This window comes from Streptomyces sp. AM25 (genome assembly GCF_058146165.1).
Genome location: NZ_JBKIWN010000009.1, coordinates 1 through 224,373 on the forward strand (window position 1 = coordinate 1; position 224,373 = coordinate 224,373).

The window sequence follows — 224,373 nt, forward strand, 5'->3', positions numbered from 1 at the left end:
ACGATCAACGAACTTTGCAATCGCCCTGACGGCAGCGGGGTTACCACTTCCATCTCCGTCGCCGACTGCAGCGCTTTGCGGGAACTGGCCCGCATCCCTTCCTGCAAGGACGGCGATGTCTTCCTCGCCGCCGGCTCGGACACCGAAGGACAAGGCAACGACGGGGCGATGGCACCGGGCACTGCCCTGCACATCGGCGATCAGCCGGAAGAGGGCGGGAAGCAGCCTGCGTCGTGGACCGTCCCCGCCTCGGCGCGTACCGTCCAGGCCCGTACGGATACCCTCGGCCTGCGCTACGGCGGCATCCTGGCCACCCCGTCGGCCGTCGACCCGGCACTGCTGCACGACGCCCGAAACGTGATTATGATGCGCGTCGACAGCACGGCCCCGGATGCGGCCGAGCATGTCCGCAACACTGCGGCCCGCATCGACCCGACGATTGCCGTGGACCACCAAAGCGAGGTGAAGGTCGACAAGGACTACGCCACAGTCCGGCGTGGCCTCTTCATCGCCTCGGTCATCACCCTCGCTGCCATCGGCGTCGGCATGATCGTCTCCATCCTGGAGCAACTGCGCGAGCGCAAACGGCTGTTGTCCATGTTCGTCGCCATCGGCACTCCCCGTTCCACCCTGGGCTGGTCGGTGCTGTGGCAGACGGCCGTCCCCGTGGCCCTGGGCCTGCCGATCGCCGTCGCAGGCGGCCTGGGCCTGGGATGGACGATGACCCGCATGGTCGGCGGCAGAGTTGAGGACTGGCTGGTCTTCCTGCCCACAGCGGGCGCCGCAGTCGGCATGGTCGCCCTGGTGACACTCGCCGGCCTGCCGGCGCTGTGGCGCATGATGCGCCCGGACGGCCTACGGGCCGAGTAGGCGGGCGCTCTGAACAGGTTCAGTACGCGGAGTTGACGTTGTCCATGGAACCGTACCGAGCGGCAGCGTAGTTGCAGGCGGCGGTGATGTTGGCGACGGGGTCGTAGATGTCCCACGAGGTGCCGTCGACGTGGTAGGCCTGGAAGGTGGGGTCGATGACCTGGAGCAGGCCCTTGGAAGGGATGCCGGCGGCGGCGTTGGAGTCCCAGAGATTGATGGCGCGGGGGTCGCCGCCGGACTCGCGCATGATGTTGCGGTGGATGCCCTCGTAGGAGCCGGGGATGCTCTTGGCCTGCATGACGTCCAGCGCCTCCCGGATCCAGCCGTCGAGGTTCGCGGGATAGGCCTTTTTCACCGGGGCGGACTCTCGTACGACGGGCAGGGCGGCCGATTCCCGGGCGATGCGGGCCTGTTCGGATTCCCGGGCGATGCGGGCCCGTTCGGTCTCCTCGGCCATGCGGGCCTGTTCGGCTTCCCGGACCACACGGTCCCGTTCGGTCTGCACTCGGGCCGTGGCCTGCACCCCGGCCTGCTGGGCCGCTGCACCGAGCAGTGCGGCCTCTTCGTCTTCGTGGGTATGCCCGAAGAACTGGGCGTTCCATGCGACCGGTCGGACGGTGGCAGCCCGCGTTTCGGCCTCGGCCGGAGCAGACATGAGAACGGGCACCGCCACAGTGGCACCGATGGCAACGGCACCGGCGACGGACAGGTTCCGGTGGATCCGGGGCAGGCGGGTGAAGGCGGAAATGAGATATCGCATAACAGGGCGGGCCCTTTCCTGAGGGAGCCGCCATTGTCAGCAGAAACGCAAAAGGACAGCAAAGGGCCTCGTGTACTACCTCCCATCGTTGCCGCACGGGGATCGTGCCGCGAGCCACGTTGTATCACTGCGGTGAATAGGGAGTGGATCTATCCGCACACGGTCGTAAGTGGTCCAGATCTCGTGGGCTGTTTCACATGGGGAAATTCTGTCGGTCACACGTCGTACCGAATTGTGTGACCGAAGCCCGGAGAGCGGTCAACTTTCGGCTTCTTTTTGAGCCGGGAGGTTCTGTTGTGTACAGGGCGGAAGCCTCAATCTGGAAGGCAGTGAATGACCGATTCTGGCTGCGACGTCGCTCTGCGCGTGTCCTGACCGTACAAGGAACCTCCATGGCATCACTCCCCACCAAGGACTCGGCCGAGCCGGACGGGCTGAAAGTCCCTGCGGAGGAGGGCAAGACCTTCTTCGGCCACCCGCGTGGTCTGGCCACGCTCTTCATGACGGAGCTGTGGGAGCGGTTCAGCTTCTACGGGATGAAGGCGCTCCTCGTCCTCTACCTGCTGGCCGGCGGCCCGGACGCCAAGTCCGGCAGCCAGGGCGGCGGTCTGGCGCTCCCCGAGGGCAGCGCCGTCGCGATCTACTCCGTGTACGTGGCGCTCGTCTACCTGCTCGCCATGCCCGGCGGCTGGTTCGGGGACCGCGTCTGGGGGCCGCGCAAGACCGTGGCCATCGGCGGCTGCGTCATCATGACGGGCCACCTGACCCTCGCCCTTCCCGGGCAAGCGTCGTTCTTCGTGGGACTGGCACTGGTCGCGATGGGCTCCGGGCTGCTCAAGTCCAACATCTCCACGATGGTCGGCCATCTCTACAAGGGCCCGAAGGACCCGCGCCGCGACGGCGGATTCACGATCTTCTACATGGGGATCAACATGGGCGGCTTCGCCGCCCCGCTGGTCATCGGCACCGTCGGCCAGACGGTCAACTGGCACCTGGGCTTCCTCCTCGCCGCGGCAGGCATGGCGATCGGCCTGGTCGTGTTCCTCGCCGGCACGCGCCACCTCAGCCCGCAGAGCAGCGTCGTCCCGACGCCGCTGCCGGCCGCGGAGCGCAACGCCTGGCTGAGCAAGGGCCTGATCTGGGCCGCGATCGCGGCGGTCTTCTACGGCGTGGTGGTCGCCACCGGTCACTTCACCATCAAGTGGGCACTGGTTCCCATCACGTTGCTGGGTCTGATCATCCCGGTTGCGGTGCTGGCGCGCATCAAGCGCGACAAGGATCTGAGCACGGCCGAGCAGTCCAAGATGTCCGGCTACATCTGGTTCTTCGTCGCGGCGGCCGTCTTCTGGATGATCTACGACCAGGGCGGCTCGACGATGTCGGCCTTCGCCGAGACGAAGACCGCGGACACGGTGCTGGGTATGGGCTTCCCGTCCACCTGGTTCCAGTCGCTCAACCCGCTGTTCGTCATGGCCCTGGCCCCGGTCTTCGCCTGGCTGTGGGTGTGGCTGGCCCGTAGGAACCAAGAGCCCAGCACCGTGGTCAAGTTCGCCATGGCCATGGTCCTCATCGGTGCCTCGTTCTTCGTCTTCGTCGTGCCGCTGTCCATGGCCGGCGGCGACACGAAGGCCAGCCCGATGTGGCTGGTGTCGATCTACATGATCCAGACGATCGGCGAACTCTGCCTCTCCCCGGTCGGCCTGTCGGTCACCACGAAGATGGCCCCGCAGAAGTACGCGGGCCAGATGATGGGCGTGTGGTTCCTCGCCGTCACCGCGGGAAACTGCATCACCAGCCTGCTGGCGCTCGGCGGAGTCGAGCCCAGCGGTACCGGGGTCATCGCGATGGAGGCGGTGCTGGCAACCATGGCGGGAATCGCAATCTTCATGTACCGCAAGAAGGTCAGCGCGCTCATGGGAGATGTCCACTAGCCCAGGCAACACGGCTCCCGCAGGGAGCCTGCGAGTGAATCCGCCGGCCGGCGTTCCCGGGGCTGTCATCAGCCCCGTGGAACGTCGGCCGGTTTCTTCTGTTCCGGGATTCCGGAATCTTTCTGAATCATCGTCGGATCCCCATGTGTCAACCTGAGTCGGGGAGTTGAGGGGGATGTCGGCTCATAGCCTTGTGCCACTCCCGAGACACGAAATCGCCGATTTGGCGTGCGTGTCGGCAACGCGAGAAGAGAGAGGCTGGCCCGAGTGGACACCAAGAAGATGAAGATGAAGATCCTTCTTGACAAGGTGACGTGCCGCGACACCGAGGACTCGAAGGGCACCGACGATCTCTACATCAGTGGAGGCGTCATCGCGGGTACCAAGGCGAACGAGTTCATGACGAGGCCCCGTTCGATCTGCGCCGGCCAGACCATGCTGTTCGCCGGCACCGACAGGGTGCTGTTCGACGGAGAACTCCCGAAGTTCGGGGACGTCGTCCTCGAACTGACGGCCTGGGACTCGGACTTGGGCGGTGACTGGGAGAAGAAGCAGAACGACGCGACGCGGCAGGCCCTCCGCGACGTGTTCAGCACGATCTCGAAGGTCTGTGCCCCGGCGATCGCGGTGGAATACTCCGGAACCGCAGTGGGGGATGCCATAGCGAAGTCGTCGCAGGTCACTCCCCCGAAGAAGGGCAAGGACGCCGATGCCGACGCCAAGCCCGGCAAGCCCGATCCGGCAGCCGTTGTTTCCGGTGTGAATGTTGCGGACGGTCTCGGAGCGGCCGCCGCCACCGCCGCCTCCATCGCTTTCGGCAAGGACGGGGTGGGCGCCCTTGTCGCACTTGCCAGTGCGGCTGTGACGGAGGTCGTCAAGCTCGACAAGGACGATCAGCTCGGCACCACCCTGCAGACCATCCCGGTGCAGGAATTCCGGGGAGACCAGGAGCTGATGAAGGACGGGGGTGTCAAGTCCTACCAGCAGACGTACAAGAGCTCGAAGTTCGCGTCCTCGTACGACTACACCATCCACTACTCGATCTACCTGGAGCCGTAACGGCCGAGGAACGGGCCGACCGGAACGTGCAGGCGGCTGTGGGCAATGCCTGCGGCCGCCTCAGGAGCAGTCACGAGTTGGCGAGCTTCTCACCCGTGCTTCTGCTCGTCTTCACGCAGGGTTCACGTGAGCGCGATCCGGTGGCTTCGGCACCCCAGGCGAAAGGCACTTCCATGACCAGGCCCCCGTCCGTCCTCCCGGACGTCGATTCCCTCATGGAAGCGCTGCACGCCTGCCGGGGAGCCTGGGACACCCCGGACCGCTCGGGCGACCCCGTGGATCTGCACGATCACGGCCTGCAGACAGCGCGTCTGCTGGAGCGGAACCATCCCGTGGACCTCGGGCTGCAGGTCGCCGGCCTGGTGCACGACCTCGGGCACCTGCTGCAGCCGGGGGACGACGCCGCACACGGGGACCACGCCGCAGCCGCGCTCCGGCCCCTGCTGGGCGAACGGGTCTCCCGGCTGGTGGCACTCCACATCCCCGCAAAGCGTTATCTGGCCGCTACCGCCCCGCACCGGGGACTGTCCGCGCAGAGTGCCCTGACGTTGCGGAGTCAGGGCGGGCCGATGACGGAGGCGGAAGCTGCGGCCTTCCGCCGCGATCCTCTGCACCGCGCGGCACTGGCACTGCGCGAGGCCGACGACGCGGGCAAGGTGGTCGGGCTGGACGTGGGGACGATGGACTCCTGGCGGCCGGTGATCGAGGCCGTTGCGCTCCGCGCAACCCGAGCCTCGACCTGAGCACGCCAACTGTGGGATATCCCACGATATTTGGATCGACCCCGTCAATACTGGTAACCCGTTAGTTATGTCCCCGAAAACGCATATACCCAGTCACCGAAAGCCCCGTCGCCCCGCGTTGCAGTCGTGGGCCGTCCGCACGGGCGTTGCCGGTGGTGTCCTCAGCACGCTGGCCGTCACCGGATCCGCTACTGCCACGGCAGCCGAGAAGCCTGCCGAAAAAACCATGGAGATGCCGTCGTTCGACATCGGTCTCTCCGCCTCCATCGCACAGAGCGCCGCCGCCACGCAGCAGGTCGCCGCCGACTACCAGGCCCGCGCGCAGGTGGAAGAAGCGACCAAGCAGGCCAAGGCCGACGCGAAGAAGGCCGCTGACAAGGCCAAGGAGGAGGCCGAGCGCAAGGCCGAGGCCGAACGCAAGACCGCCGAGGTCGAGAAGAAGCGCGAGCAGGCGAAGGAAGCCGAGCAGAACCGCGCCTCGTCGGACAACAGCTCGGACAAGAGCTCGGGCAGCAAGTCGGACCAGAAGAAGTCCGGGTCCACGCCGTCGTCCTCGTCCGACTCCTCGTCCTCTGCAACCGGCAGCGCCGCGTCCATGCTGTCGTTCCTCAAGAACCAGGTCGGCAAGTCCTACGTCATGGGCGGCACCGGCGCCTCCGGCTCGTTCGACTGCTCCGGCCTCGTCATGGCCGCGTACAAGCAGGTCGGCGTCGACCTTCCGCGCGTCTCCGGCGCCCAGTCGACGGCAGGCCGCCAGGTGAGCCTGAACAACCTCAAGCCCGGCGACATCCTGTACTGGGGTTCCGCAGGCAGCGCGTACCACGTCGCCGTCTACATCGGCGGCGGCAAGTTCATCGGCGCGCAGAACCCGAGCACGGGTGTCGTGGAGCGCGACATGAAGTGGGACATGCCGACCGGCGCGGTCCGCGTGCTGTAACCGCTGCGCACGTCCTGCGGTCGGCCGTGCCGGGAGCGAGCGGTACGCTCCCGGCTCATCCGTGCCGGACGCCGGGCAGTTCCACCGTCACCGTCAGCCCGCCGGCCGGGTTCGGCGTCGCACCGGCCCGGCCCTCGTGGGCGTGGGCGATGGCCTGGACGATGGACAGGCCCAGCCCCTCGCCCTGATCGCCGAGCCGGTCCCGGCCCCTGCCCCGGCGGAAGGGCTCGAAGAGGCTCTCCACCTCGGCCTGTTCGACGACAGGGCCGGTGTTGGAGACACTCAGCCCGGCCGGCGTCACACTCACGCGCACGTCGCCGCCCGGCACGTTGTAGAGCACGGCATTGCGCAGCAGGTTGGCGACCAGCCGGCCGGTCATGACGCGGTCGCCGCGCATCGTGCGCCGGCCGCCGTCGACGGCGGTGCGCACGTTGCGTTCGCGGGCGATCTCCTGCACGGCCGCGAGTTCCTCGTCGACGACCTCCCGCAGGTCGAAGGTCTCGTACGTCTCGATGCCCCGCTCCCCGCGGGCGAGCAACAGCAGCCCGTCGAGAAGCCGTTCACTGCGGCGGTTGGCCTGCAGCAGACGTTCACGCACGTCCGCCAGCTCCTCCGGGCTCGGATTCTCCAGGCCGATCTGCAGGGCGGCGCGCTGGCCCGCCAGGGGAGTGCGCAGCTCGTGCGAGGCGTTGGCGATGAACCGGCGTTGGCTGTCGAACGCGGCGTCGAGCCGCGACAGCAACGCGTCGAAGGTGTCGGCAAGTTCCTTGAGCTCGTCCTGCGGGCCTTCCAGGGCGATGCGCTCGTGCAGGTTCTGCTGGGAGACGCGGCGGGCCCTGGCGGTCATCGCGTGGACGGGGCGCAGGACGCGTCCTGCGGTCCACCAGCCGACGGCGACCGCCAGGACGGCGGTGACCAGCAGGGCGAGCGCCGACCAGATGAGGACCTGGCGGGAGGCGGCGTTGCTCACATCCTCGGTGAGGGCGATGACGCCCTGCGGGGTGCCCGGCTCCGGGGACGGGCCGAGGGAGGGGAAACCGCCTGGGCCCGACGGTGACGGCTTGAGCACGATGCTGCCTGCCAGGTGCCGTGCCGAGGCCCGGGTCCCGGCGCGGGAGAGGACGTACACGAGCCCGAGCAGCAGGGCGCCCAACGCCACGAACACCGCTCCGTACACCAGCGCGATGCGGCTGCGCACCGTACGGGCGCGCAGCCGCAGGAACCACGGGAAACGGCTCACAGGCGGTACCCGATGCCGTGGACCGTGGTGATGAGCGGCGGGTCGCCGAGTTTGGCGCGCAGTTTGCTCATGGTCACCTGGACCGCCGTGGTGAACGGGTCCGCATGCTCGTCCCACGCCTGTGCCAGGAGGTCCTCCGTACTGACCGGCGCGCCGTCGGCCGTTAGCAGGATGCGCAGAACCGCGAACTCCTTCGGCGTGAGCTTCAACGGCCGCCCGTCACGGGTCGCGGTGTGGCGGACGGTGTCCAGAGCGATGCCGCTGCGGTGCAGGACGGGGGGTGTCATCGGTGCGCTGCGGCGGCCGAGGGCCTTCACCCGGGCGATCAGCTCGGGGTATTCGAAGGGTTTGGTCAGGTAGTCGTCGGCGCCCAGGTTCAGCCCCTCCACCAGATCCTCCATGGCGGCTGCCGCGGTGAGCATCAGGATGCGGGTGCGCGCCCCGGACGCGGCCAGCCGGGCCGCCACCTCGTCACCGTGCGTGCCGGGCAGGTCCCGGTCCAGCAGCAGCACGTCGTAGTCGCCCACTTCCAGGCTGAACAAGGCCGCGTCACCGTCGTGGACGGTGTCCACGACGAAGCCGTGCCGGATCAGCCCCCGAGTGATCATGTCTGCCGTCATCGGGTCGTCCTCGGCCACGAGAACGCGCGTCATGGGCTCCTCTTTCGTCCGTCCGCGTCTTCCATGCTGTTCCGCGGGTCGCTCTACGTCGCGCCGAGCGCCGCCGTCGGCGCGAGGCGTGCCGCCCGGACCGCCGGATAGAGGCCGGCGACCCCGCCGATGACGAGGGTCGCGCCGATCCCGCCCGCCATCACCCACAGCGGCACCACCGCCGGCCAGCCCTGCACGAGCGCGTAGGCGGCCGTCACCCCGGAACCGATGACCACTCCTGCGGCCCCGCCCAGTGCGGACAGCAGCAGCGACTCTGTCAGGAACTGCGCGCACACCTGGCCCTGGGTGGCGCCCAGCGACCGGCGCAGGCCCACTTCGCCGCGCCGTTCGAGCACGGAGATGACCATCGTGTTGGCCACGCCGATGCCGCCGACGAGCAGAGCCACCGAGCCGAGGCCGACGAGCAGTCCGGTGAAGGCCTTGTCGCCGGCCTGCTGGGCGGCGAGGGCGTCCGAGGGGCGGGAGACCTCCACCCCGCTCGGGTCCTCCGGGTTCGCGGTGGCGGCGAGCAGCGAGCGTGCCGCGTCCACGCGGGTCTTGACCGCCCGGGTGTAGACGGTGGTCGGGTGCCCGTCGAAGCCCAGGTGCTCCTTCGCGCTCTCCCAGCCGACGAGGGCCGCGGTGTCCAGCTCCGGCGCGAGCGGCGCCGGTGCCAGGATGCCGGTGACGGTGAACCACTGGCCGCCCAGCCAGACCTGCTGCCCCGGGCCGGTCACGCCGAGCCGCTTCGCCGTCTCGGCGCCCAGGACCGTGGCGGGCAGCTTCGCGGTGGCGTCGTTGAACCACGCACCGCGGACGATGTCCGCGCCGACCGTCTCCGGCAGGTCCCGGCGCGCTGCGAAGGTGCTGATGCCGCCGGACTGCTCGGCGGGGACCTTGTCGTTGCGGTAGGTCTTCACCCCGTCGACCTTGCCGATGGCGGACGCGGTCTCCACGTCCTTGATCCGGCGGATCATGTCGGCGGAACCGTAGGGGAGTTGGACGTCCTTGCCGCTGCTGAGGTCCTTGCCCGGCGAGACGGTCAGCAGATTGGTGCCGAGTGCGTCGAGTGTGCGGTCCAGCTCGGCCCGGCTGGAGCTGGAGATGCCGACGGTGGCCACCATGGCGGCGATGCCGACGGCGATGCCCAGCGCCGACAGGAACACGCGTACCGGGCGGGTGCGCAGTCCGAAGCCGCCGACGCGCACGACGTCCCGGGGCGAGAGGCGCGAGGGGGTCAGCATGCGCTCTCCAACCGCCCGGCGGGAGCCGCCGAGTCGTGCTGTACGAGGCCGTCGAGCATGACGACCTGCCGCGGCAGGCTCTCGGCGATGTCCCGGTCGTGGGTGATCACGAGGACCGTCGTGCCCGCCGCATTCAGTTCGCGCAGCAGGTCCATGACCGCCTTCCCGGATGCGGAGTCCAGCGCGCCCGTCGGCTCGTCGGCGAGCAGCAGGGCCGGCTCGCCGACCAGGGCCCGCGCGATGGCCACGCGCTGCTTCTGCCCGCCGGACAGCTCCCCGGGCCGGTGGTGCAGCCGGTCGCCCAGCCCCACCCGGTCCAGGACGGCGGCTGCGCGCCGGCGTCGCTCGCCCAGGGCGACGCCGTTGTACAGCAGCCCGTCGGCGACGTTGTCGAGGGCACTGACGCCCTCCGCGAGGTGGAACTGCTGGAAGACGAAACCGATGCTCTGCGCCCGCAGCGCCGACAACTGCCGGTCCGACAGCCCCGCGACGTCGTGGCCGTCGATGGCCACGCGGCCGGAGGTGGGGCGGTCCAGCGTGCCGATGACGTTCAGCATGGTCGACTTGCCCGAGCCGGACGGGCCGACAATGGCCGTCGACTCGCCACGCTGTACCGTCAGATCGACCCCGCCCAGGGCGACGACTCCGGGATACTCGCGTGTCACGCCTGCGAGTTCGACGACGGGAACGGCCGTATTCACTGCGGCACCGCCACCTTCATCCCGGCGCGCAGGTCCGCGCCCTTCACCTCGACCCGTCCGTTGGTGAACATCCCGAGTTCGACAGGGACCGTGCGGGTTGTTCCGTCCTCGACGACTTCCAGCCCGTACCCGCCGCCGGAGCGCGCCACCAGTGCGGTGACCGGGACGTGGAAGACGTCCTTGCGGACATCGCTGGTGAAGTTCACATCGACGGTGGCGTTCTGCAGGTCGCCCAACGCCTTCTGGTCCTTGATGTCGACGGTCACCTTGACCTCGGTCTTCTTCTTGTCATTGCCGGACCCCGGCGCACTGCCGCCGCCCGAGTCGCCGGCTGTGTCGGAGGACACCGTCTCCGTCCCGGCGATACGGCCCTTGACGGCCTTTCCGCTCGGCAGCACGACGTCCACGCTGTCGCCCTTGCGGGCCAGCTTCTGGTCGGAGAGCGGCAGCATGGCCGTGACCGACCGTTCCCTGCCCGTGCAGGTCAGGATCGTCTCCGCCGCCGAGCCGCCCTTCTGGGCCTTGAGTTCGCCGATGCGGACCGCGTCGGACACGAAGACGACAAGTCCCTTCTCCACCGCACCGGTCACCTTGAGCCCGCGGCTCTTCTGCCAGGCCTTCACCGCGGCGGTCGTCCCGCTGGTGTACGTGTCACCGAACGGTGCCGCATAACCGAGTGCGCGCAGGTTGGCGTTGAGCTGCTCGACGTCCGGTCCCTCGTCGCCCTGTTTGAGGTCCCGGTACATCGGGGTGCTGCCGTACAGGGCAGTCACCGGACGGTTGTCCACCTTGTACAGCGTCTCGCCGCGGGCGATCGTGTCACCGGACTTCGGCAGCCAGGTCACCGTGCCCTGCAGCATGCCGCGCAGGGAGGTGGGGGCGGCGTGGGCCAGGGTGCCCGGCACGGTCTTGGTGGCAGCCAGATCGCCCTTGGCCACGGCGGCGGTCGAGGGCCGGGCCCCCTGTTCGCTTGCCGCCCTGCTGCCGTTGTTCCCGGAGACGACCACGGCTGTCCCGACCGCCCCGAGTACGACGACGGTCGCCACTGCTGCCACCGTACGGCCGCGGCGGCGGGGGCTCCGGCGTTCTCGTTCTTCGGTCGCGTCCGTCACTTCGGCACGTCCATACGCTCACTGTTGAGCTTGCTGTGGCACTTGGCGTCGGCATCCTTGAACCGCTGTGTGTCCTGTGTGCCGTCCTGCGGGAACTCGAGGGTGCCGTTCTCGTCCGGGTCGGGCATGTTCGCGACGCCGTTGTCACGCATGCACTTGGCGTAGTCGCGTCCCTGCGCTGCCCACTTCTTCTTGTTGGCGTCCGTGGCGCGGTTTCCGTCGGGGAAGAACTTCTGGCACTTCTTGAATGCGGCATCCGCCTTGGCCTGGTCCGTGCCCTGCGGTATCAGACCCAGCGGCTGATCGGGCTTGGGGTCCTCGACCTGAACGCCTGCATCACGCATGCACGAAGCCCACTGGAGACCCTTGCTCTTCCCGTCGCCGTCGTCGGCCTTGTCCTTCGTGTCACCGTCGCTGCATGCGGTGAGCAGAAGTACGGCCGCCACGATGCCCGTTGCCGCGGCGTGCACTCGCATTCCGGTCTTCCGGCCCATCTCGTCCCCTCGGAGTCGCGGGCGGCTCTCCGACCGCCCTGCTGCTCCTCCAGGTGTACGGAACCGGCCCTTTCGACAACCTTTCGCACGGACCGGTGCGAGACGGGTGGTGAGAGGCCGCGCAGTGGCCGGACCGCAATCGATGCCGTTCGTCCGGCCCGGGCCACTGCGCGGTGGCTGCCCGCGGCCGTGCCGGGAGACCCGGCCGCGGGCAGGCGGGGCGTGCGACGGGGCCACTCGTCGCCGCACGCGGGGCCGGACACCGATTGCCCCTGCTGCAGTGCCGGCCGCGCAGAAAAGTTAACGGCACTCCGGGACGCCCGAGCCCCTTCCAAAGTCTCTTCACGGCGGAAAGAAGTTGACAGTCGACAGCAGAGGATGATCCGACTTCGACGGCTGCGCGCGACCCGGCAGATGACAGCGATGGGGGGTACGGTCCGTCCGGACCGTCCCCCCCATCATGCGGCGCCGGCTGCGTGCCGGCTCAGCGTTGCGGGGCGAGTCTGCCCCACTTCAGCTGGAGTATCTCGTCCGAGGCCTTGGCGACGTCGCGCGAGTGGGTCACGACGATCACGCACTTGCCCTGCTCGTGCGCCAGCTTCCGGAACACCTCGACGATGCCGGACGCGGTCTCGTGGTCGAGGCTTCCCGTGGGCTCGTCGGCGCACAGGACGTCCACCTCGCAGGCGAGCGCGCGGGCGATGGCCACCCGCTGCTGCTGGCCTCCGGAGAGCTGGAGGGTCCTGCGGTCCTGGTCCTCGGCCTCGATGCCCAGCAGGTCCAGGAGCTCCCTGGCGCGCTGCTTCCTGCGGACGCCCTTCACACCGGTGATCTCCATCGCGGAGGTGATGTTCTGGACCGCGGTCATGTACGTGAGCAGGTTCAGCGACTGGAAGACCGTTGCCACATGCCTATTGCGGTACCGGCCGAGACCGAGCTCGGTGACGCTGCGGCCCCGGAAGCGGACCGAGCCCGAGGTGGGCGTGTCCAGGCCGCTGGCCAGGGACAGCAACGTCGTCTTGCCGCTGCCGGAGGAACCGACGACCGCGTACATGCGCCCCGCTTCGAAGGAGTGGCTCACCCCCTTCAGGACGGCACGCTTGCCGCTGCGGGTGGGGAACGAGCGGGTGAGGTCGGCGAGTTCGAGCACGGGGGGCTGTGCGGACACGGTCAGTCTCCCTTGACGAGGATGTCGCGCGGGTTGAGGCGCAGGACGCGGGTGCCGGGGATGAGGGTGGCCAGAGCGGCGATGCCGAGACCGGTGGCGCCGACCTTGCCGATGTCGGCCATGCCGAGCCTGACGTCGATCCTGTCGATGGGGTCCACGTCCGGGTCGGCCCCGGACTTCCCGCCCTGCGGCGCGCCGCCCGGCCCCGTGACGGTGCTGAGATCGTGGCCGCTGTCCGCGTTCGCGGCGTCGTCCTTGGCGGAGGAGACCTCGCCGGCCAGCAGCCAGTTGCCGACCCCCTGGGACAGGAACTGGCTGCCCGCTGCGGAGAGTCCGATCGCCAGCAGTGCGCAGGCGGTGACCTCGACGAGGTGCTGGCCCAGCAGCTTCGGCTTCTTCTCGCCGAGGGAGAGCAGGATGCCGAGCTCCTTGCGCCGCTCGCGCAGCGAGGAGGCGACGATCAGGGCGAGGATGGCGGTGCCGGCGACGGCGACGAGCCAGACGGTGACGGTGGCGAAGCCGGCGGTCTTGGTGATCGGGCCGACCAGGGTCTTGTACTGCTTGTCGTTGACGCTCAGCGGGAAGATCTTCAAGTCCGCCCCGGCCGCCTCGGCGTCCTTCTTCAGCCGGTCGATGTCTGCGGGGTCGCCCAGGGTGAACGTGGCCTGCTTGACGGTCGCTCCGTCGGCCGGGGACTTGCCGAGCAGCCGGGTGGCGCCTTCCGGCGTGAGGTAGAGCTGATTGGCAGGGTCCATCATCGCCGGTACGTATTTGCCGGTGTCGGCGGTGCTGTTCTTGTAGATCCCGGCGACGGTGAACTCGAATTCACTGGTGTTCGGCTTCTCTCCCGGCGGCGGCAGTTCGCCGACCTTGAGCTTGATCTTGTCGCCGACCTTCAGCTTGTTCTGCTTGGCCAGGCGCTCCTCGATCACGACTGCATCGCCGTTCGAGCGTGGGCCGATGCCGACTCCGTCGACGATCTTCGAGTCGCCGTTGCGGAACGCTCCGACGGAGTTCAGATCGCGGACGCCGTCCGCCTTGAACAGGTCGGTGCCCTGGGTGTCCTGCCCGGGCGGCGGGGGAACAGGCTGGTAGAGCTTGGCGCCATCCGTGGGAGCGGCTCCGGATTCCGTCGTGTAGTTGCACTGCTTCACGACCGGCGACTTGCAGATCTTGTCCACGAGACTGCGGTGCAGATCACCTTCCTTGCCGATGACGCCGGGGGTGGCGCCTCCGCCCTGCGACTCCATTTTCCCGGATGCCATAAGGGCGTTCACATCCAGCTGCATCGTGGCAACGGCCCCCACACGCTGCTTGGCGTCGGCTGCGGCACGTGCCGCAGCCGACTGGATGAGGAAGCCGGACAGGACCAGTGTGCAGATGACGAAGAACAGCCCGACCAGCATCAAGGATTTCCCCGGATGGCCGCTGAGCCGCCACCATGCCCGTTTGAAAAGATTCATCGCTACTCCCGGTGAGCGGACGCGTCCCGAACAGGAATGAACCCTAGGAAAGGCGGGTTTTGAACGGTGTTCGAGATGTCCGGCCCGGGTCGGCCGGCTCATACACGAATCAAACACGTCGTCGTGCCGGGCCTTTGTGGATACTGGCAATGCAGGTCCCGGACGTGCGGTGCAGGGATCGTTCAGGACCGGGCAACCGGGAAAACTCATGGAATTCTCAGGAAGAGGAAGAGGTAACGGCTCGTGCGTGTGCTGGTGGTCGAGGACGAGGAGTACATGGCACGGGTCCTGGAGATAGGACTCCGGCGGGAGGGAATCGCGGCGGACGTCGTGCACGACGGCGCGACCGCCCTCGAACGGCTGGCGGTGTACGACTACGACGCGGTGCTGCTCGACCGCGACGTGCCGGGCGTCCACGGCGACGAGGTCTGCCGGCACATCATCGACCGGGGACTGAGCTGCCGGATCCTGATGCTGACGGCCGCGGGCCGGCTCGGCGACAGGGTCGACGGACTCGGCCTGGGCGCCGACGACTACCTGGCCAAGCCGTTCGACTTCCCCGAACTGGTGGCCAGACTACGAGTGTTGTACCGGCGCACCCCCATGGCCCATCCGCCCGTGCTCGCCTTCGCCGACCTCACCTTCGACACGCACCGCCGTCACGTCCTGCGCGGAGGCACCGAGATCCGCCTCGCACCGAAGGAACTGACCGTCCTGGAACTGCTCATGCGCGCCGACGGCGGAGTGCTCAGCACCGAATACCTGCTGGACAAGGCCTGGGACGCCCGGACCGATCCCCGTACCAACGCGGTACGCCTGGTCGTCCACACACTGCGCAGGAAACTCGGTGAGCCACAGCTGGTGCACACAGCCGTCAGCGCCGGCTACTACCTGGGGTCCGCGTGAGGGCTTCCGAGCTGCGCGGGCGGGTGGGGGCCCGGTTCAAGAGCCTTCGGGACATGGGCAGAGCGCGTCGGAAACTGGGTATTCGCGGCAGGCTGTTCCTGTGGTTCGGCGTCGTCCTGGGCGCCTCGGGGGCGCTGATGGTCGCCGTCATCTATGTGGGCATCCGCTTCATCCCGACCTACGACCTGACCACGACTGTCAACAGGCCCGCCGACGGCTCGGGCCCGATGCACGCACCGCCGAGGACACCCGGCGAGCAGTCCCGGACACAGGGATCTCCGGTACTCACCGAGGCCGAGGAAAAGACCGACGGCAAGGTGCGTACGAAGGAGGACGTCTGGGCGACCGTGCTCACCGTGGCGGTCACCGGCATGCTGCTGGTGATGGTGACGGGACTGGTCGCGTGCTGGTTCCTCACCCGGCGGCTGCTGGCCCCCTTGCACACCATCGGCCAGGCGGCGGCGAAGGCCAAGGACGGCGACCTGAAGAGCCGCATCAATGCCGACGGCCCGGACGACGAACTCAGGCAGCTGGCCGACACCTTCGACGCCATGCTGGTCCGCATCGAGGAGTCCTTCGCCGCCCATCAGCGCTTCGCGGCGAACGCCTCGCACGAACTCCTCACTCCGCTGGCCACCACCCGCGCGATCCTCCAGGTGGCGACGAAGGACACTTCCGGTGAGGAATTCGCCGAACTCGCCCCGATGCTCGTCGAGACGAACGAACGCAACATCACCATCGTCAAGGCGCTCCTCGAACTGGCCTCGGCCGACCATGCGCCGTTCGATGCCGACCCCGTGGACCTGGCGGCCCTCGCGGTGCGCGCCGCTGACGAACGGGTTTCCCGAGCCGCCGCGGAGGGCCTCGGGCTCCATGTCGAGGCGGATGCGGGCGAGTGCATCGTCAGCGGCAACAGCACACTGCTGCGGCAGTTGGTGCTGAACCTGCTCGACAATGCTCTCACCCACAATGTCCCGGACGGCTCGGTGCACCTTTCGGTCCACCGCAGTGCGGCCGTGGTGCTGGAAGTCGTCAACACCGGGACGCCGGTCGACGAAGAACTCGTCGACCGGCTCTTCGAACCGTTCTACCGGCTACGGACGCGACTGGCCGACGGCCGTTCCGGCCACGGGCTCGGACTGGCCATCGTCCGCTCCATCACCGTGGCCCACCACGGCACTGTCACCGCCGGAGCCAATGCGGGGGGAGGGCTCACGGTAAGGGTCGAGTTGCCGCCGTATGGAGAGACGCCCGCAGGTCTGTAGCCGGCCGGGCTCAGTGGATCGGGACGATCCGGCCCACGGACTCCTTGGCGCACGTGGGGTTGGGGAAGTGCGGGTTGTTGACCACGATCAGACCGTTCCACCTGCCCATGACCTCGATGTCCACCGGGTCGGTGTCGGGCTCCTTGCAGGAAGGGTGGTCTCCGGGGCGCAGCGTCGACATGTCTCCATGGACCTTGCGCAGTTCGACACACGCCGTGCGCGCGTCCGGGTGGGTACCGCCGTTCGGGCCGCATGTCAGGTAGTAGCCGTAGACGTCGTCCCCGTGGTACACGGTCATGCCGAGATCGGCAGACGGAGCCTTTGGCGAAGCGGCCTGGGCCGGGGTGACCGCGGCCATGGTGAGGGCCGCGACGGCAATGCCGACGAGCGATATACAACGGCCGGTTCTGGTACGGCGAATGGACATGGAATCTCCTTGTGAGGGACGCGTGGAATGCGCCCCGCTCGACGTGATTCCCGGATCTGTGGATCGCGGGCGGTCCTGATCACATCACCCGCGCCATGGCCTGTCGATAGATGTCGGCAGGGAAATAAAGGAGACAACTTTCGTCTGGCGAAGGTCTTCAGTCGATCAAACTTCGGCTGACTGAACGTCAACTTGAAGCTTTTTATCAGGAGTCGAGTGCCACCGTTCCGATGGACTTGGTCTCCGCGTTACGGCGTGTCTTGGCCCACCCGGAGCGGCCGGTGACCAGTCGCCCGAACGCCTTCCACGCGATGACGTAGGTGAAGAAGACGTACGCCGTGAACGAAATTCCCCAGCCGAAGGCCTGCCGACGGGTCGCGCCCGCCTCGCATCTGCTGCGGTAGAGGAATCCCCAGATCGTGAACTCGCCTATGCCCACGACGGCATACAGGGCGATCGCCACGGCCCCGCCCGAGCGTAGATATTCCGCCGTCAACTCCGGGTAGCGGAAGGCGTTGTCGGCGAAGACGAGGATCGGCACTGGGTAGACGAGGGTGCCCAGGATCTGCATCCAGGGCTGGCACAGGAAGTAGGTGATCTCCAGGACGCTGAGGTTGCCCAGCTTGCGGGAGCGCCAGATCCGGGGCAGGTAGCGCATGCACTGCATCGTGCCCTGGGCCCAGCGGGCGCGCTGGGTGAGGAAGCGGGCTAGGTTCCAGGGGGCTTCCTGGTCGACCCAGGCCGCCGTGGTGTAGCCGTTGCGCCAGCCGGCCAGCAGCAGGTGCAGGCCGAGCTCGAAGTCCTCCAGCAGTGAGCCGCGCCACGGTGCCTTGTCCGCCCCGGCTATCTCGTCCAACGCCGAGAGTCGGGTGAGCTGGCCGTTGCCGCCGATGTTCACGGTACGGCTGTGGCGGCGGGCGGTCTGGATGGCGGAGATGGGCCCACGGAACTCCAGGTCCTGCATCCGTACGAAGGTACGGGCCACGAGGTTCTGGCACCGTTTCCACGGGCCGCGACGACGACGTCTGCTGCCGCCCGCTCTGTGGCGCGAGACCACTCTGCGGCGCCCGGAGTCCAGGGGAGTGCGATCGTGCCGGTTGATCATGCGGACCTCGACCTGGACTGCGGCTATGCGTGGATCGCCGTACAGGCCCGGGCCCGCGCATACCCGTAGCAGGTTCCCCGAGGGCCGCCCGTCAGCGTCCACGATGCAGACGATGACCTGGTCGCGGGAGAAGCGGGCGGGCATCCAGGTGTCCAGGTCGCGGTAGGCACGGTTGAGGGCGTCGCCCTTGCCGGTCCTGGCCTCGGGGCGGCGCCGCTGGATCAGGTGCACCCCCTCGTCGCGCCGGGCCCGTTCCAGGACCAGGGCCGCGGTGGCGTCTTCGGAGTCGTCGTCGACCACCCAGACATGGGCCTGAGGAAAAGTCCGCCGGAGATAGTCGACGGTGCCGCCGATCACCGCCTCCTCGTCCCGGCACGGAACCACGAAGTGCCAGAAGTAGGGGTCCGGGTCCCCTTCGGGCAGCGGCTTGTCCCGCACGAAGGGGACGATGATCGCCACGACGTAGGCGAGGAACGACACGCCCATGACGAGCGAGACGACCGTGCAGATGCCGAGAAGCGTCGTCAAGGTCGCTGAACCTTCCCGTCTCTGGGACGGTTCATCGAAGGTCAGCCACGGGAGTTCTTGACCCGGCTGTAGCGGCACAGCAGTAGGCCGCCCAGACAGAGGACCACCGCGGCGGCCAGGACGGCGAATGCGGGTCCGGCGCCGGTCCGCGCCAGCACCACACCGGTCGTGACCCCACCGCCGCCCGTGGCCAGGAGACCGCCCGTGAGCGAACCGGAACCATACATTTTCCAAGACCTCCAAGAGAGTTGCGCGGGCGGACGGATACCGCCCGGCGTTGCAGCGGTCAGGCTGCGGGGCGGCCGACGAGGAGCTTGCGCAGGACCGCGGCACAGGCGGCGGCGGCCGTATCGTCACCGAACGGACTCGTCGCCCGGGCCATGGCCGCGTACGCGTCCTCGTCCCGCAACAGCCGATCGGCCTCGGCGACGATCCTGCGCTGGTCCGTGCCCACCAGAGCGGCCACTCCGGCCTCGACGGCCTCCACACGTTCGGTGGTCTCCCGCGTCACGAGGACCGGGACGCCGAACACCGGTGCCTCCTCCTGGATGCCGCCCGAGTCCGTGATGGCCAGCGTGGCGAGCGAGAGCAGCCGCACGAAGACCTCGTACGGCATGGGGCCGAGGAGATGGATGTTGGGCCTCTCGCCCAACTCCGCGGCGACGGAACGCCGTACGGCCGGGTTCATGTGGGTGGCCACGACGAACTCCGTCCCGGGATGGTGTGCGGCCAAGGTGTCCACGGCCCCGGCCACGCGTCGGATCGGCTCGCCCCAGGACTCCCGCCGGTGCGCGGTCACCAGCACGATGGGCCGCCCGCCGTCGGCCACGCTCCCGAGCGGCCCGTCGGGGAACGGGGCACCGAGGCCCGCGATCCATCGCACGGCGTTCACCACGGTGTTGCCGGTGACGTGGACGGTGCCGGGCGCTATGCCCTCGGCGTGGAGGCGGCCCGCAGCGTGGTGCGTGGGCGCCAGGTGAACGGCGGCGATACCCGCGATCAGCCGGCGGTTCCCCTCCTCTGGAAAGGGGCTGTTCAGGTCGCCGGTGCGCAGACCGGCTTCCAGATGGGCGACCGGCACTCCGTGCAGAAACGCCGCATAGGCGCCTGCGGCGGCCGACACCGTGTCCCCTTGCACCACCACGAGATCGGCGGGGTGCCGCGTGAGCACGTCCCCGAGGCCGCCGATCACGGCAGCGGCCAGCCCCGGCAGCCCGCCCGTGCGCTCGATGCGCAGGAAATGGGACGGTTCCAGGCCGAATCGCTCCAGTGTGTGCAGCACCACCTCGTCGTGCTGTCCGGTGACCACGATGCGCGGGACGGCCCAGTCCGAGGAAGCGAGTTCACGGGCCAGCGGCGCGATCTTGATGGCTTCTGGCCGCGTGCCTGCCACCAGCACGATCTCATGCACAGTGGTCACCTTTCCTCGACTACCCGTCAGCCTTGTTTTGCCGGGCACCGGTTCAGCCTGGCACCGGGCCAACCGCCCGCTCTGCAGCGAAGGTTGACGGTGGCAAGTGGAAGTCGACGGCCGATCGGCTGATTCGGTCGTCTTCCGTCGTGCGCGCGAAGGGTCGATCACCCTTCGGAGGGAATTCCATCCGTTCGGTTATTGACGCCGACCCCGGGCGAATGCGAAGTGCATGGCGAATTCCCCCGTCGGGTCTTCTCTTTATGTCGCCGTGCTACTTTCCTGATTCGATCCGACATGTCCGGTGATGCGAAGCGAAGGCGAGTGACTGACGTATGGGCCGAGCCGACGAGCGACGCCGGCGGCGCGGTGTGCGCCGGGGCACTCCGAAAGCCGGGAAGAGAGCGGGCAAGAAGGGCATACGCAGGCTCTTCACCTGGAAGAAGCTCCTCGGCACCGCCTTCGGGCTGTGTCTGCTGGGCATGGGAGCCCTCTACGCCCTCTACACGATGGTGCCGATTCCCGAGGCGAATGCGATGGCCCAGCGCCAGAACAACGTCTACAAGTTCTCCGACGGCAAGGTCCTGGCCCGTACCGGGCAGATCAACCGGGACATCGTCGGCCTGGAACAGATCCCCAAGCCCGTCCAGGACGCCTTCGTCGCGGCCGAGAACATGTCCTTCTACGAGGACAACGGGGTGGACTTCAAGGGCATCGTCCGCGGGCTGTGGAACACCGTCTCCGGCAAGGGCAAGCAGGGCGGCTCGACCATCACCCAGCAGTACGTCAAGAACTTCTACCTGAACCAGGACCAGACGGTCACGCGAAAGCTCAAGGAACTGGTGATCTCCCTCAAGGTCGACCAGCGCCACGAGAAGAGCGAGATACTCGCCGGCTACATCAACACCAGCTATTACGGGCGTGGCGCCTACGGCATCCAGGCCGCGGCGAAGGCGTACTACGGTGTTGATTCGTCCAAGCTCACCGTCGAGCAGGGTGCCTATCTCGCCGCGCTGCTCCAGGCTCCGAGCCATTACGACTGGGCCGTCGCGTCGGACACCGGGAAGAAGCTGGTCACCGAACGCTGGAACTACGTGCTCGACAACGCGGTGAAAATGGGAGTGATCGACGCGGGCCGGCGTTCCGCCATGAAATTCCCGACGCCGGGCGGCCCCAGGCCGGACCCGGGCACGGAGGGCCGGACGGGCTACCTGGTGCAGGCAGCCAATGCCGAGATGCGCAAACAGGGCATCAGTGAGGAGCAGTTGTACCAGGGTGGGTGGACCATCACTCTCCACATCGACCGGAAGAAGCAGAAGCTCCTCGAGGACGCCGTCGAAGCGGAACTGACCGGCAAGCTCGACCCCAAGAAGAAGGCCGACCAGGACGTGCAGGTCGGCGCGGTCTCGGTGGACCCGAAGACCGGTGTGGTCCTCGCGCTCTACGGCGGACACGACTTCGCCAAGCACCAGCTCAGCAATGCGACCAACGCCACCTACCAGCCCGGTTCCACCTTCAAACCGATCGTTTTCGCCTCCGCCCTGGACAACGGTTCCAAGACCCACGACGGCAAACAGATCGACGCCCGCACGATCTACAACGGCAACAGCGAGGTCCCCGTCAAGGGCGCCGAAGGGGCCGGTTACGCCCCGCCCAACCTGGACGACGAGTCCCACGGCCCCGTCTCCGTCCAGCAGGCCATGAACCAATCGGTCAACAGTGTCTTCGCGCAGATGGGTGTGGACGTGGGCCTCAAGCAGGTCCAGGACGATGCCTTCGAACTCGGCATCGCCGGTATGAAACAGCAGAAGGCGCATCCCGCCATGTCGCTCGGCGCCTACGGCGCCAGCCCCATGGAGATGGCCGGTGCGTACGCCACACTCGGCAACCACGGCAAGAAGGTCACCCCGACGGTCGTCAAGAACGCCGAGCACTCGGCGCGTACGTACGAACCCCAGGAAGGAACGGGGGACCAGGTGATCAGCCGGGAGGCGGCGGACGCCGTCACCCGGGTGCTCACCGGCGTGGTGAACGACGGTACGGCCCGAAAGTCAGTGGCAGAGGCCAAGAACCGGCAAGGCAGGCAGGTGGCCGGCAAGACCGGCACGTCCGACGACAACAAGTCGGCCTGGTTCGTCGGATACACGCCGAACCTGGTCACCTCGGTCGGCCTGTGGGGTGAGGCGGCCGAGCCCCGCCAGGTCAAGGAGGACGGCAAGGAACGCCTCGTCCCCAAGGGCGGACAGGTCTCCATCGCGGGCGCGGCCGACAGCACGCGCAGAGTGGCCGGCGGCGGCATCCCGGCCAGGATCTGGTCGGCTTACACCTTCGAAGCGGTGCAGGGGGACAATGCCGAGTTCGACCTTGAGGTCGGCGACGGTTCCGATGCCGGCCCGGCCCCGTCGGCCAGGCCGAGTGCGCCGCCCTCGGTGCCGTCGGAGGAAGCGCCCGCGCCGTCCTCGGCGCCTCCGACGCACACCCCGGCTCCCCGGCCGACCGTTCCGACGGACCCTCCCGTACGGACGCCGCCACCCCGCCCGACACCCCCGCCGACCGCACCGACGCCCACGCCCGTCGATCCCCCGCCGACGGGGCCCGAGGGTCCCAATTGACCGGGATATTCCGGACCGTTGCGTGTCCGCCTGTCCGCCTGTCCGCCGAAGACCCGGCGGACAGGCGACGGGCGCAGCCTTCTACTTCTTGGGAGGCATGGGAGGCGGGCTGGAGTCGGCGCTGTTCGCCGAGGTTTCCAGGGACGAAGAGTCCCGGACCCAGTGGTGAGCGCTGCGGATTCCGGTGGATCCGTCTCCCTGCTTGACGAGTACGAACCTTTGGTTACTGCTGTTGCCGTTGTACGGTTTACCGGTCACTCGGCCTGAACTGTCCATATCGAGGGCCAGGTTGTTGTGGACGCCGCGAATGCTGTAGATCACGTAGGAACCGTCATCCGGGGCTGCTTCCACGCGCAGCCTGAAGTATTGGTCGTTCCACGGCTGGTCCGGCTGCGTGTTCACGATGCCGTCGGCGCCCATGCTCAGGACCAACCGTCTGTTGAGATCGTCCTTGTATCGCTTGACGATTTTGAGACTCAGGCCGGGGAAGGCTATGGGGGAGAAGCCAAAGCTTTGATACGCGCTTCCCGAGTAGACCGGTCCGGTCGCCGGATCGTTGATGCCATTGGACAGGGTCAGTGCACGGGCGCCGGTACATGTGCTGCTGAGCGGGTTGAACTTGACGATGGCCGCCGGGAGTTCGGTGCTGCCGCCGCTGGTGCTGTCAGTGGGGCGGTCGATGAAGTCCATCGGGATCACACCTACGGCTTTCCCGGTGGTGTACCGCCTCTTCAGTTCCGAGAGGGTGTAGGGGTTCAAGGACTTCGCGCCGTCCCAGATCGACAGGGGCGCCATGTCCATGCTGGTAAAATTGACGGCCAGTTTCTGTCTGGGTGCTGCGGCGTTTATTGTCCGAGTCAGGCAGTCCGCGACAGCTTCCTTCTTCGGGTTGAACCCGGGGTGGTTGTACCGGTCTTGAATGTCGCACTGAGAGCTGCTGAACCTCAGGCCGTATCCCAGGTAAGGCTCCTCCGACACGAGGACGATTTTTCCGCGGGCCTGGCGGAGGGAGGGGAAGGTCGGGGCTATGTGGAACCAGCGTCGCCAGTCGCGCTGGTCGAGGTAGTGGTTGAAGGTCGCGATGAAATCCTGTGCGGATGCCTTGGATTTCTCCTGCTTGATCCGCATCACGATGGTTTCGGAGGGGTGGGTGTACAGGAACCAACAGCAGGTGACGAGGACATCACCGAACATTTGCTTGAGGTAGTAATCGCCGTGATGCAGCGCGAACGATGTGTCGTTGCCGCTGCCTACGCGGCGGAGCCGGATGTCCAGGAACCGGACGCCGTGGTCCAGTTGCCATTTGATGTTCTGTTTCTGGGTCAGGACCCAAGGATCACCGCCTGCCATTGACTTCTGGTAGGCGGCGCTGTCGTGTGTGCCGGGGATCGACATGTCCCTGAGGTCGATGCTGTCCTGGAGTCCTGACATCCAGTAGCCGTAGTCCCCGCCGCAGACCCCCAGCGTTCCTTGTCCGGGTTCTCGGCGGCTGGTGGGGAGGGCGAATCCGGTGGTGGCGAGCGCACCGGCCGAGGCGAGGGTGAGGAAGTGGCGACGGTCCAGGGACATGGGGTGTCTCTCCTTGCGGGGGAAGTGGGATGGGGAGAGGTGCCGGGTTGTGGGTGTCCGTGCGGGCTTACTTGCCGACGGTGGTGTTGTAGTCGTCGATGGCCTTCTGGACGGAGTCGGCGGCCTTGCGCATGTTCTCTGCGCCGTCGCCGTTGCCCAGGACAGTCTTCTCCAGGCCTTCCTCGGCAGCCTGCCGGGCCTGGGGCATGACGCCGAGCAGGCAGCCGGCGGAGGCGGTGGAGGTCTTGGCCCGCTTCAGACTGTCGACGGCGGTGGTGAAGGCCGGGTTGTCCTTGAGGTACTGCTTGTTGGCGGGCTCTTCGAGCGCCTTGTCGTTGACGGGGAAGTAGCCGGTGGCCATGTGCCAGGCGGCCTGCGCCTTCGCGCTGCCGGCGTGGTGGGCGAACTCCCAGGCGGCGCGCTGCGTTTCGGGGGAGTGACCGGGTCCGGAGACCCACAGTGCGCCGCCGCCGATGATCAGGCCGCCCGCGTCGTCGGCGCTCATGTGGGGGAAGGGGGCGGTGGTGAAGTCGAACTTGGCGGCGTCCTGGTAGTTGCCGAGCACGCTGGTGGATTCCAGGTGCATGGCGACCTGGCCGCTGGTGAAGGCGGACTGGGCGGCGTCGAGGTTGCGGCCGGTGTTGGGGGCGTGCCCCTTCTTGACGATGTCGCGCCACCAGTCGGCGAGTTGCACGCCTTCCTTGCCGCCGTAGAGCACCTTGTCGGCGGGGCCGCTGCGGCCGTTGTCCTTGTTGCAGTAGTCGGCGCCCGCCTGGGCGAGGAACTGCTCGACGTACCAGCCGTTGACGGCGGCGCCGAAACCGTACCGTGTGGTCTTGCCCTTGCTGTCCTTCTTGGTGAGCTTCTCGGCCGTCTCGGCTATTTCGGCCAGGGTGCGAGGGGGCTTCTCCGGGTCGAGTCCCGCTTCTTCGAAAGCCTTCTTGTTGATGTAGAGGACGGGCATGGAGGCGTTGAACGGCATGGCGGTGAGCTTGTCGTTCACGGTGTAGTAATTGCGGATGTGCTCGTTGAGCTCTCCTGCGTCGGCACCGTCGGCGTCGAGGAAGCCCTGGGCCGGCAGGGTCTGCTTGGAGTCGATCATGAAGCGGGCGCCGATGTCGTAGATCTGCACCAGGGGCGGGGTGGCCTTCTGCTGGACCGCGGCCTTGTACTTGGCGACCACGTCGTCGTTCTCGCCCTGGTAGACCGGCTTGACCGTGATGCGGCCGGAGTTCTCGGCGTTGAAGTCCTTGACCAGTTTCTCCAGGGCGGTGCCGCGGGCGTTCTTCATCGAGTGCCAGAACTCCACTTCCACCGGCCCGTTGTGCGCGTCGAGCACGGCTGCGCCCGGGGCGGCGCCGGAGGCGTGGTCGGAGCCGCCCACGGAGCAGGCGGCGGTCACGGCGGTCAGCACGGCGGCGCCGGCTGCCGCAGCGATACGGCGGGGGAACATGCGGTGGGTCATGAGGCGATGTGCTCCTGTGCGTGAGGGCGGGCGGAAGGATTCCGGGAGAGGCGCGGAGGTTCAGCGGCCGGAGCCGGCGGTGAGTCCGCGCACGAGGAAGCGCTGGCCGAAGACGACCAGGACGAGCGTGGGCAGCAGGGTGAGCACGACACCGGCGAGCAGGACGCCGGGATCGGCGGCTTCGGCGTCGCGCAGGCTGGACAGGCCGATCTGCAAGGTCTGCATCTCCTTGCTGCGAGTGATGATCAATGGCCAGAAGTACTGGTTCCACGTAGTGAGGAAGGCGTAGACGCCCACCGCTGCGACAGTCGGCTTGTTCAGCGGCACCACGATCCGCCACAGGAACCGCCAGTGCCCCACGCCGTCGATCCTCGCGGCGTCCTTGAGGTCGCCCGGGAACTGCAGGAACGACTGACGCAGCATGAAGACGCCGAAGGCGGAGGCGAGGACGGGCAGCACCAGACCGGCGTAGGTGTCGGCCAGCCCCCAGCCGGATATGGCCAGGTAGTTCGGGATGATGAGGGCTTCCCACGGCACCATCAGCGTCGCCAGCAGTGCCGCGAAGACCACCCTCGCACCGCGCAGGGGCAGGAACACCAGGGCGTAGGCGGCCATGATCGAGGTGACCAGCTGGGAGAGGGTGACGATCCCGGCGACCAGCGCCGAGTTCAGGTACTGCCGGGCCAGCGGCACGGTGTCGGCGACCGCGCCCAGATTGGCCGCATCGAGGCCTGCGGGCACCAGTGGCGGTGGCCAGGAGGCCAGTTCGCCCGGTGCCATGACGGCTCCGGCGAAGGCGAAGTAGAGCGGGAAGAGCGTGGCTGCTGCCGCCGCCAGGAGCGCCAGGTACACCACTGCCCTGGCCAGTCGGGCCCTCATGCGTAGTGCACCTTCCGCTCGAGCACCCGGAACTGGGCGAATGCACACCCCGCCACGATCAGCAGCAGCACCACGGCACGGGCACTGGCCGCACCGAAGTCGGAAGAGCCGTGCGCGAAGCCCTTTTCATAGATGGAATACACCAGAGTCCGGGTGGCTCCGTCCGGGCCGCCACGGGTGAGGATGTGGATCTGCCCGAAGCTCTGCAGCGCGTTGATCGTGGAAATCACGGTCAGAAAGAGCAGCTGAGGTCCCAGCAGCGGCACGGTGATGCTGCGCGCCAGCCGCCAGCCTCCGGCACCGTCCAGGCGGGCGGCCTCGTTCACCTCCGGCGGGATCGATCCCACCCCGGCGGAGAGCACCAGCACCCCGTAGCCGAAGTTCATCCAGACCGTCATCGCCGCCACCGATATCAGCGCCCAGCCCGGATCGGTCAGCCAGCCCACCGGTCCCCAACCCAGGTGGCCTGCCAGGCCGTTCAGCACACCGATCACCGGGTGATAGACCACGGCGAACAGCACCGATGCACCGGCCACCGAGAAGGCGAAGGGCATCGCGAACGCGCTGCGGAAGATACGGACACCGCGGATCTTCTGCTCGAGCAACAGCACCACTGCCACCGCCCCGATGAGCCCGGGCACCACCGTCAGTACCGTGAAGAAAGCGGTCACCAGCAGAACACGATGGAAATCCGCAGAGGTGAGCATTTCTGTGTAATGCGCCAGTCCCACGAAGCGTGAGGGTGCTCCGAAGAGGTCACTGCCGTGCAGACTCAGCCAGAACGTGCGCCCCAACGGCCAGACGACGAACAGCCCCAGCGCAACGGCGGCCGGCGCCAGCATCAGCCACGCCAGAACATGCTCACGACACCGCCGAGGTGTCTCAGGAATTCCCCGTTCACCACGGCCCGTTCCCGGCGCGCGTCCGCTGTCTGCCACGGGTGGTCGCGGTATTCCCTGCCGAACAGCCATGAGCAGCCTGCCTCTTCACCAGAAGGATAATCCGGACGAGGAGAACTCTTCGCGGCAGAGCATACGCTCGGGCAAGCGCCAAGTGAATAGACCCTTAACGGTATATCCGGCTGAACTCCCATTCGCAGGCCGGAGTGAATCCTTCCCGGCCTGCAGTCTCATTGATTTATCGATCCTGCTTCGGTTCCGTAAGTTGCATTTCGTGATCTGGACGTGGTTTTCAGGAATGCAAGCCCGGAGGGGGGTATGCGTGCCGGTTGTCCTGCAGGAGGATCCGACAGTCCCTCCGCCGTGGCGAAGCCCGGGTGAGATGACAGGGTGTCAACGATCAGTTACTGCAGTGGAGCCGAAGGTGACGAAGCGTCATATCTCGTCGCCTTCGGTGCCCTTCTGTGAATGCTGAGATGGATCCCGGGTCCGGTCTCCCGGACCAGTGGAATTCACAGAGAGACTCACTCTGCCGCCAGGAGGAGAATGATGCAGAGCACCCGTTCAAGTGGCGTGATGCGCGCTGACAGGGTCGTGGACGAAAGCGGCCTGGGATGCGAATTCGCGGGAATCTACCGGCTGGGTACGCTCACCGTGAAGTGCCCCGACACCAGTTCGTTCGACGGCGTCCACTTCCGGGTCTACACCGCGCGGAAGGGCGGCGGCTACGCCGTCGAGTCGTACTTCTGCCCCGCCGACGGCGGAACGTACCCGATCCAGCCGCCTTCGGGCCTCGAGCCGGTGGACCGCGCCACCATCACGCTGGAGTCCGGCGACACCCCGAGTGACGAGGACGACGAGCCGGAGAACCTCGACCTCGGAGCCATTCGCGAGGGGGCCGAAACGGAAGACGGGCCGAGGGTCCCTGCCGTTCAGGTCATCCTGCCGGAGCGCCTGCCGTCCGAATTCGTCCGGGACGGCAGCACACCGACGGACCCCATTGCACAGGCCGGTCTCGCCCGTGCCGCCGATGCCTTCACGCAACTCGTGGCCGACGACGGCCTCAGCCGTATCGACTTCGTGCGATTCGGCCGGGCGCTCAAGGCCGGCACCCAGATCACCGGGACCATAGCCAACGTCCATGCCTTCTCCAAGGCGGTCACGGCGGACGACTGGCAGACCGTGATCCTGGGCGGCGGCACCACGGCTCTCAGCACCGGCTCGACGGCGGCCGACGGACTGTCCACCGCGGCCGAGACCCTGGAGACGGCTCTCCGCAAGGGCAAGAACTCCGGCTCGCAGAAGCTCGTCAAGTTCCTGGGAAAGCTGGGCGGGAAGCTGGGAGGCCCGCTGGGGCTCGCGGCCGATGTGGGCGGATTCGTCAACACGACGGTGACCTATGCCAAGGGTGAGGGAGGCGCCCACGGCATCAACATCGCCGTGGACGGTTCCGCCGTCGTGGGGAGCGCGGTCGCGCTCGTCCCCGGGCTGGGACCGGTCGGATTCGTGATCACGATTCCCGCGATCCTGTACACGGCAGCAGACGCCTTCATGTTCAAGCCCGACATGCCGGACGAGGAGATCCGTGCCTTCAAGTCCTCGGTGCTGGAGGCGGCGAAGCAGGTGGACGAGTTCACGGGCCGCGTGTACGAGGACGCGCTGGAATCCGTCGACGCCCGGTACGAGCTGTACCTGGAGGGGCTCCGGCAGCAGTGCCGGGAGGACCTCGACTCGCACGACTACCGGGAGGCGGTGGAGGGCTTCCAGACCGAGAAGGAGCGGGAACTGGACCAGCTCGCCGCCCTGCGTCCGGAGCTGGCGAAGGCGGCCCGCAAGGCGACCGTCAAGAAGGCCAGGACGATGGTCGACGAGCGGATCGCCCAGAACCGGGATGCCATCCTCCTCGACAGGATCGGTCCCACTCGCGGCCTCGACCTGTGGGACTTCATCAAGGACAAGGGCTGGGTCCTGGACCCGCTCGTCGAGGTCGACGCCTACTGGCGCGACTTCACACGCGGAGCGGTGCGGAACGCCGTGGGCGAGCTGAGCTCCTTCAGCATGGAGGAGCTCGAGGACTGGGCCGACCGCGCATTCGACCTGTGGCCCGAGCAGCCCGCGAAGAAGTACGCCTCCTGGCTGCCGTTCGGGTGACGGCCCGCCTTGCCCCGGGACTGCCCGGCGCCCTGGTGCACGCCGGGCCGCCCGGGGCAAGGCCACCTCCACGGCTGCCCAGGAACCGAAGAACCCGAACCGAAGAGCGTCACTCTCCGGAACTCCCGCCCGGACGCACTACCGTTCCCACCGGACCGCACGGACGACCCGCAAGCCGTGCCCAGGCAGGAGCCTCATCGCCGTGACCCTCGCCGCGAGCCCCGCATCAGCCTTCTCGTGGCTGCACTCGCACCACCTCGTCGGTGAGTTCGGCCTGATCGGGGTCCTGGTCGTGGTCTTCCTGGAGTCCGGCATCCCCTTCGGCTTCCTGCTGCCGGGCGACTCGCTGCTGTTCGTGGTCGGCCTGCTGGTCACCACGCGCGAGATCGAGGAACCTCTGTGGCTGGTGTGCACGCTGGTGGTGGTCGCCGCTGTCCTCGGAGACCAGGCCGGCTACCTTCTCGGCCGCAGGGCGGGGGCCTCGCTGACACAGCGCCCGGACTCGCGGTTCCACAGGAAGGGGCACCTCGAAAGGACCCGCCGGTTCTTCGCGAAGAACGGGCCCAAGTCCCTGGTCCTGGCCCGTTTCGTCCCCGTCGCCCGCACCTTCACCCCGATCGTCGCCGGTGCGAGCGGGATGAACTACCGGACGTTCGTCACCTACAACGTCGTCGGCGGCATCCTCTGGGGCGCCGGCGTGACCCTGCTCGGGGCCTGGCTCGGGAGCATCGGATACGTTCGCGAGCACATCGAGGCCATCCTCATCGCCATCGTGGTGATCGCGACCCTGCCCCTCGTCACGGAACTGCTGCGGGCCCGCACCCGGAACAAGTGACGGCCGCTGTCACCTGTGGACCGCATGACCGTACATGCACCGCACATGCGGCACGGCGAACCTCGCACCATACTGGTCCCTGTCGGCTGTGCAGGCCTTGAACGCAGCGGAGGAGCAGTAGTGACGACCTCCGGCAGGGGGGACAGTGGCGCAGCGGAGGAGCCCGTCGGACTTCTCGACGTTGCCGTCGCCCTGCTGGACGCCCGGGGAGTCGTGGCGGGCTGGAGCGCCGGGGCCGAGCACGTGCTCGGCCATACGGCGGACGCAGCCCTGGGACAGCACGCGGACAGCCTCCTCGCGGCACCCGCGCTGACGCCGGAGGCCATGGCGTCGGCGATCGAGCGGGAAGGAACACCTTCCTGGCGAGGCGTACTGGCCCTGCGGCGCGGGGACGGACGCGAGGTCCGCGTCACCACGGGCATCTCCCGGCTGGCGCTCCCTGCGGAACGCGTGTACTGGCTCGTCACGGGCACCCTGGTCCGGCCCTGGTCACGGCCGGGCATGCTGTCCTCGCTCTACGAGGACTTCCTCGTGCAGTCACCGGTGGCCATGGCCGTCCTGGACGACGACCTTCGCTACGTATGGCTGAACAGCGCACTGGAGCACGGCGGAGGCGTCAGCAGGGAAGAGGCCATCGGGCGCCGCTGGGGCGAACTCCAGCCGGGGCTGGTCTTCCGGGCGGCACGCGCCCACATGCAGCGCGTGCTGGAGACGGGAAGGCCCGTGGTCGACCACATCTACCACGGGCGGGTCAGGGGGGACCCCCTCCACGAACGCGCCTTCACGCTGTCCGCCTTCCGCCTCGAGGACGCGGTCACCGGCAGCGTCGGCGTGGGCTTCATGGCGCTGGACATCACCGACCGCTGGCGGGCCAGAAAACGGCTGACGCTGCTCAACGAGGCCGGAAGCCGGCTGGGGCGCACCCTCGACCCGCTGCGCACCGCACAGGAGCTCTGTGACCTGACCGTGCCGGATCTGGCCGACTGCTGCACCGTCGATCTGTGGGACTGGGTCGTCAAAGGCCAGGATCCGGTCAGAGAGCCCCTCGGCGAGGACGTGGTGCTGGTGCGGGCGGGCCGACGGTGTTCCGAACCGGCCTGCTGGCGCTCGGCCGTGCGCACGGGCGACACGGTCACGTACACGGCACCGTCCTCGGTCGTGGAGAGCCGGACCACGGGCCGTTCCGTCCTCGCCTCCGAATCCGAACTCGCCATGGCCACACGCCCGGTCCTGCAGGCCGCCGCCGACGTGGTGTCCGGCCGCCCGGGCTCGGCGATGGTCATTCCGCTGCGCGCCTCCGACCTCACGCTGGGCATGGCCGTCTTCGTCCGCCACAACCTGCAGGAACACTTCGACAACGACGACCTCTTCCTGGCGGAGGAAGTCGCCTCCCGCGCGGCCCTCTGCCTGGAGAACGCACGGCGGTACACCCGGGAGCACTCCGTCGCCGTGACCCTGCAACGCAGCCTCCTGCCGCACGGCCTCGCCGGGGAGACCACACTCGAGGTCGCCTCCCGGTACCTGCCGGCCCACGCCCACCACGGCGTCGGCGGCGACTGGTTCGACGTGATCCCGCTGTCCGGCGCCCGCACCGCGCTGATCGTCGGCGACGTGTCCGGACACGGCATCCAGGCGGCGGCCACCATGGGACGGCTGCGCACCGGCGTGCACACCCTCGCCGCGATGGACCTGCCCCCCGACGAACTCCTCGCCCGGCTCGACGACCTCGTGCTGCGCCTGGCCGAACACGCCCCGCCCGGAACGGAGAGCCTCGGCGCCACATGCCTGTGCCTGATCTACGACCCGGTCGGCCGGAGCTGCACCATGGCCGGTGCGGGGCACCCGCCACCCGTATTCGTCCGCCCGGACGGCACGGTCGACGTGCCCGAACTGCCGGCCGGTCCGGCGCTCGGCGTCGGCGGACTGCCCTTCGAGAGCACGGCCGTTGACCTGCAGGACGACACCCTCGTCGTCCTGTACACCGACGGGCTGCTCCAGGCGTACGCCCGGGAAGCACAGCAGGGTCTCGACCGGCTCGTCCGGCAACTCCTCCCCGCCGACGGGCCTCTCGACGGCATCTGCGACCGGGTCGTCGACGGCCTCCCCGCGGTACCCCCCGACGACGTGGCCCTTCTCATGGCACGGACGCGGGCGTTGGACGCCGACCGGACCGTGGAGTGGGAATTCGAGAGGGACCCGGCCGTCGTCTCCCGCGCCCGTGCCCTGGTGAACGAACAGCTCCACGCCTGGGGTCTGGACGAACTGCAGATGACCACGGAGCTCATCGTCAGCGAACTGGTCACCAACGCCGTCCGGTACGGCGCCGGGACGATCCGGCTGCGGCTCATCTGCTCCCTCGTCCTGGCCTGCGAGATCTACGACGAGAGCAGTTCGGCCCCCCACCTGCGGCACGCCAGGACGACCGACGAGGGCGGGCGGGGCCTCTTCATCATCGCCCAGATGGCCCGGCGTTGGGGGACCCGTCCCTCTGCGACGGGAAAGACCATCTGGGCCGAACAGGACCTGCCCGCGCCCCCGTAGACCCGGCGGCTACATGGCCCGCAGCGCGTCGACCGCGATACGTGCGGCGGTGCCGATGACGGCGTCCGCCGTGGGAAGCGTCGCGGCAGTGCCGGCGGCACGCGTGAAGACGGCCACGGCGTAGCGGCCGCCGTCGGGGTACTCGACGACTCCGACCTCGTTGCGGACGGTGGGCAGGCTGCCGGTCTTGCCCGCCACGTGGACGTCGTCGAAGGGGAAGCCGGATGCCAGGCGGTGCGGCCAGACCTGCAGGCCGAGCACACGGCGCATCGCCGCGCCGTGTGCGGCGGTGCAGGCCTCGTCGCGCCAGACCGCACCGAGGAGGCGGGTCATCTCGCGCGGGGTGCTGCGATTGGTGCGCGCGGGGTCGAGGGCCCTCAGCCGGGCGATGACGAGGGGATCGGCCAGCGCCTGGGCACCACCCGTTCCGGTGTCCTCCCTGATGGTGGCCAGCATGTGGCGGAAGGTGTGGACGGCGTGCGTCCGGGTGAGCCCCAGGCGGGCCGTGGTGGCGTTCACGGCGTCGAGGCCGACCCGCTCCAGGAGGAGGTCGGCGGCGGTGTTGTCGCTGACGGCCATCATCAGGTAGGCGGCGTCGCGCAGGGAGACGCGGACGGGGTCGAGCATGGCGGCGAGACCGGTGGGACCGGCCGTGCGGCCGGCCGACGGGCACTCGATCTGCTCGGTGAGGTCCAGGCGCCCCGCGGCGGCCTGTTCGTGCAGGGCGACGAGCAGGCAGAGCTTGTGCACGCTGGCGGTGACGACCGCGTGGTCGGCGCCCGCGTCGATCTCCGAGCCGGAGTCGATGTCGAGGGCGTGCAGCCGGCCGGTCACGCCGGCCTGGGCGAAGGCCGCTTCGATGCGGCGGCGGGTGGTGGTCGCAGTGGTCACAGCCAGTACTCCGCTGTCGGGCGCAGGTAGAGCGGGGTGGTCGGTGCGGTGGTGCCGGCATCGGCCGCGTCCAGCAGGGCGCGCGTGACCGCTGCGGCGAAGGCGCTGACGGCGGCATCACCCCGGCCACGGGGCCAGGCGGCCGAGTGGCGCCAGGTCAGGGGGGAACCGGCCAGGGGACGCCAGACGACGTCGGGGTCCCGCTCGGCGGCCTGGGTGCTATGAGCGTCCTTCGCGCTGAAGGCGACGGCGTTCGCCGACAGCATCAGGCCGCGGACGAAGCTGGACCCCTGGCCCTGCCGGACCGCGGGTGGGGTGTAGCCGTTGCGGGCGCACGTGGTCAGCATGTCGTCGTGGAGCGCCGGGGCGTCGGCGCGGGGGAAGAGGACCAGGTCGTGTCCGTCGAGGGCGGCGAGCGGGACCGTGTCGAGGTCGGCGGCGGGGATGCCGCGCGGGAGCAGCACGCCCACCTCGCGGCGCAGCACCGGGCCCAGTTCGAGACCGGAGATGTCACAGGGGTGGTGGATGAGCCCGACGTCCAGTTCGTGCGAGGCGAGCCGGACGAGCTGCTGGGCGGTGGACAGCTCGTGCAGTTCGAGTTCCACGCCGGCGTGACGCTGCCGGAAGTCCGCCAGGATCGCGGCGACGGTCCCGCCGGAGATGTCGGGCGGCAGTGCGGCACGCAGCAGCCCGCTCTCCCCGTCCCGGATGCGGCGGGCGGTGGCCATGAGCGCTTCGGAGCGGGTGAGCAGTTCGCGCGCCTCCTCCAGCAGCAGGGTCCCGGCCTTGGTGATCGTCACCTGCCGGCTCGTGCGCTCGAACAGGCGCACTCCCAGCTCGCTCTCCAGCCGCCGGATGCGTTGCGAGAGGGGCGGCTGGGCGATGCCCAGGCGCGCCGCGGCACGACCGAAATGTGACTCTTCTGCAACAGCCACAAAGCATTCGAGGTGCCGGATCAGGTCCATGAACAGCAACGATAGTGCAGTTTAATCAATCCCAGACTGATATGAATCTTGGACATAGGCCCTGCGGCACTGGTCTCCTCACCCCATGAGCGAAGCCGAACGCCCCACTGCCCGCAGACGCCGCAGAACCGGCACGAAGACCCGGACAGCCATTGCAGCGGCCGTGGCACTGACCGTCGTCGCGGGCGGGGCGTACGCCGCCGGACTGGGCCCGTTCGCCCCCGGCCCGCCGGTCCCCGACCCCTCCGCCACGGCCCAGGCGCGGGCCTTCCTGGTCGACTGGGCCGAAGGACGCATGCCGGACGCGGGCGGGCGCACCACCAGCCCCGACCAGGCCAAGGACGTGCTGCGCAACTTCACCTCCGGACTCGGGATCAGCAAACCGCAGCTGACCCCGGCGTCGGCCACGGTCGCGAAGGACGGCGCCGTCCTCGTCCCGTTCACCGCCAAGATGCCCGTCGCCGACCTCGGCACCTGGACCTACGACTCGCAAATCCCCCTGCGCAAGCAGGAAGACGGCTCCTGGAAGGTGGACTGGCAGCTCTCCCTCGTCCACCCGCACCTCAGCGACACGGACAAGTTCCGCCTGGACCGCGAGGGCGGCGACGCCCCCAGGATCACCGACCGCGGGGGAGCCGCACTGTCCAAGGACGCGCACCCCTCCCTGGGGCCCGTGCTCACCCAGATAGCCAAGGCCGCCGGCGCCGGTCCGCGCGGTGCGATCCAGCGCGTCGACCGCGCCACCGGGGACGTCAAGGGCACGGAGATCGCCTTCGGGAAGGAGAACCCCTCCCGCCCGGCGGACAAACCCATCGGTACCACCCTCGACTCCGCCTGGCAGACGGCCGCCGAGAAGGCCCTCGCCGCCAAGGCGGACGGAAAGAACGCCGCGCTGGTCGCCCTGCGGATCGACAACGGCGAGATCCTCGCCGTGGCGAACTCCCCGTCCGGATTCAACCGCGCGGTCTCCGGCACCTACGCACCCGGCTCCACCTGGAAGATCGTCACCACCAGCGCGCTGATGCTCAAGGACGCGGTCAAGCCGCAGGACACCGTGGACTGCCCCAAGTACCTGACCGTCGGCAAGGAGTTCCACAACGTCGAGACGTCCGAACACCGCAACGCCACGTTCCTCCAGGACTTCACCGAGTCGTGCAATACCGCCTTCATCAGCCTGCGCGACAAGCTCGGCGACCCGGAACTGGGCGACATCGCCAAGAAGTACTTCGGCGTCGGCCAGGAATGGCACACCGGCATCCCCTCGTTCGACGGGTCGGTCCCGCCGCCCCGCGACGACACCGAGAAGGCCGCCTCGATGATCGGACAGGGCAGGGTGCTGGCCAACCCGCTGATCATGGCATCCGTCACCGCGACCGCGGTCTCCGGAACGTTCCACCAGCCCACGGTCACGCGCGGGAACAAGGACGCGACCACGACGACTGCACTCCCGCAGCCCGTGGTTAAGCAGCTGCGGGAGATGATGCGCGCCACCGTCACCGACGGCACGGCCAAGGTCCTGGCCGACCTGCCCGGGAACGTCGGGGCGAAGACCGGCACCGCCGAGGTCACCGAGAACGACCCCAACAACGGCTGGATCGTGGCCCATCGCGGCAATGTGGCCATCGCCTGCGTCGTCGAACAGGGCAAGACCGGCGGCGGCTCCGCAGGGCCCGTCGTCCACAGCCTCCTGTCCGCTGTCACCTCCGACCCGTCATGACCCGCTGAACGACCCCGACAGGACAACCATGAACAAGCCGATCCGGCGCATAGCCGTCTTCTCCGGGGTCATGGTGCTGGCCCTGCTCCTGCAGGCCACCTGGGTCCAGTTCGTCAGGGGCGACAGCCTGGCCGGCGATCCGCACAACCGGCGCGCGCAGATGGCCGCCTACGCCCAGCCCCGCGGCAACATCATCGTCGGCGGGGAACCGATCACGGACTCCGTGGCCACGTCGAACTCGGACTTCGCGTACAAGCGCTCCTTCAAGGACGGCCCCATGTACGCGCCGATCACCGGCTATTCCTCCCAGGCCCAGGGCAGCGTCTTCCTGGAGGGCGTCTACAACGACCTGCTCACCGGAAAGGACGAGCGGCTCTTCACCGGGCCCCTCGACATGCTGACGGGCAAGAAGCCGCGCGGCGGCGACATCGTCACCACGATCGACCCGGCGGCGCAGAAAGCCGCCTACAAGGGGCTGACGGACCTGAACGCCAAGGGCGCGGTGGTCGCCCTGGACCCGCGCACCGGCAAGATCCTCGCCATGGCGAGCACGCCGTCCTACGACCCTTCCGGCTTCGCGGGCATGACCAACAAGGAGGGGGAGGAGTTCAAGAAGCTGGACCAGGACAAGGACAAGCCCTTGAGCAACCGGGCGATCCGCGAGACCTACCCGCCCGGATCGACGTTCAAGATCCTCACAGCGGCGGCGGCTCTCGAGAACGGCACCGTCACCGACATCAACGCCTCGTCGGGAGCACCGGCCCCGTACCGGCTTCCGCTCAGCACGACGGAAATCGGCAACGTCGTCCCCAACTCGCAGTGCGACCGCGTCTCGATGAAGACGGGCATGCAGTGGTCGTGCAACAACGTCTTCCTCGACGCAGCACTCAAGACCGGCAAGGACAAGATGCGCGAGACGGCCGAGAAGTTCGGCTTCAACAAAGAGCAGTTCACCCCCGTCCGCACGGCGGCGAGCGCCTATCCCGACAAGCTGGACAAGCCGCAGACCGCACTCACCGGAATGGGCCAGGGCAGCCTGGCCACCACACCGCTGCAGATGGCGATGGTCACCGCCGGGCTGGCGAACAACGGCAAGGTGATGAAGCCCTACATGGTGGACGAACTGCGCGGCGCCGACCTGTCCACGATCGAGAAGACCGAACCCGAGGTGCTGAACCAGGCCGTCTCCGAGAACACTGCGAAGAAGGTGCAGGAGATGATGGAGTACACGGTGACCGACGGCACGGGCGACAAGGTCCGCATCGAGGGCGTCACGGTGGGCGGCAAGCCCGGCACCGCCCAGCACGGCGCGGACGTCCGCGACGAGCGGCCGTACGCCTGGTTCGTCTCCTACGCCAAGCTCCCTGACGGTTCGTCCCCCGTGGCGGTCGCCGTCCTCGTCGACCCCAAGGACATGAACATCTCGCGCTCCGACATCGCCGGCGGCCGGCTGGGGGCGCCGATCGCCAAGGTCGTGATGAAAGCGGTGCTGGACCGGTAAAGCACGGTAAAAGCGGCCTGTACGCTCGGGAATCCCGAACGAGCACACAGGCCGCTTTCGTGCGCGCCGGAAGACAGTCCCGACGGTCCCGGCGTTCTTAAATTTCTCTCAAAACGCTTTGCCACCATTCGGTCATGCGCACATACCGGACCAGCGCCCCGACCTCCGGCGCCTCCCTTTCCGTCGTCATCGGTGCGGGCGGCACCGGGGGACACATATATCCTGGGCTCGCACTCGCCGATGCATTGCGAAAAGCCGTCCCCGATGCGGTGATTTCCTTCGTGGGGACCGAGCGCGGTCTGGAGACCACGCTGATCCCCGCAGCCGGATACCGGCTGCACACCGTCGACATGATCCCCTTCGACCGCTCACTGGGCGCCAAGCGGTACACGCTCCCCGCCGCGCTGCTGAAGTCCGGCGCCCAGTGCCGGACCATCCTGCGTGACCAGGGGGCCCACGTCGCGGTCGGGATGGGCGGATATCCCAGTGCCCCCGTGATCGTCGGGGCCCGCATGGCGGGACTGCCCAGTCTGGTGCACGAGTCCAACGCGGTGCCGGGCCGGGCCAACAAGTTCGCCGCCCGGCTCACCCCGCACATCGCCCTGGCCTTCGACCGCAGCCGCGGCCATCTGGCCGGCGGCGAGCGGGCCGAGACCGTCGGCATGCCCCTGTCCGGACCCCTGGCCGGCCTGGACCGCGCGGTACTGCGGGCGCAGGCCAGAAAGGAGTTGGGCATCCCCGACCGTGCCCGGATGCTGCTGGTCAACGGCGGCAGCCTGGGCGCGGCACGGTTGACGGAGGCTGCCCTCGGGCTGGCGGCCCGCCACCGCACCCGCACCGACCTGCGCATCCTGGTCAAGACGGGACCTGCGGCCCTGGACGAGGCGCGGGCCCGGCTCCTCGCGGAAGGCGGGGACGCCGTCGCCGAGGCGGTCCCGTACCTGGACCGCATGGACCTCGCCTACGCGGCCGCCGACCTGGTGCTGTGCCGGGCCGGTTCGGCCACCGTCGCGGAACTGGCCACCACCGGCATGCCGGCCGTCCTCGTCCCGTACCCCCACGCCCCGGGCGACCACCAGACCCACAACGCCCGCGTGCTCTCCGACGCCGGCGCAGCCCTTCTGCTGCCCGACGCACAGACCAGCGCCGAGAGCCTGGACGCGCTCGTCACCCCGCTGCTCGACAACCCCGCCCGGCTGCACGCCATGAGCCGCGCCGCCGACCCCGGCACTCACGCACAGGCCGCCGACCTGCTGGCCGCCAAGGTCATCGCCCTCGCCGGCACCCCCCGGCCCGCCGGCACCACCAACCCGTTCCAGGAGTCCGCATGAACACCCAGACCGCGAAGACGCACACCACTTGGAAGGGCCGCACGGTCCTGGTCACCGGCGCCGAAGGCTTCATCGGCTCCACCCTCGTCGACCTGCTCGTCGAACAGGGCGCAACCGTCCGCGCGTTCGTCCACTACAAGCCGTACGCCGAAAAGGGCCACCTCGCCCACCACCTGGACCCCGCCGGCCCCGTCGAGATGATGGCGGGCGACGTCCGCGACGCGGGCCGCGTGATGGACGCCGTGGCCGGCTGCGACACCGTCTTCCACCTCGCCGCCCTGATCGGCATCCCCTACAGCTACGACTCGCCCGGCGCCTACGTCCAGACCAACGTCGTCGGCACCGAGAACATCGCCGAAGCCTGCCGCCGCCACTCGGTGCGCAGCCTCGTGCACACCTCCACCAGCGAGGTCTACGGCACCGCCCTGACCGCCCCCATCAGCGAGGACCACCCCCTCCAGCCCCAGTCCCCCTACTCCGCCTCGAAGATCGGCGCGGACATGATGGCACTCTCCCACTGGCACGCCTTCGAACTGCCCGTCACCGTCGTACGGCCCTTCAACACCTACGGCCCCCGCCAGTCGGCCCGCGCTGTCATCCCGACCATCCTCGCCCAACTCCACTCCGGCGCACGCGAGATCAAGCTCGGCTCGCTGACGCCCACGCGGGACTTCACCTACGTCACCGACACGGCAGCGGGCTTCATGGCGATGGCCGACTGCGACCGCGCCCTCGGCGAAGTGGTCAACCTGGGCACCGGACGCGAGATCGCCATCGGTGACCTCGCCCAGGCCCTCATCACCGCCTCCGGACAGGAGGCCGAGGTCGTCGTGGACCCGGCACGGCTGCGGCCCGCAGGCAGCGAAGTACAGCGACTGCTCTCCGACAACTCCCGAGCCCGTGAGTGGGCGGGCTGGGAACCGCAGATGTCTCTGGAGGACGGCCTGAAGCACACCTCGGCCTGGGTCGCGGAGCACCTCCACCTGTTCACACCCCAGAACTACCAGGTCTGAGCGGGCAAGGAAAAGGGGGCCGCCGGCAAGCCGGCGGCCCCCTTCGGTATTCCGCTAACCGACGGGAGCCTCATTGAGTGCGCTCTTGGGGAACTTCTCGTCGATCTGCTCCTGGGTGCAGTCCGGCACCTTCTTCCCCATGGAGTCCGCGTAGTACGCGGTGATCCAGCCCGCGTACTTCGAGTCCAGCTTGTACCAGACGTCGGTGCCGTTGCCCTCGTGATCGTCGTCTATGAACTCCCCCTTGGCCTTGCAGAGGAGACCCACCTTGAGACCGGGGGAGAGGAAGGCTGTCCGCTCGTATTCCCCGCTGGGAGCGCTGCGAACCGTGAGCTGTGCGTTCTGGGTCGTCACCTTCGCGTACAGCGGAAGGCCCGGGGCTGCCAGCGCCGGAGATGCGCCGACAAATCCGATACCCAGCGCAAGAAACGAGGCACAGCCGACGATCTTCAAGTTCCGCTTCACTGTATTCTCCTTCTTCTTTGTGGATGCGCTTCGATGGGCAAAAGGCTTCACCTTCTGCACTTGATCAAGAGTAGTAATCCAGAAAAGTGCGAGCTATCGGCGAACAATGACAGTCCGATGGACTTCCGCTGATTTCTGCAGCACGGTCGTTGATCAACGCAGTCAACTCCGGAATGCATGCAGACGGATGCGCCCAAGTCCGGGCTCTACGCACGCCGTTGGACCCATGTGGCGAGGGAGGACAACGCCATGCAGAGCAGTACGTAGATGGAGCCGAAGACGATGACCATGGGGATGAAGGCGTAGACGCCGTTCACCGGAGGTGTCTGCTGTGCGAAGGACTTGCCGACGAACAGCAGCTCCTCGTAGAGGATGATGAAGCCGAGCGAGGTGTCCTTGAGGGTGACGACGAGCTGGCTGATGATCGAGGGCAGCATGGTGCGCACGGCCTGGGGGACGAGCACGGTGGTCATGGTCTGGGTCTTGCGCAGTCCGAGGGCGGCGGCGGCTTCGCTCTGGCCCCTGGGCACGGCGTTGATGCCGGAGCGGAAGATCTCGGCCTGTACCGAGCCGTTGTAGAGCGTGAGGCCGATGACCAGCGCCCACATCGACGTGGACGTGAAGACGGCTGCGTACAGCAGGAAGATCATGATGAGCAGCGGCATCGAGCGGAAGAATTCCACGACTGCTGTAGCCGCCCAGCGTACGGGTTTGTGGTCGGAGAGCCGGGCGGTGGCCAGTACCGCACCCAGGGCGAGGGAGAGGACGGCGGCGATGGCGAAGGTCTTGAGCGTGGTGAGCAGGCCGTCGACGATCCGCTGCTGGGTGTCGGCGTACTCGTAGGCGCTCCACAGCCCGGCCTGGAACTGTCCTGTGGCGTCGAGGCGGTGGACGATGAAGACGGCCAGACCGAGGAGGACCACGACGGCGACGGCGCCGAGGACCCGGTTGCGTGCCCGTGCCCTCGGCCCGGGGGTGTCGTAGAGGACGCTGGTGCTCATCGGGCCACCGCCAGACGGTTCTCCAGCAGCCGGAACAGGCCGCTGATGGTGAACGTGATGATGATGTAGCAGAGCGCGATCCACGCGAAGATCACGTAAATGTTGTAGCCCGCCGCGGCGTTGAGCGTCTTCTGTACGGAGCCGAGTTCGGCCACGTTGAAGCCTGACGCGATGGCGGTGTTCTTGGCGAGGGCGATCAGCAGGCTGCCGATGGGGGGTACTGCGGTGCGGGTGGCCTGGGGCAGCACGATCTGTGTCAGTGTCTGCCTGAACGTCATGCCGATCGAGCGGGCGGCCTCTGCCTGGCCGACCGGTACCGCATTGATACCGGAGCGTACGGCTTCGCAGATGAAGGCCGAGGTGTAGCACCCCAGGGCCAGCACGGCCAGCCAGAAGGAGTCCCAGCCCTTCAGGCCCAGTGCCGGCAGCCCCAGGGTGACCGCGAGGAAGAGCAGCACCAGCGGGGTGTTGCGCAGCAATGTCACCCACGCCGTGCCGAACGCCCGCAGCGCGGGCACCGGAGAGACACGGAACGCCGCGACGAGGGTGCCCAGCACCAGGGCCAGCAGCGCGCTGAGCGCCGTCAGTTCGACGGTGCCGAGAAACCCTTCGCGGAACATCGCGAAGTTGTCCGACAGAACATTCACATCAAAACTCCGGAAAACATCCGATGGGCGGCGGACCGTGCGGGATCAGTACCGGTCGATCGCAGGCGGCGTCGGGGCAGCGGCACCGGACAGGCCCAAGGTGGCGTCGTAGGCCTTCTTCCAGTCGCCGTTCTTCACGTGCGCCTCGAGAGCGTTGTTGACCGCTTCCCGCAGTGCCTTGTCGTCCTTTTTCAGACCGATTCCGTACGGCTCCTCGGAGAAGGGCTTGCCGACGACCTTCAGCGCGCCCTTGTTCTCGGCTGCGTAGCCCTTGAGGATCGAGTCGTCGGTGGTGACCGCGTCCACCGTGCCGTTGACGAGGTCCTGGACGCACAGCTGGTAGCCCTGCTGCGCCTTGGCCTCGGCCACGTCGTACTTGGAGTCCTTGATCCGCTCGAGCGCAGTGGATCCCGTGACCGAGCAGACCTTCTTGCCCTTGAGGTCCTCCGGCCCCTTGATGGAGCTGTCGGCCTTCACCAGCAGGTCCTGGCCGGCGACGTAGTACGGGCCACCGAAGCCGACCTGCTTCTTGCGCTCGTCGTTGATCGTGTACGTACCGACATAGAGATCGATGCCGCCGCTGGCGAGCTGTGTCTCCCGGGCCTCCGAGGGCACCGTCTTGAAGACGATGTGCTCCTCGTCGAAGCCGAGTTCGGCCGCGATCATCCGGGCGATCTCCACGTCGAAGCCCGAGCGCTTCTTGGTGCCCGGATTCTCGAAACCGAGGCCGGGCTGGTCGGCCTTGGTGCCGATCGTGATCTTCTTGCCTCTGATCTTGTCGAAGACCGGCGAATCCTTGATATCGGCTGCGGTGTTCACCGTGTACTTCGGCGCCTCGGGGGTGGGGGAGCCGCCGCCGGCGCTGTCGGACTGATCGCCGGGGTTGCCCGACTTGCCGCAGGCGGTCGCCGTCACGGCAAGTGTCAGCGTCACAGCAGTCGTTGCGACAACATTGCGAATCTTCATGAGATGCCCTTCATGGCTCAACGGTGATGCGGGGTGGCAGATGCGGCGGCGAGGAACCGAGGGAAGACGGCTCTTGACGTCAGTGGTGGAGGATCTTCGACAGGAAGTCCTTGGCCCGGTCGCTGCGGGGGTTGCTGAAGAACTGGTCCGGTCGTGCTTCCTCGACGATGCGGCCGTCGGCCATGAAGACCACCCGGTGTGCGGCGGAGCGGGCGAAGCCCATCTCGTGGGTGACGACGACCATGGTCATGCCGTCCCGGGCGAGCTGCTGCATGACCTCCAGGACCTCGTTGATCATCTCCGGGTCCAGGGCCGAGGTCGGCTCGTCGAAGAGCATCACCTTGGGGCCCATCGCGAGCGCCCGGGCGATGGCCACGCGCTGCTGCTGACCGCCGGACAGCTGTGCGGGGTACTTGTCCGCCTGGCCGCCCACACCCACCCGCTCCAGCAGGGTGCGGGCGGTGGCCTCGGCCTCCTTGCGGTCCTTCCTGCGGACCTTGGTCTGCCCCAGCACCACGTTCTCCAGAACGGTTTTGTGGGCGAAGAGGTTGAAGGACTGGAAGACCATCCCCACGTCCGCCCGCAGCCGCGCCAGCTCCCTGCCCTCCTGGGGCAGCGGACGGCCGTCGATCGTGATGGAGCCCGAGTCCGTGGTCTCCAGCCGGTTGACCGTCCGGCACAGCGTCGACTTGCCCGACCCCGACGGGCCGATGACGACCACGACCTCACCGCGCGCGATGGTCAGATCGATGTCCTGGAGCACGTGCAGCGCGCCGAAGTGTTTGTTGACCTTGTTCAGGACGACCAGTGCATCCGCGGCGGGCCGGCCGGAATCGGGTCGATACGTTGGGATTTCTGGCGGCTGCAGGTGCTCTGGCATATGGACTCCCGTCCCTGTCTTCTCAGGCGCTTGCACCTCGTGAACCGATAGGTGTTCACAAGGAATCTTTGGTCATGCGGGGATGCGACCCGGTAGCTTTGGGGAGGGGATTCACACGACACGCTTCAATGAGGCCGTCACGGAATTCTTCCGGCTTCCTGACCGACGTGGGAACGGCGTTGAGCACATCCGTATCGACCGATCCCTCACGTTGCCGACCAGCAGGAAGAACCTGTCCGGGCGTCAAGAGCGCGGGGGTGCTTCATGAGAACACCCGTCCTTATGGCGGGTCAATAGGCCGGCTCAAGAAAATCCTGTATATCGGCTGCAGTGTGTTCTGTTCCAGGGCTTCGGAAAAGCTTCGGAAAACGCGAACCCCGCTCCGGAAAACCGGGATCGCTCACGATGGCAGGGATGGCTTTTCCGGTGTCGAGAGCCAGGCTGTGAACAGGTTCCTCAGGCTCCGGCCGGAGGTCAGTTCGGCGAGGCGGATGAAGTCTTCGGTGCTCGCATTGCCGTAGCGGTGCTGCCTTGTCCACAGCGGCAGCAGCCGGAAGAAGGCTCGGTCGCCGATTCGTTCGCGGAGTACCTGCAGGGTCATCGCGCCGCGCTGGTAGATGGACCGGGAAAACATGGTGTCGCGCTGAGGATCGGCGATGTTGATCCTCCAGAGGGGATCTCCGGCCTCGTGGGCGTTGTAGGCGTCGCGGAAGAACTGATGGGCGGTGTACCGGCCTTTGTGCTCGTCCCAGAGCCACTCGGCGTAAGTGGCGAATCCTTCGTTGAGCCAGATGTCCTTCCACTGGCGAACCGAGACGGAGTTGCCGAACCACTGGTGGGCGACTTCGTGGACGATGGTCGACTCCGACCGTACAGCTGAGTAGCTGGGCTTGGTCTGGGTCTCCAGGGAGAAGTGTGCATCCGGCATGTCGTCGACGATGGCTCCGGTCTCTTCGAAGGGGTACGGGCCCAGGACACGGGAGCAGTAGTCGGTGGCTTCGGCAGTGACGTCGTAGACATCGACGCCGCCCGTGGCCAGCGCTGGGTTCATCGCGACGTAGAGGGGGACACCGCCGGGGGTCGTGCCGGTTCTCACGGCAAGTTTCCCCAGGGCGATCGTGGCGAGGTAGGGAGCCATCGGACGGCTCTCCCGCCAATGGGTGACGGTGGTGTTCGCATGTGTCTCGGTGCCGAGAAGCCGGCCGTTGGAGACGGCGGTAAGGCCCTTGGGAGCCGTGATCCGGATGTCGAAGGTGGCTTTGCCGGACGGGTGGTCGCTGGAGGGGAACCACGTGGAGGCGCCGTTGGGTTCGCCGCCGACGAAGACGCCGTCCTTGGTTCTCATCCAGCCGTACGCGGAGCCGAAGAAGATGGGGCCGCGCAGCGGTTGGGGTATGCCGCCGTACGTGACGGTGGTTGTGAAGCGGTGCCCCTTGGCCAGGGGATGCCGGGGGCGTATGCGTATCTCGTCGCCGTCGTGGGTGAAGGCGGCGCGTCGGCCGTCCACCTCGACTGAGGCAACCGTCAGTTGCTGGAGGTCGAGGTCGAAAGAGGAGAGGTCTTGTGTGGCCTGCGCGGTCACGGTCGTACGCCCGGAGAGGCGGCCGTTCTGCGGCGTGTAGGCGACATCCAGGTCGTAGTGCAGAGCGTCGAAGCCGCCGTTGCCGAGGCGGGGGAAATAGGGGTCGCCGACGCCCACGGCGCCGGGGGAGGGGGGAGGCGAGGCGGGTGCACTCGCGATCACCCAGACGTACACCGCCGTCGTGGAGGCGGCTGCCGCGGTGGCCAGGGCAACCAGCCTGGACCGGACCGGTCGGTGCCGGATCAATCGGGAGAGCGCCATGGCCGTCCCTTCGGACATGAGGGCCCAGGGTGGCGAGCCTCGCCGGCTCTGCATCATCTCGTCATGCGCACGCCATTGTCGTGTGGTTGTGGACCAGGAGTCAGCCTTCCACAGGTGACACTTGGGCGCACCTCGGCCGCCCGCCGGACATTGTTCTGGGAATCGTGAAGGAACGTGAATGCAAGCGAAGCCGGCAGGCCGGGTGTAACCGAACGCTCATAGTGCGCGCAATGTCCTGTCACTCGCCTTGCATATGGTGAAAGCCAATCGGAGCTCACCCCGGATTCCGTTTGGTCGGCAGGGTCGGATCGTGAGAGGTGGTCAATGGCGAAACACGCCGGACGGCGTGTCGGTGAGGCCGGACATGGCAAGAGGAAAAGGCGCCGCAGGCGCCGCCGTTTCCGTGCTCTCCCGGTTCTCAGGGTCGCGGCCGTGGGTGTTGTGGTCCTTGCGGCATGGAGGGGCCTCGGCTGGTACGGAGAACAGCAGTCGGAGGCCTGGCCTGGCGACCTTGGTGCGGGCTCGGCGAGTTCACCCGAAACTCCCGCGCCCTCGCCGCCCGCGTCTCCGTCCGCGACTCCGGAGATCCCCGTGCCCGCCGAGGGCAGCGGGACCTTCCGCACGGCCCGGGTCGGCGCGGAGCCCGTGGGAAAGGGCACGGTCCGCCGGTACAAGGTCGAGGTCGAGGAGGGCATTCAGTTGTCCGCCCCGGACGCGGCCAAGGAGATCGCCGGCGTCCTCGCCGATCCGCGCGGCTGGACCAGGGACGGGGTCAACGCCTTCCAGCTCGTCTCCTCGGGGGACGCCGACTTCGTCGTGAAGATCGCCACGCCGGGCACCGTGGACCGCATCTGCGGTGAGGCGGGCCTCAAGACCAAGGGTGAGGTGAACTGCAACGTCGGTTCGACCGTCGTCGTCAACCTCAAGCGCTGGGTGCACGGTTCGGACAAGTTCCCCGGACCGATCGGGGAGTACCGTGCGCTGATCGTCAATCATGAGGTGGGGCACCGGCTGGGTCACGGTCACGAGACCTGCCCGGGGCCGGGAAAGCCCGCTCCCGCGATGATGCAGCAGATAGACGGCCTCAAGGGCTGCGTCGCCAACGCCTGGCCGTACGACAAGGGCGGTTCGTACCTCGGCGGCCCGGCCGTTCCATGAACTGCCGTGAGAGTGCACGGACTTCGCCGGACGGGCGGACACGGTACATCCGGTGGATGGGAAGCGTTCACTTCGACGTCACAGAACATCCGCAAGGTCCCCATTACTGCAACTCGGTGCAGATTTTTCCGAATCAACCCGATGGGGCCTCATGTCCAGTAGTCCTTCCCGCCGTACCGTCCTCGCCGTCACCGCTGCCTCCGCCGCAGCCGCGGCAACTGCCGTACCCTTCGCAGGTGTCGCCCACGCCGATCCCGCTCCGGGCAGGGGCAATGGGCGGAACAAGGTGCTCGTCGTCGGCATGGACGGCCTGTGCCATGACCGGCTCGGCCGCGCCTCGACGCCGCACATCGACTCCCTCGCCGCCGACGGGACGTTCGGCACCAGCCTGCTGTACGCCCGGCCGATGGCCAGGACGGACTCGGGGCCCGGCTGGTCGACCATCTCCTGCGGCGTCTGGCCCGACAAGCACCGGGTGACCGACAACGATTTCGGGGGCGACTACGACACCTACCCGTCCTTCATGAAGCGCATCGCCGAAGTGCGTCCCAAGCTGTCGACGTACGCCGGGGTCTCGTGGACGCCGCTCGCCACCGAGGGAACCTTCGACGGCGCCGGCGAGATCTACGCTCCCTCCGGGGCGACCCTGGAGAAGGACCGGTTGGTCACCCGCCGCACCGTCCAGTTGTTGAAGGAGCAGGACCCCGACGTCATGTTCGTCCACCTCGACAACACCGACTCGGTGGCGCACAGCCACGGTGTCGACGGTCCGCACTACGCCGAAGCCATGGCCACCGCCGACGGCCTGCTCGGCGAGATGCTGCTGGCCATCGCCTCCCGCCACGACCGGAAGCGCTGGACCGTGATCGTCACCACCGACCACGGGCACGTGCCCGCAGGCGGTCACGGCGGCAGTTCCATCGCCGAACGTTCCACGTTCGTCCTGGCCAAGGGGCCGGGCATCCCCGCCGGCGCGCGTCCGCACGACACACGTCTTGTCGACGTCGCCGCCACCGTCCTCCACCAGCTCGGCGTCACCCCGCGTCCCGGATGGAAGCTGGACGGCAAGCCGCTCCAGCAGCGCGCCGCCGACGACTTCGAGGCGCTGTACGCCCGCCTGCAGCAGCGCGAGGACGAAGTAGGCATTCCCGAGGACGTGCGGGGCTGGACGCATACCGCACCCGCCGGGTGGTCGGTGATCAACACCTCGATGGGCGGGGGAGGAACCACCGAATGGCGCGGCTGGTCCTTCGCCACCGACGAGTTCTGGAGTGCCACCCGCCGGGACGAGCAGCGTGAGCTGAACGTCCGCGCCCGCGGCGTCTTCGCCGCCGCCGACGCCGCTCGCTGGGCCTCCCGCCCGCACTCCGGCCCCTTCGAGTCCACGCTGGTGACCCCGGCGCATCAGGTGCGTGGGAAGAACGAGGTGCGCCTCGAGCACACTTCGCTCTACCGGCACGTCGACGGTCAACGCGCCGAGATACTCGCCTCCTTCGACGGCCGGACGCCCATGGTGGTCGACACGCTCACCACCGATCTCCCCTCCACGGCAGCCTCGGTGACCGTTCCCGTGCCGGCGAAGGCCTCGACGGTCAGCTTCCGTTTCCGCTTCGGCGGAGACCGCGGCTGGTTCTGGACGATCGACGCGGTCAAGGTCACTGCGTCATGACATGTACCGATTTATTTATAACGAAAAGGTAACGGGTCTAGTCCCGCATTGCAGGTCTGTTCATCTCCCTGTCGCTTGACATCAGGCTCCCAGTCACTTTGCCACCTGAACGTCATGGCCATGAGAGTCATCGTCGTGGGAGCCGGAGTGCTGGGAACCATGCACGCCTGGCAAGCAGTGCAGCGGGGCCACGAAGTGGTCCACATCGAGCGCGAGACCGAGGCGCGGGGCGCCTCGGTCCGCAACTTCGGACTGATCTGGGTGAGCGGGCGCGCGGACGGTGAGGAACTGGCGACCGCCCTGCGCGCCCGCGAACTCTGGGAGGACATCGGGGTCCGCGTCCCCGGACTGGGCTTCCGGCCCAGCGGATCCCTCACCGTCGTCAAGAACGAGGCCGAATGGGCCGTCGCCGAGGCTGCCGCCGGCCGCCCCGGCGCCGACGACCGCGGCTGGGAACTGCTGGACGCGGCCGAGGCCCGTGAACTGAACCCCGCGCTGCGCGGCGACTTCCTCGGTGCGCTGTGGTGCGAGCAGGACGCCGCAGTCGAGCCGCGGACCGCTCAACGCGAGCTGAAAAAGGCGCTGTTGCAGTCCGGCCGCTACACCTGGCTCGGCGGACGCGAGGTCCGCGACGTGGTGGGCGAGAGCGCCGTACGCGACGACCATGGCGAGGTCCACCGCGGCGACGCCGTGGTGCTGTGCACCGGCGCCTGGCTCGGGGGACTGGTCCGCGAGCTGGTCCCGGACCTGCCGGTGCGGCGCGTCCGCCTGCAGATGATGCAGACCGAACCGCTCGGCGAGGTTCTGCCCACCGCCGTGGCCGACGCCGACAGCTTCCGCTACTACCCCGCCTACGCGGGTGACGCCCTGACCGCCCTGGCCGCGGCACAGCCGCAGACGCCGACGGCCGCCGAGCACAAGATGCAGCTGCTGATGGTGCAGCGCGCCGACGGCTCTCTGACCGTCGGCGACACCCACGCCTACGAGACGCCCTTCGACTTCGACGTCACCGAGGAGCCCTACCGGCACCTGCAGGACGTCGTCGCATCGATCCTCGGCCGACCGCTGCCCAGGATCCGCCGACGGTGGGCAGGAGTGTACGCACAGTGCACCGACACCTCCCGCGTCGTCCACCGCCAGCAGGCCCGCGAGGGCGTCTGGCTGGTCACCGGGCCCGGCGGGCGCGGCATGACCTGTTCCCCGGCGATAGCCGAGACCACTGCGAACGAACTGGGATGGTGAGCGAGTTGAACGAGCGGATCTCCTTGGTGGTGCTGGACATGGCGGGCACCACGGTCGCCGACGACGGCCTGGTGGAACAGGCATTCAGCGCAGCGGCCCAGCGTCTGGGCGTCGAACCGGGCACCGCCGGTCACGCGGAGAAGCTGGACTACGTCCGCGCCACCATGGGCGAGTCCAAGATCTCGGTCTTCCGCTACCTCTTCGACGACGAGGCACAGGCCCAGCGGGCCAACACCGCCTTCGAGGATGCCTACGGGGAACTGGTCGACGCCGGCCGCATCGCCCCCGTACCGGGAGCCCGCGAGACCATCGAGACCCTGCGCGACACCGGGCACACGGTCGTGCTGACCACCGGCTTCGCACGCGTCACCCAGGACGCGATCCTGGACGCGCTCGGCTGGCGCGACCTGGCCGACCTGACCCTCTGCCCGGCCGACGCCGGCGGCCGCGGACGCCCCTACCCCGACATGGTCCTCGCCGCGCTGCTGCGCACCGGGGCCGCGGACTCCGTCCGGCAGATCGCCACCGCCGGCGACACCTCCTACGACATGCTCTCCGGCACCCGCGCGGGCGCCGGCGTCGTGGCCGGGGTGCTCACCGGCGCACACACCGCACGGACGTTGAACAACTCCGGCGCCACGCACGTCCTCGACTCCGTCGCGGAGCTGCCCGCGCTGCTGGCAAGGGGAGTGACGTGACCGCCGCGCGGGGAGCGGGAGTCCGCTTCGAGGGCGTAACCGTTGCCTACGGAGACAACGTTGTCCTGGACGCCTTCGACCTGACCGTCGAACCGGGCGAGGTGATGGCCCTGCTCGGGCCGTCCGGCTCCGGCAAGACCACGGCACTGCGGGCGGTCGCCGGATTCGTCCAGCCCACCGCAGGACGCGTGCTGATCGGCGGCCGCAACGTCACCGGACTGCCGCCGTTCCGGCGCGGCATCGGCATGGTCGTCCAGCAGTACGCGCTCTTCCCGCACCTCAGGGTCGTCGACAACGTCGCCTTCGGGCTGCGGGCCCAGAAGGTGCCACGCGCGAAGATTGCCGGACGGGTGGCCGAGGCCCTGGACATGACCGGCATGGCCGACTACGCCCAGCGCTACCCGCGCGAGCTCTCCGGAGGCCAGCAGCAGCGCGTCGCCATCGCCCGCGCACTCGCCATCCGCCCGCAGGTGCTCCTCCTGGACGAGCCGCTGTCCGCCCTCGACGCCCAGCTGCGCTCGGGCATGCTCGCCGAACTCGCCCGGCTGCACCGCGAGTTGCCGGACGTGTCCATGATCTACGTCACCCACGACCAGGTCGAGGCCCTGACGCTGGCGGACCGCATCGCCGTCATGGACAAGGCGCGGCTCCAGGACTGCGGGACACCGCAGGAGCTCTACCGCCGTCCGCGCACCGAGTTCACCGCGTCCTTCGTGGGCAACGCCAACCTCCTTCCGGTGACGGTGGGTTCGGCGGACAGTGTGGACTTCTCCGGCACGCGGCTCTCGGCCACCGTGAACGGGGCTGCATCCGGGGCGCAGGCCACCTTGTGCATACGCCCTCACCTCATCGGTCTCGGGGACGGCCCCAACGCCCTGCGCGGCACGGTCGCCGAGGTCCAGTGGCGCGGCTCCACCCACCGCCTCCACGTGGACGTGGCCGGGCAGCAGATCAAGGCGGACGTGCGCGAACTGCGCGAGACGCCCGCGCCCGGCGACGAGGTGACGCTGACCTTCGCCCCCGAGGACGCCGTCCTGATCGGCGCAGGGGTGGCCCATGGCTAGGGCGTGCCCCAGGGCGGCACGCCTGCCCGCAGCCGTGTGGGCGCTGCCGCCCGTCGCGGCACTGGGACTGGTCTTCCTCTACCCCCTTGCGCTGGTCGTCCAGCAGTCCTTCACCACCGAGGCGGGAGAGACCTCCCTCCAGCCCTACGCCAAGGTCTTCGCCTCGGCCGCGTTCAGGGATGCGCTGGGGACGACGGTGTGGCTGGCCGTGGGATCCACCGTCGGCTGTCTGGTGCTCGGCTTCGTCCTCGCACTGATCGTCGCCTTCGTGCCGTTCCCCGGCAGCAAGGCGGTCGCGAAGTTCATCGACGTCTTCCTCTCCTTTCCCTCCTTCCTGATCACTCTCGCCCTGCTGTTCGTCTACGGCACCGTCGGCATGGCCAACGGACTGTGGACCGACGCCACGGGCGCCGCGACCGGACCCTTCCAGTTCCTCAACACGCCCTGGGGCGTTCTGCTCGCCGAGATCACGTACTTCACCCCGTTCGTGATGCGGCCCCTGCTCGCCGCCTTCTCCCAGATGGAGACGGCGCAGCTGGAAGCGGCGTCCTCGCTCGGTGCCCGCCCTGCGCGGATCATCCGCCAGGTGATCCTGCCCGAGGCGCTGCCGGCCCTGGCGGCAGGCGGAAGCCTGGTCCTCGTCCTGTGTCTCAACGAGTTCGGCATCGTGCTGTTCACCGGCGCCAAGGGCGTCACCACGCTGCCGGTGCTCGTCTACAGCAAGGCGATCCTCGAATCCGACTACACCGCCGCCTGTGTCGTGGCCGTGGTCAACATCGCGATCTCCGTGGGCCTCTACAGCCTGTACCGGGGGGTGAGCCGACGTGCTGGTGCATAGCCGAACGGGCCGCTGGGCCTCCTGGGCCGTCTTCTTCGGCCTCTTCCTGCCCGTCTTCGCGCTTCCGCTGGCGGTCGTCGCCGCGGCGTCCTTCGCCACGAACTGGTCCGGCGCCCTCCCCTCGGGGCCGACCCTGGACAACTACGCCGCCGCCACCCGCGGGGAGTCGCTGCAGGCGCTGATCACCAGCCTGGTCACGGCGGTCGGCGCGAGCCTGCTGGCGCTGACCGCGGGGACGTGGTCCGCCCTGGCCGCGGCGGCACTGGGGAAACGTGGCCGGAGCCTGCTGAACACGCTGTTCATGCTGCCGGTCGCCGTACCGTCGGTGGCCGTCGGGCTCGCGCTGCTGGTCGCGTTCAGCAAGCCGCCGATCCTGCTCAACGGCACGTCGTGGATCGTGATCATCGCCCACACGGTGCTGGTCACGGCCTTCGCCCACCAGTCGGTCTCGGCCGCCGTCCGTCGGCTGGACCCGGCCTACGAGCAGGCCGCCGCCAGCCTCGGCGCCCGCCCCGGCTACGTCCTGTGGCGCGTCAGGATCCCCCTGTTGCTGCCCTCGCTCAAGGCGGCTGCAGGCCTGTGCTTCGCCCTGTCCATGGGCGAGTTGAGCGCCACGATGATGCTCTACCCGCCGGGGTGGGTTCCCCTCCCGGTCCAGATCTTCACGGCCACCGACCGGGGATCCCTGTTCGCCGGGTCCGCCCTCGCGGTCGTGTTGCTGACGACGACGCTCCTGGTGCTGCTCGCCGTCTCCCGCATCCGCACCAGAGCCACCTACCGATGACCGGCCCCCGCACCTCCCCTTCGCACAGCAGGAGAACGAACGTCATGCAGCGTTACCTCAAGCCCGCCCTCGCCGTCACCGGCAGCCTCGCCCTCGTCAGCACTCTCGCCGCCTGCGGTGGCGGCTCCTCGTCCGGTTCCGGTGCGAAGACCGTCACGGTCTACAGCGCGGACGGCCTCAAGGGCGAGAAGGGTGACGGCTTCTACGACAAGGTCTTCAAGGACTTCGAGAAGAAGACCGGCATCAAGGTCGAGTACGTGGAAGGCGGTTCGGGAGAAATAGTCCAGCGCGCCGACCGCGAGAAGACCAATACGCAGGCCGACGTGATGGTCACCCTGCCGCCCTTCATCCAGCAGGCCGACGGCAAGGGCCTGCTGGACAAGTACACGCCCGAGAACGCCGACAAGGTGGACGCATCCGACAAGGCCTCCGACGGCAGCTGGACGTCGGTCGTCAACAACTACTTCGGCTTCATCTACAACAAGAAGGAACTGTCCGAGCCTCCCAAGACGTGGGAGGACCTGCTGGACAAGAAGTTCAAGGGCAAGCTGCAGTACTCCACGCCGGGCATCGCCGGCGACGGCACGGCCGTGCTCATCAAGGCGATGCACGACTTCGGCGGCAAGGAGAAGGCCATGGAGTACCTGAAGAAGCTCCAGGCGAACAACGTCGGCCCCTCCTCCTCGACCAGCAAGCTCGCGCCCAAGACCGACAAGGGCGAACTGCTGGTCGCCAACGGCGACGTCCAGATGAACTTCGCCCAGTCCAAGTCCATGCCCAACCTCGGCATCTGGTTCCCGGCCAAGGACGGCGGCAAGCCCACCTCGTTCGCCCTGCCGTACGCGGCCGGGCTGGTCAAGGGCGCCCCGCACAGCGAGAACGGCAAGAAGCTCCTGGACTTCCTGCTCAGCGAGGAGGTGCAGAAGCAGGCCAGCGAGATCGGAGGCGGCTTCCCGTCCCGTACGGACGTGAAGCCGACCGACGAGAACGCCACCAAGCTCGCCGAGATCATGAAGGGCGTGGAGATCTTCACTCCCGACTGGGCGGACATCGACAAGAACCTCAGCGGCTACATCGACGCGTGGAAGGCGGCGACCGGCGGCTGACACAGCGGGACAGCCCGGTGCCCCTAAGACGGGCACCGGGCTTCAGCCGCTCCCGGCCCCCGTGCGTCGAGGGCCGCGGAGGGGCAGAGAGGCCGACAGCTTCCGCCACGGCACCGTTGTGAGCCGACGGGGGAGTCGGACCACGGAGGAGTGTGACCGAGATGCGCGTCAAAGGGGCAACGAGATGATCTTGAGCGTTTAGGTCGTCTGCTCGTCGTGCTTCTTGGTGGCGCGGGTGGAGATCTTCTCCGAGAAGACCCGGGTGCCCCCGGCCTCGCCGAGCGAGTCGAGCTGTGCGTCCAGGGACCGTCGGGCGGTCGAGGCGCGGGCGTAGCCGAGGCGGACGTGTCCGACCGGTTCGGCGCCGGCGCGCACGGGCCGGGGTAGTTCGGTCCACGCCGAGCCCGGCTTGCGTACGGCGGGAGTCGGCACGCTCAGGGCCTTGGCGAGTTGGGGCACGAGGCGGAAGCGGGCGGTGTGGTACTGGATCGCCACCCTGCCCTTCCCGGTCCGACACGGGGAGCCTGCCGGGGCGGCGCAGGTGGACATCGGGCAGTCGTGTGATTCCACACGCTTGAAGTCGTCGGTCACGACCCCGGACTGGTCCATGAGGATGTTTCAGATGCCCAGTTGTTTGCAACAACTCATGAAACATGATCGCCGCAGGTGGACGACCGCCCGGCCGGGTGTTTCATGAGCGACCGCCCAATGCCACGAAGTTAAGGATCACTGGGCCGTGTCCATCGCTGGTTGGGGTGTGATCCGGTAGGTGCCGGGGACGACCTTGATGAGTCGGCCCCGGCTGGCCCAGGCAGACATCTGGACGTAGAAGCTATGCAGCTTCTTCTTGCCGGTGATGCCGAGCGCGGCTGCGAGGTCTTCGGCACGTCGTGCGTGTTCAGGGGCCTGCAGCAGGATGGCCTGCACGATCTGCCAGCGAGTGCCCGTGGATGCCGTGTGTGCGGCCTGAACTGGGGATTTCGATACGGCAGACCGCCGACCAGGGGTGAGGTCCTGCGGTTTTCTGTCCGGCCTGGACGGTGGCTCATGGACGGTCACCTCGACGGTGGTGATGTCGGTACTGGTCAGTGGCCTGTTGTCGTCCGGGCGGCGGTTCCATGCGTGGTAGCGGGAGGTGTCTGCCTTGACAACCCGGGCGCTGAAGCGTGCCCGCCGCGGCGGGAGGAGACCGGCCAGGACAGCTCTGCCAATCCGGCCGACCAGGTCGACCTGATCCGGCGAGGCCGGGGTGAGGACACCGGTGGCGGTGGTGACGGCGTCCCGGGCGGCTTCGAGCGCGATGGTGAATGAGGCCCGGTCGGGGTCGATGCCCGGGCAAGCCTCCGCAGCGGTGACCATGGTGTGCCGGATCGCCTGGTAGAGCTTCAGGAGCGTCCATACCTCCTGCTCGATGCCGAGAGGGTCCTTGGAGCGCAGTACCCGGCCGCGGAGCAGTGTGTGACGCAGGGCGAGGAAAGCGGACTCGACTTCCCAGCGCTCGTGGTAGAGGCGTACCAGTGCCGGTGCGGGGTCGGTGCGGTGGTCGGTCGGCGTGGTCAGCAACCGGTACCGGTCGGCGGTGGTGCTTCCGTCGGCGCCGGTCGCTTTCACCTCGGCCTGGATCACTCGGAGCCTGAGGCCGGCAACCTCGGTGAGGTAGGAGCCGTCGCTCAGTACCGCGAGGACGGGCGGGCGCCGGTAGGAGCGGCAACGCGTCAGGAACTGGCTGCCGGTGGCGGCCACCGCCTCCAGGAAGTAGTTGCTGTCGAAGCCGCGGTCCGCCAGCAGCAGCATGCCCCGGTCGAGCAGGTGCAGCAGCCGCGCGGCGTAAACGGTCTCGCTGGTCTGGGCCGGGCCGAAGGTCGCACCCAGCACACCCCGTGTCCCGGTCTCCACGAGCGCCATCAGCATCATCGTGGGGTAGCCCGCAGGGCCCAGCCGGGACCACAGCTTGCCGAGCCAGTCGCGGTTGCGTTCATGGCCGGGACCTTCAACGAGCCACACCCATCGAAAGCGACGGTCCGCCACCGACGGTACCGGGCACCGGGCGTCGACGGCTGCGCCAGCGGGACCGCCAGCGTCTCGAACAGCGCCTTCAACGGGGCCGCCGATCCGGCGCCGCAGGTCCCGCAAGGCCTTCTCCGACGGGCGCGGAACCGCCAGTCCAGCCAGGCCGCTGATCAGCCTCTGCCACACCAGACGGTTGCCGACATGCGAGAACAGCCCCAGCGCGAGGACGAAGTACACCCCGACCCGGGACGGCAGCACAGACGACGCTCGGTCCGGCCCGTCTCAGCCAGGACGGCGTCGACGAGTTCGAACGGGATCACCTGGGTCAACTCGCCCAGGTGCCCGGGGGCGAAGATGCCGGCAGCAGCCGTGACAGAACGAGTAACAGTGACAACGGACTGGCCACGCAACGGGACCTCGATATCTCACCAGCGATCTTGATGGACCGCCCTGGTCTACCAGGTCCCGCTGCTGCTCCGGCCCGCTCCCACCTGTCAACAACCCAGAGCACCAACGACCTTGACAGCTACCTGCTGATCCCTAACTTCGTGGCATTGAGCGACCACCTATGAAACATCGATGTCCGGCCCGTCGGCGGAACCGAGGATGCCGTCCGTCGTTGAACTGATCAGGGCGGCGACTCATCTGCGGGTTTGCGACGTTCTCGAGCTTCGCCAAGTGGGTCGGCACTCCCTGGTCACTCCCGAAGGGTGCGTGGAGGCCCCGATCTTGGGCAGAGAGCGCGTCGTCGGCGTCCTGCGGCGTTGAAGGAAGGGACGGGACCGGAACACGCCAGAAGTGTGCCGTAGTGACCGGTAAGCGCTGGTCAGCGGGTGGCCGAGCTTGGGCTGACCAGATCCTCCGTCACGGTCAGGCACTCGGCGAGCAGGTCGACGACGTCGCGCCAGGCTCGTTGCGCGTGCCGTGGGTGGTAGCCGACGCCGGGGCGCACGGGGTGGTCGACCGGCGGGTGGTGGAAGGCGTGCAGGGCGCCGCCGTAGACCACGAGGCGCCAGTCGACGCCTGCGGCCTGCATCTCGGCGGTGAATGCTTCCCGTTGCGCGGGCGGCATGATCGGGTCTTCCGACCCGACCCCTGCCCACACCGGGCAGCGGATGCGTGCCGCCTCGCCCGGTCGGCCCGTGGTCAGCGCGTTGACTGTCGCGATCGCGCGCAGGTTGGCGCCGTCGCGCCCGAGTTCCAGCCCGACGGCGCCCCCGGTGCCGTAGCCGACGGCGGTGATCCGGTCGGGGTCGGTCCGCGGCTCGGCGCGCAACACGTCGAGCGCCGCATGACCGATGCCCCGCATCCGGTCGGGGTCGGCGAGCAGCGGCATGCAACGGGCCAGCATCTCCTCGGGGTCGCCCAGATAGCGCCCGCCGTGAAGGTCGAAGGCCAGCGTTATGTATCCCAGCTCGGCGAGAGCATCGGCCCGGCGGCGCTCGACGTCGCTGAGCCCCATGCCCTCTGGCCCGAGCAGCACCGCGGGCCGGCGGTCGACACCGGCCGGGAGTGCGAGGTGCCCGATCATCGTCAGACCGTCGGCCGGGTACTCGACCGTGCGCGTGGTAACCGTCGTCATGAGACCGGACTTTAGTGATCGTCGAGCCCGGTCGGGCCGGGGTTCACCGCTGGCAGAACAGCGCGGATGTCTCTCGGAAATGCGGCGATGGCCCACAAGAACCGTCAAAACCCCCGTTCCCACGGCAGCGCTATCGGATCACCTGCCCAGGCCACGGCGTTGGAGGCTGACCCTGGCGGCAGGATTCCGGCGTATACCGGCCCGGCCCCCTGAAGGGGCGTCACCAGCTAGGAACCTCACGGTTCAGGCGGCCTGGTCGAGGCCGGCGGCGGTCAGGTCCTGCTCGCGAAGCGGGGGTCGGTAGCGTCGGCCGCCCACTCCAGCTCCTCGCGAGTCGGCGAGAAGAACAGATGCAGCTCGTGCGCGGTGATCAGACGCTTGAACCGCGGATACGCGGTCTGCTGGATCGATGTCACAACCCACCCCAGGACCCGGACGACGCTCATCACCACCAACGACACTGCTGAACGGGTGACGGGTCGGGCGCTCAGGGCTTCAAGATCATCCCGTTGCCCCTTTGGCGCGTATCTCGGAACCCCGGTGATCGTCTTCCCGTCGCAGCGGCCGCGCCTGCGACACCTGACCCGTGCGGCTGCGGACGAGGGGGAGCCCGGTTGCCCCCGGCTGCGGAGATGTCTGTATCTGTGGGATGTCTGGCACTACAGACATGGCGTCCGGGTCACCGGGTGGAGAAGACTCGGTCCTGCCGGAGAGCCGGCGGGACCGAGAACGGAAGACAGGTGAGTGGCCATGACGACTGACGCGACCCTCCGGGTCGGGGTGCGTGTGCCCGACACGAAGCTGGCACGTGAAGCGACCGAGCTGGTGCGCGAGAGCACCAGCGAGCTGATCTACCACCACTCGCGGCGGGTGTACTTCTGGGGCAGCCTCCAGGGCCGCAACCGAGACCTCGGCTTCGACCCGGAGCTGCTGTACATCGGCGCGATGTTCCACGACCTGGGGCTGAACGAGCAGTTCCACACCAGCGGACGCCGTTTCGAGGTCGACAGCGCCGATGAGGCGCGCCGCTTCCTGCAGGCACACGGAGTGCCGGAGGACAGCGTGCGCCGGGTGTGGACGGCCGTCGCCCTGCACACCACACCAGGCATCCCCGAGTTCATGGAGCCGGAGGTCGCTTTGGTGACCGCGGGTGTGGAGTATGACGTCCTGGGCATCGGCTACGCGGACATCCCCGCCGCGGACCGCGACGGCATCGTGGCCCTGCACCCTCGCCCCGACTTCAAGAAGCGCATCCTCGGCGCCTTCACCGACGGCATTCGTCACAAGCCGGAGACCACCTTCGGCAACGTCAAGGCCGATGTGCTCCAGCACTACGTGCCTGGATTCGAGCGAGGGGACTTCGTACGCACCCTCCTGGATTCCCCGTGGGCGGAGTAGGACCCGCCGCCGCGGGTACCGGCGGCGTCATCGTGATCGTGGCCTTCGACCAGGTGCAACTCCTGGACGTGACCGGGCCGATGGAGGTCTTCACCACGGCCAATCGGTACGGCGCCCACTACGACGTACGAGTTGTCTCCCCCACGGGGCTCGACGTTCTCACCTCCTCCGGGCTGCGGATCGGCGCGAACGCCTCCCCCGAGCGGCTGCCCCAGGAGGTGAACACGCTGCTCGTTCCCGGCCGCAGAGACTGGCAGCGCGCGACCGCCGACGCCGAGCTCATCGCCCTCGTCACCGGTCTTTCCGCACGGGCGCGGCGGGTGACCTCGGTCTGCGCGGGCGCGTTCGTGCTGGCGCAGAGCGGGATGCTGGACGGACGTCGCGCCACCACCCACTGGGAGCTGGCGCCCCAGCTCGCCTCCGTCTACCCGCAGGTGCGCGTGGAGCCGGACCCGGTGTTCGTGCGTGACCAACACGTCGTCACCTCCGCCGGAGTCACCGCGGGAATCGACCTGGCCCTCGCCCTGGTCGAGGAGGACCATGGAGCGGATCTCGCGAGGGAGGTGGCCCGCCAGCTGGTCGTCTTCATGGCACGCCCCGGCGGTCAGTCGCAGTTCAGCGTCCGGATGACCCCGCCGCAGGCCCATCATCCGCTGGTGCGCCGGGTGATGGACGGGATCACCGCGGATCCGTCGCTCCACATCGATGCGCTCGCAGCGGGGGTCGGCGTCAGTCCTCGTCACCTGGCCCGGCTCTTCCGCCAGGAGACGGACATGACGCCCGGGCAGTACATCGATGCCGTTCGCGTGGAAGCCGCTCAGGCCCTGCTGTCCTCCGGCACCACCTCGGTGGAGGAGGTCGCGCAGGAAGCCGGATTCGGGTCCGCGGAGACCATGCGGCGGGTGTTCCAGCACACCTTCGGGGTGTCCCCGACCGTATACCGGGCCCGCTTCCGCACCACGGCCACACCGGCCGCCGACCTCAGCTGAGTCCGAACCCGGCCGTTCCGGTGAACGGCCGGGCCGGAGGGTCCCCGCTCCGGGGTGAGGAAAGAATCTCCGCGATGACATGGACGTCGCGTTCATGTTCTGTCGGGCTTCCCACCCAGCGAGGACGCACCGCAGCAATCCGCCAGCTGTTCCCCAAGCCCCGGCGCCGGCGGTCGCCCGGATGCTCGGCTACGACGACACCATCGCCCGTCTCGCTGAAAAGGCCGGAAGAACCTGGCGTCACTATGCCCCCGGCGACCACTCACGGTGACCACGAGCACTCAACAGCCGAGGAATACGCCACTCACGACAGCGCGAGGTCGCCAGTTTCACACCCCACGAAGGACCCCGATCCCGTCCTCGCCCCGTTCACCGAACACCGATGTGCACTCGCGCGGTCGTTGTCAAAAGCTGTGAAATACCAGGCTGTTGACATGAAGTATCAACCTTCGCACACTCCCGTACGGTATCCCGCTCGGTAGAAACGTGCCGGACACTCCGGCCCCCGGAGTTCCGGTGAACTCTACGAACGCATCGTGATACAGAAGTGACGAGAATTGGGCACCCGCAATAAGGTACCCATGGTGGCGGTGGCAGCACTTGCACTGGCCATCTCTGCTGCTGGCCTGGCGCCGGTGGGAGCGGCTGTCGCCGCCCCGTCCTCCGCAGCCCAAGGTACGGGGAAGAACGAACAGGTCGCGCTGACCGACGCGGCAGGGAAACCGACGGACAAGGTCACGCCGCAGAAATTCGGCGACGGCAAGGCACGGACTTTCTCGACCGGGCAACTGACGGGCAAGAATTTCTCGACGGTCGGGCTGAGTTGGAAGAAGGACTCGCTCATGCCGCCGGGAACCAAGGCCAGCGCGCGCTTCCACAAGGACGGGTCCTGGGGAAGGTGGCGACAGATCCCGCTCGAACTCGAAGAGGCGGTGAACGAGTCCGCGAAGAGGGCGGGTTCCCCGAGCCACTTCTCGGGCAGCGCAGACGGTGTCGAGGTCAAGGTCACGACCCCGAGCGGCGGGCTGCCGAAGGACCTGCGGCTCGGCATGGTGGATCCGAAGACCCCCAAGGCGTCGCCGGGATCCTCCTCGCCCGGCCGGGCACAGCAGCCGCACGTCAACTCGCGTGCGGACTGGGGTGCTGACGAGTCGATCGCGGACGACGGCTACAAGCTCCAGGACCGGATCAAGGCGGCCGTGGTACACCACACCGTCACCGGGAACAACAGCTACTCGCGTGCGGACGTTCCCAGGATCATCAACGGCATCTACGAGGACCTGATCAAGAACCAGGGGTACGGAGACTTCCCCTACCACTTCGTCGTGGACCGGTTCGGTGCCATCTGGGAAGGCCGGAAGGGCTCGGTCGAGATGCGGCCCGGGAGTGCTATCCCAGGCATCCTGGGCGGCCATGCCCAGGGCTTCAACACCGACACCTTCGGGGTAGCCGCCCTCGGGAACTTCGAGCCCAACAACAGTGAGGGCGGTGAGAACACAGGCCCTGATCCGCAGCCGACCCCGGCCATGTGCAACAGCCTGGTCGATCTGCTGGGCTGGAAGCTCGACCAATATGGTCTCGACCCGCGCGGCAAGGTGGAACTGATCTCCTGGGGCGGTGGAGGCACCAATCCCCATCCGATCGATACACCGGTCACGGTGGACGTCATCACCAGTCATCGGGACGTCAACACCACGCTCTGCCCCGGTCAGCGCCTGTACGACTTCCTGCCCGCTCTGCGCACGCAGGTCGGTGGGCAGAAGCCGACCCCTGCGCTCGATCTGTCCGCCAAGCAGAACTGTGACAAGGGCGGCGTCGACATCACCGCGACCAACAAGGGCGACGCGGAGCAGACATTCTCCGTGAGCGGGAAGGACCACACCGTCGCGTCCGGCGGCACCAAGACGGTGACCGTTCCCGTCGCTCAGAACGGTCCTTACCGCATCGTGGTCACCCTGCCCGGTGACCAGACCCAGGAGTTCCGCGGGGCCCTGGACTGCCAGGCTTCCGGCAAGCCCAGCGCGGCCCCTTCCGATGGCTCCGGAGGCGGCGCCGGGCCATCCCCGAAGCCGAGCGTCGGTCCGGCCCCGAGCCCGACCTCGGGCAAGGACACGGACGGTAACCTGGCCTCCACAGGCGCCAACGGCCTCATGGCGCCTCTGTCGGCCATGGCCGGTCTCCTGGTCCTGGGCGGGGGAGCCGCGCTGTTCCTGAACCGTAAGCGCCACAAGTCCGCCGGCGACTGATCAGCTTTCCAGCCCGTCGCCGCCTGATTTCAGGCAGTAGAAGAATGCTCGCCGTCCCGGCCGTCTCCGTGTCTTCCACCTTCGCGGGTAGCCGGGGCGGTGGGCATCGTCATCCCTTGCCGCCAAGTTTCGACTTCCGGCTGTGCCTCTTATCCGGTGCCCGTGATTCGCTCGGCCGTGATGGGAAAGAGCACTGTACGAAATGCGAGGATGGCGGCGGCAGTCGTCGTCAAGGCGACCGTCATCGTGGCATCACTTCTGGTAGCCGCACCTGCGAGTGCCGTAGTGACCCGCACGACCCCTGTCGAGGTCACCTGCTCGTCGGACAACGAGGAACTGGCCAGGGGACTGGAGAAAGCCATGGCGGAAGCCCTGTCCGACCGCCAGAGCGTGGCGTCCGTCGTGCTGTACGACCGTGTTGCCGATGTCGCGTGCCTGCACAACGACGACAGGCGGCAGGATGCGGCAAGCACTGTTAAACCGATCATCCTGGGCGCGCTGCTGCTCGACAGCGGCGGCCGCCTGACGGCCGAGCAAGAGGCTCTTGCCGAGAAGATGATCGTCGATTCGGACAACGACGCGACCGATGTTCTGTGGGGACAGCTTTCGGATCCGAATGATCCCTCCCATCTGGCTCCACTCAAGATCCAGGAATTTCTCGACAAGGCCGGGATGAACGATACGGTCCTCGACCTGGAGGGATTCTGGGGGCTTACCCAGGCCACTGCCGGGGACCAGGCGAAACTCCTCCAACTGCTCACCGGCCGCGACGACACGGTGCTCGGTTCCGCATCACGTGCGTACGCACTCGACCTGATGAACAGGGTCCGGGACGAGCAGAGGTGGGGTACACCGGAGGGCGCTCCCGAGGCTGTTTCCGTCCACGTGAAGAACGGCTGGCTTCAGCGCAGCGAGAACGCCGACCGCCCCTACGACAGGCTTGACTGGAAGGTCAACAGCATGGCTGCGTTCACGGACCCGGACGGCACGTACGACTACGGAATCGTCATTCTCAGCGAGAACAACCGAGTACTCGCCGGTTGCCCGGCAGAGTCCGGATGGAACTATGGGATCGACACCGTCGCGGGAGTCGCCGGTGCGATCCACCGCACGCTCCACCCCGGCGAGGCACGTCCGGTCGCAACCAGACCGGGCTGCTGAGACACCCTGGACGATTTTCCGGCCGCGGCCCCTCTCGCGCCGACGCTGAAGCGGCAGCCCTAGGCTTTGTACACCTCTCCCAAGCTCTTCCGGACCCACAGCTTCTCCGGAATAAGGTTCTGGAGCTGGTAGTTTTTCCCCTTCGCCCCCGAGGTGTCCCCACGGTGACCCCAGCGCAGAGTTGAGCCATCGGTGGGTGCGAAGGCAATGTAGGTGAAGCCGGCTTCCGGTGCGTTTACCCAGAGCCACTTACCGGCCGTCCTGGTCCCGGCGGTTCCGGCTCCGATCTCTATCGCATCGGAATAGATCTGGACGTCGTTCCAGCTCTTGAACGATGCTTGATCGATTTCGGTGGCCTGCCAGGTCCTGTTCTTGGGGTCGTAGCGCCCCCACACCTCGACCCCGTCGAAGTCCAGAGAGACGCAGAAGGACCTGCGCGCGCCGGTGAGCACACTCCGGTTCGCGTTGGTGCGCAACGTCATCCGGCCGTTTACCGTGCCGGGGACATCGGATTCCCCGGTGATCGGTGCCGGGGATACCCACTTCACCTCCCGGATGAATGTGGTGCCGACCGGCGCTTGACTGAAGTGGATCTCGTCGAGGAGTTCGGCCAACTGGTCGCCCGTCAGGGTCTCGGCCGGGGAGATGCGGGCGTACTGGAGCACCATGGCGGTGACCCGAGGCGCGATCAATTCGATGATGCAGCCCAGTGCGTCCGCATGCTCCGCATTTTTCAGGCTCTCCGTGAGCTTGTGAGCGGTATAGACCTCCTCGATCCTGAACCCGATCGTCTTCTCGAGCTCGTCCATCTCTGTGCTCATCTTGTCGTGGGCGTCCTGGTACAGGCCGGTCACCTTGGTCCACAGAGAGTCTTCGCTTGTCTCTGCTGACGGGACCCGGGAATCGAGGATCGGCCCCCGGATTCTTTCGATTTCGGCGACCGCCAGTTCCATCCGCTTTTCGAGAATCGACTCCACGGCGTCCTTGACCGCATCCACAATGGGGTCGACAACCTCCATCACCGTGGACCCGACCGGTTCCGGAACACTGATCAGGGCGCCGGAAACCGTGGCATCGAGGGCGTTGAGGAAGATCTCCAGGGCCGCCCGCTGTTTCGCCTGCAGGTCGGCCGCGAGGATCGTCGGGTTCTCGTTGTAACGGGGGAACATTCGGGTCCGGACGTCAGTGCGGAGGAAAACGTCCTTGTCGATGGCTATGGAGGCCTGTGTCGCAGACGTGAAGGCCACGCTCGAGAGCAGACGGCCGAGCCGGACGAAGAACCCTGTGGCATTCGTCTTGTTCAGGACCGCCCCGGTCAGAGTGATCCCCGCGTCCACGGCACGCTTGGCGGCCTTGATTTTTTCGATCTTGACGCTCTCGCCTCGGATGTACGCCTCGAGCATCTTGTCGTTCACCGTGAAGTCGAGCGCGCCGACTGCCTCGTCGGTGGCCTTGGCCAGATGCTCAAAGGTGGGCAGGTACGTCTTGTGCAGAGCCGTGGCACTCTTGATACAGGCCTTCAGCTCGGCGTCCGACTGTGCGGACAGAGGCCTGCCGGAGCCGACGCAGAAACCCTTGAGGGCCGACTGGACCTGCTCCCGGTGATCGGCCATCTCGCGTGCGATCCGCTTCAACGGAGCGACGTCGGGCGTGCATGCGAGGGCCTTGCTGCTCATGAGTCCCTGAGTGAACTCGTACTCACGCACCCTGTCGACCTGTGCGACGATCTGTTCGATCAGGCGGACCTTCTCCGGTATCTCCCCGGCCACGAATTCGAGCAGGGTGAGCTCCGCCTCGGCACGGACGCGCAGCGGCTCCCCGGTCCACTTGCCCATCTCTTCCATCACGGCCTCTCGTACGTATTCACGAGCCTCGTGCCGTGCCTTCCCCTCCATGAGCTTCTGCTCGTCGCTCCTCGGACTCCTGTCATACCGTTCGACATGCCGAGCCTTGAGTATCCGGAGCGTGTCGGAGAAGATTTTTTCGGACAAGTTGCTGCTGAATGCGCCCCCTTGGCGCAGGGCGAGGGCCTGCTCGAAGGCGTCCGAAAAGTTTCCCGGGAACTGATCGCCGGCGGCCCAGTCCCGCAGTCTTGCGAGGAACGCCTTCTTGCTGGATTCCAACTCCCGTTGGAATCCGGTCAGTATGTCGACCATCGTTGACACCTTTCTGTTTCTGCTTCCGGCTGCCGACAGTCCCGCCGGAACTTGCAAAACACTTTGTTCTTGGCCCAGTTGAAGGACCGGGCGGCCGATAAGCTGAGCGAACCATTGGCGTGCAGCAGCGTCTACAGTTGAAAGTGGATCTTCCGCTGTCAAAGATTGATCATGGGATGAGGCGGCCCGATGTGCGGTCCTGGGCCGGCATCCGGACTGGGCGTGCACACCGGGATCAACCACAGGTCGAGGCGGAGTACCAACGGTTAATGCCTCGCACGGTTGCTGCTGCATACATTGGATCGCAACAGATAATTATCGAGCGGACATTGAGGATTTCTCGTGGATCATCGCCCGTCGTTGTCGGAGGCGCCCGGTGAGGCGCAGAGCCGCCCCGTGCAAGGGTTGTCGATGAAGATCAAGCACGCTCTGGCGACTGCTGTGGCGGTGGCCGCATTGGTCGCGGCCTGGGCCTTCTCGCCGGCAGTGGCAGCGGCCGTCGAGCCGGACCCGATCGCAGGCCGGGGATACAGCTCTGAGGATCAGAAAGCGGCCGTCGATCACTGGAGTCATGATGACGGAAAACGTATGAAGGAAGCAGGCTACAACGAAGACCGGGGTGCGACCGGCCCGTTGACCAAGACGTGGCCCAATGACAGCCCGGACACGCGGATGGATACGGTCGGCAAGGTGTACTTCGTGCGCCCGGACGGCATCGCAAGCTACTGCAGTGCCACATCGGTGGACTCCGGCAACTTTGACGTTGTGATCACCGCCGCGCACTGCCTGTACCCGCCCGGCAGGGAGAGGGATTTCGTGACCGACGTGGTGTTCGTGCCGGGCAGCCAGCACAACGCCTACCCGACTCCGCACGGGATGTTCCCCGCGCGCCAGGTCCTGGTGCCGCAGGCGTTCACCGAGGACGACTACGGCAGCGCCCCCGACTTCGCGGCCATCGTCACCTCTCCCAATGCTGCAGGTGATCACCTGGGGCAGGCCGTCGGCAGCCAGCGCATCGCGTTCGACCGCAACATCGGCCACGATGTGCATGCCTTCGGGTACCCCATGTCGGACCCGCAGTTCGGGAACGAGCTGCTGTACTGCGAGGGCCGTACCGACACACTTGAGTTGATGACCGATTCCATGCTCATTCCCTGCGACTTGCGAGCCGGCGCAAGCGGCGGCCCGTGGCTCGCCGACTTCGATCCGCACGCCCGGAAGGGAACCCTGATCGGCCTCCAGAGCGCCGACGGTGACTATTCCGGCGTCGGGCCTGTGGTCACCTCGACTGTTCTGGGTCCGCTGGCCGAGCAGATTTATGAGCGAGCCCGGACTGCGTGATGCGCCTTTCCCGGCGCCTCCCGGAAGGCACCGCTGTCGGACCCGGTACAGCCGGGTCCAACAGCCGTACCAGAGCCGTTGGTTGATCGACCTTCGCAATCGGTCTGTCCGGACGTGGATCGAAACATGGGACGCAGGGCGGACGATACTGCTCTGACAGTTGTGCAGGATAGAAGGCCTTCGGTGCCCAGCGCTGCATCGGCTGAAGCAGCCTCATGGCCGGGATGTCGCCCCGGGCACTCAGATCTCCCGCACCAGGAATCAAGGCTTCCCATGTTCCGTACCGCGCTGCGCAACGTGCTTGCGCACAAGGCCAGGCTGCTGATAACGGCACTTGCCATCACCCTCGGCGTCGCGTTCGTCTCCGGCACCCTGATCTTCACCGCCACGCTCGAGCAGACCCTGCACCAACAACTGGGCAGAAGCTACGACGGTGTTGCCGTGGCCGTCACAGCCCACGGCAAGAGCCGTGACGAGAACGGCGCGTCGAGCGGCTACCCCGGAATCGGCCAGAAGCAGCTGGACGAGATCCGTGCCGTGCCCGGGGTGGCTTCTGTCACCGGCCGAGTAACGGGCTTTGCCGCTGCCGGCGGCAAGAACGGCAGGATGCTCGGCGAGGTCTGGAGCAACCGGGGCATGAACTTCGCCCCCGGCATGGACGGCAAGGACCCGGACATCACCCTGGTCCAGGGCGTCGGCCCCGCCGGGGCCGGTGAGATCGCCCTGGATGCGGCCACCGCCCGGGCCGGCGGTCACAAGGTCGGCGACACGGTGCGCGTTGGCGGCAACGGCCCCGCCGAGGAACTCACCTTGACCGGGATCTTCACCACCGAGGACGGCAAGGTGAAGTCCGGCGGCAGCCTGATCCTGTTCGACACCGCCACCGCACAGGCCCGCTTCCTGGAGCCCGGCTTCTACAACGAGGTCTTCGTCGGGGCGACCAAGGGCACCTCCGAGCAGACCTTGTCGGCGAAGATCAAACCGCTTGTCGGGGAACGCGACAACGTCTCCACCGGAACCGCCCTGGCCGCCCGCGAGGCGGCCGAGATCGAGCAGAGCCTCGCCAACGTCACCACCGTGCTGCTGGCATTCGCCGGCATCGCCCTGTTCGTCGGCGTCTTCCTGATCCACAACACCTTCACCATGCTGATCGCCCAGCGCACCCGGGAACTCGCACTGATGCGTGCCGTCGGCGCCACCCGCCGGCAGGTGATGCGCTCGCTCCTCACCGAGGCCGCTCTCGTCGGTCTGCTCTCCTCAGCTGCCGGCTTCGCTCTCGGCATCGCGATGGCCGGCGTCCTGCCGAAGGCGCTGGGCGGCCTGGGCGTCACCATGCCGCCCGGCCCCCTGGTCGTCGCCCCGGCCACTGTGGTCGTCTCTCTCGCCGTCGGCGTCGCCGTGACCGTGCTCTCGGCATGGCTGCCCGCCCGGCGCAGCACCAGGATCGCCCCCGTAGAGGCCCTCGGCAGCGCCCATGCCCCCGCCACCGTCAAGTCCCTGACCCGGCGCGGCATAGCGGGCGGCATACTCGCCGCGGCCGGCACCGGTGTCGTCCTGTGGGGCGTCGCCACGGGCGGGGAGGACGGCCGCATGATCATGGCCCTCGGCTCGGCCCTCGCCATGGCAGGCATGATGGCTCTGCTCCCGCTGCTGGCCCGCCCGTTCGTCACGTCACTGCGACCGGCCATGGAGAAGCTCTTCGGCACCCCCGGCCGGCTGGCGGCCCACAACGCACTGCGCAACTCCCGCCGCACCGCCGTCACTTCCGCTTCCATCGCGATCGGCCTGACGATGATCACCACCCTGTCCGTTCTCGGCGTCAGCCTCGGCCAGGCCATCGACCGTGAGAGCACCGGCAACCTGAGAGCCGGGTACCGGATCTCCCTCGTCAACGGCGGCGAGATACAGCCCTCGCTGATCGACGCAGTGGCCAAGGCCCCGGAGGTCAAGGCTGTGGCCCCCAGGATGACCGGCATGCTCCAGGTCGAGGCCGGGCGGCGGGACGTCCAGGCGGTCAGTGGCGTCCGGACCGGCAGTCTTTCCGAGATCTTCCGCATCAAGGTCGACAGCGGCTCACTGTCCTCCCTGGCCGGCGGCAAGATCGCACTGTCCACCGCTGCCGCTGCGCAGTACGGAGTCTCGGTCGGCTCCTCCCTCCCGATCGTCACCGACGCCGGAAAGAAGCTCTCCCTCACCGTCGGCGCCGTGTACCAGCAGCCGGGCAGCGTTCTGTCCCCGCTCATGCTCGACGAACGCAAACTTGCCGAGATAAGTGAGATGCCCACCGTCCACGCCATCTGGGTCGCCGGCCACGACACCGACCCGGCCGCCATGGAAGAGGCCCTCCTCAAGGCCACCGGGCACAGCCCCGCCATCGTCATCGAGAGCGACGAAGACCTGCGCACCGCCGCTGCCGGCACGGTCGGCATGATGCTCGATGTGATGTACGGCCTGCTGGGCATGGCCCTGGTCATCTCTGTCCTCGGCGTCGTCAACACCCTCGCCATGGCCGTGCACGAGCGGACCCAGGAGACCGGAATGCTCCGCGCCATCGGCCTCGATCAGGCCCGGGTGAGAAGCATGATCCGCCTGGAGTCCGTGACGATCTCCCTCTTCGGCGCGGTCGTGGGCATCGGCTCCGGCCTCTTCTTCGCCTGGGCCGTCGGCACCACCTTGACCACGACCTTCACCGACTACCGAACCGTCCTCCCCTGGGACCGCCTCGCACTCTTCGTCGGCGCAGCCCTCACAGTCGGCATCCTCGCCGCGGCATGGCCCGCCCGCGTCGCCGCCCGGACCGACCTGCTGCGAGCCGTCAAGACCGATCCGAGCTGAGATCGCGCTCGATCCTGGCCGCGGCCGCGGACAGGGCACCGACCCAAGTGGGCAGCTGTTCGCGGGCGAACCGTGCTGTCGGCAGTGCGAGGGACAGTGCAGCCGGAGGCCTTGCGGGGCTCCGGACGAGTACGCCGACGGCGCTGAGGCCGGTTTCGGTGTGCTGGTCGTTGATCGCGAACCCGCGCCGGCGGATCAGGCCGAGCTCGCGCTGCAGCGCCCCCAGGTCGACCTCCGCCGCACCGTCGTAGAGCGCTGTGACCTCGTCGGCGGGCAGGGACGCCAGGATCGCCTTGCCTCCCGACGTGGCGTGCGCGGGCATGGTCCGGCCGGCGCGGTCGCCGACCTTCAGAATCCGGTCGCACTCGGCCGAGGCGATGAAGCGGACTTCGGTTCCGGCCAGCACCGTCAGGTTGACCGACTCCTGTGTCCGGCCCACCAGTTGGCCCATGTGGGGCAGTGCCGCACGCCGCAGGAGGGCGATCGGTGCCGCCGGGCTCTCGGCAGGGCGCAGCACCTTGCCAGCCCGGTAGCGCCGGTCCGGGCCCTGCTCTGCGAAGTCCCGGTAGACCAGCATGGCGAGCAGCCGGTGCGCGGTGGAGACCGCGACCCCCAGACGTTCGGCGGCATCCGTCACCCGCAGCACTTCCCCCTGCTGAAGCAGGGACGCCAGATGCAGTGCGCAGTCGACCGACGCAATGGCATACGTAGGTCGATTCTTCACAGCAGAAAAACCTACCGGGCCAAAAGGGGCTTTGTGCAGCCTCTCTGCCATGGCTGTTCCTGCTGGGCTGCCCCGCGTACGCCCATGCCGCCCCTGCCGCGGAGCACCGCCCGCGCCGTACCCGCCGCCGAGACCGAAAGGTCCGTACGGAGATGACCACCAGCCCCAGCCCTCTCGGCGTCCCCGCAGCGGACGCCCCCGACCAGCTGCCTCGCACTTCCGAACTGGGGGCGCTCCACGCCGGGTTCCGGCGCGAGCACCTGATACCGCTGTGGACCGAGATCGGCGATCTGATGCCGGTCCGTCCGAAGTCCGCAGCACTGCCGCACCTGTGGCGGTGGAACGCTCTGATGCCGATGGCCGAGCAGGCCGGTGAACTGGTCCCGGTCGGCCGGGGCGGCGAGCGCCGGGCGATCGCGCTGGCCAACCCCGGCCTGGGCGGGATGCCGTTCGTGACCCCGACCTTGTGGGCGGCGATCCAGTACCTCAACCCCCGTGAGGACGCTCCGGTGCACCGGCACACCCAGAACGCCTTCCGGTTCGTCGTCGAGGGCGAGGGCGTGTGGACGGTCGTGAACGGCGACCCGGTCGCGATGCGGCGCGGTGACTTCCTCCCGCAGGCAGGCTGGAACTGGCACGGCCACCACAACACCAGTGACCGGCCGATGACCTGGATCGACGGCCTCGACATCCCCTTCCAGCACTACACGGGCTCGACCTTCTTCGAGTTCGGCCCCGACGCGGCCGGCACCTCCACGACACCGGACCGTTCCCGCTCCGAGCGCCTGTGGTCCCACCCCGGTCTGCGGCCCCTGACCCGCCTTCGGCCGACGCCGTCGACGCCTCTGCTGGCCTACCGCTGGGAGTACACCGACCGGGCACTGACCGAGCAACTCGCCCTGGAGGACGAGGGCCACCCCGTCACCGTCGAACCCGGACACGCGGCCGTCCGCTACACCAACCCGACGACCGGCAGCGACGTCATGCCGACGCTGCGCACCGAATTCCACCGGCTGGCACGGGACACCCGGACAGCGCCCCGCAGCGAGGTCGGGTCCTCGGTGTTCCAGGTGTTCGACGGCACGGGAGAGGCCAGCGTCGGCGACGAGACATGGACGGTCACCCGCGGCGACCTGTTCGTGGTCCCGTCCTGGCAGCCGCTGACCATGGCCACCGACCAGGGGCTGGACCTCTTCCGGTTCAGCGACACCCCCCTCTTCGAGCGGCTCCACCTGGATCGCGTCCCGACCGGTAGCGAGGACAGCGCGGCAGAGGGCCACCAGCCGCAAGGAAAGCACCCGTTGCAAGGAGACCACCAGTGAAGCTCGCCACCATCCGCACCCCCTCCGACACCCGGGCCGCCCGCGTCACGGAACAGGGATACGCCGACCTCGGATTCACCGACATCGGCACTCTGCTGGCCCAGGAGAACTGGCCCACGCTCGCGGCCCGGGACACGGACACGACCCACCCCGCCGACGGAGCCGGACCCTCTCCCGTCGTCCCCCGACCCGGCAAGGTGATCTGCGTCGGCCTGAACTACCGCAACCACATCCTGGAAATGGGCCGCGACCTGCCCGAACACCCCACCCTGTTCGCCAAGTTCGCCGATGCGCTCATCGGCGCCCGTGACGACATCGACCTCGCGCCCGAGTCCGCGGCCGTCGACTGGGAAGCGGAACTGGCCGTCGTCATCGGCCGGACAGTTCGCCGCGCCGACGAACAGGAGGCCGCTGCAGCCATAGCGGGCTTCACCGTCATGAACGACGTCACCATGCGCGACTGGCAGTTCCGCACCAAAGAATGGCTCCAGGGCAAGACCTTCGAGAACACCACACCGCTGGGACCCTTCCTGGTCACCCCCGACGAGCTCGACGGCGGCGTCACCCCGGCCCTCGCTCTGTCCTGTTCGGTCGACGGCGAAACCGTCCAGCAGGCGGACACCTCCGACCTCCTCTTCGGACCGGTCGCCCTGGTGCGCTACATCTCCACGATCACCACGCTGCGCCCCGGCGACGTCATCGCCACCGGGACGCCGGGCGGAGTGGGCCACGCCCGGCAGCCCGCCCGCTACCTCGAGAACGGCAGCACACTGGTCACGGAGATCAGTGGCATCGGTCGGCTCGAGAACGTGGTGCGCGCCTCATGCTGAGCACCCGAACCTGGATGGACCACAGCACCTGGCTCTTCCTGGCCACCGTCGAAAGCTCGGCGACGAGGAACTCGACCGGCCCACCGCCCTCGCCGGGTAGACCCGGCGCCACGTAGTCGCTCATGCCCACTACAACGCTGCCAGGAACGCCCCTTACGAGCAGGCCCCCGCCCGCCGGATCCCATGCCGGTGGCGGGGGCCTCCGGCATCAATCCACGGTCGGCCGCCACGACGTTCCTGTCTCGCGCTCGAAGACCGGGCGTACGTCGACGGTGTCGTACACGATGTGCAGCGCCGCGATACGACCGTGGTCGTCCAGCTCCGCCAGATCCACCACATCGAACGGGGCAGCGACCCCCGATGGCAGACGCCAGTCGAAGTGGAACCAGAACGAGATCAGCGCAGCACCCTGCTGCGTGCGGCCTTCCGCCACACCCAGCAACGTCAGGCGCGAGCGGCTCGTATCGGCAAAGAGCTCCGGATAGAACTCTGCAGCGGGTTTGGGGCCGTACAGCGGAGAGTGCACCATCGCGCCGGGCGCGAACAGTTCCAGTACCGCTTCGGCGTCCGCTCGCTCCAGCCCCGCCAGATACGCCGACACAAGCTCTGCAGCAGTCATGGTCAGTGCCTCCGCATTCCGTCAGACGTCGTCAGACAGGGCACAAGGTCCTCTGGCGCGCGATCGATTCCTTGGAGTCGGCGCGGATGCTCCTGGTCGACCCCGAACCGGGCCAGCAGCACGAACCCGTCGTTCCCGGCCGGTCCCGCCATGAACGAACCGCCTGCTTCGGTCACCGTGTCCCGCAGACCGTTCAGTCCGTTCAGGTGGTTCGCCACGGGGGCGCCCGGCAGCCGGAGGGGCCGGAGCCGTCGGTGCTCCACTTCGAAGTCCATCACGTCCGTGCCGAACCGCAACCGCGTCGCCACGGGCTTGCCCGGCGCGTGCATGGCCCCGGTGGAGAGGCCTTCCATCGCCATCCGGTATATCGCCCGCTCTACCCGTACGGGCAGTTGCCGGGGAACGCCGCTCGTCTCGAAGGTCATGGCGATGCCGATGGCCTGCATATTGCATGCCATGGCTGCGAGGAGCTCGGTGCTGGAGATCCGTGAGACGGCGCCGGGTTCCGGCTCCTCCCGTCCGTCCTGGAGCATCCTCGTGTGCTCCCTGAGGTCCGTCAATGCGCGGCGGGCTCCTTGCTGCATCGCCAGGAGGGAAGGGCGGGCCTCAGCGGGCAGCCCCGGGAGCCGCAGCAGGTGTTCGGAGTGCAGGACGAGCGCGGTCACGGCATTGCCCATGCCGTCGTGCAGACCGGAGGCGACGCGATGGCGCTCCTGCAGGAAGGCGTACTCACCCGCCTGCTCCACAAACGACTCCACCTGCGCGGTGCTGTACCACGGCTGACAGGCCAACTCCTTGCGCCGACGCACGAGTTCTCTGAGCGCGGCAGCGCCGCCGTACAGCGCGAGGAAGGACACGGCCAGAACCACGAGCGTCGTTACCTGCATGTGCATCCCGCCACGTTGGCACACGGTTCCCGGCGCGGTGCCGGGCAAAGGGTGAACGATGTGCGGCGGACGTCGACCATGTACGGGTCCTGCCGGAATGCCACGGTCTGATGGGGAAAAGTCACGCAGAGTGCAGCATGCGGGGTTGTATCGGGCTATATGTGCGATTCGCCACATAGGGGGCCTCTGGTCTACACCTCCACGCAAAGCAATACTTTCCGAAGCTTTTAACGGAAGTTTTGCTTCCGCCTCCTTCCGGACGCCCCCTAAGGACGCCCATGAGCACGCTCGATTCGTTCATCGTCGACGTCAACGACGTCTTCTGGACCTACCTGCTGATCCCGCTGGTGATCGGTGCGGGCCTGTATTTCACCATCCGCTCCAAAGCGGTACAGGTGCGCCTGTTCCCCGAAATGCTGCGCGTCCTCAGGGGCAAGCCGCAGCCGGGGGAGAACGGCAGCAAGGCGGTCTCGTCCTTCGGCGCGTTCACGATCTCCGCCGCCGCGCGCGTCGGCACCGGCAACATCGCCGGCGTCGCCACCGCCGTCACGCTCGGCGGCGCGGGCGCGGTGTTCTGGATGTGGATGATGGCGGTCATCGGCGGCGCTTCGGCCTTCGTCGAATCGGCCCTCGCCCAGCTCTACAAGGTGCGCGGCGCAGGCGGCTCCTACCGGGGCGGCCCTGCCTATTACATGCAGCGTGCCCTGGGCAAGCGGTGGCTCGGCGTCCTCTTCGCCGTCACGATCACCGTGACCTTCGGCTTCGTCTTCAACGCCGTCCAGTCCAACACCATCACCAGCGTCGCCACCGCCTCGCTGCCCGCCTCCGAGGCGGAGTGGTTCGGCCCGGCCATCGGCCTGCTGCTGGCGGTGCTGCTGGGGCTCGCGGTCTTCGGCGGCGTCAAGCGCATCAGCTCGGTGACCACCGTGCTCGTCCCCGTGATGGCCGTGGTCTACCTGCTGCTCGGCAGCGCCGTGGTGCTGCTCAACCTCGGCGACCTGCCGCGGGTGTTCGGCGACATCGTCGGCGGCGCCTTCGGCTTCCGGGAGCTGGCGGCCGGCGGCATCGGCGCCGCCATCCAACAGGGCATCCGGCGCGGCATGTTCTCCAACGAGGCGGGCCTGGGCTCCGCCCCCAACGCGGGCGCCGCCGCCGAGGTCTCCCACCCCGTCAAGCAGGGCCTGGTGCAGGCGTTGGGCGTCTTCTTCGACACCCTGCTGATCTGCTCGATGACGGCCTTCATCATCCTGACGACCAACCCCGAACTCGGCGGACGCCAGGGCGCGGACCTGACCCAGAGCGCCCTCACCGACACCCTGGGAGGCTGGGCCGGACACGTCCTGACCCTCGTCGTCTTCATGCTCGCCTTCAGCTCGATGATCGGCAACTACTACTACGGCCAGTCCAACATCGAGTTCATGACCGCCAAGCGCTGGGTGCTGCCCGCCTACCGCACCCTGGTCCTGGTGGTCGTCTTCCTCGGCGCGCTCGGCTCGGTGAGCGTCGTGTGGAACCTCGCGGACGTCTTCATGGGCCTCATGGCCCTGATCAACCTCCTCGCCATCCTGCCCCTCTCGGCCATCGCCTTCCGCCTGCTGGACGACTACCTCGCGCAGCGGCGGCTGGGCCTGGACCCGGTGTTCACCCGAGACCGGCTGCCGGACCTGGACGGCGTGGAGTGCTGGGAGGCCCGGCCGGAGCGCGCTGTCGCGGAGGAACGGCTGACGCAGGCCGGTTGAGCCGATCCGGCAGCTGGTTCGCCCCCGCCCGCCAGGCGGGGCGCGATCACGCACCGTACTTCGCCGAGCCCGCTCAGCCGTTCATCGCAACTTGTCGGCTTCCCGCACGCGGTGGAGGTGGATGAGGACGTCGAAGGACCGGCCGATCGGGACGTCTGAGAGCGGACAGGGGTATTCGGTGCCGATGCTGCGCCTGGGGCGGGCGGCATCGAGCCACGCGCGGGCCGCGGCCGGGGCGCTGCGGATGTCGAGGAAGTAGTCGGTGCGACGGACCTGGTCGAGGGTGTACTCGCTGGTGCCGGGGTCGGCCGCACCCACGGTAACCTTCTCCCACGGACCCGCGAGGCTCTTCTTCTGTGCCAGGAAGGACCCTTGGCCGAAGGTGAAGCCGAGGGGGATATAGCCCGTGCCGAGCGCTTCGCGCAGGAACCCGCCCTGCGCCTTCGGGTGCGTCTCGGGGTCGTCGGGCACGTATGCCACATGTCCGTTGTGCGCGGACAGCAGCATCCTGTGGCCGGTGTGCCGATGCCACCAGGCGACGTTTTCGGCCATTACCCGGTCGCGGTAGACCATCGCGGAGGGTATCGCCGCGGCGTCGTCGAGGTCGCAGGCGAGGAACCTGGCGGTCTGGGCGAGGAACCGGGCGTGCTGCACCGTCCACGCGAACTCCTCGCCGTCCGAGCCTTGTCGGCTTTCCAGCAGCTCCAGGGCCAGTCGGGCGTTGTCCGCCAGTCGCCGTCGCTCCGGCAGCGGCCTGTGCAGGTGGGCGGCGGCGTCGTCGAGGGGGCGCAGGCCGGTGTAGAGCTCGGTGAAGCGCGGCAGCAGGCTCCGGTGGTGCTGCCGGACGTAGCCCGTCACGCGCTCGAAGAGGTCGTCGCCCACCCTGGGATATCCGATGTCGTCGCCCATGAAGCGGACCCGGTGGCCGGGACGGCTCCGGTTGTGGTCCCGCATCCACTCGATCAGGTGCAGGAACTCCTCGCGCTCCCACGGCGATCCGCCCAGGGCCTCCTTGACGACCTGGCGCGCGTCTCCCCGGCCGCTCCGGACGTACTCGTCGATCCGCAGTCCTGCGGGCCAGCTCATCTCCAGGGCGAAGGTGGTGAAGCCCTTCTCCTCGACGAGATACCGGAAGACCCGCTCCTTCATCGTGAAGAACTCGTGCGACCCGTGCGTGGCCTCGCCCAGGCCCACCACCTTCGCGTCGCCGATCATCGCCCCCAGAGGACGGAGGTCGGCCGTGTCCGCCCCCGGTTCCGCCGACCGCAGCGGGCGGGCCGCCTGCTCCAGCGCGCGGAGCGGGTCCTGGGCGGGGGCTTGTGCCGGTGCCCTCCGGGCTGCGTGGGCCGGTGCGGGCGCCAACAGCATCCCCATCGTGGCCGCTGCCGCTGTCAGCAGCGGCCGTCGCCGTATCTGCATCTGCCCGGTCATGCCGATCACTCCTCAACTCGAATGTCCCCAGCCGGGAATGATGATCGCGCCGATGAAGCGGCTGCGCGCTGAGGGCAGCCCCCGTCCTCTCCTGGGGGTAGCCCTGCCCGGGGACGTTCAGGCTGCTGAATGTCTGCAACTGGCCCCGGGCAGGCGCGGGTATCGGCCAGGTTCTCGGTGGGCTGGATTGATGGGCAACCTTCTGCACGATGCTCGACCCGCTTCCAGCGGTGCTGATAAATCCCTGCCTGCATGTGGTCGACCCCGGGTAACCGCCCAATCGGAAGAAGGGGAACAATCATGCTCAGACGCGCAAAGGCCGCTGCCGGCCTCACGGCCGCCGGCCTGGTCCTCGGCCTGACCGGCACTCTCGCCGGCGCCACCACAGCCACCGCCGCACCCGCCCAGCAGACGTCCACCCGGACCGTCACCATCCAGGCCGTCAACAACCTCGGCCTCAACACCGCAGAAGCCAAGAGCGTGCAGTGCTACGTGCGCGACGCCGGCTACAACCCCGGCACGATCGACGGCCAGCTCGGCTCCAACAGCTGGAAAGCCTGGCAGAGTTTCCTCAACGCAAACGGATTCAACGCCGGGACCGCCGACGGCATCGTCGGCCCCAACACCATCCGCGGCCTCCAGAGCCTCCTCGTCTACCTCGGCTACGACACCGGCGGCATCGACGGCATCGCCGGGGCCAAGACCAGGGCCGCCTGGGCGGCGTTCTCCAACCTCCGCGGAGGCTGGTGCTGACCACCCGTCGCGGCGTACGACGGCGGTCCGCACGCGTAGGCGTTCGCGATGGCCGGCAGAAATGGAGACTGGACAGGCAACGGCAGTGAATGCGGGCCTGTCCCCGTGCCCGCCGGTGTTCCCCGACGCCGGGGAACACCGGTGCCGACAGCGCCCACTGCCCGTCGGCCATCGTCGAACCGGGGAGTGGTGGCGCCGCGAGGGGCGGGTGAACCTCCCCGGCATGCAGCCCCGCGTCGGCTAGGGAACAGCGGGGGAGAAGTACCACTTCTGGTTCGCGTCGTTGTCCGAGCGGCAGGACCACTGGTGGATCTTGGCGCCGTCGGCCGTGGACCAGGCTTCCACGTCGAGGCACTTGCCGCTGTTCAGGCTGACCAGCTTGACGAGCCCGCCGCCCGCGTCGGCCAGCCGCCACTTCTGGTTGGCGTCGTTGTCCAATCTGCACGACCACTGGTGCACGGCCGCACCGTCCGCCGTGGACCATGCCTCGACGTCGAGGCACTTGTTGCTGTTGAGGTTGAGCAGCTTCACGTAGCCGCCGCCCGCGTCGATCACGCGCCAGTTCTGGTTGGCGTCGTTGTCGTACCGGCAGCTCCACTGGTGGACCGCCGCACCGTCGGCTTTGGACCACGCCTCCACATCCGCACACTTGTTGCTGTTGGCGTTCACCAGCTTGACGGCGCCTGACGCGATGGACGGGGTGGAGGGCGCGGCCTGCGCGCTCGGAGACAGGGCCAGCGTCGCGCCGGCGCCCAGTGCCACGACATACAAGGCGCGTCTCGGGAGCGGTCTTCTGCTGCCTGTGAACACGGCAAACCCCTTTTCTCTCACGGAACTTGGCGCCCTCAGGGTTTCCCTCAACACCCGCCCACGCCACGCCGGTTCCGGCCATAGTCGGGCTCGCACCGCTCCACGACGCGCCGGGCAACCGCGAAGGCCGCATTGGCCGCAGGCACCCCGCAATAGACGGCGGTCTGGAGGAGCACCTCGGAGATCTCCTCCGGTGTGAGGCCGTTGCGCAGGGCGGCCCGTACGTGCAGGGCGAGTTCCTCGTGGTGGCCGCCCGCGACGAGGGCGGTGAGGGTGATGCAGCTGCGGGTGCGGCGGTCCAGGCCGGGGCGGGTCCAGATCCCGCCCCACGCGTAGCGGGTGATGAAGTCCTGGAACGGGGCGGTGAAGGGGGTCGTGGCGGCAGCCGCCCGGTCGACGTGGTCGTCGCCGAGGACGGCGCGGCGCATCGCCTCGCCCGCTGACTCGGATTCCGAGGTGCCGGTGAGGTGGTGGTGCAGGGCGGCGAGGACGGCCTGCGGCTGTTCGACGGTGGCCAGGTGGGCGGCGCGGGGGAGTTCGACGAGGGTGGAGTCGGCGATGCCGTCGGTCAGTTCGCGGGCGCGGTCGAGGGGGACCGCCCGGTCCTCGCGGCCGGCGACGACGAGGGTCGGGGCGGTGATGCGGGGCAGGTCGGCACGCAGGTCGGCGGTGGCCAGGGCGTGGCAGCAGGCCGCGTAGCCGGCCGGGTCGACGGACCGGTGGTCCCGTACCAACGCCTCGGCGGCGGCGGTCTGCCGGAAGGCCGGGGTGAACCAGCGGCCGGGTGCCGAGGCGGCGAGCGCGGCGACGCCCTCGTCCCGCACCAGGCGGCCGCGTTCGCGCCATGCCGACGGCGTGCCGAACCGGGCGGCGGAGCAGATCAGGGCGAGGGAGGTGACGCGCTCGGGGTGCCGTGCCGCCAAGTGGGCGCCGACCGCGCCGCCGAGGGAGATCCCGGCGCAGGCGAAGCGTTCGGCGCCGAGGGAGTCGGCGAGGTCGAGGACCAGGCGGGCGAGGTCGTCCACGGTGGCGTCCGGTCCGAGGAGCGAGGCCGGTGAGCCGCCGTGTCCGGGCAGGTCCCAGCGCACGGTCCGGTGTCGGCGGGCGAGGCCGGGAAGCTGCGGATCCCACACGGCGAGCGAGGTGCCCAGCGACGGGCCGAGCAGCAGCACCGGGGCGTCGTGCGGGCCGTCGATGCGGTGGTGGAGAAGGCGACGGTTCACGGGTGTTCCCCGAGGGCTCGGTCGGTCAGGGCCTGGGCGGCGCCCAAGTAGCCTGCAGGGTCGGTGAGTTCCCGCAGATTCGGCGGGTCGGGCACCGAGAGGTCGGCCCGGAGGGCCTCTTCGAGGCTGCAGCCCTCGGTGGCTGTCAGGCGTGCGGCCCGCGACAGCGCGCTCCTCGCCGCGCTGCGGCCGATCAGCGGAGTGAGGGCGATGGCGAGACGTTCGGCGGTGATCAGGCCGCCGGTGCGGTCGAGGTTCTCGCGCATGCGGTGCGGGTGGACGCGCAGGTTCTCGGTGAGCTCGGCCGCGTGCCGGGCGGCGGCTGCGGTCAGGCGCAGTGCCTCGCGCAGGGGTTGCCACTCGGAGTGCCAGGCCCCGGCCGGTCGCTCGTCCTCCGCCGTGAGGGCGCCGAACAGCACGGCGGCCAGCGCCGGGAGCTGGCGGGCGGTGGCCGCGATGAGCACGGCGCGGACCGGGTTGGACTTGTGCGGCATGGCCGAGGACGCGCCGCCGTCGGCCTCCGTGAGCTCGCCGATCTCCGTGCGGGACAGGGTGAGCACATCGGTGGCGATCTTGCCGAGTGCGCCCGAGGTGAAGGCGAGCGAGGCGCCGAGGTCGGCGACGGGCGTACGCAGGGTGTGCCAGGGCAGGACGGGTTCGGCGAGCCCGGTCCGCCGGGCGTATGCGGCGATCAGTCGCAGGCCGAGACCGGGGTCGGGGGCCGCGCCCGTCGCCTCGGCGTGGGCATGGAAGGCGGCCAAGGTGCCTGCAGCGCCGCCGAGTTGGGCGGGGAGGGCGGCCCGGGTTGCGGTAAGGCGGTGGTGCGCCTCGCGGACGAGGCTGCGCCAGCCGGCCGCCTTGAGCCCGAAGGTGACCGGCACGGCGTGCTGGGTGAGGGTGCGCCCCGGCATCACGGTGTCCCGGTGCGCGGCGGCGAGCCGTGCCAGCGCCCCGGCGGTACGGTCCAGGTCGGCGAGGGCGAGGTCCAGGGCGCGGGCGGCGACGAGCATCAGCGCGGTGTCCAGGATGTCCTGGCTGGTGGCGCCCTGGTGCACGTGAGCCGCTGCGTCCGGGGTGCGGGCCGCGACGGCGGCGGTGAGGCTGGCGACCAGGGGGAGCACGGGGTTGCCACCGGAGCCGGCCCGCACCGCGATCGTCCGGACGTCCAGCTCGCGGGCGGCAACAGTGATCGCGTCAGCGGCCGCGGCAGGTGCAAGGCCCAAATCGGCCTGGGCCTGCACCAGCGCGGTCTCGGCCTGCAGCATCGCGGCGAGCACCGCCGCGTCGCCGGTGGCGGCGGCCACCGCGGTTCCGGCGGCGACCGGGGTAAGGAGGCCGACGTCGTCGGGCGGCCGGACGGCGGGTTCGTCAGTCGAAGGCAAGGAAGACCGTCTCCTTCTCGCCCTGCAGACGGATGTCGAAGCGGTGCACGCCGGCGCCCTCCGGCCGGGTCCGGAGCGTCGCCCGGCGTTCGGCGGGCAGGGCCGCCAACAGGGCCTCGGCATGGGTGATGTGATGACCCGTTATGTAGGCGCGGGTGAAGAGATGGTGGAGCAGGCCGCGGGCGAAGACGCACACCGAGAGGTACGGTACGCCGCCCGGCGGCAGGGTGTGCAGGGCGTAGTGGCCGTCGGCGTCGGTGGCGACGCGGCCGAATCCGGTGAACGTCACGCCGTCGCGGCAGGCGTGGCCGCCCGTGGCCGCGTCGCGGGGCAGGGAACCGGGCGCGCCGCGGCGGCTGCCGTCCGGAGCGGGCTGCCAGAACTCCAGCAGCGCGTCCGGGACCGGTGCTCCGGCACCGTCGTGGACCTGGCCGTGGACGGTGATGGCCTGCGGGTGCCCGGCGGGGGCGACTCGGTGGCCGTCGGGGGAGGGCAGGGCGCAGCCGTAGAACGGGCCGACGGTCTGGGAGGGGGTGGGGAGGGGGTTCACGGGCGGCTTCCCTCGGTGCGGGTGGCGGCGGGGCCGTCGAGGACGATGTCCCAGCGGTAGCCGAGTGCGTCTCCCGCCGCGGACAGGTCGTGGTCGTAGCCGGCGATCAGGCGGGAGCGGGCGGTGGCGTCGGTGACCGAGTGCAGGATGGGGTCGTAGGGCAGGAGCGGGTCGCCGGGGAAGTACATCTGGGTGACCAGGCGTTGGGTGAACGCGGTGCCGAAGAGCGAGAAGTGGATGTGCGAGGGCCGCCAGGCGCCGGTGTGGTTGTGCCAGGGGTAGGCGCCCGGCTTGACGGTGGTGAAGCAGTAGCGTCCTTGACGGTCCGTCAGGCACCGTCCCGCGCCGGTGAAGTTGGGGTCGAGCGGGGCGGGGTGCCGGTCGCGGCGGTGGGCGTAGCGGCCGCAGGCGTTGGCCTGCCAGATCTCGACGAGCTGTCCGGTGACGGGGCGTCCGGCCCGGTCGAGGACGCGGCCGGTGACGGTGATGCGCTCGCCGAGCGGTTCGCCGGTCTGCCCGCGGGTCAGGTCGGCGTCGGACTCGGTGACGTCGGCGGCGCCGAAGACCGGGCCGGACAGCTCGGCGGCCTCCGGGTCCCGCAGGGGGACCAGGGGCTGCCGGGGGTGGCGCAGGAGGCTGCTGCGGTAGGGCGGGTAGTCGCGCGGGGGATGGTGGCGGACGGTGCCGGAGGCCGCGCAGGCCTCGGCGTGCCGGCCGATCTCGTGGGAGATGTCCTGCTGGGTGGGGAGGCTGGAGGGCAAGGAGTCACCTTTCGGGGTGGGTCGTCACCGGCGCCGCGGTCCGGCGGGCGACCTCGGCGGCGTCGACCCCGGGCGCGGTCTCGACGAGGACCAGTCCTGCGCCGGTGACGTCGAGGACGCCGAGATCGGTGAAGATCCGGTGCACACACGCCCGGCCGGTGAGCGGCAGCGAGCACTCCTCGACGATCTTCGGGGAGCCGTCCTTGGCGGTGTGTTCCGTCAGCACGATCACCCGGTGCGCCCCGTGCACGAGGTCCATGGCGCCGCCCATGCCCTTGACCGTCCGGCCGGGGGCCGACCAGTTGGCCAGGTCGCCGCGGGCCGAGACCTGCATCGCGCCGAGGACCGCGGTGTCGATGTGGCCGCCTCTGATCATCCCGAAGGAGAGCGCGGAGTCGAAGAAGGCCGCGCCCGGGAGCGCCGTCACGGTCTCCTTGCCCGCGTTGACGAGGTCCGGGTCGACGTCGTCCTCGTCCGGGTACGGGCCGACGCCGAGCAGCCCGTTCTCCGAGTGCAGGACGACACCCGCGTCCGCCGGCAGAAAGTCCGCGACGAGCGTGGGCAGTCCGATGCCGAGGTTGACGTACGAACCGGCCTGCAGCTCCCGGGCGGCGCGGGCCGCCATCTGGTGTCTGGTCCAGCTCATGAGGCGCGCACCGTCCTGCGTTCGACGGGCTTGTGCGCGGCCTGCTGTGGTGTCAGGGCGACCACGCGTCGGACGAACACGCCCGGCAGGTGCACGTGGTCGGGGTCCAACTCGCCGGGTTCCACGAGCTCTTCGACCTCGGCGACGGTGATGCGTCCGGCCATGGCCGCGAGCGGGTTGAAGTTGCGGGCGGTCCGGGCGAAGACCAGGTTCCCGTGGCGGTCGCCCCGGGCCGCGCGGACGAGGGCGAAGTCGGTGGTGATGGCGTGTTCCAGGACGTGGGCGCGGCCGTCGAACTCGCGGACCTCCTTGCACCGGGAGACGGCCGCGACACGGCCGTCGGGGGTGTGGCGCAGGGGCAGCCCGCCGTCGGCGACCTGGGTGCCGATGCCCGCCGGGGTGTAGAACGCTGGGATGCCGCAGCCGCCGGCCCGCAGCTGTTCGGCGAGGGTGCCCTGCGGGGTGAGGGTCACCTCCAGCTCGCCGTGGAGGTAACGGCGCGCGAACTCCGCGTTGTTGCCGATGTACGAGCCCGTCACCCGGCGGATCCGGCCGGCCGCGAGCAGGACGCCCAGGCCGTGGCCGTCCGTGCCGCAGTTGTTGGAGACGACGCTCAGTGCGCCGGTGCCCTGCTCGTACAGGGCCCGGATCAGGGTGTCCGGCACGCCGACGAGGCCGAAGCCGCCGACGGCGATCGAGGCGCCGTCCCCGATGTCCGCCACCGCCTCCGTGGCGGTGGGCACCGTCTTGTCCATCACGCGGTGAAGCGGTAGACGGCCTGGGCGACGGCTGCCGGTTTGGGCTGTCCGTGGATCTCGACGGTCAGGTCGACCGTGAGCTCGGCGCCGCTCTGGACGCCTCGGGTGGCGGCGATGACGCCGCGGGCACGGATGCGGGATCCGACGGGGACGGTCGCGGGGAAGCGTACCTTGTTGAGGCCGTAGTTGACGGCCATGCCGACGCCCCGGACCTCCAGCAGCCGGTTCCACAGCGGGATGAGCAGGGCGAGGGTGAGGTGGCCGTGGGCGATGGTGCCGCCGAAGGGTCCCTTCCCGGCGCGTTCGGTGTCGACGTGGATCCACTGGTGGTCGTCGGTGGCGTCGGCGAAGGTGTCGATGCGTTCCTGGCCGATCTCCAGCCAGTCGCTGTGGCCGAGGTCGGTGCCGGTGAGGGCGAGCAGTTCGGTGATGCCGTTGACGGTTCGGGGCATGGCGAAGCCTCTCCGGAGCAGAGGGGGAGGGGTGGTCAGTGCTGCGCGTGGGCGTCGCGGAGCAGGCGCTTGAGCAGCTTGCCCGCGCCGTTGCGCGGGAGGGAGTCGGTGAAGACCACCGATTTGGGGATCTTGTAGCGGGCCAGGCGTCCGTCCAGGTGCGCGGTGAGCTCCTCCGCGGACGCGGTGCTGCCGGGGCGCAGGACGACGACGGCACGGCCGGCCTCGCCCCAGGTCGGGTCGGGGATGCCGAAGACCGCGCACTCGGCGACGGCCGGGTGCTCCAGCAGCGCTGCTTCGACCTCGGCGGGGCAGACGTTCTCGCCGCCCGAGATGAAGATGTCCTTGAGCCGGTCCACCAGGTGGACGTAGCCGTCGGCGTCGACGGTGGCGAGGTCGCCGGAGCGGAACCAGCAGCCGTCGCGGAAGGCGGCGGCGGTCTCCGCGGGGCGGCCCCAGTAGCCGGGGGTGACGTTGGGTCCGGCGACCAGGATCTCGCCGGGCTCGCCGGGGCGGACCGGTTCGCCGGCCGGGCCGAGCAGCCGGATGTCGGTGAAGAGGTGCGGGACGCCCGCCGAACCGGCGTGGCCGGCCGCGTCGTTCCGGTCGAGCAGCAGGACGCCGGGCGCGGTCTCGGTCATGCCGTAGCCCTGGACGAAGGCGAGGCCGCGGTCGAGGTAGCGGCGGATGGTCCGCTCCGGGACGGGCGCGCCGCCGCAGAGCAGGGTGCGCAGGCTGGCGAGGTCGGCCTTGTCCCAGCCGGGGTCGGCGGCCAGTGCGTCGTACATGGCGGGGACGCCGAACAGGCTGGTGATCCGGTGCCGTTGGACCAGTTCCAGGGTGCGCCCGGGGTCGAAGGCGGATTCGAGGACGGCGGTGCCGCCCTTGAGGAGGGTGGGCAGGCAGGTCATGTTGAGCGCGGCCGTGTGGAAGAGGGGCGCGCTGACGAGGGTGATCTCGTCGGTGGCGAGGTCGCTGTCGACGAGGACGTTGAGGCTGTTCCACAGGATGTTGCCGTGGGTGAGCACGGCGCCCTTGGGACGGCCGCCGGTCCCCGAGGTGTACATGATCATGCACAGGTCGTCGGGGCCCACCGGCTGGTCGAACGGCTCGTCCGGGGATCCGGCCAGCAGCGTCTCGTACGTCTCTCCCTCGGCCTCCAGCACCTCGGCGTAGTCGTCGAGTCCGGGTGCGGCCGGGTGCCGCAGGCTCAGCAGCAGCCGGCTGCCGGAGTCCTGGAGCTGGTGGCGCAGCTCCGGCAGCGCCAGGCGGGTGTTGAGCGGGACGAAGACCGCGCCCAGTGATCCGGTGGCGAACAGGGCCTCCAGGAAGGCGGGGTGGTTGGGGCCGAGGAAGGCCACCCGGTCGCCCTGCCGGATGCCGTGCGCGCGCAGCAGGTGCGCGAGGCGGGTGGCGCGGTCGTGGAGCTCGGCATAGGTGGTGGTGTGTTCCTCGTGGAGCAGGGCGGTGCGGTGCGGGGTCCTGCGGGCCCGCCGGGCGGGCCAGGAACCGATGCCGTGGTTCTGCAACGCATAACTCCCCTGGTCGGCTTCACTGGTGGCGGTCCAGGCCGAGCAGCCTGGCGGCGTTCTCCTTGAGGATCTTGGGGCGGACCTCGTCCTTGAGCGGGAGCGCGGCGAAGTCGGCGAGCCAGCGGTCGGGGCTGATGAGCGGGTAGTCGGAGCCGAAGAGCACCTTGTCCTGCAGCAGGCTGTCGGCGTAGCGGACCAGCTGCGGCGGAAAGTACTTCGGGGACCAGCCGGACAGGTCGATGTGCACCTGTGGTTTGTGGGTGGCGACCGCCAGCGCCTCGTCCTGCCAGGGGAAGGAGGGGTGGGCGAGGACAATGGGCATGCCGGGGAAGTCGGCGGCGACGTCGTCGACGTCCATCGGGTTCCCGTACTTCAGGCGGATGCCGCCGCCTCCGGGTGCTCCGGCGCCGATGCCGGTCTGGCCGGTGTGGAAGACGGCGACGGCGCCCGCCTCCTCGATCGCCTCGTACAGCGGGAAGGCCAGCCGGTCGTCGGGGTGGAACTCCTGCAGGATGGGATGGAACTTGAAGCCCTTGATGCCGAACTCCTCGACCAGGCGGCGCACTTGGCGTGCGCCCGCCCTGCCCTTGTGCGGGTCGATGCCGGCGAACGGGATGAGGACGTCGGGGTTCTGCCGGGCGGCCTCGGCGATCTCCTCGTTGGGGACGGGCGGGGTGCCGGTGGCGGCCTCGGCGTCCACGGTGAAGACGACGCAGGCCATGCTGCGCTCGCGGTAGTGGGCGGCGATCTCGGGGAGCGTGGGGCGGCGGTGTCCGGCCTTGAAGTACGCGCCGGCCGCGGCGTCGAGTGCCTCGGAGAGGGAGGCCCGGCCGCGGGAGGAGACCTCGGCGTGGGTGTGCACGTCGATGGCGACGAGTTCGTCGACGTTCACCGGGCGGCCTCCTGCGCGGTGCGCGGCGCGGGGATGCCGTAGGTCTCGGGGGTGCGCCCGACCGTGACCGGCCAGGCGGCGGCGATCGCCTCCGCGCTCCAGCCGCCGTCCGTGTAGGCGACGGCGGTCTCCTGCGGGTGGGACCACAGGGCGAGTTTGTCGCCGCCGATGCCGATGCACTGGCCGGTGATGCCGGCTGCGGCGTCGGAGGCGAGGAAGACGGCCAGCGGGGCGACGTCCTCGGGGGTGCCGAAGCCCTCGCCCTTGCGCAGGGCGTCGGGCAGCGGGGTGCCGTGCCGCTCCAGCGCCTCGACGTACGGGGCGAAGGCCGGGATGGTGCGGGTCATGGCGGTGGCGGCGACGGGTATCACGGCGTTGGCGGTGATGCCGTCGCGCGCCAGCTCCGTCGCCCAGGTGCGGACCATCGCCGCGATGCCGGCCTTGGCGGCGGCGTAGTTGGTCTGGCCGAAGTTGCCGCGCTGCCCGGCGGGCGAGCCCGCGACGACGACGCGGCCGCCTCCGCCCTGCTCGCGCATGCGCCGTACCGCCGCACGCACGCAGGTGAAGGTGCCGCGCAGATGGACGCGGACGACGGTGTCGAAGTCGTCGTCCGTCATCTTCCACAGCATCCGGTCGCGCAGGACGCCCGCGTTGGTGACCATCACGTCCAGCCGCCCGAAGGCGTCCACGGCGCGGGCGACCAGTGCCTCGGCCGCTTCGCTGCTGCCGACCTCGGCGGTCTCGGCGACGGCCCGGCCGCCGGCCTCCTCGATCTCCTTGACGGCGGCTGCCGCCGCGTCCGGGTCCACGTCGTCGACCACGACGGCCGCTCCGGCTGCGGCGAGGGCCTTGGCATAGGCGAGCCCCAACCCGCGTCCGCTGCCGGTGACTACGGCCACTTTCCCGTTCAGATGCTTGCGATGCATGGGAGTGCTCCTCGACTGAGAGGTGGAGGGAGGCATTCACGCTAGGCACTTCTCATGTAGGCCGTCAATGAGATGCCGAATATTTCAGCCTGCCCCGCACACCGGCCGCGGCGCCGCCTACGCTGTGCGCGTGACCAGCCTCGAACCCGCCCCGCGCCCCCAGTCGTTGATGCTGAACTTCTTCGGCATCCATGTGCTCGGCCGGGACACCGCCCTGTCCTCCGGCTCCGTGATCGAGGTGTTCGCCCGCGTCGGCGTCACCGAGGAAGCGGTCCGCTCGACCCTGACCCGCATGGTCGGCCGGGGGCTGCTGGAGCGGCACCGCAGGGGCCGCAAGGCGTACTTCGCCCTCACCCCGCGCGCGGTGACGGTCTTTCAGGACGGCCACGACCGCATCTGGCGCACCGGGGCCGTCAACCGCGACTGGGACGGGCAGTGGACCCTGGTCGGCTACTCCCTGCCGGAGGCCTGGCGGCGCGAACGGCACGACCTGCGCTCCCGTCTGACCTGGGGCGGCTTCGGGCTCCTGCAGAACGGGCTGTGGGTGGCGCCCGGCGTGGCGGACGTGGCCGCGCTGCTCGGGGACCTCGGGCTCGACGCCCAACTGCGGGTCTTCCGCGGCACGGTGCTGGCGCCGACGGAAGCCGGACAGGTGGTCGAGTCCGCCTTCGACACCGCCGCGATCGCCGCCCAGTACCGCACCTTCCTGGACCACTGGAGCCGGTCCGGCGCCCTGGGCGGGGATCCGCTGAGCGGGCAACTGCTGCTGCACACGGACTGGCTGGAACTGGTCCGGCGCGATCCCCGGCTGCCCGCCGAACACCTGCCGGCGGACTGGCCCGCGATCCGCGCCGAGCAGCTCTTCCACACCCTGGCCCGGCGCTGTGCGGCCACCGCCCGCGCGGAAGCGGAACGGGTCCTGGACACCATCCCGGCCCCTTCTCCCTCGGCAACCCCTTGACCGCTGCCGAAAATCCGCCCTAGATTCGACGCGCTCTCCGCCGCGCCGGCGCATCGCTGCGACACGTACCGCTCCTCCCAGCCCACCGCCCCAGGAGCACACCGTCATGCGCACACACCTCACACGCCGCATCGCCCTCGCCGGCGCCGCCCTCTCCCTCGCCGTCACTGCCGCCCCGCCGACAGCCGCCCGCACCGGGGCGGCTGCGGAGCACCGCACCGGCACCCTCGCCGACGGCGCGAGCTGGGTCGCCGACATCCCGCCGCACTGGAACGGCACCCTGCTGCTGTACAGCCACGGCTACGGACCCCTCCGGGCCCAGGACGCCCCCGACCCGGCCACGGGCGCCGCCCTGCTCGCCGGGGGCTACGCCCTCGCCGGCTCCTCCTACGACCCGCACGGATCACGGTGGGCCCTCGGCAGCGCCGAACGCGACCAGTTCGCCACCCTCGACGCCTTCACCGCCACCATCGGCCGCCCCCGGCGGACCATATCCGTCGGCCAGTCCATGGGCGGCCTCGTCAACGCCCGCATCGCCGACAACCCGCACGGTCGCATCGCGGGCGCGCTCGGCCTGTGCGGACTGGTCGCCGGCGGCATCGACCTGAACGCCTATCAACTCGCAGGCGAGACCGCCCTCGCCACGCTGCTCGCCCCGGCCGCCCGGATCCCCCTGACCGGCTACCCCGACGCAGCCGCCGCCACCGCCGCCGCGAACTCCCTGACCGCAGCAGCCCGGACCGCCCAGGAAACCCCCGAGGGCCGCGCCCGCATCGCCCTGGCAGCCGCCTACCTCAACCTGCCCGCCTGGGCCCCGGACCAGGAACCGCCCGACGCCGACGACCCGGCCGGACAGGAGGCACAGCAGTACCAGTGGCTCGCGGCCGGACAGCTCGGCTTCATCATGACCGCACGCTACGCCGTCGAACAGGCCGCAGGCGGCGACAGCGGCTCCACGGAAGGGCTGAACTGGGGTGCGCTGCCGGCCCGTTCACCCCACTACCACGAGGTCCGCGCCTTCTACCGGACCGCCGGCCTCGACCTGGACGCCGACCTGGCGGCCCTGTCCCGGGCCCCCGCCCACCGTGCGGACCCGGCCGCGACCCGCTGGATGCGGCAAACCTCCACGGCGGACGGGAGGTTGGACGTTCCCCTGCTCGACCTGCACACCACTGCCGACCCGCTCGCCCCCGCCGAACAGGAGACGGCCTTCGCCGCCCGCGTCCGCGCCACCGGCCACGGCCCGCTGCTGCGTCAGGCGTTCGTCGCCCGCCAGGGCCACTGCACCTTCACCCCGCACGAGGTCCTCGCCGGCCTGCACGCGCTCGTCCGCCGGATCGACAGCGGCCACTGGCCCGCAACCGGCGCCGCCGCCCTGACCGCCGACCAGCCCGCCGGCACCACCGCGTTCACCGACCGCCGCCCGGGCCGGCTGGTCACCCCCTGACCGCGGACCGGCCGTCAGACGCCCGGGGCAGCGGCGGCCTGCCGGGCCCAGTAGCGCCAGCCCGCCTCGATCTGCTGAGCGGCCCAGACCGTGGAGGCCTTCTCCACGCTCTCCTCGTGGCCCGTGAACTCCCGGATCCCGCCCGCGGCCAGCGCGGTGAGCTGCAGCGCGCAGGCACGCTGCAGCAGGACCGCCGTCATCACCGCATGCGCGACGTCCGGGCCGACCGCCACCAGCCCGTGCTGCGGCATCAGACACGCACGCGCCGCACCCAGGTCACGGGCCAGCGCCCGGCCGAGGCCGGGGGAGCGGACGAGGTCGGCGGTCGCCGTGAACCGCGGCAGCCCGTGCTCGGCGAAGAGCACGGCGTCGTGACTGATCGGCCGCAGCGGCACGTCCAGCGCGCTGAAGGCGTTCACGGTGGCCGCGTGGGTGTGCACGGTCGCCCCGACCTCGGGACGCGCCTGCATGATCTCGGTGTGGATCGGATACTCCTGGTGCGGCGCACCCGCACCGACGAGCACCTCGCCCTCCCAGGAGACCAGTTGCACCCGCTCCGGCCGGACTTCCTCCAGCCCCCAGCCGGGCGCCTTCAGCCACACCCCGCGGCCCTCGTCGTCACGCAGCGCCAAGTGCCCCCAGACCATGTCGCCGTGACCGGCCGCCGCCAGCGCCCGGCTGCCGAGGGCCGTGAGCTCGGCGAGCGGGTGCGCGGTGTGGTCCATGGGGCCTCCGGTCGATGAGCGAACACGCCGGAGGAACACGGTAGTCGGTCACAGCTGAATCGATCCTGTGGCGATCGCCACGATCCCGGCGACGGCACCGGCCACCGAGACGGCCAGGATGACGAGTTCGCGCGGGGCGAAGACGGTCCGGCCCTGCTCGCGGCGGGCCATGGCGAACAGCACGGAGGCGGGCGCGTAGACGACGAAGGAGACCAGGACGAACTTCAGCCCGGCCGCGTACAGCAGGAACGCGGTGTAGAGGGTGGCCAGCGCGGCGACGACCAGTTCGCGGGTGGTGCCTTCCCGTCGGCCGGTGCCCGGCGGGCGGTGGAGGGCGATCTTCAGCGCATACCCGGCGGCCAGGAGGTACGGGATGAGCGACAGCGCACTGGTCAGATCCAGGGTGAAGTTGAAGGCGTCGCCGGAGAACAGGGTGATGACCAGGACGAGTTGCGACAGGCAGGTGCTCAGGAACAGGGCCGCCACCGGCACGTCGGCGACGGTGGAACGCCGCAGGAAACGGGGCATGTCGTCGTCCCGCGCGGCGACGAACAGCACCTCCGCGGCCATCAGGCTCCAGGCGAGATAGGCACCGAGCACGGAGACGATCAGGCCGGCGCTCACGAACACGTTCCCCCAGGTGCCGACGGCCGCTTGCAGGACCTGCCCCATCGAGGGCTGACGCAGCGTCGCGATCTCGTGCAGGGGCAGGATGCCGTAGGAGACGATGGTGACCGAGGCGAAGACGGCGAGGACGCTCAGGAATCCCAGGACGGTGGCCCGTCCGACGTCCTCGCGGCGCTTGGCGTGGCGGGAGTAGACGTTGGCGCCCTCGACGCCGAGGAAGACGAAGACGGTGACCAGCATGGTGCTGCGGACCTGGGGGAAGAGCGAGCCCCCGTAGTCGGCGCCGGTGAGGTTCTCGGCGAAGACGTCGGGCTTGAGGCAGAAGAGCGCCAGGACGATGAAGACCAGGATGGGCACGAGCTTGGCGACGGTGACGATCCGGTTGATCGCGGTGGCCTCCTTGACCCCGCGTCTGATCAGCAGGAAGAACCCCCAGAGGCCGATCGAGGAGAGCACGAACGCGAGCAGCGTCTGGCCTTCCCCGAGCGCCGGGGCGACGGCCCCGAGGGTGGACATGATCAGTACCCAGTAGGTGACGTTGCCCACGCACGCGCTCGCCCAGTAGCCGAACGCCGAGAAGAAGCCCAGGTATTCGCCGAACCCGGCCTTGGCATAGGCGTACACGCCGGCGTCCAGCTGCGGTCTGCGCACGGCGAGGGTCTGGAAGACGAAGGCGAGCATCAGCATGCCCAGACCGGCGATCGTCCAGGCGATCAGCGCCCCGGCGACGCCGGTCGCCTCCGCGAAGCGGCTCGGCAGCGAGAACACCCCGGCGCCCACCATCGAGCCGACGACCATCGAGGTCATCGTCAGCAGCGTCAGTTTGGCAGCAGGCGGTGACGCGCCGTCGCTGCTCCGGGGCGGACCGCTGTCGTGGGCTTCGGTCATGTCTCCCTCCGTCGGGGACTGTTCAGTACGCGACCGGTTCGCGGACGATGGGGCAGGTCATGCAGTGGCCGCCGCCACGGCCGCGGCCGAGCTCGGCGCCGACGATGGTGATGACCTCGACGCCGGCCTTGCGCAGCAGGGTGTTGGTGGTGGTGTTGCGGTCGTAGGTGACGACCACGCCCGGCTCCAGGGCGACGGCGTTGTTTCCGCTGTCCCACTGCTGGCGCTCGGACGCGTAGACGTCGCCGCCGGTGGCGATCACGTGCAGTTTTTCGAGACCCAGCGCGGCGGCGACCACATCGGTGAAGGAGCGCGGGCTCTCGTCGGTGATCTCGATGCCGGGGGCGTCGTCGGAGGGGCGCAGCGAGAAGGTGTGGATGCTGTCGGTGATCGTGGGGTAGAGGGTGACGATGTCCCGGTCGGCGAAGGTGAAGACGGTGTCCAGGTGCATCGCCGAACGGAGCTTGGGCATGCCGGCGACGACGACGTGCCGGGCCGCGCCGCCCCGGAACAGGGCGGCGGCGACCTGGGTGATGGCCTGGCGGGAAGTGCGCTCGCTCATGCCCATCAGCACGACCCCGTTCCCGACGGGCATGATGTCGCCGCCCTCGAACGTGGCCTGGCCCCAGTCCTGTTCCGGGTCGCCCCACCAGACGGTGGAGCCCTTGTAGTCGGGGTGGAAGGTGTAGACCGTCTTCATCAGCAGGGTCTCGTCGTGGCGGGCGGGCCAGTACAGCGGGTTGAGGGTGAGACCGCCGTAGAGCCAGCAGGTGGTGTCGCGGGTGTAGAGGGTGTTGGGCAGCGGCGGCATGAGGTACTCGCGGGCTCCCGCCGCCTCCCGGGCCAGGGCGAGGTGACCGGTGCGGTAGTCCTCGGGCAGGTCGGAGGTGGCGAGCCCCCCGACGAGGAACTCGGCGAGCGCGCGCGGCCCCAGTGAGTCCAGGTAGGCGCGGGTGCCGTCGATCAGCCCGACACCCACCTGGTTCGCCGTGATCTTCCGGTCCAGCAGCCACGAGCGGGCCTCGGGGATCGCCATGGTCTGCGCCAGCAGGTCGTGCAGCTCGACGACCTCCACCCCGCGCTGGGCGAGCTTGTTCACGAAGTCCGCATGGTCGCGCTGGGCGTTCTCCACCCACATGACGTCGTCGAACAGCAGGTCGTCCGCGGTGGTGGGCGTCAGGCGGCGGTGAGCCAGCCCGGGTGCGCAGACCAGGACCTTGTGCAGCCGGCCGACCTCGGAGTGCACGCCGTGGGTGCGGGCGGCAGCGGCGGTCTCGGTCATGGCCGTCCTTCGGTCGCGTTCGTCGTTCCACCGTGACCCGGCCGGCCCGGCAGGGGCCACCGAACGTGGGCTGTTCGGGTGGCCGGCCGCCCTCCGCGCCGGTCGGCGGGTCCGGGTGACGTCCGTCCGGCCGCAGGCATGGGCCGGACGGCCCATGCCCGGTGGGAACGGGGACGGGATATATCTGTCGGCAGGCTGCCCGGCGGCATGCGAACGGATCTCCGGGCCCCTGTCCCGAACGGGACCGATCGCACTCCGAGACACCTGCGCGGCGGGCTTTTCACGGCCGATTTCACGGTCGTGAAAAGACCACGGCCCACTCGAGAACGAGTTTTCCTCCCGGCTGGAGGCGGAAATCGTGACAGAAACCATCGGGTATGTCGCCAGAGCCCGGTACGAGCAAATGGTCACCGAGGCGCGGAACTTGATCGGGAAGAAGAGCGGGTATCAGTTCGCCGTCGGTGATCTGGCTCTGGAACTTGCGCCATTGCACACGCACGGTGGTGCCGGGCGGCACCTCCGGCCCGAACGGGTGCCGGAGCGAAGAGGGGTGGCCTGGGCGCTCGGCCGGTTCTCCTCGGACATCCCCCTCCCACTGGCCACCGTCAAGTGCTACAGGTGGGTCGCATCCCGGTGGCCCGAAGCGCACCGGGTCGACGGCGTGTCCCACGGTGTGCACCGGATCCTGGCCGACATAGGCGATGAGACCGAACGCTGGGAGCGCATCCTCCACCCACCCGTGCACGCCCGGTCGGGCGGGCACCGCTGGACCCTGGACGGGGCGAAACGCATGCTGGGCCGTCCCGTGGAATGTCCCGCCACCGTGCAGGAGAAGCTCCGGCTCATCCGTGAACTGACGCGCGACGAGGCGGTGGCGGTCCAGGCCGTCGGCAACCTGCTGAAACAGCGCGAGGTCGCCTTCCTCGTCATGCGGGATCCCGCGGCCCGTCACCTGCTCAACGAGGCCCAGGCGGCGCTCTGCGCATCCGGCTGCTCCGGATACCGCAGCACGTCGGTCGCCGCGTCGGACGGCAGGCCCGCGAACCACTCGATGCAGTTCGTCGAACTGATCGTGGCCTGCCGGCGCTACGTGGAGGACCTCGGGCGGGTGACGGCGGAACTCGGCGCGCAGCACCTCACGGGGGAAGAGCGAAGGGCCGTGCGCACGAACTTCGCCCACGTACGCGAGTCCACCGATTGGTCCGAGGCCGTCGTGCACTCCGGCGCGGCCGGCATGAATGAGAGGTAGACCTCACCCACTGCAATTCTGATCTATGGCGGAACGAATCGAAGGGCACGGGCCAACGGCCTGAAATCCACTCTCCCGTGGTGCGCGGCACGTTGTAAATTCCCGTCCGTCCCCGCGAACGAAGACACAAAATAAGGAGTCGGGTTCTCCGACGACTGTCGCCTGCACGACCTGCCCGCACGGTTCTATTCCCGTTCCGGAGAGGGAGGTGAATCCCTCGGTACCGCCATGCTTCTTCCGGGGATCGACAAGTGATGCCGGGTCCGGCCCTACCGCGATGCCGGGCCCGGCATCCGCCGGTTTCCGGGGCCGAAGTCCTCGATCGCACCCGCTTCTGCACCCACGATCGGCCCGGCCCGACATGGGGGAAGGAAGACATCGCCATGACCTGTGCCACCGGCATCGCCCAGCCCCAGCACACGCACGTGCACGGCTCCGGATGCGGCCATGTCGCCGTCCCGCACCACGACCACACCGACTACGCGCACGTCGGGCAGCTGCACCGGGTTCACGCGGGCCACACCGACGAGTGCGAGCCCTCGGGCCACGTCGTCCACGCCGACCATCCCCACCAGCATCAGCACGGGTGCGGCCACGTCGCCGTCCCGCACGGCAACCATGTGGACTACGTCCACGACGGACACCGCCATGCGCCCCACGACGGCCACTGGGACGACCACTGACCCGTGCACCACCGCGTCAGAGCAGGCGGAAGGCGAGTCCGAGGGCTTCCAGGGCCCGGCGCTGCTCGCCGGCCCATACGGTGGCCTGCCGGTGGTGGACCGATACCACCCCGATCAGCGCACCGCCCCAGGCGGTGATCGGCACCGACGCGACCGCGCCGACCTCCGCTTCCTCCAGCACGTCCAGGGCCGGGGTGCCCAGGAAGACGGGGGAGGCGGCCACCTCCTCGACGAAGACCGGTTTGCGGTCCTGGGCGGCCACCCCGCACGCGGTCTCCCGGTCGGACACCGACTCGAAGAAGGTCAGAAACGGGTGGTGGAAACCCCGCTGGGCCACGATCCGCAGCACCCCGGCCCCCGGCTCGTACAGCTGGGCGTTGCCCATGAGCGTCCCGTTCATCTGGAACATCGTCGACAGCGCGTGGGACAGCACGGACAGCCGCCGGTGCCGCTCGTGTGCCGGCAGCGGCGCCGTCCGTAACTCCTCGGCCATCTGCAGCCCTTCCGGTTCCCCGCACAGCTCCAGCGGACGCAGCACCGCGCTGTGGGCCCGCTCCAGCACCAGCCCCGTCCCCGCCTCGGCGGCACGCTGGCGCGCATCCAGCAGCAGACCCACCCCGGCCGCCCCGCAGAACGTCACCCGGCTGAGGTCCAGCACGACCTGGCCGGGCCGCGCCGCCGCGTCGTACAACGCGCGGGCGAGAACCGGCACCGAGGCGATGTCCAGCTCACCCGCCACACGGATCGTGACCCGGCCGTTCGCCCTGGCGACACCGATCCGCACGTTCTGCGCCCGCTGGGACCACTCCACCTGCATGCCGGTCCCGTTTCCGGGCCTGCTCACCTCACCCATGGCCAGACACGCTATGGCCGGCGCACCGAAGAACAGAACGCTTTGCTCCCCTGGCCCCGGCTGGCATACGAAACCGATCCTGACCGGTCGGCCTCGGTCGAGTTCAGCGGTCACGCGAAGCCGTATTCGACAGGACCGTGACAACCCGGCCGCTACGGAATCACGTCGTCCACGCCCAGCCGCCGCACACCCGGCACATGGTCGTCCAACTCGCCCGGTTCGAAGCGGCACATGCCCACCACGTGCCAGAACTCGCCCGCCATGTCGCCGTCGTACTTGTAGCCGCCGGACGGCGTCAGGGCCGCCCAGCCGCCCTCCACGCCGATCAGGGTGGCCCGTGCCGCCGGGGCGCCGTCCTCCGGCACCGTCCACAGCCGGACCGTGCCGTCCGCGCCGCCGCTGGCGAGCAGGGAGCCGTCGGGGCTGAAGGCGAGCGCGAGGACCCGGCCGGTGTGGCCGGTGAGACGGCCGGCGTCCGCACCGGTCAGGGGGTTCCACAGGCGCACGACGCGGTCGTCGCCCCCGGTCGCCAGCAGCGGGCGGGCCGGGTGGGCCGCCGCGGCCCACAGCCGGCCGGTGTGGCCACGCAGCCGGCGGACGGCCGTGCCCTCGCGCCAGACGATGGCCTGGCCGTCCCACGAGGCGCTCGCCAGCCACGCGTCGCCGGGACCGTGGACCACCGCGTACACACGGTCGGTGTGCCCGCCCAGTTCGGCCACGAGGCGGCCGGCGGCGAAGTCCCACAGGCGCACATACCGGTCGTCGCAGCCGGTGGCCAGGCCCGAGCCGTCCTTGCGGAACGAGATCGACCGGACCCGGCCGCGGTGCTGGGCGAGGTTGGTCACCAGGGTGCCCGTGCTGCGGTACCACAGCCGCACGGTGTCGTCGTCGTTGGCGGTGGCGAGGAGCTCGCCGTCGCCGCTGAACGCCTCGGCCCACACGTGGTCGGTCTCGGCGTCGAGTTCACGCTCGTACTCGCCGGTGGCGGCGTCCCACAGGTAGACGTCGCCGTCGCTGCTGGCGGTGGCGAGCACGGAGCCGCTGGGGTGGAAGACCGCCGAGACCAACCGGTCGTTGAGGCCGGACAGTTCACGCACCCGGCACCCGGTCGCGGTGTCCCACAGCCGCACCACACCGTCGTTGCCGCAGGCGGCCAGGTGGTGGCCGGCGGCGCTGAACGCCAGGCCCGTCACCTTCCGCCCGTGGCCGCGCAGGATGCGCCGGCCCTGCCCGGTGGAGGCGTCCCACATGCGCACCACGCCCTCGTTGCCCACGGACACCAGCAGCGGGCTGCCGTCCGGCGCACCGCCCCCGGGGCGGAAGTGGCAGGCCCAGACCGAGCCCTGGTGCTCGTCGGGCTGCCGGCGCAGCGAAGTGACCGACCAGGTGTCGGCGTCGAGCGCGACCTGCCACAGGCACACCTCGCCGTCGCTGTCGCCCGCGGCGAGCAGGGCACCCGCCGGGTCGAAGACCACCTGGTAGACGGCCCCGCCCCGGCTCTTGACGGGATCGGTGGCCGCGGTGCCGGCCACCGGGTCCCACAGCCGCACCTGCCCGTCGGTGTCGCCACTGGCCAGCAGCCGGCCGCCCGGGTGGAAGGCGAGCGTGTAGACCCGGCCGGTGTGCCCCGTGAGCCGGTGCGCCAACTGCCGGTCCGCGACGTTCCAGACGCGCACGGTGCCCGGCCCGCCGGCCTCGCCCCGGTCGCCGGTGGCCAGCAGCGTCCCGTCCGGACTGAACGCGGCGCGGTAGACGGCCCCGTGGTGGCCCTTCAGCTCGCCCAGCAGATGGCCGGTCGCGGTGTCCCACAGACGGACCGCCGCGTCGGCGTCACCGGTGACGAGCAGCGTGCCGTCGGGACTGAAGACCGCCGTGTAGACGGGCGCCCGGTGCCCCGGCAGCCGGTGGGCGACGGCTCCCGTGCCGGTGTCCCAGAGAGTGACGGTGCCCTCCGCGTCACCGGTCGCCAGCCACGTGCCGGACCGGTCGAGGGAGACGGGCCACACCCCGTCCCGGTGCACCTCCAGTTCATGGCGGCAGGTCCCGGCGACCGGGTCCCACAGCCGCACGACGCCGTCCGCCCCACCCGTGGCCAGCACCTGCCCGCGGAACTTCACCGCGTACACCCGGTCGGTGTGGCCCTGGAGGGTGCGCAGCGCCGTGCCGGTCGCCGCGTCGCACACCAGGACCCCGCCGTCGTCGCTGCCCAGCGCGAGGAGTTCGCCGCCGGGGCTGAAGGCGACGGGCTCGGGCAGCCGGCCCGTGCGCATGCCGTACCCGTACGGCACACCGACCGCCGAGGGCCGCAGGCCCGGTTCGGCGGGGAGCCCGGGGGAGACGGAGGCGAACCGCAGCTCGGCGCTGTCCAGCACCTCCTGCCCGGCCGTGGCGTTGATCAGCGCCGACTGGTACCAGCGGCTCCCGGCCACCCGCACGCCGTTCAGCGTGGTACGGATCAGCCGCGCACCGCGCAGGTCGGCATCGCGCAGGTCCGCACCCGTCAGGTCGGCGTCGGCGAGCCGGGCGCCCGCGAGCCGCGCACCGCGCAGCACGGCGCGCGACAGGCCCGCGCCGACCAGGCTCGCCCCCGTCAGATCGGCACCCGTGAGGTCGACGCCGGAGAAGTCGCGGTAGGAGAGATCCTCGCCCGCCAGCAGGGCGCCCCGCAGATCCGCATGCGCGGGGACGCGGAGCCTGCTGAGGACCTTGATCGCGTTGGCCCTGGCGGTGCCCTGCGCCTCGCCGCCACCGTCCGGCCAGTCCACCAGAGTGCGTTCGGCCCACTCGCGGACCGTGCGGTGGTCGGCGATGTCGCACAGGAACTCCACCGCCAGCTGGCTCAGCGGACGACGGGCCAGCAGTCCCAGCGCGCCCTCGTCCGCCCCGTCCAGCGCCGCCGCCACCTCGCGCGCCACCAGCCACTCGACGACCGAACCGTGGATGAAACGGAACTGCCCCTCGTCGCTGCGCACGAGAAGACTCCCGGAACCGACCGCGTGCGCCGCCTGCGGCACCGACAGCCTGCTGTCGGCCAGTTCGGTGAGCGCGGTGGCCACATCGGTCAACTCGTCCATGCGCAGGCCGCTCTCACCGCTCTCCCACAGCCGCAGGGCCAGCGTCGTCACCGCACGCCACAGCTGGTCCACGCTGAGCCCGGGAGGACCGCCCCGGCCGCCGCGGCCGCGCCGCTCCTCGAACTCCAGCCAGGCGGTGAAGACTTCCTCGTACAGCCCGGCGGGACTCAGCGCGCGCCCGGCACCGGTCACGGTCCGCAACCGCTCGTGATCGAGACCCGCGACGAAGCTGAGCAGCCGAGGATTGCGGCACATCGTGAGCAGGTCGGGCACGGCCTCCAGGAGCCGCACCCGCCGGTCGGCGGCCACCTCGTCGCCGTAGCGGGCGGCCAGGTAGGCACGGATCTGCTCCGGGCTGAACTCCTGGAGCGCCAGCAGCCGGCGCTGCGGCAGCAGCCCGACGCGCTCGCCGAGCGCGGTCAGCACCTGCGCCTGCGACCTGAAGTGCTGGGTCCGGCTGGTGACCACGATCTTGGCGTTGTCGACGGCCGCGTCGAGGAGCACCTGCAGGTGATCGGCGGCCCGGTCGTAGCTGACGTGCCGGACCAGCTCGTCGAACCCGTCGAAGAGCAGGACGATCCGGCCCTGCCGGAGCATGTAGCGGAAGGCGCGCAGATCGATGCTGTCCACGCCGTGCGTGGCCAGGTGGGCGGCGACCAGGCCGTCCAGCGAGTGTGCCTTGTCCAGGGGGTTCAGCTCGATGAACAGCGGGGTCAGGTGCGGCAGTTCCCCCGGCAGCCGGCGGGCCAGCTCGCGCAGGGCGAACGTCTTGCCGTGGCCGAACTCGCCGAGCAGCAGGATGAAGCGGCCGTGCTCGGCATCCAGCAGCCGCAGGAGGTCGTCCACGACCGCGTCCCGCTCCACGGCTCCCGGCCGCTCGATCTCCCGGTAGCGCTGGGGCAGGTAGAGACCGGGCGGGTACTGCGGGTCGGCGCCCAGGCGCCCGGTCTGCGCCGCCACGTAGTGGCGGAGGTCCAGCAGCCCCTGGAACTCGGTGAAGCTGCGGACCAGGACGCCGCGGCGCCGGGCCAGTTCCCGCACCTCGGAGGGGAGCGGCGGGCCCTCGTGGACGAGGACGGCGTCGGTGTCGTTGCCGGAGGCGCGGAGCGTGTCGACGAGCTGCTGCGCCTCCTCGGGGCCCAGGGCGCCGACGCAGACGGCGATGCGCTGCTGCCGGACGAAGCCGGCCTCGGTCCAGGTGGCCAGCAGCCCGGGCGCATCGCCGGGGATGCGCCGCAGGTGGACGCCCTCGTAGCGCACCCGGCAGACCTCGGCGACCCGTGCGACCAGGGTGTCCAAGGGGCTCTGCACGGCACGGCTCTCGGACTCCGTGTCGTCGTCGCCGGCCGGCATCGCGGGGTCGAGGTCCGACGACGGCTCCGGCTCCTCGGCGGCGGAGAGGGGCGACGGGCGCGGCGGCCCGAAGACGTGCCCTGCGCCGTGCCACGAGGTGTCCCACTGCCAGGGCGGCCGGCCCGGCCAGCGGGTGAGCCCCTCGGAGGTGATGCGGAGCAGCTCGTACCGGCCCGGGGCAGGGGCGCCGAGGACCGGCAGCTCGCCCGTCGTCGGCGACAGCGCGGCGGCGGTGGGCGTGCCCGACGCGGTCCGCGGCGCGCCGTGGGGACCGTGCAGCAGCACATGGAGGCGCGGGGCGACGAGGCGGGCGAAGACGTCGGTGTCGCGCAGCACGGCGGCGCTCTGGCGGCGCCCGCGCTCGCCGGCCCGGCCGTGCTCCTGGCCGCCGGGGGCGGCGGCGCCCCGCCCGCCGTCCAGCCGCCGGTGGGTTTCCGGCGGATGACGCACGGCCCCCAGCCGCAGCCAGCCGTCCTGTTCGTAACGGCGCAGGGCCTGCGCGAACCAGGCCGCCTGCTCGGGGCCGAGCCAGGGGTACTGATCGTCCGGCCGGTGGCTGTGGGCCATCGAGGAGTTGAGGCCCGCGACGACCGTGCGCAGGGCCGGCACCGGGAACAGGGTCCAGGGCTGGTCGGCGTCGAAGACGGCGTCCAGGCCCTGGTAGAGCTCCTGGAACAGGCGGGCGTAGTGGCGCCACTTGGGCCAGTAGGGCGGTCTGGGCTGCAGCTCGTCGGCCTCGCAGGTGCTGAAGTAGGCACGGCAGGCGGCCAGATTGACGTCCTGCTCGCCCGGCACCACCACGAGCCGGTCGGCCGCCAGACCGAGGCGGGCGCGCAGGCCGGTGAGGAAGGTGAGCGCCTGGTCGCACTCGCGCGGGCCGCCGGAGGCGGTCAGGTCGCCGGTGACGACGAGCAGGTCGGGCGCGGGCGCCCCCGCATCGGTCAGTTCGACGAGATCGCCCCAGACTGCGGCCTGCAGGTCCGCGGGGTCGGCCCCCCGGCCGAAACCGGGCCCGGCCAGGTGCAGCACGGAGACCGCCTGGCGGGCGTGGCCGCCGTCGGCCGCCAGGGGATAGCCGGGCGGCGCGGCGGGACGCCGCCGCCCCGGCCAGCCCGGACCGCCCGGCTGCGGGTCGGACGCGGGATGCGGCGCCGGCGCCGGGGCGGACGGCTCGGCCGGGCCGCCGGGGAAGCCGGGGTGCCGGTCGGGGCGCGCCCGCCCGGCGAGCGCCTGGCCGACCCGGGTCAGCAGCAGGTCACGGGCGGCCGGCCCCTCCTGGACACCGACGAAGTCGACGTAGGTGATGGTGGCGAGCAGGCCCTCGACGGGGATGTCCTCGACGCGCACGGTGATCAGCCTGCGGTCGGGCGCGTCCGGATCGGCGCGGAGGGCGGCCTGCCACTCCATGCGGCCGTAACGGGAGTTCTCGTAGTGATGGGACAGCACGGCGATCACGGCCGCGGACTGGCTCACGCCGCGGTCCATGAAGTCGACGAAATTGGTTCCCGGCACGAAGTCCCAGGCCTGGACGACGGTGCGGTAGCCGGCCTCCTCCAGGGTCCAGGCGATCCACGTCGCCCAGCGTTCGTCGGCCGGCGAATAGCTGATGAAGAAGTCCAACAACCCTTTTCGTTCCGCCTGTTCACGCCCCTGGACCATGTCTCCATGGTACGGGCCGCCATGTCGCCGGTCACTGGATCGTGCGCTACCCGTACGACGCCCATGCGATGCTCTGACCATGTATGTTGTTCGGGCCCTGTCTGCCCTGAAACGTCTCCACGGGCTGGACTGGCTGGCCGGGGGAATCCTGCTCTGCGGTCTGCTGTGCGTCGCCACCGGCGCACTGCCGACAGCGCCCGCACGGGACGCGATGGAACGAATAGCCCCCTTGCTGGCCTTCCTCGGCACCGTCATCGTCCTGGCGGAACTGGCCGGACGGGCCGGTGTGTTCGACGTGGTGGCAACGGGCGTGGCCCGCGCGGGCCGGGGCAGCTACGGCGCCCTGTTCGTACTGTGCGTGGTGTTCGCCTCGGTGACCACGATGACGCTCAACCTGGACACGACGGCGGTGCTGCTGACCCCGGTCATGCTGGCACTGGCCTCCCGGGTGGGGATCGCCGCGGTACCGCTGGCCATGACCACGGTGTGGCTGGCGAACACGGCCAGCCTGCTGCTGCCCGTCTCCAACCTGACCAACCTGCTGGCCGCCGACCGGGTCGCCCTCACCCCCCTGGGCCTGGCCGCACGGATGTGGGCCCCCCAACTCGCCGCCATCGCCGTGACCATGGGATGCCTGTGGCTGTTCTACTGGCGGCCCGGCCGCCGGGGAGCACAGACCTACGTGCCGCCGGAGCCGTACCGGCCCGCCGACCGGACGGTGTTCTGGGTGTGCGCGGCGGCGTGCGCCGCCTTCCTGCTGGTGCTCCTGCTCGACGTCGTCCCGCTGTGGGCGGCGTCCGCCTCGGCCGCCGCGGTCGCGGTCGCGGTGTACGCGGTGCGGCAGCGGGCGGCCCTGCGCCTGTCGCTGATCCCCTGGCGGCTGCTGGTCCTCGTCCCGGGACTGTTCCTGGTCGTGGAGACCTTCGACGTCCACGGCCTGCACCACGTGCTGTCCGCGGCCGTGGGCTCCGACGGCGGACTGCTCGGCATGCTCCGGGCCGGGGCGGTCGGCGGAGGCATGTCCAACGCCCTGAACAACCTCCCCGTCTACCTCGCCACCGAATCCGCCGTCCCGGTGGCCAACCACGACCAACTGCTGGCGCTGCTGATCGGCACCAACGCGGGCCCGGTGATCACCCCGTGGGCCTCGCTGGCCACCCTGCTGTGGTTCGAGCGCTGCCGGGCGCAAGGAGTGGAGGTGCCGCTGACGCGCTTCATGGGCACCGGCACGGTGCTCGGGGTGGGGGCGGTGCTGGCGGGCACCATGGCACTGGCGGTGACGAGGTGAGGCACGGTGGCACGACGGACTGCTGGAACCACAATGCGCACTACCACCCGCTGGTGCTCGACGCGGTGCCGGACGGCTGTCGCGAGGCCCTGGACATCGGCTGCGGCGACGGCCTGCTGGCACGCAGGCTGACCCGGCGGGCCGGCGCGGTGACCGGCGTGGACAGCTCCGCCGAGATGATCCGTCTGGCCCGTGAACGGAGCGCCGGGCTGAACGTGACCTTTGCGGAGGCGGACTTCCTCGACGCGTCGCACGGCCTGCTCTCCGCAGGCCGATACGGATTCGTCAGCGCCGTCGCGGTGGTTCACCACGTCGAGTTCACGCAGGCGGTCAGGGCCCTGGTCCGCCTGCTCGCACCGGGCGGGCGCCTGCTGATCGTCGGTCTGGCCCGCAACGGAACCGCGCTGGACCGGGTCATCAGCGGCGCCGGCGTCCCGGCGGCGCGCCTGAACGCCCGCCGCAACGGGGGCGAGAGCTACCCCGACGGCATGCCCGTCCGGACGCCCGCCATGTCCTGGGGAGAAGTCCGGCAGGAGGCGAAACGCCTCCTGCCGGGGTGCCGCTTCCGCCGCCATCTGCTGTGGCGCTATTCGCTGCTGTGGGACAAGCCGGGGCCGGAGGCGGAAGCGGCATCACCTGACCGGTGACGACCGGCGGTGACAAGACCCTGGGTGCATGAACGCGCCCCCGCCCTGGCGAAGGCCGCAGGACTAGGGAACTCCTGTTCCGCTCCGGCGGTTTTCAGAATTCCTGTGTGGTGGGTCGGATCAGGATTTCATTGACGGCGGCATACGACGGCTGGGTCACCATGAAGACGATGGAACGGGCGACGTCGTCGGCTTGAAGCCACGTGTCGCGCGGGATGCCGCGTGCAACGGGTTCGAATTCTTCGGCCGTGGTCATCGGGGTGACGGTCAGGCCCGGTTCGATCAGGCCGACACGGACGCTTCTGCCGGTCAGCTCCTGACGCAGGGCCTCGCTGAAGGCACCCACCGCGTGCTTGGCCGCCGAATAGACCATGAGGCGCGGGTTGGTCACGCGGCCCGCCTGGGAGCTGATGTTCACCACATCGGCCACGTTCCGGGGGCCGGAAACCGCCGCATGGAACAGATGCGGCAGAGCTGCCCGCGAAGTATGCAGGAATGAAGTGAAGTTGAGGTCCACCAGAGGCTGCCAGCGGTCGGGATCGCTCTCTTCGAGGTTCCCGACGGCCAGCTGGCCTACGTTGTTCACCAGGACGTCCAGACGGCCCAGGCGATCTGCCGTCTCCTCGACGACCCTGCGGGCCTGAGCCGAGTCGCTCAGGTCCCTGCTGAGGACCACGCATGTGCCGCCTCTGTCACGGATCTCGGCGGCCAGGTTCTCCAGCCGTACCGTACGGCGAGCGGTCAGGGCCAGTGAGGCTCCCTGCTCGGCGAGGGCCACGGCCGTGGCCGCCCCGATACCGCTCGACGCACCGGTGACGAGCGCCGCACACTCGGTCAATGGACGTTCCGTGATGCTGTCCATGTCGGCTCCCCATAGGTGCTCGTCCTCGCCGCCGCGACCACGTCCGGGCCCGGGCCTGTGTCCTCCATCCTCGTTCGAGGCGTGTGCAGCACATATCCCCTGAACGGATGACTGGCCGGCCCGCTCACAGTGCCCGACCAGGGGATGTCGGCCTCCCGTCAGGCGACCACCAGTCCGCTGGGGGAGGCGGCCAGCCCCAACGGGGTGCTGCCGACGACCTTCAGCGTCTTCGCGTCGATGGCGTCGACGGTGCTGGAGGCGTTCGTGGACACCCAGACCGTGTCGCCGACGGCCGTGATGCTCGTCGGGACGTGGGCGACGCGCACCGTGGCGATCACCCGGTGGGTGCGGGCGTCGAGCACCGTCACGGTGTCGTCGTTGGCACCTGTGACGTAGACGCGCGAGCCGTCCGGGCTCACGGCAACCTGCCAGGGGGACGTGCCGACACGGATGCGTTCACTGGTCCGGTGGCGTGCGGCGTCGACGACCGACAGGGTGTTCTGGAGGGTGTTGACGACGTAGACGCGCTGCCCGTCGGGGTGCACGGTCACGCCGTTGGCCTGTGCCTGGTCGGTCAGGGTGTGCCGGACCTCGCCCTGTTCGGCGTCCATCACGGACAGGCCGTCGGAGCAGGTCACGTAGAGCGTCCGCCCGTCGGGGGCGGCGGCCAGGCAGCGCGGTGCGAGACCGGTCTCCCAGGTGTCGCTGAGCTTGTCGGAACCGGTGTCGACGACCGAGAGGGAGTGCGACCCGTCGGCCCCGGTGGCCGGGCCGGTGTCGGCGACGTAGAGGTACGCGCCGTCCGGGGAGACCGCCACCCCGTGCGGGAAGAGACCGACGGAGACGGTGGCGGTGATGCGGCCCTTCGCGGTGTCCAGGACGGAGACGTTGCTCGCGCCGGAGTTGCTGATGTAGACCTTGCCGCCGTCGGGGGTCCTGGTCGCGCCGAAGGGGTTGGTGCCCGCATAGATGCTGGCGACGAGCTTGCGGCTCGCCGGGTCCACGACCGAGATGGTGTTGCTGACGATGCAGGCCGCGTAGACGTGCGGGCCCGTGCGCGGGGCGTTCCTGGGCGCCGCATCCTGGGTGCCGGGGAAGTCGGTCCCCGCAGTGCCGTGCGGGAAGTCCTCCCTGTGCGTGGTGGCGTTCTCGACGATGCGGCTCATGGTGTACGGGTGGACGGCGCCGATCAGGCTCTTCGCCCTGCTGCGCGGTGCCGGCGCGGGCGTGGCTCTCGCACGTGCGCCGGGGTCCTCCTGGTGCGGCGGGGTCTGGTCCCCGCCCGGGACGGTCACCGGCGGCAGCGTGGCGACGTCGAACTCCGCGTCCCACAGCCGGTCCCTGGTCGGCGGCAGCGGCGGGAAGGAGCGGGAACTCGGCAGGCCGAGCGCGGAGGTGAGGTCGCCGAAGGTCCGGCGTCTCCAGTCGCTGATGTTCGGCTCGCGCACTCCGGTGAGGCGCTCCAGGAAGCGCAGGACGGAGGTGTGGTCGAAGGGCTCGCTCGCCACGAAACCGCCCTGGGTCCACGGCGAGACGACGATGCACGGCACCCGGATGCCGCCCCCGACCGGCAGTCCGCCGACGAACTCGTCCGGCGTGCCCTGCGGCGGCAGCGGCGGGACCACATGGTCGAACAGCCCGTCGTTCTCGTCATAGTTGATGATGAACACGGTCTTGCGCCAGAGGTCCGGATTCGCGGCCACGGCGTCCAGCAGCCCGGCGAGGTAGTCGGCACCGGCGGCGGGGAGGTAGTCCGGGTGCTCGCACTGCGGGGATGTGGGGATGATCCAGGACACGGTGGGCAGCCGCCCCGCCCGTGCATCGCGCTCGAACGCACCGGCCGGGCCGATGGTCAGGCCGTGCTCGTAGAGCGGGCTCCCCGGCCGGGCGTCCTGGAAGGCCTGGAAGAACTCCAGGGGGTTGCAGCCGTAGTCGTCCTCCTCCTGGTAGACGTGCCAGGACACGCCCGCCTCGGTCAGCCGCTCCGGGTAGGTCTTCCAACGGAAGGGTGACGGGATCGAGTTGCTGATGACGGGTCCGCCGTGCAGCCCGTTCGGGTCGATCGTCCCCGTCCAGTGGTAGAGCCGGTTCGGCCAGGTCGGGCCCAGGACCGAGCAGTGGTAGGCGTCGCAGAGGGTGAAGGACTCGGCCAGCGCGAAGTGGAACGGGATGTCCTCGCGCCGGTAGTAGCCCATGGTGTACGGGCCGTTCTTCTCACCGTCTGCCTTGCGGTGCGCCGGGACCCAGTTGTCCATCGTGCCGCCGTTGATCGCGCTGTGCTGCACGGTCCACGCGTGGCTCGTCGAGGGGATGGCCTGTGAGCTGGTGTTGAGGGTGTCGAGGTGGAACGGCAGGAGGTAGCCGTCGGGGTTGGCCGGGTCCGGCTGGTAGAAGACCGGGCGCCCGCCGGGCAGGGTCACGGCGTGCGGGTCGTCGAACCCCCGGACCCCGCGCATCGTGCCGAAGTAGTGGTCGAACGACCGGTTCTCCTGCATCAGGATCACGACGTGCTCGATGTCGTCCAGCTTCTCCAGCCGTCTGGGCGCATCCGCCATGGCGCGTCTCAGATTCGGCGGCATCAGGGTCAGCGCGGCCGCGAGACCGCCGCCGCCCAGGGTCGATGCGAGCAGCCGCCGACGGGAGAGTTCAGTCATGGTCCACCTCGGTGCCGGGATCGGGAATGCGCGCCAGCACACACCACGCAGCCCTCAGGCACAAGAGGGCACACACGTCCCATAGGCCTGTGGCTCAGGGCGACTTGTGGTAGATGCACCAGCACGTGTGCCGGATGGCCCGGGGGTGGAGATCCGTGATCCGGTCACTGTCGGGCAGCGGGCGTGGCGCGCAGCGCCGGGCGGAGAGCTTGCGTCAGCGGGGCCACTTCTCCGGAGTGCTACTGGTGATCACGTGGCAGACGGCGGGCTTTCCGGGGCCGGGGGACTTCCCCTCGGCGACGACGCGGATTCCGTCCAGCAGGATGCGGCAGGAGGCGGTCCCGTCGCCGGTCGGGGTGATCTCGACGCGAGCCTCTTCGCCGGTGATGACGATGACCTTCGTGCTCCAGGGGATTGAGGTCGGCCCCAGCCGTTCGACCTTGTGCTCGGACTTGGACCTGTCGGGGTTGTGCCGGTAGCTGACGGCAGTGGCCTGCGGTTCGCCGCCGGCGGAGGCGGCCTCGTAGGTGAGGTACCAGGCGTTCCCGCCTCGCCACTCCTTGATCTTGGTGATGTTGTTCTTGCCCCACAGCAACCCGCCGGCTATGAGGGTGACGATCACCACGAAGGCGATCACGAAAAAGACGCCGCCCCGGGGGCGGCGGGACGACTGGTGCGGGGGTGCCATGGTGACCTCGGACTGTTTCTGTGCTCGACCGTGCCGCGTGGTGCCGTCAGCGGTGTCGCAGTCGGCTTCTTCACTCTCCGTGTCACCGTACCCGCGGTCATCACGGCGGGTGATCGTCCTGCCGGCCGGTCTCCTGGTCCCCCTCCGGTCGCATCCTTCCCCCTGTGGGGGACGGCCCGAAGGTGGGGAGGCTTCAACTTTCGTATCACTCCTCCAGCGATCACCGCACAACGTTTCCGCGTGCTCGTCAGGAGTTCATCCGGCAGTTGTCGACAAGGCCGAGCAGGCGCGGCATGTCCTCCGGTCGCCCGGCGACGAAGCTGCGGTCGGTGTCCGGACCGGTGACCCCGGCGAGGAACGGCCCCCCGTCCAGGGTGCGGACCACAACCCCCGCCTCCATGGCCAGCAGCGCCCCGGCCGGCAGGTCGATGGCCTCCGCGCGGTAGCCGACGAACCCGTCGATGTCGCCGCGGGCCAGCATGGACCACGTCAGCAGCGGGGCCCACAGCTGCAGCAGCCGCCGCGAGCTGCGTTCGAGGCCTGTCCGGAGGCTGCGCGCCCGGGTGTCGTCGCGGCCCACTCCGTACCCCTGGGTCCAGCCCAGCAACGGCCCGGCGGGCGAGGGCGCGCGGGAGGCGATGCGCAGGGGCCCCTGCGGCCCCCGGGCCCCGCAGCCGCGCAGCGCGGACCAGGTCCGGCCGGTGACCGGTTCGTGCACCACGCCGACGACGGGCACGTCGCCCGCACACAGGGCGATGCCGACGACGCAGGCGGCCAGCCCGATGGCCACGTTGTTGCTGCCGTCCAGCGGATCCACCAGCCACGTACGGCCGTTGGCGGCCGAACCGGCCAGTTCCCCGGCCTCCTCGGCGAGGATCCGGTCGTGCGGGAAACACGACCGGATCCGCTGCACGATGGCGTCCTCGGCCAGCGTGTCCAGATCGGTGACGACGTCCCCGTCAGATCCCTTGGCCACGACCGTGCACTGCTGGGTGGCTTCGCCCCTCAGGTGCGAGCGCAGTAGCGCGCCGGCCTCGCGCGCGGCGCTCACCGCAAGCCGGTGCTCACCGGCGAAGCGGGAAGCAGGCAGGGGCAGGTCCTGTGCGTCATCGGCGGTGAGGAGCATGGATCCTCCTGAGGACGGAGCCCGCTGTACGGGCGGACTGCTCGGCGTCGCACTGCTGTCGTACCACGCGGTGCCCCGCGCCATGCAGCGGTCCGAGGGAGAGGTCACGGCCGCCCGGCCGGGAGCAGCCCAGCAGAAGGGTCGCGGCGCTGCGGCCCGACACGACGGTGGTGTGGAACTCCCCGGCGGGAAGGGTGTAGACCTCTCCGGCGCCACTGGTCTGGGCCGCGCCCGGCTCGTGGATCACCAGGCGGGACGTCGGCCGGAGTCGGTCGACCCCGGCGGGATCGCTGACGATCTCGAAGACGCGGTGCGTGGGCCGCTCCTGATCATCGGTCACCCGCACCGGAACATTGACCACTTGCCCGTACAGCACACAGCTGGTCAGGTCCCAGCTGTGGGCGTGCACCGGTGATGTGGTCAGCGCGGATACGGCCCCGTCCGCCTCGCCCGCCTCAGTGCCGAAGACGTGGATACAGATGCCGCAGTCACCGCCGCGCTCCACGGGAAAGCACAGGAAGCCCAGCGGGTGCCGTACGGCACGCACCTCCCGCCGCCCGGTGGCGATGTCGCCCAGCACGGAACGGGCGGCCCGGACCAGAGGCTCCGTTCCCCGACGGCCGTCCGCCGCCTGCTCGAAGAGTCGGTGGTCCACCACTCGCTCGTCCACGGCGCCTCCCGCTGCGCGGATCACCTCCGGTAGGGGTTCTCCGCATGCAGCGCCTTGTCGATGATCTCGCCCACGTCCGGGTCGGTGAAGGCCGTGGGCAGGGGCAGCCCGATGCTCTCGAAGAGCCGGTGGGCCTCGTCGACGGTGGGTTCCTCGCTCAGCGGCTCGGCGTTGCGCAGATCGACCGTGGCCGCCTGTTCCCGGCTCTGGTGGAGCTCGGTGACGTAGTAGTCGTAGAGCGGCCGGTCGCGTTCCACCAGCAGATTGGCCCGTCTCGGATCGTCCTGGGTGATGATGAGGCACGAGTCGGACAGGTCGAACCGCAGCGTGGGCACGCCCGAGGACAAGTAGACGTCGGCCTCCAGGGTGTCCAGCCGCTGCCGGTACCAGCAGACGGCGAGCACGGTGGCGTAGGACTCCTTGCGGGCCCGCTCGACGCTCCAGGGGTCGGGCCGCATGAACTCCAGCCGGTGGGCGAAGGTCTGCCGGAACCGCGCGTACGCCGCGCACGCCCGTTCGTCGGCCGGGTTCACGATGTCGATCTTCATGGACAGGGGGCGGCGGTGGATCCGCGCCTGCTGCACGCAGACCGGCAGGGTCACCGCCCGCAGGTACGTCCCCGTCCCGCCCTTGAACACCCAGCGCTCGGTGGTCTGCCGGGCCCGGTCCAGCGCCCGTTCCAGGTCACCGCTCGACAGCGACTTCACCATGACCAGGTCCTCGATCGCCCGCTGGGCCCCGAGCGTCGCCTCGCGGATGTCGGCCATCCGGTGCCGCCGCTCGGCGAGGTTCCCGTAGACCAGCGCACCGAGCACCAGCAGGGTCGCCCCGGAGCCGACACCCGGCCCGAGATGGTGATCGAAGATCTCCATCAGCCCGATGACCAGGGCCGCGCTCATGGCGACGACCGCGTCCAGGTTCTTGATGGTCCAGGCGACGGCACTCTCGACCCGCCCGGTCCCCCCAGTTCCGACTGCCAATGTCAACAACCCTTCCCCCGAGAGGACTTCATCGTAGGAGGGGTGGAGGGGAGGGGATAGGGAGCAACATTTGCCGGATCGGGCCGGATCGGGCCGGATCAGGTGGGTCCCTTGCGCGCGGTGACGTAGGCGAACGGCGTGGAGACCCCGGCGCTGTGGTGGCCTGCGGCCGCGAGCGCCGTCTCCAGCCGCTCACGGGGCTCGAGCCCCAGGCCCGCGGTGGCGTGCAGGGTACCGAGCGCGAACTCGCCCCCGCACCCAACGGCGGCGTATCCGTCGGCTGGCTCGCCTATCTGATAGTCGTCGTAGACGGCGAACAAACGGCCGTGGACGCCGACGAGGAACGTCCCGGCCTTCTCCTGCTCCGAGCCTTCGACCGTGCCCGGACCGGGGTGTCGCACTTCGTATCCGCCTCGGTCTCGACAAGACCGAGCCTGGCCTGGGCGAGGTGGTAGCCGATCTGCGTCGCGAGATCGACGCCACCACGGACGAGGGCAACAGCTTGCGCAATGCCATAGCTGCGTGCCTTGCCGACCAGGATGCAAGCACATCGTTCCGTCCGACTACTGCTGTCAGTGCTCCCCCTGGCCCGGCGGAGTAGCTGAGCCCGGAGCTGTCGAGGGAGGAGTGCCTGGTGTCCCTCGGAGAGCTGCGAGCAGCATCACGTCGTGGAGGTCCGCGCCCTTCCAGGGGCGGGCCTCGCCGACCTTGCGGTACCCCCATGCCCGGTACGCAGCCGACGCCGCCTTGCTGTCTGGGTGGACGTTGAGCAGTACTCGCTCAGCTGCGAGGCCGTCGAGCAGTGTCTCGTGCAGGCGTTGCGCGATTCCCTGCCCGCGCCACGGCTCACGCACAGCAAGTTCCATGAGCCCGAAAGTGCGGTGCCCGTCCTCGCGCCGCATTTCTTCCGGCACAGGTTCGGTCAGTTGGCCCCACCAGCCCGTGTTGGCCCCAAGGGGGTAGCCGAACGCCATGCCGACCGGCTCACCATCCCCAGTACGGGCCAGGGCGGCGCGGAAGGTGCCTTTGCGGGTCTGAGAGCGGAAGCGCCGGAAAGTGGCTGCCACATCGTCCGCAGTCTCGTTGTACGGCGATTCCGCGAATGCCTCGGCGTAGATCAGCCTGAACGCATCCTCGGCCTGAGCGGCGGCAGGGCCATTCATGCGCTCTACCGTGATGGCCCCCTGCCGCGTCACGTGGTGCCCCCTCGGACGGTCTCGCGGATGCGTTCGCCGCACTCGCGGGCTGCGATGCTGTCGATGCCGGCCGCGGCCCGCTGAAACTCTCGGAACTTGCCCAGAAGCCGCGGAGAGGCGATGCCTCCGGACGCATCGAGAGCAGCGCTCAACTCAGCGCAGGCTTCATCTACTTCACCGGCATTAAGGAGTACACCTGCGAGCTTCACACGGTACGAAGCGCTGTTGCGAGCCAGGTCGCCGCCGATGCCGCGCACGGCGGCGCGCAGGAACGGCACGGCCTGTTTTGGCTGCTCGGCCCGCACGTACATGTCCGCCGTGGCGTAGTCGACTTCAAATGGGCCGACGAACCGGGCCCACTTCGGCACTTCAGTATCCGTGTCCGCACGCCCCTGGTGGCTGACAGCCCGGCTCAGCGCACGACGCGCCCCGGACAAGTCTCCTGTGCAGATCGCCACGTTGGCATCCCGCAACGCGATCACCAGGTGCACCGTATGCCCAGCGCCCGCGCGCGTGGCCAGCCGATATGCGTTCTCGACTGCGCTCGCCGCCTCCCACGCCCGCTCCGCCTTGATCGCGAGGAGTGCAAGCGTCTCAAGCACGGAAACCTGTAGCAACGGGTTGTCGACAAGCTGCGCTGCCGCGAGAGCTTCCATGCAGGCAGCGCGCCCCTGATCGATACGCCCGCCGTCGTAGCCGTACCAGGCTCGGTGGCCGTGCAGTTCGGCAAGCATCGTTTGCAACTCGCGACCAATGCGACTGGTGTACGAGGACGCCCCGAGGGTCTCCGTGATCTCCTCCTCGATACGGCTAGCTTGCGTCATGGCCGGCACGCTGCCTGCCGTGTGGTCCGTCTGGTACAAGCCGTCGAGCCTCGCCCGCAGGCAGGTGATGTCGGACGTGCCAATCCGCGGTCCCGGTCGAGCAGGGACAAAGGCCGCTGCGGCAAGCGCCCCGGCATCGGCGACGAACGTTCTCCGCTTCACCTCTCCAGCGTCGCTGATCGGCACCGCAACCGTCACGCGGTGCCTTGGGACGTCGAACCCCATCTCGTTGAGTGGGATGCCGAACAGCGCTTCCAGCACGGCCTGCTGGCCCGGATGCGGCAACGGTGGGGGGGACTCGCGCTCCCAGCGCCGTAATTGCCGGACACTCACCGAAGCGTCGATGCCGAGGCGTGTCGCTTCCCGCGCGAAGGCAGCCACGAACGTCCCTTGCGTGTAACCGGCCGTCTGTCGTAACTCGGCCAGCCTGCTTGCAGTTCTGCCCGCCATGCGCTTCCCCTCGCGTGTGCGGCCGTTCCCTCACCGTAAGTGACACGGACCGTACAGCACAGACGAAAACGTCCGCCTAAACGTCCGGTCTCCCGACGCCCACAACGTCCGCTCAGGCAGTGCACTGGTGGTGCACCGCTTCGAGCTATGCAGCGAGGGGGCAAGACGTGAGCAGACCGGGAAGAACGCATGCCACGCGGGGAGTGTGCGCTCAGCACGATCGGGCAGCGATGGCCGTCCCCTTGCCGCAGGGTGAAATCCGCCCGTGTCCGGGAGCGGCATACCGGACGCAGCACGGTGACCCTTCCCAGTGGTCGGCCGACGAGATCGAGGCATATCTCGACCTGTCGGTCGCCGAAGCGAAGGGCGGAAACCGTCCGTGAGCCCCGCGCTGGCCAAGAAGCTGCCAACGTGGCTCCACCTGGGCGTGCGCGTCGTGGATAGCTCCACAGATGGCGAGGGCATCGTGCACGGTTTCGGCGAGCCGTACAGCCAAGAGGAGTCACCGTCTTGCGTGTGGCTGCTACCGCCCGGCGGCGGCTTCGTGGGCTTGATTCGGTTTGACGGACATCCGAGATCAGGGGCCTTGGCCCCGGAAGGATGTCCATCATGGAGAGCATGGGGAAGAAGAAGCCGCGTCCTCGCCGCTCGTTCACGCCGGAGTTCAAGGCCGAGATCGTCGAGTTGTGCCGGCGCGGTGACCGCTCGGTCGGTCAGGTCGCCAAGGACTTCGACCTGACCGAGACCGCGGTGCGGTTCTGGGTCAGCCAGGCCGAGACCGACAACGGTGAGCGGCCCGGGCTGACCAGCGCCGAGAAGGAGGAACTGGCCCATCTGCGACGGGAGAACCGCAGGCTGCGGGAGGACGTGGAGATCCTCAGGCGGGCCACGGCTTTCTTCGCTGTGGAGACCCGGTGAACGTTCACCCGTTCATCGAGGCGGAGAAGCAGAGCGGCCACAGCGTCAAACGTGCCTGTGAGCTGCTGAAGGTCTCCCGAGCCGCCTTCTACGGCCGCCGTACCGGGACCCCAGGCCCCCGCGCGGTCCGTGACGCCGAACTGACCGGGAAGATCACGGAAGTCCACCAGGCATCATGCGGTACCTACGGTGCCCCGCGCGTCCACGCCGCCCTGAAGCGCGAAGGCATGGTCTGCGGCCGCAGGCGCGTCGCCCGGCTCATAAGGTCCGCCGGCCTCCAGGGACGCCACCGAAGGCGGCAGCACCGCACCACGGTCCCGGACCCGCACGCATCGGCCCGGCCCGACCTCGTGGACCGCGACTTCCAGCCGGACCCCGCAGCTGTCGATACGCGCTGGTGCGGTGACATCACCTACATCCCCACCGACGAGGGCTGGCTCTACCTGGCCACCGTTATCGACATTGCCTCCCGCCGCGTCATCGGCTGGGCCACCGCCGACCACCTGCGCACCGAACTCGTGGCCGACGCCCTGCGCGCAGCCTGCACCCAGCGCCGCCCGGCCCCCGGGGCCGTCTTTCACTCGGATCGCGGCTGTCAGTACACCAGCCACGAATTCACCGCACTGGCCTGCGAGTTGGGCATCCGTCTTTCCGTCGGGCGTACCGGTCAGTGCTGGGACAACGCCCTCGCCGAGTCCTTCTTCGCCACCCTCAAGAACGAACTTCCCTGCGACCGGCCCTGGCCCAGCCGGGCAGTTGCACGCGTCACGATCTTTGAGTGGATCGAAAGCTGGTACAACCTTCGCAGGATGCACAGCAGTCTTGGTTACCGCAGCCCTGCCGACTACGAAGCCGGCCTCGCGGCCTGACCACCACACCGATGGTGTCCGCCAAAGCGGAACAAGCTCACGCAGGGAGAGGGGATAACTGCGGGCTCTTCCCGCTGTGGGAACAGCCGGGTCCGCTTCCAGCGGACGTGCCCTCACTTTCAACTATGCCTGCGCCTCAAAACCAGGCGCATTCCCGTCCCGCCGAAGCGCGTGACTACTCCGGCACACACCACGAGCGCACATCACCACCCGCGCTCCGGCCTGGCTCGTCGCTGGCTTCCTCGACCTCACCGCATGACCGACCGGCTGCCGGTCGTGTGGGCGTTGAGCCAGGCGGATAGCGGCGACTGCCGTCCCGCAGCAACCACACTCGCTACGGAACGTAACCGCAGAGCGGTGGGGTCCATTGAATGCCGCGGGTTGCAAAAGCTCATCGCAGAGCAAGGTCCTTGCCGCAGGGCTGGAGGCGGCGGTCGCGTTGGTCTGCCCTGGGGACAAGCCCCGTGGGGCGGGCCGGAAACGGTGTGGCGAACGCCTAACGGCCCCCGATCGAGCAGGATCGAGCAGGACGCAGCCGGATGGAAACGGATGGATATGTCCGTTCCATCGATGAAACCGCAGGTGAGAAGCGTCACCGAAATAGGTTCGAGTCCCACCCGCCCCACTGCGCGGCAGCAGTGCAGAAACCGTTCTGCTTCGCATCTGCTTCGGATGTACGACGAAGGGCCGCCACCGGCTTGGGTGGTGGCCCTTCGCCGTACCCCCAACCGCCCCGCGGGACCGCGTATAACAGGTGACCATGGCAGAGGACGAGCAGCGGACCGTGGAGGCCGAGGAGATCACGTTGGTGATCATGGCGATCTCGCGGCTGCTGGTGGGCATGTCCGCGCGGGCGCTGGCGGGGACCGACGAGAGCCTGACGCTTCCGCAGCTGCGCGCGCTCGTGGTGCTGGAGGACAGCGGGCCGCTCAAACTGGTCGCGCTGGCGGGCATGCTGGACGTCAACCCGTCCACGGCGATGCGGATGGCGGACCGGCTGGAGGCCGCCGGGCTGGCCGACCGCAGGATGAACCCGGCGAACCGCCGTGAGGTGACCGTGCGGCTCACGGAGCGGGGAGCGGCCCTCGTGGCCGACGTGATGGCGCGGCGGCGGGCCGAGGTGGGCGCGCTCGTCGCGCGGATGGCGCCGCAGGAGCGGGCGGGCCTGCTGCCCGGGCTGCGGGCCCTGGCCGCCGCCGCGGACGACCTGGGCCTGACGGCCCGGGGCGCGCGGTGGCCCGCGACCGGCGAGGCCGGGGACCGGCTGCCCTTCGGCTGACCGGGGCGTCGTCACCGCGTCACGGCAGTGTGCGGACCGAGCGGGAACCCGAGCGCGAGCGGTAGACCACGTACGGCCGCACGAGGTACCCGAGCGGTGCCGTGAAGGCGTGGACGAGGCGGCTGAACGGCCACAGGGCGAACAGGGCCATGGCGAGCAGCGCGTGGACCCGGTACGCGAGCGGGGCGTGCGCCATGGCCGGCACGTCGGGGTCGAGGGCGATCAGGCTGCGGAACCAGACGGACACCCCCTGCCGGTAGTCGTACGGGTGGGCCGTCACGCCGCAGGCCGTGGCGGTCAGCCCGGCCAGGATCACCGTGGCGAGCAGCGGCAGGACGATGCGGTCGCTGCGGCTGGTGGTCCGCCGGACCGCGGGCACCCGCAGCCGCCGCAGGCCCAGCAGGGCGAGCCCGGCCGCCGTGGCCAGCCCGGCGGCGCCGCCGACGAGCAGGGCGCCCCGGTGGTAGAGGCTCTCGGTGACGTGGAGGCGTGCGGTCCAGGACTCGGGGACGAGCAGCCCGGTGACGTGGCCCGCGGCGACGAAGAGCAGCCCGTAGTGGAAGAGCGGGCCGGCGACGGCCAGCATGCGGGCCTCGTGGAGCTGGGTGGAGCGGGTGGTGAAGCCGAACCGGTCGTGGCGGTAGCGCCAGACGGATCCGGCGACGGCCATGGTCAGTACCAGGTAGGGCAGGACGCCCCACAGCGCGGTCTCCGGAGGGCTCATGACGGCCCGCCTTTCGCGATGGCGAACGGGGCCAGCCCCACGGTCTCGCCGGGCGGGCCGGTGCGGGCGAGCCGCTCGGCCCGGCGCCGGTCGGCGGCCGAGGGGGCGGGCAGGGTCAGCCGGACCGCCTGCAGCACGGCCGCGTACGGGCTGCCGTGCTGCTCCAGCGCGCCGTGCAGCAGGTCCAGGGCGGGCCGGTGCGCGACGAGCAGGGCGTGCCCCTCGCGGGGGCAGCGGGCCGCGAACTCCAGCAGGCCGGGCAGGAAGTCCGGCAGCTCCCCCGCGGGCGGCTCCCAGCCGTGCGTGCGCATCAGCGCCTTGAGCCGCACGAGGGACGCACCGCGGCGGCGGGTGTCGCCGTCGGTGTAGTAGGTCAGGTGCAGGGTGCGCCTACGGCTGAGGTCGAAGGTGGTGACGTAGCGGGCGGCCAGCTCGGTGGCGGGCACGCCGGACACGTTCCGGCAGAAGGCGGTGAGCAGTTCGCTGCTCTCGCCGGGTACGGAACGCAGGACGTCCCGGACGAGGCCGAGCCGCTGCGGCCAGCCGGCGTCCGGATAGGCCAGCAGCAGGGACGCGCCCTGCCGGACGGCGGTCGCGGTCACGGCTGCGTCCCCTTCCGCCGCGGGAACAGGCCCGCCGGGGTGCCGCGGCCGTTCCAGCCGAACAGGTTGAGGCGTCCGGCGGGCACGGGAACCGGGGCGGGGACCGCGGGCGGTGCGTGGAAGGAGTCCGCCAGCATGCCGGGGCCGCCCTCGGCGTCCAGGCTGCACCCGTGCCCGCCGTCCCGCGGGACGGGCGCACCGCTGCTGTAGGCGGTGGGGACGACGTAGCGCTCCTCGTACTTGGCCAGGGCCAGCAGCCGGTACATCCGGGTGATGCCGTGCTCGTCCAGGCCGACGCTCGCGGCGATGGCCGGGTTCTGCGGTTCGCCGAGGTTGACCCGCCGCATCTGGGCGCGCATCGCCGCGAGGCGGCACAGCGCGTCCTCGACCGGCCGCGGGTCGCCGGCGGTGAACAGCCCGGCGAGGTAGCCCAGGGGGATGCGCAGCGCGTCGATGGCGGCGAACAGGCCGGCCGGGTCCTCGCCGTCGTGCCCGCTGCCGCTCAGGGCGTCGACGACCGGGGAGAGCGGCGGCACGTACGAGACCATGGGCAGGGTGCGGTACTCCGGGTGCAGCGGGAGCGCCAGCCGGTAGGTGGAGATCAGCGCGTGGACGGGGGAGCGGCGCGCGGCGGTGATCCAGTCGTGCGGGATGCCCGACTCCTCGGCGGCGCGGGCGACTTCGGGGTCGTGCGGGTCGAGGAAGCAGCCGAGCTGGGCGCGGTAGAGGTCCTGTTCGTCCGGGACGGCGGCGGCCGCGCCCACCCGGTCGGCGTCGTAGAGCATGACGCCGAGGTAGCGCAGCCGGCCGACGCAGGTCTCGGAGCACACGGTGGGCTCCCCGGCCTCGATCCGCGGGTAGCAGAAGGTGCACTTCTCGGCCTTGCCAGTGTGGTGGTTGAAGTAGACCTTCTTGTACGGGCAGCCGGAGACGCACATGCGCCAGCCGCGGCAGCGGTCCTGGTCGACGAGGACGATGCCGTCCTCGATGCGTTTGTAGAGCGCGCCGGACGGGCACACGGCGACGCAGGACGGGTTGAGGCAGTGCTCGCAGATGCGCGGCAGGTAGAACATGAACGCCTCCTCGTAGGCGAGGCGCACCTGTTCGTTCATCTTCCGCAGCACCGGGTCGCCGGCGAGGTGTTCCGGGCCGCCGCCGAGGTCGTCGTCCCAGTTGGGGCCCCAGGTGACGGCGGTGGGCCGGCCGTCGGTGAGGGAGCGGGGGCGGGCGGTGGGCACGTCGTCGCCCAGGGGGGCGCCGACGAGGGTGTCGTAGTCGTAGGTCCAGGGCTGGTAGTAGTCGTCCAGGGTGGGCAGTTCGGGGTTGGCGAAGAGGCGGGCGAGCCGGCGGGCGCGGCCGCCGGTGCGGGGCACGAGGCGGCCGTGCTTGAGCCGCCAGCCGCCCTTCCACTTCTCCTGGTCCTCGTGGCCGCGGGGGTAGCCCTGTCCGGGCCGGGTCTCGACGTTGTTGAACCACGCGTATTCGGTGCCCTGCCGGTTGGTCCAGGTCTGTTTGCAGGTGACCGAGCAGGTGTGGCAGCCGATGCACTTGTCGAGGTTCATCACCATCGCGATCTGTGCCATCACGCGCACTTCAGTACTCCACGTTCTGCGAACGCCGCCGGATGGTGGTGACGGCGTCCCGCTGATTGCCGGTGGGTCCGTAGTAGTTGGGCGCGAAGCTCAACTGGGCGTAGCCGCCGATGAGGTGGGTGGGTTTGATCAGCAGCCGGGTGAGGGCGTTGTGCACACCGCCGCGGCGGCCGGTGGCCTGGGACTTGGGGACGTTCACCAGGCGTTCCTGCACGTGGTACATGAACACGGTGCCGGCCGGCATGCGGTGGGAGACCACGGCCCGGGCGACGACGACCCCGTTGGGGTTGACGGCCTCGACCCAGTCGTTGTCCGCCGCGCCGATCGCCTCGGCGTCCGGCACGCTCATCCAGATGACGGGCCCGCCGCGGGCGAGGGTCTGCATCAGGAGGTTCTCCTGGTACTCGGAGTGGATCGACCACTTCGAGTGCGGCGTGACGTACCGCACGGTGACCGCCCGGCCGTCCGGCACGGCGCCGGGGGAGGGGAGGTCCAGCGGGGGCCGGTAGACGGGCAGTTGCTCGCCGAACTCGGCGATCCAGTCGTGGTCCAGGTAGAAGTGCTGGCGGCCGGTGAGGGTGTGCCAGGGCTTGCGGTGCTCGGTGTTGACGGTGAAGGGCGCGTACCGGCGGTCGTGGGCCTCCTTGCCGGACCACTCGAAGCTGGTGCCGACCTGGACGGGCCGGCTCTGGGTGTCGGAGAAGACGACCCGCCGTCCGGCCGCCTCCTCGGCCAGCTCCTCCAGGCCGGCCGCCGGTCCGCAGCGCTCGGCCAGCCGGCCGAACCCCTCGGCGGCGATACGGCCGTTGGTGGTGCCGGACAGGGCGAGGATCGCCTCGCAGAGTTTGACGTCCGTGTCCAGCCGCGGGCGGCCGCCGGGCGTGGTGCCGCAGCGCTCGGCCAGCCACTTGCTCTCCGGCAGGGGATGCACGGTGACGCCCTTGACGTGCATGCCGTCCTGCTCGGACAGCGGCCCGAAGGCGGCCAGCCGGTCCGCGACGGCGGTGTAGTCGCGCTCGACCAGGGTGAACACCGGCAGGCTGCGGCCGGGTCCGGCCGCGCCGCCGGGCACGTGCCCGCCGGGCTGGGCCGTCTCGCCGGGGGTGTCGTGCTGGAGCGCGGTGGCCACCAGGTCGTGGACGGTGCCGAGCCGGCCCCGGGCCAGTTCGGAGACCTTCGCGGCGAGGCCGTGGAAGATCTCGAAGTCCGTGCGGGCCTCCCACGGCGGGTCGATGGCGGGGGAGAAGGCGTGCACGTAGGGATGCATGTCCGTGCTGGACAGATCGTGCTTCTCGTACCACGTCGCCGCCGGCAGGACGAGGTCCGCGAACAGCGTCGTCGACGTCATGCGGAAGTCCAGCGCGGTCAGCAGGTCGAGCTTGCCGCGCGGCGCCTCCTCGCGCCACCGCACGTCGCGCGGGCGGCACTCCGGCGGTGTCTCGGACGCGCTCGCGTTGTCGTCGGCACCCAGCAGGTGGCGCAGGAAGTACTCGTTGCCCTTGGCGGAGGAACCGATGAGGTTGGCACGCCAGACCGTGAGCACGCGTGGCCAGTTGGCGGGCGCGTCAGGGTCCTCGCAGGCGAACTGCAGCCGCCCGGAGGCCAGTTGCCGGGCGACCCACTCCCCGGGGTCCGCGCCCTCCGTGCGCACGGCCGCGCCCAGGTCCAGGGGGTTCGCGGAGAACGTGGGGCAGGAGGGCATCCAGCCGAGCCGGGCGGACTGGGCGACCAGGTCGGCGGTGTGCCGCCCGGAGAACGTCCCCCGCCCGGTCGGTGATGCCAGCAGGCCGGCGTCGTACGGCTCGTACCGCCACTGGTCGGTGTGCAGGTACCAATACGGTGTGCCCGCCATCTGCCGTGCGGGGCGGCACCAGTCGGCGGCCGTGGACAGCTGCTGCCAGCCCGCGTACGGCCGGACCTTCTCCTGGCCGACGTAGTGGGCCCAGCCGCCGCCGTTGACGCCCTGGCAGCCGGTGAGGAGCAGCAGGGAGAGGAACGCGCGGTAGATGGTGTCGGAGTGGAACCAGTGGTTGGTGCCCGCACCCATCACGATCATCGCCCGGCCCCGGGAGGCGGCCGCGGTCCGGGCGAACTCGCGGGCGATGCGCGCGGCTTGACCGGCCGGTACCGAGGTGATCGCCTCCTGCCAGGCCGGGGTGCACGGCTCGGCGGCGTCCTCGTACCCGGCCGGCCAGCTGCCCGGCAGCCCCGGCCGGTGCACGCCGTACCCGGCGAGCAGCAGGTCGAAGACGGTGGTGACCGGGCGGCCGGCGATCTCGCGCACCGGGACGCCGCGCCGCACGGTGCCGCCGGGCTCGTCGAAGCGCGGCAGCAGCACCTCGGCGGTCGGGCCGTCCGGGCGGTGGAAGCTCAACTCGGGCCGGATCCCGCCGAGGTCGAGGTTCCAGCGGCCCTTGCCGTCCTCCTCCCAGCGGTCGCCCAGGGTGCCGTTGGGGACGGCCGGGCGGCCGGTGGCGGCGTCGTGCACCACCGGTTTCCACGGGGAGCCGGGCCCCAGGTCCGCCGCGGTGAGGAACTTTCCCGGGGTGCGCGCGCCGCTGTCGTGCGCGTCGAGGGCGACGAGGAAGGGCAGGTCGGTGAAGCGCGTGACGTAGTCGGTGAAGTACGGGACCTGCTGGTCGACGAAGAACTCCTTCAGGATCACGTGCCCCATCGCCATGGCCAGGGCGCCGTCCGTCCCGGGGTGCGGGTGCAGCCACTCGTCGGCGAACTTGGTGGCGTCCGCGTAGTCCGGCGAGACCACGACCACCTTCTGGCCCCGGTAGCGGGCCTCGGCCATCCAGTGCGCGTCCGGGGTGCGGGTGACCGGGACGTTCGAGCCCCACAGCATCAGGTACGCGGCGTCCCACCAGTCGCCCGACTCCGGTACGTCGGTCTGGTCGCCGAACACCTGGGGCGAGGCGATGGGCAGGTCCGCGTACCAGTCGTAGAACGACAGCATGGGGGCGCCGATCAGCGCCATGAAGCGGGCCCCCACCGCGTGGGAGGCCATCGACATCGCGGGGATCGGCGAGAACCCCGCGATGCGGTCGGGGCCGTGGGCGGCGAGGGTGTGGACGTGCGCCGCCGCCGCGATCTCCAGGGCCTCGTCCCAGCCCACCCGCACCAGGCCGCCCTTGCCCCGGGCCGCCTGGTAGCGGCGGCGCCGCCGCGGGTCGGAGGTGATCTCGGCCCAGGCGGCCACCGGGTCGCCGAGCCGCTCCCGCGCCTCGCGGTACATCTCCAGCAGGACGCCGCGCGCGTGCGGGTGGCGCACCCGCGTGGGCGAGTAGGTGTACCAGGAGAACGACGCGCCGCGGGGGCAGCCGCGCGGTTCGTACTCCGGCCGGTCCGGCCCGACGGACGGGTAGTCCGTCTGCTGCGTCTCCCAGGTGATCAGGCCGTCCTTGACGTACACCTTCCAGGAGCAGGACCCGGTGCAGTTCACCCCGTGGGTGGACCGCACCACCTTGTCGTGGGCCCAACGCTCCCGGTAGGGGGCGTCGTTGACGTCCTGGTCCGTGCGGAAGACGGCCCGCAGATCGGGGGTCGTGTCCGCCGGCCGCAGCGACCGCCCCAGCCGCAGCAGTTGTTCCTCGGCGGCTGCGGCCGCCTTCTCCGCCTTCACGTGTGCCCGACGAAGAGCCACGCACCTCACTCCTTCTGCGTGACGGATCCGGGCCTCCGTGCGGCCCGTGGTGCGCTCCGTTCCGGATCCACGATCCCGCGGTAACCCCGCTTTGCTAAGGGCGATTTGGTGGAGTTGAGGGTAGCTATAGGAAGTTTTTCTTGCGCTTTGCAATTATTGGTACGTACACGCGTACGAGCGGCCGGTGCCGGACGGACGTTTCCGGAGGGTCAGCCGGTGCTGCTGCCACGGGGTTTGCGCAGGAGGATGCGCTCGCGGTGGTGCTCCTCGGCGAGCCGGTGCCGGCGGGCGTGCAGCAGGTCGCCGAGGGTGATGACGCCGAGCGGGTGCCTGGTGTCGCGGTCGACGACGGGGGCGCTGGTCAGTCCGTGCTCCGCGAACAGGCAGGCGACGTGGTGGAGGGTGTGGTCGCCGTGGACGACGAACGGGTGTGCCGCGGCAGGGTTTTCGGGGTCTGCTCCGGAGGGCGCGGGCTCCGGGCGCATGGCCTCGTGGACGAAGTGCGCCTCCAGCGGGTCGGTGGCGTACTCGCGGGTGAGGTGCAGTCCGCGCCGGGCGATCTTCTCGGTGAGGACCGAGCGCTTGAGCACCAGCGCGGACAGCGCGTAGGCCGAGGTGGCGGATATCAGCAGGGCCGGTGCGGCGTCCCACGCGCGGGTGAGCTCGACGGTGAACACCACGCCCGTCAAAGGCGAGCGCATCACCCCGCCGACGACCGCCGCGAGGCCGAGCATCGCCCAGAAGCCGGGGGCGACCGGCGGGAAGGCCATGCCCTCCCAGGCCCCCAGCGCCCCGCCGATCATGAAGACGGGCGCGAGCACCCCGCCCGAGGTGCCGGAGCCCAGGGAGAGCGCCCAGATCGCGGTCTTGACGACGAGCACGCCGAGGATGAGGGAGAGCGTGGCCCGGCCGGCGAGCAGTTGGCGGATCACGTCGTACCCCACGCCGAGCGCACGCGGTTCGACGAGGCCTCCGGCGCCGATGGCCAGGCCGCCGATCGCGGGCCACCACATCCAGTGGAACGGCAGCCTGGCGAAGGCGTCCTCGGCGCGGTAGACCAGCCAGGTCACGGCGACGGCCAGGGCGCCGCCGGTCAGCCCGCTGACCACGGCGAGCAGGTCGGCCAGCGGGGTCAGGCGGAGCGTGGAGCCGGCGAAGGGGAAGAGCGGGGCGGTCCCGAGGAGGAAGCCGCGGACGACGGTCGCCACGGCGACGGAGGCGACGACCGGCACGAAGCTCCGCGGCCGCCATTCGAAGAGCAGCAGTTCGACCGCCAACAGCACGGCGGCCATCGGCGAGTTGAAGGTGGCGGCCATGCCGGCGGCGGCCCCGGCCACGAGCAGCGTCTTGCGCTCGGCGGCGGTCAGGTGCCGCACCTGGGCGAGCAGGGAGCCGATGGCGCCGCCGGTCATGATGATCGGCCCCTCGGCGCCGAACGGGCCGCCGGTGCCGATGCTGACGGCGGCGGAGACCGGCTTGAGCAGGGCCAGGCGCGGGGCGACGACGCTGCCGCGGGTCAGGATCGCCTCGATGGCCTCGGGCATGCCGTGCCCGCGTATCTTCTCCGAGCCGTACCGCGCCATCACCCCGATGAGCAGCCCGCCCAGCACGGGGGCGGCCAGCACGAGCCACCAGGCGGGGTGCGCCTGGGCCGGGGCGGTGAGCGAGGTGTCGGCGCGCTGCCGGAAGACGAGGTTGGTGATCAGGCCGATCAGCCGCAGGAGAGCCAGTGCGGCCACCGCCCCGGCCGCCCCGATCGGGAGGGCCCAGGCCGTGATCAGCAGCATTCGTGGACGAACGGTGAAGTCGCCGAGCCGCAGTCCGCGGCGCTTGTCATACAGTCCGGTCGCAGACATGGCCGGAGTATTGCACCGGGCAATACTTCGATCTTCGAAATCCCGGGGAGTTTGCACGCCAGGGATTACCGGTGCGCGTGTGGGTGAACCGGGGCCCCGGAAGGGGCGCGGGGAACTGCGCGACCAGCCACCGACGGCCCGCAGCCGACGCAGCGTCCCAAGGGTCCGGGGTGAAGTCCCGGGGGCATCGACTGCGGGTGCGTCGTGGCGGCTCGCGCCCGCGCGGCGGAGCCGTACATGTGAACAGCCCCGCGCCCCTGACGGGGCGCCCTCACTCCCGGAACGTACGCCGATACGTACCCGGCGAAACGCCAAGCGCAGCGTGCAGGTGCTGCCGCAGGGACACGTCCGTGCCGAAGCCCGCGCGCTCGGCGATCCGGCTCACCGGCAGGTCGCTGCTCTCCAGCAGGTGCCGGGCCAGGTCGACGCGCTGCTGGACGATCCACTGCCCGGGGCTCAGGCCCACCTCGGCCCGGAAGCGCCGGGTGAACGTGCGGCGGCTCATGCCCGCGTGCCGGGCCAGGTCGTCCAGGCCGAGCGGCTCGTGCAGCCGGTCGAGGGCCCATGCGCGGGTCGGGGACGTCCCGGCGTCCGGGCTCTGCGGCACGGGCCGTTCCACGTACTGCGCCTGCCCTCCCTCGCGCTGCGGGGGGACGACGCAGTACCGGGCCACCTGGTTGGCGACGCCGCTGCCGTGGTCGCGCCGGATCACGTGCAGGAGCAGGTCGATGCCCGACGCGGCGCCGGCCGAGGTCAGCACCCGGCCCGCGCCCGCGAAGAGGACGTCGGGCGCGAGCCGCACCCGCGGGTACAGCTGCCGGAAGCGGGCGGTGTGGCGCCAGTGCGTGGCCGCGGGGCTGTCGTCGAGGAGACCTGCCGCGGCCAGGACGAAGGTGGCGACGCAGATGCCCACGATCCGGGTCTCCGGCCCGATCAGCGCGAGGGCCGCGGCGGTGCGCGGCGGCAGGTCGTCCGGGCCGGTGACGCGGACGAACTTCTCCGAGGCGGGGATCACCACGGTGTCCGCCTCCGCCAGCACCGACGCGTCGTGCCCGACGGCGATGGTGAAGTCCGCCTCGGTGCGGACCGGCCGGCCGTCCACGGAGCAGGTGACCACCTCGTAGAGCGGCTGCCCGTCCGGCCCGGTGGCCGTTCCGAAGAACCGGGACGCCAGGCTGAGCTCGAACGGAATGACCCCGTCCAGGGCCAGGACCACTACACGATGCATGGCCCGATTCTTGCACACCATGACCTTCGGGCCACTGTTTTCGCAGGTGGTGTTACCCGCACTCTGGGGACATGACCACGATGAGAGCAATGAGCCAGAACACCTACGGCGGCCCCGAGGCCGTGCGCGAGACCGTCGTCGAGAAGCCGGTGCCCGGCCCCTCCCAGGTGCTCGTCCGCGTCCGCGCGGCGGGGATGAACCCGACCGACTGGAAGCACCGCCAGGGCCGCGGCTTCCTCGACCGCCTCCCGATGGTGCTCGGCTGGGACGTCTCCGGCGTCGTCGAGGCCGTCGGCATGGGCGTCACGCTGCACGAGGCCGGCGACGAGGTGTTCGGCATGCTGCCCTACCCGCACGGGGTGGGCTCCTTCGCCGAGTACGTGGTCGTTCCGGCCCGGGCGCTGGTGCGCAAGCCGGCGAACGTCGACCACGTGCAGGCGGGCGCGCTCCCGCTCGCCGCCCTGACCGCCTGGCAGGCCCTGGTGGACACCGCGGACGTCCGCCCCGGGCAGCGCGTGCTGATCCACGCCGCGGCGGGCGGGGTCGGCCACCTCGCCGTGCAGATCGCCAAGGAGCGCGGCGCGTACGTGATCGGCACGGCCAGCGCGCCCAAGCACGCGCTGCTGCGCGAGCTCGGCGTCGACGAGCCGATCGACTACCGGACCGAGGACTTCACCGCGATCGGCCCGGTGGACGTGGTCCTCGACACCATCGGCGGCGAGACGGCCGCCCGTTCCCTCAAGACCCTCAAGCCCGGCGGCCAGTTGGTGTCCATCGCCCTCACCTCGCTCCCCGAGGACATCGACGCGCAGGCCGCCGCCCTGGGCGTCCGGGTCCGCCCGCTCCTCGTCGAGGCCGACCAGGCGGGCATGCAGGCCATCGCCGACCGGGCCGCCGACGGCCGGCTCCGGGCCGTGGTCGAGGCCGCGTTCCCGCTCGACCAGGCCGCCAAGGGGCACGAGTTGGGCGACACGGGCCGGGTCGCCGGCAAGGTCGTGCTCACCGTCGCATAAGCGGACAGACGGGCGATACGGGCCGCTCCTTCCCCCGGGGAGCGGCCCGCATTCTTGGCCACAGGGTCAAGCTTGTGTCAAGTAGTTGCGTTCATGCGCAAGTAAGGGGCTATGCTTCTGAGCGTTCGAAAAGCATCAGGCACCTCGTTCGGTGAGGCGTCTTCACGGACACAGGCCACTGACCCCACGACGTCGAGAGACGCCCAGGGTCAGGACAGGTCTCCCCGGCCTAAGGGGTGACCCCAAGTGGCTGCCCCGCCCTGCGGGGAATACGCCGTGGAGTGCCAAAGCTCTGACGAGTTGGGGTGAACCGGTCATGGAACCGGTCCGCTCCTTGCCGTGTCGTCCGGCGCCCGCGTGCGCCCCGGCCGGGAGGAGGCGAGAGACATGGATGGCTGCAGTTGCAGTAGTCCGGGCCACAGTCGGCCCCGTATCCGCACGTCCTCGCTGACCTCCGGTACGCGGTAACAACCTTTCCTGCGCGCACTTCTGCGCCCTGCACTGCCACCCGTACGGCCAACTGCCGTGCCGGGGTGCTGTGCTGCGCGCTCGCAGGGAGGATCGCTGCTGCGTGCCCCGCTACCTCCCCCATCGGGGGCAAGGGAGGCCCGTCATGACCGACACGATCATCAACCCCACGCCGGCACCGGCGCCGCGCGCCGCCGTTCTCGACGACGCGCACGTCGGTGACATCCGTGGTGCCCTCGGCACCATCAAGCTCGACGACACCGCTCCTCGCAAGGGGCTTTCCGCCAAGCTCAAGACGCTCCTCGCGATTGTCGGCCCCGGCCTGATCGTGATGGTCGGCGACAACGACGCCGGCGCTTTCGACACCTACGGCAACGCCGGTCAGAACTACGGCACCAGCCTGCTGTGGACGCTGCTGCTGCTCGTCCCCGTCCTCTACGTCAACCAGGAGATGGTGCTGCGCCTCGGCGCCGTCACCGGCGTCGGCCACGCGCGGCTGATCCTGGAGCGGTTCGGCAAGTTCTGGGGCGCGTTCTCCGTCATCGACCTGTTTCTGCTCAACGCCCTGACGATCGTTACCGAGTTCATCGGTGTCACACTTGCCGTCGGCTACCTCGGACTGCCCAAGACGGTGAGCGTGCTGGTGGCGGCGGCCGTCGTGATCGCGGCCGCGACCACCGGCTCGTTCCGGCGCTTCGAGCGCACCGCCATCGTGCTGTGCGCGGGCTCGCTGCTGCTCATCCCGATCTACTTCATGATCCACCCGAGCACCGGGACCATGGCCCACGACTTCGTCGTCCCGGGCATGCCGCACGACTCCAAGCTCGCGGACGTCATGCTGCTGATCATCGCGATCGTCGGCACCACCGTCGCCCCCTGGCAGCTGTTCTTCCAGCAGTCGTACGTCATCGACAAGCGCATCACCCCGCGCTTCATGAAGTACGAGAAGGTCGACCTGTGGATCGGCATCATCGTCGTGATCGTCGGCGCCGCCGCCATGATCGGCTTCACCGCCGCCACGTTCATGGGCACCAAGGACTTCGGCAACTTCACCGACGCGGCCGGCATCGCCAAGGGCCTGGAGGACCACGCGGGCAAGCTCGCCGGTGTCCTGTTCGCCATCGCCCTGCTCGACGCCTCGATCATCGGCGCCTCCGCCGTCTCGCTGTCCACCGCCTACGCCCTCGGTGACGTGCTCGGCCTCAAGCACTCCCTGCACCGCGGGGTGCGCGGCGCCAAGGGCTTCTACGCGATCTTCGCCGGCGTCATCCTGGCGGCCGCGGTCATCGTGATCATCCCCGGCTCGCCGCTCGGCCTGATCACCACCGGCGTGCAGACCCTGGCCGGCGTGCTGCTGCCCTCCGCCACGGTCTTCCTGCTGCTGCTCTGCAACGACAAGGCCGTCCTCGGCCCCTGGGTCAACGGCCGCTGGACCAACGCCTTCACGTCCCTGGTCGTCGCCGTCCTGGTCGTGCTGTCCATCATCCTGACCGCCGCGGTGGCCTTCCCCGACATCACCTCCGGCGCGATCCTCGACATCATGGCCGTCTGCGGCGTCGCCGGCATCCTGGCCATCGGCTACGCCGAGGTCCGCCGCCGCAGGAAGGGCTGGGCCCTCGCCGCCCCCATCGACCGCACGGGCAAGGAGAGCTGGCGGATGCCTCCGCTGGAGGAACTCCCCACGCCCGTCATGTCCACCGGCCGCAAGATCGGCATGTCCGCCCTGCGCGCCTACCTGGTCGTGGCCATGGTCCTGGTGATCATCCACGTCGTCCAGCTCGCCATGGGCCACGGTCACTGACAGACGTCCCCGGGGCGGCGTGTCCTCCCCAGTTCCGCCGCCCCGGGGGCCGCTTCGCTCCGCTGGAGGCCGTCCGGCGACTGCGGGCCGGTCCAGCCGGTCGCGCCCACGCGGCGGAGCCGCTGGGGGCACCTCCTGGGGCCACCCCCAGCGGTAGCTGGGGGAGGTGGCCGGAGTAGCTGCCCCGCGCCCCTCCGGGGCGCGACATCTGCCCTGCGCCTCTGACGGGGCGCGACAAAAGTCCGTCAGGAGCAGACATGTCCCTGCGTTACCCGCGCATCATCCGTACCCACCAGGAACGCTCCGCCCCAGTGGCCGTCGAGCCCAAGGTCCGGAAGCCGCAGCTGCCGCACCGGCTGGGCGGGCTGACCGTCGACCCCGAAGCACGCATCGCGACCGCGGATGAGCGGGAACTCCCGCTCACCTTCATGGAGTTCGAGCTCCTGTCCCACCTCGTCGCCAACCCCCGGCGCGTCCACACCCGCCGCCAGCTGCTGACCGTCATCTGGGGGCCGGGCAACTCGAGCGGCGCCCGCACCATCGACGTCCACGTCGCCCGGCTGCGCCGCAAGCTCGGCCCCGACTACCAGGCCCTGATCAAGACCGTGCGACAGGTCGGCTACGCGCTCGACCCGTCGAAGATCCAGGAGGTGTGCCACCATGCGACTCCTTGACCGTCCCCTGTTCCGTCGCCCCGCCCCTCCGCCGCCCGCCGCACCGACCCACGGCACGATCAGCGCCCGGTGCGAGCGCCGCGTCGAGGGCAAGGTCCGGGCCCTGTGCGTGCTCGCCTTCGCGGGGACCGGGGTGCGCCTGAACAGCCTGCACATCATCGAGCCGGACGACAGCGTCACCGTCGTCGTCCGCATCAGCCTCACCCTGTCCGGCCCGGCCGGCGTCGCCCTGGAGCGGCTGGTCGGCCAGCTGTCCCACGAGCCCGGCGTGCGCGACCTGCACTGGCGGCTGCACTAGCCGGCGAACCGAGCAACGATGGGAGGAGAGGCCGAGGAGGTGGTGGTCCGGCATGAAGGTGCCCCGCCTGCACGCCGGTGAGGGTGCGGGGGCCCTGGCGGCCCTGGTGGCGGGCCTGCTGCTCGTCGTCGGGATCAACGCGGCCCTGGCCGGCGACCGGCCGTTCGCCACCGCCGCCTGGACGGCCTCCGGAGCCGTCGCCCTCGCCCTGGCCGCGGGCGTCCTGCACAGCCGCCGCCGCTCCGTCGCGCGCGCGGCGGGGACACCGCTGCCGGAGCGGGTGGACGACGACTGGTTCACCGGACCGACCTTCGAGGGCTTCCCCGCGGAGGCCGTCCGGCCCCTGCTGGAGCGGCCCGGTTCCCCGAGCCGCAGCGAGGTGTGCACCGCGTGGGTGCTCGCCACGCACGGCCACGACGCCGGCTGGATCACGGACCACCTGGATCTTCCCCCGGAGGTGGCCCGGGTGCTCGTGGCGGCCGCTCTACAGCGGGACTGACGGGCCGGCTCTCCGGGCGGGAGAGCCGGCCCGTCGGCGTCCCGTTTGCATACAGATGCGAATCTCGGCAAACTGCCCGATGCCCGACGGCCACCCGCCGTGCACTGCCTTTTCTCGACGCGGCGGGACCGATGCCGGATCATCGGTACACAGGCCGCCGTGTGCTGGGGGTTGTCCCGATGTCCTTCCCGTCGCGATCCGCCGCCTCGCGGGCGTCCCTGCCCTCGCGGGTGGCCGGGCGGTTCTCCCGCCTGTCGTGGGTGGACGCGGTCGTGGCCGCCGCGGTGCTGGTGGGCCTGTACCTGATGCTGAGGGTGGGCAAGGGGGCGACCGTCTCCTTCGACCCGGCGAACGTCGCCAGGGTGGACACCGACCCCGCGAAGCTGCCGTACTACGCGGCGCGGAGCCTGCTGCGGATGTTCACCGCCCTGGCCGCATCCGTCGCCTTCACCCTGGTCTACGGCTACGCGGCCGCCCGCAGCAGGCGACTGGAGCGGATCCTCGTCCCCGCCCTGGACATCCTGCAGTCCGTCCCCGTGCTCGGCTTCCTCTCGGTCGCGGTGACGGGCTTCCTCTCGCTGTTCCCCGGCTCGATGCTCGGCCTCGAATGCGCCTCCATCTTCGCGATCTTCACGTCGCAGGCGTGGAACATGACGTTCGGCTTCTACCACTCGCTCATCACCCTGCCCCACGAACTGGACGAGGTCTCCCGCTCCTTCCGCTTCACCCGCTGGATGCGGTTCTGGAAGGTCGAACTGCCCGCCGGGGCCATCGGGCTCGTCTGGAACGGGATGATGAGCTTCGGCGGCGGCTGGTTCTTCCTCGTCGCCTCCGAGGCGATCAGTGTCTCCGGCCACAAGTACGCGCTGCCCGGCGTCGGTTCGTTCGCGGGCACCGCCATCGCCGAGGGCGACCTGGGCAAGGTCGGATGGGCGGTCGGCACCATGACCGTCATGGTCGTCGGCGTCAACTTCCTCTTCTGGCGGCCGCTGACGGCCTGGGCGGAACGCTTCAAGAACGAGCAGTCCGAGGCCGCCGACGTCCACCGGTCACTGGTGCTGGACTTCCTGCGGCGCTCCTCCTGGCCGCGCCTGCTCGGCCGCGCGGCCCGGCCCGTGGGGGAGGCGCTGGGCCGCGCGGGACGGTTCCTCGGCACCGACGACCGGCCGCTCGCCGTCCGCACGGGCCGCCGCCGGGCCGGCGACCTCGTCTTCGGGCTGGCGTCCGGCGGCCTCGTCGCCTGGGGCCTGTTCGACCTGCTCGGCTATCTGCGGTACCGCACCGGGCTCGGCGTCTTCGGGGAACCGCTGCTGCTGGGCCTGGCCACCCTCGCCCGCGTCGTCGTGCTCGTCGCCGTCGCCACCGTCGTCTGGGTGCCCATCGGGGTGCGCATCGGCTTCTCGCCGCGGCTGGCCCGGATCGCCCAGCCCTTCGTCCAGATCCTCGCCAGCTTCCCCGCCAACTTCCTCTTCCCGCTGGCCACCTGGTTCTTCCTGAGGACCGGGCTGTCGCTGAACATCGGCGGCATCGTGCTGATGGCGCTGGGCGCCCAGTGGTACATCCTCTTCAACACCATCGCCGGCGCCGCGGCCGTCCCCTCCGACCTGCGGGAGGCCATGGACGACCTGGGGGTGCGCGGCTGGCAGCGCTGGAAGCGCCTGATCATCCCCGGCATCTTCCCGGCCTACGTCACCGGCGGCATCACCGCCTCCGGCGGCGCCTGGAACGCCTCGATCGTCTCCGAGGTCGTCACCTTCGGCGGCACCACCCTGACCGCCACCGGCCTGGGCGCTTACATCGCCCGCGCCACCGCCCGCGGCGACTACCCGCACCTGATCGCGGGGATCGCCGTCATGTCCGTCTACGTCGTCGGCCTCAACCGCCTCGTATGGCGCAGGCTCTACCGCCTCGCCGAGACCAGGTACTCGCTGTGAACCGGCCTGCCGGAAGGAGCCCCGCCATGGCCCCGAGCCCCGCCGTCGACGTGACGGCCCGTCCCCGCCCGGCCGACGGCGAGGTCCTGCTCGCCGCCGAGGCGGTCACCAAGACCTATGCCGGCGCCGACGCCGAACTCCCCGTCCTGGCCGGGGTGGACCTGGAGATACGCGCCGGGGAGATCGTCGCCCTGCTCGGCCGCTCCGGCTCCGGCAAGTCCACGCTGCTGCGCTGCCTGGCCGGCCTGATCCCCGCGAGCTCCGGCACCGTCACCTACCGCGGCAAGCCCCTCGACGGCGCCAATCCCGGCACCGCCATGGTCTTCCAGACCTTCGCGCTGCTGCCCTGGCTGACCGTCCAGCAGAACGTCGAACTCGGCCTGGAGGCACGGGGCGTGCCCGCCCGCGAGCGCGCCGAGGCGGCGCTCCAGGCCATCGACCTCATCGGCCTCGACGGCTTCGAGTCCGCCTACCCCAAGGAGCTCTCCGGCGGTATGCGCCAGCGCGTCGGCTTCGCCCGCGCCCTGGTCGTCGAACCCGACGTGCTGATGATGGACGAGCCGTTCTCCGCGCTCGACGTCCTCACCGCGGAGAACCTGCGCGGCGAGCTGCTGGAGCTGTGGGAGTCCGGCCAATTCCCCACCCGCGCCGTCGTGTTGGTCACCCACAACATCGAGGAGGCGGTGCTGATGGCCGACCGCGTCGTCCTCCTCGGCTCGCGCCCCGGCACCCTCAGGGCCACCTTCGACGTCCCCCTGGAACGTCCCCGCGACCGCAACTCGCCCGCGTTCGACGCGCTCATCGACGCGATCTACCAGGTGATGACCGGCCGCGAGAAGGACACCGCCCCGCACCTGCCCGGCCGCACCGCCGCCGGCCCCGCGGAACTGGCCAGGCGCACCCTGGCCAACACACCGCTGCCGCGGGCCAGTGTCGACGGCCTCTCCGGCCTCGCCGAGATCGTCGCGCAGCACGGTGACCACTGCGACCTGGCGGACCTCGCCGAGGAACTCGGCCTGGAGGTGGACGACCTGCTGCCCCAGGTCGACGCACTGGACCTGCTGGGCTTCTCCCTCGTCCGCGAGGGCGACCTGCTGCTGACCCCGCGCGGCACCGCCTTCGCGGGCGCGGACGTGCAGGAGTCCAAGCGGATCTTCGCGGACGCGGTCCTGGAGGCGGCCCCCCTGGTCAAGCTGATCGTCACCACCCTGCACCGCACGGCGGGCCCGGTACGCGCGGGCTTCTTCCGCGACCTGCTGGCCCACCACTACACGAGCGAACAGGTGACGGAACAGCTGGAAACGGCCACGGACTGGGGCCGCTACGCGGAGCTGTACGCGTACGACGCGGGCCCGGAGGAGTACGAACTGGACGTCCCGTAAGGGGCGCGGGGCAGTTGAATTATGCGGCTCCGCCGCGTGGGCGCGATCAGCCACGACGAACCCGCAGCTGCAAAATCAGGCGCTGGCCGCAGGCCGCCCGCGCCGCAGGCGCGCGGCCGCCCCGACCCGCCCTCGAACGGTGGCTATGTCCGCGGCGGGCAACGATTCCGCCGCGGCAGGCTCCTCCGGCGAAGCCACCTCGCCCTGCGCAGCAAGCACCGCGCCCTCCAAGAGTGTGCGCACCTGATCCCCGGCGGCCCGGTAATAGATCCGCGTCCCCTCACGCCGCGAGGCGACGAGTCCCGCGCTCCGCAGCCGCGCAAGATGCTGGGAGACGGCGGCGACATGCGCGCCGACCATGTCCGCGAGCTGGCCCACGGAGTGCTCGCGGCGGGTCAGTGCCCAGAGCACCTGGAACCGCGTGGGGTCGGCCACCGCCTTCAGCACGGCGACGGCCTGTTCCACCCTGTGGGCTTGCGCATCCATGCCGAGGAGTTTAGGTCGTGCACGGTGGATCTTCCTGTGACCTGCACGGCTTCACCCCCCGGAGGGGCACCGGCTCAGAACCAGCTGTCGTTGTCGTTCTCGCTGTCGACCTCGACGTACTCGCTGTTGTCGATGTAGTTGTTGACGACGCGCGGCTCGTCGTCGTCCATCATCTCGTTGATCAGCGCACCGCCGATCGCACCGGCCGCGACACCGGCCGCCACGCCGCCCCAGCCGGGACCCTGGCGCTGCGGCTGGGCGTAACCGGGCTGGGCCGGAGCGGCGTAGCCGGGCTGCGGCGCGTAGCCGGGACGGCCCTGGGGCGCGGCGTAACCCTGCTGGGGCGCCTGCGCGTAGCCCTGCTGCGCGTAACCGGCGTTGTTGCCCTGCGCCGCCTGCTGCTGCATCGTCGCCCAGCGCTGCGCGCACGCGGTGCACGCCATGACGTTGCGGACGACGCCCCACTGCGGCGCCCACATGACGTTCTGCATGCCCTGGCCGTGCGACGGATCAAAGAAACAGTTCATCGGACCCTCCCGAGTACAGCCCCCTGCAATGCGGGGCTACGAGGCGTCAGGCTACTCGATCGTCTGCCCGGAATACGCGGCCGTACGGACCCGTTACGGTCGCGGAGCAAGGTAACGGCCGAGGGAAGCGGGAAGGCGCTCATGGGCAGCAGCACGGTGGAGCTCACCAAGGACAACTTCGACGCGATCGTCTCCGACAGCGGGTTCGTGCTCATCGACTTCTGGGCCGCGTGGTGCGGGCCCTGCCGGGCGTTCGCGCCGGTCTACGAGAAGGCGGCCGAGCGGCACGGGGACCTGGTGTTCGGGAAGGTGGACACCGAAGCGCAACCGGAGTTGGCGGCTGCGTTCGAGATCCGGTCGATTCCGACGCTGATGATCGTGCGGGAGAACATCGCGGTGTTCGCCCAGCCGGGGGCGCTGCCCGAGGCCGCGCTGGAGGACGTCATCCGCCAGGCGCGGGCGCTGGACATGGACGAGGTCCGGGAGTCCATCAAGAAGGCGGAGGCGGAGCGGCCTGACGACCAGTGAGGTCGTGATACGGCACGATACGACCGGTAAATCGTCCTACGGAAGGAAGTGGCATGGCAACGAACCGCATTGCGCACACGGTCTGGACCGGCGACCTGCTCAAGGGCAGCGGCACCGTCAGCTTCGACTCGTCGGGCATCGCCGACCAGCCGGTGTCCTGGCCGTCGCGGTCCGAGCGGGCCAACGGCAAGACGAGCCCGGAGGAGTTGATCGCCGGGGCCCACTCCAGCTGCTTCTCCATGGCCCTGTCGCACGGCTTGGCGGGCGCGGGCACCCCGCCCACGCGCCTGGAGACCAAGGCGGAGGTCACCTTCCAGCCGGGCGAGGGCATCACGGGCATCCACCTCACGGTGCGCGGTGAGGTGCCGGGCCTGGACGAGGCGGGGTTCGTCGCCGCGGCGGAAGAGGCGAAGAAGAACTGCCCGGTGAGCCAAGCCCTTGCCGGCACCACGATCACGTTGTCGGCCGAACTGGCCTAACCGGGACCGCGTCAGGATTTCAACGTCGCGTAGACGATGAGGTTCTCCACGGGGTGCCCGTCCGGGTCCAGGTCGCCCGCGCAGGTGACCAGGCGCAGTGCCTTCTCGCTCGTGCCGCCGTAGACCTTCTGGGTGGGGAAGGCGTCCTTCCGGACGGTCTCCGTGCCGGTGACGGTGAAGTGCAGCACTTCACCGTCACCGCGCCGGACGTCGATGACCGTGCCCGTGCCGACCTTCTTCAGGTCGTGGAAGACGGCCTCGCCGTTGCGGGTGGCGTTGTGCCCGATGATCACGGAGGCTCCGGCGGCGCCGGGCACGACGCTGCCGGTGTACCAGCCGGCGGTCATGCCCTTCGCGGGCGGCGGGACCTGCACGGTGTCGTCCTTGTTCAGGCCCAGCCGCATCAGCGGGCTGTCCACGCCGATGGACGGTATGGACACCCGCGACGGCTCCTCGTCCTGCGCCGGACCGCCGATCGCCTTGTCCGTACCCCCGCCCAGCGAGCAGCCGGCCAGCAGTAGCACCGGCAGCACCAGCAGCAGGGCGAGGGGGGAGAGTCGTGTGCGGGACATGGCCTCACCGTACGGAGGGGCGGCAGGCGCCCGCCTCGTACGATCGGCCAGCTTCGGCTCCGTCTAAAGAACGAGCTGTGGAACGAGCCGCTGGAAGAGCCCCCACGTGAACTCCGCAACGTACTCCTGCCCCGTCCCTCCCTCGTCCGGCGCCGTGAAGGAGAGCCGCCAGCGGGTGGGGGCCGTGCCCTCCATGGGGCGGGCGGGGGCGAAGGCGCGGGCCACCTCGTCCACCGTGCACGTCCAGGGACGCAGGTCGGCGGCCGTGCGCAGGGCGGGGCCGCGCGAGGCCGGGGCGCGGACCAGCCACTCGTTCCAGACCGCGCCGCCCGGTGCGGCCAGCACCTCGAAGCGCAGGCCGGGCCAGAGCGGCACCGGCCAGGTCAGGGCCTCGAAGGCCAGGTCGCCGACGGTGCGCGTGGTCACGGTCTCGGGCGGGCCGAGCACGGAGCGGTAGCGGGGGCCGGCCGCCCGGCGCCGCGGGGAGTGCAGCATGGCCTGCCAGCGCCGGTTGGCCTCGCGCATCGCGGACCGGTCGGTGCCCAGCTCGTGCAGGGCCTCCTCGACCAGTCCCGGCTGGTGGTCGGCCATCCGGCGCAGCAGGACGAGCTGGAACTCCAGCGGGCCGAAGGGCTCGGGGACTGTGCTCATGGGGTTCATGGTGGCGCACCACCAGCCCCTCCGGCACCCGGTCCGGCCGGACTCGGTGACCGGAATCGTAAGGATCCCCATGGATCGGGGAGTTGTGGGGCAAGGAGCCTGAAGTCCCCTCGCCCGCCTGCCGTTTCGCGCAAGCTTTACCTGCCGTCGGCCGGGAGCTGGCCGGGAGGCTGCCCGGGCCGGGTGCCCGCCGGGTACGGTCTGGCCATGACGGAAATCGACCCCCAGTGCTCTGCCCTCGTCCTCGTCGACCTCATGGAACGCACCGTGGCGTTGCCCCTCGCGCCGCACAGTGGTGACGAAGTGGCCGGAAGGGCTACGGAGTTGGCGCGCGCGTTCCGCAAGGCGGGGGCGCCGGTGGTGGCCGTGCGGGTCGAGCGGCCCGGGCTCGCCGAACAGCCGCCGGGCAGCGGGCTGCTCCCCGGGGTCGCGGAGCCGGGCGACATCGAGATCGTGAAGCGGGCGGTCGGCGCCTTCCACGGCACGGATCTGGACGACCGGCTGCGCGGGCTGGGCGTGCGCACCCTCGTCCTCGCCGGGATCGCCACCAACCTCGGGGTGGAGTCGACGGCACGGGCCGCCGCCGACCACGGCTACGAGCTGGTCTTCGTCGAGGACGCGATGAGCGCGATGACGGCGGAGGAACACCGGGCGTCGGTGACACTGGACATGCCGAGGCTGGGCACGGTGACCAAGGCTGCGACGGTTCGCGTGGCCCCGTAAGGGGCGCGGGGAACTGCGCGAGCAACCACAAGGGACCCGCGCGTACCGTCTACGCGTCGATGCCGAGCATCCGCTTGAGCAGGTCCCGCAGCACTGCTCGGTCAGCCGCCGACAAGGCGGCAAGCGGCTCACGCGCAAAGTTCAACGAAGCCCGCAGCCGCGAAGACGTCGCGCGCCCGGTCTCCGTGACAGCGGCGAGCTTCACCCGGCGGTCGTCGGGGTCGGGCCGTCGCTCCACCAGGCCGCGGGTCTCCAGCCGGTCCACGATGCCGGTGACGTTGGACGGCTCGCACTTCAGCTGCTGGGCGATGCGCCGCATGGGCAGCGGCTCGCGCGAGAGCAGGGCCAGGACACGCGCCTGGGCGCCGGTCAGTGCGTGCTGGGAGGCGGCGTGCTCGTACTCTTCGTGGTAGCGCGCCACGACCGTCCCGATGAGTTCGACCACCTCGACCGTGAGGGCGTCGGCGGGGGTGGCGGAGTCGTGGCTGTGCTGCGTCATGGGTAACAGGCTACTCCTTTGCTTGACAACATGAAATATCGAGGAGCATGGTTGTTTCAGGAAGTGAAGCTTTAGGAGGCTCCGCCCATGTCGTCCGCACTGCCCGCCACCAGCCGTGAATGGCACCTCGTCGCCCGCCCGCAGGGCTGGCCGAAGCCCGAGGACTTCGCCCTGCGCGAGACGACGGTATCCGAGCCCGGCGAGGGCCAGATCGTCGTCCGCAACCTGCACCTCTCGGTCGACCCGTACATGCGCGGCCGGATGAACGACACCAAGTCGTACGTCCCGCCCTTCCAGCTCGACCGTCCCATGGACGGCGGCGCGGTCGGCGAGGTCGTCGCCTCCCGCGCCGAGGGCTTCGCGCCCGGCGACCACGTGCTGCACGGGCTGGGCTGGCGCGAGTACGCGCTGGTCGACGCGCAGCGCGCGGTCAAGGTCGACGCGGCGGCCGTCCCGCTCTCCGCCTACCTCGGCGTGATGGGCATGCCCGGCATGACCGCCTACGCGGGCCTGCTGGAGGTCGGCTCGTTCAAGGAGGGCGACGTCGTCTTCGTCTCCGGCGCGGCCGGCGCCGTCGGCAGTATGGTCGGCCGGATCGCCAAGCTCAAGGGCGCCGCGCGCGTGATCGGCAGCGCCGGCTCGGCGGAGAAGGTCCGCTACCTCACCGAGGAGCTCGGCTTCGACGCGGCCTTCAACTACAAGGACGGCCCGGTCCTGGAGCAGCTGAAGGAGGCCGCCCCCGACGGCATCGACGTCTACTTCGACAACGTCGGCGGCGAGCACCTCGAGGCCGCGATCTCCGTCCTGAGACCGCACGGCCGCGCCGTGCTGTGCGGTGCGATCGCCCAGTACAACGACACGGAGCCGGCTCCCGGCCCGCGCAACATGGTCCAGGTCATCGGCAAGCGGCTGCGCCTGCAGGGCATGATCGTCTCCGACCACGAGGCGCTGCGCCCGCAGTTCTTCCAGGAGGTCGGCGGCTGGGTGCGCTCCGGCGAGCTGGAGCCCCGCGAGACGGTCGTGAAGGGCATCGAGGGCATGGGCGAGGCCTTCCTCGGCCTGCTCCGCGGTGACAACACCGGCAAGATGATCGTCAGCCTCTGACGCCCAGACCCCAGACGGTTTCAAGAAAGGTTTCTCCCATGCCTGTTCAGCCCGTTGACGTCGCCTACACCGCCGTCGCCACCGCCGAGAACGGCCGTGACGGCCGTGTCGCCAGCGACGACGGCAAGCTCGACGTCGTCGTCAACCCGCCGAAGGAGCTCGGCGGCAGCGGTGCCGGCACCAACCCGGAGCAGCTGTTCGCCGCCGGCTACAGCGCCTGCTTCCAGGGTGCGCTGGGTGTCGTGGCCCGCCAGGAGAAGGCCGACATCTCCGGCTCGACCGTCACGGCCGAGGTCGGCATCGGCAAGACGCCGGAGGGCGGCTTCGGCCTGAAGGTCGCCATCTCGGCGCACATCCCGAACGTGGACGAGGCCACGGCGCTCACGCTGGTGGAGAAGGCGCACCAGGTGTGCCCGTACTCGAACGCCACGCGGGGCAACATCGAGGTGACGCTGGCGGTTCGCTAGGCGCCGGGGGAGGGGTGGTTCAGGGCAACGGGACCTCCGCCGACACCAGCCCCTCCCCGCCTCCCAGTTCAGCCAGGACGGCCCCGTCCGGCCCCCACACCCCGCTGAGCCCGCACGCGTCGTACGGGCCCGCGGGGCCCGTGTGGTTGGCCAGCAGGACGGACAGGCCGTTGTCCGCGGCCAGGGCCGGGAAGACCGCCATCCGTTCCGCAGCGCCGCCGCCCGTCCCGTACAGCGAACTGGCCAGCAGCACGCGGCACTTGTCCGCCACGGCCCGTTCCGCCAGGTCCGGGAAGTGGGCGTCGTAGCAGATCGCCAGGCCGAACCGGACGCCGTCCAGGTCGAAGCGCCCGTCCGTCCTCCCCGGCACGAAGCCGGCCGCGAGTTCGGTCTCCGTCACGTGCTGCTTGTCGTAGTGCGCGAGGAGCGCGCCGTCCGGCCCGTACACGTACGAGCTGATCGTGAGGCCCGGGCCCGGGCAGTTGACGACGGCCGCGACCCCCACGGCCCGGCACGCCTCCCGTACCGGCGCGAGCCGCGGGTCGTCCTGGGCCAGGGTCAGCCGCCCGGGGTCGGCGGCGACCGCCTCCAGTTCGTACCCCGTGACGGCCAGTTCGCCGAAGACGACGAGCGAGGCGCCCTGTTCCCCGGCCTCCGTTACGAACCCGGCCATGCGGGCCGTGTTGGCCCCGATGTCGCACGGCCGGGCCGTGAACTGCGCTGCTGCGATGATCATCCGGCCATCATGACCGAGCCGGGTCCGTAGCTGCCAGGCCCGCCCTGATGACCTCCCTCACCTGGGCCGTGATCGCCGTCCGGTTCCGGACGAAATCGGGATCGGTCACCTTGTCCGTGTCGTCCTTCCCGAACTCCAGCACCGGCGTGTGCAGATGGCCGCCCGGCACCCGCAGGTGCAGCGCGTCCCGCAGCAGCGTCGCCCGGTAGGCGATCTCGTTCGAGAGGTAGTCGCCACCGCCGCCCGCGCGGGCCGTCGAGCCCGGGGTCGGGCCGTCCGGGCGGTCGACGGGCTCGGTCGCCCCGGCCGGGATCTCGGTCACGGCCGTGTGGTCGTACACCGGGAACGGACCCGTCTCCGCCGTCGTGATCGCCGCGTACGGGAGCGTGGTGGACGTCCACTGCGGCTGCGGGTGCACGGTCGGCACGCCGGGCGGGACGGGGACCGTCTCCGTGCGGGAGAGGCGGACGTTGTCCGGATAGCCGCCGCGCCACGCGCCGTTGGTGCGTTCCACGTCGAAGCGGCCCGGGCGGCCCTGGCTGATCGTGGTGAAGTAGTCCACCCGGTGCGGGCCCGGGCGGAAGTACGGGAGCAGGGTCCGCTCCACGACCCCGGCCGCGAAGTCGTCCCAGCGCACGGGGAAGAGGGCCGCCGCGATGCGGGCGGGGCCGGACGGGGTGTCGACGGTCGTGCCGTCCAGGGCCAGGGCCGCCGCGCCGGACGGGTTCGAGCGGCGGACGTCCGCGTCGAGCTGGAACGGGTCGAAGCCCGTGACCAGCACGCGCTTCACGGAGCGCCCCGCCGGCAGGTCGATCGCGTCCTGGCCGCGCGAGCCGCGCTCGACCTTCCCTATCAGCGTGTTCCGCTCCCGCTCCGGCAGCGGGAACGCCGGCCGCCACTCGCGCAGCGCGCGCGTCATCCCCAGCCGCGCCCAGTACAGCGGGCGGTCGTCGTCCCGGCTCAGGTCCCCGCGGGCCGGGCCGCGGCCCTGGACGCGGTCGACGGCCCGGCGCCACAGCCGCCGCCCGTCGGTGGCGGCGAGCCGCTCCGCCTGGGCGGTGCTGCGGGTGCGCGCGAGGGCGCGGGCGAAGGCGGGCGCGACGTCGTCGAAGCCGCTGCGGCGCAGGATCTCCTGCGGGACGGGCCCGTCGAGGCGCTGTTCCTCGACGGTGGGCGGGGCGAGGGTCCGCTGTGCCGCCTGGGCGGACGGTGCGGACAGGGCGAGCGGGGCGCAGGCCAGCAGGGCGATGACAGTCTTCTTGGTGCGTCTCATGGTGCGGAAGGAAATCACTGTGATCGCGTTGATGGTAGAGGGCTGACAACACCCCTTTTCGGCCAGTGGTTTTCCGGCCACAATCGACGTCATGCTCCCCATAGTCGCGCACGGCCCCGCCCCGCTCTTCGACCCCGGAACCGGTCAAGGAGCCCGTCAGTTCACCGAGTTGGCGATAGCGCTGCTGCTGTCCTCGCTGGTGGGCCTGGAACGCGAGTTACATCAGAAGAGCGCGGGGCTGCGCACGCACACCCTCGTCGGGGTGGGCAGCGCGCTGTTCATGGAGGTCTCCATCCACGGCTTCGGCTCCGTGGTCGGCCTCGACGGCTACAGCGTGGACCCCTCGCGGGTCGCCGCACAGATCGTCTCCGGCATCGGCTTCATCGGCGGCGGCCTCATCTTCGTCCGCCGCGACGCGGTGCGCGGCCTGACCACGGCCGCCACGATCTGGCTGACCTGCGCCGTCGGCATGTCCTGCGGCGGCGGACTGCCGCTCCTCGGCGCCGCCGCCACCCTCGTCCACTTCCTGGTGGTGCGCGGCTTCCCCCTGGTGACCCGCCGCCTGGCGACGAGTGCCCCGGTGGCCCAGCGCGTCGAGCTCCGCCTGTCCTACCGGACCCGCCGCGGCCTGCTGGGCCGGGTGCTGGAGCTGTGCACCAGGAACGGCTTCCAGGTCACGGACGTCCACATCGACGCCGAGGCCCAGGACCGGACCGGCCACGGCAAGGTCAAGGAGGCCGGCGTGGTGCTGTCCCTGGAGGGCAAGGGGCCGGCGCACCCGCTGGTCGAGGAACTCACCGACTGGGAGGGCATCCTGGGCGTCGGCCTGCGGTCGGAGCGGGACCGGACGGAGTAGGCGGAGCGGTGGGGTGAGGACCGGCGCCGGGCGCACTATTCACCCCATTGGGCAAAGAGTCCCTCATTTCCCTTTAAAGGGAGGGGGGTTGGGCAGGGCACCGGGTGTCAGTGCCCTGCCGATCCTCACGAGGAGACGTCATGAGCAACTACGGCGGGACGCCCCGCCACGGTCTGGTCATCGAACCGCGGTCACGAGCCGCGATCTACCTCAACGACTGGCGCGCCAACGACCTGGAAGCCGGCAAGTTCTTCCCGCAGAGCAAGGGCGGGCTGTCCGACCCGTACGCCCCCGACGACACCCCCAACCACCTTCCGCCCGAGGACGGCGAGCTCGCCAGCGCCGGGCGTCCCCACTCGGCGCTCCTCGATGAGCCGCACACCGACTGGTTCAAGACACCGGTGACCTCCGGCGGTTCGCAGCAATTCGTCTGGCGGTTCACCGAGAACCACAGAACCCGGCGCTGGAACTACTTCATCACCAGAGCCGACTGGACCCCGTCCGCCCCGCTGGCCCGGTCGCAGTTCGAGGACAGGCCGTTCCATCAGGTCCAGCTCGCCTGTCGGCCCTACTGGACGTGCGACGGCCTCAGGCCCGAGAGTCCCACGCGGCACACCGCCACGCTGCCCGAGCGCCGTGGCTACCAGGTGATCCTCGCCGTGTGGGAGGTCGCCGACACGGGCAACGCGTTCTATCAGGTCATCGACGTCGACTTCGTGACGTAGGCCGGCACGCTCGCGCTCAGCAGCGGCGCACCGCGTACGAAGCCGCCCCGGCGCGGGGGAGGTTGGCCCAGATCCGGGTCCCCTCCACCGCCGGGGCGGGCCGCGCGGCACCCCAGGTGCCGCGGCACTCGCGCACCACACCGATCGCGAGCAGCAGCTGTCGCCGCCGCCGGGCCGTACAGGCGGCATGGAGTGCCCGGTCGCGGTGCCCGGGCGGATGCGCCATCAAGGCCGGCAAGGCCGACCACTTACTCTGATCGGGTCCGCGCCCCGTAGGGGCGCGGGGCTCTATTGGATATGCGGCTCCGCCGCGTGGGCGCGAGAATCCACAGCGGACCCGCACCCGCCGAACAGCAGTGCCACCTGCTCGGCATAGCGCTCCACCACCTCCGCCGAACGGCCATCGGCACCGAACAGCCCCCGGGCCAACTGCGGGTACACCGCGAGCGCATTCGCCGCGCTCATCTGAATGAGCAGCAGTGCAGCCGGATCGAACCGTTCGTCGACCTCGCCGCTGCGCTGCCGCTCGCGCAGCACCCCCACCTCGTGCCGCAGTCGTGCGTTGCGTTCGGCCGCCGCCTCCTCGTCGGCGTCCTCGCCGGTGTCGGCGAGGCCCTCCCAGGCGAGGAGGCGCCCGCCGAGATGCGGGTCGACGCTCGCCCGTACGTAGCGCTCGATCATCTCGGCGCCGTCCATGTCGTCGGGGAACTCCCGGGCCTCGTAGGCCCGCCAGCGGCGGCCGATCTCCCGGAACAGGCCCTCCTTGCCGTCGAAGTAGTACGTGATGAGCTGCTGGTTCACGCCGGCCCGCGCGGCGATCGCGGACACCCGCGCACCGGCGAAGCCCTTGGCGGAGAACTCCTCGGTCGCGGCGTCGAGGATCAGTGCCTTGGTGCGCTCGGGGTCGCGCTGCCGCTCATGCGCGCCCGGCGCCCGTCGCGCGCTCGTCACACGCTTCTTGGGGGTCATGGGCAGGATTCTGCCATCCGTTCAAGTACCTTAGTCATCCGTCTGGTTGACAAGTTCACCCAAGCAGTTGACTCTGGCGACATGGACCAGCGAGAGACGCAAGTGCTCGTCGTCGGAGGGGCCCTCACCGGGCTGAGTGCCGCTCTCTTCCTCGCCCACAAGGGCGTTCGCGTGACGGTGCTGGAACGGCACCCCGACCTGCTCACCCACCCACGGCTGCGCGGCATCACGCCGCGCACCGTCGAAGTCCTCTGCCAGGCCGGACTCGGACCGGCGATCCGCAAGGCGAGCGCCGACGGCGAGGACGCCGCCTTCGTGCCGCTGCGGGCGACCACGCTCGCGGACGACTACGAACCGGTGGAGGAGCCCCACCACGAGTCGTTCACGGACCCCCGCACCTACAGCACCTCGACCTTTGCGCGGATCGACCAGGACCGGCTCGAACTCCTGCTGCGCGACCGCGCCCTCGAACTCGGCGCCGAAGTCCGCTGCTTCACCGAGGTGATCGCTCTCGACCAGGACGCCGACAGCGTCACGGCCACCGTCCGGGACCGCGCGAGCGGCGACGAGCAAGCGATCCGCGCGGACTACGCCGTCGCGGCCGACGGCTCGAAGAGCCGGATCCGCACGTGGCTCGGGATCGGGAGCGACGGGCCGGGAGTGCTGTACGACACGATCACCGCGATGGTCGACGCGGACCTCTCGGCCGCCGTGCGCGGCCGCCGGATCGGCATCGTCTACCTGCAGAAGCCGCGCCCGTTCAGCACGATGATGCCGTACGACGACTCGGGCTCGCGATGGCTGTTCGGCACCGGGTACGACCCGCAGCACGAATCGGTGACGGACTTCACCGCCGAACGCGTGGCGGAGATGGTGCGGGACGCATCCGGACTGGACGGCATCGACGTCTCGTTGCGGCCCCAGATCCCCGGCACCGACGTCACCGTGCTCGGCTTCCCGGTCGGCGCCCAGGTCGCGCGGTCGTACCGCTCGGGCCGGGTGTTCCTCGCCGGGGACGCGGCGCGCAGCCAGCCTCCCACGGGCGGGTTCGGCGGGAGCACCGGTATCCAGGACGCCCACAACCTGGCCTGGAAGCTCGCGGCCGTCCTCGCGGGGCGGGCAGGCCCCGGACTGCTCGACACCTACGACGCCGAACGGCGGCCCTACGGCCGACTCGCCATGCAGCAGGCGTTCGCCCGGTTCGGCGACAGGATGGCCGGCGGCGCGCAGGCGGAGCTGCTCGACCACGCGGCGGTGACGATGGGCTTCCGGTACGCCTCGGCCGCCGTACCCGGCAGCCACGAGACGGAGCCGGTCCCCGTCGCCGAGTTGCGTGCTCAACCCGGCACACGGGCACCGCACTGCCCGACCGCGGACGGCGGTTCCACCCTCGACCTCTACGGCGAGACCTTCGTCCTCCTGACCGGCCGCGACGGCCAGGAGTGGGCCCGGGCGGCGGTGGGCATGGACATCCGGTCGCACGTCCTCGGCGCAGCCGATGAGGCGGCGCACGGCATCGGCTCCCACGGCGCGGTACTCGTCCGCCCGGACGGCTTCGTCGCCTGGCGCAGCCGGTCCGCCGCGCCGGACCCGGCAGCGGTGCTCGCCGGGACCCTCCGGGCCGTCCTCGCCCGGCAGGGAGACTGACCTCTTGGCCGTTCCTTTGCACGAGGTTTCTCGTCGTTCCACCTTGCTGCAACCATTCGCCAACAGTGGCGAGGTTGGCTTTCCAGCAGGTCAGCCGGGGGTTCCGAGGGGCTCCCGGCCCTGAACGGAAAGCGCACGTATGAACATCAAGCGTCATGCCAAGCAGGCCTTCGTCACGGCAGCGATGGCCGCGACCGCCGTCGGCGGCCTCGGAGTCGCCCAGGCGCAGGCGGTCGGCGGGCACACCGCCCAGCACGGATCCGGCAGCCACGGCTCGCACACCCAGGTGGAGGAGCCCGGCGGCGAACACGGTCACAGCGGCGGCCGCGGTGGCGCAGGCGGCAGCAGCGAGGAGGGGTTCCGGCCCTTCTCCGGCCGGGGCGAGTCGACGAACGGCCATGTGGTCGACGGAGAGTCCGGCAGCCACCACAGCGGCCACCAGCACGGTGGCCACAACGGCAGCGGCGAGGGCGGAAGTTCGCAGGACAGCCGCTTCCCGGGCGAGGGCAACCGGGTCGGGGGCGGCACCGAGGGCGGCAAGACCGGCCACGGTGGCAAGTCCGGCAAGGGCGGCAACTCCGAGGGCGGCAAGACCTCTGAGGGTGGCAACGACACTCAGGGCACCAAGACCACTCACGGAGGCAAGTCCAGCGAGAGCGGCAAGTCCGGCCAGGGCAACAGCACCGAGGGAGGCAAAACCTCTCACGGTGGCAAGTCCACCGAGGGTGGTAAGTCCGGCGAGGGCAGCAAGTCCACCGAGGGTGGTAAGTCCACCGAGGGTGCCAAGTCCGGCGAGGGCAGCAAGTCCGGTCAGGGTGGTAAGTCCACCGAGGGTGCCAAGTCCGGCGAAGGCAGCAAGTCCGGCGAGGGCAGCAAGCCCAGCCACAACGGCAAGTCCAGCGAGGGCGGCAAGTCCGAGCAGGGCGGCAACTCCGAAGGCGGCCACGGCACTCACGGTGGCGGCCACGGCTCCCACGGCGGTGGCGCCGGCGAAGCCGCCGGTGTCGCAGGCGCCGCTGGTGCCGGCGCGGCCGGTGCCGGAGCAGGGGAGGCGGGCGCAGGCGCAGGCGTCGGTGCCGGAGTCGCCGCCGGCGTCGGAGCCGTCGGCGCCGGAATCGGCAGCCACGGCGGTCACGGTGGTGGCCATGGTGGCAACACCGAGCACGGCGGCGGCAGCGAAAGCCACGCCCAGCACGGTGGCGGCAACGGAAGCCACACCGAGCCGCAGGGCAACAACGGCAACGGCCACACCCAGGACACCAACGGCGACGTCCACTACCACGGCGACGGCGACGTCACGCACAACGGCGACGGCAACGTCGTCCACCACGGCAACGGCAACGTCACGCACAACGGCACCGGGAACGTCACCCACCACGGCACCGGCGACGTGACCCACAACGGCACGGGCGATGTCACGCACAACGGTCACGGCGACGTGACCACCAGCGGCAAGGGGGACGGCAAGGTCACGCACAACGGCCGCGGCGACGTGAACGTCGGCAACAACAGCCACGGCGACGTCACCGGCAACGTCACGCACAACGGCCGCGGCAACGTGAGCGTCGGCGACAACAGCGACGGCTCCGTGAACGTCAACATCGACCACAACGGCCACGGACACGTCACCGCCGGCAACGCCGACCACGGCCCGGTGCACAGCCAGACCTCCGGCACCATCAACCACAGTGGCGAGGGCCATGTCGCGACCGGCAACAGCTGGAGCGGCAACATGGACGGGGCCACCGCCCAGCGCGGCGACGGTGGGCTGACCATCAACGGCAACCGCGGTCACGTCATCGACGGCAACAACTTCAACACCCCGCCCAGCACGAGCTACCAGCACAGCGACGGCTCCACCAGCCACGTCCCCGGCACCACCGACGCCCTCCGGCAGGAGGCCGATCAGATGGCCCACGACGCCGCCGTGGCCGAGACGGGCATCGAGGCTGCGAAGGCCGCCGAGACGGCCAAGCTCGGCATCGAGGCCTCCCAGGCGGCCCAGGCCGCGGCGAAGGCCATGAACGGCGCCTGAGACCGCCGACCTTGGGGGGTACGGAGGCGCCGAACCCCCCAAGGGGAGCAACTCCCGCCGACCGGCGTCACGATGACCCCATGACGAACGAGGACAGGAACCACGACGACGTCATAGAAGACCTCATAGAGTCCGCCCTCCACTCCCTCGACCTCGACACCAAGGCCCGGCTCCTCGCCGGGCAGGACCTGTGGACCCTGCCCGCCGTCCCGGCGATCGGGCTGCGCTCCCTGGTGATGTCCGACGGGCCCGTCGGCGTCCGCGGCACCCGCTGGACCGCCGACGACCCCTCCCTCGCCCTCCCCAGCCCCACCGCCCTCGCCGCCGCCTGGTCGCCGGAACTGGCCCGCCGCGCCGGCCGGGTGCTGGCGGGGGAGGCCCGGCGCAAGGGCGTGCACGTCCTCCTCGCGCCGACCGTCAACCTCCACCGCTCCCCGCTCGGCGGCCGCCACTTCGAGGCGTACAGCGAGGACCCGCACCTCACCGGCGAGATCGGTACCGCGTACGTCCGGGGCGTCCAGGACGGCGGCGTCGCCGCCACCGTCAAGCACTTCGTGGCCAACGACGCCGAGACCGACCGCTTCACCGTCGACAACAAGGTCCCCGCCCGCGCCCTGCACGAGCTGTACCTCGCCCCGTTCGAGGCGATCGTGCGGAACGCCCGCCCCTGGTGCGTCATGCCCGCCTACAACAAGGTCAACGGCACCACCATGACCGAGCACCGCCACCTCCTGCGCGAAGTCCTCCGCAACGCCTGGCACTTCGACGGCGTCACCGTCTCCGACTGGCTCGCCGCCCGCCACACCGCCCGCGCCCTGCTCGGCGGGCTCGACGTGGCCATGCCGGGACCGGACACGGTCTACGGGCCCGCGCTCGCCGCCGCCGTCCGCGCAAGGACCGTGCCGGAAGCGGCCGTCGACGCCGCCGTCCGCCGGGTCCTGCTGCTCGCCGCCCGCACCGGTGCCCTCGACGGCATACCCCGGCCGGCGCCGTCCGCCCCCGAGGACGACGGCCCGGCACTCGCCCGCGAGATCGCCCGCCGCTCCTTCGTCCTCGTACGGAACGACGGCACCCTGCCCCTCACCGGCACTCCCCGTATCGCCCTCCTCGGCGCCGCGGCCCGCGACGCCCGCATCATGGGCGGCGGTTCGGCGCAGGTCGTCCCCGGGCGGGTCGTCTCCCCGCTCGACGGGCTGCGCGCCGCGCTCCCGGACGGCGCGCTCACCTACGCCGTCGGCGCGGAGACCGGCGACGAACTCGCCCCGGCCGCCCACGGCTTCACGCTGCGGGCGGTCTGCCGCGACGCGGCCGGACACGTCCTGGGGGAGGCGCGGCTGCCCGACGGCATGCTCCTGTGGGCGGACGAACTCCCCGACGGCGTGGACCGTTCCGCCCTGCACACCGTCGAGATCACCGGTACGTTCACCCCGCGCGAGAGCGGCCCGCACCTCTTCGGCACCCGGGGCACGGGTGCGTACCGGCTCACCGTCGGGGACACCGTCCTCTTCGACGGCGAACAGCGCCCCGCCGACGCCGGCGACCCCTTCGAGGCGTTCCTCGGCGACCCGGCCGAGCGCGGCCGCATCGCCCTGAAGGCGGGTGAACCGGTCGGCGTCCGCCTCGTCCACGCCGTCGACGGCCCCCTCGCCTTCTCCCTCCTGCACCGCGAACCCGTGCGGGACGCGGACGAGTTGCTGCGGGAGGCGGTCGACGCCGCCTCCCGTGCGGACGTCGCCGTCGTGGTCGTCGCCACGACCGAGCGCGTCGAGAGCGAGGGCTTCGACCGCACGGCCCTCGCCCTCCCCGGCGGCCAGGACGAGCTCGTGGCCCGCGTCGCCGCCGTCAACCCCCGCACCGTCGTGGCCGTCACCGCGGGCGCACCCGTGGAACTGCCCTGGCGCGACGGCGTGGCGGCCGTCCTGCTGTGCTGGTTCCCCGGCCAGGAGGGCGGGGCGGCCCTCGCCGACGTGCTGCTCGGCACCCACGAGCCGGGCGGTCGGCTGCCCACGACCTGGCCCGCGGCCCTCGCGGACGCCCCCGTCACGCGCGTTGTCCCCGACAAGGGTGAACTCGCTTATGAAGAGGGCGTGTTCATCGGCTACCGTGCATGGCAGAAGGCGCACGCGGCTCCTGCGTACGCCTTCGGCCACGGCCTGGGCTACACCGACTGGTCGTACGAGGCGTTGGACGTCCGAGGCGAAGGCAGCGAGGGTACGGACGTCCGCGCCACCGTACGCGTCCGCAACGTCGGCGGCCGCCCGGGCCGTGAGGTGGTCCAGCTCTATCTCGCCGTCCCACCGGACGGTGAGGTGGAACGGCCGGTCCGTCGCCTGGCCGGCTTCGCCTCGGTGGAGGCGGAGCCGGGCGGCACGGCGGAGGCGGTGGTCGCGCTGGACCCCCGCGCCTTCGCGGTGTGGGACGAGGGGACGTCCGCCTGGCGGCGGGTGCCTGGTGCTTACACGGTCGAGGCGGGCCGCAGCATCGCCGACCGCCGCCTGAGCGCACCGTGGCGGGTGCGCTGACGGACGGGGGCGGGGCCGCCCTGACAGGCCCCGCCCCTCTTCTTCACCTCTCGGCCGTGACGGCCTTGTAGGCCATGTCCGCCAGCGTCTGCTGGCCCTGCCGGCTGGGGTGGAACCAGTCCCACTGGCTGAGCTGCTCGCCGGAGAACGCGTAGCCGTGCACGGAGCCGTCGTAGCGGCAGAGCCCGTCGCGGCTGCACACGTCCTTGAGCACGGCGTTGTACTCGCCGACGCGCTGGTCGACCTGCGCGCGCCGCTCGTCGGAGGCCGCGTCCTGCGCGTCGGCGTCGTGGAGCATCGACGGGCACACCGAGGCGAGCTTCCACACCTGCTTGCCGAGCGGGTCCTTGCGCCCCTCCGACCACAGCCGCTTCAGGTCCGGGATCCCGGCCACGTAGAGCTGGCTCTTGGGCAGGGAGCTCCGCAGCTCCTTCACCGCCGTCTCGAACTGCGTGCGGAACTGCTCGGGCGACGTCATGTCGGCCGTACTGGGCCGGCAGGCGTCGTTGGCGCCCATCAGCACGGTGACGAGCTCCGGCTTCTGCGCGACCGCGGCCTGCATCTGGCGCGGCAGGTCGGCCATCCGGGCACCGGTCTTCGCGAGGTTCCAGCTGCTGGTCTCCGGCGAGGACAGCAGCCGCCGGGCGAGGCTGTCGACCTGGGTGCCCGTGGCCCAGGAGACCTCGGGGCAGTCGGCGAGCACCGAGCAGGCGTCGAAGCCGCGCGTGATGGAGTCGCCGAGCGAGGCGATCGAGGCGGGGCGGGTGTTCCAGGCCGGGCGGGGGCTCGGCTCGGGCTTCGCGGCGGCGCGGCTGCTCTTCTCCTCGCCCCCGCTGCCGCCGCAGCCTGCGAGGACGGGCAGCAGCAGGGCCGCGGAGGCGGCCGCCGCCGCCCGCAGGGCCACGGACGGGCTTCGGCCCCAGGTGGGCGGCATGATCGTTCCCCTCCGGCCGGGTGATATCTGTCCGGGACCGACGGTACGTCACCCGGGAGTGGGGTGCGCACGGTAGCTTTTCCCCCGGGCGGGTGGCCGGCGTGTCCCGGATGTTCGTCCTCTTGCGGCACTGCGTCACAACACGTCACATCCTGTCCCTTTTCAGGAGATTTGCTCCCGATGGTGTTTACTGTTGGTCACCTCGCGAGCTGGTGCGGGAGTGGCGATTGGAGGTCCCGGTGACGACACGTGGAGTCCTGTACGTGCACTCCGCCCCCCGCGCGCTGTGTCCGCACGTCGAATGGGCCGTCGCGGGCGTCCTCGGTGTGCGCGTCACGCTCGACTGGATCCGGCAGCCCGCCGCCCCCGGCACCTGGCGCACCGAACTCTCCTGGCAGGGCCAGGCCGGCACCGCCTCCAAGCTCGCCTCCGCCCTGCGCGGCTGGCACCTGCTGCGCTTCGAGGTCACCGCGGAACCCTGCGCCACCGCCGAGGGCGAGCGCTACAGCTCCACCCCTGAACTGGGCATCTTCCACGCGGTCACCGGTATCCACGGCGACATCCTCATTCCCGAGGACCGGTTGCGCGCTGCGACCGCTCGGGCCCGCAGGGGCGAGTCGGAGCTTGAGGCGGAGATCGCCAAGTTGCTGGGGAAGCCGTGGGACGACGAGCTGGAGCCGTTTCGCCATGCCGGCGAGGGGGCGCCCGTGAGGTGGCTGCACCAGGTGGTGTGAGGCGGTTCGCCGGGTGCGGGTCGTCCTGGTTGCTCGCGCCCACGCGGCGGAGCCGCATAATCAGCAGAGCCCCGCGCCCCTTCGGGGCGCGGACCGGGGCGCGGTCTTGTGTTGGAGTGTGCTTCAACAATTAGCGTCTGACCCATGACTCAGATCACTGTCGCCGTGCTCGGCACCGGCATCATGGGCGGGCCCATGGCCCGCAATCTCGCTCGTGCCGGGCTGGACGTGCGTGCCTGGAACCGTTCCCGGGACAAGGCCGAGCCCCTCGCCGCCGACGGCGTGACCGTCACCGACAGCCCCGCCGAGGCCGTCCGCGGTGCCGGTGTCGTCCTCACCATGCTGTACGACGGGCCCGCCGCGCTCGACGTCATGCGCGCCGCCGCCCCCGGGCTGAGCCCCGGGACGGTGTGGGCCCAGACCACCACCGCCGGGCTCGACGGGCTGGACGCCCTCGCCGCCTTCGCCCGCGAACACGGCCTCGTCCTCGTCGACTCCCCGGTCCTGGGCAGCAAGCAGCCTGCCGAGGAGGGCAGGCTGACCGTGCTCGCCGCGGGGCCGGAGTCCGTGCGCGGCGTCCTCGCCCCCGTCTTCGACGCCATCGGCGGGCGCACGGTCTGGGTCGGCGAGGACGGCACCGGCGGCGCGGCCAGCCGGCTCAAGCTCGTGCTCAACAGCTGGGTCCTGGCGGTCACCCACGGCACCGCCGAGGCGCTCGCCCTGGCCAAGGGGCTCGACGTGGACCCGCAGAACTTCCTCGACGCCCTGGAGGGCGGCCCGCTCGACATGGGCTACCTGCGCGGCAAGGCGGGCCTCCTGCTCGACGGGAAGCTCACCCCGCCCACCTTCACGACCGTCACGGCCGAGAAGGACGCCCGCCTGATCGTCGCGGCCGGCGAGGCGGCCGGGGTGCGCCTGGACGTGGCCGCGGCCGGTGCCGAGCGGTTCCGCCGCGCCACGGAACAGGGGCACGGGCAGGAGGACATGGCGGCTTCGTACTTCGCCAGCTTCGACGACTGAGCCTCCGTATACATTCACCGCTGTGCAACACATACGAGCGCTCAAAGCAGTCATGGTGGCGCTGGCCGGGGCCGTCGTCGGCTGGGCCGTGCTCTTCGTCGCCCGCAACTACGCCGGCAGCGGGCGCTGTGCGGGCGGCGCCTGCCCGACCGGCTCCGAGGCCCGGGAGCTCCTGGCGTTCCTGTTCGGCGCCGGCGGAATCCTGGCCCTGTTCGGCGCGGTCAACTGGGCCATCGGCAAAGGGGGCTGGCCCAACGGGCAGGTGTGGGGCGTCCTCGCCCCGGCGGGGCTGCTCGCCGGTCTGCTGCCGGGCTGGCTGCTCTACGACGGCCTGACCGGCGGACGGCTGGACCTGCAGTGGTCCGCCGCCCGCGACCGGCCGGACACCGCGGAGGCCCTCGGCAACTGGGCCGTCGGCAGCACGCTCGTCCAGGTCCGCGGCAACGCCCTCACCGCCTGCTCCACCCGCGACGGCACACAGCGCTGGCAACAGGCCGCGCCCGCGGGCGAGTCCGTGTGCGCCATGAGCGACCGGACGGGCGGGGGCACCGGGCTGGTGGCCTTCGGCGGCTACCTGAAGCCGTGCGACACCGTTGCGCTGGTGAACCTCTCCACCGGGCAACTGGTCTGGCGGCAGACGACCGACGGGGATCCGGCGGTCGTCAAGGCGGCGGACGGGCGGATCGCGCTGGCCGACGGGACGGCCGTGGTCGCCGAGGACGGAGCCGTGCGAGGCCTCGCTGCCGGTGACGGCGCGGAGCGGTGGAAGCGCGGCGAGGCGGAGGGCTGCCGGGCCGCGGCGGTCGGCGCGTCGGCGGCGCGGGTGCTGGTCGTCGACCGGTGCGGCACCGATGCGTTGCGGCTGACCTCCCTGGACGCCTCTACGGGGAAGGAGAGTTGGAGCAGCGCGCTGCCGTCCGGCAAGGAGGCCCACGTGCTGTCCGCCGAGCCCGCCGTCGCCGTGGTGGACGGGAAGGCGCTGCCGTTCGACGGCGCGGGGCGCGGCCGGGCGGCGATACCGCTGGCGCTCCCGCGGGACTACATCGGCTTCGCGGCGCGGCCCGTGACCCGGGCCCTGATCGCCGGTGACGTCCTCGTCACCGCCGTGACGCCGGACTGGAACCCCGCGCCGCGCGCGGTCGGCGCGTACTCCCTCGCCGACGGGCACCAGGTGTGGACGCGGCACTTCGACGACGAGGTGAGCGCCCTCGCGCTGCGGCCCGACGGGCGGCTGGCGGTGCTGACCCGGGACGGCGGCGGGGACGGGACGGTGCGCCCGCTCGACGTGCGCACGGGCCGACCGGCCGGCGGGATCGAGCCGTTGACGGGCGAGGACTCGCTCATCGGACCCTGGTCCGTGGAGCTGTTCCCCGACCCGCACGGCTATGCGATCGCCAACAGGACGCTGACGGGGGACTATCCGCCGGCGCTGGGGGCGCGGAGATGAGAGAACGGGCGGGCCGACGTCGTGCCGGCCCGCCCGTTCTCCGCAGGATCAGACGGACCGGAGCGCCAGCACCACGTTGTGGCCGCCGAAGCCGAAGGAGTTGTTGATCGCGGCGATCGAGCCCTCCGGGAGGGGCCGCGGCTCGTTGCGGACGATGTCCGCGTCGATCTCCTCGTCGAGCTCGCCGATGTTGATGGTCGGCGGGGCCATCCGGTGGTAGAGGGCCAGCACGGTGGCGACCGTCTCCACGCCGCCCGCGCCGCCCAGCAGGTGGCCCGTCATCGACTTGGTCGCGGAGACCGCGACGTGGTCGAGGTCGTCGCCGAGAACCTTGCGCAGCGCCTTGATCTCCGCGAGGTCGCCCTGCGGGGTGGACGTGGCGTGCGCGTTGAGGTGCACGACCTCCGACGGCTTCAGGTCGCTGGAGTCCAGCAGGTTCTGCAGCGCGGCGGCGATGCCGCGGCCCGTGGGCTCCGGCTGGGCGATGTGGTGGCTGTCCGCGGACAGGCCCTGGCCCAGCACCTCGCAGTAGACCCGGGCGCCGCGCTGCGCGGCGTGCTCGGCCGACTCCAGGATCACGACGCCGGCGCCCTCGCCGAGGACGAAGCCGTCGCGGTCCTTGTCGTACGGGCGGGAGGCCAGCTCGGGGTGCTCGTTGTTCTTGGACATCGCCATCATGCTGGCGAAGGCCGCGACGGGCAGCGGGTGGATGGCCGCCTCGGTGCCGCCGGCGACGACCACGTCGGCACGGCCGGTGCGGATCATCTCGACGGCGTAGCCGATGGCCTCGGCGCCGGACGCGCAGGCGCTGACCGGGGTGTGCACGCCCGCCTGGGCGTTCACCTCCAGGCCGACGTTCGCGGACGGGCTGTTGGGCATCAGCATCGGCACGGTGTGCGGGGAGACGCGGCGGGCGCCCTTCTCCTTGAGCACGTCGTACTGGTCGAGCAGGGTGTGCACGCCGCCGATGCCGGAGGCGATGACCGTGCCCAGCCGCTCGGGGGCGATCTCTGCACCTTCGACGGCCGCGCCGGCCTTAGCCGTGTAGCCCGCGTCCGCCCATGCCTCGCGGGCCGCGATCAGCGCGAGCTGCGCCGAGCGGTCCAGCTTGCGGGCGAGGGGACGGGGGAGGACGTCCTCGGGGTCGACCGCCGCGGGAGCGGCGATCCGGACGGGCAGTTCCGCGAACCGCTCGCCTTCCAGGGCTTTGACGCCGGAACGCCCGGCGAGCAGCCCTTCCCAGGTCGATGCGCTGTCGCCACCCAGCGGTGTGGTTGCGCCGATACCGGTGACGACCACGGTGCGATTGGTCGAGTTCACAGGGATTCTGTCTCCACGTGTAGAGGTGCTGGAACGCCACCGCCGGGGTGGCGACGAACGCTGGATCAGGCCTGGTGCTTCAGGATGTAGTCGGCAGCGTCACCGACGGTCTTCAGGTTCTTGACGTCCTCGTCCGGGATCTTGACGTCGAAGCGCTCCTCGGCGGCGACGACGACCTCGACCATGGAGAGCGAGTCGACGTCCAGGTCGTCGGTGAAGGACTTGTCCAGCTGGACCTCCTCGACCGGGATGCCGGCGATCTCGTTGACGATCTCGGCGAGGCCCTTGAGGATCTCTTCCTGGGTGGCTGCCATGGTGGCGCTCCTTCTATGCAATGCGATGTGCGTTGGAACTGGGATAAGGGAATTGCTCTGCGGGAGAGGCCCGGGAGAACCGGATCTCGCCTAGGGGAGGGTAACGACCGTCGCGGCGTAGACGAGACCCGCCCCGAAACCGATCAGTAGCGCGGTGTCCCCGCTCTTGGCCGCACCGGTCGCCAGCAGGCGCTCCATGGCCAGCGGGATGGAGGCCGCCGAGGTGTTGCCGGTGGTCTCCACGTCCCGGGCGACCACGACGTTCTCGGGCAGCTTCAGGGTCTTGACCATCGAGTCGATGATCCGCATGTTCGCCTGGTGCGGGATGAAGACGTCCAGCTCCTCGGCGCTGATCCCGGCCTCGTCCAGCGCCTGCTGGGCGATCTTCGCCATTTCGAAGACGGCCCAGCGGAACACCGCCTGACCCTCCTGGGTGATCGCGGGGAACCGGACGTCGGTCTCCTCGCGGTACACGTCCCAGGCCAGGGTCTGCCGGATGGTGTCGGCCTTGTCGCCCTCCGAGCCCCAGACCGTCGGGCCCATGGCGGGCTCCTCGGACGGGCCGACGACCACGGCGCCCGCGCCGTCGCCGAACAGGAAGGCGGTGGAACGGTCGTCCAGGTCCGTCAGGTCCGAGAGCCGCTCGACGCCGATGACCAGGACGTACTCCGCCGAGCCCTCGATGACCAGGCCCTTGGCCATGGTCAGGCCGTAGCCGAAGCCGGCGCAGCCGGCCGAGATGTCGAAGGCGGCGGGCCTGCCCGCGCCGATCCGGTGGGCGATCTCGGTGGCGATGGCCGGGGTCTGCTTGAAGTGCGAGACCGTCGAGACGAGGACGGCACCGATCTGCGAGGGGTCGATGCCCGCATCGGCGATGGCCTTGCCGGCCGCCTCCACGGACATGGCGGCCACGGTCTCCTCCGGGCCGGCCCAGTGCCGGGTGGCGATGCCCGAGCGCGACCGGATCCACTCGTCGGAGGAGTCGATGCGCTTGAGGATCTCCTCGTTCGGCACCACCCGGACCGGACGGTAGCCGCCGACGCCCATGATGCGCGCGTAGGCGGCGCCCTTCGCGGGCTTGATCTTCGAGGTCATGCTTCTCGGACTCCTTCGTCGGCCGGGGTGGCGTGCTCGGCGATCAGGGCACGGGCGGCGTCGAGGTCGTCCGGGGTCTTGAGCGCGAGGGTAGCGACGCCCGGGAGGGCGCGCTTGGCCAGGCCCACGAGGGTGCCGCCGGGGGCCACCTCGATCAGGGCCGTGACACCCAGCTCCTTGAACGTCTCCATGCACAGGTCCCAGCGGACCGGGTTGGCCACCTGGCCGACCAGCCGCTGCACGACATCGCGGCCGCCGGTGACGACCCGGCCGTCCTTGTTGGAGACGTAACGGGTACGGGGATCGGCCGGGTCCAGCTCCTGGACCGCGGCCTCGAGGACCGAGACGGCCGGCGCCATGTGGACGGTGTGGAACGCACCGGCCACCTTCAGCGGGACGACCCGGCGGGTGCCCTCCGGCTTGTCCTCGGCGAGCGCGGCCAGCTGCTCCATGGTGCCGGCGGCCACGACCTGGCCGGCGCCGTTGACGTTCGCGGGGGTCAGGCCGAGCTTCTCCAGGTGCGGGAGGACGGCCTCGGGCTCGCCGCCGAGCAGCGCGGACATGCCGGTCTCGGTGACGGAGGCGGCCTCCGCCATCGCCAGACCGCGCCTGCGGACCAGCTCCATGGCGGACGTCTCGGACAGCACGCCGGTCAGCGCGGCGGCCGCGAGCTCACCGACGCTGTGGCCGGCGGCGGCACCCACCAGGCGGGAGAAGTCCTCCGCCGTGGGGAAGAGCTGCCCCGCGGAGACCAGGGCGGCCGCGACCAGCAGCGGCTGGGCCACGGCGGTGTCGCGGATCTCGTCCGCGTCGGCGTTCGTGCCGTAGTGGAGCAGGTCCAGGTCGATGGCGGCCGACCACTCCCGGAGGCGGTCTTCAATGCCGGGGAGGTCGAGCCAGGGGGTCAGGAAGCCGGGCGTCTGAGCGCCCTGGCCGGGAGCGACGAGTACGAGCACCCTCACACTCTCTCTCGGGGACGGCATCGCCCACCCGTGGGGACAAGGACGAATAACCGCCAAGGGAATTGTTGACGTTCAACAAAAGCCTACGGCTGTCACTCCGCGTCGGCCAGACGTCCGAGGATCAGTGCGATCCGCAGCGTGAAGGCGGAGCGGACGTCGGACGGTGACCATCCGGTGACGTCCGTCACACGTCGGAGGCGGTATCGCACGGTGTTGGGGTGGACGAACAGCATCCTTGCCGCGCCCTCCAGGCTGCTCGCCTGCTCCAGGTAGACGCTGAGCGTCTCCAGCAGCGCCGAGCCCGCCTCCTCCAGCGGTCTGTAGATCTCCTCCACCAGCTGCTCGCGCGCCGCCGGATCCCCGGCCATCGCCCGCTCCGGCAGCAGGTCGTCCGCCAGCACCGGCCGGGGCGCGTCCGGCCAGGCCGCACACGCCTTGAGCCCGGCCGCCGCCGCCTGCGCGGACTTGGTCGCGGCCAGCAGGTCGGACATCACCGGACCCGCCACGACGGGCCCCGGGGCGAACGGGCCGATCAGCGACTTCGCCGTCTGCAGCGGGTTCTCCGAGCCGCCCACGATCACCACCAGGCGGTCGCCGAGCACCCCTGTCAGCACCTGGACCTTGGCGTGCCGGGCGGCCCGGCGGATCGCCTCGACCGTCAGCTCGCTGTCCCCGTTCGGCGCCGTGCCCAGCACCACGGAGACGTGCGAGGGCGAGTTCCAGCCGAGCGCCGCGGCCCGGGACAGCGCGCCCTCGTCGGCCTCGCCCGACAGCACGGCGTTGACCACCAGCGACTCCAGCCGGGCGTCCCAGGCGCCGCGTGCCTCGGCGGCCTGGGCGTAGACCTGCGCGGTGGCGAAGGCGATCTCGCGGGCGTAGACCAGCAGTGCCTCGCGCAGCGCCGACTCGTCGCCCGGCGCGGCCACCTCGTCGATGGCCGCCTCCATGACCTCGATGGTGGTGCGCACCATCTCCACGGTCTGGCGCAGCGTGATCGCCCGGGTCAGCTCGCGCGGCGCGGTGCCGAAGACGTCGGTGCTGATCGCCTGCGGGGTCTCCGGATGCCGGAACCACTCCGTGAAGGCCGCGATACCGGCCTGGGCGACCAGGCCGATCCAGGAGCGGTTCTCCGGCGGCATCGCCCGGTACCACGGCAGCTGGGCGTCCATCCGGGCGATGGCCGCCGCGGCCAGCGTTCCGGACGACTGCTCCAGGCGGCGCAGGGTTGCGGAGTGCGGATGCTCCTGGGGCGGGGTGTCAGCGACTGGTTCAGGCACGGGGACAAGCCTGCCTTATCCGGGTCGGGTCCGGGGCTGCCGGGGGCACGGCGGGGCTACGGTGGGGCTGTGACGTATGTGCAGCGGGCTGCGGAACGCTTCCGGGGCGGCGACCCCGACGCCGGGATCGAGACCTGGCACGCCTTCTCGTTCTCCGGCTTCTACGACCCCGACAACGTGCGCTTCGGCCCGCTCGCCGCCTGCAACGAGGAGCGGCTGGCGCCGGGCGCCGGCTTCGCGGCCCATCCGCACCGGGACGTGGAGATCGTGACCTGGGTGGTGGAGGGCGAACTCACCCATGAGGATTCCACGGGTCACGTGGAGGTCGTACGCCCCGGGGACCTGCAGCGGCTGAGCGCGGGGGAGGGGGTCCACCACTCCGAGCGCAACGAGGGCGCCGCCCCGCTGCGGTTCGTGCAGATGTGGCTGACCCCGTCCGACTCCGGAGGGGAGCCCTTCTACGAGGTGGTGCGGGGCGCCGGCGACGACGCGCCGTACGGGCTGGGCCGGGCCGAGGCCGTACTGCACGTGCGGCGCCCGGCCCCCGGGCAGCGGTGTGCGCTGCCGGGGGCGCAGTGGCTGTACGTGCACGTGGTGCGGGGCGTCGTGCACCTCACGGGCACGACGCTGCGGGAGGGGGATGCGGCGCGGATCTCCGATGCGGAGGAACTGGACGCGGTGGCCGGCGAAGCCGGTGCGGAGCTGTTGCTTTGGGAGATGCACGCGGAGCCGCGGTTTCCTTGAGGGTCGGCAGTCGGCTGCGGGTTCGTCGTGGTTGCTCGCGCAGTTCCCCGCGCCCCTGACGGGGCGCGTCACGTCACAGTTCGGCGAGGATCGCGTCCGTCAGCTGCGGCCATACCTCTACCGCCCACGGGCCGAAGGCCCGGTTCGTCAAGGCCGCGCAAGCGGCCCCGGCCTCCGGGTCCACCCAGAGGAACGTGCCCGCCTGGCCGAAGTGGCCGTAGGTGCGGGGCGAGGACGAACCGCCCGTCCAGTGCGGCGACTTGGCGTCGCGGATCTCGAAGCCGAGGCCCCAGTCGTTCGGGCGCTGGTGCCCGTAGCCCGGCAGCACGCCCGTCAGCGCGGGGAACGCCACCTGCGTCGCCTCCGCCAGGGTCTCCGCGGCCAGCAGCCGCGGCGCCTGCAGTTCGGCCGCGAAGCGGGCCAGGTCCGACACCGTCGAGACGCCGTCCTTCGCCGGGGAGCCCGGAACGTCCGTCGACGTCATGCCCAGCGGCTCCAGCACCGCCTGCCGCAGGTACTCGGCGAACGGGATGTCCGTCGCCTTCGCGATGTGGTCGCCCAGTACGTCGAAGCCCGCGTTGGAGTACAGCCGCCGCGTGCCCGGCGCGGCCATCGTCCGCTGCTCGTCGAAGGCCAGCCCGGAGGCGTGCGCCAGGAGGTGGCGGACCGTGGAACCCTCGGGCCCCGCCGGCTCGTCCAGCTCGATCGCGCCCTCCTCGACGGCGACCAGGGCGGCGTACGCGGCGAGCGGCTTGGTGACCGACGCGAGGGCGAAGCGCTGCTCCACCGGCCCGTACGACCCCGCCAGGGTGCCGTCCGCCCGGACGACCGCGGCGGCCGCGGCCGGCACCGGCCAACTGTTGATCAACTGCAGGCTCTCCATGGCAGTGAGCCTACTTGCTTGGAGTGCACTCCAAGTCTCTAGCGTTGAGTGCAACGCAACGACAGCGATGCGATGTGGGGGAGCGGCATGACCGTAATCGACAGTGCGCCGGTGCAGGTGGCCCGGTGCTTCGAACTCGACCGGCACCGTGCCCGCCGCCCCGAGGGCCGGGACCGCTACTCGATCACCGAAGTGGCCGTCTACGCCGGGCTGTCGGCGCACACGCTGCGGTGGTACGAGCGGATCGGGCTGATGCCCCACGTCGACCGCTCCCACACCGGCCAGCGCCGCTACACCGACCGCGACCTCGACTGGCTGGACCTGGTGGGCCGGCTGCGGCTGACCGGGATGCCGGTCGCCGACATGGTCCGCTACGCAGAACTCGTCCGCGAGGGCGAGCACACCGTCGCCGAGCGCGAGGAACTGCTGAGCATGCACCGCGAGTCCGTGCGGCAGCGCATCGCCGAACTGAACAGCACGCTCGAAGTCCTCGACTACAAGATCGACCGCTATGCCGACGCCCGCCGCCGGGCGTCCGAAAGGGCTGACGCACGATGAGCAACGAGACCATCCCCACCGCACGCCTCGGCGCCGCCGGCCCCCAGGTCGGCATCCAGGGCCTCGGCTGCATGGGCATGACCCACGCCTACGGCCCGACCGACACGGACGAGGCCCGGGCCACCCTGGAGCACGCGCTCGACCTGGGCGTCACGCTCTTCGACACCGCCGACATCTACGGCTTCGGGCGCAACGAGGAGTTCATCTCCCCGTTCGTGCGGGCCCATCGCGACCGGATCACGCTGGCCAGCAAGTTCGGCATCGTGCGGCGCGAGGACGACCCCTCGTACCAGCGGATCCGCAACGACCGTGACTACATCCGCCAGTCCGTCGAGGGCAGCCTGCGCCGCCTCGGCGTCGACCACATCGACCTCTACTACATGCACCGCCGTGACGTCGAGGTGCCGATGGAGGAAAGCGTCGGCGCCATGGCCGAGTTGGTGCAGGAGGGCAAGGTCCGGCACCTCGGCCTGAGCGAGGTCTCGCCGGGCGAGCTGCGGGCGGCGCACGCGGTGCACCCGATCGCGGCGGTGCAGTCGGAGTGGTCGCTGTTCAGCCGGGACGTTGAAGAAGGGGCGGACGGTGGCGTCGTGGCGGCGGCGAAGGAGCTGGGCGTGGCCTTCGTGCCGTACTCCCCGCTCGGGCGCGGCTTCCTGACGGGTGCCTTCGCCAGCGCGGAGAAGGACCTCGCGCAGGACGACTGGCGGCGCACGCAGCCGCGCTTCACCGGGGACAACGCGGCGGCCAACGGGGCGCTCCTGGAGCCGGTCCGCGAGATCGCGGCCGCGCACGGCGCCTCCCTCGCCCAGGTCGCCCTGGCGTGGGTGCAGCAGCGGGCGGCCGTCCACGGCCTGACGGTGATCCCCATCCCGGGCACGCGGAAGCGCTCCCGCCTGGACGAGAACGTGGGGGCGACCCGGATCACCCTCGGCGCCGAGGAGTTGGCGGCACTGGAGCCGATCGCCGGCAAGGTCGCCGGTACCCGGTACCCGGACATGACGTTCACGTCGGTGGGCCGGGAGTAGACCCTGGGGACTCAGGCCTCGCCCGGAGTCACCAGCCCCGACTCGTAGGCGAAGACAACGGCCTGAGCCCGGTCCCGCAGGTCCAACTTGGCCAGGATGCGGCCGATATGGGTCTTCACCGTCTGCTCGGCCAGCACGAGCGAGGCCGCGATCTCCTGGTTCGACAGTCCTCGGGCGATCAGCCCGAGGACTTCCGTCTCGCGCGGCGTCAGCCCGGTCAGCCGTACCGCGGGGCCCCGGCGCCGGACGGCGGGCCGCTGCTGCGCGAAGTCGGCGATCAGACGCCGCGTCACCGACGGTGCCAGCAGCGCCTCCCCGGCCGCCACCACCCGTACCGCCGCGATCAGGTCCGCCGGCGGGGCGTCCTTGAGGAGGAAGCCCGAGGCGCCGGCGCGCAGCGCCTCGTAGACGTAGTCGTCCACGTCGAACGTCGTGAGCATCAGCACCTTCGGCCGGTGCACCACGCCCGAACAGGGGCCTCCCCGCGAAGCAGGGGAAGGGTCGAGGATCTGCCGGGCGGCCTCCAGCCCGTCCATCTCCGGCATGCGGACGTCCATCAGCACCACGTCCGGGTGCCGCTCCCGGGCCAGGGCGACGCCCTGGCGGCCGTCCGCCGCGTCGCCGATGACGTCGATGTCCGGCTGCGCGGCCAGCAGCGCGGCGAAGCCCGCCCGCACCATGGCCTGGTCGTCGACGATGATCACCTTGATGGTCATGCGGGGAGGGATTCCTTTGCGGTGTCCGTGTCGCTGTCCGTGAGAGGGAGCCTGGCGGCCACCCTGAAGCCTCCTTCGGGCAGCGGTCCCGTGTCCAGCGAGCCTCCCACCAGGCGCACCCGCTCCCGCATGCCGACCAGGCCGTGGCCGGTGCCGGAGGACTCCAGCGGGGCGTCCGGGCGGTCGGCAGCGGCGTTGACGACGAGCACCGTCAGCGCCGTGCGGCCGGGGTCGACGGTCAGCGACACCCGGGTCTCCGCACCCGGCGCATGCCGGACCACGTTGGCGAGGGCCTCCTGCACGATGCGGTACGCGGACAGGTCGACCGCCTGCGGAAGGTCCGCGACCCCGTCGGCGACCGCCAACTCCACGGGCAGACCGGCCCGAACGGTCGCCTCGACCAGCTGCGGCAGCTGCTCGGCACCGGGCTGCGGCACCCGCTCGGAGTGCGCCGTCTCCTCGTTGCGCAGCACGCCCAGCAGCCGGCGCATCTCGGTGAGGGACTGCCGCGCCGTCGCCGCGATGGCGCCGAACTCGGCGCTCGCCTCGGCCGGCAGGCCGGTGATGCGGTACGGGGCGCTGTCGGCCTGCACGGTGATCACGGACATGTGGTGGGCGACGACGTCGTGCAACTCCCGTGCGATACGGGCCCGTTCCTCCAGCAGGGTGCGCCGAGCACGCTCCGCCTCGCTGATGGTCTCCTGCTCGGCCAGGGCGCGCCGCGCGTCGCCGCGGGCGCGCAGGGCGGCGGCGAGCAGGAGCAGTACCCCGGTGAGCGCGGGCAGCACGGCCCAGGCCGTGCCGCGCTGCGGCGCGACGTCGTGCAGCACCAGGGTGGTGCCCGCCAGCAGCAGCCAGGCCGCGATGAGCGTACGGCCCTTCTCCCGCAGCCCGAGGGCGAACGTCAGCACCAGCATGCCGATGATCTCCATCGGCGGCCAGGGCCACGGCTGTTCGTGCGCGGGCGGCGCGGCCAGCAGGACGAGCGTGCCCGCCAGATCCGCGAGGAAGGCGACGCCCCAGGCGAGCAGTGGCCGCCGGACGGCGATCAGCAGGGGCGCGGTCTGCAGGACGGCGAGGACGAAGGCGACGTCCGAGGCCATCCCGTAGTTCTGCGGGAGCACCATCGCCGTGGTCGGCAACAGGATCACCACGAACAGCCAGGCGACGGCATACGGCAGAAACCGCACCACCGCCCGCGGCGAACGCCCGAGAAGGGGTTCCGGTGGGCCGGCGGGCGTGACGAGGCTGCGCAGGAACTGGAGCATGACGCAGCTCAGCCTAGGCGCTCCGCGGGAAGTGCAGCGCGTCGGCTGCGGGTGCGTCGTGGCTTGTCGCGCAGTTCCCCGCGCCCCTTACGGGGCGCCCCGTAGCTCAAAGCTCCGCCAGGAGCTCCGCCTTCTTGGCGCTGAACTCGTCATCGGTCAACAGCCCCGCCGCGTGCAACGCCCCCAGGTGCCGGATGCGATCGGCAATACCCCCCGGGTCGGGCCGGGCGAACGCGGCGGACGGCGCTGGGGGTACCCCCAGCGGTAGCTGGGGGAGCGTCGCGGCCCGGACCGCCGCGAGGACCGCGGCGGCGAACGGCAGGGACTCGTGGACGAGCCCGTACCCCCGCCCGAAGACGACGGCCGCCGGATCCTGGTCCGGCTCGGCCGCAGGCCGGTCCCCGTCGCCGCGGGCCAGCAGCCGCAGATGCCCGCCCTCCGGCGAGTCGGGGGAGCACCACCGGACGCCCGCCAGCGCGGCGACGGGGAAACGCTGGTCGCCGGCCTTCCACTTGGTGGAGGAGGCGCCGGTCCAGAACCAGCGGAAGTGCACGGCCGAGCCGTCGAACGACGCCTTGCCGTCATAGGCCTTGAAGGAAAGCGGCGGCACGGGGGCCGCCACCAGATGCCGTTCGGCGGGCTCACCGGCCGCGGGGCCGAGGGCGGACCGTATCTCCTCGGCGTAGTACGCGGCGAGCGGCTCGCGTTCGGCGGGAAGCACCAGCCGGTAGGGGTCGTTGCCCGCCTTGAGCCGGCCGTCGGCCGCCTCGATCAGCGGGTCGGCCCCCGGTCTGGGCACCGCACGCAGCACCACCGTCCCGTGCTTCCCCGGGGTCTGCTCGACGCCCGCGAGCGCCTCGTACGGGACGCGCCGCTCGCCGAGCACCTGGAGCAGCTTCGGTGTGCGGATCCCCCGTTCGAAGCGGATGAGCACGGAGTCGGTGTCGAACTCCCAGACGGTGTGGAAACCCGTCAGCACATCACCCATGGGCTCATCGTATGCGGCAGCTGTGCGGCGGCCACCCTTCCGGTCGCTACGCGCGTGGAACGCCTCAGGCCGCGCTGCTGTTCGCCGCCGGGCCCAGGTTGCCCGTGCAGGCGCCGCCGTCCGCGGCGCACCGCACGCTCGCCGGGCGGCCGACGCCGATGTCCGCGAAGTTGGCGAGGCTGGTGGTGCCGGGCTCGAAGTAGCCGGCGTGCCCGCGGGCACCCGCGGCGGACAGCACCCGCGCCCCGAAGCCCTCGGAGACGGGGTCGGCGCCGTGGCCGAGGCCGCCGACCTCCATGTGCGGGACGCCCTGGATCCAGTCGTCCTCGTCGCGCATGGCCCATATCCGGGCGCTGGTGTGCAGGTCGGAGGCGTGGTCGGCGCGCATGCCGGGGCTGCCGGCCACGGCCACGTCGGTGACCCGGGACGAGAGGTCGCGGGCCGCGACGCCGCACACCACCGAGCCGTAGCTGTGGCAGACCAGCGACACCTGCGAGCTGCCGGGCAGGGTCCGCACCAGGGCGCGCAGCCGTAGTGCCCCCTCGGTGGCGAGCTTGCCGGTGGCGGCCTCCACGCCGACGCCGACCGGGGCCGTGTAGTCGGCCCAGGCGATCACGGCGGTCCGGGTGTCCGGGCTCGCCGCGTGCTCCGCGTCGTACAGGGACCGGGCCATGCCGACCGGGGCGCTGTAGGAGCGCTGGCTCTTCTCGAACGTCAGCACGTTGGTGTCGACGCCCGGGACGATCACGGAGACCCGCTCGGCCCGGTCCAGGTCGCCGAAGACCTCGGCCACGCGCCCGTCGCCGTTGGGATCGAAGGCGAGGATCTGCCGGTCGTCCTCCGCGAGCGAGTCGAAGCGGTGCATCCGGCGCGCGGCGTCGCTGCGCCCCGCGGGGGTGAGCCCGTTGGAGTGCGTGCGGTGCTCCTCGACCGTGCGGGCGGCCTCCAGGGCGATCCGGTTGGCGCGGTAGCGCAGCTCGACGGGGGCGCCGTTGAGGTTGCCGACGACGAGCGGATAGCGCTCGGCGAGCTTCTCGCGCTCGTGCCCGGTGAGCGAGCCGAAGAAGCGCGTCAGGACGTCGGGGGCGGACTGCGGAGAGGGCAGCGGGTGACCGCCTATGGAGCCGTGCAGCCACGCACTGAGCGCGGCTGCCCGCGCGTCGGCCGCCGGCTTGTGGCTGCGCACGGCCGTCCAGCCCGTCGTGGCGAGCATGACGAAGACCACGGCCAGCGCGAGCAGTGCACGCCAGACCGTGGTGGTGGTCGTCCACGGCAGGGGGGAGGGGGAGCCGAGCTCCGGGAAAGAAGTCACCGCGGACCACAGTAGGAGAAACCCCGGTGCCTCCGCGAAATCGGTGAGCTATCTCACGTTTGAATGAGCGCCGTTGAGAGATATTTCATCGCGGTCTCATGCCTTCTGATCAACTCCGCCGTTTTCACTCCACTCTTCGGCAAGTGCCGGACCGATCTGGTCCAGGTAGTCCGCGGTGATCCGGCGCAGCGAGGCCATGTCGCCGTCCAGGTTCTCCCCCCAGACCTTGCCCGTCACCCGCATCACCCCGCTGAACGCGGCGACCAGGATCCGCGGCCGGGGGTCGGTGCGCACGTCCAGGCCCTCGCGGCGGCCGATCTCCTCGGCGAGCCCGTCCTCCAGCTCCGCGAGGCGGCGCAGGTGGGCGGCGAGCAGCTGCGGGGTCGACTCGATCATCCGGTAGACGCGGACGTGCAGGTCGATGGGGACCAGGGCGGTGATGGCCTCGCCCACGTTGTCCCAGGAGGTCAGGGCCGCGCTGCACAGCGCGGCCAGCGGCGTCTCGTCCGCCGGGCGGGCGCACAGGGCGGCGAGGAACTGGTCCTCCACCATGGTCTGCACGGCGAGGGCGGCTTCCTCCTTGTTGGCGAAGTAGCGGAAGAAGGTCCGCTGCGAGACGTCCGCGGCGGCGGCGATCTCGTCGACCGTCGTCCCCTCGTAACCCTTGTGGGCGATCAGCTCCAGGGTGGACCTGATGAGCGCGTCCCTGGTCCGCGCCTTCTTGCGTTCCCGCAGCCCGGACGGCGGCGCCACGCCTCCCGTCACGCCTTCGGTCGCGTGCACTGTCGCCTCTCCTCCGCGCAAAAAAATGACAGCCGCCGACTCATGATTTTGATTGTCAAGTGTCAGCGGCTGCCATAATATCGGTTCATGATGTCTCGGACCACCGTCGCCGACGCGACGCCGCCGGCTCTCGGGCCCCGGAAAGGATTACGGGGCCATCCCTGGCTGACGCTCATCTCCGTCGCCTTCGGCGTGATGATGGTCGCGCTCGACGGCACGATCGTCTCCATAGCCAACCCCGCCATCCAGAAGGACCTGGGCGCCTCGCTCGCCGATGTCCAGTGGATCACCAACGCCTACCTCCTCGCCCTTGCCGTCGCCCTGATCACCGCCGGCAAGATCGGTGACCGCTTCGGCCACCGCCTCGTCTTCCTTATCGGTACCACCGGTTTCGCCCTCTCCTCCGGACTCATCGCCCTCTCCGGCGGTGTGTCGACGGTCGTGGGCCTGCGCGTCCTGCAGGGCCTGTGCGGCGCACTGCTCATGCCCTCGGCCCTCGGGGTGCTGCGCGCGACCTTCCCCGCCGAGCGGCTGAACATGGCCCTCGGCGTGTGGGGCATGGTCATCGGCGCCTCCACGGCCGGCGGGCCGATCGTGGGCGGGCTGCTCGTCGAGCACGTCAACTGGCAGTCCGTCTTCTTCATCAACGTGCCCGTCGGCGCCCTCGCCGTGGTCCTCGGCCTGCTGTTCCTCAAGGACCGGCGTTCCGAGCACGCCTCCCGCAGCTTCGACCTGCCGGGCATCGTGCTGCTGTCCGCCGCGATGTTCTGCCTCGTCTGGGCGCTGATCAACGCCGCCGACTGGCACTGGGGCAGTGCGAAGACGCTGGTCTTCCTCGGCGCCTCGGCGCTCGGCTTCGTGCTGTTCGTCCTGTGGCAGCTGCGCGCCCGCGAACCACTGCTGCCGCTGGGCTTGTTCCGCTCCCTGCCGCTCTCCGCGGGCACGGTGCTGATGGTGCTGATGGCCTTCGCCTTCATCGGCGGGCTGTTCTTCGTGACCTTCTACCTGCAGAACGTGCGCGGGATGTCCCCGGTCAGCAGCGGTCTGCACCTGTTGCCCACCACCGCGATGATGATCGTCGCCTCACCGATCGCCGGCGCGCTCATCACCCGCATCGGGCCCCGCATCCCGCTGGCCGTGGGCATGACCTCCACGGCGGTGGCCTGCTTCGGGCTCGCCGCCCTGACGCCGCACACCGGCACGCTGCTGATGTCCGTCTGGTTCGTCCTGCTCGGCATCGGCCTCGCGCCGACCATGGTGGGCGCGACCGAAGTCATCGTCGGCAACGCCCCGTTGGAACACGCCGGGGTGGCGGGCGGCCTCCAGCAGTCCGCCATGCAGGTGGGCGGTTCGCTGGGCACGGCCGTGCTGGGCGCGGTCGTCGCGTCGCGGGTCAACCACCTGCTGCCGGGCAACTGGGCCGCCGCCGGGCTGCCTCGCGGCACGGCGGAACAGATGGCCCAGGCCGACAGCGCGGTCCAGGTCGGCGTGGCACCGGTCCCGCCGGGGGCCCCGCCGGAGCTGGCGGCGCGCATCTCCTCGGTGGCGCACGACACGTTCGTGTCGGCCATGAGCACGGGATTCGTGGTCTCGGGCTGTGTCACCGTATGCGCAGCGGGAGTTGCCCTCTTCACGAAGCGAGGCGCCCACACGACGGAGGGAGCCGGGCACATCTGAGCTGCAGCGCGTCGGCTGCGGGCTCGTCGTGGCCGGCCGCGCAGTTCCCCGCGCCCCTGACGGGGCACGGCGCCCCGTCAGGGGCGCGGGGAACTGCGCGAGCAACCAAGGACGGCCCGCAGCCGAATCGACGGGCCCCAACGGCGAGGGCCCCGACCGAAGTTCACCCGGTCGGGGCCCAACTCGCGCAGTGCTAACGCTTACGCGTCGCCACCGGCCGCACCCGGGTCGGCAGCCGCCACGTCCAGCAGCTCGTACCGGTCGATCGCCTGCTTCAGCGCCGAGCGGTCGACCTTGCCCTCCTTGGCGAGCTCGGTGAGCACGCCGAGGACGATCGACTGGGCGTCGATGTGGAAGAAGCGACGCGCCGCACCACGGGTGTCCGCGAAGCCGAAGCCGTCCGCACCCAGCGACTGGTACGTGCCGGGCACCCAGCGCGCGATCTGGTCCGGAACCGCACGCATCCAGTCGGAGACGGCCACCTTCGGGCCCTCGACGCCGGTGAGCTTCTGCGTCACGTACGGGACACGCTGCTCCTCCTCGGGGTGGAGCAGGTTGTGCTCCTCCACCGCGATGGCGTCACGGCGCAGCTCGTTCCAGGAGGTCGCCGACCAGACGTCCGCCTTGACGTTCCACTCCTCGGCGAGGATCCGCTGGGCCTCGATGGCCCACGGCACGGCCACACCGGAGGCGAGGATCTGCGCCGGAATCGCGCCCTTCTCGCCCTCCTTGAAGCGGTACAGACCCTTCAGGATGCCCTCGGCGTCCACGCTCTCCGGCTCGGCCGGGTGCTGGATCGGCTCGTTGTAGACGGTGAGGTAGTAGAAGATGTCTTCCGCGTTCTCGCCGTACATGCGGCGCAGACCGTCCTGGACGATGTGCGCGATCTCGAAGCCGAACGCCGGGTCGTACGCGACGACGGCCGGGTTGGTCGAGGCCAGCAGGTGCGAGTGGCCGTCGGCGTGCTGCAGGCCCTCACCCGTGAGGGTGGTGCGGCCGGCGGTCGCACCGAGGACGAAACCGCGCGCCAACTGGTCGGCCATCTGCCAGAACTGGTCACCGGTGCGCTGGAACCCGAACATCGAGTAGAAGACGTAGATCGGGATCAGCGGCTCGCCGTGCGTGGCGTAGGCGGAGCCGGCGGCGATCAGCGAGGCGGTGCAGCCGGCCTCGGAGATGCCGTCGTGCAGCATCTGACCGGTCGGGGACTCCTTGTACGCGAGCAGCAGTTCGCGGTCCACGGCCTCGTACTGCTGGCCCAGCGGGTTGTAGATCTTCGCCGACGGGAACAGCGAGTCCATGCCGAAGGTGCGGTACTCGTCGGGGGCGATCGGCACGAAGCGCTTGCCGATCTCCTTGTCCCGCATGAGGTCCTTCAGCAGACGGACGAACGCCATGGTGGTGGCGATCGACTGCTGGCCGGAGCCCTTCTTGGTGGGTGCGTAGGCCTTGTCGCCCGGCAGGACGAGCGGCTTCGAGCGGTCCACACGACTCGGTACGTACCCGCCCAGCGACTTGCGTCGGTCGTGCATGTACTGGATCTCCTCCGAGTCGGGGCCCGGGTGGTAGTACGGCGGCAGGCCGGACTCCAGCTCCTTGTCCGTGACGGGGATGTGGAGACGGTCGCGGAAGCGCTTGAGGTCCTCGACCGTGAGCTTCTTCATCTGGTGGGTCGCGTTGCGGCCCTCGAAGTTCGGGCCGAGCGTCCAGCCCTTGACCGTCTGCGCGAGGATCACGGTCGGCTGGCCCTTGTGGGCCTTGGCCGCCGCGTACGCCGCGAAGATCTTCTTGTGGTCGTGACCGCCGCGGCCCAGGTGCAGGATCTGGTCGTCGGTCATGCCCTCGACCATCTTGCGGAGACGCTGGTCGTCGCCGAAGAAGTGCTCGCGGATGTACGCACCGGTCTCGGTGGCGTACGTCTGGAACTGGCCGTCGGGGGTGCTGTTCAGCTTGTTGACCAGGATGCCGTCCCGGTCCTGCGCCAGCAGCGGGTCCCAGGAGCGGTCCCAGACCAGCTTGATCACGTTCCAGCCGGCGCCGCGGAACTGCGACTCCAGCTCCTGCATGATCTTGCCGTTGCCGCGGACCGGGCCGTCGAGGCGCTGCAGGTTGCAGTTGACGACGAAGGTCAGGTTGTCCAGGCCCTCACGGGCGGCCAGGGACAGCTGGCCGAGCGACTCGGGCTCGTCCATCTCGCCGTCGCCCAGGAACGCCCAGACGTGCGACTTGGAGGTGTCGGCGATGCCGCGGGCCTCCATGTAGCGGTTCATGCGGGCCTGGTAGATCGCACCGAGCGGGCCGAGGCCCATCGAGACGGTGGGGAACTCCCAGAAGTCCGGCATCAGGCGCGGGTGCGGGTACGACGACAGGCCGTACGGGGCCTTCGACTTCTCCTGGCGGAACGCGTCCAGCTGCTGCTCGGACAGTCGGTCCAGCAGGAAGGCGCGCGCGTAGACGCCGGGGGAGGCGTGGCCCTGGAAGAAGATCTGGTCGCCGCCGTCGCCGCCGTCCTTGCCCCGGAAGAAGTGGTTGAAGCCCACGTCGTAGAGGGAGGCGGAGGAGGCGAAGGTGGCGATGTGGCCGCCGACGCCGATGCCCGGGCGCTGGGCGCGGGACACCATCACGGCCGCGTTCCAGCGGGTCGCGTTGAGGACCTTGCGCTCGATCTCCTCGTTGCCGGGGAAGAACGGCTCGTCCTTGGTGGCGATGGTGTTGACGTAGTCCGTGCTGCGCATCTCGGGCACGGCGACACGCTTCTCGCGCGCCCGCTCGATCAGGCGAAGCATGAGGTAGCGGGCACGTTCCCGGCCGCGCTCATCGACAGCTGCGTCGAGTGAGTCGAGCCATTCCTGGGTCTCTTCGGGATCGAAGTCCGGGACCTGGCTGGGAAGGCCGCCAATGATGATCGGGTTGCGATCGGATCCGGAAGCCACGCTGTTCCTTCGCTGTTCGGGTCGTGCTGGGCACGCGGTCAAATATTGTCTCTGCTTTTTGTCGCGCCGTCCCATCGTGGACCGCGGCGGCGGAAACGTCATCTCTACTGGGCGGTAACCGCCGCAGGTGAGACGAAACGTCGTGGGTTGGTCGCCCGGGGCGGCCAAATCGCAACCTTACGCCCCCTATGGGGGTCGTCCGTGTACGGCCGTTCGGGCCCGCTTCCGGCGTCGCATGGAGTAACTTCGCAAACTCGACAGAACGCTGTGGTGTGAATCACGCGCCACTGCTGCCTCATGGTGGGAGATGCCCGGAGACCGCCGTACTCGTCACCGTTTCGGCGGGCTCGGTGGCCGGGTACTTGCGCGATCCGCCCGGCACGTGTGGACTACGCCCATCGCTTCGCGTATGCGCGGGGCGGGAGTATCTTTCGAAAGATGACAGGAGGAAATCCGTGAGCGCGACCGCGGACCACGCGGAGGAGCGGACCAACCCAGCCGCACGGTTGGGGTTCGAGCCGGGACAGGTGGTCCAGGAGATCGGTTACGACGACGACGTCGACCATGATCTCCGTGAAGGTATCGAGTCCGTCATCGGCCAGGAGCTCGTCGACGAGGATTACGACGACGTCGCCGACGCCGTCCTGCTGTGGTTCCGGGATGAGGACGGCGACCTCACGGACGCGCTGGTGGACGCCATCGGGTTCCTCGACGAGGGTGGCGTGATCTGGCTGCTGACCCCGAAGACCGGGCGTGACGGCTACGTCGAGCCGAGCGACATCCAGGACGCGGCGCAGACCGCGGGGCTCTCCCAGACCAAGAGCATCAGCGTCGCCAAGGACTGGTCCGGCACGAAGATGGCCTCGCCCAAGCGGTAGCGCTACCGCTGGTTTCGGCCGTTCCTCGGCTGCGGGCCCGCTGTGGCCGGTCGACGGGGCGCGGCCCCCCTTGACGCATTCCCTACGCCCCCGGTGACCCCTGTCGCCGGGGGCGTTCGGCGTGGGTGACAGACTGGGGGCTCCGTGACCAGAGAGGTGTTTCCCATGGCTATCGCCGTAGGCGACAAGGCGCCCGACTTCGCGCTGAAGAACCAGCACGGTGAGACCGTCCGGCTCTCCGACTTCCGCGGGCAGAAGAACGTCGTGGTGCTCTTCTACCCCTTCGCCTTCACCGGCGTGTGCACCGGCGAGCTCTGCGCCGTGCGCGACAACCTGCCGCAGTTCGCCAACGACGACGTGCAGATCCTCGCCGTCTCCAACGACTCGCCCTTCTCCCTGCGCGTCTTCGCCGAGCAGGAGGGCCTCGAGTACCCGCTGCTGTCCGACTTCTGGCCGCACGGCGAGGCCAGCCGCGCCTACGGCGTCTTCGACGAGGAGAAGGGCTGCGCGCTGCGCGGCACCTTCGTCATCGACAAGGAGGGCGTCGTCCGCTGGACGATCGTCAACGGGCTGCCCGATGCGCGTGACCTGAACGAGTACACCAAGGCGCTCGCGGCGCTCTGACACGCGCTCCCCGGCGCACGCGGGCAACCCCGGCGCCGGGCCGCTGCGTCCTTCGCCGACAAGAGCCTGTAATCGGTGGGAACCGGGCACTACGCTCCGTACGTTGATCCGGTTGCCATCGCACAACCGGGGGCGGGGGACGCACCCCGCCCCTTGAACCAATGGAGGACTCGTGGGAGTCAGTCTCAGCAAGGGCGGCAACGTCTCGCTGACCAAGGCGGCCCCGAACCTGACCGCGGTGATCGTCGGTCTCGGCTGGGACGCCCGTACCACCACCGGTACGGACTTCGACCTGGACGCCAGCGCGCTGCTGACGAACGAGGCGGGCAAGGTCGGCAACGACCAGAACTTCGTCTTCTTCAACAACCTCAAGAGCCCCTGCGGTTCCGTCGAGCACCAGGGCGACAACCTCACGGGCGAGGGCGAGGGTGACGACGAGGTCATCAAGGTCAACCTGGCCGGCGTCCCCGGCGACGTGGCGAAGATCGTCTTCCCCGTGTCCATCTACGACGCGGAGGCCCGCAAGCAGAGCTTCGGCCAGGTGCGCAACGCCTACATCCGCGTGGTGAACCAGGCCGACGGCAGCGAGCTGGCCCGCTACGACCTGAGCGAGGACGCCTCGACCGAGACCGCCATGGTCTTCGGCGAGCTCTACCGCAACGGCGCCGAGTGGAAGTTCCGCGCGATCGGCCAGGGTTACGCCTCCGGCCTGCGCGGCATCGCCCAGGACTTCGGCGTCAACGTCTGACGTCCGCCGCAGCCCCGTCCGGCGCCGCATCCCGAACTCCGGGGTGCGGCGCCGGACATGCGCGCCGGGCGCACATCACGATTCGGGGAGGACCAGCACCATGGGCGTCACGCTCGCCAAGGGAGGCAACGTCTCCCTCTCCAAGGCCGCACCCAATCTCACGCACGTGACCGTCGGTCTCGGCTGGGACGCGCGCTCCACCACAGGAGCCCCCTTCGACCTGGACGCCAGTGCACTGCTGTGCGCGGGCGGGCGGGTGCTGGGCGACGAGTACTTCGTGTTCTACAACAACCTCAAGAGTCCTGAGGGTTCGGTGGAACACACGGGGGACAACCTCACCGGTGAGGGCGAGGGCGACGACGAGTCGATCCTCGTCGACCTCACCAAGGTGCCGGCCGCCTGCGACAAGATCGTCTTCCCGGTCTCCATCCACGAGGCCGATCTGCGCGGCCAGAGCTTCGGCCAGGTCAGCAACGCCTACATCCGCGTCGTCAACCAGTACGACGGCAGCGAGCTGGCCCGCTACGACCTCAGCGAGGACGCCTCCACCGAGACGGCGATGATCTTCGGCGAGGTCTACCGCTACGGCGGCGAATGGAAGTTCCGTGCGGTGGGCCAGGGGTACGCGTCCGGGCTGCGCGGCATCGCTCTAGACTTCGGGGTCAACGTTTCGTAAAGCCGCGTTCCCGCGCGGCTCCCCGAACAGCGAAGGATTGGGTCGCCAGTGCTCCTGAAAACCTTTGGTTGGTCGTTCGCCGTGACCGCGGCCGGACTGGCCCTGGCCGGCGTTCTCTGGGGGTGGCAGGGGCTGGCGATCGTCGCGATCCTCTCCGTCCTGGAGATCTCGCTCTCGTTCGACAACGCGGTCATCAACGCCGGGATCCTCCGGAAGATGAACCCGTTCTGGCAGAAGATGTTCCTGACGCTGGGCATCCTCATCGCCGTCTTCGGTATGCGGCTGGTCTTCCCCGTCGTCATCGTGGCCATCACCGCCAAGCTCGGCCCGATCGAGGCCGTCAAGGTCGCCATCCAGGACCACGACCGCTACGAGCAGCTGGTCACCAGCGCCCACCCGGCCATCGCGGCCTTCGGCGGCATGTTCCTGCTCATGATCTTCCTGGACTTCGTCTTCGAGGACCGGGACATCAAGTGGCTGGCCTGGCTGGAGAAGCCGCTGGCCAGACTCGGCAAGCTGGAGACGCTCTCGATCGTCGTCGCCCTGGCCGCGCTGCTGGTCGCAGCGACCACCGTCGCCACCTCGGTCCCGGTGCACGGCGGTACGGGCACGGTCGACAAGACCGCGACGGTGCTGCTGGCCGGCATCGGCGGCCTGGTGACCTACCTGATCGTCGGCGGTATCTCGGGCTTCTTCGAGGACCGTCTGGAGGAGGAAGAGGAAGACGGCGAGGAGACCGGGGCCGGACTGTCGCAGAAGAGCGGCGGATCGGTTGTCGGACTGGCCGGAAAAGCCGCTTTCTTCATGTTCTTGTACCTTGAAGTCATCGACGCCTCCTTCTCCTTCGACGGAGTCATCGGCGCCTTCGCCATCACCAACGACATCTTCGCGATGGCGCTCGGTCTGGGCATCGGTGCGATGTACATCCGCTCGTTGACGGTCTTCCTTGTCCGTAAGGGCACCCTTGACGACTACGTCTATCTCGAGCATGGCGCGCACTACGCGATCGGAGCGCTGGCCGTCATTCTGCTGGTCACGATCAAGTACGAGATCAACGAGGTCATCACGGGTCTGATCGGCGTCGTCCTGATCGGTCTGGCGTTCCTCTCCTCGGTGCTGCGCAACCGCCGTGAGAGCGGCTCGGGCAATGGCTCGGAAACGAAGGCGGAAGTCGCCACCGGGGTGTGACCCCGGCACATTTGAGGAACGTTTCCCCTGGAGGCGGCCGCGAGGAACACCTCGCGGCCGCCTCCGTGGTTCCGGCACGGTCACGTCTCAGACGGTGGGGGTACGGCGCGATGACGATTCGGGAAATGCTCTTCGGCAACTGGGGATACGGGGCTGCGCGGCAGTTCGACGTCACCGGCACGGGGGCGGTGGAGCTCACCAAGCGCCACCACACGTTCTCGCTGACCAAGCAGGGTGCCGTCACCGGCAATCTGCGCGTCAACCTGTCCTGGCGGATGCGCACCTCGGACTTCTTCGACGACCGCTCCACCTCGCTCGGGGCCGGGCTGCGGCACCCGTTCCGCAAGTTCACCCCCGACCTGGTGGCGGCACAGGGCCCGGCCATGGTCAACGTCGACCTCGACCTCGCCTGTATGTACGAGCTCCAGGACGGCTCGAAGGGGGTGGTGCAGCCGCTCGGCAACATACTGGGGAGCATCAACTCCCCGCCGTACATCCAGCTCAGCGGCGACGACCGGTTCGGCTCGGGCGCGGGTGAGGACATCTACATCAACATGGACCACCGCGACGAGTTCAGGCGCCTGCTGGTCTTCGTCTACATCTACGACGGCACACCGGCGTTCGACCGTACCCACGCGACGGTGACGCTGTATCCCGGGAATGGCCCCCAGCTCGAAATCCCGCTCCACGAGCGCGCCCCGGAAGCCCGCTCGTGCGCCGTCGTCATGATCGAGAACCGCGACGGGGACCTCGTGGTCCGGCGCGAGATGAAGTACGTCTACGGCTTCCAGAGCGAACTGGACCGCCTGTACGGGTGGGGGCTGCAGTGGGGACGGGGGTACAAGTCGAAGGTGTGAGCGCTCCGCCGGGGAGCGGTTCTTCGGCTGCGGGTTCGTCGTGGCTGATCGCGCAGTTCCCCGCGCCCCTTCGGGGCGCGGTACCGCATCACCGCGCCAGGAACTGCGGCCCCTGAGGCGGCAGCCGGAACCCCGGCACCGGCGCGTACACCGGCGGAGCCACGGGCGGCGGCGGATACGACGGCACCGGCACCGGCGGCTCCGCCTCCGGGCCCTCCGCAGGAGGCCCGTCGTCCACCGAGATCCCGAACTCCGTGGCGAGCCCGACCAGCCCGGACGCGTAGCCCTGCCCGAGGGCCCGGAACTTCCAGCCCTCCCCGCGCCGGTACAGCTCGCCGCAGATCATGGCCGTCTCGTCGCCCGTCTCCGGCCGCACGTCGAAGCGGGCGACGGGCTCGGCGGCTGCCTCCGGCCCGCCCGCGGCCATGTCGTAGAGCAGTACGGACAGGTCCTTGACCAGGCCGAAGGGGCCGCCGTCCGCGGAGGCGGCCAGGACGACGCGCGCCACCGAGCCGTCGAGCGCGGGGAGGTCGGCCTCCAGCGAGTCCGTCATCCCCTCCACGAGCCGCTTCTTGGGCAGGTGCCGGACCAGGCCGGAGGGGTGGCGGGGCTGGTTGTAGAAGACGAAGTCCTCGTCCGAGCGGACCCGTCCCGCATCGCCCAGCAGCAGGGCGGAGGCGTCCACGTCGGGGACGCCCGGGCCGGGGGTCCAGCGCAGTACGGCCCGTATGGTCAGGGCGTCCAGCGGGATGTTCGACCCCTTCAGCATCGCGTGCGTCATGCCCGCAATCCTGCCTTCCTCCGCGGGCGGCGGACAACGCAGGGGTGCCGCGCGTACGGCTGCTCCTACTCCAGATGTTGACGCTGGTCAGGAGTTTTTCTGTTGCTTGGGGAACTCTTGACCACCCGCCGGACGTACGATAACCAGCCACACTCCGGGCCCGGCAGCACCTCCCGGAGGCGTCGAGGCGTGGCCCAACGGGGAGACTGATGAGGCATTTCGACCATCTTGCGCCCGCGGTGCGGAATGGGTTGTTCCATAAGGAGCCGTGCACCTTCGATGCCGGCTCCCCGGCCCGCACGCTCGCGGCCGCCCTCGGCGCCACGCTCTACAGCCCCGCCACCCGGAGCGCGCTCGCCGCGGACGTCGTCAAGCAGGCGGAACGCGGTGTGGTGTCCATGGTCCTGTGCCTGGAGGACTCCATCGGGGACGCCGAGGTCGCCGGGGCGGAGGAGAACCTCGTCCGGCAGCTGACCGCGCTCGCGGAGTCCGGCCGTGATCACCCGCTGCTGTTCGTCCGCGTCCGCGAGCCCGGCCAGATCACCGCACTGATGCGGCGCCTCGGCCCGGCCGGGCGGCTGCTGTCCGGATTCGTACTCCCCAAGTTCACCGAGGAACGCGGTCTGCCCTTCCTGGAGGCGCTCGCCGCCGCCGAAAGCGCCTGCGGGCAGCGGCTGTTCGCCATGCCCGTCCTGGAATCGCCCGAGCTGCTGCACCTGGAGACGCGCACCGGGACGCTCGGCGGCATCGCCCGCGCCGTCGAGAAGCACCGCGACCGCGTGCTGGCCCTGCGCCTCGGCGTCACCGACTTCTGCTCCGCCTACGGGCTGCGCCGCGCGCCCGACATGACCGCGTACGACGTGCAGCTCGTCGCCTCCGTCATCGCCGACGTCGTCAACGTCCTCGGCCGCGCCGACGGCAGCGGTTTCACCGTCACCGGCCCGGTGTGGGAGTACTTCCCGCAGCCCCAGCGGATGTTCAAGCCGCAGCTGCGCCGCAGCCCCTTCGCCGGCGCCGCGGAGGCGCTGCGCGCCGCGCTGATCGAGCACGACATGGACGGTCTGCTGCGCGAGATCCAGCTCGACCGCGCCAACGGCCTGCAGGGCAAGACCTGCATCCACCCCTCCCACGTCGCCCCCGTGCACGCCCTCTCCGTCGTCAGCCACGAGGAGTTCAGCGACGCGCAGGACATCCTGCGGCCGGACCGCGACGGCGGCGGAGTGCTGCGCTCCGCCTACACGAACAAGATGAACGAAGTGAAGCCGCACCGGGCCTGGGCCGAGCGGACGATGCTGCGCGCCGAGGTCTTCGGCGTCGCGCGGGAGGATGTCGGCTTCGTGGAACTGCTGTCGGCGGGTGTGCGGACGTGAAGGAGCGGCGGAGCGTGGTGGACGTGTGGTCGGGCCAGTGGGTCACGGACCGGCTGGGGATCGGCCTGGAAGGGGACCGGCGGCTGCCGGAACTGCTGGGCCTGGCCCTGCGGCGCAACCCCAGACGGGCGCACCTGCTGGTGTCGAACGTGCTCGGCAAGCACGTGCCGGCCTCGCCCGCGCGGGTGTACGGCGCCGGGCTCGATCTGGGCCGCCGGGTACGGGAGTTGCTCGGCGAGGTCGGCGCGGCGCGGGCGGTGGTGCTCGGCTACGCGGAGACGGCCACGGGCCTGGGCCACTCCGTCGCGGACGGCCTGGGCGCCGCCCCGTACCTGCACTCCACGCGCCGCCCGGTGCGCGGGGTCCGCGCGGTCGGCGGCTTCGAGGAGGAGCACAGCCACGCGACCTCGCACCTGCTGCTGCCCGAGGATCCGGAACTGCTGGCCGGTGAAGGCCCGTTGGTGCTCGTCGACGACGAGTTCTCGACGGGCCGCACCGTGCTGAACACCGTCGCGGCGCTGCACGAGAGCTTCCCCCGCGACCGCTACGTGGTCGTCGCCCTGGTCGACATGCGCACCGCGCAGGACCGCGCGCGGCTGGAGGAGTTCGCGGCGGAGCTGGGCGCGCGCGTCGACGTCGTCGCGTCGGCGAGCGGGACCGTAGGACTGCCGGAAGGGGTGCTGGAACGGGGGCAGGAACTGGTCGCGCAGCACGACGAGGGCCGTGCCGAGGACCCGCCGCACCGCGCCCCGGTGTCCCGCGTCGACCTGAACTGGCCCCTCGGCCTCCCCGACGGCGGCCGCCACGGCTTCACCCCGGCCCACCGCGCCCGCCTGGAAGCCGTGCTTCCGGAGATGGCGGCCCGTATCCGCGCGGCCCTCCCGCCGGACGCGGCCCGCGTACTCGTCCTCGGCAACGAGGAGTTGATGTACGCACCCCTGCGGCTGGCGGAAGAACTGGAACGGTCGGTGGACGGCGTGCGGTTCTCCACCACCACCCGGTCACCGGTCCTCCCCGTCGACGACCCCGGCTACGCGATCCGGTCGCGGATCGCCTTCCCGGCCCACGATGCTCCCGACGGCGAGCGCTACGCCTACAACGTGGCCGGCGGCGGCTTCGACGCGATCGTCGCCGTCGTCGACTCGGCCGGCGACACCCCCGCCCTGCACACCCCCGGCGGCCTGCTGGACCGCCTCGCCGCCCACACCCGGAAGGTCCTGCTGGCCGTGATCCCCTCGCACCGCGCCGCAGGCGAGCCCCTGCGCGGCCCCGCCTTCTCCTCCTACGCCCCCGAGGACGTCGGCTGGCTGCTCCAGGATCTGTCCTCCGTGGCGCTCGAAGCCCCCACCGAGGAACGGGAGGAGGCCATCCAGAGCGGCGGCGCGCACTACGCGGAGTCGTTGCCGGTCGAGTACCAGCCCAGCGAGCGCTACCAGGCGCTCTACCGCGCCGCCCTCGACGCCTCCGCGGCCCGCATCGCCCGCGCGGTCGGCGTCGTCACCGAGACCGTCCTGGCGGAGTGCTCGCCCCGGCCCGTCCTGGTCTCCCTCGCCCGCGCCGGCACGCCCGTGGGCGTGCTGATGCGCCGCTGGGCACAGTACGCGTACGGCCTGGACCTGCCGCACTACGCCGTCTCCATCGTCCGCGGCCGCGGCATCGACGTCAACGCCCTGCGCTGGCTGGCCGACCGGTACGACCCGGCGGACGTCGTCTTCGTCGACGGCTGGACCGGAAAGGGCGCGATCACCCGCGAACTGGCAGCGGCCCTGGAGGACTTTGACGGCTTCGACCCGCGGATCGCCGTCCTCGCCGACCCGGGCCACTGCGTGGCCACCTACGGCACGCGCGACGACTTCCTCATCCCGTCCGCGTGCCTCAACTCGACCGTCTCCGGCCTGGTCTCGCGCACCGTCCTGCGGTCCGACCTCGTCGGCCCCGGCGACTTCCACGGCGCCAAGTTCTACCGCGAACTGGCCGGCGCCGACGTCTCGCGCCCGTTCATCGACGCCGTCACCGCCCGTTTCCCCGAGGTCGCCGAGGACGTCGCCCTCGACGCCAAGCACTTCGCCGCCGCCCCCGACCGCGAGCCCACCTGGACCGGCTGGGCGGCCGTCGAGCGCATCAGCGAGGAGTACGGCATCCACGACGTCAACCTCGTCAAGCCGGGCGTCGGCGAGACGACCCGCGTCCTGCTGCGCCGCGTCCCCTGGAAGATCCTCGCCAAGCGCGGTGCCGGCGCCGACCTCGACCACGTGCGGCTGCTGGCGGAACAGCGCGGCGTCCCCGTCGAGGAGGTCGACGGGACCGACGGCCTGCCCTACAGCTGCGTCGGCCTCGTCCACCCCCGCTACACGCGCGGCGCCACCGGCGCGGACGGCAAGGCGGTGCCGGCGCCGTGACACCGATCCTGATCGCCAGCGACCTCGACCGCACCCTCATCTACTCCGAGGCCGCGCGGAGCCTGGCCGCGTACGAGTCCCCGCTGGTGTGCGTGGAGACGTACGAGGACAGACCGCTGTCGTACATGACGCACACGGCCGCCACGCTGCTGGCCGAGGTGGCCCGTACGGCCGTCTTCGTCCCGGCGACGACCCGCACGCGGGAGCAGTACGGCCGCATCCGACTGCCCGGCCCGGCACCGCGGTTCGCGGTCTGCGCGAACGGCGGGCAGCTGCTGGTCGACGGCGAACCCGACGCCGGCTGGAACGCGGCGGTGCGGCGGAGGCTGGCCGCCGAGTGCGCCCCGCTGGCGGAGGTCCGTACGCGCCTGCTGCGCACCGCGGACCCGGTGTGGCTGCTCAAGGAGCGCGTGGCCGAGGACCTCTTCGCGTATCTCGTCGTGGAGCGCGGGCAGTTGCCCGGCGACTGGGTCGGGGAACTGGAGGAGTGGGCGGCGGCGCAGGGCTGGACGGTGTCCCTCCAGGGCCGCAAGCTCTACGCCGTGCCGAAGCCGCTCACCAAGAGCGCGGCCGTCGCCGAGGTCGCCCGCCGCACCGGCGCCGCCACGGTGCTGGCCGCGGGCGACTCCCTCCTCGACGCCGACCTGCTGCTCGCGGCGGACCGCGCCTGGCGCCCCGGCCACGGCGAACTGGCCGACCTGGACTGGGCGGCGCCGCACGTCACGGCGCTGGAGGCGCGGGGCGTGACGGCGGGGGAGGAGATTGCGCGGGCGTTCGCCGAGGCGTGCACGTAGTCTCGTCGCCATGTCGTCATGACAACGAGGAGGCACAGTGCCCGAGTTGAAGAGCGTTCCCCTCACCCCGGAGCTGTACGCGTACGTCCTGGCCCACAACCCGCCGCTGGACGCCGTGCAGAGAGCCGTGGTCGACCTCACGCACGGCAGGCTGCCGGACGTGGCGGTCAAGCAGGTCCCGCACGAACAGGCCGCGTTGCTGGCCTTCCTGGTCCGGCTGACGGGCGCCCGGCAGCTCCTGGAGGTCGGCACCTTCACCGGCCTGTCGGCGCTGTCCATGGCGCAGGCGCTGCCGCCGGGCGAGGGCCGGCTGATCGCCCTCGACATCTCGGAGGAGTGGACGGCCCACGCCCGCCGCGCCTGGGCCGAGGCGGGCGTCGCGGACCGCATCGACCTGCGGATCGCCCCCGCACTCGACTCCCTGCGCGCCCTGCCGGCCGAGCCGCACCTGGACCTGGCGTTCCTGGACGCCAACAAGGACGGCTACATCGCCTATTGGGAGGAGATCGTCCCGCGGCTGCGCGTGGGCGGCCTGCTGGTGGTCGACAACGTCCTGTTCCAGGGAACGGTCGTGGACCCGTCGGTGACGGACGGGCCGGGCGCGCACATCCGCGCGTTCAACGAACACGCGGCGAAGGACGGGCGGATGGAGAGCGTGATGCTGACGGTGTCGGACGGGGTGACGCTGGCGCGGCGGGTGGGGTGAGCGCTCCGCTCAGCCGCAGCAGCCGCCCCCGCAGCAGCCGCCGCCACTCTTTTGCGGAGCAGGTGCGGCGCTGCCGGTCACGGCAACGGTCGACAGCAGCTTCACCGTGTCCTCGTGCCCGGCAGGGCACACGGCCGGGTCGGACGACTCGGACATCGGCCGGGTCATTTCGAACGTGTCACCGCACGCCTTGCACCGGTATTCATAACGAGGCATGCCCGCAGCATAGCCAGCCGCGGTCTCAGTGACCCTGCCCCCGCTCGTCCCGGATCGCCTGCACCACCCCGGCCGCGACCTCGCGCACGGCCTCCGTCTCCGTGAGGAAACGCCACCAGTCCGGGTGCCGCCCCTCCAGCCCCGCGACCGCACGGTCCAGCCGCTCGACCGCCGCGTCGAGCGGCCGGGCGTGCCGGGGGTCGGGGGTGCTGCGCCCGGCCATCGCCAGCCGCTGCGCGTCGCGCAGGGCGAAGCGGGTGCGCTCGACCTCCCCGCGGTGGTCGAAGGACACCTCGTCCAGCCGCCGCAGCCGCTCGCCGGCCGCGGACACGGCCTCGTCGGTGGTGCTCAGCAGCGCCCGCACGGTCGCCAGCCGGGCCGTCGCGTCCGCCCAGCGCTGCTCGTCCCGCGCCTCCTGCGCCTCGCGCAGCACCTGTTCGGCCCGGGCCACGGCCCGCTCGGCCTCGTCCGGCACCTGCTGCAGGTCCTGCCAGCACGCCGCGCTGTACCGGCGGCGCAGCTCGCTGAGGACGGGGCCGACGGCGCCCGCGCGCGTGGTGAGCGCCTGGGCGCGGGTGCGCAGCGAGACGAGCCGCTTGTCGATCTCCGCGGCCTTCTGCGGCAATTGACCGGCTTCGTCCTGAATGGCGGCGGCCTCGCGCAGCACGCGCTCCGCACGCTCGACGGTCCCGCGCACGCCGTGCTGCCCGGCGCCCTGGTTGAGCAGGGTGAGCTCGGGGGAGAGGGCGGCCAGCCGGGCGGCCAGGTCGTCGGCGCGCAGCCCCGAGGCCCGTGCGGCGTCCAGCGCGTTGCTCGCGGCGAGCAGCCCCTGCCGGGCGCGCTCCACCGCCGGGGCGACCTGTGCCAGCTCGGTCTCGGCGCGGGTGAGCAGCGGCCCGAGACTCTGCCCGAACCGTTCGAGATCCCCCTTGACGCGGACCAGCTCGTCCTTGGCCCGCGTCAGTTCGGCGCGGGCGCGGGAGGCGGTGGAGGCGTCGAGATCCTCCCGATCAAGATCATGCGCATCGACGGAGCCGATGTAGGAGTGGCTGACCTCGTCGATCCGCTGCCCGAACGCCTCGAAGTCGGCGGCGGCCTTGCGGGCGGCGGGGGAGGAGTCCACCGCGGTGATCGTCTCGATGGAGATGCGGAGTTCGCGCTGGGCGGTGTCGAGCTCGTAGAACGCGGCGGCGGCCGCGTCCTTCGCGGCCTGGGCGTCGGCACGCTGCGCCTCGCCGCTGCGGCCCCAGCCCCAGCGGCGCGTGCCGCCGCCGGCGAAGGAGGCGAGGGCGAGGGCGGCGAGCGGCAGCGGGAGCAGCACGAGGCCGGCGGTCTGCCGTATGGATTGCGCGAAGGTCGCCGTCACGTTGCCGTCTGCCCTCTCCGGTGAGTCTCCCCAGGCCCGACGGCCATTGTCCCACCTGTGGGGGGCGACTCAGCGAGTGGTGACGGTGAGGCTGCCGTTGCCGCTGAGGGCGGTCACGGCGTGCGCGCTGGCGGCGTCGCGCGGGACGTCGACGCTGACGTGCCCGTTGCCCGCGTGCGCATCGACGTTGTAGGCGGCGCGGGGGAGGGCGATGCGGGTGGAACCGTTGCCGCTCTTCGTCCCGACCCGGTCGGGCACCTGCTCGAGCCCGAGCCGGATGGACCCGTTGCCGCTGGTGACGGACACCTGCCGGGAGCGGATGCCCTCTTCGGCGGTGACGCGCCCGTTGGACGAGCGGAGGTCGAGCGCCCCGCCGGAGTCGCGCACGTCGACGGACCCGTTGCTGGTGCCGATCTTCAGACCGCTGTCGAAGCCGCGGGCGCGGACGGACCCGTTCTTGTCCTTGACGTGCACGGCGATCCCGCGCGGCACCTCGATCCGGTGCTTGGCGTCGCACCCGACGCTGATCCCCCGGCAGTGCAGCCGCAGCTTGAGGGTGTCCCCCTCCATGCTCCACGTGACCCCCGCGGACCCGCCCAGGGCCCACCCGTCGAACCACCGCGTCACCTTCACGTCCTTGCCGCCGCCGCTCCCGCCGACGAGCTCGACGGCGGAATTGTCGGTGTCCACGGTGAGCTCCTGCCCACGCACCGTGAACGTCCGCTGCTCGGGCGCGGCATCCTCGGCACTGGCCCCACACCCGCTGAGGGCGGCACCGGCGATCAGAACACCACCGACCACGATCGAGGTGCGGGCGGCGACGGCGCGGGGAAGCATGACGAACTCCGTTCGGGGCGGGGCGGGGCGAGGCGGGTGGAGCCTGGCTGACACCTTCGACCCTAGGGACGGCGGCCCGCCGAGGGGATCCGGTGCGCTACCGGGTACGGGGTGGGGTTTTCCCCACCCGGGGACCTTGATCAGGTTTGCCGGGGTACGGTCTCGGCCATGTAGGCTGTCTGCTCGTGCGAGGGCGCATAGCTCAGCGGTAGAGCGCTGCTCTTACAAAGCAGATGTCACAGGTTCGAATCCTGTTGTGCCCACCAGTGCGAAAGAGCCCCGGAGCTTCGGCCCGGGGCTCTTCGGCATCCTCGGGTGACAACAACGGTGACGGTCAGCGCCGGAGCCAGACAGCTTGATGCCGTGCGACGGCGAAGGTATGCCCCACCTGATCAGGGGTGAGGTTGCCCGAGAGATCACCGAGCGCTGACACCTCCCGTTCGCGATATGCCCGCACCACGTCCGGCGTGGCAGCGGACTCCACAGAGGTGGCCCCCACGAACACGAGGACCGGTTCCACAGGGACGGCGAATCCGCAATGCCGCGCCAGCACTCGTCGGACGTATGCAGCTTCCGCCTTGCCGGCCGCCGGGTACGGTACTTGTCCGCCGTTGACCTTGACCATCTCGTCGCCCACCCAGACCGAAGCACCTTGATGATTCTTGGTGTTGATGGTGAACACGCCGCCAGGGCCGATCAGTAAGTGGTCTATGTCGCCGCCGTTGGGCTTGGGAACACCATGCAGAACACGCCAGCCTCGGTCGGCCAAGCGCTCCAACTCACGGCCCACGCGCCGCTCACCCTCAAGGCCGCTGTACCAGCTGTCCCACTCGGAAGAACGCCTCAGCAGCTTCATCCAGAAGCGTTCGGCGGATGACGGACCCCGAGCTGCGAACAGCCCGAGGAGGGCAGCGCCCGGACGGTTCTTCGCCAGATCGTCGGCCACGCCAGGCTCCGGCAGCTGTGCAGGCGCAGAGCTCTCACGCCGCTCTGCCTTGGTCTCGGCCATGACGTGGGGCTCCGGGGGACGGACAGTCACAGGATCGCCGAGTATCGGCCGTAACAGGGCCACGGACTCACGCCGATACCGTTCCACATTGATCGTGATCACCTTCGTCGGACGATCTGCCCAGGCCACGGCAGTCCTGTCCGGCAGGTTCACGTAGAGCCGATCCTGACCGTCCCGCTTCCACGCCCTCACCGAGAGGTTGCTCATCGGCCCGCCCCCCAAATGCGTATCGCCCCGTACATATCGCAGCAGTGGACCCGGGCGTCTGCAAGGGCGTCTTGCGGTCAAACTTCCCCTTGGAAACACCCCCGCGGAGAGATCTCCGCGGGGGCGTTCGCAGTCCCTGCTCAGGCGACGGGGACCATGCTCTTCTTGGCCAGTTCGTACGCCGGAAGCATCTCCTTGTGCTCCTCGTTGTCGAGCCCGCCGAGGTGTACGACGGTCACGCCCTTCGGCGTCGACACCGCAAGCGCGTGCTGCTGCTTCGGTTCGTCCGAGAGGGCGCTCTTCTGCGTGTAGACGACCTCTGCAGCGGGCAGTTCGCCGGCCTTGACGTCGCTGTAATCGGAACCGGTGACGTTCTTCTCCTCGCCGATGAAGTCCTCCAGCACCTGACGCGGCGACTTGTCGGTCCGGTCCCCGGTCCACACACGCATGAAGCCGATGTTCCCGGCCGGCTTCGCATCGATCTCGCAAGCGCCCCGGACCGACTTGTGGCCCATGAACTTGGAGATGAGCTCCCCGTCCTCGGCCGAAAGCCCCTTGGGCTTCCACATCTTGGCCACCTCGAACGACACCGGGAGCTCACAGGCCGTCCCGGCGTTCCCGATCCGGGTGCCGTTCTTCCAGCCGTCGCCCTTGTCCTCGGCCTTGCCGGAGGTCTTCTTGCTCTCTTCCTTCGCCGGGTCGGCCGAGGCGCTGCTCTCCTTGGCGGCGGCCGCCTTGTCGTCCTTGTCGCTCTTGTCGGCCTCGGGCGAGCAGCTGGTCAGCACGCCGATCGCGAGCACAGCAGATATTGCGCCCCATGTGGACTTACGCATGTTAAAAATTTCCCCAAGATTGAACTAACTGCGCAAAACCTAACTCTCTGGGTGCAGCATGCTCAAACCGAATACTCGCCGGGGCCGGGGCGCCTCCGGCAGTCGTGACCGATGAGCTTGCGGATCGCCACCGGATCGCACAGCATCCGGTCGCTTTCCGGCGCGGGTAGGAGCCAGTACGCCCCTGGCGGTTCCCTTCGCGTAGGGACGGGCACGCCGAGGTAGTTGACGGGATGCTCGATGCCGATGCACTGGGTGCCGCGCTCCGCCCAGTCCCGGAAAGTGCCCGGCGGTACGAGCAGGCTGTACCGGGTCTGTGTGCGGGAGGCGATGACGGCGCCGGCGAGGCCGGTTGTGCGGAAGTGGTTCTCGATCGCCTCCCGGTCCGTGATGCCGCGGATGCCTCGTTCCACGATGCCGGAGGGGAGTTGTACGACATCGAAGTGCAGGCCGACCTCGAGCGTGGCGGTCATGCCTCTCGCCCACGACTCGCGAGCGTCGGCCGGGCGTGTTTCGCGCGAGACGAGCCAGAGGGATGCCGGGAGGGAGAACGCAGGGTCTGTGGGGGTGTTCGGGGACGTCATGTTTGTCTTCCCGCCTGATCGGTGTGCGTTGGCACAGCGATGGTGGTCGGCGGTGGAGGCAGGAAGTACCCCTGACAGGGGTGGTGGAGATCAGCCGAGGGCGTTGCACCACTCGGCGAAAGCGCTCAGGGGGCCGGCGTCGGCACGCTTGAGGCGGCGCAAGGTGGCTGCGTCCTGGCGGACCCATCTGTGTTCCCGAGTGTGCTGGGGCGCAATGCGGCGGGCGGCCTGCAGCGATTCGAAGGCGTCGTCAGGGCGTCCGGACCAGAGCTGGGCGCGGGCGATCTCGATGTAGAAGCCGGACCGGCGTTCGGCCGGCAGGTCCTGCGGTGGCGCCCATTCCTGCGCGAGCGTGAGGGCCCGTCCGAGATGGTCGTTGCCGAGGCTGACCGCGACCGAGACCTCGTGGATGCGCACGGAGGACGGCCCGAACGCCGTTCCCTGGTAGATGCCTTCGGGGACGAGATCCCCGAGCCTCCGGGCTTCGATGAGGTGTGTGTCTGCGGCTGCAGCGTCGCCTGCACGGCCGGCAATGACGGCGGCTCGCATGTGCAGTGCGCCCCTGGCGGCAATGATCGCCCTACTGGTTGGGACTGGAGTGGCCTCCAGTGCTTCGACCAGGGTTCGCAGGCCGGTTTCGTGGGCTTTGGCGGCGAAGTAGGTCTCGGTACGGACATAGGCAACGGAGGCATCAAGGAGCGGATCGTCGGTGTGACGGGCTGCCCAGCGCATGAGCTCGATCAGACGGGCGGACAGGTCGCGGGCGCCGTATTTGTAGGCGACCGAGTCGGCGGCCCGGTAGGCGGCGACGAGGAGTTGGGCAACTTGCAGTTTCTCGGTGGCCGGTGCCGAGTGGAGTGCCCTGGAGAGTTCGCCGAGGAGCGGCGGGAGATGGCGGCTGATGCGCACGTACTGTGCGCCCAGGCGCCATTGGATGGCTTGACCGACGGCCTTTTGGAGATCCGGGAGAGCGCGGACAGGGCCGTCGGGCGGCATGTCGTGAGTCGCGAGGACTGCCGACAGCGTAGGCATGGCCTGATGCACGCGGTCGTCTGCGCGGTCCCGTTGCGGGAGAAGCTTGGTCGGGTCGACGTCGAGTGCGGCGGCGATGGCTTCGAGTACAACGTCACCGGCGCCGCGTTCACCGCGCTCGAGTTTGCGGATGGTACCGAGGGAGACACAGGCAGCAGTGGCCAGTTGCTGCTGAGTGAGGTGTGCGATGCGGCGCTGGTAGGCGATGCGGCGCCCTACCTCTTGGTGCGCTGGTACCGACATGCATGCTCCGTCCGAGGCGTCACTTCGAACGGTACTGTCCCGTCCAAGGCGCAGCAGGGCAGTTCATGCCGTCGGCTATGACGCGAGCAGCGCCGGTAGATCCGTGAGCGTGGTGATCCGCCAGTCGGCGGCCCGCGCCTCGGGGGCATCGGCCCAGAGGTGGCCATAGGGTCCGCGCCTGAGGTGTGCGGTGCGGAGGCCTGCCGCTGCCGCCGGTGTGATGTCGTTCTGGGGGTGGTCCCCGACGTAAACGGCGCGGTGGGGAGCCGTACCCGCGAGGGCGACCACGTTGGTGAAGAAACGGGGGTCGGGTTTGGCGACTCCCCATTCCGCGGAAGTCGCGATCGCGTCGACAGGCAGGCCCAGTTCACCGAGCAGTTGCCCCGCACGGGCAGTCTGGTTTCCGGCGACGACGACGTGGAATCCGGCTTGTTGCAGTGCGGACAGCGCAGGCCTCACGTCCGGGTAGAGGTCGGTCTCCTCCAGCCGCTCGCCGCAGCCGGCGGTTTCACGGGCTCGGTATTCGGCGCCGATGTCGATGCCAGGCCGTGCCAGACGGAGGGCGTCCGCATTGTCCCGGCCCTGCGCGACGACCGCTCCGACGAGGGCAGAGAGAGTGTGGCGGGGAATGCCGAGCCAGTCCGCCCAGGTCCCCCACCCGCGGTCGTCCTTGACGAGGGTCTCGCCGACGTCGAAAACCACTGCCTCGATCATGCGGCCAGCCTACGGCTGACGCCGGAATTCCAGCTGGCTCACTCCGTTGTAGCCGTAGCTCTCCGAATGCATCTCGTACAGAGCCACGCCTGCGACAGGTGAATTCAGCTGGAACTCAGCCCTCGAAGCCGTTCGCGCGCAGGATGTCGTCGATACGGGCGCGGTGCGCCGCCTCCCACATGTCGAGGGATTCGGCGGCCTCCTTCGCCAACTTCGTCCGGGCGTCCCGGAGTACCTGCTCCCGGCGGTCGCGGGGAACGGCCACGACGCCTTCCTCGTCCGCCACCACCACGTCCCCGGCGTGCACCCGCACCCCGCCGCACTGCACCGGCACGTTGAACGGCTCCACGGCCGTCTTCGTGCCCGGGATCGGGATGACGCCCCTGGCGAAGACGGGGAAGCCCATCGCCCGTACCTCCGCGAGGTCGCGGATCACCCCGTCGGCCACGAAGGCCGCGATGCCCCGGCGCTGTGCGACGGCGCAGACGTTGCCCCCGGCCAGGGCGTGGTCCATGTCCCCGGACTCGACGACGATCACCGAGCCGGGCTCCGCGCGGTGGATGGCCGCGTGCAGCATGAGGTTGTCGCCGCGAGGGCACCGCACGGTGAACGCCGGTCCGGCGACGCGTGGTGTCGACGGCCACAGCGGGCGTATGCCGGTGTCCATGACCTGCCCGCGGCCGAGGAGGTCGGCGAGGGTGGTCGGGGGGATGTCCTCGAAGCCGGTCATGTTTCGTCCCTTCCGGTGCCCGCGCACGGTAACCGGGCGGCCCGGGCCGCCGCCAGGCCCGGCCGTTCACTCGAACCCCGTATACCCCCGTATACCGCCGCCGGTTGAGGCGCGGTTCAACCCTCCACGGGATGCCGGTACGCGGCCCGGGCCGCGAGCATGGCTGCTCCGGACACTCTGAACTCTGAACACTGAACACCTCGATTGGGGGAGCGAAATGTCCAACCGAATACCCAACCGAACGAAGCTGCTCGCCATCGGCATCGCCTCACTGGCCCTCGGCGCCGCGTCCGTCGCTCCGGCCGTGGCCGCGCCGGCCGGACCGGCCGTGCGGGGCTGCATCACGTGGACCGACAACGCCGGCCCCGGGCACGCGGGCCGGGGCCATGCGAAGTGTGCGGGGATGCGGGTCTACGTACAGACCACCGCCCATTGCCGTGACGGCAGCACCTCCGTCAGCGGCTGGCGCTGGGAGTACAACAAGGCCGAGTGCCCCTACGCGACCGGCATCGACAGGGTGACCTACCGGACCAGGCGCTGAGGTGCCGGACGCCGGATGTTCCGCTGACGCAAACCTTCGCTTTCGGCGGTGCGGCGTCGAGGTTTGCGTCAGCGGAAGCGCCCCTTCCGGCTCGCTCAGCCCCTCGTCCGCGCCAGGAACAGGCGCGTGGTCGCGCCCAGCCGCACCGTCCCGCCCCGCCCGTCCACCAGCGGCCCCACCTCCGCGAACAGCGCCTCCCGTTTCCCGGCCGGCATGATGCGGTACGCGGAGTGGGACGACAGCAGGTCCAGGAAGCCGGCGGTCGAGCGGGCGTGCTCGGCCGTGTAGTTCCGCTGCTCCACGTCCACGAAGCCGCCGTCGGCCCGCAGTTCCTGCAGGACCCAGGAGTCGGGGCCGTCCGTGCGGGAGTTGACGAATTCGTCCGGGAAGGTCTCCGTGAACTGCCGCCCGTGGGCCGCGGACAGGTCGTCCCGGAGGGCCGCGTCCAGCACGTGCCAGTCCGTCCAGAACAGGGCGATCGTCCCGCCGGGGCGCAGCGCCTCCCCGGCCCGCGCCCAGCGGACCCCGGGGTCGATCCAGTGCCAGGCCTGGGCGGCGTACAGGAGGCCGTAGCGGCGGTCCGGGTGCCAGGTCTCGAACTCGCCGGCCGTCACGGTCACCGTCACCGCCGCCTCCGCGCACTTGCGCGACAGCAGTTCCGCCATCCGCGGGTCGGGCTCGATGCACGTCAGCGGCACGCCGCGGGTGGCGAAGGCCAACGCGGCCTTGCCGGTTCCGGCGCCGACCTCCAGGGCGGGAACTCCCTGCGGGCCGGCGAACGCCAGGACGTCGTCGATCAGTTGGTCCGGGTAGGGGAGGCGCGCGGCGTCGTACGCCTTGGCCACCTCGCCGAAACTGCGGCTGCGGCGCTGCTGTTCGCTCTGCGGTGTCGACTCCTCGGTCATGAGGGCACCTTAGGGCGTACTCAGGGCCCACTCAGAGCCCACTCAGGGCCTGCTCGGGGCGTGTCAGGGCGTGGCCCACGGGGGCGCGGCGCCGGCGCACTTACACCCGCGCGGGCGAACGCGCACCCCCGTGCACCCGATTCGCACTTGCGGACGAGCAGTCCGCGCCGTCCTGGAGTTTGGCGGCATCCGGCCCTTCACCGCGCCGGGCGCAGCCGTGATGGTGATGCGTGGGCCGGCGGCGTCCCGCCGTCGGCGGAACCGAGTGAGAGGAAGTCGCGCGCATGCCTCCCATCCCGGTAAAGCCCGGTATCTACCGGATCCACGCTCACATCATCGGCCCCGGCGCCCTGATCACGGCCACGGAGCACGCGGTCAAGTACGGTGCACCCATCATCGCCGACCGCCCCAACCCGCTCCCGTTCGAGCAGGAGTGGGCCATCGAGCCGGCCGAGCCCATTCCCGGTTCTCCGTACGTGATACGCCTTGTCATGCAGGACCGGGCCGGGCTCGTCATCGCCGAGGACAAGCTCTGGGTGAACAGCGTTCCGCGCGAGGAATGGGCGAAGTTCACGTTCGAGACGGTCCTCGGCGGGGTCAAGATCCTGTCGGACAAGGGCCTCGCCCTGCGCGCGGGATTCCGCGGCTCGCAGATCGAACTGGTGCCGCCGAAGCCCGAGTTCCAGGAGACCTGGACGCTCGAGTTCATCCGTCCCGTCGACGGGGACTAGCCGAGCAAGCAGCAATTGCCCGCCGGCCGTCCCGGCCGGCGGGCAACCGCGTGCCGCAGCCCTCAGGCGGAAGCCGCCGCCTCCGCCTCCTGCCGCAGCCGCTTCTTGTCCGGCTTGCCCGCGTCCGTCAGCGGCAGCGCCTCCGTGAAGACGATGCTCGCGGGCTCGTACATCGTGCCCCGCTCCTCGCGGACGAACGCGCGCAGCTGCTCCGCGTCGACACCGCTGCCCGGCACCGGGATGACGACCGCGTGGACCTGCTCCATCCGGTCGGCGTCGCGGACGCCGAAGACCGCGCTCTGGAGCACCTCCGGGTGGGAGTTGAGGACGTCCTCCAGTTCGCTGGTGTACACGTGGCCGCCGACCACGACGATCATGTCCTTGAGGCGGTCGACGACGGTGACGTAGCCCTCCTCGTCGATGAACCCGATGTCGCCGGTGTGCAGCCAGCCGTTCCGCAGCACCTCGGCGGTCAGCTCCGGCTGCTTCCAGTAGCCCTGCATCAGCCGCTCCGAGCGGATGCATATCTCGCCGTGCTCGCCGACGGGCAGGTCGCGGCCGTCCTCGGCGCGGATCGCGATCTCGACGCCCTCCAGCGGCTTGCCCGCGGAGCGCAGGCGCTGCAGGTGGCGCGGGTGGTCGAGGTCGTGGTCCTCGGAGGTGAGGATGCTGATGCCGCCGGCCTCGTTCTGCCCGTAGAACTGCAGCAGGACGGGGCCGAAGCGGCGCACCGCGTCGGCGATGCGGGCGGGGGAGGACTGGCAGCCGCCGTAGGCGATGCAGCGGAGGCTGGAGGTGTCGGTGTGGGCCGCGTCCGGGTGGTCCATCAGCTGGTACAGCAGCGGCGGCAGCAGGAAGAGGTCCGTGATGCGCTCGCGCTCGATGGCGGCGAGGACGGGCGCGGGGTCGAAGTCCTCCAGCAGCACGACGACGCCGCCCTCGCGCAGGGTGGCGTCGGCCATGTGCCCGGCGGCGTGGGCGAGGGTGGTGCAGACGAGCAGGCGGACGTCGGCGTCGTGCTCGATCGCCCGGAACGGGTTCTGCCCGAAGACGCTGCAGATGCCCTTGGGGTGGCCGGTCGTGCCGCCGGTGTGCCGGATGGTGCACAGGTCGTCGGGGCGCGCCTGGTTGGGGAACGGCTCGGCGGACTCGCCGGCGGCCAGCTCCAGCAGGTCGGTGCCCACGTCCGAAGGGCCGAGGGCGAGCACGGACTTGACCGGGGCCAGGGCCGTGACCTCGGCGGCGCGCGCGGCCAGGCGCGGGTCGACGATCAGGGCGTGCGTCTCGACGTCGCGGACGATGGTGGCCTGGACGTCGGCGGACAGTTTGTTGTAGAGGTGGTTGACCTTGCAGCCGAGCAGATTGGCCGCGTAGCGTGCGGCGATGATCTCGGGCAGGTTGCCGCTCAGCAGGGTGACCGTGTGCCCACGGCGCAGTCCCTGGCCCTGGAGGGCTCGGGTCATGCGGTAGACGAGGTCGCGGACGTCGCCCGCGGCTACGCGCCGGTCCCCGTGGATCAGGGCCTCGCGGCCCGGGTCGGAGCCGAGGGCGTCCAGGTTCTCCTCGACGTAGGTGCGGAAGGCCGGCGCGGTGTCCCCGCCGGAGCTCGTGCTGGGCATTGCGGATCCTCCAGTGAGGTTGCTCTAGGCAACCAGACTGTCGTGATTGTTTCGGGTTGAGCAACCTTGGTGCGTAACTTGTCGCGAAAGCCCCGGAAACTCGTCGGAAATACGACGGTCCTGACGGCCCTCCGACGGCTCCCCGCCAGCTGACCCGCTATCGGCTCCGCTGTCGGACCCCGCTGCCGGCCCGGCCCGCGCTATCGGCCCGTCGGCAGCGGGAGCAGGCCGCCTCCCTGCTCCCGCAGCCATGAGCGGTATGTCTCATTCCGTTCCGCTGCCGCCGCATACGCCTCCATCAGGTCGCCGAACAGCGCGTCCAGTTCGCGCAGCGGCAGCGCACCCGGCCGCGACGCCAGATACAGCTGTGCCGTCAACGGGTCGCCGAGCAGCGGACGGACGACCGTCCCGGCCTCCGGCGCCGCCGTCGGCTGGCAGCAGCGCACCGCCTCGCCGGAGGCGACCAGCTCCGCCGCCGTCGTGGCGTCGCGGACGTGCAGGATGCGGGGGTCCAGGCCCGCGGCCGTGAACGCGCGGCGCAGCGCCGTCGCCTCGTCGTCGGCCGCGGGATCGGTGATCCAGTCGTCGTCGGCGAGTGCGCCCAGCGGCACCACCGGGCGCTCGGCCGCGGGGTGTCCGGCGGAGAGGGCGACGAAGCGCGGTTCGCAGGCGATGAGCACGCGGCGTTCGACCCCGGCCGGGACGTGCAGGGGGAAGCCCGTCGTCTCGTGGACGAGCGCGACGTCGAGCTGGTTCGTCCCCAGCAACTGCAGCAGGACGCCGGAGGAGACGTCGATGTGGATCGTGGTGTCCGTCTCCGGCAGCCGCCGGTGGATGCGGTGCAGCCAGCCCGTCACCGCGCGGCTGCCGATGCTGCCGATGCGCAGCCGCACGCCGCCGATGCCGAGGGCCGCGTCCCTGGCGGCGGTCACCAGGGCGCTCATCTCGGCGACGATCGGGCGGGCGCGGGCGAGGACGGAGTGACCCAGGGGGGTGGGGCGGCTGCCGGTCCGTTCGCGGGTGAACAGCAGCCCGCCGACGGAGCCTTCGATGCGGCGGAGCTGCGTGGTGAGCGAGGGCTGGGTCATGCCCAGCTGCAGGGCGGCCTTGCGGACGCTGCCGGTGTCGGCGATGGCGCAAAGTGCACGGAGGTGCCTGACCTCAAGCTCCACGCAGGGAGCATAACTTCGCCTCGTGCGTCACACCAGACACATGACAGAGGTGGTGCGACTACGGAGCGCGAAGAGTAGGTGATTGGGCCGCCCTATGCCCAATTGGCATCATCCGCACCAGCGTTAACACGTCACAGACTCAAGGGGAACAAGCGTTCACCCGTTGAACTCCGGCCGCCGGCCCACCCCGTGCGGCCCGGGGTTCTCGGCACGAATGGAGTCCCCCACATGAACCGCTCCACCGCAGTGCTGTCCGCCGCCCTCGGGCTGGGGCTGGCGGCCGCCATGACCGCCGTGCCCGCCTCGGCGGCGACCACGGACCGGTCGGCGCAGCCGGCGAAGTCCACCGGGTCCTCGCGGGCCGCGTACGTCGGCTCGGCCCGCGAACAGGCCGACAACAAGGCCTTCTTCGAGGCCGTGATGAAGTCCGCGAAGGCGAAGCAGGCCGCGTCGCCCGGCCTGCGCACCGTGACGGTGACCTACGACCCCAGCCAGGCGCCGAGCTTCCGGAACGAGATAGCCAACGCCGCGCAGATCTGGAACAGTTCCGTCCGCAATGTCCAGCTGAGAGCGGGCGGCAACGCGGACTTCAGCTACTACGAGGGCAACGACTCCCGCGGCTCCTACGCCAGCACCGACGGCCACGGCCGCGGGTACGTCTTCCTGGACTACCAGCAGAACCAGCAGTACGACTCGACCCGCGTCACCACGCACGAGACCGGTCACGTCCTCGGTCTGCCGGACCACTACTCGGGCCCGTGCAGCGAGCTGATGTCCGGCGGCGGCCCCGGCCCGTCCTGTACGAACCCGTACCCGAACGCCGCCGAGCGCAGCCGCGTGAACCAGCTCTGGGCGAACGGGCTGAAGTCCCTCGACCGGGACGTGTTCACCAAGGTCCGGTGACCTGACCGTCCTTGAGCAAGTCCTTGCGCGCGTACGCGTGCATACGGCAGTGGGCCGGCTCCGATCGACGGAGTCGGCCCACTGTCCGTTGTCGCCTCGCCGCGTCACTGCGGCTGGGCTTCCGGTTCCTCGGGGCGTTTCATCAGGTACACCGCCCCCGCCCCCGCCGCGAACAGCGCCAGGACGGAGACCGCCGTGCCGAGCCAGGACGCGCCGAGCCACATGCCGCCGAAGTAGCCCAGGCTCACGCTGTATGCGGCCCAGGTCACACCCGCCAGCGCGGACCACGGCAGGAACTCGGTCACCCTGCGGTGCATCACGCCCGCGCCGAGGCTGACCACCGAGCGGCCGGCGGGCGCGAAGCGGGCCAGGACGACGAGCGGTCCGCCGCCGCGCAACAGGGCCGTGCCCAGCTTGGCCTGGGCGGCCGTGAGCCGGCGGGAGCGGGCGATGGCGCGGTCGAAGCGGTCGCCGCCGCGCCAGGCGAGGCGGTAGGCGACCATGTCGCCGAGGACGGACGCGGTGGCCGCACAGGCGACGAGCGCGAACATGTTGGGGAAGTCGGCGTGCCCGTGAGCCGCGTCACCCACCGCATCGGCGGCGGAGCCCGCGGCGGTCGTGGCAGCGGTGATCACCAGGACCCCGCTCGGCAGCACCGGCAGGAAGACGTCCAGGAGGACGGACAGCCCGACGATCACGTATATCCATGGGGTGTCGGCCAAGGCCCCCAACTGCTCCAGCACGTCCTGATCTCCTGGTACGGTCCCCCGCCGCGACGTCGCAGGGGAGCGGCAGGGGCGGCCTTCACAACCGTACAGCGTACGCCTGAAGCGGCCGGGAGATGAGCGCGGGACGCGTGATGTTCTTCGCATCCCGCGCCGGAAGGTGCACATCGGTCGTGCGCATCACATCAGTTGAGCGCACCGCGCCCCGGCCGGGGCGGTCGTCAGGCGGAGTTGCGGGCGGAGCGGCCGAAGAGGCGGTCCAGGGAGAGTGCGCCGGGGCCGGTGAAGACCAGCAGCAGGAAGGCCCAGCAGAACATCGCGGACGCCTCGCCGCCGTTCTGGATCGGCCACAGGGCGACCTTCTGGTGGACGTCGAAGTACGCGTAGGCCATGGAGCCGGAGGCGATCAGCGCCGCGGTGCGGGTGCCGGTGCCGAGCAGGACGAGGGCGCCGGCGACGAGCTGGATGACGGCCGCGTACCAGCCGGGCCAGGTGCCGGCCGCGATCGTGCCGCCCTGGGTGCCGGCCGCGCCGCCCAGGATGCCGAAGAGCGAGGCGGCGCCGTGGACGGCGAAGAGCAGGCCGACGACGATGCGGAACAGCGACAGGACGTACGGGCGGGCCGCGTCCAGGCGTCCGGCGAGCGAGTCGGGCGCGGGGGCGGCGGGAGCGGTGGCCGCCGGGGTCGTGGAGGTTGCGGGGGTCGTGGGGGTCGGCGTGGGGGGCATGTGCGGGGCTCCTCGTGTGACGGGGACGGGAAACTAAGGAGTACTTCAGGTTAGGGCTCCCTAATAGTGCTTGCAAGTTCAAGTTCTTAATTTTTTGTTTCCTCCGCCGGACGGCGCATCGCGTACCCTGAGGGGAGCAGAAGGGGAGTAGCTCTTCGCCGGACCGTCGACATACTGCCGAGCCTCGTGCCCGGCCGGCGCCCGGAGGCCGGATCGCTTGCGCTTGCAGGCCCGGCCAGCGAGACCTTCGGCAACGCAGTGTCCATTCAGTGGTGCTGCCGTGCCGAAGCGACCCCTGAACTCGTCGGTGCGGTACGGCAGCGTCACCCCTCCGACTCGAGGAAACCGCTCCTGTGTTCAGCTTCACCGTCGCCGCGCTGGTCTTCGGCGTGATCTTCCTGGCCGAACTTCCCGACAAGACCGCCCTGGCGTCCCTGATGCTCGGTACGCGCTACCGCGCCTCGTACGTCTTCGTGGGCGTCGCGGCCGCCTTCGCCGTGCACGTGGCCCTGGCCATCGCGGCGGGCAGCCTGCTGACGCTGCTGCCGCAGCGGCTGCTCCAGGCCGTGGTCGGGGTGGCCTTCCTGGCGGGCGCCGCCGTGCTCCTGTTCAAGAAGGACGACGGCGAAGAGGAGATCAAGAAGCCTGCGGACCAGTCCTTCTGGAAGGTGTCCGGGGCAGGCTTCATGCTGATCCTGGTCGCGGAGTTCGGCGACCTCACGCAGATCATGACCGCCAACCTGGCCGCGCGCTACGACGACCCGGTGTCGGTGGGCGTGGGCGCGACCCTGGGCCTGTGGGCGGTCGCCGGCGCGGGCATCGTGGGCGGCAGGACGCTGATGCGGTACGTGCCGCTGGCGCTGATCACGAAGGTGGCGGCACTGGTGATGCTGGCGCTGGCGGGCTTCAGCCTGTACGAGGCGGTGGCGTAGGCGGTCCCCGCCGGGAGTGTGGTGCGCGATCGCGCACCGAAGGGGCGCGGGGAACTGCGCGACCAGCCACACACGACCTGCAGACGAAAAAATCCGCCCACCCGCTCGGACGGCCCCGGACCCCGTAGGGGATCCGCTGTGCGCGGGCCGCCGAGCGGGCGGACGGAAGCTGTCAGCCCTGCACCGTCAGCACGATGTGCCCGTCCGCGTCCGCGGACACCCGCACCTGCGTGAGGTCGTCGACGGCCACGTCCGGCGCGTGTGCGCCGGCCCGCGGCCCGATGCCGACAACCCGCATCCCGGCAGCCCGAGCGGCAGCGATCCCGGCCTCCGAGTCCTCGAACGCCACGCACTCCTCGGGCGCGAAGCCCAGCTCCGCGGCCCCCTTCAGGAACCCCTCCGGATCCGGCTTGCTGGCGCTCACGGACTCCGCCGTGACGCGCACGCCCGGCATCGGCAGGCCCGCCGCCCCCATGCGCGCCCGCGCCAGGCCGCTGTCCGCGGACGTGACCAGGGCGTGCGGGAGGTCCGCGAGGGAGGCCATGAAGACGGGCGCGCCCGGCACCGGCACGACGCCGTCGAGGTCGGCCGTCTCGGCCTCCAGCATGCGGCGGTTGTCGGCGTGGTTGAGCTCCATGGGGCGGTCCGGCAGCAGGACGGCCATGGTCGCGTAGCCCTGGCGGCCGTGGACGACCTTCATGACCTCGTCGGCGTCCAGGCCGTGTTCCCCGGCCCAGTGGCGCCAGCAGCGCTCGACGACGGCGTCGGAGTTGACGATGGTCCCGTCCATGTCCAGCAGCAGTGCGCGGGCGGTGAGCGTGATGGTCATCCGAGGACTCCAGAGCGCCGGGAGAAAAGACAAGCGGCCCCGTCCGCCGGTCAGGGAGTGCGGGCGGGGCCACTTTGTTTCTCAAAGATACAAAAACCACCGCCAAGAACGCCAATGCCCCTGGTCGCAGCCGCTGCGCGGACCCTTTCCGGAGCCGCCCGAACGGGTGTCCCGGCAGGCCGTACGGGCACTTCCGGCTCAGGATGGAGCTTGACGGAACCCCGGACCCGGCCGCACCACGGAGGGGAGTTCCCATGGCGCAGGACAAACCCGCACTCCCACCCGAATCCACACCCGGCCCCGCCGCGGCCACCGCCCCCGGGGCCGTGCCCGGCGCGGGGCAGCCGCAGCGCAGCGTGCGGGTCGCCATCGGCGCCCTGCTGCTGGGGATGCTGCTGGCGGCGCTCGACCAGACCATCGTCTCCACCGCCCTGCCCACGATCGTCAGCGACCTCGGCGGGCTGGAGCACCTGTCGTGGGTGGTCACGGCCTACCTGCTCGCCTCCACCGCCGCCACCCCGCTGTGGGGCAAGCTCGGCGACCAGTACGGGCGCAAGAAGCTCTTCCAGACCGCCATCGTCATCTTCCTCGTCGGCTCCGCCCTGTGCGGGGCCGCGCAGAACATGCTGGAGCTGATCGGCTTCCGCGCCCTGCAGGGCCTGGGCGGCGGCGGGCTGATCGTGCTGTCGATGGCGATCGTCGGCGACATCGTGCCGCCCCGCGACCGCGGCCGCTACCAGGGCCTGTTCGGTGCGGTCTTCGGCGGCACGAGCGTGCTCGGGCCGCTGCTCGGCGGGCTGTTCGTGGACCACCTCAGCTGGCGCTGGGTGTTCTACGTCAACCTGCCCGTCGGGGCCGTCGCGCTCGCCGTCATCGCCGCCGTGCTGCACATCCCCGTCCACCGCACCCCGCACCGCATCGACTACCTCGGCACCTTCCTCATCGCGGCCGTCGCCGTCTGCCTGGTGCTGATGACCTCGCTCGGCGGCACCACCTGGGCCTGGTCGTCCTGGCAGATCGTGTGCCTGGGCGTGCTCGGCGTGGCCCTGCTCGTCCCCTTCGTGCTCGTCGAGCGGCGCGCGGCCGAACCCGTCCTGCCGCTGGGCCTGTTCCGCAACCGCACCTTCACGCTCTGCTCGGTCATCGGCTTCATCGTCGGTTTCGCGATGTTCGGCTCGATGACCTACCTGCCGACCTTCCTGCAGGTCGTCCACGGCGTCTCGCCGACCCTGTCCGGCGTGCACATGCTGCCGATGGTGGCCGGCATGCTGATCGCCTCCACCGGCTCCGGCCAGATCGTCAGCCGCACCGGCCGCTACCGCGTCTTCCCCATCGCCGGCACCGGCGTGATGACGATCGGCCTGCTCCTGCTGCACCAGCTCGAACCCGCCACCGGCACGGGCGAGATGAGCGTGTACTTCTTCGTCTTCGGCTTCGGGCTCGGCCTCGTCATGCAGGTGCTCGTGCTCGTCGTGCAGAACTCCGTCGGCTACGAGAACCTGGGTGTCGCCACCTCCGGCGCCACCTTCTTCCGCTCCATCGGCGCCTCGTTCGGCGTCTCGGTCTTCGGCACGATCTTCTCCAACAAGCTCGGCCCCAGGATCGCCGCGGCCCTCGCCGGAGCCACCCTGCCGCCCGGGATCACCGCCGGCGCCCTGCAGGCCGACCCGCGGGCCGTGGGCCGGCTGCCGGCCGCCGAGCGCGCGAGCGTCCTCGGGGCCTACTCCCAGTCGATCACCGACGTCTTCGTCTACGCCGTGCCCGCCGCCCTCCTCGCCTTCGTCCTCGCCTGGTTCCTCCGGGAGGAGCCGCTGCGCAGCGCCGTCACCGCGCCCGACGCCGGCGAGGTCGTCTCCAGCAACCCCGTCCAGCGCTCCTCGCGGGACGAGGCCGCCCGCATGCTCTCCCTGCTCGGCAGCCGCGAGGGCCGCAAGCGGATCTACGAGGACATCACCGAGCGCGCCGGGCTCGATCTGCTGCCCGCCGCGAGCTGGATGCTGCTGCGCATCAACCGCTTCGGCTCCGCCGAGCCGTCGCTGCTCGCCGAGCGCGCGGGCATTCCGCTGCACGTCGTCACCGATGCGGGGCAGCAGTTGGAGATACGCGAGCTGGTGCGGCGCGAGGGAGTGCTGTTCGTCCTCACCGAGGAGGGGAAGCGGCAGGCCCAACTGCTCTTCGACGCGCGCGAGCAGTCGCTCGCCGACATCCTCGGCGACTGGTGGACGGCGGACCGGCCCACCGACCTCAACGTGCTCGTCCGCGAACTCAGCGCCGAGCTGTGCGGCTCCGACGCGGAACAGCCGCGCGACGGCGGCGAGGTCAGACGGGATCACGACGCGCGGTCATGAACTCCGTCCAGCCGCTTGGCCATCCAGACCTCCGCGTATGCGCCGCCGTTGTGGGCGGGCGTCTCGCGGAAGCCCTGGCGCGCGTACAGCGCCCGCGCCTCCACCAGGTCCAGCCGGGTGTCCAGCACCAGCCGCTCGGCGCCCCAGGAGCGGGCCGTCTCCTCGGCCGCGCCCAGCAGGACGGGCCCGCCGCCCCGCCCGCGCTGCGCGGGCCGGACGAACATCCGCTGCACCTCGGCCGTCCGCGCGTCCAGCCGCCGCACGCCCACGCACCCGGCCGGCCCGCCGTCGTACCGGCCGACGAGGAACACGCCCTGCGGCGGGGCGAGATCGTCGCTGGGGTCCTCGGCCAGGTGCCGCTCGATCTCCTCCGGGGTGCACCGCCGGCCGTGGTGCAGCAGGTACCAGCGGTCGGCTACGTCGACGAGGTACTCGCGCAGCAGCGCGGCCGATCCGGCGGAGCCGACGGGCTCCGGGGCGACGGTCCAGGAGGCCGCCGACGTCACGGTCGTGATCATGACGAGGATCGTCGCACGCGACACCGGCGTCCGGGAGGGGGACGGGTATGAGAACCAGGACCTTCCCGCCCACCGGACGGCCGCTCGGCGCCGTCGGCCTGGGCTGCTCCGGGCTGAGCCCCTGGATGTACGCCCGCCCCGATCTCGACGACGCCGAGGCCGCCGCACTCCTGCACACCGCCGTCGACCGCGGCGTCACCTGCCTCGACACCGCCGGCGTGTACGGCGAGGGCCACAACGAGACGCTGATCGGCCGCGCCCTGTCCGCCCGCCGCCACGAGGTGTTCCTGGCCACCAAGGCCGGCTTCGTCGTGGACGACCTGGCCGCCATGGCCCTGCACCGCGACGGCAGACCGGCACGGCTGCGCGCCGCCGTGGAGGCGAGCCTGCGCCGGCTGCGCACCGACGCCGTCGACCTCTGCTACCTCCACCGCATCGACCCGGACGTCCCGCTGGAGGACAGCTGGGGCGCCCTGGCCGCACTGGTCGGGCAGGGCAAGATCGGCCACCTCGGCCTGTCGGACGTCCGGGTCCGCGACGCCGAACGGGCCCACCGCATCCACCCGGTCGCGGCGGTGCAGTCCGAACTCTCCCTGTGGGCGCGGCAGTCGCAGCCCGTCGTCCGCTGGTGCGCCCGCAACGGCGCGGTGTTCGCCCCGTACGCACCCCTGGGGCGCGGCTTCCTCACCGGCACGATCACCCCGCGCACGGACTTCGCCCCCGGCGACGTCCGCGCCCGCCACCCCCGCTTCACGCGCCGCGCCCGCGCGGCCAACGAGCGCATCCTCACCGTCCTGCGCACGGTCGCGGCCCGGCACGCCGCGACCCCCGCCCAGATCGCGCTCGCCTGGACCCTCGCCCAGGGCGCGCACGTCATCCCCGTCCCCAGCACCACCCGGCTGGGCCACCTCCACGACAACGTCGCCGCAGCGGCCCTCGACCTCACCCCGCAGGACCTCGCCGACCTCGACGGGGCACCTGCGGCGGTGGAGGGGGGACGGGGATGAAAGAGGGCGTCAGCTCTGCTTCGGACCCGTCTGCTGCACGACCTCGAACGACCACAGCGTGGAGCCCGCAGCAGCCGGCCGCTGCTTGGGGGCGCCCTCGCCGCCGTCCTGGTGGGCCGACCGCATCGGGCCCTCCATCCATGCCTTGAAGTCCTCCTCGCTGCGCCAGCGGGTGTAGACGAGGTACTGGTCCGTGCCCTCCACCGGGCGCAGCAGCTCGAACCACTCGAAACCGTCGGAGCTCTCCACGACCCCGGCACGCGACGCGAAGCGCTTCTCCAGCACCTCGCGCTGCTCGGCCGGGACGGTCAGGGCGTTGATCTTCACGATGCTCATGGGGCCATCCTGCCGCAGCGGCCCCGCGTGGTCGCCGCGGGGCCTGTGCTGCGGGGATGACCCGCCTCCGTACGCGTGGACTCAGTAAGGTCTCAAGGAGCTCGACGAGGTGACCGATCTGGGCAACCGGAGGAGCGGCGAAGCGTGGCGGAAGCAGAGCGGAGCGGGCTGGGGGCCGGGTCCCGCACCGGGATGGTGCTGGGGGTCCTCTGGGGGCTCGCCGGGCTGCTCGCCGTGCGGCAGGCCGCCGCCGTGCTGAGGCTTCCGCCCGAGCGGCGGTTCACCGATCTGGCCACCTGGATCGGCGACAACGGTGTGCTGCACGTGCGCGGCTCGCTCTACGACACCGACCGGTTCACCGGTACCCCGTTCGCCGGACTCGTCCTCAAACCGCTGAGCCGGGCCGCCGAGCAGAGCCTCGGCATCGCCTGGACCTTCGGCACGCTGCTCCTCGTCGTCGCCCTCGCGCTCGTCGCCGCGCGCTCCGTGCCGCAGCCCGTCTCCCGGCGCACGGCGCTGCTCGCCGCGCCGGTGGCCGTCATCCTGGCCGTGCTCTCGCTGCCCGTGCGCAACACCTTCACGCTCGGGCAGACCAGCATCATCCCCGTCCTGCTCGTCGTCCTCGCCTGCTGCCTGCCACGCCTCGCACGGGAAGACGGGCCCGGCGCCGGCCTCCTCGTCGGGCTCGCCGCCGCGCTGCAGCCCGCCGTGCTGCTCTTCGCGCCGCTGCTCCGGCTCACCGGGCGGCGGCGCGCCGCCGCCACCCCCCCCCCCCCCCCCCCGCCGCCACGAGCGGTGTCACCTTCGCCGTCTGCACGGTCCTCGCCTGGGCGGCGCTGCCCGGCGACTCGTGGGCCTACTGGGTGCACCACGTCGCCGGCGCCGGGCTCGGCAGCCACCCCGACGGGCTCGCCAACCAGTCCCTGCACGGACTGCTGCTCCGCATCGGCCTGCGCGGCCCCGTCGAACTCGCGCTCTACGCGCTGCTGTCCGCGGCCGTGGCGGTCGTCGGCCTGCGCCGCGCCGCCCGCTACGCCCGCGACGGGCAGCTGCTGCTGGCCACCGCCCTCACCGGCTGCGTCGCCGTCGCCGTCTCGCCCACCGCCTGGCAGCACCAGCAGCTGTGGATCCTGCTCGCCGTCGTCGGCCGGGTCGGCCGGCGACGTGCCGGCCGGCTGGTGTGGCCCGTGCTCGTCGTGCTCGTCATGACGTTCCCCAGCGCCGTCCTCGTGCCGCCGAACCCCGTGTTCGGCCCGCTCGGCGACAACGCCCCGCTGCTGGCGGCCCTGCTGGCCGCCTGTGCGGTGCCGTTCCTGTCGCGCGGCGCGGAGCTGTGGGGGCGGCCGGAGCCGGCCCCGGTCGCCGAGCCGCAGCGCGGGCGCTGGTCCTGGGTGCCGCTGCTCGGCTTCTGGAAGCGCCCGCTCAACCGTCCCAACCTGCTGCTGGAGCTGATGCTGATACGGGTCGGCTACTGGGCCTACTCCTACGTCCGCGCCCAGGCCCCCGACTCGCGCAGCCTGGCGGAGTCGCACGGCCGGCAGATGCTCGGCATCGAGAGATTCCTGCGCATGGACGTCGAGCACGCCTTCAACCACTTCGTGGCGGGCACGGACCGGCTCGCGGACGCCATGGACTACTACTACGGCACCTTCCACTTCATCGTGCCGGTGTCCCTGCTGGTGTTCCTCTACGTGCGCCGTCCCGCGCTGTACCGCTGGGGCCGCACCGCGCTGGCCGTTGCGACGCTGATGGCGCTCGTCGGCTTCTGGCTCTACCCGCTGGCCCCGCCGCGGCTGATGCCGGGCCTCGGCTTCATCGACACCGCCAACGGGCCGCAGGACCTGTCCAACCCCGACTTCGGGGCGCTGACGGAGCTGTCCAACCAGTACGCGGCGATGCCCTCGCTGCACATCGGCTGGTCGCTGTGGTGCGGGATCGTGATCGCCGTGATCGCGCCGAAGCGGTGGATGAAGGCGCTGGGCATGCTCTACCCGCTGCTCACCTTCTCGGTGATCATCGGGACGGCCAACCACTATGTGCTGGACGCGCTGGGCGGGGTGCTGGTGGTCGCCTGCGGCTTCGGGATCCAGTACGTGCTGACCGGTCCCGGGAGGGGGGTCACTGCTGTGATTCCCGGGGCGCGGGGGGAGAGTGATTCGGTCACGCCTGAGCCGGTGCGGGCGTGAGCGGCGCGTTCTTCAGGTGCGGGTCGGCTGTGGTTGCTCGCGCCCGCGCGGCGGAGCCGCAGAATGTTGCAGCCCCGCGCCCCTGACGGGGCGCGGGGGCCGGTTCGTCAGGGGCCCACCGTGATCTGCTGCGTCGTGTCCGTCGTGTCCGTGACGTCGTACGTCGCGTTGAAGGTCGACGTCGTGGCCGCGGTCGGGCAGCCGAAGCCGCCGGTGACGGTGACGGGCACGGAGGCGCCGCTGACGACGAGTTGCGAGGGCGCGCCGTTGGTGAACCCCGCGTTGATGGCCGCGGGCCCGCTGGGCGCGGAGGTCACCGTGCAGTTGGCCAGGCCGGTGGTCGTCACGACGAATCCGCCCTGGGGAATGGTCAGCGTGGCGCTGATCGGCGACCCGTTCTGCATCGCGATGCCCCAGACGCCGGACGTGGTGACGGCGACGGTCACGCCGGGGAGGCTGGCGCTGCAGTCGGAGTACGTGGGGGCGTTCACCGAACTGGCCACCGGACCGGCGGCGTTGACGTTGCCGGGGGCCGCGGGTATCTGGTTGTTCGCGGTGCTGCCGTCGGGCTGGCTGGTGGAGGTGTTGCACGTGACGGTCACCGAGCCGGCCTGGAAGGTGGCCTGCCCGTTGAGCGTGGCGGCGAAGAAGTGCCCGGCGGGGGAGACGGTGGTGGACCCGGCGTCGGCGGGTCTTGCGCTGGCCGAGCCGGCCAGGCCGAGTGCGGCGAGAAGGGCGAGGCCGGCACCGGAGGCGACGAGCGGGCGCGCATTGCGGAGGGTCATCGGATCTCCTTGGGTGGGGACTGCGGAAGCGTTTCCGCGCCGGGCGCGGGATCGTTCTCCGGCGGTGGTGCCGGCGCCGGTGTCCAGGCGAAGGTCATGGCTCCCCCGACGATGCCGAGGACCGTGCCGATCAGGAAACCGCCGAGGTTGGACATCACCAGCGAGGCCGTGGCGATCAGGACGGTGAGCACCCCGGCCAGTGAGCGGTACTGCGGGGCGAACCAGGCCGTCAGGCCCATGACGACCATCACCAGGCCCATGAGGACCGAGGGGATGCCCGCGATGCCCTGCTCCAGCATGATCTTCAGCGGGGCCAGCGGGAGGACGCAGATCTCGGCGCCCGCGACGACGGTGGCCAGGCCGCCCCAGAACGGGCGGCCCTTGCGCCACCGTCGCCAGGTGGTCCAGGGGTGGCGCCGGGCGGGGGCTGCTGACGCGGACTGGGCCACGTCAGAAGCACTCCTTCCTGCCCAGGCCGATCTTCATGTCGAGGCCGGACAGCTTGAACGTTCCTGCATTGGTCGCCCAGGCGGTCTGCTTGACGTCGGAGATATCGATCCGCTTGGCCTGCTGGCCGAAGGCGTCCTGCAGGCCCTGGGCGTTGGCCGGGCCCTTGTTGAGGGTCGAGGCGTCCCGGCCGATCTCGATGTCCTTGAACGACGCGTCGCCGGACATCTGGGTGGCGTCGATGAACAGGTTCTCGGCCTCGACCGGCTTGGCGCCCGTGCCCGCCGTGAGCTGCAGCGAGATGTCGCCGAGCATCGGCAGGGTGGTCACCACCGACTGGCAGAGAGAATGGATCTTGGCGCTCTTGATGGCGGTGACCGCCACCGGCAGCAGCTTGCCGCGGGCGTTGCGGTCCACGCCGCCGTACTGGGCGAAGCCGTCGCCCTCCATGCTCTGGGCGCGGATCTTGAACTCCTGCCCGGAGACCGCGAACGAGGCCGCCAGGGCACCGTCGGCGAGGGCGACGGCCAGTGCGGCCGTGACGGCGAATCCGGGCACGGCCAGGACGGCGAACCTGCGCCACCTGACCTTGCCGGTCACCGGTCTTCCTTGATCGTCCTTCATGGTGGATCCCCCTCGGACGGTGTGGGGTTGGCGGTCATGGGGTGCGCGGTCGCACGCGCAAAGGTGCCGCCCCGGAAGGTGTACCCGAGGGTAAGTCCGCCCTTATCGGCCTGACAAGGGGTCAGGTATGGTCCAGATCAAGGGAGTTGATCACCGCATGGTCGTCATGGCCCGTACACCACCCGCAGTTCCTTGATCCCGTTCAGCCATGCCGAGCGCAGCCGCCGCGGCTCCCCCGCCGCGCGGATGCCCGGCACCGCGTCGGCTATCGCGCGGAAGACCAGGTCGATCTCCAGCACCGCCAGCGACTTGCCGAGGCAGAAGTGCGGGCCCCCGCCGCCGAAGCCCAGGTGGAAGTTGGGGTCGCGGGTGATGTCGAAGACCTCGGGACGGTCGAAGACCTCGGGGTCGTGGTTGGCGGAGGCGTAGAAGAGGCCGACCCGCTGTCCCTCCCGGACGGTCACGTCCCCCAGCCGCACGTCGTGCGTCGCCGTGCGCTGGAAGGAGACGACCGGGGTGGCCCAGCGCACGATCTCCTCGGCCGTGGTCGCGGGGCGTTCGCGCCGGTAGAGCTCCCACTGGCCGGGGTGGGTGAGGAAGGCGTGCATCCCGTGGCTGATGGCGTTGCGGGTGGTCTCGTTGCCGGCGACGGCCAGCATCAGGACGAAGAAGCCGAACTCGTCGGAGCCGAGGCTGCCCTCGTCCTCCGCGGCCACCAGCCGGCTGACGATGTCCCGGGCGGGGCGGGCGGCGCGCGCGCCGGCCAGGTCCATCGCGTAGGAGATCAGCTCCATGGCGGCGAGGGTGCCGGTCTCCTCGGTGACGGCGAGTTCGGGGTCGTCGTAGCCGATCATCCGGTTCGACCAGTCGAAGATCTTCGCCCGGTCGTGCTGGGGGACGCCGATGAGCTCGGCGATGGCCTGCAGGGGCAGTTCGCAGGCGATGTCGGTGACGAAGTTCCCGCTGCCGCGCTCGCGGGCCGCCGCCACGATGGCGCGGGCCCGCTCCCGCAGGGCCGCCTCCAGGGCGCGGATCGCCCGCGGGGTGAAGCCGCGCTGCACGATCTGCCGGACGCGGGTGTGCTCGGGCGGGTCCATGTTGAGCATCATCAGCTTCTGTCCGTCGATCGCCTGCGGCGTGATGCTGGGGTGGAAGCGGATGACGGAGGTGTTGCGGGCGGAGGAGAAGTCCTCGGGCCGGGTGGAGACCTCCCGGACGTCCGCGTGCCGGGTCACCACCCAGTAGCCGTCGTCCCCGAAGCCCGCGAGGCCGTGCGGCTGGGTGTTCCACCACACCGGAGCGGTCCGCCGCAGCCGGGCGAACTCCGGGAGCGGGACGCGCTGCTGGTAGAGGTCGGGGTCGGTGAAGTCGAATCCGTCGGGCAGCGCTGGGCAGTCCATCCTGGGTCACCTCATGATCTGACGAGACGTCAGAAATAGCGTGCCGAGACCGTACTGACGGGCCCCGGGGGCGGCAAGGGAGGTGACGCCGTCTGTTGCACCTGGGAGGGATGCGCGACCCTTGCGTACCGGGGGTAGCAGTCATAAGACTGCGAGCGGGACGAAAAGACGAGAACACGTACTACTTCTGCTGCCGTGGGCACCGGGAAGCCCGCGGACACGAGGAGAGGGCGAGTCATGGCCGCGGAACCCGTCATCGTCGAAGCCGTACGCACCCCCATCGGCAAGCGCGGAGGGGCGCTCGCCAACCTCCACCCCGCCTACCTGCTGGGGGAGACCTACCGTGAGGTCCTCGCACGCACCGGCATCCAGCCCGACTGCGTCGAGCAGATCGTCGGCGGCACCGTCACCCACGCCGGCGAACAGTCCATGAACCCCGCCCGCACCGCCTGGCTCGCCATGGGGCTGCCCTACGAGACCGCGGCCACCACCGTCGACTGCCAGTGCGGCTCCTCCCAGCAGGCGAGCCACCTCGTCGCCAACATGATCGCGAGCGGGGTCGTCGACATCGGCCTCTCCTGCGGCGTCGAGGCCATGTCCCGCGTGCCGCTGGGCAGCGGCTCCCGGCACGGGCCCGGAAAGCCCTTCCCCGACGAGTGGAACGTGGACCTGCCCAACCAGTTCGAGGCCGCCGAGCGCATCGCCCGCAAGCGCGGCCTGACCCGCGAGCGCGTCGACGCCCTCGGCCTGCTCTCCCAGCAACGGGCCGCCCGCGCCTGGGCGGAGGAACGTTTCAAGCGGGAGACCTACGCGGTCCAGGTGCCCACCACGGAGGAGGAGCAGCACGCCGGGCAGGGCATGTGGCGCCTCGTCGACCGGGACGAAGGGCTGCGCGACACCAGCGTGGAGGCGCTCGCCGGGCTCAAGCCCGTCATGCCCACCGCCGTCCACACCGCGGGCAACACCTCGCAGATATCCGACGGCGCCTGCGCCCTGTTATGGGCGTCCAAACGCATGGCCCGCGCCCTGCGGCTGCGCCCCCGGGCCCGGATCGTCGCGCAGGCGCTGGTCGGCGCCGACCCGCACTTCCACCTCGACGGGCCGGTCGACGCGACGCGGGCCGTGCTGGGCAAGGCGGGGATGTCGCTGCGCGACATCGACCTCGTGGAGATCAACGAGGCGTTCGCGTCGGTGGTGCTCTCCTGGACGCACGTCTTCGAGCAGGACCTGGAGAAGGTCAACGTCAACGGGGGCGCCATCGCCCTCGGCCACCCGGTCGGCGCGACCGGCGCCCGGCTGATCACCACGGCGCTGCACGAACTGGAACGTACGGACAAGGAGTTCGCCCTCATCGCGATGTGCGCGGGCGGCGCGCTCGCGACGGGGACGATCATTCAGCGGCTGTGACGGTTCTCATTCGGTGAAGGCGGCCGGCGCCTCGAACGCGGCCCGCCGGGTCGCCCGGCGCAGGGCCCTGAGGACGACCGGGCCGAGCGCGAGCGTCGCCGTCACCGTGACGAGCGCGCGCGGCAGGTCCCAGCCGAGGGACGTGGCCAGGCAGTACGCCACGAAGCGCGCCAGGTTGTCGGGGAGCGGGTCGCCGGGGACGAAGGACACCCCGGAGGCCAGGGAGCCGATGTAGGGCCAGCCCTGGAGGTTCATGACCGTGCCGTAGAGGACGGACGCGACCGCCCCGTACGCGGCCAGCATCGCCGACTCCCGCCGCCCGCGCAGCCGGTCGGGCCCGGGCAGCAGGCCCGCGCCCATGGACACCCACCCCATGGCCAGCATCTGGAACGGCATCCACGGGCCGACCCCGCCGGTCAGCAGGGCCGACGCGAACATGGAGAGGGAGCCGAGGACGAACCCGAAGCCGGGGCCGAGGACGCGGCCGGAGAGCACCATCAGGAAGAACATCGGCTCGATGCCGGCCGTGCCGGCCCCGAGCGGGCGCAGCGCGGCGCCGGCCGCGGCGAGGACGCCGAGCATGGCGATGGCCTTGGCGTCCAGGCCGGAGTCGGCGATCGTCGCCACCACGACGGCGAGGAGGAGGGGGAGGAGGGCGGCGAACAGCCAGGGCGCGTCGCTGGAATGCGCCAGGCCCGAGGTGGGGGCGGCCACCAGTGGCCAGGCGAAGGCGGCTACGCCGATGGCGGACACCAGGATCAGTGCGGCCACCGATCGTGCCCCGAGCCGGATCGCTCGCGCTTGGCGGTCGGCCGGTTCGGCACCTCCCCCGGCTACCGCCGGGGGGACCCCCGGCTGCGGCGCGGGGGCTGAGCGCCGTTGCGGCGGGAGTGAAGGGGGAGCCGCTCCCCTTCTTCCCCCCGCAATGGCGAGCAACCACGACGGCGCAGTCCGGCGGTGCCGAACCGGCCGAAGCCGACGGCCGGAGCCCCGGTTCGGGGTGCCCGGACTCATGCGGTCACCCCCATCGCATCGCGGACCTGACGCACCGTCAGCCACGGCTGCGGTGCCAGGATCTTCGACACCTGGGGGGCGAAGGACGGGGACGAGACCACGACCTCCGCGGTCGGGCCGTCCGCCACGATCTCGCCCTCGGCGAGGATCAGGACGCGGTGCGCCAGTTCCGCCGCCAACTCCACGTCGTGCGTGGCCAGCACGATGGCGTGGCCCTCGGCGGCGCGGGCCCGCAGGATCTCCACCAGGCGGGCCTTGGCCGCGTAGTCGAGGCCGCGCGTGGGCTCGTCCAGCAGGAGGAGCGGGGGACGGGCCGCGAGCACCACCGCCAGGGCGAGCGCGAGGCGCTGGCCCTCGGAGAGGTCGCGGGGGTGGGTGGCGTCGGATATGTCCGGCAGCAGCTCGGAGACCAGCTCCCGGCAGGTGCCGGGGGCCGCGGCCGCGTCCTGGTCGGCGGCGGCGCACTCCGCGGCCACCGTGTCCGCGTAGAGCAGGTCGCGCGGGTCCTGCGGGACGAGGCCGACGCGCTTCAGGAGCCGGCGCGGGCTCGTGCGGTGCGGTACGGCGTCGCCGACGCGCACCGTGCCGCGGGCGGGTTCGTGCATGCCGACGAGGGTGCGCAGGAGCGTGGACTTGCCGGCGCCGTTGCGGCCCATGAGGGCGACGGTCTCGCCGGCCCGGACGGTCAGGCCGATGTCGCGCAGCGCGTCGACGCGGCCGTGGCGGACGGCGAGTCCGGACGCCTCGGCGGCGGGCGGCGGCGCGGTGGTGCGGGGCGCCTTGCGGAACAGGCCCGTCCGGCGCGGCTGCGGGGGTACGGACACGGGCCCGGGTTCCGGCACCGCGTCGGCCAGGCGCTCGCGCAGCGGGGCCGCGCGGCGGCGGGCGTCGCGGACGGAGAGGGGCAGCGGGGACCACCCGGCGAGCCGGCCCAGGGCGACCACCGGCGGCTGCACGGGCGAGACCGCCATGACCTCGGCCGGGGTGCCGCAGACGGGGGCCGCGCCGGGGGCGGGCAGCAGGATCAGCCGGTCCGCGTACTGGACGACGCGCTCCAGGCGGTGTTCGGCCATCAGCACGGTGGTGCCGAGGTCGTGCACCAGGCGCTGCAGCACGGCCAGCACCTCTTCGGCGGCCGCCGGGTCCAGGGCGGAGGTGGGCTCGTCCAGGACCAGCACCTGCGGGTGCGTGGTCAGCACCGAGCCGATGGCGACGCGCTGTTGCTGCCCGCCGGAGAGGGTGGCGATGGGCCGGTCGCGCAGGACGGCGAGCCCGAGCAGGTCCAGGGTCTCCTCGACGCGGCGGCGCATGGTGTGCGGGGGGAGGCCGAGGGACTCCATGCCGTAGGCGAGTTCGTCCTCGACGGTGTCGGTGACGAAGTGCGCGAGCGGGTCCTGGCCCACGGTGCCGACGACGTCGGCGAGTTCACGGGGGCGGTGCGTGCGGGTGTCGCGTCCCGCGACGGTGACCCGGCCGCGGAGGGTGCCGCCGGTGAAGTGCGGGACGAGGCCGCTGACGGTGCCGAGGAGCGTGGACTTGCCGGTGCCGGAGGGGCCGACCAGCAGGCACAACTCACCCTCGGGGACGGTGAGACCGACGTCGCGGAGGGCGGGCTCGGCGGCGCCGTCGTAGGTGACGGTCACGTTCTCGAACCGGATCACTGCGGTGCCTCCTTCGAAGCGTCAGGACGTCGCCGGGAATCGGGACGGGCGGGCGGGGTGACGAACGCAGGCAGCAACCCGATCAGCACCGCCCCCGCCGCCCCCAGCGGCAGCACCGGTGCCGTCAGCGGGACGACGCCCGGGTGCAGCGGGCCCTCCGGCGCCAGGGCCATCAGCGCCGCGACCGCCACCCCCGACCCCGACACCAGCCACGCCCGCAGTCCCCACACGTCCGGCCGGTACCGGGTCCGTACCGAGCGGCGGCCGCCCAGCACCAGACCGCCGAGCGCAGCGGCCAGGCCGAGCAGGAGGACGGGGACGCCGTACCCGGCGCCCTCGTCCGCCAGCAGTCCGTACGTGCCGGCGCACACTCCGGTCAGGCCGCCGAGCGTCAGGACATTCGTCAAGTGCCGTACGGAGCGCGGCACTCGGGCCGTGCGTCCGTAGCCGCGCGCGTCCATCGCCGCCGCCATGGCCACCGACCGTTCCAGCGCGCCCTCCAACACCGGCACCCCCACCTGCAACAGCGCCTTCGGGCCCCGGTCCGGGCGGCCCCGCAGGCGCCGGGCGGCGCGGAGCCGGGCCACGTCCGAGACCAGGTTCGGCGCGAACGTCATCGCGACCACGACCGCCACCCCGGCCTCGTACAGCGCGCCGGGCAGGGACTTCAGCAGCCGGGCCGGGTTGGCGAGGGCGTTCGCCGCCCCGACGCAGACCAGCAGGGCGGCCAGCTTCAGCCCGTCGTACAGGGAGAACACCAGGCCCTCCGCGGTCACCCGCCCCCCGATGCGCACCCCGCGCGCCCAGTCCGGCAGCGGGACCTCGGGGAGCGTGAGCACCGTGTGCGTACCGGGGATCGGCGAGCCCAGGACCACCGCGAAGACCAGGCGGATGCCGATGACGGCCAGCCCGAGCTTGAGGAACGCCCCGTACGAGCGCGCCCAGGGCGCGTCCGTCCGCCGGGCCGCCACCACATAGCCCGCGACGCCGACGAGCAGGCCGAGGAGCAGGGGGTTGGTCGTCCGCGATGCCGCGGCCGCCAGCCCCAGGGCCCAGATCCACCATGCGCCGGCGTGCAGTGCGCCGCTGTTCCTCATCCGCGCCGTCTGTTCCTCACCCGCGCCGGCGGCGGGCCTGCCAGGCGGCGGCTGCGCCGAGGACGGCCACGGCCGCGATGCCCGCGACCAGTCCGGCGGAGGGTCCGCCGTCGTCCTTCTTCTTCTCCGGCGCTGCGGACGTCCTGCTTCCGCCGCTCACCTGCTCGCCGCAGCCCGACTCCGGGTACCCGGCGATCGCGCACAGCAGCGCCGAGGAGTTGTAGCGCAGCGGCTTCGCCACCGCGGCCAGCGCCTCGCCGGCACTGGCATCCGAACCGACCTGGGCGCACGCGCTGCGCGCGGCCGGCGGGGTGGCGCCCGCGGGGGCGTCCGCGGCCGTGCCGAAGTCGAGGACGACGGCCACCCGCTTGCTGCCGTCCTTCGCCGCCGTGGATCCGCACACCGCCGCGAAGTCGGCCGCGCCCCGCGGCTTCGCCGCCTGTGCGGAGTCCTCGCTGACGGCGAAGCGGAAGCCGATCGTCTCCCCGTCGCCGGGGCGTGCGGTGGCCGGGCCCTGCGTGGCGTACGTCCAGTCCTTGCCGCCGTCCGCCGCCTGCCAGAACGACCAGTAGCGGTAGCCGGCCGCCTGCGCGGGCGCCGCGCCGAGCACGGCGAGCATCCCGGCGGCCAGCAGCGCACACACCTTGCGCATTACTGCTTCTTCTTCATGCGGCCGCTGAGGAGGATGCCGACACCGACGCTGGCGATGAAGGCGGCGCCGAGGATCCACCAGCGGTTCGAGTCGCTGCCGCCGTCCTTCTTCTCCTCCTTCGCCGCCGGCTGCTCCGCCTTCGGGCCCGTGGCGCCCAGCTGCTGCACCAGGTCCGTGCCGCCGAAGGAGCGCGGGTCGGCGCCCGCGGTGTGTGCGGCGAGGATCAGCTTGGCGAGCCGGCCCGGGTCGCCCGCGGCCCACTCGGCGGTCTTGCTGTCCTTGGACTGCAGCCACGTCAGCGGCTTGCCGGCCGCCTCGCGGTGCCCGCCCGCGGCGAGGGCGATGACGGCGTCGGCGGTGGCGCCGAAGTCGGGGCCCTCCGGGGCGCCCGGCATCGAGGACTTCAGCTGCCCGCCGTTCGCGTCCAGCTTCTTGGCCAGGTACCCGGCGACGGCGTCGGCCGCCGCGGCCGCGTCCTTGGGCTTCGCGCTGTCGTCGCCCGCGCAGTCCAGCGGCTTGGCGGGCTTGTCGCCCTTCTCCGGCGCACCGGCCCCGAAGCCCTTGCCGAGGGCGGCCAGGGCGGCGGCGGTCGAGGCGAGGTCGTTGGCCTGCAGCTCGCCCTTCTGCGGCATGTAGGCGAACGCGCCGCGCTCGTCCTCCTTCTTGTCGCAGCCGAGCTGGAACGACAGCAGCGCGTCGTACGGGCTCCTGCCGCCCTTGGCCGCGGCCTTCGCCGGGTCCTGGCCGGCGGCGGCGAAGGCGCCGACCGCGATGGAGGTGGAGTTGGCATCGCTGGCGGCGCCGGGGGTCATGCCCCAGCCGCCGTCCTCGTTCTGGTGCTCCTTGAGCCAGCCGAGGCCCTTCTGCACGGCCGCGTCCCGGCCGCCCACGGCGGTCAGGCCCTGCACGGCGGCGGAGGTCGCGTCCGTGAACTCGCCGGCCTTGGGGTCGCAGGCCTTGCCGGTGTCGGCCCGGAAGCCGGCGAAGCCGCCGTCGGAGCACTGCTGGCCCGCCAGCCAGTCCACGGCCGCGGGGGCCGGGGAGACGCCCGTCGCGTGCTGGGCGACGAAGGCGAGCGACTGCCGGAAGACACCGTCGAACTTGGGGTCCTTGGCGCCGTACAGCCCCGGGGCCGCCGGGGACGGGGAGCCGTCGGCGAAGGCCGCGGGCGCTGCGGCGGCGCCCAGCACGGCGGCGGTGGCCAGGGCCGTGGCGCCGCGGCGCGCGTGGACGGCGAAGGAGGGGGCCATGGGGGTCGGTGCCTCTCGGTGTCTGTACGTGTCTGTACCCGTCTGTTCGGGAGGACGTACGCAGCCGCGCGGCGGCCGCCGCGGCGGAGCGCGGGGCACCGGCCCGGCCCCGCATACCTCGACGGGTGAGCCTGTTCCGCCTCGGTACGGGTGCTCCGGCTCGCAGGGTCCGGGCCCTGCTCACGGTTGCGGGTCAGCGCCGGATTCGCACCGGCTTCCCCCGTTCCGAGGTGGGATGAAGTTGTCCCGGACACCTTAACCGGACGCTCGCATGCGTGGCGGGGCGGTTACGTACCGCACACACGTGGCCCGTCCATTGCCCGTGCCACGGGGAGCTGCTATCCCCATCTGATGGAACGTCAGATGCATCGGACGTGAAGGGGCTCACAGATGACCGGAATCGTCGAGCACGGACAGCTCTTCATCGGCGGCACCATGGCCGCCCCGGCGACGGACGCCGTGCTCGACGTCGTCTCGCCGCACACCGAGGAGGTTATCGGGCGCGTGCCGCACGCCGCGCCCGCGGACGTGGACCGGGCCGTGGCCGCGGCCCGCACCGCCTTCGACTCCGGGGTCTGGGCGGGCCTGCCGCCGGACGAGCGGATCGCCGTCGTCACCCGTATCAAGGACGCGATCGCCGCCCGGCACGAGGAGTTCGCCCGCGTCATCTCCGCGCAGAACGGCTCCCCCTACTCCTGGGGCGTCCTCGCGCAGGCGCTCGGCGCGGTGATGGTCTGGGACTGCGCCGTCTCCGTCGCCCGCGGCTTCCCCTACGAGGAGCGCCGGCCCGGCGCGCTCGGCCCGCTGCTCGTGCGGCGCGAGCCGGTCGGCGTCGTGGCGGCCGTGGTGCCCTGGAACGTGCCGCAGTTCACCGCGGCCACGAAGCTGGCGCCCGCCCTGCTGGCCGGCTGCTCGGTGATCCTCAAGCCGTCGCCCGAGACCCCGCTGGACGCGTACCTCCTCGCGGAGATCGCCGCCGAGGCCGGGCTGCCGGAGGGCGTGCTGTCGGTCCTCCCCGCCGGGCGGGAGACCGGCGAGTACCTCGTCGGGCACCCCGGCGTCGACAAGGTGGCCTTCACCGGGTCGGTCGCGGCGGGCAAGCGGGTCATGGAGGTCGCCGCGCGCAACCTGACCCGCGTCACGCTCGAACTGGGCGGCAAGTCCGCCGCCATCGTCCTGCCGGACGCCGACCTGGACGCGGCCGTCGCTGGCATCGTGCCCAGCGCCTGGATGAACAACGGCCAGGCCTGCGTGGCCCAGACGCGCATCCTCGCCCCGCGCCTCCACTACGCCGAACTCGCCGAACGCCTGGCCGCTGCCGCCTCCGCCCTGCCGGTCGGCGACCCCCTCGACCCGGCGACCGCGGTCGGCCCGCTGGTGACCCGGCGGCAGCGGGACCGCTCGCTGGACTACATCGCCGTCGGCCGGCAGGAGGGCGCCAAGGTCCTTGCGGGCGGCGGCCGTCCGGCCGGCCGGGAGAAGGGCTGGTACGTCGAGCCGACGCTCTTCGGCGACGTCGACAACGCGATGCGCATCGCCCGCGAGGAGATCTTCGGCCCGGTCGTCTGCCTGCTGCCCTACGAGGACGAGGCCGAGGCCGTCGCCATCGCCGACGACTCGGACTACGGCCTGTCCGGCAGCGTATGGACGACGGACGTGGAGCGGGGCATCGAGGTGGCGCGCAAGGTGCGTACCGGCACGTACTGCGTGAACACCTTCAGTCTGGACATGATGGGCCCGTTCGGCGGCTACAAGTCCTCCGGAATGGGGCGGGAGTTCGGGCCGGAGGGGTTCGCGGAGTACCTGGAGCACAAGACGATCCACCTGCCGGCGGGGCGGTAGCGGGTGGCTCTGCCGGCGCAAATCCTCGATTTCAGCGGCGTGTCGTGAAGATCGGCACCGGCAAGCAGACTCGTTGTCACGTCCGGGCGAGGAGATCGTGGACCAGGCGGCGGGCGTAGTCCTCGTCGGTTCCGGGGACCGAGAAGACGACACGGAAATACAGCGGGGCGACCACGTGGTCGAGGATCTGTTCCAACGACGGTGACGCGACGCCCTGTTCCTGCGCGGCGTCGAGGGCGAGCCGGAAGCGGTCGCTGACGCGACGGAGGCACTCGCGGAGTCCGGCGCGGCGTTCGTCCACGTCGGAGGCGACCTCGGCGCGGAAGAACGCGATGCCGCCGGGCCGGGAGAGGTCGATGAGCGTCCAGACCGCCTGGTTCTCCAGATCGGTGCGCAGGTCTCCGGCCGGTGCGGGGACCTCGGACTCCTGGCGCTGTTCGGTGACATCGGCCAGGAGGGCCGCGATCGTGCCCCAACGGCGGTAGATCGTCGTCGGGTTGACCCCTGCCCGCCTGGCGACCGCGGGGACGGTGACCTGGTCGGCGCCGTGTTCGGTGACCAGTGCCACCACCGCGTCGTGCACGGCCGCGCGGACGCGGCTGCTGCGCCCGCCTGGTCTCTTCGCCGGTGCTTTTGCGTCCACCTCCACAGCTTAAAGCAAAGGGTTGCGCGTTAGTGCCGTTCGGGCCTACCGTCAACTTAAAGCAGTGATCACTGCTTTAAGTTTGTGAAGGGAACAGCCATGACCAACAGCGAAACCGCTCAGGAGCTCGGCCGGCGCTTCCACCAGGCCCTCGCCCGGCGTGACTGGAGCGGGGTGCGCACGCTGCTCCATGACGATGCCGTCTGGACGCTCCCCGGTGACAACACCGTCTCGGGTGCGGCGACAGGCGCCGACGCGGTGGTGGAGCGCGCCCGGAAGATCGCTTCTTACGGCCTCGACTTCGAGCTGCTGCACGTCCTGGTGAGCCGCGAGAACGTGGCCCTGTCGCTGCACAACACCGCTCGCCGCGAAGACGCCGTGCTCGACGAATACCTCAGCACGGTGTGCCGCCTCCGCGACGGCAGGGTCGCGGAGATCGAGACCTATCTCTCCGACGTCCCGGGGATGAACGCCTTCTTCGTCTGACCTGCCAGACCTCAGGTGCCGGAGGAGCCGAAGCGAACTCGTCCGGCGCTTGAACAGCGGGGCAGGCAGCCTACGAAAGGATCGCCTTCTCCAAACTGGTCTTCCAGTGCCGGTGTGCGATCTCCCTGTAGCCGGTGTGGGAAGGGTTGGCGCCGGAGTGCTGCATGGCCCAGTCGAGGGCGGGTTCGACCGCCGCGCACGGCCCGGAGCTGTCGGTACAGGCAGCGCAGTACAGTTCGTGCGTCACCAGGGGATTGCCCGGCACCTTCGCAGAGGTGATCTTCCATCGGGCGAATCGGAACGTGGAACGGGTCACTTGCTTCACCTTGGCTCGTCGTAGGGAGTGGATCTCCTGCCGACAGGTCGTCGCCGGGCGCCGCGCCCTGCAGGTCTTCCGGCTGGGCCTGTTTCCGACCCCTGCATGGACAGGGTCGGGTCGCACCTGGGCTGTGGTGCGATGGCAACCATGCTGCGCGTCGCGGTCCTTGGCGGGGGACCGTTCGTGTCGCGCCGCCCGCCTCAGAGGCGGGTGTAGTTCTTCGCTGCTTCGCGTGAGAGCACGACCCACATCTTGCTGCCAGCCAACGGTCCGCCTGCGGCGTCCAAGCCGCAGATCCCGCCGCAGGCGCTGACGATGGCGTAGAGCGTGGAGAGTGCCGCGCGCCGCCGCACCCAGCATGAGCTGGCAGTGCCCCTGGGGTGGGCGGGGTGTTCGTCGAAGACAGTCAGCCGTAGCACTCCGAAGCGCCAGCGCATGGACAGGCTCGCGGCCTTGTCCGGCGTGAACTGGTAAGCGTTCGCGAGTAGTTCGGATGCCGCCAGGGTGCCGAGCTCGGTCATGTCGGCGAGGCCATGGTCGGAGAGCAGGCGTCGCACGACCGCCCGGGCGGTGGACAGGCAGTACGCGCCGCCCGGGAGGCCGAAGGAGTAGTTGAGGTTGGCGGGGATCGGTGCGCGCGACGCCGCGGACCCTGCCTCTGGGCAGCAGGGTGGGTTGTTACTCATGCGCAGTAACTCCATGGTGGTGGGGGAAGGAGTCCTCGCACGCTGGCGGCCACCGGTGGCTCGCCTCCCTGGGCGTGAGCGTGCCCGCGCAGGGAAAGCGGGCGCGCTCACGCGGTGCACTTCCGGTGCGCTCGCGTGTGAGCGGTGCGTCACCGAATGTAGGGGCATCGCGCAACGCCGGACAACCTTGTCCGGAAAGACAACTCTGTCGGTGGACCGGGCCGTGCTCCGCACGGCATGCTTCGCGTTGATCGCAAGGAGGGTTCACATGCCGTCGAGGAGCCATCCGACCCAGCGGCAACGGCGCTTGGGCGCCGAACTGCGCAAGCTACGTGAGGCCGCGGGGATGACCGCAGAAGAAGCCGGCGCGGTGGTCAACATCAAGGCGTACCAGGTCAGCCACCTGGAGGCTGGGCGCGTGGGCATCACCCCGAGCCGCCTACGCACGCTGGCCTGCAACTACGGCTGTGCCCACGAAGATCTCGTGGAGGCCTTGGTGGCCATGGCCGACGAGCGCGAGAAGGAGCGATGGTGGGACGAGTACCGGGGATCGCTCCCACCGGGCTACCTTGACATCGCCGAACTCGAACACAACTCCCCTGGAATGTGCTTCTCTTCCAGCGTCCACATCCCGGGGCTGCTCCAGACCGAGGATCACGCACGGGTCATCTTCGAGGAGGCGGTTTCACCGCTGCCGGCCGATGAGCTGGAGCTCCGCATCGAGCACCGGATGAGACGGCAACGACTGCTGGACCGGAAGAACCCGCCAAGGTTCGACGCGATCATTCATGAAGCGGCTCTGCGCATGCAGTTCGGAGGCCGTAAGGTCGCACGCGCCCAGCTGAAGCACCTGCTGACGGCAGGCGAACGCGACCATGTGCGCGTTCTGGTCATCCCTTTCAGGGCTGGAGCCTTCCCTGGTTCCGGGCAAAACGTGCTCTACGCCTGCGGGGCGGTGCCTCCGCTCGACACGGTGCAGCTGGATGCTGCCCACACGACCGTCTTTCTCAGCGCCGATCTCCAACTGGAGAACTATCGGCGGCTATTGGAACGCACAGAACGCAAGTGCCTGTCGGCCGAGGATTCGCAGGCGCTGATCCAGGCCATCATGAAGGAACTCTGAGGGGAAGAGCATGTCCGAGATCCAGTGGGAAGAGCCGCTCTGCGCAGGTGGCGGCAACGCGTGCATGCAGATCGGTCGAACGGCGGACGGCGCCCCGGTGCTCCGGGAAGCCACCCGGCCCGATGAACTGGTCACCACCACCCGTGAGGGGTTGCGCAACTTCATAGAGGCTGCGAAGCGTGGGGAACTCGACCAC

The 224,373-nt window shown here is 70.5% G+C and carries 204 protein-coding genes, 1 tRNA gene, 3 pseudogenes and 2 riboswitches (1 of these 210 only partly in view); of the genes and pseudogenes, 89 read left to right on the plus strand and 119 right to left on the minus strand.

Annotated features, from left to right (window positions below; all coding sequences use genetic code 11):
- Window positions 1-870: FtsX-like permease family protein (locus ACLHRZ_RS12700; RefSeq protein WP_490418475.1), on the plus strand; the 870-nt coding region annotated here is incomplete at its 5' end.
- A gap of 19 nt (window positions 871-889) precedes the next feature.
- On the opposite strand, the gene ACLHRZ_RS12705 is transcribed toward ACLHRZ_RS12700, so the two are convergent.
- Window positions 890-1,630, minus strand: coding sequence for a transglycosylase SLT domain-containing protein (locus ACLHRZ_RS12705; protein ID WP_490418476.1), 741 nt, complete (start codon window positions 1,628-1,630; stop codon window positions 890-892).
- A gap of 392 nt (window positions 1,631-2,022) precedes the next feature.
- On the opposite strand from ACLHRZ_RS12705, the gene ACLHRZ_RS12710 reads away from it, so the two are divergent.
- From ACLHRZ_RS12710 to ACLHRZ_RS12725, 4 genes are all read left to right on the plus strand, one after another.
- The gene (locus ACLHRZ_RS12710) at window positions 2,023-3,561 is read left to right on the plus strand and encodes a peptide MFS transporter (protein ID WP_490418477.1); all 1,539 of its coding nucleotides are present in this window, start codon (window positions 2,023-2,025) and stop codon (window positions 3,559-3,561) included.
- A gap of 288 nt (window positions 3,562-3,849) precedes the next feature.
- Window positions 3,850-4,620, plus strand: coding sequence for a hypothetical protein (locus ACLHRZ_RS12715; RefSeq protein WP_490418478.1), 771 nt, complete (start codon window positions 3,850-3,852; stop codon window positions 4,618-4,620).
- 173 nt (window positions 4,621-4,793) lie between these two features.
- Window positions 4,794-5,363 carry an HD domain-containing protein gene (locus tag ACLHRZ_RS12720; RefSeq protein ID WP_490418479.1) on the plus strand — a complete coding sequence of 190 codons (570 nt, stop codon included), beginning with the start codon at window positions 4,794-4,796 and terminating at the stop codon, window positions 5,361-5,363.
- A 67-nt stretch (window positions 5,364-5,430) separates the two neighbouring features.
- On the plus strand, window positions 5,431-6,300 hold the full coding sequence (locus tag ACLHRZ_RS12725; protein ID WP_490418480.1) for a C40 family peptidase: 870 nt from the start codon (window positions 5,431-5,433) through the stop codon (window positions 6,298-6,300).
- 55 nt (window positions 6,301-6,355) lie between these two features.
- Here ACLHRZ_RS12725 and ACLHRZ_RS12730 read toward each other — a convergent pair whose 3' ends face one another.
- From ACLHRZ_RS12730 to ACLHRZ_RS12765, 8 genes are all read right to left on the minus strand, one after another.
- Window positions 6,356-7,540 (minus strand): sensor histidine kinase, encoded by a 1,185-nt coding sequence (locus ACLHRZ_RS12730; protein ID WP_490418481.1) that lies wholly within the window; start codon window positions 7,538-7,540, stop codon window positions 6,356-6,358.
- A complete protein-coding gene (locus tag ACLHRZ_RS12735; protein WP_490418482.1) occupies window positions 7,537-8,193 on the minus strand; it encodes a response regulator transcription factor in 657 nt (218 codons plus the stop codon). Before ACLHRZ_RS12735 ends, ACLHRZ_RS12730 begins: the two co-directional genes overlap by 4 nt.
- Before the next feature lie 50 nt (window positions 8,194-8,243).
- Window positions 8,244-9,434 carry an ABC transporter permease gene (locus ACLHRZ_RS12740; RefSeq protein WP_490418483.1) on the minus strand — a complete coding sequence of 397 codons (1,191 nt, stop codon included), beginning with the start codon at window positions 9,432-9,434 and terminating at the stop codon, window positions 8,244-8,246.
- Entirely contained in the window at window positions 9,428-10,135 is a 708-nt protein-coding gene (locus ACLHRZ_RS12745) for an ABC transporter ATP-binding protein (protein WP_490418484.1), read from the minus strand. Before ACLHRZ_RS12745 ends, ACLHRZ_RS12740 begins: the two co-directional genes overlap by 7 nt.
- Complete coding sequence (locus ACLHRZ_RS12750) at window positions 10,132-11,181, minus strand: peptidoglycan-binding protein (RefSeq protein ID WP_490418485.1); 1,050 nt, start codon at window positions 11,179-11,181, stop codon at window positions 10,132-10,134. The genes ACLHRZ_RS12745 and ACLHRZ_RS12750 overlap by 4 nt, the downstream gene beginning before the upstream one ends.
- Window positions 11,182-11,243: 62 nt before the next feature.
- Complete coding sequence (locus ACLHRZ_RS12755; protein ID WP_490418486.1) at window positions 11,244-11,741, minus strand: hypothetical protein; 498 nt, start codon at window positions 11,739-11,741, stop codon at window positions 11,244-11,246.
- Between the two features lie 484 nt (window positions 11,742-12,225).
- Window positions 12,226-12,909 (minus strand): ABC transporter ATP-binding protein, encoded by a 684-nt coding sequence (locus ACLHRZ_RS12760; RefSeq protein WP_490418487.1) that lies wholly within the window; start codon window positions 12,907-12,909, stop codon window positions 12,226-12,228.
- A gap of 2 nt (window positions 12,910-12,911) precedes the next feature.
- Complete coding sequence (locus ACLHRZ_RS12765) at window positions 12,912-14,372, minus strand: ABC transporter permease (protein WP_490418488.1); 1,461 nt, start codon at window positions 14,370-14,372, stop codon at window positions 12,912-12,914.
- A 243-nt stretch (window positions 14,373-14,615) separates the two neighbouring features.
- Here ACLHRZ_RS12765 and ACLHRZ_RS12770 point away from each other — a divergent pair, with 243 nt between their 5' ends.
- The gene (locus ACLHRZ_RS12770) at window positions 14,616-15,278 is read left to right on the plus strand and encodes a response regulator transcription factor (RefSeq protein ID WP_490418489.1); all 663 of its coding nucleotides are present in this window, start codon (window positions 14,616-14,618) and stop codon (window positions 15,276-15,278) included.
- A gap of 53 nt (window positions 15,279-15,331) precedes the next feature.
- Window positions 15,332-16,543 carry a sensor histidine kinase gene (locus tag ACLHRZ_RS12775; protein WP_490418490.1) on the plus strand — a complete coding sequence of 404 codons (1,212 nt, stop codon included), beginning with the start codon at window positions 15,332-15,334 and terminating at the stop codon, window positions 16,541-16,543.
- A 10-nt stretch (window positions 16,544-16,553) separates the two neighbouring features.
- Here the strand turns inward: ACLHRZ_RS12775 and ACLHRZ_RS12780 are convergent, their stop codons facing one another.
- The 4 genes from ACLHRZ_RS12780 to wecB form a co-directional block, all read right to left on the minus strand.
- The gene (locus ACLHRZ_RS12780) at window positions 16,554-16,970 is read right to left on the minus strand and encodes an SSI family serine proteinase inhibitor (protein ID WP_490418491.1); all 417 of its coding nucleotides are present in this window, start codon (window positions 16,968-16,970) and stop codon (window positions 16,554-16,556) included.
- A 205-nt stretch (window positions 16,971-17,175) separates the two neighbouring features.
- A complete protein-coding gene (locus tag ACLHRZ_RS12785) occupies window positions 17,176-18,603 on the minus strand; it encodes an XrtP-associated glycosyltransferase (RefSeq protein ID WP_490418492.1) in 1,428 nt (475 codons plus the stop codon).
- 41 nt (window positions 18,604-18,644) lie between these two features.
- Window positions 18,645-18,830, minus strand: a complete 186-nt coding sequence (locus ACLHRZ_RS12790; RefSeq protein ID WP_490418493.1) for a hypothetical protein — start codon at window positions 18,828-18,830, stop codon at window positions 18,645-18,647.
- A 59-nt stretch (window positions 18,831-18,889) separates the two neighbouring features.
- Complete coding sequence (gene wecB, locus ACLHRZ_RS12795) at window positions 18,890-20,023, minus strand: non-hydrolyzing UDP-N-acetylglucosamine 2-epimerase (protein WP_490418494.1); 1,134 nt, start codon at window positions 20,021-20,023, stop codon at window positions 18,890-18,892.
- 326 nt (window positions 20,024-20,349) lie between these two features.
- Here wecB and ACLHRZ_RS12800 point away from each other — a divergent pair, with 326 nt between their 5' ends.
- On the plus strand, window positions 20,350-22,626 hold the full coding sequence (locus ACLHRZ_RS12800; protein WP_490418495.1) for a transglycosylase domain-containing protein: 2,277 nt from the start codon (window positions 20,350-20,352) through the stop codon (window positions 22,624-22,626).
- An 81-nt stretch (window positions 22,627-22,707) separates the two neighbouring features.
- Here the strand turns inward: ACLHRZ_RS12800 and ACLHRZ_RS12805 are convergent, their stop codons facing one another.
- The 4 genes from ACLHRZ_RS12805 to ACLHRZ_RS12820 form a co-directional block, all read right to left on the minus strand.
- Window positions 22,708-24,195 (minus strand): phosphatidylinositol-specific phospholipase C domain-containing protein, encoded by a 1,488-nt coding sequence (locus tag ACLHRZ_RS12805; protein WP_490418496.1) that lies wholly within the window; start codon window positions 24,193-24,195, stop codon window positions 22,708-22,710.
- Between the two features lie 67 nt (window positions 24,196-24,262).
- Window positions 24,263-25,660 carry an ABC transporter substrate-binding protein gene (locus tag ACLHRZ_RS12810; protein ID WP_490418497.1) on the minus strand — a complete coding sequence of 466 codons (1,398 nt, stop codon included), beginning with the start codon at window positions 25,658-25,660 and terminating at the stop codon, window positions 24,263-24,265.
- Between the two features lie 60 nt (window positions 25,661-25,720).
- Window positions 25,721-26,539: a carbohydrate ABC transporter permease gene (locus ACLHRZ_RS12815; protein ID WP_490418498.1), complete on the minus strand. Its 819-nt coding sequence runs from the start codon at window positions 26,537-26,539 to the stop codon at window positions 25,721-25,723.
- A complete protein-coding gene (locus tag ACLHRZ_RS12820) occupies window positions 26,536-27,477 on the minus strand; it encodes a carbohydrate ABC transporter permease (RefSeq protein WP_490418499.1) in 942 nt (313 codons plus the stop codon). Before ACLHRZ_RS12820 ends, ACLHRZ_RS12815 begins: the two co-directional genes overlap by 4 nt.
- Window positions 27,478-28,014: 537 nt before the next feature.
- Here ACLHRZ_RS12820 and ACLHRZ_RS12825 point away from each other — a divergent pair.
- The 3 genes from ACLHRZ_RS12825 (at window position 28,015) to ACLHRZ_RS12835 (ending at window position 32,965) form a co-directional block, all read left to right on the plus strand.
- Window positions 28,015-29,589 (plus strand): hypothetical protein, encoded by a 1,575-nt coding sequence (locus ACLHRZ_RS12825; protein WP_490418500.1) that lies wholly within the window; start codon window positions 28,015-28,017, stop codon window positions 29,587-29,589.
- A gap of 202 nt (window positions 29,590-29,791) precedes the next feature.
- Window positions 29,792-30,424 carry a DedA family protein gene (locus ACLHRZ_RS12830; RefSeq protein WP_490418501.1) on the plus strand — a complete coding sequence of 211 codons (633 nt, stop codon included), beginning with the start codon at window positions 29,792-29,794 and terminating at the stop codon, window positions 30,422-30,424.
- A gap of 120 nt (window positions 30,425-30,544) precedes the next feature.
- Window positions 30,545-32,965, plus strand: a complete 2,421-nt coding sequence (locus ACLHRZ_RS12835; protein WP_490418502.1) for a SpoIIE family protein phosphatase — start codon at window positions 30,545-30,547, stop codon at window positions 32,963-32,965.
- A 9-nt stretch (window positions 32,966-32,974) separates the two neighbouring features.
- Here ACLHRZ_RS12835 and ACLHRZ_RS12840 read toward each other — a convergent pair whose 3' ends face one another.
- Both ACLHRZ_RS12840 and ACLHRZ_RS12845 read right to left on the minus strand, forming a co-directional pair.
- Entirely contained in the window at window positions 32,975-33,856 is an 882-nt protein-coding gene (locus ACLHRZ_RS12840; RefSeq protein ID WP_490418503.1) for a serine hydrolase, read from the minus strand.
- Window positions 33,853-34,821 (minus strand): LysR family transcriptional regulator, encoded by a 969-nt coding sequence (locus ACLHRZ_RS12845; protein ID WP_490418504.1) that lies wholly within the window; start codon window positions 34,819-34,821, stop codon window positions 33,853-33,855. The genes ACLHRZ_RS12840 and ACLHRZ_RS12845 overlap by 4 nt, the downstream gene beginning before the upstream one ends.
- A gap of 85 nt (window positions 34,822-34,906) precedes the next feature.
- Between ACLHRZ_RS12845 and ACLHRZ_RS12850 the strand changes: the two genes are divergently transcribed.
- The 4 genes from ACLHRZ_RS12850 to ACLHRZ_RS12865 all read left to right on the plus strand — a co-directional run bounded on the left by ACLHRZ_RS12850 (window position 34,907) and on the right by ACLHRZ_RS12865 (window position 40,383).
- The gene (locus tag ACLHRZ_RS12850; RefSeq protein WP_490418505.1) at window positions 34,907-36,538 is read left to right on the plus strand and encodes a penicillin-binding transpeptidase domain-containing protein; all 1,632 of its coding nucleotides are present in this window, start codon (window positions 34,907-34,909) and stop codon (window positions 36,536-36,538) included.
- A gap of 28 nt (window positions 36,539-36,566) precedes the next feature.
- The gene (locus ACLHRZ_RS12855) at window positions 36,567-38,039 is read left to right on the plus strand and encodes a peptidoglycan D,D-transpeptidase FtsI family protein (RefSeq protein ID WP_490418506.1); all 1,473 of its coding nucleotides are present in this window, start codon (window positions 36,567-36,569) and stop codon (window positions 38,037-38,039) included.
- A gap of 134 nt (window positions 38,040-38,173) precedes the next feature.
- A complete protein-coding gene (locus ACLHRZ_RS12860; RefSeq protein ID WP_490418507.1) occupies window positions 38,174-39,370 on the plus strand; it encodes a UDP-N-acetylglucosamine--N-acetylmuramyl-(pentapeptide) pyrophosphoryl-undecaprenol N-acetylglucosamine transferase in 1,197 nt (398 codons plus the stop codon).
- Window positions 39,367-40,383, plus strand: a complete 1,017-nt coding sequence (locus ACLHRZ_RS12865) for a GDP-mannose 4,6-dehydratase (RefSeq protein WP_490418508.1) — start codon at window positions 39,367-39,369, stop codon at window positions 40,381-40,383. The genes ACLHRZ_RS12860 and ACLHRZ_RS12865 overlap by 4 nt, the downstream gene beginning before the upstream one ends.
- Window positions 40,384-40,437: 54 nt before the next feature.
- On the opposite strand, the gene ACLHRZ_RS12870 is transcribed toward ACLHRZ_RS12865, so the two are convergent.
- From ACLHRZ_RS12870 to ACLHRZ_RS12895, 6 genes are all read right to left on the minus strand, one after another.
- Window positions 40,438-40,908, minus strand: coding sequence for a hypothetical protein (locus ACLHRZ_RS12870; protein ID WP_490418509.1), 471 nt, complete (start codon window positions 40,906-40,908; stop codon window positions 40,438-40,440).
- Between the two features lie 146 nt (window positions 40,909-41,054).
- The gene (locus ACLHRZ_RS12875) at window positions 41,055-41,849 is read right to left on the minus strand and encodes an amino acid ABC transporter permease (protein ID WP_490418510.1); all 795 of its coding nucleotides are present in this window, start codon (window positions 41,847-41,849) and stop codon (window positions 41,055-41,057) included.
- Entirely contained in the window at window positions 41,846-42,496 is a 651-nt protein-coding gene (locus tag ACLHRZ_RS12880; protein ID WP_490418511.1) for an amino acid ABC transporter permease, read from the minus strand. The genes ACLHRZ_RS12875 and ACLHRZ_RS12880 overlap by 4 nt, the downstream gene beginning before the upstream one ends.
- A 45-nt stretch (window positions 42,497-42,541) precedes the next feature.
- On the minus strand, window positions 42,542-43,462 hold the full coding sequence (locus ACLHRZ_RS12885) for a glutamate ABC transporter substrate-binding protein (RefSeq protein ID WP_490418512.1): 921 nt from the start codon (window positions 43,460-43,462) through the stop codon (window positions 42,542-42,544).
- 79 nt (window positions 43,463-43,541) lie between these two features.
- Window positions 43,542-44,342: an amino acid ABC transporter ATP-binding protein gene (locus ACLHRZ_RS12890; protein ID WP_490418513.1), complete on the minus strand. Its 801-nt coding sequence runs from the start codon at window positions 44,340-44,342 to the stop codon at window positions 43,542-43,544.
- A gap of 400 nt (window positions 44,343-44,742) precedes the next feature.
- Complete coding sequence (locus ACLHRZ_RS12895) at window positions 44,743-46,185, minus strand: M1 family metallopeptidase (protein ID WP_490418901.1); 1,443 nt, start codon at window positions 46,183-46,185, stop codon at window positions 44,743-44,745.
- 591 nt (window positions 46,186-46,776) lie between these two features.
- On the opposite strand from ACLHRZ_RS12895, the gene ACLHRZ_RS12900 reads away from it, so the two are divergent.
- The 8 genes from ACLHRZ_RS12900 (at window position 46,777) to ACLHRZ_RS12935 (ending at window position 54,744) form a co-directional block, all read left to right on the plus strand.
- Window positions 46,777-47,343 (plus strand): DUF3152 domain-containing protein, encoded by a 567-nt coding sequence (locus ACLHRZ_RS12900; protein WP_490418514.1) that lies wholly within the window; start codon window positions 46,777-46,779, stop codon window positions 47,341-47,343.
- A 151-nt stretch (window positions 47,344-47,494) separates the two neighbouring features.
- The gene (locus ACLHRZ_RS12905) at window positions 47,495-49,012 is read left to right on the plus strand and encodes an alkaline phosphatase family protein (RefSeq protein WP_490418515.1); all 1,518 of its coding nucleotides are present in this window, start codon (window positions 47,495-47,497) and stop codon (window positions 49,010-49,012) included.
- 120 nt (window positions 49,013-49,132) lie between these two features.
- Window positions 49,133-50,254, plus strand: a complete 1,122-nt coding sequence (locus ACLHRZ_RS12910) for a TIGR03364 family FAD-dependent oxidoreductase (RefSeq protein WP_490418516.1) — start codon at window positions 49,133-49,135, stop codon at window positions 50,252-50,254.
- Window positions 50,248-50,952 (plus strand): phosphonatase-like hydrolase, encoded by a 705-nt coding sequence (locus ACLHRZ_RS12915; RefSeq protein ID WP_490418517.1) that lies wholly within the window; start codon window positions 50,248-50,250, stop codon window positions 50,950-50,952. The genes ACLHRZ_RS12910 and ACLHRZ_RS12915 overlap by 7 nt, the downstream gene beginning before the upstream one ends.
- On the plus strand, window positions 50,949-52,016 hold the full coding sequence (locus ACLHRZ_RS12920) for an ABC transporter ATP-binding protein (protein ID WP_490418518.1): 1,068 nt from the start codon (window positions 50,949-50,951) through the stop codon (window positions 52,014-52,016). The genes ACLHRZ_RS12915 and ACLHRZ_RS12920 overlap by 4 nt, the downstream gene beginning before the upstream one ends.
- Window positions 52,009-52,854, plus strand: a complete 846-nt coding sequence (locus ACLHRZ_RS12925) for a 2-aminoethylphosphonate ABC transporter permease subunit (protein WP_490418519.1) — start codon at window positions 52,009-52,011, stop codon at window positions 52,852-52,854. Before ACLHRZ_RS12920 ends, ACLHRZ_RS12925 begins: the two co-directional genes overlap by 8 nt.
- Window positions 52,841-53,638, plus strand: a complete 798-nt coding sequence (locus tag ACLHRZ_RS12930) for an ABC transporter permease (RefSeq protein ID WP_490418520.1) — start codon at window positions 52,841-52,843, stop codon at window positions 53,636-53,638. Before ACLHRZ_RS12925 ends, ACLHRZ_RS12930 begins: the two co-directional genes overlap by 14 nt.
- A gap of 44 nt (window positions 53,639-53,682) precedes the next feature.
- Window positions 53,683-54,744 (plus strand): 2-aminoethylphosphonate ABC transporter substrate-binding protein, encoded by a 1,062-nt coding sequence (locus ACLHRZ_RS12935; RefSeq protein ID WP_490418521.1) that lies wholly within the window; start codon window positions 53,683-53,685, stop codon window positions 54,742-54,744.
- 198 nt (window positions 54,745-54,942) lie between these two features.
- Here the strand turns inward: ACLHRZ_RS12935 and ACLHRZ_RS12940 are convergent, their stop codons facing one another.
- From ACLHRZ_RS12940 to ACLHRZ_RS12960, 5 genes and pseudogenes are all read right to left on the minus strand, one after another.
- Entirely contained in the window at window positions 54,943-55,353 is a 411-nt protein-coding gene (locus ACLHRZ_RS12940) for a zinc finger domain-containing protein (RefSeq protein ID WP_490418522.1), read from the minus strand.
- 117 nt (window positions 55,354-55,470) lie between these two features.
- On the minus strand, window positions 55,471-56,748 hold the full coding sequence (locus ACLHRZ_RS12945) for a transposase (RefSeq protein ID WP_490418902.1): 1,278 nt from the start codon (window positions 56,746-56,748) through the stop codon (window positions 55,471-55,473).
- A 114-nt stretch (window positions 56,749-56,862) separates the two neighbouring features.
- Window positions 56,863-57,164 (minus strand): annotated as a pseudogene (locus tag ACLHRZ_RS12950) (transposase domain-containing protein); the annotation flags it as partial.
- A 416-nt stretch (window positions 57,165-57,580) separates the two neighbouring features.
- On the minus strand, window positions 57,581-58,336 hold the full coding sequence (locus ACLHRZ_RS12955; RefSeq protein ID WP_490418523.1) for a dienelactone hydrolase family protein: 756 nt from the start codon (window positions 58,334-58,336) through the stop codon (window positions 57,581-57,583).
- Window positions 58,337-58,608: 272 nt separating this feature from the next.
- Window positions 58,609-58,782 carry a hypothetical protein gene (locus ACLHRZ_RS12960; protein WP_490418524.1) on the minus strand — a complete coding sequence of 58 codons (174 nt, stop codon included), beginning with the start codon at window positions 58,780-58,782 and terminating at the stop codon, window positions 58,609-58,611.
- Between the two features lie 304 nt (window positions 58,783-59,086).
- Between ACLHRZ_RS12960 and ACLHRZ_RS12965 the strand changes: the two genes are divergently transcribed.
- From ACLHRZ_RS12965 to ACLHRZ_RS12980, 4 genes are all read left to right on the plus strand, one after another.
- Window positions 59,087-59,734 carry an HD domain-containing protein gene (locus ACLHRZ_RS12965; RefSeq protein WP_490418525.1) on the plus strand — a complete coding sequence of 216 codons (648 nt, stop codon included), beginning with the start codon at window positions 59,087-59,089 and terminating at the stop codon, window positions 59,732-59,734.
- Window positions 59,722-60,723 carry a GlxA family transcriptional regulator gene (locus ACLHRZ_RS12970; protein WP_490418526.1) on the plus strand — a complete coding sequence of 334 codons (1,002 nt, stop codon included), beginning with the start codon at window positions 59,722-59,724 and terminating at the stop codon, window positions 60,721-60,723. Before ACLHRZ_RS12965 ends, ACLHRZ_RS12970 begins: the two co-directional genes overlap by 13 nt.
- A 590-nt stretch (window positions 60,724-61,313) precedes the next feature.
- Window positions 61,314-62,969: an N-acetylmuramoyl-L-alanine amidase gene (locus tag ACLHRZ_RS12975; protein WP_490418527.1), complete on the plus strand. Its 1,656-nt coding sequence runs from the start codon at window positions 61,314-61,316 to the stop codon at window positions 62,967-62,969.
- Window positions 62,970-63,179: 210 nt separating this feature from the next.
- Window positions 63,180-64,130: a serine hydrolase gene (locus ACLHRZ_RS12980; protein ID WP_490418528.1), complete on the plus strand. Its 951-nt coding sequence runs from the start codon at window positions 63,180-63,182 to the stop codon at window positions 64,128-64,130.
- Between the two features lie 59 nt (window positions 64,131-64,189).
- On the opposite strand, the gene ACLHRZ_RS12985 is transcribed toward ACLHRZ_RS12980, so the two are convergent.
- A complete protein-coding gene (locus tag ACLHRZ_RS12985) occupies window positions 64,190-66,286 on the minus strand; it encodes a M15 family metallopeptidase domain-containing protein (protein WP_490418529.1) in 2,097 nt (698 codons plus the stop codon).
- Between the two features lie 411 nt (window positions 66,287-66,697).
- On the opposite strand from ACLHRZ_RS12985, the gene ACLHRZ_RS12990 reads away from it, so the two are divergent.
- Window positions 66,698-67,627 carry a trypsin-like serine peptidase gene (locus ACLHRZ_RS12990; protein WP_490418530.1) on the plus strand — a complete coding sequence of 310 codons (930 nt, stop codon included), beginning with the start codon at window positions 66,698-66,700 and terminating at the stop codon, window positions 67,625-67,627.
- A 273-nt stretch (window positions 67,628-67,900) separates the two neighbouring features.
- Window positions 67,901-70,462 (plus strand): ABC transporter permease, encoded by a 2,562-nt coding sequence (locus tag ACLHRZ_RS12995; RefSeq protein WP_490418531.1) that lies wholly within the window; start codon window positions 67,901-67,903, stop codon window positions 70,460-70,462.
- Here the strand turns inward: ACLHRZ_RS12995 and ACLHRZ_RS13000 are convergent.
- Window positions 70,443-71,186: an IclR family transcriptional regulator gene (locus ACLHRZ_RS13000; RefSeq protein ID WP_490418532.1), complete on the minus strand. Its 744-nt coding sequence runs from the start codon at window positions 71,184-71,186 to the stop codon at window positions 70,443-70,445. The genes ACLHRZ_RS12995 and ACLHRZ_RS13000 overlap by 20 nt on opposite strands.
- Before the next feature lie 152 nt (window positions 71,187-71,338).
- On the opposite strand from ACLHRZ_RS13000, the gene ACLHRZ_RS13005 reads away from it, so the two are divergent.
- A complete protein-coding gene (locus ACLHRZ_RS13005) occupies window positions 71,339-72,508 on the plus strand; it encodes a cupin domain-containing protein (RefSeq protein WP_490418533.1) in 1,170 nt (389 codons plus the stop codon).
- Window positions 72,505-73,338, plus strand: coding sequence for a fumarylacetoacetate hydrolase family protein (locus ACLHRZ_RS13010; RefSeq protein ID WP_490418534.1), 834 nt, complete (start codon window positions 72,505-72,507; stop codon window positions 73,336-73,338). Before ACLHRZ_RS13005 ends, ACLHRZ_RS13010 begins: the two co-directional genes overlap by 4 nt.
- A 208-nt stretch (window positions 73,339-73,546) precedes the next feature.
- Here the strand turns inward: ACLHRZ_RS13010 and ACLHRZ_RS13015 are convergent, their stop codons facing one another.
- The gene (locus tag ACLHRZ_RS13015; protein WP_490418535.1) at window positions 73,547-73,957 is read right to left on the minus strand and encodes a nuclear transport factor 2 family protein; all 411 of its coding nucleotides are present in this window, start codon (window positions 73,955-73,957) and stop codon (window positions 73,547-73,549) included.
- A 2-nt stretch (window positions 73,958-73,959) separates the two neighbouring features.
- On the minus strand, window positions 73,960-74,850 hold the full coding sequence (locus ACLHRZ_RS13020; RefSeq protein ID WP_490418536.1) for a sensor histidine kinase: 891 nt from the start codon (window positions 74,848-74,850) through the stop codon (window positions 73,960-73,962).
- A 272-nt stretch (window positions 74,851-75,122) separates the two neighbouring features.
- Here ACLHRZ_RS13020 and ACLHRZ_RS13025 point away from each other — a divergent pair, with 272 nt between their 5' ends.
- Complete coding sequence (locus tag ACLHRZ_RS13025; RefSeq protein WP_490418537.1) at window positions 75,123-76,583, plus strand: alanine/glycine:cation symporter family protein; 1,461 nt, start codon at window positions 75,123-75,125, stop codon at window positions 76,581-76,583.
- An 81-nt stretch (window positions 76,584-76,664) separates the two neighbouring features.
- Here ACLHRZ_RS13025 and ACLHRZ_RS13030 read toward each other — a convergent pair whose 3' ends face one another.
- Window positions 76,665-78,014 carry an erythromycin esterase family protein gene (locus ACLHRZ_RS13030; protein ID WP_490418538.1) on the minus strand — a complete coding sequence of 450 codons (1,350 nt, stop codon included), beginning with the start codon at window positions 78,012-78,014 and terminating at the stop codon, window positions 76,665-76,667.
- A 300-nt stretch (window positions 78,015-78,314) separates the two neighbouring features.
- Between ACLHRZ_RS13030 and ACLHRZ_RS13035 the strand changes: the two genes are divergently transcribed.
- Window positions 78,315-78,767 carry a peptidoglycan-binding domain-containing protein gene (locus ACLHRZ_RS13035; RefSeq protein ID WP_490418539.1) on the plus strand — a complete coding sequence of 151 codons (453 nt, stop codon included), beginning with the start codon at window positions 78,315-78,317 and terminating at the stop codon, window positions 78,765-78,767.
- Between the two features lie 240 nt (window positions 78,768-79,007).
- Here ACLHRZ_RS13035 and ACLHRZ_RS13040 read toward each other — a convergent pair whose 3' ends face one another.
- The 11 genes from ACLHRZ_RS13040 to ACLHRZ_RS13090 all read right to left on the minus strand — a co-directional run bounded on the left by ACLHRZ_RS13040 (window position 79,008) and on the right by ACLHRZ_RS13090 (window position 88,699).
- Window positions 79,008-79,529 (minus strand): RICIN domain-containing protein, encoded by a 522-nt coding sequence (locus ACLHRZ_RS13040; RefSeq protein ID WP_490418540.1) that lies wholly within the window; start codon window positions 79,527-79,529, stop codon window positions 79,008-79,010.
- Window positions 79,530-79,624: 95 nt separating this feature from the next.
- Entirely contained in the window at window positions 79,625-80,800 is a 1,176-nt protein-coding gene (gene pcaDC / locus ACLHRZ_RS13045) for a bifunctional 3-oxoadipate enol-lactonase/4-carboxymuconolactone decarboxylase PcaDC (RefSeq protein WP_490418541.1), read from the minus strand.
- On the minus strand, window positions 80,797-82,182 hold the full coding sequence (gene pcaB / locus ACLHRZ_RS13050) for a 3-carboxy-cis,cis-muconate cycloisomerase (RefSeq protein WP_490418542.1): 1,386 nt from the start codon (window positions 82,180-82,182) through the stop codon (window positions 80,797-80,799). Before pcaB ends, pcaDC begins: the two co-directional genes overlap by 4 nt.
- Window positions 82,169-82,732 carry a protocatechuate 3,4-dioxygenase subunit alpha gene (pcaG, locus tag ACLHRZ_RS13055; protein ID WP_490418543.1) on the minus strand — a complete coding sequence of 188 codons (564 nt, stop codon included), beginning with the start codon at window positions 82,730-82,732 and terminating at the stop codon, window positions 82,169-82,171. The genes pcaB and pcaG overlap by 14 nt, the downstream gene beginning before the upstream one ends.
- Window positions 82,729-83,493, minus strand: a complete 765-nt coding sequence (gene pcaH, locus ACLHRZ_RS13060; RefSeq protein WP_490418544.1) for a protocatechuate 3,4-dioxygenase subunit beta — start codon at window positions 83,491-83,493, stop codon at window positions 82,729-82,731. The genes pcaG and pcaH overlap by 4 nt, the downstream gene beginning before the upstream one ends.
- Window positions 83,494-83,497: 4 nt before the next feature.
- Entirely contained in the window at window positions 83,498-84,139 is a 642-nt protein-coding gene (locus ACLHRZ_RS13065; RefSeq protein WP_490418545.1) for a 3-oxoacid CoA-transferase subunit B, read from the minus strand.
- On the minus strand, window positions 84,136-84,894 hold the full coding sequence (locus ACLHRZ_RS13070; RefSeq protein WP_490418903.1) for a CoA transferase subunit A: 759 nt from the start codon (window positions 84,892-84,894) through the stop codon (window positions 84,136-84,138). The genes ACLHRZ_RS13065 and ACLHRZ_RS13070 overlap by 4 nt, the downstream gene beginning before the upstream one ends.
- A complete protein-coding gene (locus ACLHRZ_RS13075; RefSeq protein WP_490418546.1) occupies window positions 84,894-85,349 on the minus strand; it encodes a MaoC family dehydratase in 456 nt (151 codons plus the stop codon). The genes ACLHRZ_RS13070 and ACLHRZ_RS13075 overlap by 1 nt, the downstream gene beginning before the upstream one ends.
- A gap of 35 nt (window positions 85,350-85,384) precedes the next feature.
- Window positions 85,385-86,878, minus strand: coding sequence for an acyl-CoA synthetase (locus ACLHRZ_RS13080; RefSeq protein ID WP_490418547.1), 1,494 nt, complete (start codon window positions 86,876-86,878; stop codon window positions 85,385-85,387).
- Window positions 86,879-86,900: 22 nt separating this feature from the next.
- Complete coding sequence (locus ACLHRZ_RS13085) at window positions 86,901-87,773, minus strand: amidohydrolase family protein (RefSeq protein WP_490418548.1); 873 nt, start codon at window positions 87,771-87,773, stop codon at window positions 86,901-86,903.
- Window positions 87,770-88,699: an SDR family NAD(P)-dependent oxidoreductase gene (locus ACLHRZ_RS13090; protein ID WP_490418549.1), complete on the minus strand. Its 930-nt coding sequence runs from the start codon at window positions 88,697-88,699 to the stop codon at window positions 87,770-87,772. The genes ACLHRZ_RS13085 and ACLHRZ_RS13090 overlap by 4 nt, the downstream gene beginning before the upstream one ends.
- 130 nt (window positions 88,700-88,829) lie before the next feature.
- Between ACLHRZ_RS13090 and ACLHRZ_RS13095 the strand changes: the two genes are divergently transcribed.
- Window positions 88,830-89,660, plus strand: coding sequence for a PaaX family transcriptional regulator (locus ACLHRZ_RS13095; protein WP_490418550.1), 831 nt, complete (start codon window positions 88,830-88,832; stop codon window positions 89,658-89,660).
- 106 nt (window positions 89,661-89,766) lie between these two features.
- Window positions 89,767-91,107, plus strand: coding sequence for an alpha/beta hydrolase (locus ACLHRZ_RS13100; protein WP_490418551.1), 1,341 nt, complete (start codon window positions 89,767-89,769; stop codon window positions 91,105-91,107).
- A 14-nt stretch (window positions 91,108-91,121) separates the two neighbouring features.
- Here the strand turns inward: ACLHRZ_RS13100 and ACLHRZ_RS13105 are convergent, their stop codons facing one another.
- From ACLHRZ_RS13105 to ACLHRZ_RS13115, 3 genes are read right to left on the minus strand one after another with little or no spacing between them, the layout of a single operon-like run.
- Entirely contained in the window at window positions 91,122-91,832 is a 711-nt protein-coding gene (locus ACLHRZ_RS13105) for a class II aldolase/adducin family protein (protein WP_490418552.1), read from the minus strand.
- 48 nt (window positions 91,833-91,880) lie between these two features.
- Window positions 91,881-93,347, minus strand: coding sequence for a basic amino acid/polyamine antiporter (locus tag ACLHRZ_RS13110; protein ID WP_490418553.1), 1,467 nt, complete (start codon window positions 93,345-93,347; stop codon window positions 91,881-91,883).
- Between the two features lie 22 nt (window positions 93,348-93,369).
- The gene (locus ACLHRZ_RS13115) at window positions 93,370-94,629 is read right to left on the minus strand and encodes an arginine deiminase (protein ID WP_490418554.1); all 1,260 of its coding nucleotides are present in this window, start codon (window positions 94,627-94,629) and stop codon (window positions 93,370-93,372) included.
- A gap of 358 nt (window positions 94,630-94,987) precedes the next feature.
- Here ACLHRZ_RS13115 and ACLHRZ_RS13120 point away from each other — a divergent pair, with 358 nt between their 5' ends.
- Window positions 94,988-95,878 (plus strand): DUF6192 family protein, encoded by an 891-nt coding sequence (locus tag ACLHRZ_RS13120; RefSeq protein WP_490418555.1) that lies wholly within the window; start codon window positions 94,988-94,990, stop codon window positions 95,876-95,878.
- 383 nt (window positions 95,879-96,261) lie between these two features.
- Window positions 96,262-96,561 (plus strand): hypothetical protein, encoded by a 300-nt coding sequence (locus ACLHRZ_RS13125; RefSeq protein WP_490418556.1) that lies wholly within the window; start codon window positions 96,262-96,264, stop codon window positions 96,559-96,561.
- A 16-nt stretch (window positions 96,562-96,577) separates the two neighbouring features.
- Here ACLHRZ_RS13125 and ACLHRZ_RS13130 read toward each other — a convergent pair whose 3' ends face one another.
- Together ACLHRZ_RS13130 and ACLHRZ_RS13135 are read right to left on the minus strand one after the other, a co-directional pair.
- Window positions 96,578-97,414 (minus strand): anti-sigma factor antagonist, encoded by an 837-nt coding sequence (locus ACLHRZ_RS13130; RefSeq protein WP_490418557.1) that lies wholly within the window; start codon window positions 97,412-97,414, stop codon window positions 96,578-96,580.
- 152 nt (window positions 97,415-97,566) lie between these two features.
- Complete coding sequence (locus tag ACLHRZ_RS13135; protein WP_490418558.1) at window positions 97,567-103,500, minus strand: WD40 domain-containing protein; 5,934 nt, start codon at window positions 103,498-103,500, stop codon at window positions 97,567-97,569.
- A gap of 79 nt (window positions 103,501-103,579) precedes the next feature.
- Between ACLHRZ_RS13135 and ACLHRZ_RS13140 the strand changes: the two genes are divergently transcribed.
- Both ACLHRZ_RS13140 and ACLHRZ_RS13145 read left to right on the plus strand, forming a co-directional pair.
- On the plus strand, window positions 103,580-104,788 hold the full coding sequence (locus ACLHRZ_RS13140) for an SLC13 family permease (protein ID WP_490418559.1): 1,209 nt from the start codon (window positions 103,580-103,582) through the stop codon (window positions 104,786-104,788).
- Window positions 104,785-105,435: a class I SAM-dependent methyltransferase gene (locus ACLHRZ_RS13145; protein ID WP_490418560.1), complete on the plus strand. Its 651-nt coding sequence runs from the start codon at window positions 104,785-104,787 to the stop codon at window positions 105,433-105,435. The genes ACLHRZ_RS13140 and ACLHRZ_RS13145 overlap by 4 nt, the downstream gene beginning before the upstream one ends.
- Before the next feature lie 94 nt (window positions 105,436-105,529).
- Here the strand turns inward: ACLHRZ_RS13145 and ACLHRZ_RS13150 are convergent, their stop codons facing one another.
- From ACLHRZ_RS13150 to ACLHRZ_RS13195, 10 genes and pseudogenes are all read right to left on the minus strand, one after another.
- Window positions 105,530-106,297, minus strand: a complete 768-nt coding sequence (locus ACLHRZ_RS13150; RefSeq protein ID WP_490418561.1) for an SDR family oxidoreductase — start codon at window positions 106,295-106,297, stop codon at window positions 105,530-105,532.
- 158 nt (window positions 106,298-106,455) lie between these two features.
- Complete coding sequence (locus ACLHRZ_RS13155; RefSeq protein WP_490418904.1) at window positions 106,456-107,463, minus strand: YVTN family beta-propeller repeat protein; 1,008 nt, start codon at window positions 107,461-107,463, stop codon at window positions 106,456-106,458.
- A 66-nt stretch (window positions 107,464-107,529) separates the two neighbouring features.
- Window positions 107,530-108,951: pseudogene (locus ACLHRZ_RS13160) on the minus strand (alkaline phosphatase family protein); the annotation flags it as partial.
- 214 nt (window positions 108,952-109,165) lie between these two features.
- Window positions 109,166-109,639, minus strand: a complete 474-nt coding sequence (locus tag ACLHRZ_RS13165; RefSeq protein ID WP_490418562.1) for a hypothetical protein — start codon at window positions 109,637-109,639, stop codon at window positions 109,166-109,168.
- Window positions 109,640-109,886: 247 nt separating this feature from the next.
- Window positions 109,887-110,765: an inositol monophosphatase family protein gene (locus ACLHRZ_RS13170; RefSeq protein WP_490418563.1), complete on the minus strand. Its 879-nt coding sequence runs from the start codon at window positions 110,763-110,765 to the stop codon at window positions 109,887-109,889.
- Window positions 110,746-111,435: a hypothetical protein gene (locus tag ACLHRZ_RS13175; RefSeq protein WP_490418564.1), complete on the minus strand. Its 690-nt coding sequence runs from the start codon at window positions 111,433-111,435 to the stop codon at window positions 110,746-110,748. The genes ACLHRZ_RS13170 and ACLHRZ_RS13175 overlap by 20 nt, the downstream gene beginning before the upstream one ends.
- A 20-nt stretch (window positions 111,436-111,455) precedes the next feature.
- On the minus strand, window positions 111,456-112,421 hold the full coding sequence (locus tag ACLHRZ_RS13180; RefSeq protein WP_490418565.1) for a hypothetical protein: 966 nt from the start codon (window positions 112,419-112,421) through the stop codon (window positions 111,456-111,458).
- Between the two features lie 92 nt (window positions 112,422-112,513).
- Complete coding sequence (locus tag ACLHRZ_RS13185) at window positions 112,514-112,816, minus strand: hypothetical protein (RefSeq protein ID WP_490418566.1); 303 nt, start codon at window positions 112,814-112,816, stop codon at window positions 112,514-112,516.
- Between the two features lie 171 nt (window positions 112,817-112,987).
- Complete coding sequence (locus ACLHRZ_RS13190; protein WP_490418567.1) at window positions 112,988-113,578, minus strand: GNAT family N-acetyltransferase; 591 nt, start codon at window positions 113,576-113,578, stop codon at window positions 112,988-112,990.
- A 29-nt stretch (window positions 113,579-113,607) separates the two neighbouring features.
- Complete coding sequence (locus ACLHRZ_RS13195) at window positions 113,608-114,816, minus strand: NsdA family TPR-like regulatory protein (protein ID WP_490418568.1); 1,209 nt, start codon at window positions 114,814-114,816, stop codon at window positions 113,608-113,610.
- A 678-nt stretch (window positions 114,817-115,494) separates the two neighbouring features.
- On the opposite strand from ACLHRZ_RS13195, the gene ACLHRZ_RS13200 reads away from it, so the two are divergent.
- The 3 genes from ACLHRZ_RS13200 (at window position 115,495) to ACLHRZ_RS13210 (ending at window position 117,951) form a co-directional block, all read left to right on the plus strand.
- A complete protein-coding gene (locus ACLHRZ_RS13200) occupies window positions 115,495-115,803 on the plus strand; it encodes a transposase (RefSeq protein ID WP_490418569.1) in 309 nt (102 codons plus the stop codon).
- Complete coding sequence (locus ACLHRZ_RS13205; protein ID WP_490418570.1) at window positions 115,800-116,672, plus strand: IS3 family transposase; 873 nt, start codon at window positions 115,800-115,802, stop codon at window positions 116,670-116,672. Before ACLHRZ_RS13200 ends, ACLHRZ_RS13205 begins: the two co-directional genes overlap by 4 nt.
- 760 nt (window positions 116,673-117,432) lie before the next feature.
- A complete protein-coding gene (locus ACLHRZ_RS13210; RefSeq protein WP_490418571.1) occupies window positions 117,433-117,951 on the plus strand; it encodes a MarR family winged helix-turn-helix transcriptional regulator in 519 nt (172 codons plus the stop codon).
- Window positions 117,952-117,970: 19 nt separating this feature from the next.
- Here the strand turns inward: ACLHRZ_RS13210 and narI are convergent, their stop codons facing one another.
- The 6 genes from narI to ACLHRZ_RS13240 form a co-directional block, all read right to left on the minus strand.
- The gene (gene narI / locus ACLHRZ_RS13215; RefSeq protein WP_490418572.1) at window positions 117,971-118,675 is read right to left on the minus strand and encodes a respiratory nitrate reductase subunit gamma; all 705 of its coding nucleotides are present in this window, start codon (window positions 118,673-118,675) and stop codon (window positions 117,971-117,973) included.
- Complete coding sequence (gene narJ, locus ACLHRZ_RS13220) at window positions 118,672-119,277, minus strand: nitrate reductase molybdenum cofactor assembly chaperone (RefSeq protein WP_490418573.1); 606 nt, start codon at window positions 119,275-119,277, stop codon at window positions 118,672-118,674. The genes narI and narJ overlap by 4 nt, the downstream gene beginning before the upstream one ends.
- The gene (gene narH / locus ACLHRZ_RS13225) at window positions 119,274-120,860 is read right to left on the minus strand and encodes a nitrate reductase subunit beta (RefSeq protein ID WP_490418905.1); all 1,587 of its coding nucleotides are present in this window, start codon (window positions 120,858-120,860) and stop codon (window positions 119,274-119,276) included. Before narH ends, narJ begins: the two co-directional genes overlap by 4 nt.
- Before the next feature lie 10 nt (window positions 120,861-120,870).
- On the minus strand, window positions 120,871-124,518 hold the full coding sequence (locus tag ACLHRZ_RS13230) for a nitrate reductase subunit alpha (RefSeq protein WP_490418574.1): 3,648 nt from the start codon (window positions 124,516-124,518) through the stop codon (window positions 120,871-120,873).
- A gap of 209 nt (window positions 124,519-124,727) precedes the next feature.
- Window positions 124,728-126,374 (minus strand): chloride channel protein, encoded by a 1,647-nt coding sequence (locus ACLHRZ_RS13235; protein WP_490418575.1) that lies wholly within the window; start codon window positions 126,372-126,374, stop codon window positions 124,728-124,730.
- A 271-nt stretch (window positions 126,375-126,645) separates the two neighbouring features.
- Window positions 126,646-127,602 (minus strand): GlxA family transcriptional regulator, encoded by a 957-nt coding sequence (locus ACLHRZ_RS13240; RefSeq protein WP_490418576.1) that lies wholly within the window; start codon window positions 127,600-127,602, stop codon window positions 126,646-126,648.
- 80 nt (window positions 127,603-127,682) lie between these two features.
- On the opposite strand from ACLHRZ_RS13240, the gene ACLHRZ_RS13245 reads away from it, so the two are divergent.
- The 7 genes from ACLHRZ_RS13245 (at window position 127,683) to ACLHRZ_RS13275 (ending at window position 135,671) form a co-directional block, all read left to right on the plus strand.
- Complete coding sequence (locus ACLHRZ_RS13245; RefSeq protein WP_490418906.1) at window positions 127,683-128,615, plus strand: NADP-dependent oxidoreductase; 933 nt, start codon at window positions 127,683-127,685, stop codon at window positions 128,613-128,615.
- Window positions 128,616-128,751: 136 nt separating this feature from the next.
- A riboswitch (M-box (ykoK) riboswitch) is annotated at window positions 128,752-128,927 on the plus strand.
- A gap of 301 nt (window positions 128,928-129,228) precedes the next feature.
- Entirely contained in the window at window positions 129,229-130,884 is a 1,656-nt protein-coding gene (locus ACLHRZ_RS13250; protein ID WP_490418577.1) for an NRAMP family divalent metal transporter, read from the plus strand.
- Window positions 130,885-131,141: 257 nt separating this feature from the next.
- Window positions 131,142-131,558, plus strand: a complete 417-nt coding sequence (locus tag ACLHRZ_RS13255; protein ID WP_490418578.1) for a winged helix-turn-helix domain-containing protein — start codon at window positions 131,142-131,144, stop codon at window positions 131,556-131,558.
- Entirely contained in the window at window positions 131,545-131,856 is a 312-nt protein-coding gene (locus ACLHRZ_RS13260; protein WP_490418579.1) for a hypothetical protein, read from the plus strand. The genes ACLHRZ_RS13255 and ACLHRZ_RS13260 overlap by 14 nt, the downstream gene beginning before the upstream one ends.
- A 52-nt stretch (window positions 131,857-131,908) precedes the next feature.
- Window positions 131,909-132,355: a hypothetical protein gene (locus ACLHRZ_RS13265; protein ID WP_490418580.1), complete on the plus strand. Its 447-nt coding sequence runs from the start codon at window positions 131,909-131,911 to the stop codon at window positions 132,353-132,355.
- A 179-nt stretch (window positions 132,356-132,534) separates the two neighbouring features.
- A complete protein-coding gene (locus tag ACLHRZ_RS13270; RefSeq protein WP_490418581.1) occupies window positions 132,535-134,289 on the plus strand; it encodes an ABC transporter permease in 1,755 nt (584 codons plus the stop codon).
- A gap of 26 nt (window positions 134,290-134,315) precedes the next feature.
- Entirely contained in the window at window positions 134,316-135,671 is a 1,356-nt protein-coding gene (locus tag ACLHRZ_RS13275) for an ABC transporter ATP-binding protein (RefSeq protein WP_490418582.1), read from the plus strand.
- Between the two features lie 75 nt (window positions 135,672-135,746).
- Here ACLHRZ_RS13275 and ACLHRZ_RS13280 read toward each other — a convergent pair whose 3' ends face one another.
- Together ACLHRZ_RS13280 and ACLHRZ_RS13285 are read right to left on the minus strand one after the other, a co-directional pair.
- Window positions 135,747-136,157, minus strand: coding sequence for an ArsR/SmtB family transcription factor (locus tag ACLHRZ_RS13280; protein ID WP_490418583.1), 411 nt, complete (start codon window positions 136,155-136,157; stop codon window positions 135,747-135,749).
- 74 nt (window positions 136,158-136,231) lie between these two features.
- Window positions 136,232-136,684, minus strand: coding sequence for a hypothetical protein (locus tag ACLHRZ_RS13285; protein ID WP_490418584.1), 453 nt, complete (start codon window positions 136,682-136,684; stop codon window positions 136,232-136,234).
- Between the two features lie 141 nt (window positions 136,685-136,825).
- On the opposite strand from ACLHRZ_RS13285, the gene trxA reads away from it, so the two are divergent.
- Both trxA and ACLHRZ_RS13295 read left to right on the plus strand, forming a co-directional pair.
- The gene (gene trxA, locus ACLHRZ_RS13290) at window positions 136,826-137,212 is read left to right on the plus strand and encodes a thioredoxin (protein WP_490418585.1); all 387 of its coding nucleotides are present in this window, start codon (window positions 136,826-136,828) and stop codon (window positions 137,210-137,212) included.
- A 53-nt stretch (window positions 137,213-137,265) separates the two neighbouring features.
- Window positions 137,266-137,691, plus strand: coding sequence for an OsmC family protein (locus ACLHRZ_RS13295; protein ID WP_490418586.1), 426 nt, complete (start codon window positions 137,266-137,268; stop codon window positions 137,689-137,691).
- 11 nt (window positions 137,692-137,702) lie between these two features.
- Here the strand turns inward: ACLHRZ_RS13295 and ACLHRZ_RS13300 are convergent, their stop codons facing one another.
- Both ACLHRZ_RS13300 and ACLHRZ_RS13305 read right to left on the minus strand, forming a co-directional pair.
- Window positions 137,703-138,263 (minus strand): class F sortase, encoded by a 561-nt coding sequence (locus tag ACLHRZ_RS13300; protein ID WP_490418587.1) that lies wholly within the window; start codon window positions 138,261-138,263, stop codon window positions 137,703-137,705.
- 63 nt (window positions 138,264-138,326) lie between these two features.
- Complete coding sequence (locus ACLHRZ_RS13305; protein ID WP_490418588.1) at window positions 138,327-138,923, minus strand: hypothetical protein; 597 nt, start codon at window positions 138,921-138,923, stop codon at window positions 138,327-138,329.
- A 207-nt stretch (window positions 138,924-139,130) separates the two neighbouring features.
- Here ACLHRZ_RS13305 and ACLHRZ_RS13310 point away from each other — a divergent pair, with 207 nt between their 5' ends.
- Window positions 139,131-139,646, plus strand: coding sequence for an isochorismatase family protein (locus tag ACLHRZ_RS13310; RefSeq protein ID WP_490418589.1), 516 nt, complete (start codon window positions 139,131-139,133; stop codon window positions 139,644-139,646).
- Window positions 139,647-139,695: 49 nt separating this feature from the next.
- On the opposite strand, the gene ACLHRZ_RS13315 is transcribed toward ACLHRZ_RS13310, so the two are convergent.
- Window positions 139,696-140,145, minus strand: a complete 450-nt coding sequence (locus tag ACLHRZ_RS13315; RefSeq protein WP_490418590.1) for a MarR family winged helix-turn-helix transcriptional regulator — start codon at window positions 140,143-140,145, stop codon at window positions 139,696-139,698.
- 87 nt (window positions 140,146-140,232) lie between these two features.
- Between ACLHRZ_RS13315 and ACLHRZ_RS13320 the strand changes: the two genes are divergently transcribed.
- Together ACLHRZ_RS13320 and ACLHRZ_RS13325 are read left to right on the plus strand one after the other, a co-directional pair.
- Window positions 140,233-141,249, plus strand: a complete 1,017-nt coding sequence (locus ACLHRZ_RS13320; RefSeq protein WP_490418591.1) for an NADP-dependent oxidoreductase — start codon at window positions 140,233-140,235, stop codon at window positions 141,247-141,249.
- Between the two features lie 38 nt (window positions 141,250-141,287).
- A complete protein-coding gene (locus ACLHRZ_RS13325) occupies window positions 141,288-141,716 on the plus strand; it encodes an organic hydroperoxide resistance protein (RefSeq protein ID WP_490418592.1) in 429 nt (142 codons plus the stop codon).
- Between the two features lie 19 nt (window positions 141,717-141,735).
- On the opposite strand, the gene ACLHRZ_RS13330 is transcribed toward ACLHRZ_RS13325, so the two are convergent.
- The gene (locus ACLHRZ_RS13330; protein WP_490418593.1) at window positions 141,736-142,452 is read right to left on the minus strand and encodes a carbon-nitrogen hydrolase family protein; all 717 of its coding nucleotides are present in this window, start codon (window positions 142,450-142,452) and stop codon (window positions 141,736-141,738) included.
- Window positions 142,453-142,459: 7 nt separating this feature from the next.
- On the minus strand, window positions 142,460-143,725 hold the full coding sequence (locus ACLHRZ_RS13335; protein ID WP_490418594.1) for a PA0049 family protein: 1,266 nt from the start codon (window positions 143,723-143,725) through the stop codon (window positions 142,460-142,462).
- Between the two features lie 91 nt (window positions 143,726-143,816).
- Here ACLHRZ_RS13335 and ACLHRZ_RS13340 point away from each other — a divergent pair, with 91 nt between their 5' ends.
- Window positions 143,817-144,581, plus strand: coding sequence for an MgtC/SapB family protein (locus ACLHRZ_RS13340; RefSeq protein WP_490418595.1), 765 nt, complete (start codon window positions 143,817-143,819; stop codon window positions 144,579-144,581).
- Window positions 144,582-144,721: 140 nt separating this feature from the next.
- Window positions 144,722-145,306 carry a lytic polysaccharide monooxygenase auxiliary activity family 9 protein gene (locus tag ACLHRZ_RS13345; RefSeq protein WP_490418596.1) on the plus strand — a complete coding sequence of 195 codons (585 nt, stop codon included), beginning with the start codon at window positions 144,722-144,724 and terminating at the stop codon, window positions 145,304-145,306.
- Window positions 145,307-145,322: 16 nt separating this feature from the next.
- Here ACLHRZ_RS13345 and ACLHRZ_RS13350 read toward each other — a convergent pair whose 3' ends face one another.
- Window positions 145,323-145,532, minus strand: a complete 210-nt coding sequence (locus ACLHRZ_RS13350; RefSeq protein ID WP_490418597.1) for a hypothetical protein — start codon at window positions 145,530-145,532, stop codon at window positions 145,323-145,325.
- Window positions 145,533-145,594: 62 nt separating this feature from the next.
- Window positions 145,595-146,275, minus strand: coding sequence for a TetR/AcrR family transcriptional regulator (locus ACLHRZ_RS13355; RefSeq protein ID WP_490418598.1), 681 nt, complete (start codon window positions 146,273-146,275; stop codon window positions 145,595-145,597).
- Window positions 146,276-146,356: 81 nt separating this feature from the next.
- Between ACLHRZ_RS13355 and ACLHRZ_RS13360 the strand changes: the two genes are divergently transcribed.
- From ACLHRZ_RS13360 to ACLHRZ_RS13370, 3 genes are all read left to right on the plus strand, one after another.
- Window positions 146,357-147,922: an FAD-dependent monooxygenase gene (locus tag ACLHRZ_RS13360; RefSeq protein WP_490418599.1), complete on the plus strand. Its 1,566-nt coding sequence runs from the start codon at window positions 146,357-146,359 to the stop codon at window positions 147,920-147,922.
- Between the two features lie 139 nt (window positions 147,923-148,061).
- Window positions 148,062-149,957 carry a hypothetical protein gene (locus tag ACLHRZ_RS13365; protein WP_490418600.1) on the plus strand — a complete coding sequence of 632 codons (1,896 nt, stop codon included), beginning with the start codon at window positions 148,062-148,064 and terminating at the stop codon, window positions 149,955-149,957.
- A gap of 80 nt (window positions 149,958-150,037) precedes the next feature.
- Window positions 150,038-152,479, plus strand: coding sequence for a beta-glucosidase H (locus ACLHRZ_RS13370; protein WP_490418601.1), 2,442 nt, complete (start codon window positions 150,038-150,040; stop codon window positions 152,477-152,479).
- A 43-nt stretch (window positions 152,480-152,522) separates the two neighbouring features.
- Here ACLHRZ_RS13370 and ACLHRZ_RS13375 read toward each other — a convergent pair whose 3' ends face one another.
- On the minus strand, window positions 152,523-153,413 hold the full coding sequence (locus tag ACLHRZ_RS13375; protein ID WP_490418602.1) for an SGNH/GDSL hydrolase family protein: 891 nt from the start codon (window positions 153,411-153,413) through the stop codon (window positions 152,523-152,525).
- 239 nt (window positions 153,414-153,652) lie between these two features.
- Here ACLHRZ_RS13375 and ACLHRZ_RS13380 point away from each other — a divergent pair, with 239 nt between their 5' ends.
- The 3 genes from ACLHRZ_RS13380 to ACLHRZ_RS13390 all read left to right on the plus strand — a co-directional run bounded on the left by ACLHRZ_RS13380 (window position 153,653) and on the right by ACLHRZ_RS13390 (window position 156,614).
- Entirely contained in the window at window positions 153,653-154,147 is a 495-nt protein-coding gene (locus ACLHRZ_RS13380; protein WP_490418603.1) for a DUF3145 domain-containing protein, read from the plus strand.
- A 144-nt stretch (window positions 154,148-154,291) separates the two neighbouring features.
- Entirely contained in the window at window positions 154,292-155,167 is an 876-nt protein-coding gene (locus ACLHRZ_RS13385) for an NAD(P)-dependent oxidoreductase (protein WP_490418604.1), read from the plus strand.
- Between the two features lie 22 nt (window positions 155,168-155,189).
- Window positions 155,190-156,614, plus strand: coding sequence for an outer membrane protein assembly factor BamB family protein (locus tag ACLHRZ_RS13390; RefSeq protein ID WP_490418605.1), 1,425 nt, complete (start codon window positions 155,190-155,192; stop codon window positions 156,612-156,614).
- 48 nt (window positions 156,615-156,662) lie between these two features.
- Here ACLHRZ_RS13390 and ACLHRZ_RS13395 read toward each other — a convergent pair whose 3' ends face one another.
- From ACLHRZ_RS13395 to ACLHRZ_RS13415, 5 genes are all read right to left on the minus strand, one after another.
- On the minus strand, window positions 156,663-157,934 hold the full coding sequence (locus tag ACLHRZ_RS13395; RefSeq protein WP_490418606.1) for a beta-ketoacyl-[acyl-carrier-protein] synthase family protein: 1,272 nt from the start codon (window positions 157,932-157,934) through the stop codon (window positions 156,663-156,665).
- Window positions 157,935-157,999: 65 nt separating this feature from the next.
- The gene (locus ACLHRZ_RS13400; RefSeq protein WP_490418607.1) at window positions 158,000-158,248 is read right to left on the minus strand and encodes an acyl carrier protein; all 249 of its coding nucleotides are present in this window, start codon (window positions 158,246-158,248) and stop codon (window positions 158,000-158,002) included.
- A gap of 90 nt (window positions 158,249-158,338) precedes the next feature.
- A complete protein-coding gene (locus ACLHRZ_RS13405) occupies window positions 158,339-159,343 on the minus strand; it encodes a ketoacyl-ACP synthase III (protein WP_490418608.1) in 1,005 nt (334 codons plus the stop codon).
- Window positions 159,340-160,299, minus strand: a complete 960-nt coding sequence (locus ACLHRZ_RS13410) for an ACP S-malonyltransferase (protein WP_490418609.1) — start codon at window positions 160,297-160,299, stop codon at window positions 159,340-159,342. Before ACLHRZ_RS13410 ends, ACLHRZ_RS13405 begins: the two co-directional genes overlap by 4 nt.
- 98 nt (window positions 160,300-160,397) lie before the next feature.
- Entirely contained in the window at window positions 160,398-161,582 is a 1,185-nt protein-coding gene (locus ACLHRZ_RS13415) for a PucR family transcriptional regulator (RefSeq protein ID WP_490418610.1), read from the minus strand.
- Between the two features lie 69 nt (window positions 161,583-161,651).
- On the opposite strand from ACLHRZ_RS13415, the gene ACLHRZ_RS13420 reads away from it, so the two are divergent.
- A complete protein-coding gene (locus ACLHRZ_RS13420; RefSeq protein ID WP_490418611.1) occupies window positions 161,652-162,326 on the plus strand; it encodes a pirin family protein in 675 nt (224 codons plus the stop codon).
- 73 nt (window positions 162,327-162,399) lie between these two features.
- Here the strand turns inward: ACLHRZ_RS13420 and ACLHRZ_RS13425 are convergent, their stop codons facing one another.
- Entirely contained in the window at window positions 162,400-163,209 is an 810-nt protein-coding gene (locus ACLHRZ_RS13425) for a serine hydrolase domain-containing protein (protein WP_490418612.1), read from the minus strand.
- An 87-nt stretch (window positions 163,210-163,296) separates the two neighbouring features.
- Between ACLHRZ_RS13425 and ACLHRZ_RS13430 the strand changes: the two genes are divergently transcribed.
- Both ACLHRZ_RS13430 and ACLHRZ_RS13435 read left to right on the plus strand, forming a co-directional pair.
- Entirely contained in the window at window positions 163,297-163,767 is a 471-nt protein-coding gene (locus ACLHRZ_RS13430; RefSeq protein ID WP_490418613.1) for a MerR family transcriptional regulator, read from the plus strand.
- Window positions 163,764-164,792, plus strand: a complete 1,029-nt coding sequence (locus ACLHRZ_RS13435; protein WP_490418614.1) for an aldo/keto reductase — start codon at window positions 163,764-163,766, stop codon at window positions 164,790-164,792. Before ACLHRZ_RS13430 ends, ACLHRZ_RS13435 begins: the two co-directional genes overlap by 4 nt.
- An 11-nt stretch (window positions 164,793-164,803) precedes the next feature.
- Here the strand turns inward: ACLHRZ_RS13435 and ACLHRZ_RS13440 are convergent, their stop codons facing one another.
- From ACLHRZ_RS13440 to ACLHRZ_RS13460, 5 genes are all read right to left on the minus strand, one after another.
- Complete coding sequence (locus ACLHRZ_RS13440) at window positions 164,804-165,508, minus strand: response regulator (RefSeq protein WP_490418615.1); 705 nt, start codon at window positions 165,506-165,508, stop codon at window positions 164,804-164,806.
- Window positions 165,505-166,776: a sensor histidine kinase gene (locus ACLHRZ_RS13445; RefSeq protein WP_490418616.1), complete on the minus strand. Its 1,272-nt coding sequence runs from the start codon at window positions 166,774-166,776 to the stop codon at window positions 165,505-165,507. Before ACLHRZ_RS13445 ends, ACLHRZ_RS13440 begins: the two co-directional genes overlap by 4 nt.
- 106 nt (window positions 166,777-166,882) lie before the next feature.
- Complete coding sequence (locus ACLHRZ_RS13450) at window positions 166,883-167,764, minus strand: DUF4429 domain-containing protein (protein ID WP_490418617.1); 882 nt, start codon at window positions 167,762-167,764, stop codon at window positions 166,883-166,885.
- Window positions 167,765-167,828: 64 nt separating this feature from the next.
- On the minus strand, window positions 167,829-169,076 hold the full coding sequence (locus ACLHRZ_RS13455; RefSeq protein WP_490418618.1) for an alpha/beta hydrolase: 1,248 nt from the start codon (window positions 169,074-169,076) through the stop codon (window positions 167,829-167,831).
- A gap of 96 nt (window positions 169,077-169,172) precedes the next feature.
- Window positions 169,173-169,859, minus strand: a complete 687-nt coding sequence (locus tag ACLHRZ_RS13460; RefSeq protein WP_490418619.1) for a TetR/AcrR family transcriptional regulator — start codon at window positions 169,857-169,859, stop codon at window positions 169,173-169,175.
- Between the two features lie 90 nt (window positions 169,860-169,949).
- Between ACLHRZ_RS13460 and ACLHRZ_RS13465 the strand changes: the two genes are divergently transcribed.
- Window positions 169,950-171,536 (plus strand): MFS transporter, encoded by a 1,587-nt coding sequence (locus ACLHRZ_RS13465; RefSeq protein WP_490418907.1) that lies wholly within the window; start codon window positions 169,950-169,952, stop codon window positions 171,534-171,536.
- Between the two features lie 200 nt (window positions 171,537-171,736).
- Here the strand turns inward: ACLHRZ_RS13465 and aceE are convergent, their stop codons facing one another.
- On the minus strand, window positions 171,737-174,469 hold the full coding sequence (aceE, locus tag ACLHRZ_RS13470; RefSeq protein ID WP_490418620.1) for a pyruvate dehydrogenase (acetyl-transferring), homodimeric type: 2,733 nt from the start codon (window positions 174,467-174,469) through the stop codon (window positions 171,737-171,739).
- A 455-nt stretch (window positions 174,470-174,924) separates the two neighbouring features.
- On the opposite strand from aceE, the gene ACLHRZ_RS13475 reads away from it, so the two are divergent.
- The 6 genes from ACLHRZ_RS13475 to ACLHRZ_RS13500 all read left to right on the plus strand — a co-directional run bounded on the left by ACLHRZ_RS13475 (window position 174,925) and on the right by ACLHRZ_RS13500 (window position 179,440).
- Complete coding sequence (locus ACLHRZ_RS13475; protein WP_490418621.1) at window positions 174,925-175,347, plus strand: DUF3052 domain-containing protein; 423 nt, start codon at window positions 174,925-174,927, stop codon at window positions 175,345-175,347.
- 165 nt (window positions 175,348-175,512) lie between these two features.
- Window positions 175,513-175,971 (plus strand): peroxiredoxin, encoded by a 459-nt coding sequence (locus ACLHRZ_RS13480; RefSeq protein WP_171082123.1) that lies wholly within the window; start codon window positions 175,513-175,515, stop codon window positions 175,969-175,971.
- A 172-nt stretch (window positions 175,972-176,143) separates the two neighbouring features.
- Window positions 176,144-176,719 (plus strand): TerD family protein, encoded by a 576-nt coding sequence (locus ACLHRZ_RS13485; RefSeq protein ID WP_490418622.1) that lies wholly within the window; start codon window positions 176,144-176,146, stop codon window positions 176,717-176,719.
- A gap of 100 nt (window positions 176,720-176,819) precedes the next feature.
- Window positions 176,820-177,395, plus strand: coding sequence for a TerD family protein (locus ACLHRZ_RS13490; RefSeq protein WP_490418623.1), 576 nt, complete (start codon window positions 176,820-176,822; stop codon window positions 177,393-177,395).
- A gap of 48 nt (window positions 177,396-177,443) precedes the next feature.
- On the plus strand, window positions 177,444-178,583 hold the full coding sequence (locus ACLHRZ_RS13495) for a DUF475 domain-containing protein (RefSeq protein ID WP_490418624.1): 1,140 nt from the start codon (window positions 177,444-177,446) through the stop codon (window positions 178,581-178,583).
- A 110-nt stretch (window positions 178,584-178,693) separates the two neighbouring features.
- Window positions 178,694-179,440, plus strand: coding sequence for a TerD family protein (locus ACLHRZ_RS13500; protein WP_490418625.1), 747 nt, complete (start codon window positions 178,694-178,696; stop codon window positions 179,438-179,440).
- An 88-nt stretch (window positions 179,441-179,528) separates the two neighbouring features.
- Here ACLHRZ_RS13500 and ACLHRZ_RS13505 read toward each other — a convergent pair whose 3' ends face one another.
- Window positions 179,529-180,221: a TerD family protein gene (locus ACLHRZ_RS13505; protein ID WP_490418626.1), complete on the minus strand. Its 693-nt coding sequence runs from the start codon at window positions 180,219-180,221 to the stop codon at window positions 179,529-179,531.
- Window positions 180,222-180,430: 209 nt separating this feature from the next.
- Here ACLHRZ_RS13505 and ACLHRZ_RS13510 point away from each other — a divergent pair, with 209 nt between their 5' ends.
- The 4 genes from ACLHRZ_RS13510 to ACLHRZ_RS13525 are packed head-to-tail and all read left to right on the plus strand — an operon-like array spanning window position 180,431 to window position 185,490.
- Window positions 180,431-181,591, plus strand: a complete 1,161-nt coding sequence (locus ACLHRZ_RS13510; RefSeq protein WP_490418627.1) for an HpcH/HpaI aldolase/citrate lyase family protein — start codon at window positions 180,431-180,433, stop codon at window positions 181,589-181,591.
- A 23-nt stretch (window positions 181,592-181,614) separates the two neighbouring features.
- Window positions 181,615-183,990, plus strand: coding sequence for a phosphoribosyltransferase (locus ACLHRZ_RS13515; RefSeq protein WP_490418908.1), 2,376 nt, complete (start codon window positions 181,615-181,617; stop codon window positions 183,988-183,990).
- Between the two features lie 8 nt (window positions 183,991-183,998).
- Window positions 183,999-184,784: an HAD family hydrolase gene (locus tag ACLHRZ_RS13520; protein ID WP_490418909.1), complete on the plus strand. Its 786-nt coding sequence runs from the start codon at window positions 183,999-184,001 to the stop codon at window positions 184,782-184,784.
- Window positions 184,785-184,821: 37 nt separating this feature from the next.
- The gene (locus ACLHRZ_RS13525) at window positions 184,822-185,490 is read left to right on the plus strand and encodes an O-methyltransferase (RefSeq protein ID WP_490418628.1); all 669 of its coding nucleotides are present in this window, start codon (window positions 184,822-184,824) and stop codon (window positions 185,488-185,490) included.
- Window positions 185,491-185,499: 9 nt separating this feature from the next.
- On the opposite strand, the gene ACLHRZ_RS13530 is transcribed toward ACLHRZ_RS13525, so the two are convergent.
- The 3 genes from ACLHRZ_RS13530 to ACLHRZ_RS13540 all read right to left on the minus strand — a co-directional run bounded on the left by ACLHRZ_RS13530 (window position 185,500) and on the right by ACLHRZ_RS13540 (window position 187,909).
- Window positions 185,500-185,706 (minus strand): FmdB family zinc ribbon protein, encoded by a 207-nt coding sequence (locus tag ACLHRZ_RS13530; RefSeq protein ID WP_490418629.1) that lies wholly within the window; start codon window positions 185,704-185,706, stop codon window positions 185,500-185,502.
- A 25-nt stretch (window positions 185,707-185,731) separates the two neighbouring features.
- The gene (locus ACLHRZ_RS13535) at window positions 185,732-187,072 is read right to left on the minus strand and encodes a hypothetical protein (RefSeq protein WP_490418630.1); all 1,341 of its coding nucleotides are present in this window, start codon (window positions 187,070-187,072) and stop codon (window positions 185,732-185,734) included.
- Window positions 187,073-187,141: 69 nt separating this feature from the next.
- Window positions 187,142-187,909 carry a DUF4097 family beta strand repeat-containing protein gene (locus ACLHRZ_RS13540; protein WP_490418631.1) on the minus strand — a complete coding sequence of 256 codons (768 nt, stop codon included), beginning with the start codon at window positions 187,907-187,909 and terminating at the stop codon, window positions 187,142-187,144.
- Window positions 187,910-188,100: 191 nt separating this feature from the next.
- Between ACLHRZ_RS13540 and ACLHRZ_RS13545 the strand changes: the two genes are divergently transcribed.
- A tRNA-Val gene (locus ACLHRZ_RS13545) sits at window positions 188,101-188,175 on the plus strand.
- A 68-nt stretch (window positions 188,176-188,243) separates the two neighbouring features.
- Here ACLHRZ_RS13545 and ACLHRZ_RS13550 read toward each other — a convergent pair.
- The 6 genes from ACLHRZ_RS13550 to ACLHRZ_RS13575 all read right to left on the minus strand — a co-directional run bounded on the left by ACLHRZ_RS13550 (window position 188,244) and on the right by ACLHRZ_RS13575 (window position 193,261).
- Window positions 188,244-189,125 carry a nuclease-related domain-containing protein gene (locus tag ACLHRZ_RS13550; protein WP_490418632.1) on the minus strand — a complete coding sequence of 294 codons (882 nt, stop codon included), beginning with the start codon at window positions 189,123-189,125 and terminating at the stop codon, window positions 188,244-188,246.
- 140 nt (window positions 189,126-189,265) lie between these two features.
- Complete coding sequence (locus tag ACLHRZ_RS13555; protein WP_490418633.1) at window positions 189,266-189,958, minus strand: lipoprotein; 693 nt, start codon at window positions 189,956-189,958, stop codon at window positions 189,266-189,268.
- A gap of 62 nt (window positions 189,959-190,020) precedes the next feature.
- Window positions 190,021-190,431, minus strand: coding sequence for a hypothetical protein (locus ACLHRZ_RS13560; RefSeq protein WP_490418634.1), 411 nt, complete (start codon window positions 190,429-190,431; stop codon window positions 190,021-190,023).
- A gap of 201 nt (window positions 190,432-190,632) precedes the next feature.
- Window positions 190,633-191,817, minus strand: a complete 1,185-nt coding sequence (locus tag ACLHRZ_RS13565; protein ID WP_490418635.1) for a helix-turn-helix domain-containing protein — start codon at window positions 191,815-191,817, stop codon at window positions 190,633-190,635.
- A gap of 75 nt (window positions 191,818-191,892) precedes the next feature.
- Entirely contained in the window at window positions 191,893-192,531 is a 639-nt protein-coding gene (locus tag ACLHRZ_RS13570; RefSeq protein WP_490418636.1) for an HAD family hydrolase, read from the minus strand.
- A gap of 115 nt (window positions 192,532-192,646) precedes the next feature.
- Window positions 192,647-193,261 carry an RraA family protein gene (locus tag ACLHRZ_RS13575; RefSeq protein WP_490418637.1) on the minus strand — a complete coding sequence of 205 codons (615 nt, stop codon included), beginning with the start codon at window positions 193,259-193,261 and terminating at the stop codon, window positions 192,647-192,649.
- A 217-nt stretch (window positions 193,262-193,478) separates the two neighbouring features.
- Between ACLHRZ_RS13575 and ACLHRZ_RS13580 the strand changes: the two genes are divergently transcribed.
- A complete protein-coding gene (locus ACLHRZ_RS13580) occupies window positions 193,479-193,802 on the plus strand; it encodes a hypothetical protein (RefSeq protein WP_490418638.1) in 324 nt (107 codons plus the stop codon).
- Window positions 193,803-193,897: 95 nt separating this feature from the next.
- Here ACLHRZ_RS13580 and ACLHRZ_RS13585 read toward each other — a convergent pair whose 3' ends face one another.
- Window positions 193,898-194,707: a class I SAM-dependent methyltransferase gene (locus ACLHRZ_RS13585; RefSeq protein WP_490418639.1), complete on the minus strand. Its 810-nt coding sequence runs from the start codon at window positions 194,705-194,707 to the stop codon at window positions 193,898-193,900.
- A gap of 284 nt (window positions 194,708-194,991) precedes the next feature.
- On the opposite strand from ACLHRZ_RS13585, the gene ACLHRZ_RS13590 reads away from it, so the two are divergent.
- The gene (locus ACLHRZ_RS13590; protein WP_490418640.1) at window positions 194,992-195,438 is read left to right on the plus strand and encodes a hypothetical protein; all 447 of its coding nucleotides are present in this window, start codon (window positions 194,992-194,994) and stop codon (window positions 195,436-195,438) included.
- Window positions 195,439-195,500: 62 nt separating this feature from the next.
- Here ACLHRZ_RS13590 and ACLHRZ_RS13595 read toward each other — a convergent pair whose 3' ends face one another.
- Together ACLHRZ_RS13595 and ACLHRZ_RS13600 are read right to left on the minus strand one after the other, a co-directional pair.
- The gene (locus ACLHRZ_RS13595; protein WP_490418641.1) at window positions 195,501-197,057 is read right to left on the minus strand and encodes an AMP-binding protein; all 1,557 of its coding nucleotides are present in this window, start codon (window positions 197,055-197,057) and stop codon (window positions 195,501-195,503) included.
- 200 nt (window positions 197,058-197,257) lie between these two features.
- On the minus strand, window positions 197,258-198,229 hold the full coding sequence (locus ACLHRZ_RS13600) for a LysR family transcriptional regulator (RefSeq protein ID WP_490418642.1): 972 nt from the start codon (window positions 198,227-198,229) through the stop codon (window positions 197,258-197,260).
- A 228-nt stretch (window positions 198,230-198,457) separates the two neighbouring features.
- On the opposite strand from ACLHRZ_RS13600, the gene snpA reads away from it, so the two are divergent.
- Window positions 198,458-199,132, plus strand: coding sequence for a snapalysin (snpA, locus tag ACLHRZ_RS13605; RefSeq protein WP_490418643.1), 675 nt, complete (start codon window positions 198,458-198,460; stop codon window positions 199,130-199,132).
- Window positions 199,133-199,236: 104 nt separating this feature from the next.
- Here the strand turns inward: snpA and ACLHRZ_RS13610 are convergent, their stop codons facing one another.
- Both ACLHRZ_RS13610 and ACLHRZ_RS13615 read right to left on the minus strand, forming a co-directional pair.
- Window positions 199,237-199,875: a DedA family protein gene (locus ACLHRZ_RS13610; RefSeq protein WP_490418644.1), complete on the minus strand. Its 639-nt coding sequence runs from the start codon at window positions 199,873-199,875 to the stop codon at window positions 199,237-199,239.
- A 203-nt stretch (window positions 199,876-200,078) separates the two neighbouring features.
- Window positions 200,079-200,585 (minus strand): DoxX family protein, encoded by a 507-nt coding sequence (locus tag ACLHRZ_RS13615; protein WP_490418645.1) that lies wholly within the window; start codon window positions 200,583-200,585, stop codon window positions 200,079-200,081.
- 353 nt (window positions 200,586-200,938) lie between these two features.
- On the opposite strand from ACLHRZ_RS13615, the gene ACLHRZ_RS13620 reads away from it, so the two are divergent.
- Window positions 200,939-201,517 carry a TMEM165/GDT1 family protein gene (locus ACLHRZ_RS13620; protein ID WP_490418646.1) on the plus strand — a complete coding sequence of 193 codons (579 nt, stop codon included), beginning with the start codon at window positions 200,939-200,941 and terminating at the stop codon, window positions 201,515-201,517.
- 172 nt (window positions 201,518-201,689) lie between these two features.
- Here ACLHRZ_RS13620 and ACLHRZ_RS13625 read toward each other — a convergent pair whose 3' ends face one another.
- Entirely contained in the window at window positions 201,690-202,346 is a 657-nt protein-coding gene (locus tag ACLHRZ_RS13625) for an HAD-IA family hydrolase (RefSeq protein WP_490418647.1), read from the minus strand.
- Between the two features lie 254 nt (window positions 202,347-202,600).
- On the opposite strand from ACLHRZ_RS13625, the gene ACLHRZ_RS13630 reads away from it, so the two are divergent.
- The gene (locus tag ACLHRZ_RS13630) at window positions 202,601-204,694 is read left to right on the plus strand and encodes a DHA2 family efflux MFS transporter permease subunit (protein ID WP_490418648.1); all 2,094 of its coding nucleotides are present in this window, start codon (window positions 202,601-202,603) and stop codon (window positions 204,692-204,694) included.
- On the opposite strand, the gene ACLHRZ_RS13635 is transcribed toward ACLHRZ_RS13630, so the two are convergent.
- On the minus strand, window positions 204,676-205,212 hold the full coding sequence (locus tag ACLHRZ_RS13635; protein ID WP_490418649.1) for a GNAT family N-acetyltransferase: 537 nt from the start codon (window positions 205,210-205,212) through the stop codon (window positions 204,676-204,678). The genes ACLHRZ_RS13630 and ACLHRZ_RS13635 overlap by 19 nt on opposite strands.
- Before the next feature lie 47 nt (window positions 205,213-205,259).
- Between ACLHRZ_RS13635 and ACLHRZ_RS13640 the strand changes: the two genes are divergently transcribed.
- Window positions 205,260-206,219 (plus strand): aldo/keto reductase, encoded by a 960-nt coding sequence (locus ACLHRZ_RS13640; protein WP_490418650.1) that lies wholly within the window; start codon window positions 205,260-205,262, stop codon window positions 206,217-206,219.
- Window positions 206,220-206,228: 9 nt separating this feature from the next.
- Here ACLHRZ_RS13640 and ACLHRZ_RS13645 read toward each other — a convergent pair whose 3' ends face one another.
- Complete coding sequence (locus ACLHRZ_RS13645) at window positions 206,229-206,555, minus strand: antibiotic biosynthesis monooxygenase family protein (protein ID WP_490418651.1); 327 nt, start codon at window positions 206,553-206,555, stop codon at window positions 206,229-206,231.
- Between the two features lie 192 nt (window positions 206,556-206,747).
- On the opposite strand from ACLHRZ_RS13645, the pseudogene ACLHRZ_RS13650 reads away from it, so the two are divergent.
- A pseudogene (locus tag ACLHRZ_RS13650) lies at window positions 206,748-208,741 on the plus strand (bifunctional glycosyltransferase 87/phosphatase PAP2 family protein).
- A 107-nt stretch (window positions 208,742-208,848) separates the two neighbouring features.
- Here ACLHRZ_RS13650 and ACLHRZ_RS13655 read toward each other — a convergent pair.
- From ACLHRZ_RS13655 to ACLHRZ_RS13670, 4 genes are all read right to left on the minus strand, one after another.
- Entirely contained in the window at window positions 208,849-209,526 is a 678-nt protein-coding gene (locus ACLHRZ_RS13655) for a hypothetical protein (RefSeq protein WP_490418652.1), read from the minus strand.
- Window positions 209,523-209,975, minus strand: a complete 453-nt coding sequence (locus ACLHRZ_RS13660) for a DUF6114 domain-containing protein (protein WP_490418653.1) — start codon at window positions 209,973-209,975, stop codon at window positions 209,523-209,525. Before ACLHRZ_RS13660 ends, ACLHRZ_RS13655 begins: the two co-directional genes overlap by 4 nt.
- A 1-nt stretch (window position 209,976) precedes the next feature.
- Window positions 209,977-210,597, minus strand: coding sequence for a DUF6230 family protein (locus ACLHRZ_RS13665; RefSeq protein ID WP_490418654.1), 621 nt, complete (start codon window positions 210,595-210,597; stop codon window positions 209,977-209,979).
- Between the two features lie 164 nt (window positions 210,598-210,761).
- Complete coding sequence (locus tag ACLHRZ_RS13670; RefSeq protein ID WP_490418655.1) at window positions 210,762-211,997, minus strand: cytochrome P450; 1,236 nt, start codon at window positions 211,995-211,997, stop codon at window positions 210,762-210,764.
- 237 nt (window positions 211,998-212,234) lie between these two features.
- On the opposite strand from ACLHRZ_RS13670, the gene ACLHRZ_RS13675 reads away from it, so the two are divergent.
- Window positions 212,235-213,404 (plus strand): steroid 3-ketoacyl-CoA thiolase, encoded by a 1,170-nt coding sequence (locus tag ACLHRZ_RS13675; protein WP_490418656.1) that lies wholly within the window; start codon window positions 212,235-212,237, stop codon window positions 213,402-213,404.
- A gap of 6 nt (window positions 213,405-213,410) precedes the next feature.
- Here the strand turns inward: ACLHRZ_RS13675 and ACLHRZ_RS13680 are convergent, their stop codons facing one another.
- The 5 genes from ACLHRZ_RS13680 to ACLHRZ_RS13700 form a co-directional block, all read right to left on the minus strand.
- The gene (locus ACLHRZ_RS13680; protein ID WP_490418910.1) at window positions 213,411-214,196 is read right to left on the minus strand and encodes an ECF transporter S component; all 786 of its coding nucleotides are present in this window, start codon (window positions 214,194-214,196) and stop codon (window positions 213,411-213,413) included.
- A gap of 218 nt (window positions 214,197-214,414) precedes the next feature.
- Window positions 214,415-216,079: an ABC transporter ATP-binding protein gene (locus tag ACLHRZ_RS13685; protein WP_490418657.1), complete on the minus strand. Its 1,665-nt coding sequence runs from the start codon at window positions 216,077-216,079 to the stop codon at window positions 214,415-214,417.
- Window positions 216,076-217,176, minus strand: a complete 1,101-nt coding sequence (locus tag ACLHRZ_RS13690) for a CbiQ family ECF transporter T component (RefSeq protein WP_490418658.1) — start codon at window positions 217,174-217,176, stop codon at window positions 216,076-216,078. The genes ACLHRZ_RS13685 and ACLHRZ_RS13690 overlap by 4 nt, the downstream gene beginning before the upstream one ends.
- 16 nt (window positions 217,177-217,192) lie before the next feature.
- Window positions 217,193-217,828, minus strand: a complete 636-nt coding sequence (locus ACLHRZ_RS13695; protein ID WP_490418659.1) for an SCO2322 family protein — start codon at window positions 217,826-217,828, stop codon at window positions 217,193-217,195.
- The gene (locus ACLHRZ_RS13700) at window positions 217,828-219,078 is read right to left on the minus strand and encodes an SCO2321 family membrane protein (RefSeq protein ID WP_490418660.1); all 1,251 of its coding nucleotides are present in this window, start codon (window positions 219,076-219,078) and stop codon (window positions 217,828-217,830) included. The genes ACLHRZ_RS13695 and ACLHRZ_RS13700 overlap by 1 nt, the downstream gene beginning before the upstream one ends.
- Before the next feature lie 126 nt (window positions 219,079-219,204).
- A riboswitch (cobalamin riboswitch) is annotated at window positions 219,205-219,351 on the minus strand.
- Between the two features lie 117 nt (window positions 219,352-219,468).
- Between ACLHRZ_RS13700 and ACLHRZ_RS13705 the strand changes: the two genes are divergently transcribed.
- Window positions 219,469-220,920 carry an aldehyde dehydrogenase gene (locus tag ACLHRZ_RS13705; protein WP_490418661.1) on the plus strand — a complete coding sequence of 484 codons (1,452 nt, stop codon included), beginning with the start codon at window positions 219,469-219,471 and terminating at the stop codon, window positions 220,918-220,920.
- Between the two features lie 76 nt (window positions 220,921-220,996).
- Here the strand turns inward: ACLHRZ_RS13705 and ACLHRZ_RS13710 are convergent, their stop codons facing one another.
- Complete coding sequence (locus ACLHRZ_RS13710; RefSeq protein ID WP_490418662.1) at window positions 220,997-221,563, minus strand: TetR/AcrR family transcriptional regulator; 567 nt, start codon at window positions 221,561-221,563, stop codon at window positions 220,997-220,999.
- Between the two features lie 99 nt (window positions 221,564-221,662).
- Here ACLHRZ_RS13710 and ACLHRZ_RS13715 point away from each other — a divergent pair, with 99 nt between their 5' ends.
- Complete coding sequence (locus ACLHRZ_RS13715) at window positions 221,663-222,049, plus strand: nuclear transport factor 2 family protein (RefSeq protein WP_490418663.1); 387 nt, start codon at window positions 221,663-221,665, stop codon at window positions 222,047-222,049.
- A gap of 70 nt (window positions 222,050-222,119) precedes the next feature.
- On the opposite strand, the gene ACLHRZ_RS13720 is transcribed toward ACLHRZ_RS13715, so the two are convergent.
- Both ACLHRZ_RS13720 and ACLHRZ_RS13725 read right to left on the minus strand, forming a co-directional pair.
- A complete protein-coding gene (locus tag ACLHRZ_RS13720; RefSeq protein ID WP_490418664.1) occupies window positions 222,120-222,365 on the minus strand; it encodes a DUF7848 domain-containing protein in 246 nt (81 codons plus the stop codon).
- Window positions 222,366-222,568: 203 nt separating this feature from the next.
- A complete protein-coding gene (locus ACLHRZ_RS13725; protein WP_490418665.1) occupies window positions 222,569-223,054 on the minus strand; it encodes an ATP-binding protein in 486 nt (161 codons plus the stop codon).
- 268 nt (window positions 223,055-223,322) lie between these two features.
- Here ACLHRZ_RS13725 and ACLHRZ_RS13730 point away from each other — a divergent pair, with 268 nt between their 5' ends.
- Complete coding sequence (locus ACLHRZ_RS13730; RefSeq protein WP_490418666.1) at window positions 223,323-224,177, plus strand: helix-turn-helix domain-containing protein; 855 nt, start codon at window positions 223,323-223,325, stop codon at window positions 224,175-224,177.
- Window positions 224,178-224,187: 10 nt separating this feature from the next.
- Window positions 224,188-224,373, plus strand: partial view of a hypothetical protein gene (locus ACLHRZ_RS13735; protein WP_490418667.1) — the 5' portion only. The gene runs 12 nt beyond the window's last position; 186 of the gene's 198 nt are visible here — the first part of the coding sequence; it begins with the start codon at window positions 224,188-224,190; the stop codon falls past the right edge of the window.

Excerpts from the sequence above, each read along its gene's own strand:
- ACLHRZ_RS13140 (WP_490418559.1), top strand. The coding sequence starts at position 103,580 with ATGTATGTTGTTCGGGCCCTGTCTGCCCTGAAACGTCTCCACGGGCTG.
- ACLHRZ_RS13405 (WP_490418608.1), bottom strand. The coding sequence starts at position 159,343 with ATGACCTCGAAGATCAAGCCCGCGAAGGGCGCCGCCTACGCGCGCATC.
- ACLHRZ_RS12810 (WP_490418497.1), bottom strand. The coding sequence starts at position 25,660 with ATGACCCACCGCATGTTCCCCCGCCGTATCGCTGCGGCAGCCGGCGCC.
- ACLHRZ_RS12765 (WP_490418488.1), bottom strand. The coding sequence starts at position 14,372 with ATGAATCTTTTCAAACGGGCATGGTGGCGGCTCAGCGGCCATCCGGGG.
- ACLHRZ_RS12855 (WP_490418506.1), top strand. The coding sequence starts at position 36,567 with ATGAACAAGCCGATCCGGCGCATAGCCGTCTTCTCCGGGGTCATGGTG.
- ACLHRZ_RS13365 (WP_490418600.1), top strand. The coding sequence starts at position 148,062 with ATGAACATCAAGCGTCATGCCAAGCAGGCCTTCGTCACGGCAGCGATG.
- ACLHRZ_RS13435 (WP_490418614.1), top strand. The coding sequence starts at position 163,764 with ATGAGCAACGAGACCATCCCCACCGCACGCCTCGGCGCCGCCGGCCCC.
- ACLHRZ_RS13170 (WP_490418563.1), bottom strand. The coding sequence starts at position 110,765 with ATGCTCCTCACCGCCGATGACGCACAGGACCTGCCCCTGCCTGCTTCC.
- ACLHRZ_RS12875 (WP_490418510.1), bottom strand. The coding sequence starts at position 41,849 with ATGAGCACCAGCGTCCTCTACGACACCCCCGGGCCGAGGGCACGGGCA.
- ACLHRZ_RS13645 (WP_490418651.1), bottom strand. The coding sequence starts at position 206,555 with ATGAGCATCGTGAAGATCAACGCCCTGACCGTCCCGGCCGAGCAGCGC.
- ACLHRZ_RS13630 (WP_490418648.1), top strand. The coding sequence starts at position 202,601 with ATGGCGCAGGACAAACCCGCACTCCCACCCGAATCCACACCCGGCCCC.
- ACLHRZ_RS13265 (WP_490418580.1), top strand. The coding sequence starts at position 131,909 with ATGAAGGTGCCCCGCCTGCACGCCGGTGAGGGTGCGGGGGCCCTGGCG.
- ACLHRZ_RS13090 (WP_490418549.1), bottom strand. The coding sequence starts at position 88,699 with ATGCATCGCAAGCATCTGAACGGGAAAGTGGCCGTAGTCACCGGCAGC.
- ACLHRZ_RS13655 (WP_490418652.1), bottom strand. The coding sequence starts at position 209,526 with ATGACCCTCCGCAATGCGCGCCCGCTCGTCGCCTCCGGTGCCGGCCTC.
- ACLHRZ_RS12800 (WP_490418495.1), top strand. The coding sequence starts at position 20,350 with ATGGGCCGAGCCGACGAGCGACGCCGGCGGCGCGGTGTGCGCCGGGGC.
- ACLHRZ_RS13480 (WP_171082123.1), top strand. The coding sequence starts at position 175,513 with ATGGCTATCGCCGTAGGCGACAAGGCGCCCGACTTCGCGCTGAAGAAC.
- ACLHRZ_RS13260 (WP_490418579.1), top strand. The coding sequence starts at position 131,545 with ATGCGACTCCTTGACCGTCCCCTGTTCCGTCGCCCCGCCCCTCCGCCG.
- ACLHRZ_RS13330 (WP_490418593.1), bottom strand. The coding sequence starts at position 142,452 with ATGATCATCGCAGCAGCGCAGTTCACGGCCCGGCCGTGCGACATCGGG.
- ACLHRZ_RS13315 (WP_490418590.1), bottom strand. The coding sequence starts at position 140,145 with ATGACGCAGCACAGCCACGACTCCGCCACCCCCGCCGACGCCCTCACG.
- ACLHRZ_RS13015 (WP_490418535.1), bottom strand. The coding sequence starts at position 73,957 with ATGACTGCTGCAGAGCTTGTGTCGGCGTATCTGGCGGGGCTGGAGCGA.
- ACLHRZ_RS13585 (WP_490418639.1), bottom strand. The coding sequence starts at position 194,707 with ATGACCGAGGAGTCGACACCGCAGAGCGAACAGCAGCGCCGCAGCCGC.
- ACLHRZ_RS12775 (WP_490418490.1), top strand. The coding sequence starts at position 15,332 with ATGGGCAGAGCGCGTCGGAAACTGGGTATTCGCGGCAGGCTGTTCCTG.
- ACLHRZ_RS13200 (WP_490418569.1), top strand. The coding sequence starts at position 115,495 with ATGGAGAGCATGGGGAAGAAGAAGCCGCGTCCTCGCCGCTCGTTCACG.
- ACLHRZ_RS13305 (WP_490418588.1), bottom strand. The coding sequence starts at position 138,923 with ATGAACCCCATGAGCACAGTCCCCGAGCCCTTCGGCCCGCTGGAGTTC.
- ACLHRZ_RS12965 (WP_490418525.1), top strand. The coding sequence starts at position 59,087 with ATGACGACTGACGCGACCCTCCGGGTCGGGGTGCGTGTGCCCGACACG.
- ACLHRZ_RS12985 (WP_490418529.1), bottom strand. The coding sequence starts at position 66,286 with ATGGTCGACATACTGACCGGATTCCAACGGGAGTTGGAATCCAGCAAG.
- ACLHRZ_RS13550 (WP_490418632.1), bottom strand. The coding sequence starts at position 189,125 with ATGAGCAACCTCTCGGTGAGGGCGTGGAAGCGGGACGGTCAGGATCGG.
- ACLHRZ_RS13065 (WP_490418545.1), bottom strand. The coding sequence starts at position 84,139 with ATGAGCTGGACCAGACACCAGATGGCGGCCCGCGCCGCCCGGGAGCTG.
- ACLHRZ_RS13445 (WP_490418616.1), bottom strand. The coding sequence starts at position 166,776 with ATGCTCCAGTTCCTGCGCAGCCTCGTCACGCCCGCCGGCCCACCGGAA.
- ACLHRZ_RS13425 (WP_490418612.1), bottom strand. The coding sequence starts at position 163,209 with ATGGAGAGCCTGCAGTTGATCAACAGTTGGCCGGTGCCGGCCGCGGCC.
- ACLHRZ_RS13510 (WP_490418627.1), top strand. The coding sequence starts at position 180,431 with ATGAGGCATTTCGACCATCTTGCGCCCGCGGTGCGGAATGGGTTGTTC.
- ACLHRZ_RS13385 (WP_490418604.1), top strand. The coding sequence starts at position 154,292 with ATGACTCAGATCACTGTCGCCGTGCTCGGCACCGGCATCATGGGCGGG.
- ACLHRZ_RS13235 (WP_490418575.1), bottom strand. The coding sequence starts at position 126,374 with ATGTCTGCGACCGGACTGTATGACAAGCGCCGCGGACTGCGGCTCGGC.
- ACLHRZ_RS13020 (WP_490418536.1), bottom strand. The coding sequence starts at position 74,850 with ATGCACATGCAGGTAACGACGCTCGTGGTTCTGGCCGTGTCCTTCCTC.
- ACLHRZ_RS12980 (WP_490418528.1), top strand. The coding sequence starts at position 63,180 with ATGGCGGCGGCAGTCGTCGTCAAGGCGACCGTCATCGTGGCATCACTT.
- ACLHRZ_RS13300 (WP_490418587.1), bottom strand. The coding sequence starts at position 138,263 with ATGTCCCGCACACGACTCTCCCCCCTCGCCCTGCTGCTGGTGCTGCCG.
- ACLHRZ_RS12725 (WP_490418480.1), top strand. The coding sequence starts at position 5,431 with ATGTCCCCGAAAACGCATATACCCAGTCACCGAAAGCCCCGTCGCCCC.
- ACLHRZ_RS13250 (WP_490418577.1), top strand. The coding sequence starts at position 129,229 with ATGACCGACACGATCATCAACCCCACGCCGGCACCGGCGCCGCGCGCC.
- ACLHRZ_RS13360 (WP_490418599.1), top strand. The coding sequence starts at position 146,357 with ATGGACCAGCGAGAGACGCAAGTGCTCGTCGTCGGAGGGGCCCTCACC.
- ACLHRZ_RS13400 (WP_490418607.1), bottom strand. The coding sequence starts at position 158,248 with ATGGCAGCCACCCAGGAAGAGATCCTCAAGGGCCTCGCCGAGATCGTC.
- ACLHRZ_RS13575 (WP_490418637.1), bottom strand. The coding sequence starts at position 193,261 with ATGACCGGCTTCGAGGACATCCCCCCGACCACCCTCGCCGACCTCCTC.
- ACLHRZ_RS13590 (WP_490418640.1), top strand. The coding sequence starts at position 194,992 with ATGCCTCCCATCCCGGTAAAGCCCGGTATCTACCGGATCCACGCTCAC.
- ACLHRZ_RS13440 (WP_490418615.1), bottom strand. The coding sequence starts at position 165,508 with ATGACCATCAAGGTGATCATCGTCGACGACCAGGCCATGGTGCGGGCG.
- ACLHRZ_RS13715 (WP_490418663.1), top strand. The coding sequence starts at position 221,663 with ATGACCAACAGCGAAACCGCTCAGGAGCTCGGCCGGCGCTTCCACCAG.
- ACLHRZ_RS13615 (WP_490418645.1), bottom strand. The coding sequence starts at position 200,585 with ATGCCCCCCACGCCGACCCCCACGACCCCCGCAACCTCCACGACCCCG.
- ACLHRZ_RS12910 (WP_490418516.1), top strand. The coding sequence starts at position 49,133 with ATGAGAGTCATCGTCGTGGGAGCCGGAGTGCTGGGAACCATGCACGCC.
- ACLHRZ_RS13125 (WP_490418556.1), top strand. The coding sequence starts at position 96,262 with ATGACCTGTGCCACCGGCATCGCCCAGCCCCAGCACACGCACGTGCAC.
- ACLHRZ_RS13005 (WP_490418533.1), top strand. The coding sequence starts at position 71,339 with ATGACCACCAGCCCCAGCCCTCTCGGCGTCCCCGCAGCGGACGCCCCC.
- trxA (WP_490418585.1), top strand. The coding sequence starts at position 136,826 with ATGGGCAGCAGCACGGTGGAGCTCACCAAGGACAACTTCGACGCGATC.
- ACLHRZ_RS13705 (WP_490418661.1), top strand. The coding sequence starts at position 219,469 with ATGACCGGAATCGTCGAGCACGGACAGCTCTTCATCGGCGGCACCATG.
- ACLHRZ_RS13505 (WP_490418626.1), bottom strand. The coding sequence starts at position 180,221 with ATGACGCACGCGATGCTGAAGGGGTCGAACATCCCGCTGGACGCCCTG.
- ACLHRZ_RS13110 (WP_490418553.1), bottom strand. The coding sequence starts at position 93,347 with ATGACCGAAGCCCACGACAGCGGTCCGCCCCGGAGCAGCGACGGCGCG.
- ACLHRZ_RS13355 (WP_490418598.1), bottom strand. The coding sequence starts at position 146,275 with ATGACCCCCAAGAAGCGTGTGACGAGCGCGCGACGGGCGCCGGGCGCG.
- ACLHRZ_RS13640 (WP_490418650.1), top strand. The coding sequence starts at position 205,260 with ATGAGAACCAGGACCTTCCCGCCCACCGGACGGCCGCTCGGCGCCGTC.
- ACLHRZ_RS12720 (WP_490418479.1), top strand. The coding sequence starts at position 4,794 with ATGACCAGGCCCCCGTCCGTCCTCCCGGACGTCGATTCCCTCATGGAA.
- ACLHRZ_RS13530 (WP_490418629.1), bottom strand. The coding sequence starts at position 185,706 with ATGCCTCGTTATGAATACCGGTGCAAGGCGTGCGGTGACACGTTCGAA.
- ACLHRZ_RS13285 (WP_490418584.1), bottom strand. The coding sequence starts at position 136,684 with ATGAACTGTTTCTTTGATCCGTCGCACGGCCAGGGCATGCAGAACGTC.
- ACLHRZ_RS13190 (WP_490418567.1), bottom strand. The coding sequence starts at position 113,578 with ATGAATGGCCCTGCCGCCGCTCAGGCCGAGGATGCGTTCAGGCTGATC.
- ACLHRZ_RS12715 (WP_490418478.1), top strand. The coding sequence starts at position 3,850 with ATGAAGATCCTTCTTGACAAGGTGACGTGCCGCGACACCGAGGACTCG.
- ACLHRZ_RS13560 (WP_490418634.1), bottom strand. The coding sequence starts at position 190,431 with ATGACCGCCACGCTCGAGGTCGGCCTGCACTTCGATGTCGTACAACTC.
- ACLHRZ_RS13695 (WP_490418659.1), bottom strand. The coding sequence starts at position 217,828 with ATGCGCAAGGTGTGTGCGCTGCTGGCCGCCGGGATGCTCGCCGTGCTC.
- ACLHRZ_RS13690 (WP_490418658.1), bottom strand. The coding sequence starts at position 217,176 with ATGAGGAACAGCGGCGCACTGCACGCCGGCGCATGGTGGATCTGGGCC.
- ACLHRZ_RS12960 (WP_490418524.1), bottom strand. The coding sequence starts at position 58,782 with ATGAGCGTCGTCCGGGTCCTGGGGTGGGTTGTGACATCGATCCAGCAG.
- ACLHRZ_RS13665 (WP_490418654.1), bottom strand. The coding sequence starts at position 210,597 with ATGAAGGACGATCAAGGAAGACCGGTGACCGGCAAGGTCAGGTGGCGC.
- ACLHRZ_RS12995 (WP_490418531.1), top strand. The coding sequence starts at position 67,901 with ATGTTCCGTACCGCGCTGCGCAACGTGCTTGCGCACAAGGCCAGGCTG.
- ACLHRZ_RS12860 (WP_490418507.1), top strand. The coding sequence starts at position 38,174 with ATGCGCACATACCGGACCAGCGCCCCGACCTCCGGCGCCTCCCTTTCC.
- ACLHRZ_RS13275 (WP_490418582.1), top strand. The coding sequence starts at position 134,316 with ATGGCCCCGAGCCCCGCCGTCGACGTGACGGCCCGTCCCCGCCCGGCC.
- ACLHRZ_RS12955 (WP_490418523.1), bottom strand. The coding sequence starts at position 58,336 with ATGACGACGGTTACCACGCGCACGGTCGAGTACCCGGCCGACGGTCTG.
- ACLHRZ_RS12740 (WP_490418483.1), bottom strand. The coding sequence starts at position 9,434 with ATGCTGACCCCCTCGCGCCTCTCGCCCCGGGACGTCGTGCGCGTCGGC.
- ACLHRZ_RS13350 (WP_490418597.1), bottom strand. The coding sequence starts at position 145,532 with ATGGCGCATCCGCCCGGGCACCGCGACCGGGCACTCCATGCCGCCTGT.
- ACLHRZ_RS12990 (WP_490418530.1), top strand. The coding sequence starts at position 66,698 with ATGAAGATCAAGCACGCTCTGGCGACTGCTGTGGCGGTGGCCGCATTG.
- ACLHRZ_RS13075 (WP_490418546.1), bottom strand. The coding sequence starts at position 85,349 with ATGCCCCGAACCGTCAACGGCATCACCGAACTGCTCGCCCTCACCGGC.
- ACLHRZ_RS12935 (WP_490418521.1), top strand. The coding sequence starts at position 53,683 with ATGCAGCGTTACCTCAAGCCCGCCCTCGCCGTCACCGGCAGCCTCGCC.
- ACLHRZ_RS12825 (WP_490418500.1), top strand. The coding sequence starts at position 28,015 with ATGCGCGCTGACAGGGTCGTGGACGAAAGCGGCCTGGGATGCGAATTC.
- ACLHRZ_RS13135 (WP_490418558.1), bottom strand. The coding sequence starts at position 103,500 with ATGGTCCAGGGGCGTGAACAGGCGGAACGAAAAGGGTTGTTGGACTTC.
- ACLHRZ_RS13375 (WP_490418602.1), bottom strand. The coding sequence starts at position 153,413 with ATGCCGCCCACCTGGGGCCGAAGCCCGTCCGTGGCCCTGCGGGCGGCG.
- ACLHRZ_RS13280 (WP_490418583.1), bottom strand. The coding sequence starts at position 136,157 with ATGGATGCGCAAGCCCACAGGGTGGAACAGGCCGTCGCCGTGCTGAAG.
- ACLHRZ_RS12915 (WP_490418517.1), top strand. The coding sequence starts at position 50,248 with ATGGTGAGCGAGTTGAACGAGCGGATCTCCTTGGTGGTGCTGGACATG.
- ACLHRZ_RS13670 (WP_490418655.1), bottom strand. The coding sequence starts at position 211,997 with ATGGACTGCCCAGCGCTGCCCGACGGATTCGACTTCACCGACCCCGAC.
- ACLHRZ_RS13130 (WP_490418557.1), bottom strand. The coding sequence starts at position 97,414 with ATGGGTGAGGTGAGCAGGCCCGGAAACGGGACCGGCATGCAGGTGGAG.
- ACLHRZ_RS13675 (WP_490418656.1), top strand. The coding sequence starts at position 212,235 with ATGGCCGCGGAACCCGTCATCGTCGAAGCCGTACGCACCCCCATCGGC.
- ACLHRZ_RS13725 (WP_490418665.1), bottom strand. The coding sequence starts at position 223,054 with ATGAGTAACAACCCACCCTGCTGCCCAGAGGCAGGGTCCGCGGCGTCG.
- ACLHRZ_RS13150 (WP_490418561.1), bottom strand. The coding sequence starts at position 106,297 with ATGGACAGCATCACGGAACGTCCATTGACCGAGTGTGCGGCGCTCGTC.
- ACLHRZ_RS12815 (WP_490418498.1), bottom strand. The coding sequence starts at position 26,539 with ATGAGGGCCCGACTGGCCAGGGCAGTGGTGTACCTGGCGCTCCTGGCG.
- ACLHRZ_RS13115 (WP_490418554.1), bottom strand. The coding sequence starts at position 94,629 with ATGACCGAGACCGCCGCTGCCGCCCGCACCCACGGCGTGCACTCCGAG.
- ACLHRZ_RS13100 (WP_490418551.1), top strand. The coding sequence starts at position 89,767 with ATGCGCACACACCTCACACGCCGCATCGCCCTCGCCGGCGCCGCCCTC.
- ACLHRZ_RS12885 (WP_490418512.1), bottom strand. The coding sequence starts at position 43,462 with ATGAAGATTCGCAATGTTGTCGCAACGACTGCTGTGACGCTGACACTT.
- ACLHRZ_RS13335 (WP_490418594.1), bottom strand. The coding sequence starts at position 143,725 with ATGAGACGCACCAAGAAGACTGTCATCGCCCTGCTGGCCTGCGCCCCG.
- ACLHRZ_RS13035 (WP_490418539.1), top strand. The coding sequence starts at position 78,315 with ATGCTCAGACGCGCAAAGGCCGCTGCCGGCCTCACGGCCGCCGGCCTG.
- ACLHRZ_RS13635 (WP_490418649.1), bottom strand. The coding sequence starts at position 205,212 with ATGATCACGACCGTGACGTCGGCGGCCTCCTGGACCGTCGCCCCGGAG.
- ACLHRZ_RS12710 (WP_490418477.1), top strand. The coding sequence starts at position 2,023 with ATGGCATCACTCCCCACCAAGGACTCGGCCGAGCCGGACGGGCTGAAA.
- ACLHRZ_RS13245 (WP_490418906.1), top strand. The coding sequence starts at position 127,683 with ATGAGAGCAATGAGCCAGAACACCTACGGCGGCCCCGAGGCCGTGCGC.
- ACLHRZ_RS12805 (WP_490418496.1), bottom strand. The coding sequence starts at position 24,195 with ATGTCCCTGGACCGTCGCCACTTCCTCACCCTCGCCTCGGCCGGTGCG.
- ACLHRZ_RS13540 (WP_490418631.1), bottom strand. The coding sequence starts at position 187,909 with ATGCTTCCCCGCGCCGTCGCCGCCCGCACCTCGATCGTGGTCGGTGGT.
- ACLHRZ_RS13270 (WP_490418581.1), top strand. The coding sequence starts at position 132,535 with ATGTCCTTCCCGTCGCGATCCGCCGCCTCGCGGGCGTCCCTGCCCTCG.
- ACLHRZ_RS12780 (WP_490418491.1), bottom strand. The coding sequence starts at position 16,970 with ATGTCCATTCGCCGTACCAGAACCGGCCGTTGTATATCGCTCGTCGGC.
- ACLHRZ_RS12790 (WP_490418493.1), bottom strand. The coding sequence starts at position 18,830 with ATGTATGGTTCCGGTTCGCTCACGGGCGGTCTCCTGGCCACGGGCGGC.
- ACLHRZ_RS12755 (WP_490418486.1), bottom strand. The coding sequence starts at position 11,741 with ATGGGCCGGAAGACCGGAATGCGAGTGCACGCCGCGGCAACGGGCATC.
- ACLHRZ_RS13310 (WP_490418589.1), top strand. The coding sequence starts at position 139,131 with ATGACGGAAATCGACCCCCAGTGCTCTGCCCTCGTCCTCGTCGACCTC.
- ACLHRZ_RS13430 (WP_490418613.1), top strand. The coding sequence starts at position 163,297 with ATGACCGTAATCGACAGTGCGCCGGTGCAGGTGGCCCGGTGCTTCGAA.
- ACLHRZ_RS13730 (WP_490418666.1), top strand. The coding sequence starts at position 223,323 with ATGCCGTCGAGGAGCCATCCGACCCAGCGGCAACGGCGCTTGGGCGCC.
- ACLHRZ_RS13555 (WP_490418633.1), bottom strand. The coding sequence starts at position 189,958 with ATGCGTAAGTCCACATGGGGCGCAATATCTGCTGTGCTCGCGATCGGC.
- ACLHRZ_RS13565 (WP_490418635.1), bottom strand. The coding sequence starts at position 191,817 with ATGTCGGTACCAGCGCACCAAGAGGTAGGGCGCCGCATCGCCTACCAG.
- ACLHRZ_RS12705 (WP_490418476.1), bottom strand. The coding sequence starts at position 1,630 with ATGCGATATCTCATTTCCGCCTTCACCCGCCTGCCCCGGATCCACCGG.
- ACLHRZ_RS13325 (WP_490418592.1), top strand. The coding sequence starts at position 141,288 with ATGCCTGTTCAGCCCGTTGACGTCGCCTACACCGCCGTCGCCACCGCC.
- ACLHRZ_RS13105 (WP_490418552.1), bottom strand. The coding sequence starts at position 91,832 with ATGGACCACACCGCGCACCCGCTCGCCGAGCTCACGGCCCTCGGCAGC.
- ACLHRZ_RS12735 (WP_490418482.1), bottom strand. The coding sequence starts at position 8,193 with ATGACGCGCGTTCTCGTGGCCGAGGACGACCCGATGACGGCAGACATG.
- ACLHRZ_RS13025 (WP_490418537.1), top strand. The coding sequence starts at position 75,123 with ATGAGCACGCTCGATTCGTTCATCGTCGACGTCAACGACGTCTTCTGG.
- ACLHRZ_RS13340 (WP_490418595.1), top strand. The coding sequence starts at position 143,817 with ATGCTCCCCATAGTCGCGCACGGCCCCGCCCCGCTCTTCGACCCCGGA.
- narH (WP_490418905.1), bottom strand. The coding sequence starts at position 120,860 with ATGGCACAGATCGCGATGGTGATGAACCTCGACAAGTGCATCGGCTGC.
- ACLHRZ_RS13165 (WP_490418562.1), bottom strand. The coding sequence starts at position 109,639 with ATGGCACCCCCGCACCAGTCGTCCCGCCGCCCCCGGGGCGGCGTCTTT.
- ACLHRZ_RS12895 (WP_490418901.1), bottom strand. The coding sequence starts at position 46,185 with ATGGCGCTCTCCCGATTGATCCGGCACCGACCGGTCCGGTCCAGGCTG.
- ACLHRZ_RS13070 (WP_490418903.1), bottom strand. The coding sequence starts at position 84,894 with ATGGACAAGACGGTGCCCACCGCCACGGAGGCGGTGGCGGACATCGGG.
- ACLHRZ_RS12890 (WP_490418513.1), bottom strand. The coding sequence starts at position 44,342 with ATGCCAGAGCACCTGCAGCCGCCAGAAATCCCAACGTATCGACCCGAT.
- ACLHRZ_RS13490 (WP_490418623.1), top strand. The coding sequence starts at position 176,820 with ATGGGCGTCACGCTCGCCAAGGGAGGCAACGTCTCCCTCTCCAAGGCC.
- ACLHRZ_RS12865 (WP_490418508.1), top strand. The coding sequence starts at position 39,367 with ATGAACACCCAGACCGCGAAGACGCACACCACTTGGAAGGGCCGCACG.
- ACLHRZ_RS13570 (WP_490418636.1), bottom strand. The coding sequence starts at position 192,531 with ATGATCGAGGCAGTGGTTTTCGACGTCGGCGAGACCCTCGTCAAGGAC.
- ACLHRZ_RS12845 (WP_490418504.1), bottom strand. The coding sequence starts at position 34,821 with ATGGACCTGATCCGGCACCTCGAATGCTTTGTGGCTGTTGCAGAAGAG.
- ACLHRZ_RS13155 (WP_490418904.1), bottom strand. The coding sequence starts at position 107,463 with ATGAGCCGCATCGTCGAGAACGCCACCACGCACAGGGAGGACTTCCCG.
- ACLHRZ_RS13030 (WP_490418538.1), bottom strand. The coding sequence starts at position 78,014 with ATGACCGGGCAGATGCAGATACGGCGACGGCCGCTGCTGACAGCGGCA.
- ACLHRZ_RS12850 (WP_490418505.1), top strand. The coding sequence starts at position 34,907 with ATGAGCGAAGCCGAACGCCCCACTGCCCGCAGACGCCGCAGAACCGGC.
- ACLHRZ_RS13465 (WP_490418907.1), top strand. The coding sequence starts at position 169,950 with ATGTCTCGGACCACCGTCGCCGACGCGACGCCGCCGGCTCTCGGGCCC.
- ACLHRZ_RS13210 (WP_490418571.1), top strand. The coding sequence starts at position 117,433 with ATGGCAGAGGACGAGCAGCGGACCGTGGAGGCCGAGGAGATCACGTTG.
- ACLHRZ_RS13450 (WP_490418617.1), bottom strand. The coding sequence starts at position 167,764 with ATGGGTGATGTGCTGACGGGTTTCCACACCGTCTGGGAGTTCGACACC.
- ACLHRZ_RS13580 (WP_490418638.1), top strand. The coding sequence starts at position 193,479 with ATGTCCAACCGAATACCCAACCGAACGAAGCTGCTCGCCATCGGCATC.
- ACLHRZ_RS13240 (WP_490418576.1), bottom strand. The coding sequence starts at position 127,602 with ATGCATCGTGTAGTGGTCCTGGCCCTGGACGGGGTCATTCCGTTCGAG.
- snpA (WP_490418643.1), top strand. The coding sequence starts at position 198,458 with ATGAACCGCTCCACCGCAGTGCTGTCCGCCGCCCTCGGGCTGGGGCTG.
- ACLHRZ_RS12940 (WP_490418522.1), bottom strand. The coding sequence starts at position 55,353 with ATGGACCAGTCCGGGGTCGTGACCGACGACTTCAAGCGTGTGGAATCA.
- ACLHRZ_RS12925 (WP_490418519.1), top strand. The coding sequence starts at position 52,009 with ATGGCTAGGGCGTGCCCCAGGGCGGCACGCCTGCCCGCAGCCGTGTGG.
- narI (WP_490418572.1), bottom strand. The coding sequence starts at position 118,675 with ATGAGCCCTCCGGAGACCGCGCTGTGGGGCGTCCTGCCCTACCTGGTA.
- ACLHRZ_RS13700 (WP_490418660.1), bottom strand. The coding sequence starts at position 219,078 with ATGGCCCCCTCCTTCGCCGTCCACGCGCGCCGCGGCGCCACGGCCCTG.
- ACLHRZ_RS13370 (WP_490418601.1), top strand. The coding sequence starts at position 150,038 with ATGACGAACGAGGACAGGAACCACGACGACGTCATAGAAGACCTCATA.
- ACLHRZ_RS13625 (WP_490418647.1), bottom strand. The coding sequence starts at position 202,346 with ATGACCATCACGCTCACCGCCCGCGCACTGCTGCTGGACATGGACGGG.
- ACLHRZ_RS13320 (WP_490418591.1), top strand. The coding sequence starts at position 140,233 with ATGTCGTCCGCACTGCCCGCCACCAGCCGTGAATGGCACCTCGTCGCC.
- ACLHRZ_RS12905 (WP_490418515.1), top strand. The coding sequence starts at position 47,495 with ATGTCCAGTAGTCCTTCCCGCCGTACCGTCCTCGCCGTCACCGCTGCC.
- ACLHRZ_RS13595 (WP_490418641.1), bottom strand. The coding sequence starts at position 197,057 with ATGCCCAGCACGAGCTCCGGCGGGGACACCGCGCCGGCCTTCCGCACC.
- ACLHRZ_RS13255 (WP_490418578.1), top strand. The coding sequence starts at position 131,142 with ATGTCCCTGCGTTACCCGCGCATCATCCGTACCCACCAGGAACGCTCC.
- ACLHRZ_RS13345 (WP_490418596.1), top strand. The coding sequence starts at position 144,722 with ATGAGCAACTACGGCGGGACGCCCCGCCACGGTCTGGTCATCGAACCG.
- ACLHRZ_RS13500 (WP_490418625.1), top strand. The coding sequence starts at position 178,694 with ATGACGATTCGGGAAATGCTCTTCGGCAACTGGGGATACGGGGCTGCG.
- ACLHRZ_RS13295 (WP_490418586.1), top strand. The coding sequence starts at position 137,266 with ATGGCAACGAACCGCATTGCGCACACGGTCTGGACCGGCGACCTGCTC.